At 61.4% G+C, this 230686-nt stretch carries 206 protein-coding genes (2 of these 206 cut by a window edge); 102 read left to right on the top strand and 104 right to left on the bottom strand.

Going from position 1 to position 230686, the window contains the following annotated elements:
* The 5 genes in view from AC1D06_RS02080 to AC1D06_RS02060 are tightly spaced (at most 25 nt apart) and all read left to right on the top strand, a layout consistent with a single transcriptional unit that may run on beyond the window.
* Positions 1–635 carry the 3' portion of an ABC transporter permease gene (locus tag AC1D06_RS02080; protein WP_477984597.1) on the top strand. Its footprint begins 268 nt before the window's first position, so 635 of the gene's 903 nt are visible here — the last part of the coding sequence; the start codon falls outside the window, past its left edge; the stop codon is at positions 633–635.
* Positions 632–1447, top strand: a complete 816-nt coding sequence (locus tag AC1D06_RS02075; protein WP_477984595.1) for an ABC transporter ATP-binding protein — start codon at positions 632–634, stop codon at positions 1445–1447. The genes AC1D06_RS02080 and AC1D06_RS02075 overlap by 4 nt, the downstream gene beginning before the upstream one ends.
* On the top strand, positions 1444–2376 hold the full coding sequence (locus tag AC1D06_RS02070; RefSeq protein ID WP_477984593.1) for an ABC transporter ATP-binding protein: 933 nt from the start codon (positions 1444–1446) through the stop codon (positions 2374–2376). Before AC1D06_RS02075 ends, AC1D06_RS02070 begins: the two co-directional genes overlap by 4 nt.
* A gap of 11 nt (positions 2377–2387) precedes the next feature.
* Positions 2388–2858: a GNAT family N-acetyltransferase gene (locus tag AC1D06_RS02065; protein ID WP_477984591.1), complete on the top strand. Its 471-nt coding sequence runs from the start codon at positions 2388–2390 to the stop codon at positions 2856–2858.
* Positions 2859–2883: 25 nt separating this feature from the next.
* A complete protein-coding gene (locus AC1D06_RS02060; protein ID WP_477984589.1) occupies positions 2884–4899 on the top strand; it encodes a beta-N-acetylhexosaminidase in 2016 nt (671 codons plus the stop codon).
* 60 nt (positions 4900–4959) lie between these two features.
* On the opposite strand, the gene AC1D06_RS02055 is transcribed toward AC1D06_RS02060, so the two are convergent.
* Together AC1D06_RS02055 and AC1D06_RS02050 are read right to left on the bottom strand one after the other, a co-directional pair.
* Positions 4960–6156 (bottom strand): ROK family transcriptional regulator, encoded by a 1197-nt coding sequence (locus tag AC1D06_RS02055; RefSeq protein WP_477984587.1) that lies wholly within the window; start codon positions 6154–6156, stop codon positions 4960–4962.
* A gap of 192 nt (positions 6157–6348) precedes the next feature.
* Positions 6349–6876 (bottom strand): excisionase family DNA-binding protein, encoded by a 528-nt coding sequence (locus tag AC1D06_RS02050; protein ID WP_477984585.1) that lies wholly within the window; start codon positions 6874–6876, stop codon positions 6349–6351.
* Between the two features lie 39 nt (positions 6877–6915).
* Between AC1D06_RS02050 and AC1D06_RS02045 the strand changes: the two genes are divergently transcribed.
* From AC1D06_RS02045 to AC1D06_RS02005, 9 genes are all read left to right on the top strand, one after another.
* Positions 6916–7458, top strand: a complete 543-nt coding sequence (locus AC1D06_RS02045; RefSeq protein WP_477984583.1) for a VapC50 family PIN domain-containing toxin — start codon at positions 6916–6918, stop codon at positions 7456–7458.
* Between the two features lie 141 nt (positions 7459–7599).
* Positions 7600–8586 carry a BMP family protein gene (locus AC1D06_RS02040; protein WP_477878883.1) on the top strand — a complete coding sequence of 329 codons (987 nt, stop codon included), beginning with the start codon at positions 7600–7602 and terminating at the stop codon, positions 8584–8586.
* 12 nt (positions 8587–8598) lie between these two features.
* On the top strand, positions 8599–10011 hold the full coding sequence (locus AC1D06_RS02035) for an amidase (protein WP_477984581.1): 1413 nt from the start codon (positions 8599–8601) through the stop codon (positions 10009–10011).
* A complete protein-coding gene (locus AC1D06_RS02030) occupies positions 10008–11540 on the top strand; it encodes an ABC transporter ATP-binding protein (protein WP_477984579.1) in 1533 nt (510 codons plus the stop codon). The genes AC1D06_RS02035 and AC1D06_RS02030 overlap by 4 nt, the downstream gene beginning before the upstream one ends.
* Entirely contained in the window at positions 11530–12579 is a 1050-nt protein-coding gene (locus AC1D06_RS02025; RefSeq protein ID WP_477878946.1) for an ABC transporter permease, read from the top strand. The genes AC1D06_RS02030 and AC1D06_RS02025 overlap by 11 nt, the downstream gene beginning before the upstream one ends.
* Positions 12576–13520 (top strand): ABC transporter permease, encoded by a 945-nt coding sequence (locus tag AC1D06_RS02020; RefSeq protein WP_477984577.1) that lies wholly within the window; start codon positions 12576–12578, stop codon positions 13518–13520. The genes AC1D06_RS02025 and AC1D06_RS02020 overlap by 4 nt, the downstream gene beginning before the upstream one ends.
* Before the next feature lie 25 nt (positions 13521–13545).
* On the top strand, positions 13546–14835 hold the full coding sequence (locus AC1D06_RS02015; RefSeq protein WP_477984575.1) for an amidohydrolase family protein: 1290 nt from the start codon (positions 13546–13548) through the stop codon (positions 14833–14835).
* Between the two features lie 570 nt (positions 14836–15405).
* A complete protein-coding gene (locus tag AC1D06_RS02010) occupies positions 15406–16461 on the top strand; it encodes a M12 family metallopeptidase (protein ID WP_477984573.1) in 1056 nt (351 codons plus the stop codon).
* Between the two features lie 11 nt (positions 16462–16472).
* Entirely contained in the window at positions 16473–16793 is a 321-nt protein-coding gene (locus AC1D06_RS02005) for a hypothetical protein (protein ID WP_477984571.1), read from the top strand.
* Between the two features lie 111 nt (positions 16794–16904).
* Here AC1D06_RS02005 and AC1D06_RS02000 read toward each other — a convergent pair whose 3' ends face one another.
* The 4 genes from AC1D06_RS02000 to AC1D06_RS01985 form a co-directional block, all read right to left on the bottom strand.
* On the bottom strand, positions 16905–17966 hold the full coding sequence (locus tag AC1D06_RS02000) for an ABC transporter ATP-binding protein (protein ID WP_477984569.1): 1062 nt from the start codon (positions 17964–17966) through the stop codon (positions 16905–16907).
* Between the two features lie 10 nt (positions 17967–17976).
* Positions 17977–18861 (bottom strand): carbohydrate ABC transporter permease, encoded by an 885-nt coding sequence (locus AC1D06_RS01995; RefSeq protein ID WP_477984567.1) that lies wholly within the window; start codon positions 18859–18861, stop codon positions 17977–17979.
* Positions 18861–19760 (bottom strand): carbohydrate ABC transporter permease, encoded by a 900-nt coding sequence (locus AC1D06_RS01990; RefSeq protein ID WP_477984565.1) that lies wholly within the window; start codon positions 19758–19760, stop codon positions 18861–18863. The genes AC1D06_RS01995 and AC1D06_RS01990 overlap by 1 nt, the downstream gene beginning before the upstream one ends.
* 81 nt (positions 19761–19841) lie before the next feature.
* Positions 19842–21182, bottom strand: coding sequence for an ABC transporter substrate-binding protein (locus tag AC1D06_RS01985; RefSeq protein WP_477984563.1), 1341 nt, complete (start codon positions 21180–21182; stop codon positions 19842–19844).
* A 242-nt stretch (positions 21183–21424) separates the two neighbouring features.
* On the opposite strand from AC1D06_RS01985, the gene AC1D06_RS01980 reads away from it, so the two are divergent.
* The 4 genes from AC1D06_RS01980 to AC1D06_RS01965 all read left to right on the top strand — a co-directional run bounded on the left by AC1D06_RS01980 (position 21425) and on the right by AC1D06_RS01965 (position 25790).
* Positions 21425–22450 carry a LacI family DNA-binding transcriptional regulator gene (locus AC1D06_RS01980; RefSeq protein WP_477878894.1) on the top strand — a complete coding sequence of 342 codons (1026 nt, stop codon included), beginning with the start codon at positions 21425–21427 and terminating at the stop codon, positions 22448–22450.
* A gap of 117 nt (positions 22451–22567) precedes the next feature.
* Positions 22568–23611 carry a hydroxyacid dehydrogenase gene (locus tag AC1D06_RS01975; RefSeq protein WP_477984561.1) on the top strand — a complete coding sequence of 348 codons (1044 nt, stop codon included), beginning with the start codon at positions 22568–22570 and terminating at the stop codon, positions 23609–23611.
* A 10-nt stretch (positions 23612–23621) separates the two neighbouring features.
* On the top strand, positions 23622–24266 hold the full coding sequence (locus AC1D06_RS01970; protein ID WP_477878896.1) for a ThuA domain-containing protein: 645 nt from the start codon (positions 23622–23624) through the stop codon (positions 24264–24266).
* A 15-nt stretch (positions 24267–24281) separates the two neighbouring features.
* Positions 24282–25790 (top strand): aldehyde dehydrogenase family protein, encoded by a 1509-nt coding sequence (locus tag AC1D06_RS01965; RefSeq protein WP_477984559.1) that lies wholly within the window; start codon positions 24282–24284, stop codon positions 25788–25790.
* Positions 25791–25874: 84 nt separating this feature from the next.
* Here the strand turns inward: AC1D06_RS01965 and AC1D06_RS01960 are convergent, their stop codons facing one another.
* From AC1D06_RS01960 to AC1D06_RS01905, 12 genes are all read right to left on the bottom strand, one after another.
* A complete protein-coding gene (locus AC1D06_RS01960) occupies positions 25875–26225 on the bottom strand; it encodes a helix-turn-helix domain-containing protein (RefSeq protein ID WP_477878898.1) in 351 nt (116 codons plus the stop codon).
* Positions 26222–26560 (bottom strand): type II toxin-antitoxin system RelE/ParE family toxin, encoded by a 339-nt coding sequence (locus AC1D06_RS01955; RefSeq protein ID WP_477878899.1) that lies wholly within the window; start codon positions 26558–26560, stop codon positions 26222–26224. The genes AC1D06_RS01960 and AC1D06_RS01955 overlap by 4 nt, the downstream gene beginning before the upstream one ends.
* 147 nt (positions 26561–26707) lie before the next feature.
* On the bottom strand, positions 26708–28237 hold the full coding sequence (locus tag AC1D06_RS01950) for an amidohydrolase (RefSeq protein ID WP_477878900.1): 1530 nt from the start codon (positions 28235–28237) through the stop codon (positions 26708–26710).
* Positions 28234–29172 carry a nucleoside hydrolase gene (locus AC1D06_RS01945; protein WP_477984557.1) on the bottom strand — a complete coding sequence of 313 codons (939 nt, stop codon included), beginning with the start codon at positions 29170–29172 and terminating at the stop codon, positions 28234–28236. The genes AC1D06_RS01950 and AC1D06_RS01945 overlap by 4 nt, the downstream gene beginning before the upstream one ends.
* A complete protein-coding gene (locus tag AC1D06_RS01940) occupies positions 29169–29600 on the bottom strand; it encodes a VOC family protein (protein WP_477878902.1) in 432 nt (143 codons plus the stop codon). The genes AC1D06_RS01945 and AC1D06_RS01940 overlap by 4 nt, the downstream gene beginning before the upstream one ends.
* A gap of 16 nt (positions 29601–29616) precedes the next feature.
* On the bottom strand, positions 29617–30510 hold the full coding sequence (locus AC1D06_RS01935) for an ABC transporter permease (RefSeq protein WP_477878903.1): 894 nt from the start codon (positions 30508–30510) through the stop codon (positions 29617–29619).
* Positions 30507–31544: an ABC transporter permease gene (locus tag AC1D06_RS01930; protein WP_477878904.1), complete on the bottom strand. Its 1038-nt coding sequence runs from the start codon at positions 31542–31544 to the stop codon at positions 30507–30509. The genes AC1D06_RS01935 and AC1D06_RS01930 overlap by 4 nt, the downstream gene beginning before the upstream one ends.
* Positions 31544–33160, bottom strand: a complete 1617-nt coding sequence (locus AC1D06_RS01925) for an ABC transporter ATP-binding protein (protein WP_477984555.1) — start codon at positions 33158–33160, stop codon at positions 31544–31546. The genes AC1D06_RS01930 and AC1D06_RS01925 overlap by 1 nt, the downstream gene beginning before the upstream one ends.
* 116 nt (positions 33161–33276) lie before the next feature.
* Complete coding sequence (locus tag AC1D06_RS01920; protein WP_477878947.1) at positions 33277–34299, bottom strand: BMP family ABC transporter substrate-binding protein; 1023 nt, start codon at positions 34297–34299, stop codon at positions 33277–33279.
* A gap of 105 nt (positions 34300–34404) precedes the next feature.
* A complete protein-coding gene (locus AC1D06_RS01915) occupies positions 34405–34743 on the bottom strand; it encodes an NIPSNAP family protein (RefSeq protein WP_477878906.1) in 339 nt (112 codons plus the stop codon).
* Positions 34740–36377 (bottom strand): GMC family oxidoreductase, encoded by a 1638-nt coding sequence (locus tag AC1D06_RS01910; protein WP_477878907.1) that lies wholly within the window; start codon positions 36375–36377, stop codon positions 34740–34742. The genes AC1D06_RS01915 and AC1D06_RS01910 overlap by 4 nt, the downstream gene beginning before the upstream one ends.
* A 5-nt stretch (positions 36378–36382) precedes the next feature.
* The gene (locus AC1D06_RS01905; RefSeq protein ID WP_477878908.1) at positions 36383–37234 is read right to left on the bottom strand and encodes a uracil-DNA glycosylase family protein; all 852 of its coding nucleotides are present in this window, start codon (positions 37232–37234) and stop codon (positions 36383–36385) included.
* Between the two features lie 226 nt (positions 37235–37460).
* Between AC1D06_RS01905 and AC1D06_RS01900 the strand changes: the two genes are divergently transcribed.
* Positions 37461–38108, top strand: coding sequence for a TetR family transcriptional regulator C-terminal domain-containing protein (locus tag AC1D06_RS01900; protein ID WP_477878909.1), 648 nt, complete (start codon positions 37461–37463; stop codon positions 38106–38108).
* Positions 38109–38164: 56 nt separating this feature from the next.
* Here the strand turns inward: AC1D06_RS01900 and AC1D06_RS01895 are convergent, their stop codons facing one another.
* The 5 genes from AC1D06_RS01895 to AC1D06_RS01875 form a co-directional block, all read right to left on the bottom strand.
* Positions 38165–39655 carry an HAL/PAL/TAL family ammonia-lyase gene (locus AC1D06_RS01895; protein WP_477878910.1) on the bottom strand — a complete coding sequence of 497 codons (1491 nt, stop codon included), beginning with the start codon at positions 39653–39655 and terminating at the stop codon, positions 38165–38167.
* Entirely contained in the window at positions 39652–40653 is a 1002-nt protein-coding gene (locus AC1D06_RS01890; protein ID WP_477984553.1) for an ornithine cyclodeaminase family protein, read from the bottom strand. Before AC1D06_RS01890 ends, AC1D06_RS01895 begins: the two co-directional genes overlap by 4 nt.
* Positions 40654–40679: 26 nt before the next feature.
* Positions 40680–41993: an LLM class flavin-dependent oxidoreductase gene (locus AC1D06_RS01885; protein ID WP_477878948.1), complete on the bottom strand. Its 1314-nt coding sequence runs from the start codon at positions 41991–41993 to the stop codon at positions 40680–40682.
* On the bottom strand, positions 41987–42907 hold the full coding sequence (locus AC1D06_RS01880) for an LLM class flavin-dependent oxidoreductase (protein WP_477984551.1): 921 nt from the start codon (positions 42905–42907) through the stop codon (positions 41987–41989). The genes AC1D06_RS01885 and AC1D06_RS01880 overlap by 7 nt, the downstream gene beginning before the upstream one ends.
* Positions 42908–42996: 89 nt before the next feature.
* Positions 42997–43665 carry an NUDIX hydrolase gene (locus tag AC1D06_RS01875; protein ID WP_477878913.1) on the bottom strand — a complete coding sequence of 223 codons (669 nt, stop codon included), beginning with the start codon at positions 43663–43665 and terminating at the stop codon, positions 42997–42999.
* Between the two features lie 166 nt (positions 43666–43831).
* Here AC1D06_RS01875 and AC1D06_RS01870 point away from each other — a divergent pair, with 166 nt between their 5' ends.
* The 4 genes from AC1D06_RS01870 to AC1D06_RS01855 all read left to right on the top strand — a co-directional run bounded on the left by AC1D06_RS01870 (position 43832) and on the right by AC1D06_RS01855 (position 54325).
* Positions 43832–44737, top strand: a complete 906-nt coding sequence (locus AC1D06_RS01870; protein ID WP_477878914.1) for a hypothetical protein — start codon at positions 43832–43834, stop codon at positions 44735–44737.
* Positions 44738–44786: 49 nt separating this feature from the next.
* Complete coding sequence (locus AC1D06_RS01865; RefSeq protein ID WP_477984549.1) at positions 44787–46007, top strand: adenylosuccinate synthetase; 1221 nt, start codon at positions 44787–44789, stop codon at positions 46005–46007.
* A 443-nt stretch (positions 46008–46450) separates the two neighbouring features.
* Positions 46451–52630 (top strand): HAMP domain-containing protein, encoded by a 6180-nt coding sequence (locus AC1D06_RS01860; RefSeq protein ID WP_477984698.1) that lies wholly within the window; start codon positions 46451–46453, stop codon positions 52628–52630.
* Between the two features lie 9 nt (positions 52631–52639).
* Positions 52640–54325, top strand: a complete 1686-nt coding sequence (locus AC1D06_RS01855; RefSeq protein ID WP_477984547.1) for a response regulator — start codon at positions 52640–52642, stop codon at positions 54323–54325.
* 43 nt (positions 54326–54368) lie between these two features.
* Here the strand turns inward: AC1D06_RS01855 and AC1D06_RS01850 are convergent, their stop codons facing one another.
* Positions 54369–55367 (bottom strand): GntR family transcriptional regulator, encoded by a 999-nt coding sequence (locus AC1D06_RS01850; protein WP_477984545.1) that lies wholly within the window; start codon positions 55365–55367, stop codon positions 54369–54371.
* Positions 55368–55370: 3 nt separating this feature from the next.
* The gene (locus tag AC1D06_RS01845; RefSeq protein WP_477984543.1) at positions 55371–56336 is read right to left on the bottom strand and encodes an alpha/beta hydrolase; all 966 of its coding nucleotides are present in this window, start codon (positions 56334–56336) and stop codon (positions 55371–55373) included.
* Positions 56337–56506: 170 nt separating this feature from the next.
* Here AC1D06_RS01845 and AC1D06_RS01840 point away from each other — a divergent pair, with 170 nt between their 5' ends.
* From AC1D06_RS01840 to AC1D06_RS01825, 4 genes are all read left to right on the top strand, one after another.
* The gene (locus AC1D06_RS01840; RefSeq protein WP_477984541.1) at positions 56507–57544 is read left to right on the top strand and encodes a sugar ABC transporter substrate-binding protein; all 1038 of its coding nucleotides are present in this window, start codon (positions 56507–56509) and stop codon (positions 57542–57544) included.
* A 322-nt stretch (positions 57545–57866) separates the two neighbouring features.
* Positions 57867–58877, top strand: coding sequence for an ABC transporter permease (locus tag AC1D06_RS01835; RefSeq protein WP_477984539.1), 1011 nt, complete (start codon positions 57867–57869; stop codon positions 58875–58877).
* Positions 58874–59830, top strand: a complete 957-nt coding sequence (locus AC1D06_RS01830; protein ID WP_477984538.1) for an ABC transporter permease — start codon at positions 58874–58876, stop codon at positions 59828–59830. The genes AC1D06_RS01835 and AC1D06_RS01830 overlap by 4 nt, the downstream gene beginning before the upstream one ends.
* Before the next feature lies 1 nt (position 59831).
* Positions 59832–61349, top strand: a complete 1518-nt coding sequence (locus AC1D06_RS01825; protein WP_477878922.1) for a sugar ABC transporter ATP-binding protein — start codon at positions 59832–59834, stop codon at positions 61347–61349.
* Between the two features lie 38 nt (positions 61350–61387).
* Here AC1D06_RS01825 and AC1D06_RS01820 read toward each other — a convergent pair whose 3' ends face one another.
* Positions 61388–62407, bottom strand: coding sequence for a 1-aminocyclopropane-1-carboxylate deaminase (locus AC1D06_RS01820; protein WP_477878923.1), 1020 nt, complete (start codon positions 62405–62407; stop codon positions 61388–61390).
* A 143-nt stretch (positions 62408–62550) separates the two neighbouring features.
* On the opposite strand from AC1D06_RS01820, the gene AC1D06_RS01815 reads away from it, so the two are divergent.
* Positions 62551–63027 carry an Lrp/AsnC family transcriptional regulator gene (locus AC1D06_RS01815; protein ID WP_477878924.1) on the top strand — a complete coding sequence of 159 codons (477 nt, stop codon included), beginning with the start codon at positions 62551–62553 and terminating at the stop codon, positions 63025–63027.
* Between the two features lie 34 nt (positions 63028–63061).
* On the opposite strand, the gene AC1D06_RS01810 is transcribed toward AC1D06_RS01815, so the two are convergent.
* Positions 63062–65047 carry an oxidoreductase gene (locus AC1D06_RS01810; protein WP_477878925.1) on the bottom strand — a complete coding sequence of 662 codons (1986 nt, stop codon included), beginning with the start codon at positions 65045–65047 and terminating at the stop codon, positions 63062–63064.
* A 155-nt stretch (positions 65048–65202) separates the two neighbouring features.
* A complete protein-coding gene (locus AC1D06_RS01805) occupies positions 65203–65832 on the bottom strand; it encodes a TetR/AcrR family transcriptional regulator (protein WP_477878926.1) in 630 nt (209 codons plus the stop codon).
* Positions 65833–65974: 142 nt separating this feature from the next.
* Here AC1D06_RS01805 and AC1D06_RS01800 point away from each other — a divergent pair, with 142 nt between their 5' ends.
* Entirely contained in the window at positions 65975–68011 is a 2037-nt protein-coding gene (locus AC1D06_RS01800; RefSeq protein ID WP_477984536.1) for an oxidoreductase, read from the top strand.
* A 124-nt stretch (positions 68012–68135) separates the two neighbouring features.
* Here the strand turns inward: AC1D06_RS01800 and AC1D06_RS01795 are convergent, their stop codons facing one another.
* The gene (locus AC1D06_RS01795) at positions 68136–69275 is read right to left on the bottom strand and encodes a CaiB/BaiF CoA transferase family protein (RefSeq protein WP_477984534.1); all 1140 of its coding nucleotides are present in this window, start codon (positions 69273–69275) and stop codon (positions 68136–68138) included.
* 115 nt (positions 69276–69390) lie between these two features.
* Here AC1D06_RS01795 and AC1D06_RS01790 point away from each other — a divergent pair, with 115 nt between their 5' ends.
* Both AC1D06_RS01790 and AC1D06_RS01785 read left to right on the top strand, forming a co-directional pair.
* Complete coding sequence (locus AC1D06_RS01790; RefSeq protein ID WP_477984532.1) at positions 69391–70356, top strand: LysR family transcriptional regulator; 966 nt, start codon at positions 69391–69393, stop codon at positions 70354–70356.
* Positions 70357–70649: 293 nt separating this feature from the next.
* Complete coding sequence (locus AC1D06_RS01785) at positions 70650–71042, top strand: hypothetical protein (protein WP_477984530.1); 393 nt, start codon at positions 70650–70652, stop codon at positions 71040–71042.
* Positions 71043–71225: 183 nt separating this feature from the next.
* Here AC1D06_RS01785 and AC1D06_RS01780 read toward each other — a convergent pair whose 3' ends face one another.
* Entirely contained in the window at positions 71226–71777 is a 552-nt protein-coding gene (locus AC1D06_RS01780) for a HEAT repeat domain-containing protein (protein WP_477984528.1), read from the bottom strand.
* Positions 71778–72102: 325 nt separating this feature from the next.
* Here AC1D06_RS01780 and AC1D06_RS01775 point away from each other — a divergent pair, with 325 nt between their 5' ends.
* Entirely contained in the window at positions 72103–72678 is a 576-nt protein-coding gene (locus AC1D06_RS01775) for an SEL1-like repeat protein (RefSeq protein WP_477984526.1), read from the top strand.
* A gap of 55 nt (positions 72679–72733) precedes the next feature.
* Here AC1D06_RS01775 and AC1D06_RS01770 read toward each other — a convergent pair whose 3' ends face one another.
* On the bottom strand, positions 72734–72883 hold the full coding sequence (locus tag AC1D06_RS01770; RefSeq protein ID WP_477984524.1) for a hypothetical protein: 150 nt from the start codon (positions 72881–72883) through the stop codon (positions 72734–72736).
* A 206-nt stretch (positions 72884–73089) separates the two neighbouring features.
* On the opposite strand from AC1D06_RS01770, the gene AC1D06_RS01765 reads away from it, so the two are divergent.
* Both AC1D06_RS01765 and AC1D06_RS01760 read left to right on the top strand, forming a co-directional pair.
* Positions 73090–73428, top strand: coding sequence for a hypothetical protein (locus AC1D06_RS01765; protein ID WP_477984522.1), 339 nt, complete (start codon positions 73090–73092; stop codon positions 73426–73428).
* Between the two features lie 450 nt (positions 73429–73878).
* A complete protein-coding gene (locus AC1D06_RS01760) occupies positions 73879–75330 on the top strand; it encodes an aldehyde dehydrogenase family protein (RefSeq protein WP_477984520.1) in 1452 nt (483 codons plus the stop codon).
* 18 nt (positions 75331–75348) lie between these two features.
* Here the strand turns inward: AC1D06_RS01760 and AC1D06_RS01755 are convergent, their stop codons facing one another.
* The 15 genes from AC1D06_RS01755 to AC1D06_RS01685 all read right to left on the bottom strand — a co-directional run bounded on the left by AC1D06_RS01755 (position 75349) and on the right by AC1D06_RS01685 (position 94019).
* Positions 75349–76167, bottom strand: a complete 819-nt coding sequence (locus AC1D06_RS01755) for an HTD2 family dehydratase (RefSeq protein WP_477878931.1) — start codon at positions 76165–76167, stop codon at positions 75349–75351.
* Positions 76164–77477 carry an MmgE/PrpD family protein gene (locus AC1D06_RS01750; RefSeq protein WP_477878932.1) on the bottom strand — a complete coding sequence of 438 codons (1314 nt, stop codon included), beginning with the start codon at positions 77475–77477 and terminating at the stop codon, positions 76164–76166. The genes AC1D06_RS01755 and AC1D06_RS01750 overlap by 4 nt, the downstream gene beginning before the upstream one ends.
* Entirely contained in the window at positions 77474–78655 is a 1182-nt protein-coding gene (locus tag AC1D06_RS01745) for an acyl-CoA dehydrogenase family protein (RefSeq protein WP_477878933.1), read from the bottom strand. The genes AC1D06_RS01750 and AC1D06_RS01745 overlap by 4 nt, the downstream gene beginning before the upstream one ends.
* A 106-nt stretch (positions 78656–78761) precedes the next feature.
* On the bottom strand, positions 78762–79700 hold the full coding sequence (locus AC1D06_RS01740; protein WP_477878934.1) for a LysR family transcriptional regulator: 939 nt from the start codon (positions 79698–79700) through the stop codon (positions 78762–78764).
* On the bottom strand, positions 79697–81556 hold the full coding sequence (locus AC1D06_RS01735; RefSeq protein WP_477878935.1) for an SLC5/6 family protein: 1860 nt from the start codon (positions 81554–81556) through the stop codon (positions 79697–79699). The genes AC1D06_RS01740 and AC1D06_RS01735 overlap by 4 nt, the downstream gene beginning before the upstream one ends.
* Positions 81553–82020, bottom strand: a complete 468-nt coding sequence (locus AC1D06_RS01730) for a hypothetical protein (protein WP_477878936.1) — start codon at positions 82018–82020, stop codon at positions 81553–81555. Before AC1D06_RS01730 ends, AC1D06_RS01735 begins: the two co-directional genes overlap by 4 nt.
* Positions 82021–82279: 259 nt before the next feature.
* Positions 82280–84484 (bottom strand): flotillin family protein, encoded by a 2205-nt coding sequence (locus tag AC1D06_RS01725; protein ID WP_477878937.1) that lies wholly within the window; start codon positions 84482–84484, stop codon positions 82280–82282.
* Between the two features lie 47 nt (positions 84485–84531).
* The gene (locus AC1D06_RS01720) at positions 84532–85221 is read right to left on the bottom strand and encodes a bacteriorhodopsin (protein ID WP_477878938.1); all 690 of its coding nucleotides are present in this window, start codon (positions 85219–85221) and stop codon (positions 84532–84534) included.
* Between the two features lie 21 nt (positions 85222–85242).
* On the bottom strand, positions 85243–86661 hold the full coding sequence (locus AC1D06_RS01715) for an ABC transporter permease (RefSeq protein ID WP_477878939.1): 1419 nt from the start codon (positions 86659–86661) through the stop codon (positions 85243–85245).
* A complete protein-coding gene (locus tag AC1D06_RS01710; protein ID WP_477878940.1) occupies positions 86658–88001 on the bottom strand; it encodes an ABC transporter permease in 1344 nt (447 codons plus the stop codon). The genes AC1D06_RS01715 and AC1D06_RS01710 overlap by 4 nt, the downstream gene beginning before the upstream one ends.
* 66 nt (positions 88002–88067) lie before the next feature.
* Positions 88068–89012, bottom strand: coding sequence for an alpha/beta fold hydrolase (locus tag AC1D06_RS01705; protein WP_477878941.1), 945 nt, complete (start codon positions 89010–89012; stop codon positions 88068–88070).
* A gap of 14 nt (positions 89013–89026) precedes the next feature.
* Positions 89027–89431 (bottom strand): hypothetical protein, encoded by a 405-nt coding sequence (locus AC1D06_RS01700; protein WP_477878942.1) that lies wholly within the window; start codon positions 89429–89431, stop codon positions 89027–89029.
* The gene (locus tag AC1D06_RS01695) at positions 89424–91673 is read right to left on the bottom strand and encodes a YbhB/YbcL family Raf kinase inhibitor-like protein (RefSeq protein WP_477878943.1); all 2250 of its coding nucleotides are present in this window, start codon (positions 91671–91673) and stop codon (positions 89424–89426) included. Before AC1D06_RS01695 ends, AC1D06_RS01700 begins: the two co-directional genes overlap by 8 nt.
* Before the next feature lie 74 nt (positions 91674–91747).
* The gene (locus tag AC1D06_RS01690) at positions 91748–92929 is read right to left on the bottom strand and encodes an ABC transporter substrate-binding protein (RefSeq protein WP_477878944.1); all 1182 of its coding nucleotides are present in this window, start codon (positions 92927–92929) and stop codon (positions 91748–91750) included.
* Positions 92930–93113: 184 nt separating this feature from the next.
* Positions 93114–94019 carry a LysR family transcriptional regulator gene (locus tag AC1D06_RS01685; protein WP_477878311.1) on the bottom strand — a complete coding sequence of 302 codons (906 nt, stop codon included), beginning with the start codon at positions 94017–94019 and terminating at the stop codon, positions 93114–93116.
* A 104-nt stretch (positions 94020–94123) separates the two neighbouring features.
* On the opposite strand from AC1D06_RS01685, the gene AC1D06_RS01680 reads away from it, so the two are divergent.
* Both AC1D06_RS01680 and AC1D06_RS01675 read left to right on the top strand, forming a co-directional pair.
* A complete protein-coding gene (locus AC1D06_RS01680) occupies positions 94124–94522 on the top strand; it encodes a DoxX family protein (RefSeq protein ID WP_477878312.1) in 399 nt (132 codons plus the stop codon).
* 291 nt (positions 94523–94813) lie between these two features.
* Entirely contained in the window at positions 94814–96691 is a 1878-nt protein-coding gene (locus AC1D06_RS01675; protein ID WP_477984518.1) for a HAMP domain-containing methyl-accepting chemotaxis protein, read from the top strand.
* A gap of 20 nt (positions 96692–96711) precedes the next feature.
* Here AC1D06_RS01675 and AC1D06_RS01670 read toward each other — a convergent pair whose 3' ends face one another.
* The 9 genes from AC1D06_RS01670 to AC1D06_RS01630 all read right to left on the bottom strand — a co-directional run bounded on the left by AC1D06_RS01670 (position 96712) and on the right by AC1D06_RS01630 (position 106896).
* On the bottom strand, positions 96712–98316 hold the full coding sequence (locus tag AC1D06_RS01670) for an FGGY-family carbohydrate kinase (protein WP_477984516.1): 1605 nt from the start codon (positions 98314–98316) through the stop codon (positions 96712–96714).
* Positions 98317–98345: 29 nt separating this feature from the next.
* Complete coding sequence (locus AC1D06_RS01665; RefSeq protein WP_477878315.1) at positions 98346–99074, bottom strand: SDR family oxidoreductase; 729 nt, start codon at positions 99072–99074, stop codon at positions 98346–98348.
* 25 nt (positions 99075–99099) lie between these two features.
* Positions 99100–100353: a sugar ABC transporter permease gene (locus AC1D06_RS01660; protein WP_477878316.1), complete on the bottom strand. Its 1254-nt coding sequence runs from the start codon at positions 100351–100353 to the stop codon at positions 99100–99102.
* Entirely contained in the window at positions 100350–101171 is an 822-nt protein-coding gene (locus tag AC1D06_RS01655; protein ID WP_477984513.1) for an ATP-binding cassette domain-containing protein, read from the bottom strand. Before AC1D06_RS01655 ends, AC1D06_RS01660 begins: the two co-directional genes overlap by 4 nt.
* Before the next feature lie 86 nt (positions 101172–101257).
* On the bottom strand, positions 101258–102325 hold the full coding sequence (locus tag AC1D06_RS01650) for an ABC transporter substrate-binding protein (RefSeq protein ID WP_477878318.1): 1068 nt from the start codon (positions 102323–102325) through the stop codon (positions 101258–101260).
* A 206-nt stretch (positions 102326–102531) separates the two neighbouring features.
* Positions 102532–103416: an AraC family transcriptional regulator gene (locus AC1D06_RS01645; protein WP_477984511.1), complete on the bottom strand. Its 885-nt coding sequence runs from the start codon at positions 103414–103416 to the stop codon at positions 102532–102534.
* Positions 103413–103664, bottom strand: coding sequence for a hypothetical protein (locus tag AC1D06_RS01640; RefSeq protein ID WP_477984509.1), 252 nt, complete (start codon positions 103662–103664; stop codon positions 103413–103415). The genes AC1D06_RS01645 and AC1D06_RS01640 overlap by 4 nt, the downstream gene beginning before the upstream one ends.
* Positions 103665–103687: 23 nt before the next feature.
* The gene (locus AC1D06_RS01635) at positions 103688–105040 is read right to left on the bottom strand and encodes a sigma-54-dependent transcriptional regulator (RefSeq protein ID WP_477984696.1); all 1353 of its coding nucleotides are present in this window, start codon (positions 105038–105040) and stop codon (positions 103688–103690) included.
* Positions 105041–105042: 2 nt separating this feature from the next.
* Positions 105043–106896, bottom strand: a complete 1854-nt coding sequence (locus AC1D06_RS01630) for a sensor histidine kinase (RefSeq protein WP_477984507.1) — start codon at positions 106894–106896, stop codon at positions 105043–105045.
* A gap of 233 nt (positions 106897–107129) precedes the next feature.
* On the opposite strand from AC1D06_RS01630, the gene AC1D06_RS01625 reads away from it, so the two are divergent.
* Positions 107130–108455 carry a dicarboxylate/amino acid:cation symporter gene (locus AC1D06_RS01625; RefSeq protein ID WP_477984505.1) on the top strand — a complete coding sequence of 442 codons (1326 nt, stop codon included), beginning with the start codon at positions 107130–107132 and terminating at the stop codon, positions 108453–108455.
* Positions 108456–108553: 98 nt separating this feature from the next.
* Here AC1D06_RS01625 and AC1D06_RS01620 read toward each other — a convergent pair whose 3' ends face one another.
* The 5 genes from AC1D06_RS01620 to AC1D06_RS01600 all read right to left on the bottom strand — a co-directional run bounded on the left by AC1D06_RS01620 (position 108554) and on the right by AC1D06_RS01600 (position 112206).
* Positions 108554–109210, bottom strand: coding sequence for a DUF3313 domain-containing protein (locus AC1D06_RS01620; protein WP_477984503.1), 657 nt, complete (start codon positions 109208–109210; stop codon positions 108554–108556).
* 140 nt (positions 109211–109350) lie between these two features.
* Positions 109351–110667, bottom strand: a complete 1317-nt coding sequence (locus AC1D06_RS01615) for an ATP-binding protein (protein WP_477984501.1) — start codon at positions 110665–110667, stop codon at positions 109351–109353.
* Complete coding sequence (locus AC1D06_RS01610) at positions 110667–111407, bottom strand: response regulator (protein ID WP_477878325.1); 741 nt, start codon at positions 111405–111407, stop codon at positions 110667–110669. The genes AC1D06_RS01615 and AC1D06_RS01610 overlap by 1 nt, the downstream gene beginning before the upstream one ends.
* A gap of 94 nt (positions 111408–111501) precedes the next feature.
* Positions 111502–111729, bottom strand: coding sequence for a hypothetical protein (locus AC1D06_RS01605; protein WP_477984499.1), 228 nt, complete (start codon positions 111727–111729; stop codon positions 111502–111504).
* Positions 111730–111762: 33 nt separating this feature from the next.
* On the bottom strand, positions 111763–112206 hold the full coding sequence (locus AC1D06_RS01600) for a hypothetical protein (RefSeq protein ID WP_477878326.1): 444 nt from the start codon (positions 112204–112206) through the stop codon (positions 111763–111765).
* A gap of 163 nt (positions 112207–112369) precedes the next feature.
* Between AC1D06_RS01600 and AC1D06_RS01595 the strand changes: the two genes are divergently transcribed.
* The gene (locus AC1D06_RS01595) at positions 112370–113047 is read left to right on the top strand and encodes a hypothetical protein (protein WP_477984497.1); all 678 of its coding nucleotides are present in this window, start codon (positions 112370–112372) and stop codon (positions 113045–113047) included.
* Between the two features lie 65 nt (positions 113048–113112).
* A complete protein-coding gene (locus tag AC1D06_RS01590; protein ID WP_477984495.1) occupies positions 113113–113436 on the top strand; it encodes a DUF3313 family protein in 324 nt (107 codons plus the stop codon).
* Between the two features lie 55 nt (positions 113437–113491).
* Here the strand turns inward: AC1D06_RS01590 and AC1D06_RS01585 are convergent, their stop codons facing one another.
* From AC1D06_RS01585 to AC1D06_RS01570, 4 genes are all read right to left on the bottom strand, one after another.
* Positions 113492–114391 (bottom strand): SMP-30/gluconolactonase/LRE family protein, encoded by a 900-nt coding sequence (locus AC1D06_RS01585; RefSeq protein WP_477984493.1) that lies wholly within the window; start codon positions 114389–114391, stop codon positions 113492–113494.
* The gene (locus tag AC1D06_RS01580; protein ID WP_477984491.1) at positions 114339–115400 is read right to left on the bottom strand and encodes an ABC transporter ATP-binding protein; all 1062 of its coding nucleotides are present in this window, start codon (positions 115398–115400) and stop codon (positions 114339–114341) included. The genes AC1D06_RS01585 and AC1D06_RS01580 overlap by 53 nt, the downstream gene beginning before the upstream one ends.
* Before the next feature lie 8 nt (positions 115401–115408).
* A complete protein-coding gene (locus tag AC1D06_RS01575) occupies positions 115409–116632 on the bottom strand; it encodes a mandelate racemase/muconate lactonizing enzyme family protein (protein WP_477878331.1) in 1224 nt (407 codons plus the stop codon).
* A 100-nt stretch (positions 116633–116732) separates the two neighbouring features.
* Entirely contained in the window at positions 116733–117395 is a 663-nt protein-coding gene (locus AC1D06_RS01570; RefSeq protein WP_477878332.1) for a GntR family transcriptional regulator, read from the bottom strand.
* Between the two features lie 272 nt (positions 117396–117667).
* Between AC1D06_RS01570 and AC1D06_RS01565 the strand changes: the two genes are divergently transcribed.
* The 6 genes from AC1D06_RS01565 (at position 117668) to AC1D06_RS01540 (ending at position 123118) form a co-directional block, all read left to right on the top strand.
* On the top strand, positions 117668–118891 hold the full coding sequence (locus AC1D06_RS01565; RefSeq protein ID WP_477984489.1) for an ABC transporter substrate-binding protein: 1224 nt from the start codon (positions 117668–117670) through the stop codon (positions 118889–118891).
* A 128-nt stretch (positions 118892–119019) separates the two neighbouring features.
* Positions 119020–119889: a carbohydrate ABC transporter permease gene (locus AC1D06_RS01560; protein ID WP_477878334.1), complete on the top strand. Its 870-nt coding sequence runs from the start codon at positions 119020–119022 to the stop codon at positions 119887–119889.
* 68 nt (positions 119890–119957) lie between these two features.
* Positions 119958–120716: a carbohydrate ABC transporter permease gene (locus tag AC1D06_RS01555; RefSeq protein WP_477984487.1), complete on the top strand. Its 759-nt coding sequence runs from the start codon at positions 119958–119960 to the stop codon at positions 120714–120716.
* Positions 120713–121465: an SDR family NAD(P)-dependent oxidoreductase gene (locus AC1D06_RS01550; RefSeq protein ID WP_477984485.1), complete on the top strand. Its 753-nt coding sequence runs from the start codon at positions 120713–120715 to the stop codon at positions 121463–121465. The genes AC1D06_RS01555 and AC1D06_RS01550 overlap by 4 nt, the downstream gene beginning before the upstream one ends.
* A 39-nt stretch (positions 121466–121504) precedes the next feature.
* Positions 121505–121723, top strand: coding sequence for a hypothetical protein (locus AC1D06_RS01545; RefSeq protein WP_477984483.1), 219 nt, complete (start codon positions 121505–121507; stop codon positions 121721–121723).
* Positions 121724–122143: 420 nt separating this feature from the next.
* Positions 122144–123118, top strand: coding sequence for a GGDEF domain-containing protein (locus AC1D06_RS01540; RefSeq protein ID WP_477984481.1), 975 nt, complete (start codon positions 122144–122146; stop codon positions 123116–123118).
* 204 nt (positions 123119–123322) lie between these two features.
* Here AC1D06_RS01540 and AC1D06_RS01535 read toward each other — a convergent pair whose 3' ends face one another.
* The 4 genes from AC1D06_RS01535 to AC1D06_RS01520 form a co-directional block, all read right to left on the bottom strand.
* On the bottom strand, positions 123323–123883 hold the full coding sequence (locus AC1D06_RS01535; protein WP_477984479.1) for a putative glycolipid-binding domain-containing protein: 561 nt from the start codon (positions 123881–123883) through the stop codon (positions 123323–123325).
* A 185-nt stretch (positions 123884–124068) separates the two neighbouring features.
* Positions 124069–125343, bottom strand: a complete 1275-nt coding sequence (locus tag AC1D06_RS01530; protein WP_477984477.1) for an ABC transporter substrate-binding protein — start codon at positions 125341–125343, stop codon at positions 124069–124071.
* Between the two features lie 46 nt (positions 125344–125389).
* Positions 125390–126052 (bottom strand): alpha/beta hydrolase, encoded by a 663-nt coding sequence (locus tag AC1D06_RS01525; RefSeq protein ID WP_477984475.1) that lies wholly within the window; start codon positions 126050–126052, stop codon positions 125390–125392.
* 8 nt (positions 126053–126060) lie between these two features.
* Positions 126061–127017, bottom strand: coding sequence for a VOC family protein (locus tag AC1D06_RS01520; protein WP_477984473.1), 957 nt, complete (start codon positions 127015–127017; stop codon positions 126061–126063).
* A 338-nt stretch (positions 127018–127355) separates the two neighbouring features.
* Between AC1D06_RS01520 and AC1D06_RS01515 the strand changes: the two genes are divergently transcribed.
* The 8 genes from AC1D06_RS01515 (at position 127356) to AC1D06_RS01480 (ending at position 135588) form a co-directional block, all read left to right on the top strand.
* Positions 127356–128348 (top strand): LysR family transcriptional regulator, encoded by a 993-nt coding sequence (locus AC1D06_RS01515; protein WP_477984471.1) that lies wholly within the window; start codon positions 127356–127358, stop codon positions 128346–128348.
* Positions 128349–129004: 656 nt separating this feature from the next.
* Complete coding sequence (locus AC1D06_RS01510; protein WP_477878343.1) at positions 129005–129865, top strand: SDR family NAD(P)-dependent oxidoreductase; 861 nt, start codon at positions 129005–129007, stop codon at positions 129863–129865.
* A gap of 26 nt (positions 129866–129891) precedes the next feature.
* Positions 129892–131196, top strand: coding sequence for an ABC transporter substrate-binding protein (locus tag AC1D06_RS01505; protein ID WP_477878344.1), 1305 nt, complete (start codon positions 129892–129894; stop codon positions 131194–131196).
* A 19-nt stretch (positions 131197–131215) separates the two neighbouring features.
* Positions 131216–131944 (top strand): ABC transporter ATP-binding protein, encoded by a 729-nt coding sequence (locus AC1D06_RS01500; protein WP_477984469.1) that lies wholly within the window; start codon positions 131216–131218, stop codon positions 131942–131944.
* Positions 131941–132681: an ABC transporter ATP-binding protein gene (locus tag AC1D06_RS01495; protein WP_477878346.1), complete on the top strand. Its 741-nt coding sequence runs from the start codon at positions 131941–131943 to the stop codon at positions 132679–132681. Before AC1D06_RS01500 ends, AC1D06_RS01495 begins: the two co-directional genes overlap by 4 nt.
* On the top strand, positions 132668–133525 hold the full coding sequence (locus AC1D06_RS01490) for a branched-chain amino acid ABC transporter permease (protein ID WP_477984467.1): 858 nt from the start codon (positions 132668–132670) through the stop codon (positions 133523–133525). Before AC1D06_RS01495 ends, AC1D06_RS01490 begins: the two co-directional genes overlap by 14 nt.
* 2 nt (positions 133526–133527) lie before the next feature.
* On the top strand, positions 133528–134568 hold the full coding sequence (locus AC1D06_RS01485) for a branched-chain amino acid ABC transporter permease (RefSeq protein ID WP_477878348.1): 1041 nt from the start codon (positions 133528–133530) through the stop codon (positions 134566–134568).
* Between the two features lie 9 nt (positions 134569–134577).
* Positions 134578–135588 (top strand): zinc-dependent alcohol dehydrogenase, encoded by a 1011-nt coding sequence (locus AC1D06_RS01480; RefSeq protein WP_477984465.1) that lies wholly within the window; start codon positions 134578–134580, stop codon positions 135586–135588.
* A 477-nt stretch (positions 135589–136065) separates the two neighbouring features.
* Here the strand turns inward: AC1D06_RS01480 and AC1D06_RS01475 are convergent, their stop codons facing one another.
* Positions 136066–137670, bottom strand: a complete 1605-nt coding sequence (locus tag AC1D06_RS01475) for a XylR N-terminal domain-containing protein (protein WP_477984463.1) — start codon at positions 137668–137670, stop codon at positions 136066–136068.
* A gap of 302 nt (positions 137671–137972) precedes the next feature.
* On the opposite strand from AC1D06_RS01475, the gene AC1D06_RS01470 reads away from it, so the two are divergent.
* The 3 genes from AC1D06_RS01470 (at position 137973) to AC1D06_RS01460 (ending at position 140691) form a co-directional block, all read left to right on the top strand.
* Complete coding sequence (locus tag AC1D06_RS01470) at positions 137973–138755, top strand: alpha/beta fold hydrolase (protein WP_477984461.1); 783 nt, start codon at positions 137973–137975, stop codon at positions 138753–138755.
* 95 nt (positions 138756–138850) lie between these two features.
* Complete coding sequence (locus AC1D06_RS01465; protein WP_477984459.1) at positions 138851–140077, top strand: acyl-CoA dehydrogenase family protein; 1227 nt, start codon at positions 138851–138853, stop codon at positions 140075–140077.
* Positions 140074–140691: a flavin reductase family protein gene (locus AC1D06_RS01460; protein ID WP_477984457.1), complete on the top strand. Its 618-nt coding sequence runs from the start codon at positions 140074–140076 to the stop codon at positions 140689–140691. The genes AC1D06_RS01465 and AC1D06_RS01460 overlap by 4 nt, the downstream gene beginning before the upstream one ends.
* A 74-nt stretch (positions 140692–140765) precedes the next feature.
* Here AC1D06_RS01460 and AC1D06_RS01455 read toward each other — a convergent pair whose 3' ends face one another.
* From AC1D06_RS01455 to AC1D06_RS01420, 8 genes are read right to left on the bottom strand one after another with little or no spacing between them, the layout of a single operon-like run.
* Positions 140766–142181 (bottom strand): FAD-binding oxidoreductase, encoded by a 1416-nt coding sequence (locus tag AC1D06_RS01455; RefSeq protein ID WP_477984455.1) that lies wholly within the window; start codon positions 142179–142181, stop codon positions 140766–140768.
* A gap of 6 nt (positions 142182–142187) precedes the next feature.
* Positions 142188–143987 carry a CocE/NonD family hydrolase gene (locus tag AC1D06_RS01450; RefSeq protein WP_477984453.1) on the bottom strand — a complete coding sequence of 600 codons (1800 nt, stop codon included), beginning with the start codon at positions 143985–143987 and terminating at the stop codon, positions 142188–142190.
* Positions 143988–144028: 41 nt separating this feature from the next.
* A complete protein-coding gene (locus tag AC1D06_RS01445; RefSeq protein ID WP_477984451.1) occupies positions 144029–144547 on the bottom strand; it encodes a cupin domain-containing protein in 519 nt (172 codons plus the stop codon).
* Positions 144528–145592 carry a branched-chain amino acid ABC transporter permease gene (locus tag AC1D06_RS01440; protein ID WP_477984449.1) on the bottom strand — a complete coding sequence of 355 codons (1065 nt, stop codon included), beginning with the start codon at positions 145590–145592 and terminating at the stop codon, positions 144528–144530. The genes AC1D06_RS01445 and AC1D06_RS01440 overlap by 20 nt, the downstream gene beginning before the upstream one ends.
* Positions 145592–146452, bottom strand: coding sequence for a branched-chain amino acid ABC transporter permease (locus AC1D06_RS01435; protein ID WP_477878358.1), 861 nt, complete (start codon positions 146450–146452; stop codon positions 145592–145594). The genes AC1D06_RS01440 and AC1D06_RS01435 overlap by 1 nt, the downstream gene beginning before the upstream one ends.
* 3 nt (positions 146453–146455) lie before the next feature.
* Positions 146456–147154: an ABC transporter ATP-binding protein gene (locus AC1D06_RS01430; protein WP_477984447.1), complete on the bottom strand. Its 699-nt coding sequence runs from the start codon at positions 147152–147154 to the stop codon at positions 146456–146458.
* A gap of 37 nt (positions 147155–147191) precedes the next feature.
* Positions 147192–147920: an ABC transporter ATP-binding protein gene (locus tag AC1D06_RS01425; RefSeq protein WP_477984445.1), complete on the bottom strand. Its 729-nt coding sequence runs from the start codon at positions 147918–147920 to the stop codon at positions 147192–147194.
* Positions 147921–147952: 32 nt separating this feature from the next.
* A complete protein-coding gene (locus tag AC1D06_RS01420; protein WP_477984443.1) occupies positions 147953–149245 on the bottom strand; it encodes an ABC transporter substrate-binding protein in 1293 nt (430 codons plus the stop codon).
* Between the two features lie 551 nt (positions 149246–149796).
* Between AC1D06_RS01420 and AC1D06_RS01415 the strand changes: the two genes are divergently transcribed.
* The 12 genes from AC1D06_RS01415 (at position 149797) to AC1D06_RS01360 (ending at position 161601) form a co-directional block, all read left to right on the top strand.
* Entirely contained in the window at positions 149797–151413 is a 1617-nt protein-coding gene (locus AC1D06_RS01415) for a thiamine pyrophosphate-dependent enzyme (RefSeq protein ID WP_477984441.1), read from the top strand.
* 56 nt (positions 151414–151469) lie between these two features.
* A complete protein-coding gene (locus tag AC1D06_RS01410) occupies positions 151470–152648 on the top strand; it encodes an alpha-hydroxy acid oxidase (protein WP_477984439.1) in 1179 nt (392 codons plus the stop codon).
* Positions 152639–153739 (top strand): NAD(P)-dependent alcohol dehydrogenase, encoded by a 1101-nt coding sequence (locus AC1D06_RS01405; RefSeq protein WP_477984437.1) that lies wholly within the window; start codon positions 152639–152641, stop codon positions 153737–153739. The genes AC1D06_RS01410 and AC1D06_RS01405 overlap by 10 nt, the downstream gene beginning before the upstream one ends.
* Positions 153740–153764: 25 nt before the next feature.
* Positions 153765–155273, top strand: coding sequence for an aldehyde dehydrogenase family protein (locus AC1D06_RS01400; protein WP_477984435.1), 1509 nt, complete (start codon positions 153765–153767; stop codon positions 155271–155273).
* A gap of 96 nt (positions 155274–155369) precedes the next feature.
* A complete protein-coding gene (locus AC1D06_RS01395; RefSeq protein WP_477878366.1) occupies positions 155370–156260 on the top strand; it encodes a LysR family transcriptional regulator in 891 nt (296 codons plus the stop codon).
* Positions 156261–156458: 198 nt separating this feature from the next.
* Positions 156459–157268 carry a cyclase family protein gene (locus tag AC1D06_RS01390; protein ID WP_477984433.1) on the top strand — a complete coding sequence of 270 codons (810 nt, stop codon included), beginning with the start codon at positions 156459–156461 and terminating at the stop codon, positions 157266–157268.
* A gap of 14 nt (positions 157269–157282) precedes the next feature.
* Positions 157283–158098, top strand: a complete 816-nt coding sequence (locus AC1D06_RS01385) for a cyclase family protein (RefSeq protein ID WP_477984431.1) — start codon at positions 157283–157285, stop codon at positions 158096–158098.
* Positions 158095–158898: an SDR family NAD(P)-dependent oxidoreductase gene (locus tag AC1D06_RS01380; RefSeq protein ID WP_477984429.1), complete on the top strand. Its 804-nt coding sequence runs from the start codon at positions 158095–158097 to the stop codon at positions 158896–158898. Before AC1D06_RS01385 ends, AC1D06_RS01380 begins: the two co-directional genes overlap by 4 nt.
* A gap of 5 nt (positions 158899–158903) precedes the next feature.
* The gene (locus AC1D06_RS01375; RefSeq protein WP_477984427.1) at positions 158904–159806 is read left to right on the top strand and encodes a 3-hydroxyacyl-CoA dehydrogenase family protein; all 903 of its coding nucleotides are present in this window, start codon (positions 158904–158906) and stop codon (positions 159804–159806) included.
* A 24-nt stretch (positions 159807–159830) separates the two neighbouring features.
* On the top strand, positions 159831–160178 hold the full coding sequence (locus AC1D06_RS01370) for a cupin domain-containing protein (protein ID WP_477984426.1): 348 nt from the start codon (positions 159831–159833) through the stop codon (positions 160176–160178).
* Positions 160179–160544 carry a nuclear transport factor 2 family protein gene (locus AC1D06_RS01365; RefSeq protein ID WP_477984424.1) on the top strand — a complete coding sequence of 122 codons (366 nt, stop codon included), beginning with the start codon at positions 160179–160181 and terminating at the stop codon, positions 160542–160544.
* A gap of 49 nt (positions 160545–160593) precedes the next feature.
* Positions 160594–161601: a fumarylacetoacetate hydrolase family protein gene (locus AC1D06_RS01360; RefSeq protein ID WP_477984422.1), complete on the top strand. Its 1008-nt coding sequence runs from the start codon at positions 160594–160596 to the stop codon at positions 161599–161601.
* A 53-nt stretch (positions 161602–161654) separates the two neighbouring features.
* Here AC1D06_RS01360 and AC1D06_RS01355 read toward each other — a convergent pair whose 3' ends face one another.
* The 7 genes from AC1D06_RS01355 to AC1D06_RS01325 all read right to left on the bottom strand — a co-directional run bounded on the left by AC1D06_RS01355 (position 161655) and on the right by AC1D06_RS01325 (position 168096).
* On the bottom strand, positions 161655–161993 hold the full coding sequence (locus AC1D06_RS01355) for a hypothetical protein (protein WP_477984420.1): 339 nt from the start codon (positions 161991–161993) through the stop codon (positions 161655–161657).
* Between the two features lie 120 nt (positions 161994–162113).
* Complete coding sequence (locus AC1D06_RS01350; protein WP_477984418.1) at positions 162114–163211, bottom strand: ABC transporter substrate-binding protein; 1098 nt, start codon at positions 163209–163211, stop codon at positions 162114–162116.
* Between the two features lie 33 nt (positions 163212–163244).
* Positions 163245–164294 (bottom strand): ABC transporter permease, encoded by a 1050-nt coding sequence (locus tag AC1D06_RS01345; protein WP_477984416.1) that lies wholly within the window; start codon positions 164292–164294, stop codon positions 163245–163247.
* Positions 164295–164307: 13 nt separating this feature from the next.
* A complete protein-coding gene (locus AC1D06_RS01340; RefSeq protein ID WP_477984414.1) occupies positions 164308–165804 on the bottom strand; it encodes a sugar ABC transporter ATP-binding protein in 1497 nt (498 codons plus the stop codon).
* 101 nt (positions 165805–165905) lie between these two features.
* On the bottom strand, positions 165906–166805 hold the full coding sequence (locus tag AC1D06_RS01335; protein ID WP_477878378.1) for an NAD(P)-dependent oxidoreductase: 900 nt from the start codon (positions 166803–166805) through the stop codon (positions 165906–165908).
* Positions 166806–166823: 18 nt separating this feature from the next.
* Positions 166824–167330 carry a gluconokinase gene (locus AC1D06_RS01330; protein WP_477984412.1) on the bottom strand — a complete coding sequence of 169 codons (507 nt, stop codon included), beginning with the start codon at positions 167328–167330 and terminating at the stop codon, positions 166824–166826.
* Between the two features lie 4 nt (positions 167331–167334).
* Entirely contained in the window at positions 167335–168096 is a 762-nt protein-coding gene (locus AC1D06_RS01325; RefSeq protein ID WP_477878380.1) for an SDR family oxidoreductase, read from the bottom strand.
* A 146-nt stretch (positions 168097–168242) separates the two neighbouring features.
* On the opposite strand from AC1D06_RS01325, the gene AC1D06_RS01320 reads away from it, so the two are divergent.
* Together AC1D06_RS01320 and AC1D06_RS01315 are read left to right on the top strand one after the other, a co-directional pair.
* A complete protein-coding gene (locus AC1D06_RS01320; RefSeq protein ID WP_477984410.1) occupies positions 168243–169184 on the top strand; it encodes a 2-hydroxyacid dehydrogenase in 942 nt (313 codons plus the stop codon).
* A gap of 8 nt (positions 169185–169192) precedes the next feature.
* Positions 169193–170224, top strand: coding sequence for an L-idonate 5-dehydrogenase (locus tag AC1D06_RS01315; RefSeq protein WP_477984408.1), 1032 nt, complete (start codon positions 169193–169195; stop codon positions 170222–170224).
* A gap of 2 nt (positions 170225–170226) precedes the next feature.
* Here the strand turns inward: AC1D06_RS01315 and AC1D06_RS01310 are convergent, their stop codons facing one another.
* Together AC1D06_RS01310 and AC1D06_RS01305 are read right to left on the bottom strand one after the other, a co-directional pair.
* A complete protein-coding gene (locus tag AC1D06_RS01310) occupies positions 170227–170646 on the bottom strand; it encodes a GlcG/HbpS family heme-binding protein (protein WP_477878383.1) in 420 nt (139 codons plus the stop codon).
* A gap of 16 nt (positions 170647–170662) precedes the next feature.
* On the bottom strand, positions 170663–171655 hold the full coding sequence (locus tag AC1D06_RS01305; protein ID WP_477984406.1) for a LacI family DNA-binding transcriptional regulator: 993 nt from the start codon (positions 171653–171655) through the stop codon (positions 170663–170665).
* 211 nt (positions 171656–171866) lie between these two features.
* Here AC1D06_RS01305 and AC1D06_RS01300 point away from each other — a divergent pair, with 211 nt between their 5' ends.
* Positions 171867–172787 carry an SMP-30/gluconolactonase/LRE family protein gene (locus AC1D06_RS01300; RefSeq protein ID WP_477984404.1) on the top strand — a complete coding sequence of 307 codons (921 nt, stop codon included), beginning with the start codon at positions 171867–171869 and terminating at the stop codon, positions 172785–172787.
* Positions 172788–172818: 31 nt separating this feature from the next.
* Here the strand turns inward: AC1D06_RS01300 and AC1D06_RS01295 are convergent, their stop codons facing one another.
* Positions 172819–173631, bottom strand: a complete 813-nt coding sequence (locus AC1D06_RS01295) for a phosphorylase family protein (RefSeq protein ID WP_477984402.1) — start codon at positions 173629–173631, stop codon at positions 172819–172821.
* A gap of 83 nt (positions 173632–173714) precedes the next feature.
* The gene (locus AC1D06_RS01290) at positions 173715–174749 is read right to left on the bottom strand and encodes a LacI family DNA-binding transcriptional regulator (protein ID WP_477984400.1); all 1035 of its coding nucleotides are present in this window, start codon (positions 174747–174749) and stop codon (positions 173715–173717) included.
* A gap of 183 nt (positions 174750–174932) precedes the next feature.
* On the opposite strand from AC1D06_RS01290, the gene AC1D06_RS01285 reads away from it, so the two are divergent.
* From AC1D06_RS01285 to AC1D06_RS01265, 5 genes are all read left to right on the top strand, one after another.
* Positions 174933–176186 (top strand): extracellular solute-binding protein, encoded by a 1254-nt coding sequence (locus AC1D06_RS01285; protein ID WP_477984398.1) that lies wholly within the window; start codon positions 174933–174935, stop codon positions 176184–176186.
* Between the two features lie 59 nt (positions 176187–176245).
* Positions 176246–177163: a carbohydrate ABC transporter permease gene (locus AC1D06_RS01280; RefSeq protein ID WP_477878389.1), complete on the top strand. Its 918-nt coding sequence runs from the start codon at positions 176246–176248 to the stop codon at positions 177161–177163.
* Complete coding sequence (locus AC1D06_RS01275; RefSeq protein WP_477984694.1) at positions 177160–178011, top strand: carbohydrate ABC transporter permease; 852 nt, start codon at positions 177160–177162, stop codon at positions 178009–178011. The genes AC1D06_RS01280 and AC1D06_RS01275 overlap by 4 nt, the downstream gene beginning before the upstream one ends.
* 3 nt (positions 178012–178014) lie before the next feature.
* Complete coding sequence (locus AC1D06_RS01270) at positions 178015–179013, top strand: ABC transporter ATP-binding protein (RefSeq protein WP_477984396.1); 999 nt, start codon at positions 178015–178017, stop codon at positions 179011–179013.
* A gap of 97 nt (positions 179014–179110) precedes the next feature.
* A complete protein-coding gene (locus tag AC1D06_RS01265; protein ID WP_477984394.1) occupies positions 179111–181480 on the top strand; it encodes a glycoside hydrolase family 3 N-terminal domain-containing protein in 2370 nt (789 codons plus the stop codon).
* A gap of 86 nt (positions 181481–181566) precedes the next feature.
* Here AC1D06_RS01265 and otnC read toward each other — a convergent pair whose 3' ends face one another.
* From otnC to ltnD, 4 genes are read right to left on the bottom strand one after another with little or no spacing between them, the layout of a single operon-like run.
* A complete protein-coding gene (gene otnC, locus AC1D06_RS01260) occupies positions 181567–182205 on the bottom strand; it encodes a 3-oxo-tetronate 4-phosphate decarboxylase (RefSeq protein ID WP_477984392.1) in 639 nt (212 codons plus the stop codon).
* Entirely contained in the window at positions 182202–183464 is a 1263-nt protein-coding gene (otnK, locus tag AC1D06_RS01255) for a 3-oxo-tetronate kinase (RefSeq protein WP_477984390.1), read from the bottom strand. Before otnK ends, otnC begins: the two co-directional genes overlap by 4 nt.
* A gap of 2 nt (positions 183465–183466) precedes the next feature.
* Positions 183467–184243 carry a 2-oxo-tetronate isomerase gene (otnI, locus tag AC1D06_RS01250; RefSeq protein WP_477878394.1) on the bottom strand — a complete coding sequence of 259 codons (777 nt, stop codon included), beginning with the start codon at positions 184241–184243 and terminating at the stop codon, positions 183467–183469.
* A 3-nt stretch (positions 184244–184246) separates the two neighbouring features.
* Positions 184247–185176 carry an L-threonate dehydrogenase gene (gene ltnD, locus AC1D06_RS01245; RefSeq protein WP_477984388.1) on the bottom strand — a complete coding sequence of 310 codons (930 nt, stop codon included), beginning with the start codon at positions 185174–185176 and terminating at the stop codon, positions 184247–184249.
* 278 nt (positions 185177–185454) lie between these two features.
* Between ltnD and AC1D06_RS01240 the strand changes: the two genes are divergently transcribed.
* Positions 185455–186450 carry a LacI family DNA-binding transcriptional regulator gene (locus AC1D06_RS01240; protein ID WP_477984692.1) on the top strand — a complete coding sequence of 332 codons (996 nt, stop codon included), beginning with the start codon at positions 185455–185457 and terminating at the stop codon, positions 186448–186450.
* Between the two features lie 41 nt (positions 186451–186491).
* Here AC1D06_RS01240 and AC1D06_RS01235 read toward each other — a convergent pair whose 3' ends face one another.
* The gene (locus AC1D06_RS01235; protein WP_477984690.1) at positions 186492–187196 is read right to left on the bottom strand and encodes a Crp/Fnr family transcriptional regulator; all 705 of its coding nucleotides are present in this window, start codon (positions 187194–187196) and stop codon (positions 186492–186494) included.
* An 81-nt stretch (positions 187197–187277) separates the two neighbouring features.
* Complete coding sequence (locus AC1D06_RS01230; RefSeq protein ID WP_477984387.1) at positions 187278–189218, bottom strand: CHASE2 domain-containing protein; 1941 nt, start codon at positions 189216–189218, stop codon at positions 187278–187280.
* Positions 189219–189483: 265 nt separating this feature from the next.
* On the opposite strand from AC1D06_RS01230, the gene AC1D06_RS01225 reads away from it, so the two are divergent.
* The 4 genes from AC1D06_RS01225 to AC1D06_RS01210 all read left to right on the top strand — a co-directional run bounded on the left by AC1D06_RS01225 (position 189484) and on the right by AC1D06_RS01210 (position 195046).
* Positions 189484–193134, top strand: coding sequence for a FecR domain-containing protein (locus AC1D06_RS01225; RefSeq protein ID WP_477984385.1), 3651 nt, complete (start codon positions 189484–189486; stop codon positions 193132–193134).
* A gap of 222 nt (positions 193135–193356) precedes the next feature.
* Entirely contained in the window at positions 193357–194136 is a 780-nt protein-coding gene (locus AC1D06_RS01220) for a calcium-binding protein (RefSeq protein WP_477984383.1), read from the top strand.
* Positions 194137–194245: 109 nt separating this feature from the next.
* Positions 194246–194530 (top strand): DUF1349 domain-containing protein, encoded by a 285-nt coding sequence (locus AC1D06_RS01215; RefSeq protein WP_477984381.1) that lies wholly within the window; start codon positions 194246–194248, stop codon positions 194528–194530.
* 195 nt (positions 194531–194725) lie between these two features.
* Positions 194726–195046, top strand: a complete 321-nt coding sequence (locus tag AC1D06_RS01210) for a VOC family protein (RefSeq protein ID WP_477984379.1) — start codon at positions 194726–194728, stop codon at positions 195044–195046.
* A gap of 16 nt (positions 195047–195062) precedes the next feature.
* Here AC1D06_RS01210 and tpa read toward each other — a convergent pair whose 3' ends face one another.
* Complete coding sequence (gene tpa, locus AC1D06_RS01205; protein WP_477984377.1) at positions 195063–196445, bottom strand: hypotaurine--pyruvate aminotransferase Tpa; 1383 nt, start codon at positions 196443–196445, stop codon at positions 195063–195065.
* Positions 196442–197695 (bottom strand): MFS transporter, encoded by a 1254-nt coding sequence (locus AC1D06_RS01200; RefSeq protein ID WP_477984375.1) that lies wholly within the window; start codon positions 197693–197695, stop codon positions 196442–196444. The genes tpa and AC1D06_RS01200 overlap by 4 nt, the downstream gene beginning before the upstream one ends.
* Before the next feature lie 210 nt (positions 197696–197905).
* Between AC1D06_RS01200 and AC1D06_RS01195 the strand changes: the two genes are divergently transcribed.
* The 3 genes from AC1D06_RS01195 (at position 197906) to AC1D06_RS01185 (ending at position 200187) form a co-directional block, all read left to right on the top strand.
* Positions 197906–198502 (top strand): cupin domain-containing protein, encoded by a 597-nt coding sequence (locus AC1D06_RS01195; protein ID WP_477984373.1) that lies wholly within the window; start codon positions 197906–197908, stop codon positions 198500–198502.
* Between the two features lie 241 nt (positions 198503–198743).
* Positions 198744–199412, top strand: a complete 669-nt coding sequence (locus AC1D06_RS01190) for a GntR family transcriptional regulator (protein WP_477984371.1) — start codon at positions 198744–198746, stop codon at positions 199410–199412.
* A gap of 151 nt (positions 199413–199563) precedes the next feature.
* Complete coding sequence (locus AC1D06_RS01185; RefSeq protein ID WP_477984369.1) at positions 199564–200187, top strand: GntR family transcriptional regulator; 624 nt, start codon at positions 199564–199566, stop codon at positions 200185–200187.
* Between the two features lie 119 nt (positions 200188–200306).
* On the opposite strand, the gene AC1D06_RS01180 is transcribed toward AC1D06_RS01185, so the two are convergent.
* A complete protein-coding gene (locus tag AC1D06_RS01180) occupies positions 200307–201362 on the bottom strand; it encodes a transporter substrate-binding domain-containing protein (RefSeq protein ID WP_477984367.1) in 1056 nt (351 codons plus the stop codon).
* 20 nt (positions 201363–201382) lie between these two features.
* Between AC1D06_RS01180 and AC1D06_RS01175 the strand changes: the two genes are divergently transcribed.
* Positions 201383–202813 carry a flavin monoamine oxidase family protein gene (locus AC1D06_RS01175; RefSeq protein ID WP_477875439.1) on the top strand — a complete coding sequence of 477 codons (1431 nt, stop codon included), beginning with the start codon at positions 201383–201385 and terminating at the stop codon, positions 202811–202813.
* A gap of 2 nt (positions 202814–202815) precedes the next feature.
* A complete protein-coding gene (locus tag AC1D06_RS01170) occupies positions 202816–203856 on the top strand; it encodes a Gfo/Idh/MocA family protein (RefSeq protein ID WP_477984365.1) in 1041 nt (346 codons plus the stop codon).
* Positions 203857–203961: 105 nt separating this feature from the next.
* Here AC1D06_RS01170 and AC1D06_RS01165 read toward each other — a convergent pair whose 3' ends face one another.
* The 5 genes from AC1D06_RS01165 to AC1D06_RS01145 all read right to left on the bottom strand — a co-directional run bounded on the left by AC1D06_RS01165 (position 203962) and on the right by AC1D06_RS01145 (position 209402).
* Complete coding sequence (locus AC1D06_RS01165; RefSeq protein WP_477875437.1) at positions 203962–204906, bottom strand: dihydrodipicolinate synthase family protein; 945 nt, start codon at positions 204904–204906, stop codon at positions 203962–203964.
* 68 nt (positions 204907–204974) lie between these two features.
* Positions 204975–205880 carry a dihydrodipicolinate synthase family protein gene (locus AC1D06_RS01160; RefSeq protein ID WP_477984363.1) on the bottom strand — a complete coding sequence of 302 codons (906 nt, stop codon included), beginning with the start codon at positions 205878–205880 and terminating at the stop codon, positions 204975–204977.
* A gap of 24 nt (positions 205881–205904) precedes the next feature.
* Complete coding sequence (locus AC1D06_RS01155) at positions 205905–206966, bottom strand: proline racemase family protein (protein ID WP_477984361.1); 1062 nt, start codon at positions 206964–206966, stop codon at positions 205905–205907.
* On the bottom strand, positions 206966–208072 hold the full coding sequence (locus AC1D06_RS01150; RefSeq protein WP_477984359.1) for a mandelate racemase/muconate lactonizing enzyme family protein: 1107 nt from the start codon (positions 208070–208072) through the stop codon (positions 206966–206968). Before AC1D06_RS01150 ends, AC1D06_RS01155 begins: the two co-directional genes overlap by 1 nt.
* Positions 208073–208181: 109 nt before the next feature.
* Complete coding sequence (locus AC1D06_RS01145) at positions 208182–209402, bottom strand: D-arabinono-1,4-lactone oxidase (RefSeq protein WP_477984357.1); 1221 nt, start codon at positions 209400–209402, stop codon at positions 208182–208184.
* 189 nt (positions 209403–209591) lie between these two features.
* On the opposite strand from AC1D06_RS01145, the gene AC1D06_RS01140 reads away from it, so the two are divergent.
* The 5 genes from AC1D06_RS01140 to AC1D06_RS01120 all read left to right on the top strand — a co-directional run bounded on the left by AC1D06_RS01140 (position 209592) and on the right by AC1D06_RS01120 (position 215485).
* On the top strand, positions 209592–210467 hold the full coding sequence (locus AC1D06_RS01140; protein WP_477984688.1) for an amino acid ABC transporter permease: 876 nt from the start codon (positions 209592–209594) through the stop codon (positions 210465–210467).
* Positions 210467–211258 carry an amino acid ABC transporter ATP-binding protein gene (locus AC1D06_RS01135; RefSeq protein WP_477984355.1) on the top strand — a complete coding sequence of 264 codons (792 nt, stop codon included), beginning with the start codon at positions 210467–210469 and terminating at the stop codon, positions 211256–211258. The genes AC1D06_RS01140 and AC1D06_RS01135 overlap by 1 nt, the downstream gene beginning before the upstream one ends.
* A 19-nt stretch (positions 211259–211277) precedes the next feature.
* Positions 211278–212750, top strand: a complete 1473-nt coding sequence (locus AC1D06_RS01130; protein ID WP_477984353.1) for an aldehyde dehydrogenase — start codon at positions 211278–211280, stop codon at positions 212748–212750.
* 94 nt (positions 212751–212844) lie between these two features.
* Positions 212845–213900 carry an Ldh family oxidoreductase gene (locus AC1D06_RS01125; protein WP_477984351.1) on the top strand — a complete coding sequence of 352 codons (1056 nt, stop codon included), beginning with the start codon at positions 212845–212847 and terminating at the stop codon, positions 213898–213900.
* 157 nt (positions 213901–214057) lie between these two features.
* Positions 214058–215485, top strand: coding sequence for an aldehyde dehydrogenase family protein (locus AC1D06_RS01120; protein ID WP_477984349.1), 1428 nt, complete (start codon positions 214058–214060; stop codon positions 215483–215485).
* 36 nt (positions 215486–215521) lie between these two features.
* On the opposite strand, the gene AC1D06_RS01115 is transcribed toward AC1D06_RS01120, so the two are convergent.
* Positions 215522–216370 (bottom strand): GNAT family N-acetyltransferase, encoded by an 849-nt coding sequence (locus AC1D06_RS01115; RefSeq protein ID WP_477984686.1) that lies wholly within the window; start codon positions 216368–216370, stop codon positions 215522–215524.
* Between the two features lie 265 nt (positions 216371–216635).
* Between AC1D06_RS01115 and AC1D06_RS01110 the strand changes: the two genes are divergently transcribed.
* The 11 genes from AC1D06_RS01110 to AC1D06_RS01060 all read left to right on the top strand — a co-directional run bounded on the left by AC1D06_RS01110 (position 216636) and on the right by AC1D06_RS01060 (position 229985).
* Positions 216636–217964, top strand: coding sequence for an NAD(P)/FAD-dependent oxidoreductase (locus AC1D06_RS01110; RefSeq protein ID WP_477984347.1), 1329 nt, complete (start codon positions 216636–216638; stop codon positions 217962–217964).
* An 8-nt stretch (positions 217965–217972) separates the two neighbouring features.
* Positions 217973–219097 carry an acetylornithine deacetylase gene (gene argE, locus AC1D06_RS01105; RefSeq protein ID WP_477875426.1) on the top strand — a complete coding sequence of 375 codons (1125 nt, stop codon included), beginning with the start codon at positions 217973–217975 and terminating at the stop codon, positions 219095–219097.
* Positions 219098–219113: 16 nt separating this feature from the next.
* A complete protein-coding gene (locus AC1D06_RS01100) occupies positions 219114–220037 on the top strand; it encodes a 2-hydroxyacid dehydrogenase (protein WP_477984345.1) in 924 nt (307 codons plus the stop codon).
* A 22-nt stretch (positions 220038–220059) separates the two neighbouring features.
* Positions 220060–220416 (top strand): cupin domain-containing protein, encoded by a 357-nt coding sequence (locus AC1D06_RS01095; RefSeq protein WP_477984343.1) that lies wholly within the window; start codon positions 220060–220062, stop codon positions 220414–220416.
* Positions 220413–220877, top strand: a complete 465-nt coding sequence (locus tag AC1D06_RS01090; protein ID WP_477984341.1) for a GNAT family N-acetyltransferase — start codon at positions 220413–220415, stop codon at positions 220875–220877. The genes AC1D06_RS01095 and AC1D06_RS01090 overlap by 4 nt, the downstream gene beginning before the upstream one ends.
* 86 nt (positions 220878–220963) lie before the next feature.
* Positions 220964–223006, top strand: coding sequence for a hydantoinase/oxoprolinase family protein (locus tag AC1D06_RS01085; RefSeq protein WP_477984339.1), 2043 nt, complete (start codon positions 220964–220966; stop codon positions 223004–223006).
* 2 nt (positions 223007–223008) lie between these two features.
* Entirely contained in the window at positions 223009–224976 is a 1968-nt protein-coding gene (locus AC1D06_RS01080) for a hydantoinase B/oxoprolinase family protein (RefSeq protein ID WP_477984337.1), read from the top strand.
* Positions 224977–224998: 22 nt separating this feature from the next.
* Positions 224999–225904: a LysR family transcriptional regulator gene (locus tag AC1D06_RS01075; protein WP_477984335.1), complete on the top strand. Its 906-nt coding sequence runs from the start codon at positions 224999–225001 to the stop codon at positions 225902–225904.
* 95 nt (positions 225905–225999) lie between these two features.
* Positions 226000–227463 (top strand): aldehyde dehydrogenase family protein, encoded by a 1464-nt coding sequence (locus tag AC1D06_RS01070; protein WP_477984333.1) that lies wholly within the window; start codon positions 226000–226002, stop codon positions 227461–227463.
* Between the two features lie 7 nt (positions 227464–227470).
* Positions 227471–228514, top strand: coding sequence for a tartrate dehydrogenase (locus AC1D06_RS01065; RefSeq protein ID WP_477984331.1), 1044 nt, complete (start codon positions 227471–227473; stop codon positions 228512–228514).
* A gap of 13 nt (positions 228515–228527) precedes the next feature.
* A complete protein-coding gene (locus tag AC1D06_RS01060) occupies positions 228528–229985 on the top strand; it encodes an NAD-dependent succinate-semialdehyde dehydrogenase (RefSeq protein WP_477984329.1) in 1458 nt (485 codons plus the stop codon).
* A gap of 77 nt (positions 229986–230062) precedes the next feature.
* On the opposite strand, the gene AC1D06_RS01055 is transcribed toward AC1D06_RS01060, so the two are convergent.
* Positions 230063–230686, bottom strand: the final stretch of a protein-coding gene (locus AC1D06_RS01055) for an NAD(P)/FAD-dependent oxidoreductase (RefSeq protein WP_477984327.1). Its footprint extends 651 nt past the window's final position; 624 of the gene's 1275 nt are visible here — the last part of the coding sequence; the start codon falls outside the window, past its right edge — the gene reads right to left on this strand; its stop codon occupies positions 230063–230065.

Genomic DNA, 230686 nt, shown 5'->3' with positions numbered 1-230686 from the left:
TCGGCACGATCATCGGGCTGATTGCCGGCTATGTCGGCGGGCGGACCGATGCACTGCTCGATCTCTCCACCAATGCCGTTCTGGTCATCCCCAATATACCGCTGCTCATCCTGCTCGCCTCCTTTGCCGGCACGGTCGGGCCCTATCTGATCATGACGATCATCACCCTGACCTCCTGGCCCTGGGGGGCGCGCATGACGCGCTCACAGACGCTTGCCTTACGTCACCGCGATTTCGTCACCGCAGCCCGCATGATCGGCGAACCCAGTTGGCGAATCATCTTCGTCGAACTGCTGCCAAACCTCTTGCCGCTGATCGGCATCAACCTCGTCGGCAGCATCATCTATGCGATCGTGGCGCAAACGACACTCGAATATCTCGGTTTCGGCGACCCATTGCAGGTGAGCTGGGGCACGATGCTCTACAATGCCCAGAACTCCTCGGCGATCATTCTCGGCGCCTGGTGGGACATCGGCGCGCCGGCGATGGGCATCGCGCTGATCGGGCTTGGGCTGGCGCTCGTCAATTTCACCTTCGACGAGATCGCCAATCCGCAACTGCGCTCCGGCCCGGCATTGAGCCGGTGGCTGCGCCTCAACCGCACGCGCCATCGCAGCCTGGAGGCCGGCCAATGAGTGACGACCTCTTGCAGATCCGCAATCTCGATGTCGACTATCTGCTCGACAAGGGCGAATTCCGCGCGGTGAAGAACGTCTCCTTCAATATCGGCCGCGGCGAGCTCTTCGGCCTGGCCGGTGAATCCGGCTGCGGCAAGAGCACGATCGCCTATGCGATCACCCGGCTCTCCAAGCCGCCGGCTTGGGTCGCCGGCGGCGAGATCATCCTCGACGGCCAGAACCTGTTGAAACTACCCGAGCGGGAGATGCAGAAAATCCGCTGGAAGCGCGTCGGCATGGTGTTCCAAAGCGCCATGAATTCGCTCAATCCGCTGATGCGGGTGGAGGCGCAGTTCCACGACGTGCTCAGCCAGCATACCGGCTGCTCGAAGAGCCAGTCGCGCCAACAGGCGGAAGCCATGTTCAAGCTGGTCGGCATTCCGCAAAGCCGCCTCTCCGACTATCCGCACCAGTTCAGCGGCGGCATGCGGCAGCGCATCGTCATGGCGATCTGCCTGGCGCTCCGGCCCGAACTGATCATCATGGACGAACCTACCACAGCTCTCGATGTGGTCGTGCAGCGTGAAATCCTCGAGCAGGTTCTCGATCTGCAGCGCACTTACGGCTTTTCGGTGCTGTTCATCACCCATGACCTGCATCTGATGGCTCAGCTTTGTCACCGGATCGGAGTCATGTTGAGGGGTGAATTGGTTGAGGTCGGCGATGTCCGGCAGGTCAGCCAGGCGCCTGTGCATGACTATACCCGCAAGCTCTGGAACGCCATTCCGCAACTGCCGGGCCGCAGCCATAGAACGGAGGAGACCGCATGAACGTCAATCCTCACATCTCCCTTGCTTCCGTCGAGCCCGTCATCCAACTCGAAGGTATCGAGCGTCGCTTCGGCCCGATCCAGGCACTGCGCGGCATCACGCTATCGCTCAATCCCGGCCGCGGACTGGCCCTGGTCGGTGAATCCGGCTGCGGCAAGACCACCTGCGCAAGGATCATCGCCCGCATGGACCAGCCGAGCGCCGGCAAACTCAGCTTCCGTGGCCGGGATTTCACCGCGATCGGCGCGGCCGCCGACGAGCGAACCTATCGCCGTAATGTACAGATGGTGTTCCAGGACCCGTTCTCGTCGCTCAATCCGGTCTTCTCGGTCGAACATCACCTGTCGCGGCCGATCGTGCTGCACCGGCATGCGGTGGGAAAGATGGCGATATCAAAGGCGGTGACAGAACTGCTTGATCATGTCGGGCTCGATGCGGATATCACCCGGTCGAAATTCCCGCATGAACTGTCCGGCGGCCAGCGCCAGCGCGTCAACATCGCCCGGGCGCTCGCCGTACAGCCGAGCGTGCTTGTCGCCGACGAGCCGACATCGATGCTCGACGTATCGATCCGCATGGGCGTGCTGGAGCTTCTTTCCCGCATCAAGCGCGAAAAAAACCTGGCGCTGCTCTATATCACCCACGACATCGCCACGGCGGCCCATGTCTCCGAAGAGATCGTGGTGATGTTTTCCGGGCAGATGGTCGAATGGGGCGACACCAATGCGGTGATCGGCAATGCCCGCCATCCCTACACCCAGCTGCTGCTCTCCGCCGTGCCTGACGGCAGCCAGCCCTTCGTCACCGGCGGCAGCGCCCGGTTCTTGGAACAGGCGGAGCGGATTCGCAAACTGAGCGGCCCAACCTCGCCCGTGGTCGAACAGATCGGCGCAAACCATTTCGTCCGCTCCGTCGCGGCACCCAATTGAAGGATCAGACAGTGGATTATCTTGTCAATCTGACCCCGCTCAGCCCCGACGAGGCGCTTGCCACCCGGATGAAAGGTGCCGGTGTGACGATAAGGCGGGCACTCGCCCCCGAGGCCAAGCTGGTCATCGATTGGGTCGCCGCCAATTTCGGCACTGGCTGGGCAAGCGAGACCGCCGTGGCGCTCAGCCGGCTGCCGCCGACCTGCATGATCGCGACCCGCGACCAGACGCTTGTCGGCTTTGCCTGTCACGAATCCATCGCCCGCGGTTTCTTTGGGCCGACCGGCGTCGATGAAGCTGCGCGCGGGCTCGGCATCGGACACGCTTTGCTGCTCGCCTCGCTGCTCGACCTCAAATCCATGGGCTATGCCTATGCCATCATCGGCGATGTCGGTCCCTCGGCCTTCTATGAGAAGACGGTGGGCGCCATGCCGATCCCCAATTCCGCCCCCGGCATCTATGCCGGAATGCTCAAAGTCTAAGCTCCCACTGACAAAGAGAACATCCATGTCGATCATGCCCCAACCTGCCCTGCAGCTGGAAACCTCGTGGCGCCCCGCCTCGGAGAAAGCCACACAGGCCTATATCCTCAGCCTCAAAAATCTCTCCGCCAAACCGATTGCCAATTTCAAACTCTGCGTCAGCGGGCCGGCGCGCGTCGATCCTTCCGTCGAGATCGAAGGTGGCGCGATCGGCCGGCGCCTTTCCAACTTCACCGAATTCCTGCCGCCAGATAATTTCGAACTGGCCTCTGGCGAGACCTGGACGGTCGCCGTGCATGCGCTGAGCTGGCCGTTTCGCCACTGGACGGACGGCGCCACAAGCGCCTATGTCGCCCTGAGCGACGGCAGCGCCATCCCGATTTTCATTGCACCGACAAAGCTCGTCGGCGGCAATGCTGCGCTGAAACGCGGTGCCGAAATTTATCCCGTGCCGCATGCTCCACCGGTGGCAGTGTCGATCGTTCCGTGGCCCAGCAAGGTCGCTATCTCCGGTCGGCGCTCGCCACCGGCTGGCCTCGCCCTCAGTGCGAATGGTCCGCAGGCTGAGGCTGCGACGGATGCTTTTGCCGCACTGGTCGAGCAGCTTTTCGCGGTCGAAGGCATTGTCCGTCCCGTGGCAGAGGGTGGGCTGCCGGTCACGTTATCCACTGCCGAAGGCTTTGCGGACGAGGCGTATCACATCACATTTTCCGCAGACGCAGCTTCTGTCACCGCTGGCACGCAAACCGGCCTGCTCTATGGCCTCATCACCCTGGGCCAGATGCTGCGCGGGGCGCGGCTGCATCCGCAAGCCTTCATCTTCCCGGCCGAGGGCGAAATCCATGATGAGCCGGCCCTGGGCTGGCGCGGCCTGCATCTCGATGTGGCGCGGCAATTCTACGCCGCATCCGAGATCAAGCGATTGATCGCCATCCTGGCATGGAACAAGCTCAACCGCTTCCACTGGCACCTGTCGGATGACGAGGCTTGGCGGGTGGAGATCGACGCCTATCCGGCGCTGACCGAGATCGGCGCCTGGCGCGGACACGGACTGCAGATCCCGTCGCTTCTGGGATCGGGCGCGGCCCGCAGCGGTGGTTACTATACCAAGGCGGTCATCCGCGAGATCGTTACCGAGGCGAAAACGCTGGGCGTCGAGATCGTGCCTGAGATCGATGTCCCCGGTCATTGCTTTGCCATGCTGGAAGCCATTCCCGAGCTGCGCGATCCGGCGGAGAAAGGCAGCTACTATTCGGTTCAGGGTTTTCCAGACAATTGCCTCAATCCGGCGCGGGAAAAGACCTTTGAAGTGCTGGAAACCATTTTCCGCGAGCTGATCGAACTCTTCCCGTTCAAGACCATCCATGTCGGTGCCGACGAAGTGCCCCTTGGCGCGTGGTCCGGATCCCCGGAAGCGCTGGCGCTGCTGCGCCAGATCAGCGGCGATGCCATGGCCGATGCCCATGCCAAGCGGCTCAATGTCGTCACCAATACCCACGGTGCCGACGACATCAACGGTTCCGGCACAGCCGTTCTGCAGGCGCTGTTCCTCAAACGCCTCCAGACCTTCCTTGCTGAACAGGGCTGCATCACCGGTGGCTGGGAAGAGGCAGCACACGGCGATGTCATCGACAAGGAAAAGAGCTATCTCTGCGGCTGGCGCAGCGTCGAAATTTCGGCCGCACTTGCCGGAGAGGGCTATGACATGGTCGTCTGCCCCGGCCAGGTCTACTATCTCGACATGGCCAACAGCCCGGACTGGGACGAGCCCGGCGCCAGCTGGGCGGGATGGTCCGACCCGGAAAAACTCTACACCTTCGATCCGGTCGCCGGCTGGAGCGAGGCGCAAAAGAAGAAGCTCCGCGGCATCCAGGCCTGTATCTGGTCCGAACCGATGACGGATCGCGCTGTTTTCGACCGGCTGGTTTTCCCACGCCTGTCGGCGCTGGCGGAAAGCGCCTGGACGAGGCCGGAGAGGAAATCCTGGGAGCGCTTCAAAGCCGTCGCCGGTCTGATGCCGATCCTCTACGGCTATTCGTGACGCATGTCTCCCGAAAGTGGCCACCGGTTTCGGGACAAAGACATGCGCAAGAACAAAAAGTCAGCCGACCTTCTTCTGCAAGACGTCGAATTGCGGATTGGTCTCTGAAAACACCGGCAGGGCTGCAGCACCAAGGATTGCCGTATCCCTGCCGGTCGACGCGATGACGACACGCGGTATGCTGCGTTTCATCTCGGGATCGACCGGCGCGTAAAGCGGCTCCAGCCGCGCGGCCAGGCGTTTGAGCAGCGATGGCGGCATGGAGCCGCCGAGCACCACGGTCTGCGGATCGAATGCCAGTTCGAGGAAATCCACGGTCTGGCGCATCGGTTCGATCGCCGCATCCAGCCAGGCTTCGGTCGTCTCTCCACCCCCCTCGATGAGAGCCTCAAGTTCTTCGGCGCTGTGCTGCTCGGGATCCTTGATCCCAAGATGTTCGTAGGCAGACCCGAGCGAGATATAGCGGTCAAGGCAGCCGCGCTTGCCGCAAATGCAAGGACGACCATTCGGCACCACGATCATGTGGCCGATCTCGCCGGCATTGTTGCGGCTTCCCCTGTAGAGATGGCCGTCGAGAAACATGCCGGCGCCAATACCGCCGCCAAGAAACAGATAGACGAAACTTTCGAGCCCTCGCGCCAAGCCATAGAGCCGCTCACCGATGGCTGCAGCGGTCGCATCGTTCTCGACAAGGACCGGCACGCCGATGCGGCGGCGCAATTCAGGCGCCACCTCGAAATGTTGCCAACCGGGAAGTGCGAGCGGCGTCAGCGATGTGACACCTTCGGATGCATAGCGGCCCGGCATGGCAATGCCCGCGCCCAATAACCGGCTGCGGGCAAACCGGACGCTGCCGAGCAGTTCCTCGGTGATTTCGGCGAGCAAGGGAATAGCCTCAGCCGGCGGCAACCGGTCGATCTGCCGCTTGATCCGCGCCCGGACGACACCGGAAAGGTCGGTCAACACGCCCATCGCATGTTCGCGCTCGAGCTCCAGCCCGATCGAATAAGCGCCATTCGGGTTGATCGAATAGGGCGTGATCGGCTGCCCGCGCGTCGCCTTCTCCGGCTTGCCGGCCTTCAAGAGTTCCGAACCTTCCAGTTCCTCGACGATATTCGACACCGTCTGGTTGGTCAGCGCCGTCAGGCGCGCGATCGCGGCACGCGACAGCGGACCATTCGTCCGGATCGCTTCGATCACGACACGCCGATTATGGGACTTCGCCTGTTCGAGATTGGTGCCCGAAATTGTCTTCATGTGATCGATTTCACAACGGATATACACGACAATTCGTGCACTTTCCTCTTATCGCATAAGGGCTTATCCGGCGATAGCCGGCAGATGGATTTCCCTTTGCGGCGGCTGCAATTCTCTTCGCCGGGACGCTATTTTAGCTAAGTTGGAAAACCCATCGCGATATCCCGTGCCTTGGCTCTCTCGCAGCCGGCACTACTTGGTTCCGAGTTCATATCCACCGACATCTTCGCTCAGCGAAGCCAGCTGATCCAATGCCGACACCCGCCTGGCGTCTCGATGAGCCTTGAATGCCGCAACATCCGTTGCTCTCAAGCGTCGGTGGCTACCAACTTTTTCTGCCCGGAGTTCACCCGCGTCGATCAATCGGACGAGATACTGCCTGGAAACGTTGAGAATATCCGCCGCAGCCTGCGTCGACAACATTTCCTCGTCTGGCAGCACCGTCACCATGCGCCCTTCGGCGAGAAGCGCTGCAGCCTGATACATGGCCTCAGCCAGTATATGCGGCACTTCCATGCGCTCCCCATCCGCATTGATGACATGAAGTATCCCTTGCCGCTTCTCAGAATTTACCAGTAATAGCGAAGCGACGCGGGCGGCGGCCGACCTCTCAACTGCCGGAACGGCATTCAAGGTTTTGGTGGAATTTTTGTTTGACGATGCGCGATTTGATACGGTCATCCCGGCAATATGGCGCATAAACGCTATAAACGCAACCAACCTACTCTTCCTCTGATCGGGAAATTCACACGAGTGCCTATGCTGGTAGCGGTTCTTGACGCCAATGTCCTGTTTCCGATGTTGCTGCGCGATACCCTGCTGCGTGTAGCAACGGCTGGGTGTTTCCGGGCTCATTGGTCGGCTCGCATTCTTGACGAAATGACCCGCAATCTCGTCAGAGACTACGGCATGGAACCATCTAAGGCGGAAGCCTTGCGCAACGTCATGGAAGAGGCATTTCCTGACGCGAATGCGGAAGGATGGGAAGAGATAGAGCCGACAATGCGAAATGATCCGAAGGACCGACATGTCGTTGCGGCAGCAGTTGCCGTCGACGCTACGGTCATTGTGACATCGAACATCCGCGATTTCGGCAGCCTTCCTGAGGGCATTGTTGCTTTGACCCCTGACGAATTTCTCACAGGAATCTTCATGAGAGATCCGGCGGCAGTTTTGAAGGCACTTGCTGTGCAGGCGGCATCCTATCGTCGTCCAACGTTGACGACGACCGAACTGCTCGAAAGATTGGCGCTTACGTCACCTGGTTTCGCAGAGCGGGCACGCAACGCTCTTGGCGACTGATGCCCCGGCTGCTCTTCCGCGCTGGCGCTCGCCGACATTTCCCCCCGTAAAGGCTCCGCTACAGGCACTCCCATCGCTTGACAGCCCTTTGGTCACTGCTATGTTTTTTGAACCAAATGGTAAAAAATGGGGAGCAAGACAATGACCAAAGACATTCTGATCTCTCGCCGTACCGTTGTTGCCTCGGGCATCGCATTGGGCCTCAGCGGGCTTGCGCCACTGGCCCGTGCCGCGGCGCCGATGAAGGTTGCCGGCATTCATGCCTCGCCGGTGGAAAATGCCTGGAATTCCTGTCTGCACAAGGCCTTGCAGGATGCCGCCAAGGAAGGCGTGATTGAATATGTGTTCTCGGAAGGCGTTTCGGGCACCGATTATCCGCGCGCCATGCGCGAATATGCCGAGCAGGGCAACAAGCTGATCATCGGCGAAGCCTATGCGGTCGAGAAGGAAGCGCGCCAGGTGGCGGTCGATTATCCCGACACCGCCTTCGTGCTGGGGTCGAGCGGCGATCAGGCTGGCAGCAATTTCGGCGTCTTCGGCACCTGGAACCATGACGGCGCCTATCTCGCCGGCATGCTGGCGGGCAAGATGACCAAGTCGAATGTCGTGGGTTCCGTCGGCGCCATGCCAATCCCCGAAGTCAACATGCTGATCAATGCCTTTGCCGAGGGCGTCAAGGCCGTCAATCCCAATGCCAAGCATCTCGTCGCCTTCATCGGCACCTTCTTTGATCCGCCCAAGGCGCGCGAAGCCGGGCTGGCGCAGATCGATGCCGGCGCCGATATCCTGTTCGGCGAGCGCATCGGCACCGCCGATGCGGCCAAGGAGCGCAAGATCAAGGCGGTCGGCTCGCTGATCGACTATACGCCACGCTATCCCGACACGGTGTTTGCCAATGCGCTCTGGGGCTTCCGGCCGATCCTCAACGCGGCCATTGCTGACGTTGCCGCCGGCAAGCCGGTGGGCAAGAACTACACCGCCTTCGGCCTGATGAAGGAAGGCGGCAGCGATATCGTCTATGTCAAGGGCGTGGCGCCTGCCGATGCCGAAGCGGCGATGGAAAAGGTGCGCGCCGATATCAAGTCGGGCAAATTCGAAGTGCCGCGCAACGCGGAACAGCCGAAGTAATCCGGCACGATCATGGCCGCGGATGCAATTGCGCTCGCTGAGGCGATCAGGCATGGCCGCCTGACCGCGACGGAGGCTATGCGCACCTCGCTCGCCAGCGCCGAAAGCCATGCGGCGCTGGGCGCGATTGCGCATCTCGATGCAGGCCTGGGCCTGGCCGCAGCCGAGGCGTCTGAAGACGAGCGCAAGGCGAACCCCGACCATGTCCCGGCCCGTCCCTTCGCCGGCGTTCCTACGCTGGCTAAGGATCTCGGTGGGCCGTTCGAGGGATTGCCCGTTACCGCCGGTTCGGCGCTGTTTAAGCGCGAAGGCAGTGCGGCCGATTCCGACCTTGCCGGGCGGTTCCGCGCCGCCGGCTTCTGCCTTTTCGGGCTGACCACCAGTCCGGAATTCGGCCTGTCGCTGGCCAGCGAACCGGCGATCGGGCCGGTCTGCCGCAATCCGCTCGATCCGGCACGCACGGCCGGTGGGTCGTCCGGCGGGGCTGCCGCCGCTGTCGCAGCCGGCATCGTCGCCATCGCCCACGCCACGGATGCCGGAGGCTCGATCCGGGTGCCCGCCGCCTGCTGCGGCCTGGTGGGGCTGAAGCCGAGCCGCGGCGCTATGCCGGCCGGGCCGGATTTCGGCAATCATCTTGGCGGCATTGCCAGCGAACTTGCCGTTTGCCGCTCGGTCAGGGATACGGCGGCCATATTCGCTGCCTTGCGCGGCAAGGCCAGGGGGCCATTTCCCGATCCGGCCTTTGCCGAGCCGGTTGAGGGCAGGCTACGCATTGGTCTGCTCACCGATACCGGCAGCGAGTTTCCCACAACGGACGAACGGCTGGCCGCGGTCGAGGCTGCGGCCCGGGCGCTGGAGGCGGATGGTGCGGAAATCGTGCCGCTCACCTGGAGGAATTTCGAGGCGACCGTCCGGGCGAGCAACCGCGCCTTCGGCGACATCGTCGTCGTCAACCTGGCCGGCTTCCTCGATGGGCTCAGCCTCGACATTGCCGTGGCCGAGCCGATGACCCAGGCTTTCGTGCTGCGCGGCCGCGCCATGTCGGCCACGGCGCTCTGGGATTCGCTCAATGGCGGCGTGCTGGCCAGCCGCGATCTCTGGGTGATGTTCGATGCGCTCGATTGCATCGTCATGCCGATGCTGGCCTCGGCGCCGCTGCCGATTGGCTCGTTCCCCTCCGATCACAGCGATACCGACCTGCACCTCCGGCGCATGGCGGCGTTTGCGCCATTGGCGAGCCTTGCCAATATTTCCGGATTTCCCGCTTTGACCTTGCCCTTCGGCGCCGATGCCGATGGCCTGCCCTTGCCGGTGCAACTGATGGCGCCGATCGGACATGAGGCGCTGCTGCTCGCGCTCGCCGCCAGGCTGGAAGCCGAGCAGCGCTGGCAGCATCCTTTCGCCGTTGCGGGGTTTTCGGCATGACGATACCGGTTCTCGCCATCGAAGGGGTCAGCAAGCGGTTCGGCCAGACGCTTGCCAATGACGGCGTGTCGATGACGCTCGCCAAGGGCGAGATCGTCGCGCTTCTGGGTGAAAACGGCGCCGGCAAGACGACGCTAATGAGCATTCTCTTCGGGCATTACGTGCCCGATGCCGGCCGTATCCTGATCGATGGCGCGGAACTGCCGCCGGGCAAGCCGCGCGCCGCCATCCGCGCCGGCATCGGCATGGTGCATCAGCATTTCTCGCTCGCCCCCAATCTTACCGTGCTCGAAAATGTCATGACCGGCACGGAAAAGCTCTGGTCGTGGCGCTCCGAAACCGGCGCGGCGCGGCGCAGGCTGCTGGAGATCGCCGCGCGCTTCGGCCTGAAAGTCGATCCGGATGCACGGCTGGGCGATCTTTCTGTCGGCGAGCAGCAGCGGGTCGAGATCCTGAAAGCGCTCTACAACGATGCCCGCGTGTTGATCCTCGACGAGCCGACCGCCGTGCTCACCAATATCGAGGCCGAGCGGCTGTTTTCGACGCTCAAGCAAATGGCCCGCCAGGGCCTGTCGCTGATCTTCATTTCCCACAAGCTCGACGAGGTCATGGCCGCCGCCGACCGTATCATCGTGCTGCGCGGCGGCCGGATGGTGGCCGAGCGCCCGGTGGACGAGACAAGCAAGGCGGAACTGGCCGAACTGATGGTCGGCCATCGCGTCACCCGCCCGGTGCGCGACGCTGCCACGCCGGGCGCCGTGGCGCTGCAGGCCACGGATGTCACAGTCAGGATAGGCGGCGTCGAGCGGCTGAAATCCGTAAGTTTTGGATTACACGAGGGCGAAATCCTTGGCATTATCGGCGTTTCCGGCAATGGCCAGACTGCCCTTGCCCATCTGCTCTCGGGCACGCTGGCGCGAACGTCCGGCGACCTTCTGCTGTTCGGAAAGCCAGTCGGCAATCTCGGCGTCGATGATGTCGTCGAGGCCGGCATCGGCCGGGTGCCGGAGGACAGGACCGAAGAGGGCGCGATTGGCGAAATGGCGATCTGGGAAAATGCGGTGCTGGAGCGGATCGCCTCGGGAGCCTTTTCGCGCAACGGCCTGGTCAACCGCAAGGCCGGCATGGCCTTTGCCCAGGCGATCATCGACGGTTTCGACGTGCGCGGCGGCACGCCGCAGAGCCGCACGCGACTCCTCTCCGGCGGCAACATGCAGAAGCTGATCCTCGGCCGCAATCTGCACCAGCGGCCGCGCATCCTGGTTGCCGCCCAGCCGTCGCGCGGACTTGACGAGGGCGCGGTGGCCGCCGTGCATCAACGGCTGCTCGAAGCCCGCAAGCAGGGAACCGCCGTGCTCTTGATATCCGAAGACCTCGACGAAGTGATCGCGCTCGCCGACCGCATCCAGGCGATCGTCGCTGGCCGGCTGTCGCCGCCAATCGAGGCGGATAGTGCCGATGCACGAAAACTCGGCCTGATGATGGCCGGCGAATGGCATGACAATGGTGAGGTCCGCCATGCGGTTTGAGCGTCGCGAACACCGCCCGCTGTCGCTATTGCTGCTGACGCCGATGATCGCGGTCGTGGCAGCGCTGGCGCTGTCGGGCATCTTGATCGCGGTGGCCGGCGCGCCGGTGTTCGAAGCCTATTGGCGCATCTTCACCGGCGCCTTCGGCTCGCGGCTGTCGGCGACCGAAACGCTCACAAGGGCGACGCCGCTGATGCTGACCGGGCTTGCCGCCGCTGTCGCCTTCCGCGCGCGGCTGTGGAATATCGGCGCCGAGGGCCAGTTCTATCTCGGCGCAATTGCCGTGGCTGCGGCGAGTTCGCAAGTTCTCGGCGGCCTGCCGGGTGCGGTGCAGATCCCGCTGCTGCTGGTCATCGGCGCCGTCGCCGGCATGGTCCTGATCCTCATTCCTTTGTGGCTCCGGCTGCGCTTTTCGGTCGACGAGGTCGTCACCAGCCTGCTGCTCAATTTCATCGCCCTGCTCTTCGTCTCGATGCTGATCGACGGCGTGCTCAAGGACCCGCTCGCCTTCGGCTGGCCGCAATCGCAATCGGTCAGCGATCACGCCGTGCTGCCCAAGCTGGTCGCGCGCTCGCGCCTGCATATCGGATTCGTCATCGCCATCGTGCTTGCCGTCGTCGTGCATCTCATCCAGTCGCGAACGGTGTTCGGCATGCAGTCGCGCGCCGCCGGCCTTAACCCGAAAGGGGCGGTGTTTGCCGGCGTGCCGCTCGGCAAAACCCTGGTGAAGGTCGCCTGCCTTTCGGGTGGGCTCGCCGGGCTTGCCGGCGCCATCGAGGTGATGGGCGTCAAGGGCTATGTCACCACCGACCTGTCGCCCGGCTTCGGCTATTCCGGCATCGTCGTCGCCATGCTGGCCGATCTGCATCCGCTCGGCGTCGTGCTTGCGGCGCTGTTCACCGCCACCATGTTCGTCGGCGCCGACGGCATGAGCCGCAGCCTGGGCATCCCCACCTATATTGCCGACGTGACCGTGGCCTTGTCGCTGCTGACCATGCTGATCGCGCTGTTCTTCACCCAGTACAGGATCCGCCGATGAGCCAGCTGTTCGACATCGTCGCTTCCGCCGGGCTCTGGGCCGCGATCTTGCGCATCGCCACGCCGTTGATTTTCGGTACGCTCGGCGCGCTGCTCTGCGAGCGGGCGGGCGTGCTCAATCTCGGCATCGAGGGGATCATGACCTTCGGCGCGATGATCGGCTGGCTCGCCGTCTATCACGGCGCCGATCTCTGGACCGGCTTGCTGATCGCCGCGATTGCCGGCGGCATATTCGGCCTGCTGCATTCGGCGCTGACGGTGACGCTCGGCCTGTCGCAGCATGTGTCGGGGCTGGGCGTGACGCTGTTTGCCTCCAGCTTCAGCTATTATCTCTTCCGGCTGATTGTGCCAGTGGCCGGCACGCCGCCGACCATCGTGCCCTTCCAGCCGATCGCCATTCCCGGTCTGTCGACGCTGCCCTTCATCGGGCCGGCCTTCTTCACCCAGACCATGCCGACCTATCTGGCGATCCTGGTCGCGCTCATGATGGCTTATCTCATCTTCCGCACACCAGTCGGGCTCGCCATCCGCATGACCGGCGAAAATCCGCATGCCGCCGAGGCGCAGGGTGTCAACCCGATGCGGGTGCGCTATGGCGCCGTCATTGCCGGCAGTGCGCTGATGGGCATGGGCGGCGCCTTCCTGACGCTGTCGGCCTTCAACAGCTTCTTCCCCACTATGGTGCAAGGCCGCGGCTGGATCTGCATCGCCCTCGTCGTCTTCGCCTCCTGGCGGCCGGGACGGGCGCTGTTCGGGGCGCTGCTGTTTGCCTTTTTCGACGCATTCCAGCTCAGGCTGCAGACGGTGTTGAGCGGCGTCGTGCCCTACCAGATCTTCTTGATGACACCCTATATCCTGTCCATTGTCGCCCTTGCCGTCATGGCCCGCCGCGCCCGCGTGCCGCAGGCCCTGATGCAGCCCTACCGGCGCGGCGAACGATAATCGTTTTCACGCAAGCGAGGCTCCCATGTTCGACCTGATCATCCGCAACGCCAATCTCCCCGATGGCCGCAAGGGCATCGACATCGCCATCGACAAGGGCCGGATCGCCGCGGTGGAACGAGCCATCGCTTCCGAGGCCGGGGAAGAGATCGACGCCACCGGGCGGCTGGCGACGCCGCCGTTCATCGATCCGCATTTCCACATGGATGCAACGCTGTCGCTCGGCCTGCCGCGCATGAACGTGTCCGGCACGCTCTTGGAAGGCATCGCGCTCTGGGGCGAGTTGCGGCCGATCGTGACCAAGGAGGAACTGGTCGAGCGGGCCTTGCGCTATTGCGATCTCGCGGTCACGCAAGGGCTGCTTTTCATCCGCAGCCATGTCGATACGTCCGATCCCAGGCTGGTGACGGTGGAAGCGCTGCTGGAAGTGCGTGACCGGGTGAAACCCTATATCGACCTGCAGCTCGTGGCCTTCCCGCAGGACGGCTATTATCGCGCCAAGGACGGCATCGCTTCGCTCAGCCGGGCGCTTGACATGGGCGTCGACATTGTCGGCGGCATTCCGCATTTCGAACGGACAATGGACGAGGGCAGGGCCTCGGTCGAGGCGCTCTGCCGCATCGCCGCCGATCGCGGCCTGCCGGTCGACATGCATTGCGACGAGACCGACGATCCGCTGTCGCGCCATATCGAGACGCTGGCCGCGGAAACTGTACGCTTCGGCCTGCAGGGCCGCGTCGCCGGCTCGCATCTCACCTCCATGCATTCGATGGACAATTACTATGTCTCGAAGCTGATCCCGCTGATGGCGGAAGCCAGGATCAACGTCATCCCCAACCCGCTGATCAACATCATGCTGCAAGGCCGTCACGACACATACCCCAAACGCCGCGGCATGACCCGCGTGCGCGAACTGATGGAGGCCGGTCTCAACGTCTCCTTCGGCCATGACTGCGTCATGGACCCCTGGTATTCGATGGGCTCCGGCGACATGCTTGAAGTTGGCCATATGGCAATTCACGTGGCGCAGATGGCCGGCATCGACGACAAGAAGAAAATTTTTGATGCGCTGACGGTCAATTCCGCCAAAACCATGGGCATCGAGAATTACGGCCTGGAAAAGGGCTGCAACGGCGACGTGGTGATTTTGCAGGCGAGCGATACGCTGGAAGCCTTGCGGCTGAAACCGAACCGGCTTGCGGTGATCCGACGCGGCAAGGTGATTGCGCGCTCGGCGCCGCGGATCGGGGAATTGTTTCTGGATGGGCGGCCGGAGAGAATTGATGGGGGGCTGGATTATGTGCCGCGGTATTGAGGCTCTGTCATCGAGAAACGCATAGGCTAAAGTTTGGATCGCAATATCCGACGAAGATTGACGGCGTGTCGTGGCGGACCGAGAGCGGTCACCGAGACTGCTCTCAATGCCTGTCACCAAATTTCCGCCAGTTGTAGTGGCCGCGATGATCCAACGTGGGTTCGCCACAAGTTCCATCGCGTTCTGGTCGTGGACGGTATTTTTCGTGATTGAGCGTCCAGGCCGATATCTCATGCAGTGCGTCAGAGAGGGTTGCGACAGATCGATAACGCAGCTCCCTGGTCATGCTTACATCGCTATGCCGACCACGAGAACAGGCCGTATGTGCGGCCCTGCATTAATATTGCATATCAGCCCAGACAGAGAACTTCCTCGAAAAACAACCTTACCTTTAGTATTTCCTTGGACTTTTCTTTAGATTGATATTACAGTACATTGAATAGGCGCCCATTCAATCGCATGAGTTGAACCACGAGCCCGCATCAGAGTGACGATGCGGGAAATGTGTTTCTGTGCCAACGCGTTCATATCTGAAATTTTGTCTCTGGTTTTTTGTCATGGGAGGACAGAATGACCGACAGATCCGACGAGCGGCGTGAGCGTGCAAGAATGTTTGATCGACCCAGCGCCGCCGATACCGGTGGTGGAGATGACCAGGAATCGGACTCTCGACAGGGGGGTCTGTTTGAATCCCTTCGGAAGATCGGCATGATCGCTCTTGAAGCGACCGGCGACTTGCCGCCGAACAGCGGAGGCCACATTCATGAGGGATCGGCCGATGATTGCCCCGTCTGTAACGGGCCCAAAGGTTTGCCGCGGCGCCTTCTCAACCAAGCCGCCCAAACCGCTCGCAAAATAAATCCTGTCAACGCCCCGGCCTATTGGCGCAAATCGGCCCATGATCTCGGCTTTCAACCCCAGCCGGAATACATCTCCGCGCTGACGTCCAAATATTGGGGGCCGCAGCCCCGGCGATTAACCGTCAGTTTCATGGAAACGACTGCGCCGGACCTGAGAAGGCGCATCGTTTCTCACATGAACGCCTGGACCCGCACCGGCTGCATTTCCTTCGTGGAAACCGGCGGCAACGGACAGGTCCGAATCTCACGAGGGCAAGGCGGCTACTGGTCCTATCTCGGCACCGACATCCTGCATATCCGGCGGAACCAGCAGACAATGAACCTTGAAGGGTTCACGATGAACACGCCGGAGTCGGAATACAGGCGGGTCGTGCGCCATGAAACCGGCCATACGCTCGGCTTCCCGCACGAGCATATGCGCCGGGATATTATCGCGCGGATAGACCGCAACAAGATCTATGAGTATGCGCAACGGGCTTTTGGCTGGGACAGGCAGACCGTCGATGAGCAAATCCTCACGCCGATCGAAGAACGGACCTTGCTTCAGGGCAGCACAAAAGCCGATCAATATTCAATCATGTGTTATCAATTGCCGGCGTCTGTTACTGTGGATGGCAAACCAATCGTTGGCGGAAGCGATATCGACAAGTCGGATTATGATTTCTGCGGCTTGATTTATCCGCGTTCCAGCAGCACACCATTGACGCCGTTCTCCGCCGAACCCGAAGATTGGCCCGAGGAAGAGGACGTATTGGTGGATGTCTGATTGCCGAGCCGATGAAGCGTCCAAGGGCACTTTTTGAAATCGCTTCCAGCGAGCAGCTTCCCGAAGAGGCGGTGCTGCAGGTGGGCGACGTGCTCCTTGTCAATGCCACAGGCATCACTACTCATGGCGGATCGAGCGTGGTCGAAATTGTCGGACCGCTGACTAGCGGTGTTCTGACCGCTTCGGAAACGCTTCTGCCGGCCGGCGCACCCAACCTTGTCGTCGTTGTCGCCCGACACGCGGGACAGGAGCAGCTCGACTTTGTATTCGGCACGCCATGGGGACCACACCACAAGCGAACGATAGACATCCGTGTCGAACCATCGAGCTGACTGCAAATGCGGCCGCGAAGCGGCGCTCCGGTTATCGCGCTTTGGGCTATGTGATTGAGCAACGGGAGTCCGAATAGTCGCCGTGTCTACATGATAAACTTGCTTTTCCCGTCACCGCCCGGCTGACACAGAAAGGCCGTCCCGATCGAACAGATGTAGAGCAGCCTTGTCCAGGCCGAGTCCAACCGTATCACCGATGGCAAAGCGGGCATTGCCGGGCCGGCGGATCGTCACCAGTGTGCCGTCGCCGACCAGCGCATAGACATAGGTGTCGGAGCCGAGGCGTTCGACAACGTCGACCTTTGCATCGATGTGTCCCTGCCCGGCTGCGCAGATCTCGATGTTTTCCGGGCGGATACCGAGGTTGACGGCGGTCTTCGGCGTGCCCGGCAGATCGATGTGGCCGGAGCCGGAGAAGCGCATGCCGCACTCCACCGCTTCGCCATCGAAGACATTCATCTTCGGCGAACCGAGAAACTGGGCGACGAAAAGGTTGGCCGGCTTTTCATAGAGGTCGATCGGCGAGCCGACCTGCTGAATGGCACCATCCTTCAGCACCACGATCTTGTCGGCCAGCGTCATCGCCTCGACCTGGTCGTGGGTGACATAGATCATCGTGGCACCGAGCCGCTGGTGCAGCTTGGCGATTTCGATGCGCATCTCTGCTCTGAGCGCTGCGTCGAGGTTCGACAGCGGTTCATCGAACAGGAAGGCGACGGGGTCGCGCACGATGGCGCGGCCGATGGCAACGCGCTGGCGCTGGCCGCCGGAGAGCTCCTTCGGTTTGCGATCGAGATAGTTTTCAAGCCTGAGCGACGTCGCGGCTTCCTTAACACGCCGGTCGATCTCCGCGCGCAGCGTGCGGGCGACCTCGAGGCCGAAAGCCATGTTGGCGCGCACCGTCTTGTGCGGATAGAGCGCGTAGGATTGGAACACCATGGAAAGCGCCCGGTCGGCCGGGCCGAGCTCGGTGACATCCTCGCCGTCGATCAGGATCTGGCCGGACGTCGCTTCTTCCAGGCCAGCGACGAGGCGCAGGAGTGTCGACTTGCCGCTGCCCGACGGGCCGACGAAGACGACGAATTCGCCGTCGCCGATCTCCAGATCGAGGTTGCGGATGATGTCGACCGCGCCGAAGGATTTCTTGATGTTCTTGAGTTCGATAACGGCCATGTCTCTTTCCTCAGGCCTTGACGCCGCCGGCCCCAAGGCCGCCTTGCCAAAAGCGCTGCATGACGATGAATGCGATGATCACGGGCACGATGCTGATTAGCGCTCCGGCGAGCACCAGTGTGAACAGAGCCGCGCCGCCCCCGGAACCGACCGTGGCCGTCGCATACCATTGCGCGAGGCCGACCGTGACCGGGAAATATTCAGCCGAACTCAGCACCACCAACGGCAGGAAGTAATTGTTCCAGGTGGCGACGAAAGAGAGGATCAGCACGGTGGCAAAACCCGGCATCAGCAGCCGCAGCGCCAGCGAGAAGAAGATGTGGAACTCGCCGGCGCCATCGACGCGACCGGCATCGATCAACTCATTGGGAATGGCGTCATCGGCATAGACGCGCATCAGGAAAACGCCCGGTGGATAAACCAGTGACGGCAGGATCACCGCCCAGGGCGTATTGACCATGCCGACCTTGGACATCAACAGAAACAACGGTACGACGAGCGCTGTCTGCGGGATCATCACCGCCCCGAGGATCACGGCAAAGACCAGCCGCTTGCCGTGAAAATCATATTTCGCCAGCGCATACCCGGCCATGGTGGCGAACAGGGCCGCCCCCAGCCCTGAGACCGTGGCGTAAACAATGGTGTTGAGCAGCCAGCGGGTGAAAATGCCGTCCTGGAAGGTGAAGACGCCGCGAATATTCTCGAACAGACGAAAGTCGTCGGAGAACCACAGACCGAAGGTGGTGAACAGGTCGTTGTTGGATTTTGTCGCCGAGACCAGCACATAGAATAGCGGCAGCGCCGTGTAGAACCAGATCAGCGCGAGGATCGCGGACAGCATCCAGCGATTCCGGCGGAAAGTGGGCGAGCGTTTCGACTTGCCGACAATAGCCATCAGCCCCTCCCCCGGTTGACGACCAGCATGAAGGCGTAGGAGATCACGGCCGTCACCGCACCCAGCACGAAGGAGACGGCGGCTGAATAGTTGTATTGCTGGTTGGCGAAGGCGAGCGTGTAGGCATAATAGTTTGGCGTATAGGTGTTGTTGATCGATAGCGGCGCCAGATTGTGCAGCAGATAGGGCTCCGAGAAGAGCTGCAGCGAGCCAATGATCGAGAAGATGACGGTGACGACAATCATTGGTGCGATCAAGGGCAGCTTGACCTTGATCGCATAGGTGAAACTGCCAGCGCCGTCCATCGCGGCCGCCTCTTCGAGGTCCTGCGGGATCGCCTGCAGCGCGGCATAGAAGATGATCATCTGGTAGCCGGTATATTCCCAGTTGGCGATATTGGCGATGGAAGCCAGGATGGTGCTGTCAGCGAGGAAATTTGGTGCGGGCAGGCTGAGCGCATGCGCGAGCTGGGTGAACGGGCCGAAGGACGGACCGTAGAGATAGCCCCAGATCAGCGCCGCGATCACCGTCGGCACAGCATAAGGCAGGAACAGGCTGACGCGGAAGAAGCTCTTGGCATAGACCGTGCCGCTGTCGAGGATCAGCGCGATCAACAGCGCCACCGCGATCATGCCAGGAATCTGGATCACCGCGAATTTCAGGAGAACGACGACGCCAGCCCAGAATTTTGGATCGCCGAGCGCACGGATGAAATTGGCCGCGCCAACGAATTTCGTGCCGGCGACCAGCGTCGTCTTGTAGATGGCGAGATCGAACGCATAGGCCATCGGCGCGATCAGGAAGGCGATGAAAAGCAGCGCGAACGGTGCAAGGAAGAGATAAGGCGCCAGCCCCTTGCTCACCCGGTATCGCCGCTTGCGGCTCTTCAAACCGGCCATATTGTACTCCACAATCGTCGGCACGCGGACACGTGCCAAAAGAAGGGATGCGAGGCCCCACACCCCGCATCCCCGGCAGGGTCAGCCCTGGGAGACGGTATAACCCTGATCGCTGCAATAGGCACTCACGGTCTGCTGCAGCCGGTCGAAACCGTCGGCGAGCGAGCCCTTGCCGCCGATCGAGGCTGACAGCTCCTGCTGCACCTGGCCGGCAAGATAATCCTGGAACGGCGCATACTGGAACGAGGAGTCGACATGCTTGGCGCTTTCGACGAAGACTTCGTTGACTGCCTGGCCGCCATAGAGATCGTATTTGTGGCCCATCAGTTCGGGGTCGGCGACCAGTGCCTTCTGCACCGGGAAGAGGAACTGCTTGGTGTTCCACAGCTTGCCCGCCTCGGCATTGCTGCCAAGGAACATGGCAAGCTGCGTGGCTTCCTTCGGATGCTTCGAGGTCTTGAAGACTGAGAAGGTCGATCCGCCGAGATTGGCCGAAACATATTTGCTTGCATCCCATTGCGGCAAGGGTGCTGCGCGCCAATGACCATTGCTCTTCTTGGCAAATTGCGGAATGAACACCGCACCCCAGGCGCCGGTCATCCAAGAAGCATAGGTGCCCTCGTCGAGCCCCGTGAACCAATCTGTGGTCCAGACCGGCGTCTTGATGCCGACGGCCTTGGCGTCGATCAGGTCCTGCCAGTAGGCGGCCCATTTCTTGGCGACGGCGTCGTTGAGGTTGAGCTTGAGATCTGTGCCGTTGAGCGCGAACGGCTTCCAGCCAGCTTGCGCCAACAGCGCGATCACCCAGCCGCCATCGGCTGTGCCGCCGAAATTGGTGAGATAGGTGTCGGGCGAGGCCTTGGAGAGCACCTTGGAGCTGTCGGCGAATTCCGCCCAGGTCTTCGGCACGGCGATCTTGTGGTTATCCAGCACGTCTGCGCGATAGAGAATGCCCATCGGGCCGGAATCCCACGGAATGCCGTAGGCGGCATTGCCATCCGAAACCGATGCCCAGGTCCAGTCGATGAACTTGTCCTTGACGTCATTGGCGCCGTATTGGCCCATGTCGAGCAGCGCCTGGAGCTGGCGGAAGCCGGGAATGTTGGTGAATTCGACCTGACCGACATCCGGCAGGCCGGTGCCGGCCTGGATGGCGTTGCGCAGCTTGACATATTCGTCCGGGCCCTGGCCGGCATTCTCCAGCTTGACCGAAATGTTCGGAAAGGCTTTGGTAAACAGGTCGATCTCGGACTGGGTGTTTGGCGTCCAGGCCCACATGGTGAGGTCCACCTTGTCCTCGGCAAGCGCGGATGAAGCAAGGCCCGGCATGGCGGCGGCCACGGCGCCAGCACCAGCGGCCTGCAGCAATTGGCGGCGGCTCAGCATCGCCTGGATGAATTCTTTTCTCATGTCATTGCTCATGATGTTCCTCCCGATCTCCCATGCAATACGGCATGCCGCCACATGCGACGGATGCGTCCGCTCTCGCAGTGGCCGCAATTCAGCATGCGCAATTTGCGTTGTCAATTGCGCAATTTCCGTTTTTATGCAAATTTTGCTGCGAAGATAGTTCGTCTTGCGAGGCGAAGAGCGGTTGATATCGCGGTTCGAGGGATGGATTTGGCGTGAGAATCCCGGATGATACCGGGTCTGGAGGACTGGTTTTGAGCAAGCTACGAAAATCGGACGCAAATCAGATTGCCATTGCCAAGGCGGCTGGGGTGTCGGTCAGCACGGTGTCGCGGGCGCTGTCGGATTCGCCGGGGATCAGCGACGAACGCCGCTCGCAAATCCGCAAACTGGCGGAGGATGCCGGCTATCTCGGCCGCAGCCGGCAAATGGTGGCGGCGCCGGCAAAGCATTTGCGCGCTTATGTCACCGGCAGCCTGGCGACCGGCGGGCTCGTTGCCTTCTATGAGGCTGTGATCGCCGGTTTGCGCGACAGCGCCCGCGACAATGGTTTTACCCTGGCAATCCGCATGGTCGACGAGTCGGTACTGGGACGCGAGCGCATGCTGCGCGATCAGGAAAGCGAAGAAGCGTCGACGACGATCTTCGTCGGCATCGATCCCTCACCGGGGCTGGCCGCGCACTTTCTCGACGGCCGGCATCACGCCGTGCTCATCAATGGCTACGATCCGGAAATGCGCTTCGATTGCGTGGCACCATCGAATTTCTTCGGCGCGGAATTGGCAACCAGGACGCTGCTTGCCGCCGGTCACCGGAAATTGCTTTATATTCATGACCATACGCGCTGGACGACAATCCAGAGGCGGCGGGGATTTTACGCGGCTCTGGAACTTCATAAAGATGTCACCAGCACTGCGATCGGCGCCGCCAACGGCATGGATAGCGAAATCCTCGCCGAGGTCGAGCGACGAAGGAAGGGCGAATCGGACTGGACGGCCGTGTTCTGCGCCAACGACATGGTCGCGTTCCGGCTGATGAACGCGCTGGAAGCAGTTGGTATCAACGTGCCCGGCGAAGTTTCGCTGATCGGCTTCGACGACCTGCCCTATGCGGCGCTGATGCATCCGCGCCTGACCACGATGCGGGTCGATTGCGCCGAGATGGCGCGACAGGCGATCGCCCTTGCACAGCGCCGCATTGCCGAGCCGGATGCAACCCCGCTGCAGATAGAATGCGGTGTCAGCCTGCAGTCCGGCGAGACGATAGCGCAAATTGCGTAAAATTTGAAAATATGCGCAAATCACTTGCATGATTTGCGTCAACGTGCAATCTCAGGAGCAAGCGGCCTGGCCGCCTTCGCATAGCGCGGCGTCACATCTCCGCGCCCAGGAGATTGCATGCCTCAGTATCCCCGCACTGCCGCACAGGCCGGCGCCGCCCCGGCGCTCACCTTTGCCTTCGGCCCGTTCGGCGCTGACAGCCTGTTTTCAAACGAAGACATGCAGCGGCTTGGTGACAGCTGCCGGATCGCCTCTGGTGCCCCGTTGCAGGATTTCTCCGGCGATGCGGCGAGAACCGTGCTGTCGAAGACGGAAATTCTCGTTACCGGCTGGGGCTGCCCGCCGATCGACGACGCCGTGCTCAGCGCCGCGCCGAACCTGAAGCTGATCGCCCATGCTGCCGGATCGGTGAAGCATCTGGTTTCGTCCGCCGTTTTCGCACGTGGTGTGCTGGTCTCCAATGCCGCCGATGCCAACGCCGTTCCGGTCGCCGAATTCACGCTTGCCGCGATCCTGCTGGCTAACAAGCAGGTGTTCAGATTCCAGCGAGATTATCTCCGGGAACGTGCGCCGGTAGCCCTTCACGCTTCCTTCGACGGCAATGCCGGCAACTGGCGCAAGCGGGTCGGCATTGTCGGCGCCTCGCGCATCGGCCGCCGCGTCATCGAACTGCTCAAACCTCATGATATCGATGTCGTGCTTCACGATCCGATGATCAACCCGGTCGAAGCCTGGGGCATGGGCGTCGAGCTCGCCTCGCTGGAAGTGCTGATGGAGACATGCGACACCGTTTCGGTCCATGCACCCCTGCTGCCTTCGACCCACAACATGATCGATGCGGCGATGCTGGCGCGGATGGGGGATGGCGCGACGCTGATCAACACGGCACGCGGCGGGCTGATCGATCACGCAGCGCTGGAAGCCGAACTGGTGAGCGGCCGCCTCTGGGCAATCCTCGATGTCACGGAGCCCGAGACGCTGCCGGACGATTCGCCGCTTTACCGGCTCGACAACGTGCTGCTCACGCCGCATATCGCCGGCGCCATCGGCAATGAGCGTCTGAGACTTGGCCGACTGATCGCCGATGAAATCGGGCGCTATCTCAACCGCGAGCCGCTGCGCCACAGCGTCAACGCCGAGAGCCTGAAGCACCAGGCGTAAGGGGCGGCAGATGCGCAAAGCGGTCATCGTCTGGGGCGGCTGGCAGGGACACGAGCCGGAGCAATGTGCCGAGATTGTCGGCGAAATGCTGCGTCAGGACGGTTTCGCGGTCGAGATCACCGACGATCTCGGCATCTTCGGTTCCCCTGCCTTGTCCCAGGCCGACCTGCTGGTGCCGATCATCACCGGCGAGAGTATCGAACAGAAGCACGCCGAAGCCTTGGTCGAAGCGGTGCGCGGCGGGTTGGGCCTGGCGGGCCATCATGGTTCGATTGCCACGACCTTCAAGGAAAGCGGCCCGTTCCGCTATGTCTCCGGCGTCACCTGGGTTGCCCATCCCGGCGACATCATCGATTTCCGCGTCAATATCATCCAGCAGGATGACCCGCTGACGGCCGGCATTCCGGATTTCGACTGGCGCTCGGAACAATATTACCTGCATTGCGATCCCAGCATCGACGTGCTTGCCACCACGACCTTTTCCGGAGAATTCGATCCGGCTGTCAGCAATGTCACCATGCCCGTGATCTTCAAGCGCTATTTCGGCGCCGGCCGCATCTTCTATTCCGCCCTCGGCCATGTCGCGTCCGAGTTCGACCATCCCTATATGCCGCTCATCCTTCGCCGGGGCCTCGCCTGGGCCGCCCGCCAATAGATCCGAGAACCGATCATGACCACGCAATTCCGCTTCATCGCCCCTCGCCTCGACGACCCGCGCCTGCTGCAGGAGCGCCGCTATTCCATGCTGATCGGCGGCAAAAGCCTGCCTGCCCTTTCCGGCGAGGTCCTCACGCGCGAAAGCCCGGCTCATCCCGGCCATGTGGTCGGCATCATTCCCAAGGGCTCTCGCGCCGACGCCGAAGCGGCGATCGCCGCTGCCCGCGCCGCCTTCGATAGCGGCCCCTGGCCGCGCATGACCGGCGCCGACCGTGCAAGGATCATCTATCGCGTCGGCGAGGCGATCGAAGCCAATCTCGAGGAATTGGCAACCATCGAGGCATTGGAAGTCGGCAAAGCGATCAACCAGGCGCGCAATGAAATGCGCTTTTCCGCCTCGCTCTGGCGCTATGCCGCCGGCCATGCGCAGGGCCTGGAGGGCGACACACATAATGATCTCGGCGTGGGCGCGATCGGCCTCACGTTCCGTGAGCCGGCCGGCGTCGTCGGCGTGATCACGCCGTGGAATTTTCCGCTTCTGATCGGCTCCGAGCGCATTGCCTGGGCGATCGGCGCCGGCTGCACGGTGATCATAAAACCCTCGGAATTCACCTCCGGCTCGACCATCCGCATGGCGGAACTGGCACGCGAGGCAGGCCTGCCGGACGGCGTGTTCAACGTTATCACCGGCTATGGTGCCGATGCCGGCCAGGTGTTTGCCGAACATCCTGATGTCGATGTGGTCAATTTCACCGGTTCGCAGCGCGTCGGCCGGATCATCGGCAGCCTTGCCGGGCAGAACATCAAGCGCGTCGGGCTGGAGCTTGGCGGCAAGGGGCCGCAAATGGTGTTTGCCGATGCCGATCTCGATGCGGCGGCCGCCAAGATCGTCGGTGGCGCCTTCCATTGCTCCGGCCAGGCGTGCATTGCCGGCAGCCGGCTGATCGTGCATGACAGCGTCGCCGACAGGCTCCTGGAAAAGATCGAGGCGCTGGCCGTCAAGGTCGTCCACGGCGACCCGCTCGATGACCGCACCGATGTCGGCGCACTGGTCCATCAGGCGCATCTCGACAAGGTCGCGGGCTATGTGGCGGCCGGCAAGGCGGACGGCGCGGAGATCTACACCGGCGGCGGCGTCTTGGGCGAATCCGGCGCCTTCTATGCCCCGACCATCTTTACTGCCGTGAAGCCTGGCATGTCGATCGCCCGCGATGAGATCTTCGGGCCGGTGCTGACCACCTTTCGTTTCACCGATGCCGAGGAAGCAATCCGGCTCGCCAACGACACGCCTTTCGGGCTTTCAGCCTGTGTCTGGTCGACCAACCTCGCCACCGCGATACAGGCGATCCGCCGCATCAAGGCCGGCCGCACCTGGATCAATTCTATGGGCGATGGCAGCGCACAAATGCCGATCGGTGGCTACAAGTCGAGCGGTGTCGGCCGCGAACTCGGCAAGCACGGTTTCGATGAATATTCAGAAATCAAGAGCGTGCATGTGACGCTGAGCGGTGGGTTGCTGTAGCGGCCGCGACCCCGCCGGCGCCCAGCGCGATGGCGCGAATTCCCAGCCGATAAACCGGGGATTCATCGTGTGTGCGCAACGAGCTTAATATGGTCCTGCTTCGGCAGGCTTGTTCCTGCCGCTGTCGTCCCCGGCCGAGAGAGCTCTCAGAACGGCTTCAGGCTCACGTTCCATGATCCGAAGCAATGTTCGCGCGGCACCCGAAGGTTGACGCTTGCCCTGTTCCCATTTCTTGTAGCCAGACGGGCTGGTGCCGAGAACAGCGGCCATTTCATCTTGTGTCAGATCAAGCTTCTGGCGAATCGCCTTCGCATCAACCGAACCGATATCAACGGAGTGGATGCCAAAACCAGGAGCGTTCTTTCCCTGCGCGTGCGCCAAGGCTTCCGACATTGCCTGGATCAGGTCAGCGCCAAATTTTGTCATCTCGCTCATGCCTTGCTCCTGTATGTCGCCTTAATCGCTTTGGCAAAAGCCGCAACGGCCTTTGCTTCGTCAGGGTTCAGGTTTGTCTTCTCGTTCTTGCCGTAGGCAAGCAGCGCATAGATAGGCGCCTCGTCACTGTACCAATAGTAAATCACGCGCGCCCCACCACGCTTTCCTTTGCCTTTCGCCGCAAACCGAATTTTCCGGACTCCACCAGTGCCGGGGATTTCGTCTCCGACCTGGGGATTCGTCGCAAGGAAATCGATCATTTCCTTATGCTCTTCCTCGGTGAACAGCTCAGCTGCCTGTCTCACGAACATTGGTGTCTCGGCGACGGTCTGCATCTCGATCCTATAACCCAATGGGCTATAAATATGACTTGACGATATCGTGTGTCAATGGTCCGATGTGCGGCGACAACCAATCAACGAGATCAACATCTCAGTTCGTCCCTCCTGGGAGATATGCGGCTGCTTTGGCCTGCCAAGCAGTCACATATTCGAACCATCAAAGGCCGGCAGATCGCCCTGGTAACGGTTGAGGCCGATATCCTGTAGCGTCGCACGGCGATGGATTTCAGCCATGATCGGTTCGAATATGCTGTTTGCCCGTTCGAGTTCGGCATGTTCGGCGAGGTGGGCAGGCACCAGTTCGGCAATCTCGGCGAACACCTCGTTCTCGTTGACAGTGGTCAACCGCCCGTTCTGCATGACGATCCTGCCCGCGACCATGACCGTCTCCACCGAAGAGCCGTTTTCGGCAAAGACCAGTTGCCGGGCGGCATCGTTGAACGGCATGAAGGCATAGGAGTTGAGGTTGAGGATCAGCAGGTCGGCGGCCTTGCCGACCTCTAGCGAGCCGGTCACCTGCTCCAGCATGGCGCTCCGGGCGCCGCCGATCGTCGCCATGCGCAGAATCTCCCCGGCCTTCACCCATCTGGAATAATCCGGCCCGGAGACGCTATGGATCAGGCCGGCGACGCGCATCACGTCGAAGATCCGCGACGTGTCGTTCGAGCAGACGCCGTCCGTGCCGAGGCCGATGGTGACGCCGGCATCGAGCAGGCGGCGGATCGGAGAAATGCCGGCGCCGAGTTTTTGGTTGGAGACGGCATTGTGGGCGATCGACATGCCAGCCGCGCCCATCAGCGCCATATCCTCGTCGCTCACCCAGACGGAATGGGCAAATGTGGTGTTACGCTTCAGCAGCCCGAGATCATGCATATAAGCGACCAGGGTCTTGCCATAGAGCTCGTGTCCAGTGACGGCCTGGGTCTTCGTCTCCAACACGTGGGTGTGGTAGGGCACGCCCTTGTCGACGGCCAGATCCATGCAGGCCAGCATGAGGTCTCGCGTGCAGCGCTGCGGCGCGGAGGGTGCGATCATGAAGTTCAGCCGCCCGGCACGGCCGTGCAGGCTCGAAAAGGCCGATTTGCAATAATCGATATAGGCTCCGGCCGAGATCGGCGGACCGAAATCGAGTTTATCCTGCAAGTCCTGCGGCATGATTTCGCGCGCGTAGGGCAGCGCATCGAGGGCATGGATATTCATCACTGCGCTCGAGACATTGGCGCGAATGCCGGCATCCTCGTAAGCCTGGAAGACGATGCCCAGCCGATCGAGGTCATGGGCCGGCGGATCGAAGAAATCGTCGCAGAACGTAGTGACGCCGCTCCGCAGTGACTCCATCGCCAGGAGCAGGCTGCGGAGATAGAGAAGCCGCTGGCCGATCGCGCCGTTCATCAGCAGCGGATAGGCATAGAGCAGCCAGATTTCCAGCGGCATGCCCTGGTAGCGCCCGCGGAAGAAGGTCTCGCTCGAATGGGTATGGGAATTGATCAGGCCGGGCATGACCAGCTTGCCGCGGCCGTCGATCACTTGAACGTCCGGCTCGGCTTGAAGACTAGGGCCAATCGCCTTGATCGCGCTGCCTTCGATCAGGATATCGCCGTCGAACGGGTCGGTGCCGTGCAACTCGTCGATGGCAAGGATTTTCGCGCCGCGGATCAGGGTCTGGCTCATGACAAGTTCCCCAGCGACCGGATCAGCAGATCATAATAAGCGATCGGATCGCCATCCCGGACATAGAAGACATTTCGCGGACGGTCGGTGATCTGCCACCAGTCGGCGACCGTCATGCCTGATGTCAGGGTACCATTGAGCTCGACCGAGACGTTGATCTGCCGTCCCTTGAAAATTTCCGGCGCCAGCATGAATGCCGGCACGCATGGGCCATGGAGTGGCGCGCCTTCCCAGCCGTATTTCTTGAGGTCGAAGGCTTCGGAAAATTCCAGCATTTCGGCCGTGGCGATGCCGGAACGGTTGCCGAGTGCCCGCATTGCCCCAAGACGTTCAGGCGTCGAGCGCATCTGATGCGTGACGTCGAGCGGCAGCAGTGTCGTCTTGATCCCGGATTTCAGCACGATGTCAGCAGCTTCCGGGTCGACATAGCAGTTGAATTCGGCCGAAGGCGTGATGTTGCCGACCTCGAAATAGGCGCCGAGCATGGCGACGATCTCGACAATCTTTTCGGCGATATCCGGCGCCTTCCTGAGCGCCATAGCCAGATTGGTGAGCGGCGAAAGCGAGCAGATGGTGATCTCGCCCGGATGGGTGCGGACAGTGTCGACGATGAAATCGACGCCGTGCGTATCCTGCATCCGGATCTTCGGTTCCGGCAGATCGGGACCGTCGAGGCCGGTCGGGCCATGGACGTGCTCGGCCATGACCAGCGGCCGGACGATCGGGTGTGGGCAGCCGGCAAAGACCGGGATATCCGGCCGGCCGGCCAGTTCCATCAGCTTCAGGCAGTTGGCGATCGTATAGTCGAGGCTGATATTGCCAGCGGTCGCCACCAGGCCAAGCACATCGAAAGCCTGGCGCTGGCCGAGGATCATCAGGATGGCCGCCGCCTGGTCCTGGCCGGGATCGGTGAGGATGATCAGTTTGCGGGTCATGCCGCCGCCTCGATCTTGCCGGGCGCGCCGCCTTGGAGCCAGGCATAGAGTTCCCAGGTCTCGCCGTCGGGGCCGTAGAAGTAGGCGCCATGCGCGTTCCAGGCGTAATCAGCCGGCGGCCGGATGAATTCGACGCCATCCGCCTTCAATTGCTCATAGGTCTTGTCGAGCTCGGCGATGCTGCCCAGCCTGACCGCGATCAGCACGGCCGATGCCGAGCCAGGCTTCACCCGGACGTCGGCGTGGTGCTGGATATGATCGCGCTCCCAGAGTGCCAGCGTCAGGCCGGCGCCGGTGAAATCGGCGAAACCCGGGGCGCGATGCTTCAGTTCAAAACCCAGCTTTTCCGTGTAGAAGCGGATCGATTTCTCGATGTCGGTGACGAGGATGCAGACGTCCTGGATCGGATGTGCCTGGGCGAATTTCATCGTGTTTCTTCCCTGTTCATTGGTCTCTGAGTTCGGCAAAACCGGCCGCCGCCTTGGCGCCGCCGCGCAGCTTGCCGGAAAGCCAGACGCCGAAAATGGTGGCGAGATAAGGTAGCGCCTGCAGAAGGTCATGCGGGACCTTGTCGCCGAAGCTCAGCTGGGCGCGGATGCCGATGGCGCCGACCACGGCGAAGAACAATGCCGCGAAGGTCGAGCCGATCGGATGCGCCGCGCCGAAGATGACGGCCGCAAAGGCCATGAAGCCGCGGCCCGAGGTCATGCCCTGGGCGAAGAATTGCAGGCTGCCGGCCGCCAGCTCCGCTCCGCCGATGGCACAGAGGACACCGCCGATGGAAAGCGCCACCAGCCGCATGCGCGACGGGTTGGCGCCGACCGAGCGCGCCGCGAAGGGATGTTCGCCGCAGGCGGCGAGCTGCAGGCCGAAGCGCGTGCGCCGAAGCAGCAGCCAGAGGCCGAAGACGACGAAAGGCATGGCGAGCACGAAAATCGACAGCACGCCATAATCGCCAAAAGCCGGGCCGAGCCTTGGAACGCCGAAGGGCGCAGAGACGGTTGCCTGGCTGCCGAAAATCGATTCCACCGCCAGCGCCGTGCCGCCGATGCCCAGTCCCGTCAGGCCGAGGCCCGCGATGATCGGATTGGCCTTCAGCCTGTCGATGACGAACCAGAGCAGCGCGGAGGCCAGAATGCACAGCACAATGGCGATCAGCATGGCCAGCCAGAAGGAATTGGTCAGCATGATCCCGAGGATGGTGGCACAGGAGCCGATGATCATGATGCCTTCGAGGCCGAGATTCCAGACACCGGCCCGCTGGGCGATCATGCCGGCGAGCGTGACATAGACGAGGGGCGTGCCGGAGCGGAGGATGGCGATGATGACATCGTTCATGACGGACGCCTTCCGATATTGAAGAGCTTGTCGAGGAAACCGGCGCGGGCGGTGATGAACAGCGCAATGGCCGCATTGATGATGTCGATCGCCGCCGCCGGCAAGCCGGCCATGATCGGCAGGTAAAGCGCGGCGGAGGCGAGCCCCCCGAAGAACAGCGATACCACCGCCGTGCCGACGATCGACAGGTTGGCGACCAGCGCGATCAGGATGGCGGTAAAGCCATGTGTCGGCAGGAAGCCGGAGGCGATGCGGCCGTTCGGCCCCATCAGTTCGACTGTGCCGGCCAACCCGGCGAGCGCGCCGGAGATCAGGAACGAGGCCAGCCCCAGCTGCCAGAGTTTCGCCCCCTGCCACTGCACCATGGTGCCGTTGCGGCCGGCCAGGCTCGCCAGCACGCCGAAGGCGGTGCGATTGACGAGCAGCCACATAACCACGCCGACGACCACGGCGATGGCGATGATGGTCGGCGAGACGCCGAGCGAATTGGAAATGCGGTAGGCCGCGTCGAGCGGCCGACTGGACGCCTGCTGGCCGGAGCCAGACGGATCCTTGAGCGGTCCCGAAGTGACGTAGATCAGCAGCAATCCGGCGAGGAAATTGCCCATCAGCGTGGTGATCACCTCGTCGGTGCCGGAGCGCAGCCGCAGCAGCCCGGGCCACAGCGCCCAGACTGCGCCGCCGGCCATGCCTGCAATGAAGCAGATCGGAATGACCAGCGCTGCCGGCCCGCCCTTCAGCCATTCGGCGGCGAAGGCGGCGCAGATGGCGCCGACATAGAACTGGCCTTGTGCACCGATATTGAAAAAACCGGCGCGGAACGAGATCGAGACACCGGCGGCGGTGATGAACAGCGGCAGCGCCCATCTGAGGCTCTGCTGCACGGCACCCGGATGCAGGAAGGCGCCATCGGCGACAGAGGTGAGCATCAGCCAGGCATTGTAGCCGGCGAACTGGAAGACCACGGCGCAGAGCACCAGGGCGAAGACGACGAAGACCAGGCTGCGCAGGACGGTGAGGATACGATCTCTCATCAATGGGCTCCCATGCCTGCCGGAACCGATGTCGTTGGGCCAGCGCCACTCGCATGCCCTGCGCCGGTCATGGCGGCGCCGACCGCCTGGATGTCGTAAGGCGCGGAGAATTCTCCGGCAGTCCTGCCGGACAGCATGACGACGACACGATCGGAAATGTCGAACAGCTCGTCGAGATCCGAGGAGATCAACAGGATCGCGGCACCCCGGTCACGCGCGGCGCGGAGCGATTGCCAGACGAAAGCTGTGGCGCCGATATCCAGTCCGCGCGTCGGCTGGGCGGCGATGATCACCTTGGCGTCAGGGTCGATCTCGCGCGCGAGGATGACTTTCTGGGCATTGCCGCCCGACAGCGACCCCGCTTTCTGCAGCGGCGAATGGTAACGCACGTCCCAGTTCTTCAGCGCCTTGTCGCAGAGCCTGTGGATGGCGGACGGGTTGACGAGGCGAAGCAGCGGTCCTTGCAGCAGCTCGCGGGCGCTCCAGTTCTCCCAGAGCGAACTGGTCAGGCTCAGCCCTTCGACATTGCGCTCGAACGGAATGATCCGGAGCCCCAGGCCGCGACGGACGGTCAGCGGTTCGCCGCCGATGTCCCTTCCGGCAAGTGCGATGCTGCCCGCCGAGAGGTCGGCGAGGTTGGCGATGGCGCGCACCAGCGTCTTCTGGCCATTGCCCTCGACCCCGGCAATGCCGAGGATTTCACCGGGCCGAAGCGTCAGGTCGATGCCGTCGAGGCTGGTGCCTTCGCTGTCGGGCCTGGTCGAAACGCCCGACAGGGCCAGCACCGGAGCCGAGGCCGTCGAGCTGTGTGCCTTGGGCGTCTCGTGCGTTACAGCCGCCGCGCCGGTCAGCGCCTGCCGATCTTCCGCCGCCAAGCTGCGTGCGGCATCGCCGACGATCAGATTTGCCAGGCGTTCGGCGGTGATGTCGGCGCAGGCGAGCGGACCGTCAACCAGCTTGCCACCGCGCAGCACCGTCACCGTATCGGCAATGCCGAGCACTTCACGAATCTTGTGCAGGATGAGGATGACGGTCACGCCGCGCTGCTTCAGCCGGCGGACACGGGCGAACAACATTTCGATGCCTGAGGGCGACAGGACCGCGGTGGGCTCATCGAGGATCAGCACCTTGGCATCGGTGACCAGTGCCCGGGCGATCTCGATGCCCTGCTGGGTTTCGATCGGCAGGTCGCAAATGCGCTTCGACAGGTCGACATGCACGTCAAGACTTTCGAGGTGAGGCCGCCAGCGCTTGATCAGTCCATTGCGCGTAAAAAGCCCGCCTTTGCCGGTGGCACCGAATTCCATCGCCTCGGCCACCGTGAACGACGGCGGCAGGGCAAAACTCTGATGGACGAGTTCGACGCCGGCGGAACGGCTTTCGCCAACGTCGCCGGTGCGGATCTCGCGGCCGCCGATCTCGACTGCACCCTCTGCCGGCCGCACCAGACCGGACGCGACGCGGGCAAAGGTGGTCTTGCCGGCACCGTTCTGGCCGACGACGGCATGGATAAGCCCCGGCTCGAAGGCGACGGACACATCTGAAAGCGCCACCACTTCGCCATAGCGGACAGTGACGTTCCGGCAGGTGAGCGCGGACGCAAGAGAATTGGACATGGTCTATCCCGATACGAGATCAAGAGGTTCGCGACCCCAACAGGGCTAGTGTGACGGGGTCGCGAACCAGCGGCAATCCCTTTCGAGGAGGGATTGTCAGCCCAAAAATGCAGGCATCAGAGCGTGGTGTTGAACGGCACCTTGATCGAACCGTCGAGAATGCCCTTCTTGGCCTTCTCGATATCCGCCCAGACTTCCTTTTCCTTGGCACTCAGATCTGCCGGCCCCTGTTCGGCAAAGACCGGCGAAGCGATGAAATCGATGACGCCGGTGCCGAGGCCGGTCGGCTGATGGCCGCCCTTCCAATCCGCCGCGAGCGCCTTGGTCACTTCGTTATAGAGTGACTGGCCGAAATCGAGCTGCACCAGCGCGATCACCGTCTTCGGGCCGAGTTTATATTGGGCGGGCGAGATGGCCGAGACCATCCGGCCTTCCTTCTCGTTGGCCGCGGCAATGATGCCGCCGTCGGTGGCCGCCGAGTCGGTCTGGATATAGTCGATGCCGTCATTGTACATCTGGGTGGCGATTTCCTGGCCCTTGGCCGGGTCCTGGAACGAGCCGGCAAAGGCGGAAGTCACCGTCGCCTTCGGATTGACCGACTGCGCGCCGGCCTTGAGCGCATTGAAGTCGGCATTCAGCGGCGGGATGGAGATGCCGCCGATATAGCCGATCTTGCCCGATTTGGAGACCTTGGCGGCAAACATGCCCGACAGGTAGCAGCCGAGATAGTAATCATAGGACACGGTGACGACATTCGGGATGGTCGGATTGAAGGGGTCGCCGAACAGCTGGATCCACTTGGTGTTCGGATAGGACGGCGCCAGCGCCTTGATCGGCTCGGCGACTTCGTTGAAGGTCGAGACGATGACCGCAGCGCCGGCATCGGCGAGCGTCCGGAACACGGTCTCATAGGTCGCTGGGTCCTGTGCATAGACTGCGCGGTACTGGAAACCCTTCTCGCCGGCGAGCTTCTTCAATTTCTCGATCATCGAGTCGACAGGGCCGTTGTCGCCGGCGGCCTGAGTGTGGACGAGCGCCACCAGTCCGCCATCGGCGCGGGCGAGTTCGGGCAGCAGGCTGCCGGCGAGGCCGAGCGCCGCTGCACCGGCGCTGACCTGCAGGAAGCTGCGGCGGTCTATCGATGTGGTCATGAAAGTCCCAGTCTTGTTGTCAGTCATGGTCATGTTCCCTTGTTGATATTGCCTGACTTGATTTCGGTTGTTCGGCCGGTGGTGCCGGCCAGTTTACTCTCCGGGTTGGGTCGTGACGGCGGGAGAGGAAGGCGCCGGATTCATGATCATCACCTCCTGTTTCTGGATCGCATCGAGCGACCAGACTTCGGCGATGAATTTCTGCCAGTCGGGATCGGCATACATGGCCTGCCGCCGCCGCTCGCGATCGGCAAGGCTGTCATAGGCCCACATCAGCACGGTCGTATGCAGCGTGCCGAGCTCGGAGACATAAAGGCCGACATAGGTGTTGAGGTGCCTTTTCTGCACCGGCAAACCCTCGGCTTCGTATTTCTTCATCCATTTGTCGACCGTGCCTGGCTTGAACGTATACATGCGGTGTTCGAGGATCATCGGTCCGCTCCTGTGCTCGCGAGAATGAATTCGGCGCATTTCTCACCGATCATGATCGAGGGGGCGTTGGTATTGCCGCTTGAAATGATCGGCATGATCGAGGCATCGGCGACGCGCAGGCCACCTATGCCGTGCACCCTGAGCCTGGTGTCAACCACGGCCAACGGATCATTGCCCATCTTGGCGGTGCCGACGGGATGGAAGGTGGTCATGGCGGTGGCACGCAGCCATTTGGTCAGGTCGGCATCGCTTTCAGCCTCCGGGCCGGGCGCGAGCTCGCGGCCGCGATATTTGTCGAATGCCTTTTGGTTGATGACGTTACGGGTCAGCCGGATGCCGTCGATCATGGTGCGGATATCGAAATCGGCCTGGAGATAATTGGCCTGGATTTTCGGCGTATCGGCTGGATTCGCCGACCTCAGCACTATCTCGCCACGGCTTTGCGGATTGACTGGGCCGACGCGCAGGGTAAACCCATGATCGGCTTCGACCGGCCGCTTGCTGAACGGATTGGGGAAATGCAGGTTGGCGGTCTTTTCCAGCGCCGGCATGAAATGCAGCTGGATATCAGGCGCGACCAACGCCTCGTTGGAACGGATGAAGGCGCCGGCCTCGTAAGGGAAAGTGGTGGTGATGCCCTCGCCGAACAGCATGCCCTGCGCCACGGCCGGGATCAGCCTGTCGGCGCGCAGATCGCCGAACAGCGTGATCGGCTCGCGACACTCCCAGCTCATGACGCAATCGACATGGTCCTGCAGGTTCTTGCCGACGCCGGCAAGATCGTGCAGCGGCGCAACACCGACCTTCCTGAGTTCATCCGCCGGGCCGATGCCGGAAAGCAGCAGCGCCTTGGGCGTATTGACGACGCCTGCAGAGAGGATGATCTCGCGGTCGGCATAGGCAGCAGCCCTGGCGCCGTCCTTGTGGTATTCGATACCGACCGCACGGCCTTTCTCGATAATCACGTGGCTGGTCTCAGCCTCGGTCAGCACCGTCAGGTTTGGCCGGCCTAATACCGGGCGTAGAAAGGCCCAGGAGGTCGACCAGCGTTTGCCCTTCCTGATCGTGAAATCATAACGACCAAAGCCTTCCTGGCTGGCGCCGTTGAAATCATCATTGAGTGGATAGCCGGCTTCTCGCCCCGCCTCGCAGAAGATGTCCATCAGCAGATTGGAGCCACGGGCGCGGCAGACCGTGAGTTCTCCATCCGGGCTATGAAATTCGCCGTTGCGCTGGACATGCGCCTCGGAGCGTCGGAAGGCCGGCAGCACTTCATCGTAGGACCAGCCGGGCAGGCCCATCTGCGACCAGCGGTCATAGTCGTGGCGGTTGCCGCGCACATAGATCATGCCGTTGATCGTCGATGTGCCGCCCAGCACTTTGCCGCGCGGCCAATAGAGCGAACGGCCGTTGAGATAGGGTTCCGGCTCGGTGTGGTAGTGCCAGTTGTAGATGCCGGAATGGAAAAGCTTGCCCATCAGCATCGGTAGGCGGAAGAGCGGATTGCGATCCTTGCCGCCGGCTTCCAGCAGCAGCACTCTGTTCGCCGGATCCTTTGACAGCCGATTGGCCAACACGCAACCGGCGGAGCCGGCGCCGACGATGATGAAATCGTAGTGGTTTGCCGCAGCCATGGCCGTCACCATGCGATGGGTTTTGCACCCATCGTCTCCAGATAGCTGTTGCAGAGAATGAACGGGTTCGGGCGGGTCAGAACCGCCTCGGCAAAAGCTGGATGCTCGCGCAGCAGACAGCCGATCTGTCCGGAAAGCCCTTCCGAGAGATCGAAGTGCCGGAGAATATCCTGTGCCGCCTTGCCGAAGCCGATGAAGACCACCGGTTCGCCGCGAGCCATCAGCGTCTGGACCACCCTGAACATCAATGGCCGCCAGAACGCCAGATGACCGCGTGACTGGTGCGGATCGATATCGACCTTGAAGCGCGACAGAGTGAGCGATGCGTTGAGCAGCAATGCGCCTTGGCGCACCCAGCGGTCGGCAATGGCGTCGGTCTCCTCGAAACCGGATGCCGGATCGGTGAGATAGGCGCGGGTCGCCGGCCAGTCGTCGAAGCTGCGGGCGTAATCGTCGACGCCCGTGCGGGCCGCGACGATCAGCTGCATAAAGGCGCGTACGCTCTTGGAAAACATCTTGTCGAGCTCATGCCAGCCGGCGAGATTGCCGGCCTCGAAGGCCCGGCCGGTGGCAAAGCCCGGTTCCGGATAGGGGTCCTGGCCAAGGATCACGCAGCGCACATCATCCGGCCTGATGCCATCGAAAGCCCGTAGTGCATGGGCTCCCGTCGGCTGGCCGGGAAAATGCCGGCCACGCCGCACCGGAAAGATCGGCTCCCAGGCCTCGAATTGAAGATCGGCGTCGATGCGGTCGAAGTGGTCGCCGATGGGACCGAGTGCCGTACGCCAGGCCGCCGGCAGATCGGCTTCCCAACCGCCCAGCGTCTCCGCCATCGCTTCCCTCAACCGCATCGGCATCATGCCGTCCCCACTTTGTCGTTGAAAGAAAACTAGACAAAAGCTGACCAAAGTGTCAACTTCCTAAAATCAAAAAAGTGACCATTTGGTCAAATTTTTTCGACCAGATCGTCAGGTTTACTGATGGGTCAGCAAGGCTTGCATTCCCGGCGAAAAGGCGACACATGGATTTCACCCGCGTGCGGCCTGCAAGAGACCGGGAGCAAAGGGAGGGACGGGGATAGGCATGGCAAAAACGGCGAGAGACCCGGAAGAGCGGATTCGCGAGCGAAACAGACGTATCATCCTCAAGGCCGGGATCGAGGTTTTCTCACGCAAGGGTTTCGATGGCACGCGCATTGCCGAGATCGCCGAGAAATCCGGCCTGCCGAAGGCCAATGTCTATTACTATTTCTCGTCCAAGGAAGAGATCTATACCGCCATCATCGCCCATCTGATCAAGAGCTGGGACGAGGCACTGAAGCCGATCACGGCAGACAGCGAGCCGGCCGAGGCGTTCCGGAACTATGTCTATGCCAAGCTCGAATACACGCGGAGGAACGCCGCCGAGTCGCGCCTGTTCGCCAGCGAAATCATCCACGGCGCGCGCTTCCTCAAGAAGAAGGACCGCGAGCACATGCGGCTGATCACCGACGAGCGCGTCGAGGTGGTCGATGGCTGGATCGCGGCCGGCAAGATGGTACCGGTCGATCCGCGCCACCTGTTCATCACGCTCTGGGCCGCGACACAGTTTTATGCCGATTTCGAGCCACTGGCGAGCGACGCATTGCATGGAAATCGGTTGCGGGCCGCAGACTACGAGAAGGCGGCCGAGACGATCACGTCGACCATCCTCAACGGCATCCTGGCGAGACCGGAGAAGAGTATCTCGTAAAGTCGCACCTATCTGCTCATTCCGCCATTGGCAGAAAAGACCGACGAATAGCCGCCTCAGCCCGGCTCCATTGCCCGGCATTCAGCCAATGCGTCGACGATCCGGATGGCGTCGTCGCCAAGCGGCCGATCCTCTTCCAGCCTCTCTGCAAGACGACGAACGAAACCATAGGTCTCCGACGTGATCCTGCCGCAGCGATGCCCGGGCCTGAGATCAACACCCTGCGCGGCAGCCAGCATTTCACAGGCGATCAACTGCCGCCAGAAGCCCAGCATGTCGGCACATTTCTCGACCACGAGCGCCGATTGCGTCGCATGATCCTCCACGCCTTCCGAAACCGAGAGAAAATCGAGCATGACCGGATTGGCCTTGTGTCGCACCCGGGCTAGCAGCGCGGTCACCGTCTTCTGCATCGGCACGAAGCCAGCGGACGGACCCCCGACCGGTGAGAGATAACGCGGCAGGCCATTGCGGCCTGAACCGGTCAGCTGGATGAAGCGGGCCGCACAGGCCGCTGCCGTCTGGGCAATCGCCAGGCTCAGGGCCTCGAAGGCCAGCGACAGCGACGGTGTGTGGAAATTCCCCGTCGACAGCACCCGCTCTTCCTCGATGATCACCAGCGGATTATCTGCGGCGGAATTGAGCTCAATCTCGATGGCGGCGCGGGCGTTTTGCAATGCTGCGGCCAGTGCCCCATGGATCGGCGCGACGCAACGCAGGCTGAGCGGGTCCTGGATGGCCACTTTGGCCTCGAACAATGAGGAGCCGTGGAGCTGCCGCAAGATCGCCGCAGCCTCATCTTCCTGTCCTGCGGCGGCGCGCGCCTGCTGGATCGCCGGCGTGAGGATCAAGGGGTTGCCGCCCAGTGCCTCGAAGGTCAACGCTGCGGCCTTTCGCTGGGCGTCGAGCAAGGCAAGCGCATCCTGAACGACGAGCGCGCCCTGCCCCGCCGAAATGGCCGAGGCGTTCAACAAGGAAATGCCGTCCTTCGGCTGTAGGACGACCGGCGTGAGCCCGGCGCGCCTCAGCGCCTCGCCGGCATCGAGGATTTCGCCCCGATAGTCCGCCCTGCCCTCGCCGATCAGGCAGCGAGCCATGGCTGACAGCATCACCAGATCACCCGCACCGATCGAGCCAATCGACGGCAGAAGCGGATGCACGCCGGCATTGAGCAGGGCGAGCAGGGCCGAAAACACCGGCGGCGAAATGCCGGAGCCGCCGACGGAAAGCATAGCCAGCCGCGCGGCCAGGACCGCACGTGTGGCATCACGCGGCAGTGGCTCGCCGACGGCGACACCCCGTCCGCGCACCAACTGCCGTTGAAAGGCCTGATGATCGCCCTCGACGGCCGTCTTGAGATTGGCACCCAGGCCGGTATTCATGCCGTAGATCTGCTGGCCGGACGTAGCGGCAGCCTCAAGAATTTTCCGGGCTTTGGACAACCGTTCGAAAACATTCGGATCGGCTTCGACCAACACGTCATCCCGGGCAATCGCCGCGATGTCGGCGATGGTGATGCCCTTCCCGGTGAGTGTTACCGACTTCATGCGAAACGCAGCCTCTGGCCAAGCCCCGACGCCTTTGCCTTTTCGAGCAAGGCATAGCCGAGTGCGATATCACTCAGCGACAGCCCGCGATGCCACAGCAGGATGGTTTCCTCGTCGCTCTGACGTCCGGGCTTCAGGCCTGCGACCACCTGCCCGAGTTCGGCATGCAATGTTTGTTCGGACAGCTTGCCGGCTTCGACATGGGCGCGCAGCGAACCGAACTTGCCGCCCTTGCACTGGCCCCAATCGTCAACCACCATCTTGCTCATGATGTCGGTCAGCGACAGTTCCACCGCGCTCATCGTGCCGTAAGGGACGACGAAGGCGCCGGGCTTGATCCATTCGGTCTTCATCATCGGCGTCGGCTCAGACAGGCGCGAGGCCTCGACGACGATATCGGCGCCTTCAATGCAATCGCGCCAGTTGTCCGTCACTGTGATTTTCTTGCCGAGATCGGCTGCGAGCTTGGCGCCGAAGGCATCGCGGCTTTCCGGCCGGCGTGAATGGACGCGGATCTCGTCGAAATCGAAGAGATGGTCGAGCAGCCGGACGTTCCAATAGGCCGTGCCGCGCGCGCCGATATGGCCCAGCACTTTGGAATCCTTGCGCGCTAGATATTTTGCACCGATGGCGGTTACGGCACCTGTCCGCATGTCGGTGATCACGGTGGCATCGAGAATGGCCCGAGGTACGCCGGTGCGCGGATCGAAGAGATTGAGCACGCCGAATTCCGAGGGGTAGTCGAGCTTGTAATTGTCGACGAAGTCGCCGACGATTTTCACGCCCGCAAGGTTGAGCGGCGCCACATAGCCGCGCAGCACGTTGAAATGGCCGTGGAATTCCGGATTGGGCTCCAGATGGACGCGCGGCTCGATGACCGTTTCGCCCTTGCCCTGCGCACCGAGCGACGTCTCGATCGCCGCAAGGATCTCGTCATTGGAGACATCGAGCGCTTCGATGTCGAAAGCATTGAGATAGTCGATATAGATCGGGTTCATGCCAGTCTCGCAATTTCTGTCTGTTTCTATCGCCGTTTCGGCGCGCCGGCGCCAAGATTTTCGCGCAATGTCTTGCCTTCGTAGTCTTCGCGGAACAGGCCACGGCGCTGCAATTCCGGGATGACCATGGTGACGAAGTCTTCGAGCCCAGACGGGAAGAGTGGCGCCATGACGTTGAAACCGTCCGCAGCACCAACCGAAAACCGTTCTTCCATGGCATCGGCAATCTGCGACGGCGTGCCGATCACCTGCCAATGGCCGCGGGCGCCGGCAAAACTGCGCGCCAGATCGCGGATCGACAGGTTTTCGCGCCGGCCGAGGTCAACAATGAGTTTCTGCCTGCTTTGCATCGCCTGCGTCTCGGGAATGTCGGGCAGCGGTCCGTCGATCGGATAGGACGAGAGGTCGCCGATGCTGAGATAGCTGGCAAGCAGGGCCACGCCGACAGCATCGGGGATGAGCTCCTGCAATGCCCGGTACTTGGCCCTGGCGTCCGCTTCCGTCTCCGCTACGATCGGCGAAATCCCCGGCATGATGCGGATTTCGTCGGGCGCGCGGCCATACTTGGCCATGCGCGCCTTCACGTCCGCATAATAAGCCTGCGCCTCGGCAATGGTCTGGGAGGCGGCGAAGACGACGTCTGCCGTGCGGGCCGCCAGTTCCTTGCCGACATCGGAGGCGCCGGCCTGCACCATGATCGGCCGGCCCTGGGGCGAACGCGGGCTTTCAAGAATACCGTCGACCTGGAAATGCTTGCCATGGTGATGGACGGGATGGATTTTTGCTTCATCGGCGAACGTCTCGCTGAGGAGATAGGCGTCATCATCAACACCATCCCAGAGCGCCAATGCCGCATCGGCAAATTCTTCGGCCCGTTCATAGCGCTCGGAATGCGGCCGGAGGCCGGAACTGGCGAAATTTTCCGCTTCGAGTTCGCTGGCCGAGGTCACGAGATTCCAGCCGGCGCGGCCGCCGCTCAACCGGTCGAGCGAGGCGAAGGCGCGGGCCAGACCATATGGCTCGTTATAGGTCGTCGATGCCGTGGCGACCAAGCCGATGTGCGATGTGTTGACGGCGAGCGCCGCTAGCAGGCTGAGCGGTTCGAACATGGTCGATCGTGCTGCCTGGCTTGCCATTTCGGGATTGCGCTCGCGGATCGCGGCGGCGTCCTCGATGAAGATCATGTCGAACTTGCCACGTTCGGCGATGCGGGTGAGCGCGATGAAATGGGCGATATCGCTGCCAGCCGGCGCATAGGCATCCGGATGACGCCAAGCGGAAATGTGATGGCCGCCCGCCATCAGGAAGGCGCCCAGCCTCATCTTGCGGTCGCTCACGATGCAGGCTCCGTCATGACTGCGGGATGGAGTGGATAGGGCAGACCGAGGCGCTCGCGCAAAGTCGCGCCAGCCGCTGTTTTCGCCATGAACCCTCGGCGACGCAGTTCCGGCACCACCGCCTCGACGAAACCGGCGAAGGCCGCTGACGTCTGAGGCATGAGCACGAAGCCATGAACCTTGTTCTGCTCAAAGTCCTGCTGGAGCCGGTCAGCGATCTCGGTCTGCGTACCGGTGAAATCCGAAACGGTGCGGAAAATTTGTGGTGTGTTCTGAAACGCAGGGATTTCCGCGCCGGCATCCACGAAAATGACTTCGGCCATGTCCGCAACCGCGGATCCGGCACTTGCTGCAAGAACCGGCTGGCCCTGCGGCGAGCGGTTGACATTCAGCGGACCGCGAACCGAGAAATGTATGCCTATGTGGTTCTGCACATGCATTTTCCGCGGCACGAAGAAGCGGCCATCGGCCTTGTCATAGATGAAGGCATCATCTTCCCAGCTGTCCCAGAGCGCACGCACCACGTCGACATATTCGCGGTTGCGCGCTTCATCGCTGCTGGCAACGACTGTCCACCCCGTTCGCCCCTTGCTGATCGCGTCGAGCGAGGCAAGGCGACGGGCGAGATTATAGGGCTCGTGCTGATATGTCGCGGCCGTGGCGAGAAAGCCGATCGTCTTTGCTCTCGTCGAGAGGGCCGACACCAGCGTCGTGGGCTCGAAGGGCGTCGCCAGCGGCGAGAGCGTGTCGGTCGGTCGCTGTGCGTTCCGATCGGCCAGCCAGACGAAATCGAAGCCTGCCCGCTCCGCTTCCAGCACCTGTGCCAGCAGGCCATCGAAACCGAGCGCTTCACGACCCGCCTGTGACCAGGCTGCTGGATCATGACCGAATGGCGTCAGCGAAAGTCCAAGATGCATCATCGCAAATCCTCGCTGCGCTATTTCAGGGAGATGGCAGCGGGTGTCAACCGGCGCACGAGATCGTGATCCGGTCGCAAAGGCGATGATCAGATTCGCCTGTCGAACACCGACGGCGGCGCCTTGAGGCGATAGAGCGTTGTCGGACGGCGGGCCAGCGTGGTCTGGCGTTTTTCGCCGACGACCTCCTCGAGGAGGTCGAGATCATTCATTTTGCGGCGGAACGCACTCTGGTCGAGCTTCTCGCCAAGCACCGTCTCGTAAGTGGCCTGCAGTTCTGACATCGTGAAGACGTCCGGCAGCAGCCGGGCGACCATGGTGGAATAGGCGCCCTTGCCCCGCAGCCTTTCGCATGCCGCAGCCACGATCATCCCATGATCGAACGGCAGGTCGCCGGGCGCCAAGGCCGGGCGCAATGCCAAAGTCTTGTCGGCACCTGACATCAGCAGATGATGCGGCACCAGCGCGAAATAGGCGATCGAAACGGACCAGCCGCGGGGATCGCGATCCACAGCTGCAAAGGTCCGGAGCTGCTCGAAATACAGGCCCTCGAGCCCGGTCTTGGCCTTGAGGATGCGCCTGACAGCGGCCTCGGCATCGATATCTACGTCAGTGTGGACATAGCCGCCAACGACCGCCAAGCGGCCGCGGAAAGGATCGGCCACACGCTCCAGCAGGGCGACATTCAACTGGCCCTCGAAGATTGTCATCAGCACGATATCGACGGTGACGATCGGTCGCTCGAATTCGACTTGCATGTCTCACCCCTGGATTTGCTTTTGCATAGCACGGAAAAAAATTCGAACAACTTGCAAGTAGCAACTTGCAAAATGCATTTTGCAAGTTTATATTGATCTCATCAGACGAGGACAGCGGTCCACCGCCGAAGTCCTCACAAACGCACCAGACATGAAGGAGAAAACCATGGGAATGGGACGTTTCAACACCAGTGATTGGACCAGTTACAACCGCGAGCATGTCGACGGCCGCAGCCGTGCCGAGGTTTTTGGCGCGACCGGCATGGATCCGCGCTACGATCCGGCCTTGTTTGCCATGCGCGAGAGCCGCGACAGCGACCTCAACCCGAAATCGACGCCGATCATCCTCGCCTCTGATGTCACGGGATCGATGGGCATGATCGCCCATGAACTGATGCGCAGCGGCCTGATCACGCTGACCTCGGAAATCTACGAGCGCAAGCCGGTGCCGGACCCGCACATCATGGTGGCCGCCGTCGGCGACGCCAATACCGACCGGGCGCCGCTCCAGGCCACCCAGTTCGAGGCAGACATCTCGCTCGCCAACCAGATTCGCGGTCTCTGGCTCGAAGGCGGCGGCGGCGGCAATCACGGCGAAAGCTACAGCGCGGCCCACCTGCTGGCGGCGCTGAAGACCTCGACCGATAGTTTCGAGCGGCGCGGGCGCAAGGGCTATCTGTTCACCATCGGCGACGAGCCGATCCATAACGGCCTGTCGCGGCAGCAGATTGCGCGGATATTTGGTATCGAGGCGCCGCGCGGGCTCAATGCCGAAAAATGCCTGCAGGCAGCGCAGCGGACCTACGAGGTGTTCCACATCGTCATCCGCGAAGGCTACGCGGCCACCGGCATGGATACGGTCCTGCGCAGCTGGAAGCCGCTGCTGCCGGAACGCACGCTGATCCTCGATGATTATACCCGCATCGCCGAACTCGTGGTCTCGACCCTCGAAATCAACGAGGGACGTGATCCGGATGACGTCGCCGCCAGCTGGGGCGGCCCCGCCGCTGCCGTCGTCGCCAAAGCCGTTGCCGGCATGCGCCCCAAGGGCATTGCCCGCTTCTTCCGCTGAACTGGACCATGTGCCGGAGCCCAATGCTCCGGCCTCTAGGGAGATCATCATGACTTCGATCCGTGCAAAAGCCGTCATCGGCGCGGGCTATGGTGATGAAGGCAAGGGCCTGATCACCGATTTGCTTGCAGCGACCACATCAGACAGCGTCGTCGTGCGCAGCAATGGCGGCGCACAGGCCGGCCACACCGTCGTCGCGCCCGATGGCAGGCGCCATGTCTTCCATCATGTCGGATCAGGGACGCTGGCCGGCGCGCCGACCCATCTCAGCGCTCATTTCGTCGCCCATCCAATGATGCTGGCGGCGGAATGGGAGGCTCTGCTAGCGCTCGGCGCCCAGCCTGCCGTCAGCAGCGATCCGCGCGTGCCGATCACCACGCCGTTCGACATGATGATCAACCAGGCGGTGGAACTGGCGCGCGGCGGCGGCAAGCATGGCAGTTGCGGACTGGGATTCGGCGAGACGATCGAGCGCAACCTCCGTCCGGATTTTTCGCTTACCACACAGGATCTGTTCCGGCCTGGCCTGGCGGCACGACTGCATCGCATCTGGTCGGACTGGGTGCCGCAGCGGCTCGCACGGCTCGGCATCGGCAGTTTGCCGGCGAGCATCGTCCACGCGCTTGAAATCGACGCGGTCATCGCTCGCTTCATCGGGGATTGCCAAGCCTATCTGGACCACGTGACGCTCTGGCCCGACAGGCGGATTGCGGAGAAAGGCCAGGTCATTTTCGAGGCGGCGCAAGGGCTGATGCTCGATCAGGATTTCGGCGCATTTCCGCATGTCACGCGATCCAATACCGGGCTCGCCAACATGCTTGCCATCGCCGGTGAAGCCGAGATCCACGCGATCGATGCGATCTATGCCACCCGCTGCTATGCTACACGGCACGGAGCCGGCCCGCTCGCCCATGAAACCGAGAGCCTCGATGGCATCGCCGTGGAAGACCTGACCAATGCGCCGAATGCCTGGCAGGGCACGCTACGGCTTGCACCGCTGGATACGGCAATTCTGCGCGGCGCTATCGCTTACGACCTCAGCCGGGCGGCTCGGGTTGCGACGGCAATCAACGCCGGTATCGCCGTCACCTGTCTCGATCAGGCCAAGTCGTCCTTCACCGTGCGCGAGGGTACAACCATGCTCAGCCTGACCCCTGAAGAAGCCGGTTCGCGCATCGCCCGGCAAACAGGCCTGCCGCTGTTCGGCGAGAGCTGGAGCGCCCATCGCACCGGCTTCAGGCTCTGCACGGCCCAAAGCCTGGCAGCTTAGGAGCTGATGCAGGAAGTCTGATCTGCTGGAAAATATGGCGGCGCGAATCTCGGCACGCCCTACATCACCCAGGCTGCGCTCCGGCGTCCGCCGGATCGTTTCCGGTCCTGCGTCCAATGAAAGGCCCCGTTGTCGCCCCTGGATCAAAATCCGCTCCTACCCCCCACTGCCTTAAACCGCTGTTCACCCTGCGCTTTCGATTTCACTACACGGGGCGGGAACCAAAGTTGGTCTCGTCCGTTTTAGGCTGCGGGTAGATGTGCGCTGTCGCCGTTTAGCCCGCCTTGTCGAGGGAACGACGGGGCCGCCGGGTGGAATCGAGGGGGAATTCAATGGATGCCAATACGCAACTGCCCGAGGAACAGATTCCGTCATCCCGCAAAAAAGCCACGCTGAAGGACAAGGACCTGGATCTCGCAGCGCTTCTCGGCGCCCTGCAGGCGATGCGGCGTGGCGATTTCACCGTTCGGCTGCCCGGCGACCAGACGGGAATAGCCGGCAAGATTGCCGACTGTTTCAACGACATCGTCGAAGAAAATGAGCGCATTGCCGACCAGCTCGACTATGTCGGACGGATGGCCGGCCGCGAAGGCAAGATCAATACCCGCGTCCGTTTCGGTCTCTCCGGCGGCTCCTGGGCGGAAATGGAGCAGTCCGTCAATACCCTGGTCGCCGACCTTAGCTGGCCGACCACGCAGGTCACCCGCACCATCGCCGCAGTCGCCAAGGGCGACCTGCTGCAGACCGTGCCACTCGATATCGACGGCCGGCCGCTGCAGGGCGAGTTCCTGCGCGCCGCCTCGATCATCAACACCATGATCAAGCAGTTGAGCGTCTTCACCTCGGAAGTCACCCGCGTCGCCCGCGAGGTCGGCACTGACGGCAAATTGGGCGGTCAGGCGCAGGTCAGCGAGGTCACCGGCGTCTGGCGCGACCTCACGGAGAGCGTCAACTCGATGGCGTCCAACCTGACGGCCCAGGTCCGCAACATTGCCGAAGTCACCATCGCGGTCGCCAACGGCGACCTGTCGAAGAAAATCACCGTCGACGTGCGCGGCGAAATCCTGCAGCTCAAGGAAGCCATCAATACCATGGTCGACCAGTTGCGCTCCTTCGCTTCGGAAGTGACGCGCGTGGCACGCGAAGTCGGCACCGAAGGCAAGCTCGGCGGCCAGGCGCTGGTGCCCGGCGTCGCCGGCACCTGGAAGGACCTGACGGACTCGGTCAACGCCATGTGCGGCAACCTGACCGCCCAGGTGCGCAACATCGCCCAGGTCACCACGGCCGTGGCGCGCGGCGACCTGTCGCGCAAGATCACCGTCGACGTGTCAGGCGAAATCCTGGAGCTCAAGGAAACCATCAACACCATGGTGGACCAGCTCAACGGCTTCGCCGGCGAAGTGACGCGTGTCGCCCGCGAAGTCGGTACCGAAGGCCGGCTCGGCGGCCAAGCGCAGGTGCCAGGCGTTGCCGGTACCTGGAAGGATTTGACCGACAACGTCAATTCCATGGCGTCCAACCTCACGGCGCAGGTGCGCAACATCGCCGAAGTCTCGACCGCCATCGCCAATGGCGACCTGTCCAAGAAGATCACGGTGACGGTGTCGGGCGAAATCCTGGAGCTGAAAGAGACCATCAACACCATGGTCGACCAGCTCAACGGCTTCGCCGGCGAAGTCACGCGCGTCGCCCGCGAAGTCGGTACCGAAGGCCGGCTGGGCGGACAGGCGCAAGTGCCGGGCGTGGCCGGCACCTGGAAGGACTTGACCGACAACGTCAATTCCATGGCGTCCAATCTGACCGCCCAGGTGCGCAACATCGCCGAGGTGTCGACCGCCATCGCCAGTGGCGACCTGTCCAAGAAGATCACCGTCGACGTCAAAGGCGAAATTCTGCAACTCAAGCAGACCATCAATACCATGGTCGACCAGCTCAACGCCTTCGCCTCGGAAGTGACGCGCGTTGCCCGCGAAGTCGGCACGGAAGGTCGGCTCGGTGGCCAGGCGAACGTGCGCGGCGTGGCCGGCACCTGGAAGGACCTGACCGACTCGGTCAATTCCATGGCGTCCAACTTGACCGGCCAGGTGCGCAATATCGCCGAAGTGGCGACTGCCGTGGCGCAGGGCGACCTTTCCAAGAAGATCACGGTGACGGTTTCGGGAGAAATACTGGAGCTGAAAGAGACCATCAACACCATGGTCGACCAGCTCAACGGCTTCGCCGGCGAAGTGACGCGCGTTGCCCGGGAAGTCGGCACCGAGGGACGGCTGGGTGGACAGGCAAACGTGCTCGGCGTCGCCGGCACCTGGAAGGACCTGACCGACTCGGTCAATTCCATGGCCGGCAATTTGACCGCTCAGGTGCGCAACATTGCCGAAGTGTCGACGGCCATCGCCAATGGCGACCTGTCGCGCAAGATCACCGTCGACGTGCGTGGCGAAATCCTGCAGCTCAAGGAAACGCTCAACACCATGGTCGACCAGCTGAACCGCTTCGCTTCGGAAGTGACGCGCGTCGCCCGTGAAGTCGGCACCGAAGGCAAGCTCGGCGGTCAGGCGCAGGTGCCAGGCGTGGCCGGCACCTGGAAGGACCTGACCGAAAACGTCAATTCCATGGCCTCCAACCTCACCGGCCAGGTGCGCAACATTGCCGAAGTCACCACCGCCGTGGCGCGCGGCGACCTGTCGCGAAAAATCACCGTCGACGTGAAGGGCGAAATCCTCGAACTGAAGAACACCATCAACACCATGGTGGACCAGCTCAACGCCTTTGCCGGCGAAGTCACGCGCGTGGCCCGCGAAGTCGGCACCGAAGGCAAACTCGGCGGCCAGGCACAGGTGTCCGGTGTCGCCGGGACCTGGAAGGATTTGACCGACTCGGTCAACTCGATGGCCGGCAATCTGACGGCCCAGGTGCGCAACATTGCCGAAGTGGCAACGGCAATCGCCAACGGCGACCTGTCGCGCAAGATTACCGTCGACGTACGCGGCGAAATCCTGCTGCTCAAGGATACGCTCAACACCATGGTCGACCAGTTGCGGTCATTCGCCGGTGAAGTCACGCGCGTCGCCCGCGAAGTCGGCACAGACGGCCGGTTGGGTGGTCAGGCCGTCGTGCCTGGTGTCGCCGGTACCTGGAAGGACCTGACCGACAACGTCAACCTGCTCGCCGCCAACCTGACCACGCAAGTGCGCAACATCGCCGAAGTCACCACCGCCGTGGCGCGCGGCGACCTGTCGCGAAAAATCACCGTCGACGTGAAGGGCGAAATCCTCGAGCTGAAAAACACCATCAACACCATGGTCGACCAGCTCAACGCCTTTGCCGGTGAAGTGACACGCGTCGCCCGCGAAGTCGGTACCGAAGGCAAACTCGGCGGCCAGGCGCAGGTGCCGGGCGTCGCCGGCACCTGGAAGGACCTGACTGACACCGTCAACGTCATGGCCGCCAACCTCACTGAACAGGTGCGCGGCATCGTCAAGGTCGTCACCGCCGTCGCCAACGGCGACCTCAAGCAGAACCTGACCGTCGCCTCCAAGGGCGAGGTCGCCGCACTGGCCGAAACCATCAACAACATGACCAACACGCTTGCCACCTTCGCCGATCAGGTGACCTCGGTGGCACGCGAAGTCGGCGTCGAAGGCCGCCTCGGCGGCCAGGCCAATGTGCCGGGCACTGCCGGCACCTGGAAAGACCTGACCGGCAATGTCAACCTGCTTGCCGCCAACCTGACCACCCAGGTCCGCGCCATCGCCGAAGTGGCAACCGCCGTCACCAAGGGTGATCTGACACGCTCGATCCAGGTCGAGGCACGCGGCGAAGTCGCCGAGCTCAAGGACAATATCAACACCATGATCGGCAATCTCCGTCTGACGACGGAGCGTAACACCGAGCAGGATTGGCTGAAGACCAACCTCGCCCGCTTCACCAACATGCTGCAGGGCCAGCGGCATCTCGCTACCGTTGGCCGCATGCTTCTCTCCGAACTCGCCCCGCTCGTCGGTGCCCAGCATGGCGTCATCTATCAGGTCGAGACCGAAGGCGATCAGTCAAGTCTCAGATTGCTCTCCGCCTATGCAGCCGATGGCGCGCAGGGCCATCGGGAGCGGCTGAAGATGGGCCAGGGCCTGATCGGCCAATGTGCCCAGGACGGGCGCCGCATCCTGATCACCGAATTGCCCCGCGATGTCGCCTCCGTCAGCTCTGGCGTGTTCAAGGTCAAGCCGAGGAGCGCCATCGTGCTGCCGGTGCTGTTCGAGGGCCAGGTCAAGGCGGTGATCGAACTCGCCTCGACCGGCTCCTTCACCGAATGGCAGCTGTCCTTCCTCGATCAACTGACCGCCTCAATCGGCATCGTGCTCAATTCCATCGAAGCGACGATGCAGACCGAAGGCCTGCTCAAGCAGTCGCAGCAGCTGGCAACGGAACTGCAGTCGCAGCAGCGCGAATTGCAGCAGACCAATGACCAGCTGGAACAGAAGGCGCAGCAGCTTGCCGAACGCAACGTCGAAGTCGAAGCCAAGAACCAGGAAATCGAACAGGCCCGCCGGGCGCTCGAAGAGAAGGCGACCGAACTGGCGCTGACCTCGAAATACAAGTCGGAATTCCTGGCGAACATGTCGCACGAGCTGCGCACGCCGCTGAACTCGATCCTCATCCTTGGCCAGCAGCTCGGCGAAAATCCGGACGGCAACCTGTCCGGCAAGCAGGTCGAATTTGCCCGCACCATCCATGGCGCCGGAACGGATCTTCTCAACCTGATCAGTGACATACTCGACCTGTCGAAGATCGAATCCGGCACCGTCTCGGTCGAAGCCGAGGAGATCTTCTTCACGAATCTCGTCGACGTGCTGACGCGGCCGTTCCGTCACGAGGCTGAAAACCGCAGCCTGTCCTTCGACGTCGAGCTATCCTCCGATCTCGATCGCAGCCTCATCACCGACTCCAAGCGCCTGCAGCAAGTGCTGAAGAACCTGCTCTCCAACGCCTTCAAGTTCACCCAGCAGGGCGGCGTCAGGCTGCAGGTGGCGCCGGTCAAGGGCGGCTGGAGCCCCGACAATTCCTCACTCAATCATGCGCCGGCGGTCATCTCCTTCGAAGTCAACGATACCGGCATCGGCATTCCGCCGGAAAAGCAGAGGATCATTTTCGAGGCTTTCCAGCAGGCGGACGCGTCGACCAGCCGCAAATATGGCGGCACGGGCCTCGGCCTGGCGATCAGCCGCGAGCTTGCCAATCTGCTGGGCGGCGAAATCCAGCTGCGCAGCACGCCAGGCGTGGGCAGCACGTTCACCCTTTATGTTCCGCAAACCTATGTCGGCAAGGTATCGACGCCGGGCCGCCAGACCGTTGGCGAGGCCAAGCCGGTGCAGCTCGCGCGTCCGGCCATGCTTTTAAGCGACACAGCTCCGGAACAGATGCCGGATGACCGCAACGCCATCAAGGCCGGCAACGCAGTCCTGCTCATCATCGAGGATGATCAGCACTATGCCTCGGTGCTTGCCGACCTGGCGCGCGACAACGGCTTCAAGGTGCTGATCGCAACGCGCGGCGCCGACGCGCTCGAGCTTGCCAATCAATATGCGCCGGCGGCCGTGACACTCGACATCTTCCTGCCGGACATGTTGGGCTGGACTGTGCTCAGCCAATTGAAGCAGAACCCGCTGACGCGACATATTCCGGTGCAGATCGTCAGTCTCGACGAAGACCGCCAGCATGGCCTGGCGCGCGGCGCCTTCGGCTTCATGACCAAGCCCACGACCAGCGAAGGCCTCGACAAGGCGCTCGGCAAGCTCAAAGAATTCGCCAAGCCGCGGCGCAAGCGCCTGCTCGTCGTCGAAGACGATGAGCGCGAACGACTGGGTGTCGGCGAATTGCTCGGCTATGATGACATCGACATCATCAATGTCGGCACCGGTGCGGATGCCCTGCAATCCCTGCGCGAAGATTCGCCGGATTGCATAGTGCTCGACCTCAAGCTCCCGGATATGTCGGGCTTCGAAGTGCTAGAGCGCATCCGCGACGACGCCTCGATCAGCGAAGTGCCGGTTGTCGTGTTCACCGGCCGCGAACTTTCGCCCGACGAGGACGCGCAATTGCACAGCATGGCCCGCAGCGTCGTCGTCAAGGGCGTGGAATCGCCCGAGCGGCTCCTGGATGAGACGGCACTGTTCCTGCATCGCGTCGTCTCGGAAATGCCGCCCGGCAAGCAGAAGATGCTGGAGAAGCTGCATAGTTCCGATGAGGATCTGGTCGGGCGCACCGTGCTTCTGGTGGATGACGATGCGCGCAATATCTTTGCGCTCAGCAGCGTGCTCGAACGTCGCGGCATGAACGTGCTCACCGCCACCAACGGCAATGATGCGATCGCCATCATCAAGAGCGAACCCGATATTGCCATCGTTCTGATGGATATCATGATGCCGGGCATGGACGGTTATGAGACGATGCAGGCCATCCGCTCCGACCCAGCCTTCCGACGATTGCCGATCGTGGCGCTGACGGCCAAGGCGATGAAGGGCGACCGCGAGAAATGCCTGGAAGCCGGCGCATCGGACTATCTGGCCAAGCCGGTCAACACCGAACAATTGCTGACTGCTTTGCGCATGTGGCTGCATCGCTGAGGTTTGACAATGGAGCCAGTGAATATCCTACTCGTCGACGATCAGCCCTCGAAGCTCCTGAGCTACGAGGTCATTCTGCAGGAGTTGCGGGAGAACCTGATCAAGGCGCGCTCGGGCCGGGAAGCGCTGGAACAGCTGCTCAAGAACGAGGTCGCCGTCATCCTCGTCGATGTCTGCATGCCCGAACAGGACGGTTTCGAACTCGTCGCCATGATCCGGGAACATCCGCGCTTCCAGAAGACCGCGATCATCTTCGTCTCCGCCGTGATGATGACCGAGCCGGACCGGCTGCGCGGTTATGAGGCCGGCGCGGTGGATTATGTCTCGGTGCCGATCGTCCCGGAAGTTCTCCGCGCCAAGGTCAAGGTCTTCGCCGAACTCTACCGCAAGACGCGCGAACTCGAGCGGCTGAACGCCGAACTCGAACAGCGCGTCCTCGAGCGCACCGCCGCCCTCGAAGCGTCTTCCGCCGAGCTCGTCGCGCTCAACGAACAGCTCGAACAGCGCATCGAGGAGCGGACACGCGAGCGGGAAGAGGCTTTGGCGCAGCTTTTCGAGGCGCAAAAACTCGATACGATCGGCCAGCTCACCGGCGGCGTGGCACATGATTTCAACAATCTGCTGATGGCCGCTCTCGGCAGTCTCAATCTGCTCAAGAAACACCTCACGGGCGACGATCGCGCCCGCAGACTGCTGGACAATGCAATCCAGGCGGCGGAGCGCGGCTCGGCGCTGACCCAGCGCCTGCTTGCCTTTGCCCGCCGGCAGGAACTGAAGCCGGAAGCCGTCAACGTCGAACGGCTCGTCGGCAATATCGAAGAATTGCTGCGCCGTGCGGTCGGTCCCGCCATCCGGCTGGAAAAGGTGCTCGGCTCGCCCCTGTCACCCATTCTGGTGGATGCCAATCAGCTTGAACTTGCGCTGTTGAACCTGCTGGTCAATGCGCGTGATGCCATGTCGGACGGCGGCATGGTGACGATAAAGGCGACGGAGCAGGCTGTGGACGCCCGGGAAGGGCCTACCGGGCTCGCACCGGGACGCTACGTCAAACTCATCGTTTCCGACACCGGAATCGGCATGGATGACGAGACGCGGGCGCGGGCGACCGAGCCCTTCTTCACCACCAAGGGCGTAGGCAAGGGAACGGGACTAGGACTGTCGATGGTGCATGGCTTAGCTGCCCAGTCGGGCGGCATGCTGGAACTCGAAAGCGCGGTTGGCCAAGGCACGCATGTCTCGCTCTGGCTGCCGGTCGCCGGCACGATGCCAGTGCAGAGACCGCCCGCTTCGGCGCCGGAAATGACGCCGCAGCCGAACGGCCGCAGGCATCTGCGCGTGCTCGTCGTCGATGACGATTTCCTCGTCTCGATGGGCACCGTCGCCATGCTCGAAGATCTAGGCCATCAGGTCGAGGAGGCCAATTCCGGCCAGCAGGCGCTCGATCTTCTCGCCTCCGACAAACGCTTCGATGTCGTCCTCACCGACCACGCCATGCCGGGAATGACCGGCATCCAGCTCGCCGAGGCGATCGCCGCCCGCCATCGCAGCCTGCCGGTGATCCTGGCATCGGGCTATGCCGAACTGCCAAGCGGCGAGCCGGCCATCAAGCTTGCCCGGCTCACCAAGCCGTTCACGCAGCAGCAATTGGACAATGCGCTGGCGGTGATCGTGCCGGCTGCCGAGAGTGTTGCATAGCAGCGGCGCTGGCTCATACAATGCCGCCACTTCTACATCGACTTCATTTCACCTGGACGAGATAGGGTGGGCAGACGGCGTCCGGCAAAGGACCAAGCCGCTGCAGAATATCAAGATTCGGCCCCACGGACCGCCGCAGGTGGACTTCCAGGATGGCGGCGGCCAGATCAACGTCTTCCGCCATCAATGCCTCGTAGATCATGGTGTGCTCCGTGACCATCCTACCGAGTTCGTCACGGTTCTGGTGATTGGCAAAGGTCGAATGCGTCGCGATCAGGATGCGCAGGCTGCGCCTGACCGTATTGAGCAGGATGATATTGGGGCAAGGCGCCAATGTATGGATGTGCAGGTCGGTTTCCAGCAGTTCCAGTTCCGGCGGCCGTATGGTTTGCTGCCGAGCCCCCCGGATCCGCGTCAGCCGAGCCTCGATGTCCTCGCGCCGCGTGCGTGGAAAAGCCTGCTTCAGCGCTTGAGGCTCGAGTAGCCAGCGAATTTCGTAGTGCTGTTCGAACTCATGTTCCCGCAATGGCCCAGCATACCACCGATTGTTGTTATCCTGTTCGATGATGCCGGCGCGTTCGAGCTGGGTCAGAACCTCATGTGCGATGGTGCGGCTGACGTCGTAATGCGCAGCAAGCGCTGTCTCGTTCAGCATGAAACGGCCATAGGCGAGGCACACGGCCACGGTGTGCTCGACTTCCACATAGATCTGTTCGCGACGGTTGACGGCGGGGGCTGCGATTTCCGGAGGCAGGTTCAGCCCCGCTCCGACCAGATCCACGCGGAGCGGCTCCCCATGCGGGACAATATAGCCGCGCCCTTCGAATGTATTGATCACGCCTTCGTCATGAAGCCGCGCTAGGGCGATACCGGCGGGGACACGACTGACATTGAACGCGCGTGCGACATTCGCCTGGCCGAGAACCAGGCCGGCCGGCAAGGCCTTTCGGTCCAAATGGTCGCGCAGCACACTGTAGATCGTCGCATAGGCCGGCTCAGGTCGGTTGCCGATCGAATTCATCGTGCTTGAGGAAGTGCTCATGTTCTATCGGCGCCAAAGTTGGTTGCACCATTCGGCCACACGGTCAATCAGCTGGCGTGCGGCCGGTGTAAACCGATCCATCATCATGAAGCCGTGCACGGTACCGCGCCATTCGACATAGGTAACGTCGTTGCCGGCGCCGATCAGCTTCTGCGCATAGGCACGCCCCTCGTCGCGCAAAAGATCATGGTCGGCCGTCACCAGCAGTGTCGGCGGCAGGTTTGCCAGATCCTGCATCAGCAGCGGCGAAAGTTCAGGGTCAGTGGCAGGCACGCCGCCTGACATATAGTGCCGAGCGAACCAGTCAAGCGTCTCGCTGCTAAGGGAATAGCCGGCCGCGAATTTCTCGCGGCTTTCGGTGGCATGAGCAAGGTCGGTGGCGGGATAGATGAGCACCTCGCCGAACAAGCGCCGGCCGAGATTGCGGGCACGGACCGACAGCGTTGCCGCAATGCTGGCACCCGCGCTGTCGCCCATGACGAGCAGCTGGCGGCAATCCAATCCGTTCTCGATCGCATGCTCATCCAGCCAACCAAGCGCCGCTTGCGCGTCTTCAAGCGAAGCAGGAAACGGCGCCTCCGGCGCTTTGCGATATTCGACGGACAAAATATTGGCGCCGGTCGCAAGCGTCATCGCCCGCAGCATGCCGTCATGGGTTTCCAGGTTTCCGACGACCCAGCCGCCGCCGTGAAAATAAAGAATTGTGTTTTTCGCGCGCAATGTACGATAGAGCCGCACGGGAATGCTGACATCGCCGTTTGGAATATGGAAGGTTTCAATCGTATCGAGATCGTCCTTGCGGCCCCATTGGCCACTGATGCGGAGTTCCGACGAGGCACGCGCCTCTTCCGGTGTCTGCTTCTCGACGGGCTTCGCGTTGAGCGCGTCAGCAGCCTCGAGCATGCGCCGCAACTCCGGCAAAAGTCGTGATCGGTCGACCGTCAATGGTCGTGCCGGCTTGTCGTGCATGCGCTCCTCCCGGGTGGTCCCGAGTTGCCGACTCCAGGACGCCTCTGCTGTTAGATGTGACGGTCGCCAAAATGTCAATAATTAAATATTGCACGCGATATTCGTTCGTGTTACCGATTGTTCCGGCGCGGATCGCGGGAGGAATGCGACGGCGCACGAAGGAGGAAATCATGACATTCAACCTATCGCGCGGCGTCGCCGTAGCCCTGCTCGCCTGTTCGGTCGCAGCCGCGCCAATCACCGCTGCTTTCGCATCCAGCAACAAGATCGCACTCGTCCCAGGTGGTCCACATCCTTATTTCGCGCCCTGGGAACAGGCCGCCAAGGATGCACAGAAGGATTTCAATATCGCTTCAGTGGAATATAAGGTCCCAGCGGAATGGAAGCTTGAGCGCCAGACGGAGTTGCTTGAAAGCCTCGCCGCACAGGGTGACAACGGCTTCGGCATCTTCCCGGGCGATGCTGTCGGCATCAATTCGACCGTCGCCGAATTCAAGAGCAACAATATCCCGTCCGTGGCGCTCGGCGGCTGCGCGACCGACCCGACCGACATGGGCTTCTGCATGGCGACCGACGTGTCCGCATCGGCCTATATGGGCACCAAGGCACTGATCCAGGCCATGGGTGGCAAAGGCGCCATCGTGCACATGGCCGGCCTGCTGATCGACCCCAACACGCAGCTTCGCGTCAAGGCGGTCGAAAAAGCCGTTGCCGAAACCAATGGCGCCGTGACGCTGCTGCAGACCATCGGCGATACCGACGAGCAGGAAAAGGGCGACCAGAAGGTCAATGCGCTGCTGGCCTCCTCGAAGGACAAGATCGGCGGCATCATCGCCACCGGCTATGTCTCCTCGGTCGTAACCGCCACGGCGCTGAAAAATCTCGGCGACAAGCGTATCAAGATGATCGGCATCGACGACGACAAGATCGTGCTCGACGGCATCAAGGACGGCTTCGTCTCCGGCACCATGGCGCAGAACCCCTATGGCCAGGCCTATATCGGCGCCTATGCGCTCGACCAGATCGCTTCCGGCTGCACGCTGAAAGCCGATGCGCCCTGGATCAAGACGCCGCAGACCGCCCACTTCATCGATTCCGGCACGCTGCTGATCTCGACGCAGAACCTGACCAGCTACAAGGACGACCTGAAGGCGCTGACCAAGAAGCTGGCCGGGTCGTTCAAGGATACGTATCTCGCCTGCAAGTGATGGTGGGATGCCGGCGGAGTGGCTTCGGCGTTCGGATTGTTGTCAAGGTGTGAATCATAGCGGCATCCGCGGCCACCCCCCTCTGCCCTGCCGGGCATCTCCCCCTCAAGGGGGGAGATTGGATGGGGCACCGCCCTGCCTAAAACATCCCTCTCAACCCAGTTCTCGGTGGATATTTGAGCCGAGGTTCGTGCCTCTGGCCAATCTCCCCCCTTGAGGGGGAGATGCCCGGCAGGGCAGAGGGGGGTAGCCCCAACAATTGACAGAAAACCCCAACGACAATGACTTGCCAAACACTCAAGATCGTCCTCCAATGACATCCATGGATCAAGCCACATCGCCCAGACGGACGGTGCCCGCCACCGTCACCGAACTCTTCACGCGCGGTTCGAACCAGTTCGGCCTGTTCGTGATCCTGGTGATCCTGTGGGTGGTTTTCTCGTCTCTGGCGCCGGGATTTCTGTCGCGCTTCAGCCTCAATTCGCTCGGCCGCTCGGTGGCGATCGATGTCGTCGTCGGCTTCGCCCAGATGGTGGTATTGGCGACCGGCGGCATGAACCTGTCGGTCGGCGCCATCGGCGTTTGTGCCGTGATGATGACCGGCTACCTGTTGCAGATCATCGGCCTGCCGATCATCGTGGCGCTGCCGCTGGTGCTGGTTTTCGGTGGCGTGCTCGGCTGGCTGAACGGCTTTGCCATCACCCGGACCGGCGTCAACAGCTTCGTCGTCACGCTTGCCACGGCAAGCCTGTTCATGGGTGGCATGCTGATCTTTTCCCAGGGCGTGCCGCTCAACGGCCTGCCGCCGGAACTCGGCGCTTTCGCCAAGTCCGGCATCGGCCGCTTGCCGTCGCTGGCAATCGTGGCGCTCGTGATCGGTGCAGCGCTTTATGTCTTCTTCCAGCACACGGTGCTCGGCCGGCAGATTCTGGCGGTCGGCGCCAATGCCCGGACAGCTGAAATGTCAGGCGTGCCGGTCGACCGCATCATCGTCTTCACCCACACGCTCTCCGGCGTGTTGGCGGCTGCCGCCGCAATCATGCTGACCGCCAAGAATTCGGCCGCCCTGCCGGCTGCGGCCGGCGACGACTGGCTGCTGCCGTCCTTCCTGGCTCCGGTCATCGGTGGCACGGCGCTGGCCGGCGGCATGGTCTCGGTGATCGGCACCATCCTTGGCGCGCTGCTGGTCTCGACCATCCGCAGCGGTTTGCTCGTGCTGCAGATCGGCAATTTCTGGCTCCAGCTTTTCCTCGGCATCTTCCTTCTGGCGGCGATCCTGATCGAACGCTACCGCTCCACCCTCGCCGCGCGTGAACAGACGAGGCGCGCATGACCGGATTCCTTGCCGCCGCCGTCCGCCTGCAATGGTCCGGCATCCTCGTCGCCGTCATCCTCGGCGGTATCGCGCTTTCCTTCGCCAATCCGCAGTTCATGACCGAATTCAACTGGTTCGTCATGCTGCGTTCGATCTGCGTATCGTTGCTGGTCGCCTTCAGCCAGATGGTCATGCTTGGCGTCGGCCAGATGAACCTCTCGGTCGGTGCGCTCGGCGGCCTCGTCGCCATCACGGTCGGCGGGCTGATGGATGCCTGGCATGTGCCGACCATTCCCGCCGTGCTGATCGCCCTGGCCGCTGGCGGCCTTGCCGGCCTGATCAACGGCTGGCTGACGGTCCGCACCGGCATCAACGGATTTATCGTGACGCTGGCGACCGGCTCGGCTTTCGCCGGCATCAATACCGGCATCACCAGGGCTGTCCCCTTCTATAACCTGCCGGCGGATTTCGTTGCCTTCGGCAATGGCCGTATCGGGCTTTTTCCCTTCCTGCTGATCGTGCCGCTGATCGTCACGGTGATCCTCATCGTGTTTTTCGCCCGCACGCGCCAGGGCCGCTTTCTACTCGCGGTCGGCGGCAATGCGCATGCGGCGCAGCTCTCCGGTATTTCGGTCGAGCGTGCGATCATGACGGCGCACCTGATTTCCGGCCTGTCGGCGGCAGCAGCCGGCGTGCTCGCCGTCGCCCAGCTCGGCTCGGCGCAACCGACCATCGGTTCCGACTGGCTGGTCATCTCCTTTGCCGCGCCGATCATCGGCGGCGCCAGCCTGGCCGGAGGCTCGATCTCGATCCTCGGCACGGTGATCGCCGTGCTGCTTGTCGGTCTCATCCAGAATGCGATGGTGCTGCTCGCGGTCGATCCCTACTGGGTGACCTTCCTGCTCGGCGCGTTGATCCTCGCCGCCGTCTGGATCAATCGCTACCGTGCCGTCCGCATTGGAGAAGACTGAGATGGTCCTGGTCCTGGAAAACATCAGCAAGTCCTTCCCCGGCGTGCGGGCGCTCAGCGACGCCGCGCTGACGCTCGACAAAGGCGAGATTCACGCGCTGATGGGTGAAAATGGCGCCGGCAAGTCGACGCTGATCAAGGTCATTACCGGCGTCCACAAGCAGGATTCCGGCACGATGCAGCTCGACGGTCAGGAGATTTCGCTGTCCAGCCCACGCGAGGCGATCCGTCTTGGCATCACCGCCGTGCATCAGGAACGCAATCTGATCCCGCGCTTCTCGGTCGCCGAGAATATCGTGCTGGAACAATTGCCGACGAAGAACGGCCTCGTCGATTTCCGCCGCGCCAACGAAGAGGCGCGCCAGCATCTCAGCAAGATCGGCCTCGACATCGATCCTTCGATCGAAGTGCGGCGTCTGTCCGTCGCCCAGATGCAGATGGTCGAGATTGCCAAGGCGCTGAGCCACGAGGCCAAGGTGCTGCTGCTCGACGAGCCGACCGCCTCGCTGACTTCTGGGGAGGCTCAGACGCTGTTCCGGCTGGTGCGCCAGCTCCGCGACCAGGGCACGGCCATCCTCTTCGTCAGCCACAAACTGGAAGAGGTTCTGTCGCTCTGCGACCGCGTCACAGTGTTGCGCGACGGCCAGACGACGCTCAAGGGCGCTGCGATCGCTGGCATGACCCGCCATACGCTGATCGAGGCGATGATCGGCCGCGGCGAGCGCATGGTCGATGCCCGTTCCGGTAAACCCGACATGGGTCAGCCCAAGCTTGAAGTCCGCAATCTTTCCACCGCCGCCGGCCACGCCAATATCGGCTTCAAGCTGCAGAAGGGCGAGATTCTCGGCCTCTATGGCCTGGTCGGAGCCGGACGCACAGAACTTGCCCGGGCGCTGATCGGCAAGGACAAGATCACCGGCGGTGAAATACTGATCGATGGCGGGCCCATCCGCATCCGCTCGGTCGAGGACGCGATCAAGCGCCACCGCATCGGCTATGCCAGCGAAGACCGCAAATATGAAGGCGTCATCCTCTCCCATCCGATCCGGCCGAATATCGCCATCACCGTCTGGAGCCGCATCGCCAAATCGCTCGGCCTGCTAACCGCGCGCGACGAGACCCGGATCGCCTCACCACTCGCCAAGCAGCTTGAAATCCGCACGCCGAGCCTCGAGCAGCTGGTCGGCAATCTCTCGGGCGGCAATCAGCAGAAAGTGTCACTGGCCAAATGGCTGGCCGCCAATGTCGATATCCTGATCATCGACGAGCCAACCGTCGGCATCGACATCAAGGCCAAGGCCTATATCCACGAGCTGATCAATGCGCTCGCCGACAAAGGCATGTCGATCCTGCTGATTTCCAGCGATATGCCGGAAATGGTGGCGCTCGCCGACCGCATCTTGGTGATGCACGAATTCGCCATCCGCAGCGAATATGTGAATGACCGGCGCTATGAAAATGCTAGCCGCGCGATCATGTCGGCGATCCATGCCGGTAGGGAGCCGGTGACAGCGGGTTAGAGAGCGTCACCCGCCGACATGTGAGTCAGCCGCCCCGCTCAGCCATCCTTGTAGTAATAGCTGTAGCCATTGAGCGCCGGGGCGCCGCCGAGATGAGCGTAGAGAACCTTTGAGCCTTCGGGGAAGAAGCCTTTGCGGGTGAGATCGATCATCCCCTGCATGGATTTGCCTTCATAGACCGGGTCGGTGATCATCGCCTCGGTGCGGGCGGCGAGCCGGATGGCCGCATTGGTTTCTTCCGACGGCACGCCATAGGCCGGATAGGCATAATCAGGGTTGATGACGATTTCGCTATCGCGGATCGTCCGGCCGAGGCCGACCAATTCTGCGGTGGAATCGACGATGTTGCGGACTTGGGCGCGCGTCTGCTCGAGCGTACCCGAGGCATCGATGCCGATCACCCGCTCCGCCCGGTCCTGGGCGGCAAAGCCGACGATCATGCCGCCCTGCGTCGAGCCGGTGACGACGCAGACGATGATATAGTCGAAGGTGAAGCCGAGCTCCTTCTCCTGCGCCGCCACCTCTTCGGCGAAGCCGATATAGCCGAGAGCGCCATATTTGTGCACCGAGGCGCCGGCCGGGATCGGATAGGGCTTGCCGCCGGCATCCTTGACCGATTGGATCGCATCTTCCCAGCTCTTGCGGATGCCGATGTCGAAACCGTCATCGACCAGGCGGCTATCGGCGCCCATCAGCCGCGTCATCAGGATATTGCCGACGCGATCATAGACGGCGTCATAGTGCGGCACCCATTTTTCCTGGATGACCACGCATTTCATGCCGATCTTGGCGGCGGTGGCAGCGACCATGCGGGTATGGTTGGATTGCACGCCGCCGATCGAGACCAGCGTATCGGCGCCCGAAGCGATCGCATCGGGCACGATATATTCGAGTTTTCTCAGCTTGTTGCCGCCCATGGCCAGGCCAGAATTGCAGTCGTCGCGCTTGGCATAGATCTGCACCTTGCCGCCAAGCGCTGCCGTCAGCCGCGGCAAATGCTCGATCGGCGTCGGGCCGAAGGTCAGTGGATAGCGTTCGAATTTTTCTAGCAGTGACATCGATATGGCCCCTCCGCGTTTGTTTCGTCGCAAACGATAGGAGAAAATGCATGAAAGGTGCTCTCTAACTTCGTTGCCGCTTTGCTCGAATTTCGATAAAATTCCGGTCGGTTAATGTCTTTCTTCAACTTATTGGCCTGCAAATGAAAGATTCTTCCACACCCGCTTTCGACAGGATCGATCTAAAAATCCTGCGCACCCTGCAATCCGAGGGGCGGCTCACCAATGCCGATCTGGCGGAACGGGTGAATGTCAGCGCAGCTACCTGCTACAGGCGGACGCAACGGCTGTTCGACGAGGGTTATATTACCGGCGTAAGGGCTGAAGTGGCACCTGCGGCAGTCGGTCTCGGCGCGCTGGTCATGGTCGGTGTGGTGCTTGATCGCTCGACGCCGGAGAGTTTTGCGGCCTTTGAAGGCGCTGTCATGGAGATGAAGGAAGTGCTCGACTGCAACCTCGTCGCCGGTGACTTCGACTACCTCCTGAAAATCCGCGTCCGCGACATGGCGGATTTCAACAAATTGCACGGTCAGAAGCTGATCGCGCTGCCGGGCGTCCGGCAGACGCGAACCTTCTTTGTGATGAAAGAGGTCAAGGAGAATGCGCGGCTGCCGTTCTGAATTCCCGCAACCGACGAGAACTTCGTCGGTCGCCCTAAATTTCCAGACCGGCCTTTCGTCCCTCGTAGAAAGCATAAGGCGCCTGTCGCGGTGCCGCGCAATCGCCGATCTGGCGAATGGGCGGGCCCAGTTCGGCCAGTCCCGGCATCAGCCAGTCAGCCGCCATGTTCGTCGTCGCCGTCACCAGGGCGTCGGCTTCGACGAAGGAATGTTCCCCGGTATTGTGATCGACCAGCGTCGCGCCGTTGCCATGCCATTCGGTCACGCTCGCCTCAGTGATCCAGCGAACGCCGAGCTTGCGGATCGCCTGCCGCATCGGCACATCGGCCGCCGTGCGGGTCAGTTCCTTGCCAACGAACGGGTCGGGCGTGACGATGGTGACGTCATGCCCCTCCTCGGCCAGCTTCCACGCGGTGCCGCATCCTCGCCAGCCGCCGCCCTCGTCAAGCAAAAGCACGCGCTTTCCCGGCCTTGCCTGCCGCGACATCACGGCCTCGACAGTGAACACACCACCCTTGTCGATACCGGGCATTGTTTCGACAGCAGGAAGAGCCTTCTGGAACCCTGTTTCCGGGCCATAGGACCCGGTCGCAGCGACAATAGTGTCATACTCGGATGCATCGATTTCATCCGCCTCGATATAGCTATTCAGCCGGACCTCGACGCCGAGCTTCTCCAGTTGGCGTTCGTACCATCCGATGAGATCGAGAATCTGCGCCCGGCGCGGCTGCATGCCGGCCAGAAGGAAGTTGCCGCCCAGACGGCTCGATGCCTCCGCCAGCACCACTTTGTGCCCGCGTTCGGCCGCAGTCCTTGCTGCTTCCAGCCCCGCCGGGCCGCCGCCAATGACCAACACCCGTTTAGGCGCTTCCGCTTTTACGAAGCGGTCGCCGTTCCATTCAAATTCCCGCCCTACTGACGGGTTGATCAGACAGCTGATCCAGTAATCGCGACCACGCCGCCCCCAGCACATCTGATTGCAGGAAATGCAGCCTCGAACATCTTCCGGCCGATCTTCGCCGGCCTTGCGGGCTAGATGCGGGTCGGCGATCTGGCCACGCACGATCGAGACGAGGTCCGACACGCCTTCGCCGAGCAGCGTCTCGGCATTGTCCGGCGTCCTGATATGGCTCTCCGCCATGACGACGGCGTTCTTGACGACTTTCTTCAAGGCGGAAGCGAGGTCCGCGCCGAGCTTTTCAGGAAACACGAAAGTTGGCATCAACGAATAGAAGTCGAGATAGCCGCCGGAGCCGCAGGTCACATAGTCGAACAGGCCCAACTCATCGTGGTAGCCAATGATCTCGGCCTGCTCGTCGCGCGTCAACGCAACCGGCTGGCTTGACTGGTCGCTGACCGCCAGCCCGATGATGAAGTCTGCGCCGCAGACATCGCGGATGCGGGACAGAATTTCCCTCGACATCCGCGTGCGGTTCTCCAGCGATCCGCCCCATTGGTCTTCGCGCCGGTTGCTCCACGGCGTCCAGAACTGGTCGACCATGCCGAGATAGGCCGCCCAGACTTCCACCCCGTCAAAACCCGCTTCCTTGCAGCGGCGGGCGGCTTGCACGAAGCCGTCGATGGTGTCCCAGATTTCGGCTTCGGTCATCATGTGCGAGCCATCGCTGTCATGATAGCTCGGCAGGCCGGACGGCGACCAGTGCGGATGGAAGGAAAGATCGGAATCGCCATGGGCGCCGATATGATAGAGCTGCTGGATCGCCACCGCGCCATTCGACTTGATCGCCTCGGTCACCTTGCGGAAATGCGGGATGACAGCATCGTCGGAATGGCGGAAATTGCCGCGCGTCAGCACGGCGGCGGCATGCACCGGCATCGGCTCGACCACGATCATAGCAGCGCCGCCGATCGCGCGTTCCCGATAATAAGCGGCATGCCGCTCGGTCGGCAGACCTTCCACCGCCATATTGGCGGTATGCGCACCGAAGACGATGCGGTTCCTCAGCGTGTGGGAACGGATCGTCAGGGGTGAAAACAGGCGGGGGAATTTCTTGGACACGCGGACTCTCCATGCGAGCGTCTGAATTCAGTCATCTGCGGACAGGCCTTTCGGCTGAGCGACGATCCCCGGCGCGGTCTTGAGGGAATGCCGTGCCCAGCCAGCCTGTCGCGCCAAGAGTCCCGATGTTGGCTGTCCGCCCATCGCGATTGCCTCTAATCCGGCACATATCCGTGCCGGGCAAAGAAGCGATCAAGTTCCCTCTGCTCGGGTGCGGTGCCGGTGTAGATTTCGACATAGTCGGCGATCCGCTTCATGCGCGTCGCAAGTTCTTCCTTGGCCTGCATCGAGATATAGCCGATCTGGACGAGATAGATTGTCCGGGCGCGCACGTCCGCAGACGTCGACTTATATCCGAACCTCAGGAGCATCCGGTCCAGAGCCGCGATCCGCGCCTGGTCGGCCTGCTGGACCTCGGCCAGGATGTCCGGCGACTGCAGAGCCCAGCTCCGGATCGCGAATTCGAACTGTGCGTCGAACAAGGTCTTGTCCAGCCAGCAGTCCAGCACGTTGAGCATCGCCTCGGCGACCGTTTCCGCATAGGCTTCCGACTGCTTGATCAGCGCGCCGGTGTTCTTCTCGCGCCACCTGGCCACCAGCGCCGCCAGCAATTCCTCCCGATCCCGGAAGAACCAGTAGAACGACGTCCTTGAAAGCTTCAGCTTCTTGGCGAGCGGCTGAATTTTGACGGAGTCGACGCCGGACTCGATCAGCAATTCATAGGCCGCCTCAAGCCATCCTTCAGGCGATCCTCTCCAGCCGCTATCGTTCGAAACCTGCTCCATACTTGGTTTCGTAGCAAACAATGACCCGCCGTTCAATCGAAATGTACAACAGCGTCAGAAAACACGACATCTGTGTTTTCATCATTGACACTCATGTACATTTTGCTAACTTCAGCCCACCTTTCTTAAATCGGAGCGTCAGATGTCCAACGATCCCCTCCTCCAGCCCTATCAATTGAAGCATTTGACCCTCAAAAACCGCATTATCGTCACCTCGCACGAACCTGCCTATCCGGAAGACGGCATGCCGAAGGGCCGCTACCGCGCCTATACCGTCGAGCGCGCCAAGGGCGGTGTCGCGATGACCATGACGGCCGGATCGGCGGCAGTCTCCAAGGACAGCCCGCCGGTGTTCAACAACCTGCTCGCCTATAAGGACGAGATCGTCCCATGGGTTAGGGAAATGACCGACGCCGTGCATGAGCAGGGTGCCGCGATCATGATCCAGCTCACCCATCTCGGACGCCGCACACGCTGGGACAAGGGCGACTGGCTTCCCGTCGTCGCCCCATCTCACCACCGCGAAGCCGCGCACCGCGCCTTCCCGAAGAAGATGGAAGACTGGGATATCGAGCGCATCATCAAGGATTTTGCCGATGCGGCCGAGCGCATGAAGGCGGGCGGCATGGATGGCGTCGAGCTTGAAGCCTATGGCCATCTGATCGACCAGTTCAACTCTCCGCTCACCAACGAACTCGATGGCCCCTATGGCGGCCCGCTGGAGAACCGCCTGCGCTTCTGTTTCGATGTCTTCAAGGCGATGCGCAAACGGGTGGGCGACGATTTCATCCTCGGCGTCCGCTATACGGCTGACGAGCGCCTGGAAGGCGGCACGGGCAAGACGGAGGGTCTCGAGATTTCCCGCCGCCTGAAGGAAAGCGGCCTGATCGACTATCTCAATGTCATCCGCGGTCACATCGACACCGATCCGGGCCTGACCGACGTCATTCCGATCCAGGGCATGGCGAGTGCACCGCATCTGGACTTTGCCGGCGAAATCCGCGCCGCGACTGCCTTCCCGACCTTCCATGCCGCCAAGATCCAGGACGTCGCTACGGCCCGGCATGCCATCGCATCGGGCAAGGTCGACATGATCGGCATGACTCGCGCCCACATGACTGATCCGCATATCCTGCGGAAAATCATCGAAAAACGCGAAGACGACATCCGCCCCTGCGTTGGCGCGAACTACTGTCTTGATAGAATCTATCAGGGAGGCCTGGCCTTCTGTATCCACAACGCGGCGACCGGCCGCGAAGAGACGATGCCTCAGGTCATCGAAAAGGCGCCTGAGCGCAAGAAGGTGGTCATCGTCGGCACCGGCCCGGCGGGTCTAGAAGCGGCACGGGTCGCCGGTGAACGCGGCCACGACGTCACCGTCTTCGAAGCGGCCGCCAATCCGGGCGGCCAAATCCGCCTCACGGCGCAGAGCCCGCGCCGCAAGGAGATGATCGGCATCATCGACTGGCGCATGGCCCAGTGCGAAAAGGCCGGCGTCAAATTCCACTTCAACACCTGGGCTGAAGCCGCCACGATCGAGGCCGAGAAGCCCGACGTCGTCATCATCGCCACAGGCGGCCTGCCGCATACCGAGGTCTTGACGAAGGGCAACGAACTCGTCGTATCTTCCTGGGACATCATTTCCGGTGACGTGAAGCCTGGCACCAATGTACTGATCTTCGACGATGCCGGCGATCACGCAGGCCTTCAAGCCGCGGAAATCCTGGCGAATGCGGGTGCCAAGGTGGAAGTCATGACGCCGGACCGGTCCTTCGCACCGGAGGTCATGGCCATGAACCTCGTGCCTTATATGCGCTCGCTGCAGAAACTCGATGTAACCTTCACGGTCACATACCGCCTGGAATCGGTCGAGAGGAACGGCAACCAGCTCGTCGCCCATGTCGGCAGCGATTATGGCGGCATCTCCAAGCAGCAGGTGGTCGACCAGGTGGTCATCAACCATGGCACCATTCCGCTCGACGACCTCTATTTTGAACTCAAGCCGCGTTCATCCAATCTCGGCGCAGTCGATTACGACGGGTTGATCAACGGTCAGACGCAGTCGTTCATTCGCAATTCGGAGGGACAATTCCAGCTCTACAGGATCGGTGACGCCGTGGCCGCCCGCAACACCCACGCAGCCATCTACGATGCGTTGCGGTTGGTGAAAGACATCTGATCCTCGCTCGGACCTCAAGCGAGAAGCCCCGCCAGGGATAGGCGGGCGGTCGCTTCTGCTGCGACACCCGCTCTGCCCACCTGAGCTTATCGAAGCGCGGACACCTTCCTGAGGGCGACCGGCATCATCCGGTCCTCTTGCCGTGGGAGTGGAATTCGGCCCGCAACGCTGCCGAATGCTGTCCGAGCGCCGGCACTGCGCTTGCAGTGACGCTGTCGCCGGGAATGTTGATGCCACGGCCCATCATCTCGACCGGTCCGGTCGGTGTCTCCGTCGTCACGTGACGGGCTTGCGGGTGTTCTAGCAGATCATCAATCGTCGAGAGCCGGCCGCAGGCGATGCCGGCTGCGTTCAGCCGCTCGACCGCCACCTCCCGACCCAGACGCGAGAGCACCGCAGCGATCAGTGTCTCGACCTCCCTCATATTCGCCACCCGGTCGACATTGGTTGCGAAGCGTGGATCGCGAGCCAGAGAGGGATCATCGAGGATTTTTTCGCAGAGCGCTGCCCATTCCCGGTCATTCTGCACCGAAAGCAGCAAATCCCGCCCGTCGGCACAGGTGAAGGCGCCATAGGGTGCGATCGACGGATGCCTGAGGCCGACCCGCTTGGGGGCGGCCCCGCCATAGCGGGTCTGCAGATAGGGCACGTTCATCCAGTCCGCGATCGTGTGGAACAGCGACACTTCGACCGTGCGGCCGCGGCCAGTGGCGTGCCGACCGATCAGCGCCTGCAGCACGGCGGAGAAGGCCGTCTCGCCCGCCGCGATGTCGCAAACGGAAATGCCGACGCGGGCGCTGCCCTCGGGCGTGCCATTGACCGCCAGCAGGCCGCTTTCGCCCTGGATGAGCATGTCATAGGCCTTCTGGTCGCGATAAGGTCCGCTTTCGCCATAGCCGGAAATGGAGACATAGATCAGCCGCGGATGCTCGGCCGTCATCGTCTCGGCGCCAACGCCGAGACGGGCGGCAGCACCCGGTGCTAGGTTCTGTACGAAAATGTCGGCCGCCGCGATCATCCGCTTGAGCAGCGCTAGGTCCTCGGGCTTGCGAAGATCGAGACAGATCGACTCCTTGCCGCGGTTGATCCAGACGAAATAGGCGCTTTCGCCATGCACCAGCCGGTCATAGCCCCGGGCAAAATCGCCTTCCGGCCGCTCGATCTTGATGACGCGGGCGCCGGCCTCGGCCAGCCGCGCGGTCGCGAGCGGTGCCGCCACAGCCTGCTCCAGCGACACAACCAACAGGCCGTCAAGATCACGCATAGGCCGACTCCTCCATTCACGAGTAGACGTTAGCGTTTGGTCGCTAGAGGCGGAAATATCGGTTTCCTTGACAGGCTAGATCAAAGCCGACTAACTCCTTGTCAGGGAGACAGAAATGGATATCCGGCACCTCAGATATTTCATCGCGATCTCGGAGGAACGGTCGCTGTCGGCCGCGTCGCATCGCCTCGGCGTCGCGCAGCCCTCCCTTTCCCAGCATGTCATCAAGCTTGAGGAAGAGCTTGGCGTACAGCTGATGGTGCGCTCGCCGCGCGGCATCCAGCTGACCGACGAAGGGCACCTGCTGGCAAGCCATGCCCGCGAGATCTGCCTCAGCCTGGATCAGTGTGTCGCCGCGATGAAGGAGGCCGGAGGCGCGGTGCGCGGCACGGTGGCCTTCGGTCTGCCGCCTTCCGTCTCCATGGTCATGTCGGTGCCGCTTGCCGAAACGGTACGGGTCGAACTGCCCAATGTGCGGCTGCAGGCCATCGAATCCATGAGCGGCTATATCAAGACCTGGCTCGAAGAACAGAAGATAGACATCGCCTTCCTCTACAGCCTCGATAAACACGAGAATTTTCGTGTCACGCATATCCTTGACGAGGAGCTCTGCTTTTTCTCCGCGCCGGACAATTGGCCGCTCGAGACACCGCCGGGCATGCCGGTGCCATTGCGAGCACTGGCCGATCTCGAACTCATCTTGCCCGCCCCGGCGCATGGGCTGACCAAGACGATCACCAAGCACACATCCGCGCTCGGCATCGACCTCAATGTCGTCATCGAAATGGATGCGATGACGCAGATCAAGGAACTGGTCGCCCGCGGCTCCGGCTACACGATCTTCGCACCCGCAGCCGCCCATGACTTTGTCGCGCGCGGAGAACTGGTGAAGTCGCCGATCATCGAGCCGACGATATCGCGGCCGGTCTATCTGGTCACCAACAGCGCCCGCCCGTTGAGCCGGGCCTGCAGGGCAATCGAGCGCATCACCCTGACGGTGGCACGCGACCTCGTCCGCCGGGGCATCTGGGAAGGTCGGCTTGTCGGTGAGATAGAGGATATGCTCGACCAGCCGAGTTAGGCGCAGCAGCGTTCCTTAATCGTTTGCGGCAACCTTCCTATCTATGATAATGCGCTTATCTCATATTGGCGCAGAAAACGTATATTTATCAATATTTTATGCATGATACAGCAAAACGATGCTGTTCCTCAATTCAAGACTTATGCACGTTAATTAAATATGGGAGGCGACAATGAATGGTGGACCAGTACAGCAACAGTGATTGGTACGATTATCAAGCTTGGTTGTAGTGGCATTGGCCCGAATTCTGGAGAGATTGAAACGATGCTCGATTATTGCATGGAGGGGCGAACATGAATTCAATCGGGTCGGTGATCGGCAAGGGACTGATTGTGGCTGGTTTGCTGATATCTGCGGGATCGGCGCTGGCGGCGGGAAGCGATGACGGTTTCGCAGCGTTCTGGACGCAATTCAAAGCTGCCGTCCGCAAGAGCGACCAGAAGGCCGTATCGCTGATGGTCAAATATCCGATCGAATACGACGGTCAACGGCAAGTGGCTGATTTCCCTATGATCTGGAATGGTTCTTTCGACCCGGAGCAGCGGACGTGTCTTGCCAAGCAGAAGCCCGTCAAGGACACCTACGAAGGTAAGGTCAGTTATGCTGCTGTCTGCGGCGACGAGATCTACGTTTTCGGCAAGGATGATGCCGGCTGGAAATTGACGGATTTTGCCGTAAACGATTGAGCGGACTCGCCTTGGCACCGACCGGCCTCAGCGGGTCTTGAACCGTCAGCGTGATCAATGTGTCTGGAAAACGACCGGAAACCTTACATCGAATTCTGTACGGAAACCGTGTCAGGTTATCTATTTGAAAATTCAAGAGTTTCGGGATAGCGGCACCATAGCAACCCCTCTGGCTAGAGAGAACTAATCAACAGCTTGGGAGATACCGTTTTCAGCTGTTCCCCGAACCAAACCAGAGCTGTCCTCCAGGAGGGGCGTCAACAACTTGCGCTGATCAGGGAATCTCACCGCCATTATTGCCCTAGCTGCTGACCAACGATTGATCCAATCCTCGCTTTTCAGCTGCGCAATCAGGTATGAGCGAGTTACCTCGGGAGTTAGCCTTTTGAACAGGCGGAACAGCCCATGACGCTCGATCTGAGGCTGTGAGAAGCAGAGATGAAGCAACCAGTCGGCATCAGCGGGTAAGATAAGGTGCTCCAACGCGCCAATGGCGACGTGTATTAGTGTTATTTGCCGACTTTTAGTTTTTTTCAAGCTGGCGGTCAGAAAATCCTTGATCATTTCCTTGTCTGCGGCGTGACCCCATGTGCCCAAAACCTGAATTGAGAGAGATTTTGGACCTGGTGGTCTGCCTGCCAGCATCTCTCGAACAAATCCAAGTGCTTCGGATGTCCGTGGCGCGCCCATGAGGGCGCGTAGACGCAAGCTGTTTTCTGCAATCTGGTCTGTCATTCGCATTTGCCCATGCGGAAATACGGCCGAACGGACATTGGCCGCCTATGATCATACATCAAGGAAACCAAATGAGCCGAGTGCTTTTACTCGACGCTGACGTTATCGCGTACAACGCCGCCTCCGCATGCGAGGTGGCAATCCCCTACGGCGACGGCTACTGGGCGTGGCACGTTTCCTCAATTGCAGGTCAGAAGGTAATCTACTGGTGGAGTGCGAAACTCAAGAATATGGGGACAGGGTGGATTCGCCTCGCCGATTGTGACAGTTTTTCGTGCTTCCTGTATGTCGAAGAAAATCGAATGCATACTTTTGGAGTCACTTGGTGCCGGACAACATTGATCGCAATTTAGAAGCTGCGGGACGCGCCTTGCAGGAGGGTAGGGCAAAAGATGCAATAGCGACCTATCTTCGGATGATGGAGATCGACCGATCAAGCAAAGGAGTAGCAGCTTATTGCCTCGGACTTGTATATGACGGTGGCCTTGGAGTTCCCAAAGACAAAGATGCTGCCTTGAGATACTACACCTTGGCGGATGCCGAAGGATATGAATTGGGTACTTACAGGTTGGGCCACATGTTGCTCGTGCGCGATGAGAGCGCGGCAGCCTTGGCCAAATTCAAGTCCATTGCCAAGAGGAACCCGTCCGCGGCTTACTGGATATATCGGGTTATGGCGGAGGTGACGGATCGACGCGGGGCTCACAGAGAGGAGTCTGAGCGCTACCTAGCCATGGCAGCCAGCGAAGGGCATGTTCTGGCGAAGCGGGTTTACGCCTTAAGGCGGCTTCGAGATGAAGAGGGTATTCTGAAGATACCTGGTGGTTTGCTTGAAGTCGTAGGATTAGTTTTTTATGCCGCGAAGTTGGGGGCGAACGGCGAGAAGCTTTTGTATGAGTAACTGGGCGTTGCAAAAATCAAGAATTTCGGAACAGCCGCCTAGCGCAAAAATCAGCTCAAATCATCGGCGGAAGTCCATCGCCATCGTTTCTGGGAATATCCATTCTCTGATAGCGCGGGCCGGGCCTTGTTGCCTTGTAGAAGATGAAGCCAACAAAAGTGGCAATAGCGGCTAGTGCCAAAGCGCCAATCACAACATGGCTCATGATGTCACTCCGTCGGTGGACGAGCGCACTGTACATTCAACCGGCGAGCAAGTCACGGTGGTTCCTTCAAATGGAGGGAGTGGCGCGGCCAACATCTCTCGCTGTAAGCGTCCCGTCGCATAAATCAGGAATTTCGGGACAGGGGATCGCCACCGCTGTTTTCAACCACTTCCGTGTTTCAGAAATTAGGTTCGGAAGGCCAAACGATGAAGATTGAAAGAAGCGGTGAAATCATTCGTTTGAAATCCCTCTGCCGGAAGAGTTCGGATCTGAATTCGCATGACGTGACGCGTGTAGTGGTCTGGGCACAGAAACAGAGTTATGCCCTCTTGGCATCTCTTTTGCCGGCCTCTTTCCGAGAGGTGAAGCTTCGCTTTATAATCGTTGAATTTAACTCTCAGGATCATCTGACATTTGATGCGTTTCGCGACAAAGGCTTCAACGAGGTCGTTCCTTGGCTGGAAATCACGGGGTGGGATTTAAGCAAAGCTATCGAGAAAGCTTTGAGAACGCCATTGATAAGAGTCGAGGCGTACCGGACCTAGAAGCTCCCAGTCGTTTCAGCATCCCCAATGCGGAAGACCGTGTTGTTCGATAAACGACCGTTTTTCGGACATACCTCACCGATCCCGCTCTTGCCCGCTTTGAACATCAAATCTTGTAAGGAAACTATGTAGAGAAATCTGTTCTACGGAAATCGGCGATTTGCTGGAATCCGAACATGCTCATCGGATACGCCCATGTCAGCTGAAAAAGGCAGCCGACATAGCCCATCATTCGTCGATACAAAGGACACAACTTTACGACCGCCGCGGTGACGAGGTCAACCTTGACGATGTCGAGTAGATATTGATCTGCTTACAATCAACCACTCTCGCGCCAACCGTCACGCGGCCTATTCAGAAATGCTATGGCTGCCAGAGACTTTTCCGATTTGACCATCCGCCAGCCCCTTCCCAGACTGCGCTCGCAATAGTGCCGGCAGGAGGTGCACAATGGGCGCGGATATCTGGTTCGACACCGACAAGATTCTCGTTGGAGGACAGTGGCAGGATCCTTCCTCCGGGGAACGGCTGGAACTTCTCAACCCCTCGACCGGCCAGCCCCTGTGCAATATCGCCCGTGGGCGCGAGGCTGACATCGATGCTGCCGTTGCGGCTGCCAAGGCCGCGCGTGCCGGCGCCTGGGGGCGGTTGACGGCGGCGGAACGTGGGCGGCTGATGCTGAAACTGTCTCAGGCGATCCTCGAAAAGATCGACCAGCTCGCCCGCATCGAGGCGCTGGATGTCGGCAAGCCGTTGAAGCAGGCGCGCGCCGATGCCGTGACCATGGCGCGCTATTTCGAATTCTATGGCGGAGCCGCCGACAAGGTGATGGGCGACACCGTTCCCTATCTCGATGGCTACACGGTCTGGACGATCCGCGAGCCACACGGCGTGACCGGGCATATCGTTCCCTGGAACTATCCGATGCAGATCCTGGCGCGCTCGGTGGCGGCGGCCTTGGCGATGGGCAATGCCTGTGTCATCAAGCCGGCGGAAGAGGCCTGCCTGACCTCGCTGGCCATGGCGCGGCTGGCCGAGGATGTCGGCTTTCCCGCCGGCGCCATCAATATCGTGCCCGGCCTTGGGGCAGAGGCCGGGGCGGCACTTGCCGCTCATCCGGGCATCAACCATCTCTCCTTTACCGGCTCGGTCGGGGTCGGCACGCTGGTGCAGCAGGCGGCGGCGAAGAACCTGGTGCCGGTGACGCTGGAGTTGGGCGGCAAATCGCCCCAGGTGGTCTTCGCCGACGCCGATCTCGAACGGGCCCTGCCCTTTCTTGTCAATGGCGGCATACAGAATGCCGGCCAGACCTGTTCCTGCGCCGCCCGTATCCTGGTCGAACGCAAACGGCATCAGGAAGTGGTAGAGCGCATGGCAGCACGCTATGCCGCATTGCGCGTCGGCCCGGCCATCGACGACCTCGATCTGGGGCCGGTGATTTCGGCCCGGCAGAAGGGGCTGATCGAAGGTCTCCTCGCGCAGGGTTCGGAGCTTGAAGTGGCAGCGCGCGGAACCATTGCGGACGGCGCGCCGGATGGCGGCTTCTATCTGCAGCCGACGCTGTTTGCCGATGTGCCTGCAGATCATCTGCTTGCGCAGAGGGAGATTTTCGGACCGGCCCAGGTGATCATCCCCTTCGATGACGAGGCGGAAGCGCTCGCCATCGCCAATGGCACGGATTATGGGCTGGTGGCGGGTGTCTGGACGGAGAACGGCTCTCGGGCGCTCAGGATGGCGCGGGCCATCCATGCCGGCCAGGTTTTTCTCAACAATTATGGTGCCGGTGGTGGGGTCGAACTACCGTTCGGCGGTGTCGGCAAATCCGGACATGGGCGCGAAAAAGGTTTTGAGGCACTCTACGGCTTCTCCACGGTCAAGACTGTCGCCGCCCATCATGGCTGAGGCGGCGCATGGCCTTGCTCACGCTGCTGCTCGGCTGGTCATCGTCACGATCCCGTCGTCGGTTCGCACCCGGAGCTCGATTTCATCGTCGCCTTTTCGAGCCTCGATCACAGCCGGAATGCCTGCGATCAGAGGCGAGACCCCGCGGTAACTGAAGCGCGTGGGCGCATGTCCCAGAAGCTCGGCGGCGAGGTTGAGCATCAGCAATGCCTGCATCGGCCCGTGGACGACAAGGCCAGCATAGCCTTCGACATTGCGCGCGTAGGGCTCGTCATAATGAATACGGTGGCCGTTGAAGGTCAGCGCCGAATAGCGGAACAGCAGGGTGGAATCGGTCACCAGCGGGCGTTGCGCGACGACATCCCAGCTTTCGGCCGCTACAGCGGCCGGACGGGCGCCCGGTTTGGGGTCTTCGCGATAGACGACATCTTGCCGCTCGCGCAGGCGGACCGTACCGTCGGCGCTGTAGGCATGGTTGACGGTGACGAAGCCCAGCCGTCCGGAACTGCCTTCCTTGAAGGCAATGTCGGCGATCGTCGTTTCGCGGGTGACGGCGTCGGAGGAGGAGAATGGGCTGACGAATTCCAGTTCGCCGCCGGCCCACATGCGTCGCGGCAGCGGCAGCGCCGGCAAGACCAAGCCTGTGCGCGGATGGCCGTCGCGGCCAAGATCCGCAGCCGGAAAAAGATCGGGAACAAATGTCCAGTGAAAGCCGAGCGGCACCTCCGAGGGCGCAAGCAGCCCGTCGAACGTCGTGCGGAACATCTGCAATTGTCTCTCGGAGATGGTTTCGGCGCGCGCGCTCGTGCGGCCGATCCAGTGTTCGTATTCGCTCATGGTTGCCTCAACAATTGGCCAAGCTCGGCGGCCGGCAGGCCATCGAGATCGGTCACGGCTTTCCATATTCCCTGCGCCTCCGATCCGATAAGCTCGACGGCCTTGGTGCGCAGCCCCCGCTCGATCTCGGCGGCAGGCAATCGCGCCGACAGATCATGCGAGAACGGCACGACCCTTCCATTGGTGAGGACCACCTCGCCGACGGCCAGCATATCGCCGACAGCGGCATCGCCGGTGACATGCACCCTGGTGGCGAAATCGGCGAGCCCAGGATCATCCGCAAGCGCGTCCGTATAGGTACGGTCATTCGATGTCGGAATTTGCCGAAACACCATGCCAGCCAGCCAGGCATAGCTGAACTTGACTTCCAGACCGGTTCTCGGCCGCTTGATATCGCAGACAGAGAGCCAGCGCGGGTTGGTGAGTAGGCGTATCCCGGCAATCTCATCCATTTCCATTCCGGCCCGAACGGCGGCCAGGGCTTCGATCATTGCATGCGTGCCGTGGCAGCAGGCATGCAGCTTGTATTTGATATCCTCGAAGAGGAAAGTCCCCGGCGGCGGATTGTCCCATACGCCCCGCGCTTCGTCGGGCGCGTCGGAATGGGTTGGAACGAAGGCCTGGGCACCCATGAGGCCATCGTCGGCCGAGGTAAAGCCGGCCTTGGCAAGAAGAGCGCATTCCACCCCGTTGGAGGCGGCGATGCCGGCATTATAGGGTTTGCCCATGGTGCCGAATTGCGATTTGAGTCCGGAGGCGCGCGTGGCGGAGAGCCCAAGGGCAACCTGCATTTCCGCGCGGCTCAGCCCGAGAATGCGGCCGGCGGCAATCGTGGCGCCAAAAGCGCCGGCCGTGGCCGTCTGGTGAAAGCCCCTGTTGTAGTGGACCGTGCCAAGCACCATGCCGATCCGCACCGAGGCCTCGGCGCCAAGCAGGAAGGCATCGGCGACCGCAGCACCCGATGCGCCGATCATTTCCGCCGCTGCCAAAGCGGCCGGATAGATTGCCACGGAGGGATGGCCGATATGGCCGAAATGGGTGTCGTCATAATCCAGCGCATGGCTGGTGGCGCCGTTGACCAGCGCCGCAGCCCGCGCCGGCAACTGGCCGCCGCCGATGACGGAGGAGATTGGTTTTCCACCCTCCGCCGCTGCGAAATCCCTGAGAATTTTCGCCAATGGCTCGTTGCGGCCCGCGCGACCGCAGACCATCCAATCGAACAGCGAAAACCGCGCCACCACTCGGGCCGATGGCGGTATCGCCTGGGCCGGCAATGCCGCAAGGTCAAGCACGTGGGAGAGTGTCGTCATGCCCTGCCCTCCCCGTAGGATTTCGGCAGACCCAGGACCTGTTCGGCGATGTAACAGAGAATGAGGTTGGTCGAGATCGGCGCCACCTGATAAAGCCGCGCCTCGCGGAATTTCCGCTCGACGTCATATTCCTCGGCGAAGCCGAAGCCGCCATGTGTCTGCAGGCATGCCTCCGCCGCTTCCCAGCTTGCATCGGCGGCCAGCATCTTGGCGGTATTGGCTTCGACACCCGGATTGTGGCCGGCATCATACATGGCCGCGGCGCGATAAACGATCGCTTCGGCGGCCAGCATATGTGCATAGGCGCGCGCCAGCGGAAACTGCACGCCCTGGTTCTTGCCGATCGGCGCGCCGAAAATGATGCGCTCTTTCGCATAGGCCGAACCCTTGTCTATGAACCACTTGGCATCGCCGATACATTCCGAGGCGATCAGGATTCGCTCAGAATTCATTCCGGAAAGGATGTATCGGAAGCCCTTGCCCTCTTCGCCGACAAGGCTCGAGGCGGGAATGCGGACATTGTCGAAAAAGACTTCGGTGGTGGCGTGATTGATCATCGCCCGGATCGGACGGATGGTGATGCCATTGCCCACCAATTGCCTGAGATCGAGCAGGAAGACGGACAGGCCATCCGTCTTGGATTTCGCCTGGTCGCGCGGCGTCGTGCGGGCAAGTAGCACCATAAGATCGGAATGTTCGGCGCGCGACGTCCAGATTTTCTGGCCGTTGATGATGTAGCTATCACCATCACGTCGCGCCGTCGTCTTCAGCGCCAGCGTGTCCGTGCCGCTGGTCGGCTCGGTCACGCCGAAGGCCTGTAGCCTCAGCGAGCCATTGGCAATGCCTGGCAGCCATTGGCGCTTCTGCTCCTCGCTGCCGTGGCGCAGCACCGTGCCCATCGTGTACATCTGCGCATGACAGGCGGCGGCATTGCAGCCGTTGCGATGGATTTCCTCGAGGATGACGGCGGAGGCCGTGAGGTTGAGACCCGATCCGCCATATTCCTCCGGAATCATCGCAGCGAGATAGCCTTCCTTGATCAGCGCATTGACGAAATTTTTGGGGTAGGCGCGCCGGGCATCGAGATCACGCCAATAGCTGCCGGGAAATTCGGCGCAGACCCTGGCCACGCCCTCTCGTATGTCGGCATAGTCAGCGGTCGGGTTGAATGTCGTCATGCGATGCTCCTGTTCTTTGCCGATCGCCAGATTCGTCGGAAAGGCAGAGGATGTGAAATATCAAAACCTGATCGAAGCTAGCCGAGACACCTATGACCAACCCGTCTCAGTAAACCGCTTCCATCGTCTGCTTGATCTGGCGCGCTCTCGCCAGGATGCTGTCGGCAAGCCCGTCGGGAATCCCGTCGCCGGTGAGTTCTGGCTGTAGAAGTGCTATGGTGCGCACCATGCCCGGCTCATCGATGATCCTGGTTTCATAGAGCCCTTCGGCCGCATCGCCAGCGACGGAGTGATAGGGAAGGATCGTCGCATATTCCCCAGTGCCGTCACCAACCAGTGCCTTGACAGCGGTCAGGCTGTCGAGTTCGAGCGCCGGCACCAGCGGATGGTGTCGCTCGCTGCAGACGGTATCGATGATGCGGCGCAGCTGATGGATCCGGCTCGGCAGGATCAGCTTCATCGTGTCGATGTCTTCGAGGCTGAGCGTCGGCTTGTCCGGCACGTCCTGGCTTGCCAGTACCAGGCGTTCGGAGAGAAGATTGGTGATCCGCAGATTGCCCGGCTCCGGCGGGCTATAGGTCAGCGCCAGATCGAGGCGGCCGGCTTGCATCAGATTGCGCAAGTCTCCAGAATAGGCCTCGATGACGTTAAGCGCCGCCGCACCCTGCCCCTGGCGCAGGGCCTCGCCGATGTGATCGAGAAAAAGCGGCACGATTGTCGGGCATATGCCCAGCGTCACCCGGGCCGGACTACCGGAGAAATGCTCGCGCAGGTGGTCCACAAGGCTGTCGAGGCTGTCGAGATGCCGGCGTGCCTCACTCACCAGGTAGGTTCCTGCTTCCGTCGGAACCGCGCCGCGGCCGCTGCGGGTGAAGAGTGTCACGCCAAGCTCGCCTTCAAGCAGCTTGATCTGGCGGGTCAGCGCCGGCTGGGCAATGCCGATCGCACTTGCTGCCCGTGAGACGCTGCCATTGTCGCAGACGGCGACGAAGTAGCGCAAACGCCGGATATCCATGCCATTCCGCTCGGCCTTCATGGAATTCATCGCTCCATCACGCGCGCAAGGCCGGCAGCGATCCATGCCGGAGTCGGACGGCGTTCAGGTTTTTGTGCAGGCAGCTGTCTCAAACCCTCCTCACTGGTGAATCCAAGCCGCGATCGATAAGCGAGCCACCAGACGAGCGGCACACCGATCAGCCAGAACAACAGTTGCCAGACCCACAAGGAGGGGATGCCGAGCGCCGCCGTGCGGGTGGTGAAGATCGGCTGGCTGAAGAATGTGTTGCCGAGGATGGCGCCGGGGCCGATGGCGAGGAAGGCCCAGATCAGCGTCAGCGACCACAGTGCCCCGCGTGCGTTGCGGCCGCCGAAGTCGACATGCCAGCGAGCCGCGAATTCACCATGCAGGCGGTCGCGCTGGTCCCGCTCCGCGCCACGCCTGGTGAAAATCGACACCAGCAGGACTGCGGCGAAATTGAATGACAGTCCCCAGACCACCGAATGGATGGTCAGCGGCCAGCGGCCCCATGGCAGGCGCACGAACAGGCCTTCGATCAACACCAGCCCCGCTGGCTCGGTGAAAAAGACCATGAGCATGCCGAAAATCAGGCCGGTGATCACCGCACTGCGGCTGATCCAGGGCGCGAAAGCCAATCCCAGCAGCGCCGGCAGCAATTGTGCCGCCGTCGGCAAAGCGAGGCTGGCAAAAATGGTTGATGTCAATGGCGCGTAAGCTGCGAGCATTGCGACCAGCAGATAGGCGATCGCAATCCCGATGCGGGCGGCTAGCCGTTGTCCGGCACGGCTGAGATCAGGCAGGACATAGGCGGTGATCAATTCCCGCGTCAGCAGGATTGCGCCTGTCGCGGTGAAAAACGAGATGGCGAGCTGGGCGGCCACGAGAAAAACCAGAGCAAGGCCCGCACCGATGAAGATGTCGACGGCACCAAGCTCAGTCGCAAGCGACGCAATCCCATGCCCTATCCGCGCTGCGAGAAAGGGCATGACGACAATGAGGATGCCCGCAGTCAGGCCGGAGATAATCCACACGCTGCCGCGCGCCAAGGCCGAACCGCTTTTCGAGCTTATGCCGAGATAGAGGAAGGCCGGCGACACGACGGCGCCGATGAAGGCCAGCGCCGTCGACGCGATGCTCACGCAGGTGAAGAGGCCGCCGGCAACCTGGCCCTTGCCGATGCCGGCCGAATATTGGATCACACCCGGGATCTGGTCGGCCAGAATCCCTTTTGCCACCGGAATGCCGGCATGCAGGAAACCTGGGGAGGCAAGAACGATCTCGGCAAAACCGCTCACGGTCAGGGTCAGCACCGCGACCAGGACCGATTGCAACGCGACAATGAAGATCGTCGCGCGCCATCCGCCGATGACGGCAGGCAGGAAAAGGAAGAAGGCTTCTCCCCAGATGGCCGTCACACGCGGGATCGCTCCGCCGCTGATCTCGGCAATCAGGCTCCCGGTGCCGGACAGCAGGCTGGCAGACAGTGGCAACCCGAACAGAGCCGCAAGCGCCATCATCACGATGCGCAAAGTGATGCTCTGGTAATAAGCACCGATCGCCTCGCCTGGGCTCGTCCAACCGGAAATCCTGGCGGCAAGCCATATCCGTTTCTGAATGAGCAGCATGGCCAGCGCCGCAAACAGCAGGCCGATCGCGACGTGGCTGGCCTGCAGGCCAAACGTGCTGGTCAGGACAATGTGGTCCGTCAGGCGGTAGCTGGCGACGCAAATGCCGCCGAACGAAAACATCACCGCCCATCCAGGGAGGGTCGGCTGGCCGCCTTCGAACCAATCGGATGCAGGCGCCGAACGCGCCATGCGGGCGGCGATGTAGACGCCGTAGGCGGCAAGGACCGTGAGGAGAATGACAAGCAAAGACGTCATTTGCGGCCTCTCCGATCCCGCAATTGCGAGGACCGCTTGGGGTTGTTGTCACGAATGATGTCGAAGAACTCGAAGGCACCGCGCGCACCTGCCCGGGTGACCATGTAGAAGATTACGGTCGCCACCAGCACCGCCATCCCGCCAACCACGATGAGGAAGTTTCGTTCCGCGAAGCCTGGGGCAAACAACGTCGCCATCACGAAAGCCAGGACGCCTGCGAGAAACAGCACCAGTGCCAGCGCCACCTCGGGGGCGGTGAATCCCGTGTGCAGCACCGCATTGACAACGACATGCGCAGCAAAGCCAGCGAGGATCGCACCGAAGCCGGCAGCAATCCAAAGCGGTCCGCCTCCGCCGAAGCCATAGTGGAACAGCGCCAGGGCTACGAATCCCGCCGGGATCCACACCGCCATGACGAGACCATGCCGGTCAAGCCGTGCTGCGCTGTCGTCTTCGGGTGTCATCGGTCAAATTCCTCCTATGCCTGCGCGGCAATTGCATGTGACCTGCTGCATAAGTCGCTTGCTCCCTCTTCTCCCCAGCGGGGAGAAGTGCCGAACGAATGTGAGGCGATGAGGGGGCGCCCCACCCGCGGCAGCCCCCTCATCCGGCCCTACGGGCCACCTTCTCCCCGCCGGGGAGAAGAGGGAGTCCGGCGTCAATGCCCCGGCCAAACGCAGCGTTTCGCTCATATCCGACGATTCTCCCCCCTCCGATCACCCATCAATCATCATCCTTGCCGGACTTGCCGCCCGGCACTGGCGGGAAATTGCGGAACGACATGCCGCCGGCCGAACCGAGATTCTTGAGCGGCAGGCCGATCTCCTCCATCAGCCCGTCGACGAAGGCCACCTGGGTGCGGTATTTCATCGCCGAATTGACGACCTGGTCGGGAATATTGCCTCCCGACGGCGAACCACCACCGCCGGCGCTGCCGGTTTCGGATGGGCTGTTGAGGCCAGGCAGGCCATCGACCTGCAGGATCTTGATCGATTCGATGTTCTCCATCGGCTTGACGCTTTCGCGGATGATCTGCGGCAAGGTCTTGACCAGATGCTCGTAAATGGCGCTGCGGCGGGCCTCGTCGCTGCGCATGTTCTCCGCCTCGTTGAGCTTGCGATTGCCTTCGGCATCCGTCTCATAGCGCACCTCGGCGGCCTTGGATTCGGCAATCTCGCCCTGGGCGCGGTGTTCGACTGCGAGCTTTTCGGCTTCAGCATGTTTGACAACCCGAAGAGCTTCACGCTCCGCCGCCGCCTCGGCGGTGATGACCTCCACCTTCTTGTTACGCAAAGCGCTTTCCTCGGCGCGCACTGTCGCCACCTGCTCTTCGACAGCAGCGAGTTGCTTGCGGGCTTCCGCCTCGCTGGTACGGGCAACAGCTTCCTCGATTGCCTTGTTGACCACGGTGATCAGGCGCCGTTTCTCGGCGAGATCGATCTCCATGTCCTGCTCGATGACGAAGCGGTCGATATATTTCGAGGCGGCGATGCGCATCTCCTCGATTTCACGATTGGCGACGATCGCCGCATCCTCGACCTTGCGCAGGCTGACGGTCTCGGCGAGCTTGATACTTTGCTGCTTGGCGATCTCCTGCTGCGCGACATCCTCATCCTTCTTGATGCGCTCGACCTCGATGGCGTGCTTCTTGGCGATCACGGCCCGCTCTTGTTCCGCCGCAGCCTGCTCGTTGGCGACGCGGACGAGTTTTTCCTTATCGACCGAGAGGAGCTCGATTTCCCTTTGGGTGTCGAGGCGGCGTGCCTCCACATCACGTTCCCGATCGAGCCGCGCGTGTTCGATCTCGGTGGCGGTGCGGCTATCGAACACTTCGATCTCCAGCCGCGACTTGATCTCGGCTTCCCGCACCTGCCGCTCGCGCTCGATGCGCTCGGCTTCGATCTGCTGCCGGGTGAGGATGCGTTCCGTCTCCAGCCTGGTACGCGAAGCGATCTCGATGAGCTCGGTTTCCTTCTGCCGTTCGATCTCCAGTGCCCTGAATTCGTTCTGGGTCCGGATCCGCTCGGAATCGATGGCGTGATCCTTGGCGATCTGGATGCGTTCGGATTCTTCTTCGGCCTTGAGCTTGGACTGGGTAATGGCTATCGCCGAGGTCGACCGTTCCGCCTCGATTTCGGCAAGCTGGGCAACGCGTCGGATCTCGATGGCGCGCGCCTGGTCGATGCGGGCATATTCGAGGTCTCGATCGATCTCGAGCGACCGCTGTTCGGCTTCATAATCCCTGAACTTGATGTCGATGCGAGCTTCGTTCTCGATCTTGTTGCGCTGTTTGCGGCGCGACTCGATCTCTTCGGTCAACTGCGTCAGACCTTCTGCATCGAAGGCATTTGCCGGATTGAAGACCGAAATATCGGACTGGTTGAGGGATGTGAGAGAGGCGTTTTCGAGTTCGAGGCCGTTGGTGCCGAGCGTCTTGCCGGCGATCTCGGCGACGCGGCCGATGTAGCCGGCGCGGTCCTGATGGATCTCTTCCATGGTCATCGAGGCGGCGACCGACGACATCGCGTCGACGAACCGGCCTTGGATGATCTCCTTGAGCGCCATCGGGTCTTCGGTGCGTGACCCGAGCGTGCGTGCCGCGGTCGAGACGCCTTCCGGGGTGGCGACGACCCGGACGAAGAACTCGGCGACCAGATCGACGCGCATCTTGTTGCGCGTGATCAGCGACTGCTCGCCAATCCGGCGGATTTCAACCGGGATGGCGTTCATGTTGACCACGGTTATGTCGTGGATGATCGGGATCACCAAGGCCCCGCCGCCCATCACCACCCTCTCGCCACCGGAGCCGGTGCGCACAAAGCTCTGGTCCTTGGACGAATGACGGTAGAGCCAGTGGAGGAGATAGACCCCCACCGCGATGAGGATTGTCAGCAGGATAATGATTGCGATTGCATCAGCACCGGTCATTGTCGTGTCCTTTCGTCAGGCAGCCGCCTTTGGAAGTTCGGTCGCGCTCAGTAGCGTTCCTGGCCGGCAACGGCCAAAACGATGAGCGACGGAGTGATGAGATTGATGAGATCGAAGAGCGTGTAGAGAGCGACGACGCCGGAGGCCTGCCCGGCTCCAATGACAACGTCGACGAAGTGCAGGATGGGATAGATGGCCCAGCCGATCGTCAGGATCAGGCGGATCCAGAAATATCCGAGCCGCACCGGGCGGCTACTTTTGCGCACGATGTCGGCCATGGCGCCGAAATACATTTCGCCGAGGATATAGAGCCAGAAGCCGATCGAGAGCAGTACGCCAAGCGTGCCGTTGAAGAAGCCGGCATCGCCGAGATAACGCGAGAACACCATCAGAAGGGCCGCTGCGGTCATCCGCCAGAAGACGCCGACCGGCACCTTGCCGAGGGCTGAGACGAAGAAATAGATGGCCGCGACCTGCAGCGGATGCACTGTGAACCAGGCGGAAAAGCGGATGCCGCCGCTCGTCTTATGGGCCGTCAGCCACAGCGAGGTCGCACCGACATAATCGAGCGACGATGCCAGGGCGGCGACGCCGACCATGGCGAGCGGCACCCGCCATTTCTCATTGCTCCAGCTCAGTCCGAGGAAACACAGGATCGCCGTCGAGAAGGTGGCCAGCAGGGCGCCGGCATAGGCGCTGCTGACCACATCCTGTGTTGTGTAGAGTGCTCCGAACATGTCTTTCCCCTTAGACTTGCCTTAGACTTGGGCTCTGATGTGCGGTGACCGGCCGTAAAGGGCCACCATCGGCAGGATCAGAAGACCGAAGATGAATTGTTGCCACTCGTATTTCAGACCGATGCCGATCAGGAACGAGCTCAGGACCTGCAGAACCAGGACGCCGATGACCGTGAAGCCATAGCCGCCATAGCCGCCCATCAGCGAGGTTCCGCCGATGACGACCGCAGCCAGCGTGGTGAAGAGATAGGGGTCGCCGACACCGATATAGCCGCCACCGGACCAGCCGAGCAGCAGCGAGCCGGTCAGTGCAGAGAAGACGCCTGATATCGTGTAGGCGAGCGTCCAGTATTTGAGCTCGGAGACGCCGATCAGTCTGGCCGAGCGGCGGTTTCCCCCGAGCGCATAGACATAGCGGCCATAGGCGGAATAACGCAGCGCCACGATGACGATAATGGCGAGCGCGATCCAGATGAGGATGGTCGGCGGAAAAGCCAGCCCGAAGGTCTTGCCGTTCATCGCTGCAAGATTCTGCAGCCAGGGCGGCACGGTGCCGAAGACATTGCCGGAAAAGGCCGAGCCGATCGAGGTGAGGATCTGCGTCAGGCCGGCCACGGCAAAGCCGACGCCGAGGGTCAGGATCAGTGCCTGTCCCTGCAGCCTGTAGCTCAATATCCCGTTCAGCAAGCCGATGGCTCCGCCGATCACCAGGACGAAGCCGACCGCCACATAGGAGGGGACGCCAAGGCTGATGAGGAACAACAGGCCGATATTCGAAGCACCGATCAGGAACGGGATCGACAGGTCCAGACCACCCATCAGCGCCACCAGCGTCTGTCCGACGCAGGCAATGCCGAGAAACGAGGCGAACAGCAGGATCGCCTTGACATTGGCGGCCGACAGAAAGCCTTTGATCGTGAACGACGACACGACGATCAGCGCCACGAGCACGATCAGGCCGATGAAGGCGCTGCGGCCATGGGCGAAATAGCCCGAGACCTTGAAGGCGAACAGCAGGATCGCTTCCAGCACCAGGAAAGCAATCAGGTTGGTGATGGAGCGAAAGCCCGGCACCGATGCAGTGACGATCAGATAGGCGATCAACAGGATCGCCATGGAGATGATCATCACGCGATTGGCCTGCCAGAAGCTGCGATTGCCTGAAGCGGTCTCCACTGCGGCCGGCAGCTGCCGCTCGGCCCGCCTGCTCTCGAAGATGACGACGACATAATTCAGCAGCCAGAGCAGCACTGCGACAGAGACGACCGTTGAAAGAATAACCTCCTGCGCCTTCATGCCCTGGCCAAAACCGACGCCGAAGCCGATGGCGGCGATGATGACGGTGAGTGCGAGATTGATCCAGATCATCACCGCCGATCGCGGGATCGGCAGCAGTTGCAGTCTGGGCTCGCGGCCAGGACTGGGATTGATGTCGGTCACGGCTGGGCTCCCTTGATGAGAGGCAGATGGCTTTGCCATGAGATCACGGCAAACAGCAGCACAAGCAGGACTGCGATGAACAGATAGAGGAACAGGCCGAGGTGACGCGTCCGCGCTTCGGCATTGATGACGCGTGCAATGAAGACGAATATTGCAAGCGCGCCAACAACCAGGAGTGCGGCGGCCTGGATCGGCGACAGGGCAATGCCTAGACCGCTATCCTGCGCCGGAACCGTGATCAGATAGCGGGTCAGCAGCGGCCCGGCCGGAACTGCGGCCGTCTCCGCCGGCAGATAGCTTGCCGATGTCGCCACCTGCAACATAATGCCGATCACCACTGAGGCCAACACGACGAATGCGCCCCAGGGCGAAATGAACGAGATATGCCGGCCGATGATCGGCACAAGCAGCGTCAGCAAGAGCGACAGGACGAGGATGACGCCATAGCTCATCTGCGTGACGAAGGCCTGGATCGCGCCGAAATTGAAGGTCGCGAGCACGAAGCCGATCAGGTAGAGATTGACGGCGCCCAGCAGTGCGCCGGTGACCCCACCGCGCCCACCCGCCAGACTGACGCCACCCAGAACGAGCGCGGTGACCGCCGTCAGCGTCATCGTCGTGCCCTGGGTCGGATCGCCGGACGAGATGAGCGCCGTGTAGCAGATCGCACCGAGACCGACGAACAGTCCGGCGATCACATGGGCGCCGATGCGCACGATATTGATCCGCACCCCACTCGTCCAGGCGGCCCGCTCGTCGTAACCCATCATGCGAAGGTTGGTGTAGAATGGCGTCAGGGTGAAGAGCAGCCAGCCGGCAGTGGCAATCAGGACGATCAGCAGCACAGGCGAGAAAATCGTCTGGCCAAGACCCCAGCTTCCCATCCAGTCCGGCGCCGTGCCGCCGGGACGCTTCAGGATCACCAGATTGATGCCGGAAAGCGCCAGGAAGCCGGACAACGCCACGATGATCGGCTGCACCCTGACCCAGATGACGATAAGGGCGAAGATAAGCTGGTAGATGACGCCGAGCCCCAGCGCGACGAAGAACACGCCGAACGGACCGGTAACCACGCCGAGCATGTTGAGCTTGACGATCGACACGTTGATGAAGGCAAGCAGCGGCCCGACCGCCAGATCGACGGTACCGCGGCCGGCGACCGCCAGCGACATCAGCGAATAGGTGGCAAGCACCAGGGGGGCAGCGACGATGATGGCGCTGCCGAAACCGGACAAGGATACGAGGCTTGGATTGCGGATGGCAGCCGTGCTCAAGAGCACCGCGATCAGAAAGATCGGCACCAGAAGATAAGTGCTGGTCGTTGAGGATCGTTCCGACATGATGGCGGTACTTTTGTCCATGGGCGAAGGGGTCAGGCGCCGCCCCGGTCGGCGCCTGAACGTTTCTTAGAGATCGATGACGCGACGGCCGCTCGGCCGAGCATTCGACGCGGACGCCTGCGTCGCGGTTGAAGGCGCCATGCCGCGCCCGGAGCCGCGGCGTTCCGGATCGTTCTGCAGGATCTTCTTGAGCACTGGCGTGATCACATCCTTGAACTTCGCCGGATCTTCCGATGTCGGGAAATGTCCGCCGGAGAAGATTGTAACCTCGCTGTTCTTGACCTTTTCCGCGGTGCGTTCGGTCATTTCCGGCGTGCAGGCGAAATCATATTCGCCGGTGAGGAAATAGATCGGCGTCCGGCCGGAAATCTTGCTCGTCTGGTCGCGGAAATCGCTGTCGACGGAGTAGAAATACAGGTCGCCCTTGAAAATGCCGGGGCCGCCCTGGGCGTAGTACCACCAGGTCTCCCAGCGGTAATCATCCGGGCTCTCCGGCGACATCAGGCCGAACACGGATGTCGCCACCGCCTCGCCGCCATGGATATGCGGATGGTGCAGCGGATAGATCCACCATCCGGGCGAATAGTCACAAGCTTCCAGCGCAATCAGCGCCGAGAATTCACTCTCGTATTTCAGCGCCAGGTGCAGGCAGATATTGCCGCCCATGGACTGGCCCATGACCACCGGTCTTTTGAGATCGAGTGCCCGGCAGAAGGCGACGATGAACTCGCCATAAAAACTGGTCGTCAGCTTGTATTCGTCCTCCATCAGATGGAAGTCGGCTGGCGGGATCGACTTGCCGTGCCACGGCATGTCGAAAGCGATCACCCGGAAATTGCCTGATATATCGGGGTCGCAGAGCTGATGGCGATATTGCCTGCCATCGGTGCCGGCGGTGTGCAGGCAGACCATGGGAATGCCCTCGCCGGTTTCTTCATAATAGGTCCGGTACGTCTTGCCCTGGCAGGTCACGTAGACATAGCGCCCGATGATCGGATCGTGCTGGTTCATCTTCCCCTCCCGGATCACACTTGCCGCATCAGCGACAGCATCCGCGTCAAGGCGCGAATGTTCTGCCAGAACGGAAGCTGGTTGCCGTCAATCACCAATTGTTTGTGCAACGGATGCGCCATTGCCCAGATGTCGTTGAACATCGGCGGCGGGATCGGCTGGCTGAATTTCGACCAGGCGGTGGACGGTGCCCTGAGCGCGAATTCGAAGCCGAAATCGTTGGGGACGAGGCCTTCGGCAATCCTGACGATCTTGCCGCTGCGCACCTCGATCAGGAACTCCGTCTCGTCCACACCGAGCACGAAGCGATTGGTGAAGAACTTGCCGATCACCGGCAGAATCCTGTCTTCATTGACGCAGCGCGCCCAGCGTTCGATCCATTCGAGATCGAAGCTCTTTCTGCTGCCGTATCTACTCATGCAGTCCTCCTGTCAGTTCGGCAGATGTTTCCAATATTGGCAATGGTTTGCGGGCCGGCCCGTAGACGGCGGTGAACGAGGCCTGGTCTATGGCGACCGGCAAGACTGCGGCGGCGAAGGCGGCGAGATCCGCGTCCGGAGAGATCGACAGTCTCTGTGTCTTGAGGGCGTAGAGGGTGAAGACGTAACGGTGCCGCCGGTCCGGCGGCCAGGGTCCGCCCCAGCCTCTGCCAAAGCCCGGTATCTTGAAAGTGACGAAGTCGGAGTTGAGCTCTACAGCCCCTCTCGGCATGGCGAGGCTGCCGCTGGCCCCCTCGGGCAGGTCACGGATATGGCCGGGAATGTCGCAGACCAGCCAATGGGCGAAACTGCGGGGGAAGTTGAAGGCTTCCGGCAGGTCGGGATCGGTCACCGACAATGCAAAGCTTTGCGTCCCCTCGGGAACGCCGGACCAGCGCAGTCTCGGCGACAGACGGCTGTCCTCCGAAAAACGCTCAGGAATGACCGCACCCTGAGGAATATCCGGTGCGATGAGCAGGAAGCCGGACTGGTTCATCTGATCCTCATTGGTTGTTTTGCTGGTGATGCGGACCGGCCGCGCCGCCGGCCGGCCATCCTCCGCCCAGATGGACCGGAACAGCGGACCGGCGGCGACCACGTGATCGCCGTCATCGCTCGCGTGATGGTGCGGATCAGCTTCCTCCTCAGCCACGGCCTCGCCCGGCAGCGCAGCCGTCGCCCGCCGGCCGAACATGGCGTTGAGGATCACATGCGTGTCGAAAGGCGGTTCGAAATCCGAGGAAATGGTGCCGTTGCGGAACACATGCACCCGTGAGCAAAGATTGAGGAATTCCTCGATCTCAGAAGACAGGAACACGACCGCATTGCCGCGGCCGGCGAATTCGCGCAGGTTGCGGTAGAGATCGAGCTTTGCGCCGATGTCGATGCCGCGCGCCGGATCGTTCAGCACCAGCACGACCGGCTTCTCGGCAAAAGCCCTGGCGATCAGCACTTTCTGCTGATTGCCGCCCGAAAGTGAGGTGATCAGATTGTCCCGGTCACCCATCTTGATGGCAAGCTTGCTCGATTCCCATTCGAACACCGGCACGAGCTTGGTGCGGTTGATGAAGTTGAACCAGCCACCGGCCCGATAAGCCCTGTAGACGGGCAGCATCATATTCTCGAAAATGCCGAGATTGGCGAAGATGCCCTCCTTCTTGCGGTCGCCCGACACATAGCTGATGCCGTTTTCGCGGGCCGAGTGGAGATCGGCGACGGTTTCCGCCACTTTCTCCCGGATCATGGCGATACGGCCGCCCATCAATGGCTGAACGCCGGCGATCGCGCGGACGAAATCCGCCTGGCCCTGGCCATCGAGCCCGGTAATACCCACCACTTCCCCTGGATAGAGCGTGAAGTCGAAGGGCGCCGCCTCGGGCCACACCCGGACCTCGCTCATGCGCAGGACGGCGGAATCGGACAGCCGGCTCGCCGAGACCTGACTGCCCTGTGCCTTTTCCCGCTCCGGGCCGGCTATGAGGGCGAGGATGCGCGCCTCGGTGATTTCATCCTTTTCGAGCGTCCCAACGGTCCGGCCATCGCGCAATACCGTGGCGCGGTCGGCGATGCGCACGAGTTCGGCAATGCGGTGCGTGACGATCATGATCGCACAGCCGTGCTTCTTCATCTCCCGCATCTTGCGGAACAGGCGCTCGGTGGATTCAAAGTCGAGCGCGGCAGAGGATTCGTCGAGGATCAGCACCTTGGGTTCGGTGAGCAGCGCTCGCATGATGGTGATCCACTGCTTGATCGACAGCGGCAGCTCTCCTGCGGGCATGTCCAGATCGATCGGGAAGCCAAGCAATTCCGCCATCAGGGCGCCGGCTCTGCGATACCGCTCTTCGCGTGGCAGAGATGAGCCCAACAGGCCATCGGCACCCAGATAGAGATTGTCGAGCACGGAGCATTCGTCGGCGACGAGCACTTCCTGGAAGACGTTGGAGATTCCGAGTTCACGCGCCTCATGCGGGGTGGTTGCAGCCTTGCCGAGGATGGAAACCTGGCCGCTGTCGGGGATCAGAACGCCGGAAATCACCTTGGCCAGTGTGCTCTTTCCGGACCCGTTGCCGCCGATAATGGCGTGGACTTCGCCCTCGAAGGCCCGCAGCGACACGCTGGCCAACGCGACGGTCGGACCAAAGGTCTTGCGCACCTCGGATATTTCGACGGAGACGGTGGCCATCGCAGCGTCCGGCAGGAGTTCAGGTCAGAAGCACCGCCATGGACCTCAGCCCATGGCGGTTGCTCGCGGCATCGTCACTTCTTGGGAGTGTATTTTTCCGGATCGGCCGGGTGCAGGAAGAACTGGTCGAGATAGGAAGCGCTCGCCCATTTGTCGATGCCCGGATGGTACCAGCCGTCGGAGTCCTCGCTGCAATCTGCCGGGATCGCCTTCATCATCTCGTCCTTGGACATGGTGATCGGCTTGGCGAGGATCGACTGCACCTTCGGGCCCTGGCCCTCGAGCGTCCGCATCATGATATTCCAGATCATCTCGAAATCGTCGCCGGGCGGCCAGGCATGGATTGCCGACGAGATGAAATCCGGATTGTGGCGCCAGTAACAGAGCGCACCAAGTTCAGAGCCGATGGTGATCGGGATCATGTCCCGGCCGGACTGTTTCATGGCCCGCAAGGCACCGAGTTCGGAGGCCGATTGGATGATGATGCCGTTGAGATCTCCGGGATTGGTCGCCATCCATTTCTGGATTTCCGCCTGCGCCACCTGGTCGGTCCACATGCCGGCGATCTGGCCTGCGATGGTGATATCGGGATATTTGGCAAGTGCCGCCTGGATGCCGGTGTTCTGGCTGTCGGATGCGGAGGTGCCGGGAATACCCTCGACGACCAGCACATTGCCCTTGCCGCCAATCTCCTTGGCCATCCATTCTCCGAGCATACTGCCGCCGACAACGAAGTTCGCCGAGGAGTTGATCGAATAGGGGCTGGTCAGGTAGCCGATGCCGGAAAACACCGGTACGCCCTTGGAATGCGCATATTCGACCGTCTGATTGAGAGCCGTCGGATTGGAGCAGCAGACGATGATGGCGTCGACACCCTGGTCGACCAGCTGGCGCATCTGCTGGATCTGGACGGAGTCATTCAGGTTGGACTGGGTGATGATCACGTCGGACACCAGGCCCAGCTTCTTCCATTTGGGAATGATCGTGTTCTGCAGGCGATCCATGACCGCGGCGCGCCAGGTATTGCCGGCGTAGCTGGATGCATAGCCGATCTTCCACGGCGGCGGCCGCTTGGCGACGAAATCGCGATAGGCGCTGTCACCGATCGGCTGACTTGGGTCGAGCATCGCCTTGGAATAGAGCTCTTTCTGAATAGTGTCGGGAAGCTCGTTCACGCCCGCGATGGCGTGGCCGGCAAAGGCAAGGGATGAGGCAAGCGCCATCGTTCGCAGCGACGCTGCGGCAAAGCTTTTCATGAAATCCTCCCTGGATGCTAGATGATCTAGCGCGTGGCCCTCCTCCAGGGCCGGCTCGATAGTCCAGGAAAGCCGCACAAACGCAAAATAGGTTTTTCGTATACCCGCTATACTGTGGAGGTATAGGCTTCACGCACCTTGCGCATCGAGTTTGCGGTCCTGGGACGTGCAACTGCCACTGTTGCTAGTTGTCGTCCGGCCAGTTCTGCCGCTGCAATTCGGCGAGCAGCCATCTGGCAGCGATGCCGAGCGGATTGTCCCGTCTGCAGACGGCATAAATCGGCAGCGAACCGGGCGTCACGGACGGGTCGTCGACAGGAAGCTGTTTCAGCCTCCCATCGGCCAGATAATCAGCAACGAGATGATAGGGCATGTTACCCCATCCGAAGCCGGCAACCATGAATTCGAGCCGTCGCGCGATGTCGATGAACCGCCAGATCTTTGAACTGACGACACTGAAACTCTGCCCGCCGGACTGGCCCGGATCCGTCAGGATCAGTTGCACATGTTGCGCCAGATGCTCCCGCGTTATTGGCGAATTCTCCCGAGCCAACGGATGATTGGGAGCAACGACCGGGACCAGACTGATGGAGGTCAAGGGATAGGCTCTGAAGCCCTGCGCGGCAACTGGAAGGAACATCCCGACGGCCATCGCCGCGCTGCCCTCGCGCAAGCGCCGCTCCGCCGACCAAGGCCCCTCCGTGAACAGCGTGACCATCAAGTCCGGGAATGACGACTGCAGTCCGGCCAGACTCCGCAGGACCGGCTCCGTCGGCACCATGCTGTCAATGGCAAAACCCAGTTCGGGTTCCAATCCCGTGGAAATTGCTTTTGCCGTTCGCTCGAACGTTTCGGCCTGCTGCAGAACCTGGCGCGCTTGGGTGACTAGAACGCGGCCTGCTTCCGTGAGCCTGGGTGATTTGCCGCTGCGATCGAACAGGACGACACCATGAACGCTCTCCAGCGACTGGATCGCATGGCTGATCGCCGACTGGACCCGACCCAACCTGCGTCCGGCAGCCGAGAAACTGCCCGTCTCCTCCACGCTGACGAGGACGCGGAGCTGATCGAGGGTGAGCGCACTTAACATCATGTATCTCCAATTTCGATACATAATATCGAAATTCCATCCATTCTGTAAATGCATGGCGCATGTTAAAGCCTGTCTCACGATATCAATGACGGAGAATTCGTATGGAAAATGTTATGGGTGCCGCACCGCGTGGCAAAGCCATCTCGATCGCGATCTGGGTTCTACGCATCCTGCTCGGCCTTGCCTTCCTCGCAGCCTCCGTGATGAAGCTGAGCGGTCAGCCGCAGATGGTGGCCGAATTCCAGCAGGTGGGGCTCGGGCAATGGTTCCGCTATTTCACTGCGGCTCTGGAATTGATCGGCGGCGTCGCGATTCTGGTTCCCCGCGTGTCGGCTCTCGGCGCACTCCTGCTTCTGGCTGTCGATGCTGGCGCATTCGTCGCGCAAGTCTCGGTGCTTCACATGGACTGGATCCATACGATCGTCATTGGCGCGCTCCTTATCCTGCTTGTCTACTTCCAGCGTGAGAGCCTGAAGGCCTTTCTCGGTACCGGTCGCTAGGCAGCGGATAAAGCCTGATTTCCATTCGAGCAGTTTGCTCCTGGTCTCGATATGGGCGCCTCGCAAGAGGCGCGCTTTCGATTGTACCAGCCGCGCAGCTATCGCAAAGGATGCCGACATTTATCTGTGATTGAACTCTTATTGCGTACAATTTATGGGAAATTATGGGAAGTTCCAAAAATAAAACGGAGAATTTATTAAAGTTAACACTAAATTAGACGCTTGGCGCGACATTTTGTAGCGACCCCGAAAACCGCCGGTCACCCAAACAGACTTGGATTGGAGACCCGCATGAAACGCCCAAGCATCAAGCAAGCCCTCGTCATAACATTGTCGATCATATGCGCCTTCGTGATCGGCCTCTCCTATATTTCGCTCAGCGCGATTTCGACGATCAATGCCAATACCGCACAGATCGGCACGTTCTGGATCCAGCGGCTGGTGATCGCTCGTGAGATCAAGGGCAGTTTCTCTGATTTGAAGCTGACTTATTCCCACTATCTGCTGGAAACGACACCGGCGGAGCTGAAGTCCGCTGTCGACCAGATCGCCGGCGCCAATGCCGCGGTCGACAAGGCCGTGACCGAATACGACAAGGGCGTTCGTACTGAGCGCGGCAGGCAACTGATCAATCGGATCAAACCGGAGCTCGCCAAATATCGCCAGCTTGCCGAACAGATGATCACGCTGGAGAACAATGGCAAAACCGCCGACGCGGTTCGCCTCTTCAAGGGCAGCATGACGGCGCAGTCCGATCAGATGAACAAGGCGGTTTCAGACCTGGTGGCCTTCATCCTCAGCCAGACGGAAGGTTTCGTGCAGACGAGCGATGCGGCGGCCAGTTCCGCCTTCGTCTTGACCGCCGCGATTGCCGTTCTGGCGGTCATCGTCGCGCTTGTCGGCATCGTGTTTGCCATTTCGGGCATTGCCAACCCAATCCGCCGGATTGCATCGGCGATGCAGCAACTGTCGGGCGGAGACCTCGACAGCACCATTCCCTATGCCGGTCGTGCCGACGAGGTCGGGGAAATGGCGGGCGCGGTCGAAGTCTTCCGCCAGAATGCGCTCAATGTCGTCAGGCTCGAGCAGGAGGCAGCAGCCTCACGCAGTCGGAGCGAGGCGTCACGCGCTGCGGCCCAGGAGCGCGCCGAGCGTGAAGCCGAACAATTGCGCTTTGCGACCGGCACTTTGGGCGAAGGCCTCAAACGGCTTGCCGCCGGCGACATTTCCTTCCAGCTTTCGGAGCGATTTGCGACCGAATACGAAACCCTGCGCGAGGACTTCAATGCCTCTCTCAAACAGCTTGGCGCCACAATCGGCGCGGTGCTGCAAACCGTCCACAGCATCGATAGCGGCACCAGCGAAATTGCCTCCGGCGCGCAGGATCTTTCAAAGCGCACCGAGCACCAAGCCGCCTCGCTCGAGGAAACCGCCGCGGCTCTGGATGAAATCACCGCGAATGTCTCGACGGCCACCAAGCGCACAGACGAGGCGCGCAAGGTCGCCGTGGAAGCCAATGTCAGCGCCCAGAAATCGTCGACAGTCGTATCGGAGGCCGAGCAGGCCATGCGACGCATCGAGGAAAGCTCGCAGCAGATTTCCAACATTATCGGCGTGATCGATGAAATCGCCTTCCAGACCAATCTTCTGGCGCTGAACGCCGGCGTCGAGGCGGCCCGTGCCGGCGAGGCAGGCAAGGGCTTCGCCGTCGTCGCGCAGGAAGTGCGCGAACTGGCCCAGCGTGCCGCCCAGGCCGCCAAGGAGATCAAGGGGCTTATTCAGAAATCGTCCACCGAAGTCGAAAACGGCGTGAAGCTGGTCCTCGAAACCGGCCTGTCGCTGAAATCGATCGGCGACTATGTCGCCCAGATCAACCAAGTGATGGATGCCATCTCCACCTCGGCGCGGGAACAATCCACCGGACTGGCCGAAATCAACACCGCGGTCAACCAGATGGACCAGGCGACCCAGCAGAATGCCGCCATGGTCGAGCAATCGACAGCCGCGGCGGCGACACTGGCCTCCGAGGCAAGCCGCTTGCGCGACCTGGTCAATCAGTTCCAGCTGGACGATACGCATATGCGCGCCAGTGCTCGCCCGCAAACGGCCCATTCTGTCCGCAGCGAACATTGGACGCCTGCTGCCGCGCCACGCCGCGCCGCCCGATAACGGACGGCGCTACAGTGAATCTACGTTCTTAGCCGCCGTCCCAACGTCTGGAGATCCTCGAAAGCCTGGAAGCGGAGGTCATGCCATTGCCGCATTCCAGACTGCGGCTTCTGGACCTCTGCCAGTTCGGACATCGCCGACATGGCCGAGACGGCGTCAGGATAATGGCCAGCCGCCAACGCCCCCAATATGGCCGAACCGAGCAGCACCGGCTCCGGCGAAGTCGTGGTCGTCACGTTGAGCCCGGTCGCGTCGGCAAGCAATTGCCGCACAAGCGGGCTCTGACCCGCGCTGCCGCTGACCACGATCGTATCGGTCCGAATGCCTTTCTCCTGCTGTGTCCGGACGATCTGCCTGGCGCCGTAGCCAAGGCCGCAGACGCCGGCAACGTAGAGGCCGACCAGGCTGTCGATATCGGTTTCCAGGCCGATGCCCGCAATCAACGCCCTGGCGTCGGGATCGGCGAAGGGCGCGCGATTGCCGAGGAATTCAGGCACGACGTGCACCCCGCCGACCAGCGTCATGGTCGCAGTGGCACCACCGCGCCTTTCGGCTTCCAGCGACAGCCAGTTGCTCAGGCTCATCCCAGCGTCGCGGGCAATCACCGCTGCATCGGCTGAAGCCGGATGCATGCGCACGAGGTGATCGATCGCAGCGCCGGCGGCGGACTGTCCGCCCTCGTTCAGCCAAAGACCGGGCACCATGGCCTGAAAATAAGGACCCCAGACGCCTGGCACGAAGACGGGCTCCGAGGTCGTCGTCATCGTGCAGGCAGAGGTGCCGAAAACATAGGCCATGCGGGTGAGAACGCTACCGGCCGCGCCCCGCGCACCGACCGTGCCGAGCCCACCGGCATGGGCGTCGATGAGGCCGGCGGCCACCGGCGTGCCCGGGCTGAGGCCGAGATCGGCCGCGGCCTGGGCGGTCAGGCCCGCGCCCAACGGCGTGCCGCCGGGGACGATATCCGTGCCGATCCGGGCAAAGCCTTCGTCCGCCAACCGACCAAGCCCGATCTTGCTGAAATAGCCTTCGTCCCAACGTTTCTCATGCGCAAGATAAGTCCACTTGCAGGTGACCGTGCAGACCGAGCGCGCCAGGCTGCCGGTCGAGCGCCATGTCAGGTAATCGGTCAGGTCGAAGAATTGTAAGGCCTCCATGAATGTAGCCGGCATGTTTTCCGCCAGCCAAAGAAGTTTCGGCGTCTCCATTTCGGGCGAGATCGTGCCGCCGACATAATCGAGCACGCCCGCGCAGGACTGGTTGATGCGGCGCGCCTGGTCCACGGCGCGATGATCCATCCAGACCACGACATTACGCTCAGGATCGCCGGAGGGCGAGACAGACAGCGGGCTACCGCCCGGGCCAAGCGCGACCAGCGAACAGGTTGCATCATAGCCGATGCCGGCGATAGAAGCCGCGTCGACACCGGCTTCGGCGATTGCACGGCGGACGCTGTCACACACGGCGGCCCAGATGTCTTCGCTCGATTGCTCGACGATATCGCCCGCTTCGCGCCACAGGGTGATGTCGCGCTTGGCCGAACCCAGCAGGTTACCGGACGCGTCGAATACACCGGCACGCGCACTGCCCGTGCCGACGTCGATACCAAGGAAATGCTCAGCCATGGCTCATTCCGGCTTTCTGGTTGGGAAGACTAGAGGTCGTTGCTTTGCGGCAGGATGACGAGGTCGCGGATCGTCACGTTCCGCGGCCGCGTTAGCATGAAAAGCACGGCTTCCGCCACCTCGATCGGTTCCATCAGCCCGCCGGCAGCCAGTTCCTGTTCGAGCTTGTCCTTCGGCCAGTCGCTGATCAGCGCGGTCACGACCGGGCCGGGCGCCACGGCGCCGACACGGATGCCGTCTTTCGCCACCTGACGCCGGACCGTATGGACGAAGGCCTGCACGGCGAATTTCGACGCCGTGTAGATCGGCTCCCAGACCACTGGCACGAGGCCGGCGATCGAACTGGTCATGATGATGTCGCCGGTCTTGCGCTCCACCATATGCGGCAGGACGGCATGGATCGAGCGGAAGGCGGCGTTGATATTGAGGTTCAGCACCCGGTCCCAGACGTCCGGATCGCCGTCGACGATCGCGCCGCCGACATAGGTGCCGGCATTGGCGTGGAAGATGTCGAGCTGCCCCGCCTTTTCGATGATCTGCGGCAGCATCGTGGCGACGCTCGCCGGATTCGTCAGGTCGATCACGACCGGAATCGCCTTCGGCCCGAGCTCGGCGCAGAGGGCTCTCAGGCTGTCCTCAGCCCGGTCGACAAGCGCGACGGTAGCGCCCGCCTTCAGCATGATCCGGGCACATTCGAGCCCGATGCCAGACGCAGCACCCGTGACGGCCGCGACCTTTCCGTTCAGTTGCTCACTCATGGTCATTCTCTATTCTCTGTTGGGATCAGGCACGACCGTGGGAAACACGCGAGCGCCGGGCAAGTGAATCGACGATCACGGCAATGGCGAGAACCGCGCCGGTGATCATGTAACGAAGCGACGATGACAGATCGAGCAGCGTCAGCCCCGAGGCGATCGACTGGATCACGATGATCCCGAGCAGCGCCGAGTAGGCGCTGCCGCGTCCGCCGAACAGGCTGGTGCCGCCGATCACGGCCGCTGCAATGGCATTGAGATTAACGTCGCCGGTGCCGGCCTGCTGGCTGGCGGAGGCAAGCCGGGCCGCCGACAAGATACCGCCGGCCGCCGCAAAGACCGAGCAGAGCATGAAGGCCGTCATGTTGATGAAGCGGACATTGATGCCAGCGCGGCGCGCGGCCTCGCGATTGCCGCCTACGGCATGCATCATCCGGCCCCATTGGGTGCGGGTCAGCGCATAGTTCATGGCGATGGCGAGCCCGACGAACAGGCCGAACATCCATGGCACGCCGCGATCGCGGTTGAGATAGAGGGCGACGCCTTCGAGCACCACGGTGATGATCACCGCCTTGAAGACTATGCCGCCAAGTGACGGGGCGGAAAGGCCGGCCTCTCGCCGCCGGGCGGCAGTGCGGAAACCGGTCATGAAAATGCCGAGCCCCGCAAGCGCCACCAGCCCATAGGCCACCAAAGCCGGCATGACCAGCATCTGGCCGAAATTCACCAGCGGTGAGCCATAGGGCAGGTTGATGGAACCGGTCGAACCAAGCAGATAGAGCTGCAGGCCGAGTACGGCGAGCAAGCCGGCCAGCGTCGAGACGAAGCTCGGCATGCCGAACTTGTTGAACAGGAAGGCATAGAGCGCGCCGATGGCAGCGCCGACCACCATGGCCGAGATGATCGCAAAGCCCACCGGCCAGCCGAGATTGACCCAAAGCACGCCGACCATGGCCGAGGCGAAGCCGCTGACCGAGCCGACCGAAAGATCGATCTCGCCCACCATCAGGATGCAGACGATGCCGAGCGAGATGACGCCAACGGTCGAGCAATCGAAGAGCAGGTTGACCAGATTGTTGGGCGCCAGGAAGACCGGGTTCAGCGTCTGGAATATCGTCCAGATGATCGCCAGGCCAACCACGACTGGCAGCGAGCCCAGATCGCCCGAGCGCACGCGGTCGAGGAAGGCGCGGATCGCGCCGCCGATGCCTTCGGCGTGTTTGACCCGCTCATCGCTGCGGTCGAGGAGCGGCGCGGCGCCGTTGCCGCTGGGGTTGGTCATGGCCTTGTCTCCTGGGACGGATCGTGCAGAGCGCTGCGGCGACTGGCGCGCCTAGATACGGAATTGTTGTCGGCGCCGGTAATAGCGCTCACCAGTTCCTGGTTGGAGGCATCTGGCGTGAAAACGCCATTGTTCTTGCCGAGCCGCAGAACGACAATGCGGTCGGCGACGGCGCGGACATCTTCCATATTGTGGCTGATGATGATGACGCCGAGCCCGCGATCACGGACGCGCTCGATGAGGTCGAGCACTTCGGCCGTCTGGGCGACGCCAAGTGCTGCGGTCGGCTCATCAAGCAGGATAAGCTTTGGATCGAGCAACAGCGAACGGGCGATGGCTACCGTCTGGCGCTGGCCGCCGGACAGCGACGCGATCGGCTCGCGCACGCTTGGGATGCGCGCTGAGAGCTCGTTCAGAAGCTTCCAGGCCTTGATCTCCATCGACACTTCGTCGAGCCTCATGGGGCTGAGCTCGCGGCCGAGGAAGATATTGGCGACCACGTCGAGGTTCTCGCATAGCGCCAGATCCTGGAATACGGTGGCGATGCCGAGGCGCAGTGCCGCACTGGGATCGGTCAGCGTCACGGCGTCGCCGCGAAATTCGATCGTGCCGGATGTCTGCTGGTGCACGCCGGCGAGGATCTTGATCAGCGTCGACTTGCCGGCGCCGTTGTCGCCGACAAGTGCGACGACTTCGCCCGCATGCACGTCGAGATCGATATTGGTCAGCGCCGAGACCGCTCCGAAATTCTTGGAGATGCCGCGCAGGCTCAGAACGAGTTCGCGCTGCGGCGGTGAACCATGCTGCGTGTCCGACATGTGCGAGCCTGCCTTTCGAATTTACTGGCGATCATGGCGTGCCGCCCGGCCGCGAGGAAAACGGTCGGGCGGCTCTGCTCGGGAGGTTACTGGATGCCGAGCTTCTTGCAACCATCGGCATAGCGGTCGACGCAGAGTTCCGCCGCCGTATTGATCTTCTTGTCGATGATCTCGGCCTTGAGGTTCTCGGCGGTCACGACTGCCGGCACGAAGAGTTCGGAAGGCGTGTCATAGAGCGTCGTCTTGGCCTCCGGGGTCTCGCCCGAGAGGAACTTGATCGCCACATTGGCAGCGGCGGCCGCGACAATCTCGGAGGGCTTGGAGATCGTGTTGTACTGGTCGCCGGCGATGATCAGCTGCAGCGCCGCGATCGTCGCGTCATTGCCTGTCACCGGCGGAACCGGATCGATGCCACCCGCCTTGAAGGCCGCGATCGCGCCGCCGCCGGTGCCGTCATTGGCGGCCACGACGCCGAGGATGTTCTTGCCGAACCGCGTGATCTGGCCGCTCGCCCACTGTTGCGCCTTCGGCGGCGCCCAATCCGGCGTATCGAATTCGGCAAGCAACGGATAGCCCGACGGGTCGACACCCTCATGGATACCCTTCTTGATCAGGCCGGCAGCCGCATCGGTCGGCGAACCGTTGATCTGCAGGATGCCCTGGCCATCCTTGGCGGTTACGCCGAGCGCTTTCAGATGGGCGACGAGCGAATCCGCAATTGCCTTGCCGATGCCCTGGTTGTCGAAGGAGACATAGAAGTCGGCCTTGGCAGCCGGGATCGGGCGGTCATAGGCAATCACCTTGATGCCCTGAGACTGGGCCTGCTTGACCAGCGAGGCGGCCGCCGTCGAGTCGACCGGATCGAGCACGATCACCTTGGCGCCCTGCGACACGACGGAGTTGAACTGCTGCTGCTGGCGCGAGGCATCAGCATCCGCGTTCTGGTAAAGCACCTTGCAGCTGGCGCAAAGTTTTGCCATCTCGGCCTTGAAGCCCGGATAGTCGTGCTGCTCGTAGCGTGTCGAGGCCTGGTCCGGCATCAGGAAAGCCACGGTGGCGTTTTCCACCGTGGACCCGGCGAGGGCCGAGGCGCCGCTCATAAGCGTCAGTGCGAAAGCGGCAATGCCGGCACGCTTGAAATGAATTGCTGTCATGTCGTCTACTCCCTTTGACGAGATAGTTGTCAGTCGGTGATTGGGTTGCTAGTGTCGGCGCACATGATCTCTCTTCGGTGCCAAGCGACTCCTCCGCCGACCGCCACCGTTTTCAGAAATCTGGACAAGCGCCTCCCGTCACGGGCCGCTCAGGGCGCGCCCATGTCCTTCAGATCCGTCGAATGCGTTCCTCCCTTTTCCTCCCTTTAGGCGGCCTTGGCCGCGTTTATGTTCTCGACCAGCAGCCTGCGGAATTGCGAGGGCGGCATGCCCTTTTCCGCCAGGAACTGCCTGTTGAAGTTGGAAAGATTGTTGAAACCGACCTCGTAACAGATGTCGGTGATCGACGCCTGCTCGTCGCTCATCAGGATCTGGCAGGCGAGGTTGATCCTCAGCCGCTTCACATACTGCACCAGCGACATGCCGGTGTGGCGGCGAAAGGCACGCGAAAACGCGCTGGTCGTCTGCCCGGCGATCTTGGCGAGGTCGGCCTCGTCGAAAGGCACGGTCAGGTTCTCGCGGATATAGGCAAGCGCCTGGTTCATGCCGGCTGACATATAGCCTGACGGGTCGGGCAGATAGCTGGTGCTGGCAAGCATTTCGGCACCCTGCGCCCGGCTGAGCGCGCCGGCGATCATCATGAAAAGCTCGATGCGGCGCACGCCCTGCGCCGTCATCATCTCTTCCATAACAGGCGCCACCAACCGGCTCGTCTCTTCGGGGAAACGCAAGCCCCGGCGCGACGAGTCGAGGATCGGACCGAGCGCGGCAAGTTCCGGAAACAGGCCCATGGCGCCGGCGATGAATTCCTCGCTGAACTGGATGATCCGGCAGCGTAGCGGCACACTGGTATCCTTCGGAATGTCGCTCACCCAATTGTGCGGCAGGTTCGGCCCGGCCAGAACCAGGTTGCCCGGCTCGAACTCGCCGATGAAATCGCCGACGAAATAGCGGCCATGGGTCGCGACCACCATGTGGATCTCGTATTCCGGATGGAAGTGCCAGCGCACGGTATGGAAGGGATAGCCGTGTGACCAGGCCTTGAAGGACTCGCCTTCACGTATCTGAACGACCTCAAGATCCGGCTTCATTTCCGTCTCCTCCTCGGCCCGATGACGCTGCGCGTCAGGCCGTGACCCGTGTATGCCTGCTCCTCATGTGAAGAAATTACGTCAGGACGGGCGGCAGCGCCACCAAGTTTGACGTCGCTTACCGATACTTTTTTGATATTTTTGCGCACGAATTTGTTCCAGGTATGCTGGAGCGTGCGGATTTGCAGCGTGTGAACAGGGATAGATTGGCTGAAAATGAGTACCGCAGGCGGGAAGCCGTCCCGCATTGACCGAAGCCGCTCCCCGATCGTCAATCGTTGCGGAGTCGGTAATCCGAGCGGTTGATGCCGTGGCGTAGCAGCTTGTCGTAAAATGTCTTGCGGGCGATACCAAGCGCCTCGATCGTCTGCTGCACATCGCCTTTGTAGAGGCTCAAGGCATTCCGGATGACTTCGGCTTCGAAGCGCTCAAGTTTTTCCGGTAACGTGGTGCCCTCGGTCGCGGACAACAAGGGTGCTGGTTCCAGCTCCCCTTCCAGGCCAAGCACAAAGCGTTCGGCAAAGTGCGACAACTCGCGGACATTGCCGAGCCAATCGCGTTTCTGCAGTCCATCCAGCAGCGGCCGACCGATTTCCGGCATGTCCTTCCGAAACCGTCGCGCGGCCCGCCCGGCAAAATAGGTGAAGAGCAGCGGGATATCCTCGCGGCGTTCCCGAAGGGGCGGAATGGAAATGGTCACCACATTGAGGCGATAAAAAAGATCCTCGCGAAAATCGCCGCGACCGACTGGGTCCGAAAGATCGACCTTGGCGGCGGCAACGACGCGGAGGTCGACGGGCCGGACCTCGTTGGTGCCGAGCGGTGTGATCTCGCGCATTTCCAGCACGCGCAGCATTTTCACCTGTGTTGCCACCGGCATGCTTTCAATCTCGTCGAGAAACAGCGTGCCGCCGCTGGCATGCTCGATCCGCCCGACGCGTTTCTTCTGCGCCCCGGTGAAAGCGCCGGCCTCATGGCCTAACAACTCGCTCTCGATCACCGTTTCCGGCAGTGCGCCGCAATTGAGCGCAACGAAATTGCCATGGCGGCGCCGGCCCCAGCGATGCAGCAGATTGGCCACCACTTCCTTGCCGCTGCCGGTCTCGCCGGTGACGAGCACGTCGACATCTGTATCGGCAATCTGGCGCAATGTGTGGCGAAGCCGGGCCATGGAGGATGTCTGCCCGAGCAGCGGCATGTCGTCGCCGGCGGCTTCAACCGCATGCCTCAGCCTTCGGTTTTCCAGCACCAGCGCTCGCTTCTCCTCGGCCCGCGCGAGGCTCTGCAGCAGCCGTTCGGCGGCAAACGGCTTGGTGATGAAGTCGTAAACCCCGCCCTGTATCGCCTGCACTGCCATGGGAATATCGCCGTGGCCGGTGATCAGGATGACCGGCAGGTCGGGATCACGCGCCCTCAGACGCTCGAACAGCTCCAGCCCGTCGATCTCGGGCATGCGGATGTCGCTGACCACGACACCGGGGAAATCTGCCGGCAGCGCGTCGAGCGCCTCCGATGCCCGACCGAAGGCGCTGACCTCATAGCCGGCGAGTTCGAGCGTCTGCGCCGTCGCTCTTCTGAGATCCTTGTCGTCGTCGACGAGAAAAACCGAGTTTGCCGCATCCATGGTCATGCCCTTTTCAAGCCGATCGTGAAGCAGGTGCCGTTGCCATCGCTGCGCACCGCAATCGTGCCGCCATAGTCGGCCAGGATTTCCTTGCTGATGACGAGGCCCAGCCCGAGGCCTCGCTCCTTGGACGTGTTGAACGGTGTGAACAGCGCTTCGAGAATGTCGGGCGGAATGCCAGGACCGTTGTCGGCGATGGTGACCTCGACCCTGCCAGGCGTTTCTACGGCGCGCACTTCGACGCGTGCGGCCCCCTTCCCCTCTAATGCTTCCAATGCGTTCTGAAAGAGATTGATGAACACCTGTTCGAGGCGGATGCGGTTGCCGAGCACCTTGAGTTCCGGCGACGGCGACAGGATGTCGAGCGCTTCCATGCGGCCGGCAAAGCGGCTGCGCAGCAGCACAACGGCACCCTCGATCACGGCGCGGAGCACGATTGGTTCGGGCGCAGACCGGCCCTTGCGAGCGAAGGCCTTGAGCTCGTCGGTGATCGTGCCGATCCGCTCCGTAAGCTCCGCGATGGACGTCAGGTTCTCGACCGCCGGAGCGGTCTTGTCCCGTTCGAGAAAAACGCGCGCATTGTCGGCATAGGCCCTGATGGTGGCGAGCGGCTGGTTGATCTCATGGGCGACGCCGGCCGCGACCTGCCCGAGAATGGCAAGCCGGTTGGCGGCGACGAGTTCCTGCTGCACGCCTTGCAGCCGCTGCTCCGTGCTGCGATGTTCGGCGATCTCGACCTCGAGCAGGTCACGGGCGCGGCTCAGATCCTCGGTACGTTCCAGCACCCGGCGCTCCAGCTCGCCGCGTGCCTGCGAGGCAAGCGCCAGCCTCAGCACCGCCGCTTGCCGTCGCCACAGGACCACGGCGGCCAGCAGGAAAGCCGGCATCAGCACGGCGAAGGCGATCAGCATGGAGCGGCTCACCGAGGTGCCGAGCGTCGGCTCGATCGGCAGGAGATATCGCAGTGTCCAGGGTGTTGTTGGCACCTGGGTGGCGAGCCCGAGATAGGATGCCTCGCCGGTTCCCGGCAGCACGGCACGAACCTCCTCCGTCCCCGGCGACATTGTGATCCGGTCCAGCATCGGCAACGGCTCGAGCGGCGCGTCACCGAACTGCAAGCTACGGCGGATCTCGGCCAGGCGTTCCGGCGCCAGCGGCTGCATCGTCATGAAGCGCCAGGAGGAGATGCTGGTGATCAGCACGACACCGCGGTTGTCGGTGACGAAAGCCGGCCGCCCGGTGTCGCGCCAGTCTGTTTCGAGTTGATCGAATTCCATTTTCACCACGACGACACCCAGCGGATTGCCGGCCGGGCCGACACGGCGGGAGATGTAAAGCCCCGGCCGCTTGCTGACATTGCCCAGCGCGAAATGCTCAGCCACGCCATCCGCCATGGCCATGCGGAAATAGTCGCGGAAGGAATAGTTGTTGCCGACGAAGCTAACCGGCTCGCGCCAGTTGCTGGATGCGATGGCGACACCATTGGCGCCGGTGACATAGATGACCGCCGCCTTCGTCCCCTTGACCAGGCTTTCCAGCTTTCGATTCAGGCGATCGACGTCCTGCATGGTTTTCGTCGCAAGCGCGTCGGTGATGTCGCGATCCTCAGCAAGCACCAACGGCAAGGCCCGGGGCCGTTCCAGCACCGCTCGCAACAGCGCCACCTTGAGATTGGCCTCCGTGCGGCCCTGCTGCCTGAGATCCGAGAGCGCCGCCGATCGCCCGTATTCACGCGCCCCATAGGCCACCAGGATCGCCCCTGCGACGGCGGCGAACACGGACCAGAACCATGCGACGCGGGCGCGGCGCTGCAGCTGCGCGATGGATGGACCGGCTTCGATCTGGGTTTCAGGCATAGAAGATCTTGTGCATGTTTTCACACACATCTCAATTCAATTTGTGTGAAAGCCCGCACAAACTGATCAGCAGCAAGCCGAAACTAAGAAAATAGTTATTTTAATTCAATAACTTAAATAGAATAGAGTAAGTTGGCACGCACGTTGCAAATGTGGTGTCGCGGCAACGAGCCGCGGACCATCAACGTTCGCTCCGGGAGGCAGGCCATGCGGCGGAGCGTGTGGAGGACATCATGCAGATTTCGACGTCAGCGGCCGAACCGCGCAGCAAGGTACCGTTTTACCGGCAGCTCTATCTACAAGTTCTTGTCGCTATCGCGGCGGGGATAGTGCTCGGGCACTTCTACCCCGAGCTCGGCGCCAACCTGAAGCCGCTCGGCGATGCCTTCATCAAGCTGGTGAAGATGATCATCGCCCCGGTCATCTTCCTCACCGTCGCCACCGGCATTGCCGGCATGTCGGACCTGCAAAAGGTCGGCCGCGTCGCGGGCAAGGCAATGATCTATTTCCTGGTCTTCTCGACATTGGCGCTAGTCGTGGGGTTGATCGTCTCCAATGTCATCCGACCCGGCGCCGGCATGCATATCAACGTCGCCTCGCTGGATGCGACAAAGATCAGCGATTATACCGCCAAAGCCCATGACCAGAGCGTCGTCGGCTTCCTGATGAACATCATCCCGAACACGATCGTTGGTGCTTTCGCTGACGGCGATATCCTGCAGGTGCTGTTCTTCTCGGTCCTGTTCGGCATTTCGCTGTCCATGGTCGGCGAGCGCGCCCGGCCGGTGACCGATTTCCTGCAAAGCCTCACCGTTCCGATTTTCAAGCTGGTGTCGATCCTGATGAAGGCGGCGCCGATCGGTGCCTTCGGCGCCATGGCGTTCACCATCGGCAAATACGGGATCGGCTCGATCACCCATCTTGCCATGCTGGTCGGCACGTTCTACCTGACATCGGTGCTGTTCGTCCTCGTCGTGCTCGGCGCGGTGGCCTATTATAACGGCTTCTCGATCCTGGCGCTGATCCGCTACATCAAGGAAGAGCTGCTCCTGGTGCTCGGCACGTCTTCGTCGGAAGCGGCCCTGCCCGGCCTGATGAACAAGATGGAACGCGCCGGCTGCAAGCGCTCAGTCGTCGGCCTGGTCATCCCCACCGGCTATTCGTTCAACCTGGACGGCACCAATATCTATATGACGCTGGCCGCTCTGTTCATCGCCCAGGCGACGGACACGCCGCTCAGCCTCACCGACCAGATCCTGCTGCTCCTGGTGGCGATGCTGAGCTCGAAGGGCGCCGCCGGCATTACCGGCGCCGGCTTCATCACGCTCGCCGCCACGCTCTCGGTCGTCCCGAGCGTGCCGGTGGCCGGCATGGCGCTCATCCTCGGCATCGACCGTTTCATGTCGGAATGCCGGGCGCTGACCAACCTGATCGGCAACGCCGTCGCGACCGTCGTCGTGGCGCGCTGGGAAGGCGAACTCGACAAGGCAAAATTCGCCGCAGCCCTGGCCGGCGAGCCGGAGAGGACCATCGAGGCATTGCCAGTACCCGCAGAGTAGCAGGTCCGCGGCCTATAGCCGCCGGCATCAATCGATCAGGAGAGGCCCGCCCTTGAACGGCGGGCCTTTCATATTGACAGCCTCGGCCAGTTCCGCCCTCACCTCATTTCGTCGGACAAGGCTTCGGCGCCCTTCTTGATGCCGACCATGGAGGCATCGAGCTTCAACCAGCTGGCTCCGACATTGAGAGCGGACGGATATTGCTTCATCACATAGGCCGCGAGCAGGCGATTTGAGCTGGAATCAAAGATTTCGACGGCATAATTGACGGAGCCAGTCATCGCACCTTCCTTGCCCCTCGCAGCCTGCACGATATTGTAGGTGCCGCCCGCGAGATCGAATTTTGCCAGTGTCGTCAGGCCGGGCGTATTGGTTTTGGCTCCGGCAAGAGTCAGCTTTATCCTGAGCGTGTCCGCACCTGCCGTGCCGACGACGGCAAATCGTTGAGACAGGCTGTGCGTGAATTCCGTCTGCATATAGTTGGCGAGAAACGCCTTGTCCTTTTCCTCCAGCTTGCCGAATTGGTTGTCGGCGCCGCGATAGATGGTGACCGGCTCGATGATGGCACTATGGTAGAGCGACCAGTCAACCCGGCTGGTGTAGCTGTAGGGCACATGGCCGGAAATGTCCGTCCTGTTGGGCTTGAGATAGCTGGCCGACGACAGGGCCGAATAGGCGACGGGATCGGTGCTCTGGCATCCGGCGATGACGCCGGACAGGACGATCAGGGAAATCTGCGGCAGACGATGCGACATGTTTGCTCTCGGGTTGCGCCGGGCACGTCGGCCTGGCGAAGGATAGGAAACCCGAGACTATGAATTCCGGTATTTCGGTGCCTTTCATTTTGTTAAGAGATATTGCCGGTCAGCCATCCGGACCGGCTGTGCCGAAATGGCTACAGATTGGGCGGCAGGCTGATCTGCACGACAAGCCCATGCGGCTGCCTGTCGAGCAGGCGTAGCGAACCGCCATGTGTTTTCACAATGCCGTCGGCGATGGCCAGTCCCAGGCCGAGACCACTGCCTTCCTGAGAGGTTCTGGCAGGATCGGCCTTGAAGAATGGCTCGATCGCCCGTCGCTTGAGGTCCTCAGGAAGCCCAGGCCCGTCGTCGCTCACTTCGATCACGGCGTGGCCATCGTCTTCCGCTCGAAGCGAGACTTCGATATGCGTCGCATATCGGGCGGCATTGTCGATGAGGTTGCCGACCACGCGCGCAATGCCGCGCGGCCTGCAATTGTGGGCAAGGCGGCGCGGGCCGGAAAAGCTGATGGCAAGGCCCATATCCGAATAATCGGAGACCACGGTCTGCAACAGGCTGGCCATGTCGATCCGGCGCAGGCTCTCTTTTATGGATTTGTCGGTGATATAGGCCATGCTGTCATCGATCAGGCCGGTCAGCGCCACGATGTCCACCAGCATCTGACGGCGCAATTCCGGCGCCTCGCAGCGCTCCGCCCGCATGCGCAGGCGCGTCAGCGGCGTTCTGAGATCATGGCTGACCGCGCGCAGCACAAGCGTCCTGTGCTCCACCATCTGCCTGATCCGCGCCCGCATCGCATTCAGCGACGCGGCGAGGCTGACCACTTCCGCCGGCCCCTCCGCAAGAAAGGGCTGCTCCTGCTCGTCTTCAAGGCTGATGCGCCTGGCCGCCGCGGCGAAATGGATCAATGGAAAGGTGATCCGCCAGCTGAGATACCAGGCAAGCAGAAACATCGGAACAACGATCGCCGCGACCCGGAGGAGATCGAGGGCGGCCCCCCAGGCGAAAGCCGGCAATGCCGGTCCGACCGGCGGTTGAAAGGCGAGCGAATGCTGGCTGTCGATCTGCATGACGACTGGTGTCACGGAGGTTTCCCAGCGATGCGCGATCTCCGACAGGCGTGCTGCGAGTGTCTGCCGCATCTCGGCCGCAGTGAGCCCGCCGACATCGATCACGTCCGATGCGCTGCCGGGTATGATGGCGAGGAAGCCGCCGGCCTGGATGGAGGCACCGAGAACCGCGGACTTCTCTTCCGGCGTTTTGGCCAGCCGGACCTGTTCGGCGATCAGCACCAGCTTTCCGATCATGAAGCTCGCCTGGTATTCGCGCTCTCTGCTACTGTCGGCAAAGGGCGGAAAGGTCGGCAGGACGATCGACAGGATCAGCAGCGGCAGGGTCGCAAGCATGACGATCTGCGTCCGCACCGACGCTCTTGTCAGTCGCCCCAGCATCAAGCCTTCTCCACTTTGGGCGTGAACAGATAGCCGCCCAGGCGCACGGTCTTGATCAAGGACGGCTGCTGCAGGTTCGGCTCGATTTTCTGCCTGACGCGGCTGACATGCACATCGATGCTGCGCTGCACCGGGCCTGCGGCGCCGGCATGGGTCAGCGCCAGCAATTGTTCGCGCGTCATCACCCGCCCGGGGTTGCGGCAGAAGGCCAGCAGAATATCGAATTCCGCCGTCGTCATCGAGACTTCCAAGCCCTCGGGATCAAGCACTTGCCGGCTTTCCGGGTCGATGCGCCAGCCGGCGAATGTCATGGCACTGCGCTCTTCCTGGCTGGCCCCACCATAGGAGGATCGCCTGAGCAGGCTGCGGACGCGGGCGATCAGCTCACGCGAATTGAAGGGCTTGGTCACGTAGTCGTCGGCGCCGAGTTCCAGGCCGAGGATGCGGTCTATGTCCTCGCCGAGCGCCGTCAGCATCAGGATCGGCATTGGCCCGGATGCCCTGAGCCGACGGCAGATGCTGAAACCATCCTCGCCGGGCAGCATCGCGTCCAGCAGGATCAAGTCCGGCTGCCGGCGTTTCAATAGCCTGTCCATCTCGCTGCCGTTCATCACGGCGGAGGCTTCGAACCCGGCCTCGGTGACAAGTTCGACCAGCATGTCGGCTATGTCGCGATCATCCTCGACGATCAGGATGTGAGCGGCGGTCGTTGGAACGCTCTGGTTTGCTTTGTTGGACATCTGCTGCAACTTCCGCTCGTCGTTCGATTGCGTCTCCACAAAGCATGGACGCCGTCCATTTATGCCGAACGGGTATGTTCGAGACAGCATTATCTCACCCTTTATGATCCGGCAGAATAATCGGCCGACCCATCGGCGCAGCGCTTTCCGGGCTAGACGCGGCCATAAGCAGTCGCGCAAATTCCGGCAACGACACCCTGTCGGCGCGCATCACCTGCCTGATCAGCGGATCGCGCAGAATGTCGGCTATCACTTGAGATCTGTGGTGCATGCGGGTCTCCGGTTCTGCAAGCGTTTTCTTCGGTTCTGCTCGCAGGATCATCCCCGATTGTGCGTTGAGGGGGGTTTTGATTTGTTAAGAGATGTTGCGCCGGTCGGAAACGACCTGAAAATCTCTCGCCTCGAAGACTTCCGCCACGAACTTCTCACCATCGAAGCGCTTTGATCCCGGTGTTTCGGCATCGCTGTCGATGACGGTGAAGACAAACCTCTCAACATTGATGATCGGCAACTGCAGCCTGAGGCTGATTCTGCCGATCATCCATGTGGTCGTCACCACGACATCGAACGCATCTGCGGCAGGAAGTTCTTCGAACGCCGTGTCGGTGTGAATGATTACCGCTTGAATCCTGTGCCCGTCCAACAGCGTCGCCAATCGTTCGGCCGTGCGGCGATTGTCGAGATAGATCAGGACTTTTGGCGGGCTCGAAAAGTGTGGCGTAGAGGCTCTGCGTGTCGTCTGGAACATGGTCGGCTCCGTGGCTGGATCGCCGACAAGTTTGCGGATCAGGCCGCGCACTTCTGTTCCTTTTTGTTAAGATTTGTTGGGACCGATTCCGGCTCGCGCCGCGGGACATAAAACGCAACATTGCGAAACATCACTTAATTTGACTTGGCGGGCTGCCCGGGATGATTTCCGGGAGGGCGGGTGACGTTATTCGCAACAGAGCAAAGGATGTCCCATGGCGACCGCAATCGCAAAATATTCCGTCTCCCTCAGCAGCTTCGACTTTTCAACAGTCCTTCTGGCCGACACGACGACCAAGTCGGACCTGTTCGCGGCAGATTACGACGGCATCGAAGAGCGATTTACCGGCACGAATCTCAGTTACGATTGGACCGGACTGCCGGATGGCGGAACCATTACCGGCTTCCAGATCGTCTCGGATGACGACGGGACCGTGTTCAGCGTCACCGGATTGTCGATTTCCGCAAAGGCGCTCGGCGAGGCGGCCAAATCCGTACTCGACATCGACGACGATCAAGCACTGGTCGCAAGCTTCTTCAAAGGCGCCGACAAGATCACCGGATCGCGCTATGTCGATGAGCTGAATGGCTTTTCCGGCAAAGATATCATCAATGGCGGCCGCGGCAGCGACGTGCTGACGGGCGGAGCGGGTGCAGACCATTTCGTCTTCACCAAGGGCTCCGGAGCAGATGTGATCACCGATTTCAATGCCAGGAACAGCGCTTCCGGCCACGACCTCATCGATCTCAGCGGCTACAAGGGGATCGACGGTTTCGCTGACCTGTCGATCCATGATGTCGATGGACATGCGGTCATCGATTTTGGATCGGATCAGGTCGTCCTCGAGGGTGTCAAGCTCAGCGCGGTGGACAAGGCTGATTTCATTTTCTGACCAGCCGTCCTTCACACCACGAAGGACAGTCGGGAGGAGGCGCCAGCAGGGCGGCGCCTCCTCATTTGCCGGGCACGCGGTGCCTGTCGGCCCGCTACACGCTGGTCAAACAAAGCGCGCCGCAGACATTGAGGATCCATCTCACCCTGGCGGGGGCGAAAACCATCACACTCGTGGTCGGGGCGGTGACCAAGGTCGATCTCATGGTTGGGCCGTACAACGCCATACAGACGGCACGCGGCAAGGAGGTAATGTTCTCCGGCTCGGTGAATTGTGCGGTGAAAATCTATGATGCCCAGACAAACAAACTGCCGGCGGCTTATGTGGCCAAACATTATCACTGGCGATCCAGGACGTCAGCTGCTCTGACCAACCGCGAATCGTACTGACGGGCGGGTGACGGTTTCGCAGATCCCCTCGGCACTCGTCGCGCATCATCGATGCTCAAAGCGCGTAATACGGGTCCACGACTCCATCAAAGCCGCACGGGACTATGAGCGAGGCCCCCTGTATTCCATCTGCGGAGAGGTTTACGGCCGCTGAGGTTATCAGCATATCCTGCCCTGCGGCCCCTATGAATGCCGGGCAGGTCGGTTGCGCAAACGGCATTTCGATAGTTCGGGCGAGTTTGCCATGGGGATCGATGCACTCGATTTCCCCCGCGCCCCAACGGGCATTCCACAGGCAGCCGTTTCGATCCATCACGGACCCTTCGATGCCCCCGGCCCCGCCGCGGCCATCATGAAAGACAGTGCAATCGCCCGCGACATCTCCTGTTGCAGGGTCGAGTGGAACGCGATGGATAATCCCCTCCCGCGTATCGGCGAAATAGCCCACGGAGCCATCCGGCGAAAAACAGATCGAATTCGGAATTGTCAGGTTCGAAAACAGCAATTTGGTCTCATTGCCACGCACCAGATGAATGCAGGCAGCACCCTCCACCGGGTCATGCGCCATGCTGCTGATCCAGATTGATCCGCTTGGATGGGTTCGCCCGTCATTGGTGCGCATGCCGCCCGATTTGCCGCTGTTGACTTTGCTGTGAAGCACCAGTTCGCCGGTTGCGGGATTGCGCAACCACAGTCCCTCATCCATGGCGATAAGCTGGCGGCGATCCGTGGTGATCGCCATCATGCTCGCCATGCCGGGCAGAACGATCTCGGCGAGCTTGCGGCTTGTCATGTCAAGCGTAAACAACCGGCAGGTCAGAATGTCGAACCACCAGGCCGCGTTCGTTTCCGGATCGTAGCCGGGGCCCTCGCCAAGCTGGCTGGCGGGGGCTGCCAGCAGTTCATATGTCAAGGCCGCGTGCAATGACCTGCTCCGTTTGACGATCGAAGACATAGATGGCGCCAAGCTCCGCGCGAACCGAAACATGATCGCCGGACGCTGGCGCATCGAAGAAGGGATGGCTGACGATCAGGCGTTCCCCGCTTGCCATCTGCAGATGCAGGATGGTGGTTGCACCGAGTTTTTCGATGATATCGACCATAAGGCCACCATCGGAGCGGTCGAGAGTCAGATGTTCCGGCCTTATGCCAAGCGTGTAGAGGCCATCAGGCAACCGTGTTGCCACATTCATTCCGAGGCCAGCTGAGATCAGCCGGCCGTTGGCGCATTCGGCATCGAGAAAGTTCATCGGCGGCGAACCGATAAAGCCGGCGACAAACTTGTTGACCGGCGACTGATAAAGCTCCATCGGCGAGCCGATCTGTCCGACCTCGCCTTTGCGCAGGACCACAATCCGGTCGGCCAGGGTCATGGCCTCGACCTGATCGTGGGTGACGTAAACGATGGTCGCCTTCAGGCGCGTGTGCAGCTTGGCGATTTCCACCCGCATTTCGCTGCGCAGCTCGGCATCGAGATTGGACAAGGGCTCGTCGAAAAGGATCACTTCCGGCTCTCGGACGATGGCGCGGCCGATCGCCACCCGCTGACGCTGTCCACCGGAAAGCTGTTTCGGCCTGCGGTCCAGATAATCCTCGAGCCGCAGAACGCGCGCCACTTCATCGACCTTCTCGCGAATTTCCCGTTGCGGCCGTTTGCCGATCTTCAGACCGAAACCGATATTTTCGCGCACAGTCATGTGGGGATAGAGCGCGTAGGATTGAAACACCATGGCGATGCCGCGGCGTGCGGCCTCCACATGGGTCACGTCGTTGCCGGCAATCTTCAATACTCCGGAACTGCTTTGCTCAAGGCCGGCAATGGTGCGCAGCAATGTCGACTTGCCGCATCCCGACGGGCCGACCAGGACGCAGAACTCGCCCTTTTCGACATTGATCGTGATATCGCGCAGAACCTTAAGTCCGCCGAACGCCTTGGAAACATTGTTGATTTCAACCGCGGACATGATTGCCTCTACCAATTTGTCAGCGAGCCGTCGCGCCGGCGCAGGAAGGGCGGGTTCCAGTTGAGCGCCTCGGATTTGCGCAACGCCTCTTCATTGACCTCGATGCCGAGGCCGGGCGCGTCGAGAACCGGATATCCATTGCCAACCAGATGATGCTGGGTGGGGAAGATATCGGGATGGTGGAAGCCGAGCGGGCAATTGGGCAGCTGATGCGTCTCGGTGTAGGAGAACAGCGCGGTCGCCGCCGACATATGCACTGTCGCGGCCGTGCAGATGGCGCCCAGCGGATTGTGCGGCATCAGATCGATATAATGCATTTCCGCCCAGCCGATCACCTTCATGGCTTCGGTAAAGCCACCGATATTGCTGACATCGATGCGCAGGTATTGGGTCAGGTTCTCCTCGATATAGGGTGCGGCCTGCCATTTGGAGGAGAATTCTTCGCCGATGGCGAAGGGCACTTCGGTCAAACGCCGAAGCGTGCGATAGGCTTCCGGCGTTTCATCGCGGATCGGCTCCTCGATATAATCGAGCGCGCCTTTCTCCAGCCTGTGGCAGAAAGACGCCGCTTCGCCGACCGACAGCCGATGGTGATAGTCGATGCCCAGCATCAGCCCCATGCCGAAACGCTCGCGGACCGCTGCAATGCGTTTGGCCGTGTCGATGATCGACTCCCGCGGCTCGAAAATGTCCCTGGCGCTATGTCCGGCCACAGGAATGCGAATGCTTGTCCAGCCATCGGCAACCAGCCCCGCCACTTCATCGACCACGGCGGCGGTGAAGGATCCGGCATCGCCCGCGTAGCTTTCCGAATAGCAGCTGGCATAGGCGGGAACCTGTTCCCTATGCTTGCCGCCAAGCAATTGATAAACAGGAAGATTATAGGTTTTGCCCAGGAGGTCGTGAAGCGCGATGTCGATCGCCGAAATCGCAGCTGTGATCACCCGTCCGCCTTCAAAATACTGGCTGCGATAGCATTCCTGCCACAGCCGCCCGATTTCGCGGCAGTCCCGGCCAATGAGAAATTCGGCGAAGTGATTGATGGTCGCAGCCACCGCCTGTTCGCGTCCGGAGAAGCCCGCCTCGCCCCAGCCGATAACACCATCGGTCGACTGGATCTTCACGACCAACTGGTTGCGCGTTCCCACGCGCGCGGCGATTGGCTCTATGGAGCGAATGCGGGCGGGAATGCCCTCCAGCTTTGCCGCGGGTTCTTGGTCAATGGATGCCATCTCGGTCCCCTTGATAGATGTAGGGAACCATTATGCCCGATCAGGGCAAAGCGCAATCATAAAATACACGATATATAACAAATAATGTACTATTTAGTGTTCATTTTTGATCGCGCATGCGAATCTGCTCGTAAAGATGCTGGCCGGCATGCTCGATGTGGGTGCGGATGACATCCGTGGCTTTGGCCGCATCATGGCTGCGGAACGCCTCGATCAGCATGCGGTGCTCCTGGCAGATCGCCTTGTATCGTCCGCGCCCGATCGGCAGGCGCGCGGCAAAGACCCGGAGTGCGGCGCGCTGCCCTTTCCAGAGAGAAATGGCCCGTTTGTTGTAATGAAAGTCGGCGATATAGTTGTGAAAGCTGTGATCGATATCGGTAATGCTGTCCCTGATCGGATCGGCGATGCTTTCCAGCTCGACCTGAATTTTCTCAAGTTCATCTATATGTTTTTCTTCAGAATATTCCGCAAACCAGCCAACGAAATAGGGCTCCAGAATACGCAATATTTCATAGGTATCGCGAACCGTATTGAAATCTATCTGGCAGACCATTGCCCCTTTGTTGGGCTCGAACTCGACATATCCTTCACCCTGCAGAACGCGCAGCGCTTCGCGCACTGGATTGGTGCTCGTTTCGTAGCGAGCGGCAAGATCGGATATTTTCAGGCGCGCGCCGCCCGGGAAATGGCCGCTGACAATATCTTCGATCAGCCGCGAATAGATATCGTCGCCATCGGTCGCTGTGTCTGAATGCTTGAGCACGTCGTTATCCCTGTTTTGCGGGTCGGACTCTCGTCGTTTCGCGAAGCTGTTGCTCCCGCAGTTTCTTGTTTATCATGCATTTTCAGTTCGATTAGATCAAGGACGTCCCCTGAAATTTGCAAATTCGCGTGCGATAATCGCGATTTTGTACCTTTGATCACCGTTTGTGGCGCAGATAGCCGATCAGTCATTCAAAAATAATGTACAATATGTTTGACATCATGTGCAATTCTGTTAATCGTTTGCCCGTCGAGTTCTGAGGGAGGTATCTCATGACATCTGTGAAATCAATTTTGCTGGCCGGCACGATGGCATTTGTGCCAGTGGCGGCATTGGCCAATACCGTGACGCTGGAGATCGCCTCCTGGAAAGGCAATGCGACCGAACCCGCCGGCCTTCCGGAACTGATCAAGAAGTTTGAGACGGCCAATCCCGGTATCAAGATCAAGCTGACCTATGTCAGCCGGAATGATATCGACACGGCCGTCTCCCCTCGTCTTGCGGGCAGCAATTCTCCGGATGTCGTCATGGCGGATATGTCCCTGATGCGGCGATGGGCGAATGCCGGCCTGCTGAGCGAACTCGACAAGGGCGATTGGTTCGGCAAGATCGACCCGACGCTGCAGGCGGCCCTGTCATCGGCCAAGGGAAATTACGTTTTTCCTCTGGAGGTGATCGGCATCGGCAATTTCGTCAATATGGGCTTGCTCAAGAAGGCAGGTATCGACAAGGCGCCGGCAACGATCGACGAGCTTAAGGCGGATTGCAAAGCGCTGAACGCTGCCGGCATCAAGCCGATGATCATGGCGCCCGGCTTTCCGGCCTCCGTCTTCACCATGGCACAGGGTCTGGCGGCGGGAGAGGCGCCTGCAGCGGACTATGGTTCGGGCAAGATGCGCTTTGCCGACAGCAAGGCATTTGCCGGCGCCCTCGGCGTCGTGAAAGACCTTGAGGACGCGGGTTGCTTCAACGGCAAGGAACAGGCCGGTGTCGACGCATGGTCGACCGGACTTGAGGAATTCAAGGCCGGCCATTTCGCCATGATGCCTCAGGGCGCTTGGAATATCGCGGCATTCAGCAAGGTCGTGGGCCTCGATTACGTCTTCACGCCCTTGCCATCGGCCAAAGCGCCTGGCGTTTCCTTCGATCTCTTCGGGTTTGGCTGGGCTCTGCCGAAGAATTCCGCGCATGCGGACGCGGCGAAGACGTGGATCGACTTCTTCAAGAAGGATGAAAACCTGAAGGTCCTCCTGCAGGGCGAGGCCGCGGGCACCCCGTTTGCCGGCGGCCTCACCGGCACGCCTGCAGTTGCCGCCAGCTATGAGGCTGGCCGTGTCAATGGTGGCCTGATCTGGTATCCGGTTGGTCTCGCGGCGTGGCCGTCGGCGCTGGAAACCGAAATCTTCAGCTCAATGGCCGGTTTCCTCGCCGACACCAAAGCATCGCCCGAAAAGACCCTCGCCAAGTGGGACGATGCCGTGGATGACCAGAAGTAAAGCAGGCGATCAGAACAGACCGGCGTGTCCGGAACGGGCTTGATGCAGAAAGCAAAGACGAGAGGCCTGGCGGCGAAGCTCCGTCAGGCCTCATCGAACTCACGTCATTTGCCGAAAGCGAGGTTGCAGTGAACCGGCAGTTTCAAAAGGCTCTGTTTCTCGTCCCTGCGGTCACCATGCTGACGATTTTCTTCGTCATGCCGCTGCTCGAAGCCTTGCGCCTGAGTTTCACAAATTCCTCCGGCCTCGGCGATTTCGACTATGTCGGATTTGACAATTACGTCAGGATTTTTACGCGGCCAAAATACTACTCCAGTTTCGTAATAACCCTGCAATTCGTAACGCTCGTCGTCGTGCTGCAAACCGCGCTCGGGCTTGGCTTTGCCGCCGCCCTGCATGCGATGCCTGCTATTCGCAATTTTTGCCGCGCCGCGCTTTTCATGCCGGCCATGATGTCCTTCATCGTCGTCGGCTATGTCTGGACGTTTATCCTGTCTCCATTCAGCGGCGGTTTGAACGCGGCTCTTGATACGCTGAGCCTCGGAATGCTCAAGCACGAATGGCTCGGCGATCCCGTAACAGCGCTCATCCTGGTCGCCGTTGCGCATGTGTGGATGTTTACCGGTTACACCTGCGCGATCTTTCTGGCGGGGTTTGCCAATATCCCCACTGATCTGGAAGAAGCGGCGCGATTGGATGGAGCCAGTGCCTGGCAACGCTTTTGCCATATCCAGCTGCCTTTGCTCGCGCCGAGCTTCACGGTCAATATCATGCTGTCGACGATCGGTACCATGAAGGCGTTCGAGCTTCCCTTCGTCATGACCAAGGGCGGGCCTGACGGGGCGACGCAGACAATCGGATGGCAGATCATCCAGACCCTGTTCCAGGACTATCGGTTCGGGCTCGCCAGTGCGCTGTCCGTGGTGCTGCTGGCCGTCGTGCTGATGGTCGCCTTTGTGCAAAACCACGTCTTGCGCCGCCGGGAGGATCTGCTTTGAACAACATGCTGAGAACCTCGCTGCGGCTCCTGCGTTACGCGCTCGTGCTCGGCCTTGTCGCCATCATGATGCTGCCGGTCGCCTATATGCTGCTGATGTCGTTTCGCACCGGCCAGGCGATCGTCAATGCACCGCTGGCATTGCCCGAGCACTGGCATTTCGAAAACTACGTCAATGCCTATGAAAAAATGTCCTATCTGCGCAGCATTCTCAATTCCCTCGGCATCACCTTGGTGGTGACGCTCGCCGTCTCTTTTATCGGAGCGCTCGCCGCCTATCCGCTGTCACGTTCGAAAAGCCGGCCGACGCAGATATTGATCTCGCTTTTGTCTCTGTGTCTGGCGACACCATCCTTTGTGACGATCACGCCGATCTACGAAATATTCGCAAAAATCGGCCTTCTCGATTCCTATGCCGGGATTATCCTGGCATTCACCGCGCTCAACCTGCCTTTGGCCGTATTTTTCTACACCAGTTTCATCCGGGTCATCCCCAGGGAATTGGAAGAGGCGGCGGAGCTCGATGGCTGCTCGCCTTTTCAGGTTTTCTGGCACGTGATCAGACCCTTGCTCGGTCCGGCGACGGCGACGTTGTCTCTCTTCGTCATGCTCATGGTTTGGAACGACTTCATCTACCCCCTGCTGCTTTTGACCGACGACAAGAAATTTACGGTGATGATGAGCGTTTATCACTTTGTCGGAAACCATAACCTCAATCCGGAAGAGCTGTTTCCGGCCGCCGTTTTGGGCTCATTGCCGCTATTGGTTCTATTCCTCGTGTTCCAGCGGCGGATCGTCGGCGGCATTACAGCAGGAGCAGTCAAATGAGTGAACAAAGCGGGCTAGTCGGCAAGACTGTCGTCGTGACCGGGGCGGGAGCCGGAATTGGCCTCGGCATAGCCCAGGCATGCATTGAGGCCGGCGCGCATGTCCTCGGCGTTTCGTTGCGCGCCGAAGAGGCCGACGCCGTCAAACGCGCAGGGGCCGAATTTTTGCAGATCGATGTCGGCAACCCCGAGAGCATCGATCTTCTGGCGGGGGAAATCAGACAACATTTCGGTGCGCTCGACGGTCTCGTCAACAATGCCGGTGTCACCATCGAAAAGCCGTTTCTGGAAATGCCGCTCGAAGAGCTCGATCTTCTGTGGCGTGTCAACCAGCGTTCAGTATTCCTGGTCTCGCAGAAGCTGGTGCCGCTGATGCGCAAACCTGCCTCCATCGTCAATATTGGCTCCAACCACGCCCGGGCGACCCTCGCCGGATATGAGATGTATGCCGCAACGAAAGGCGCCATTGTTTCGATGACGCGCGCCATGGCCTGGAGCCTTGGGCCATCCGGCATCCGCGTCAACGCCCTTTGTCCGGGATTGACCAGAACCGAGAAAATTGCCGCGCTCGAGGCCGCCGATCCCGTTCTCGGGCAGCATTTCCGGCAAGCCCATGCGACCGGCACCTATAACACTGTCGGCGACGTCGGAGCGCTGGCGGCTTTTCTTCTTTCCGATCGTGCCCTGGCCCTGAGCGGCAGTGAAATTATCGCCGATCAGGGGATGTCCAGCAGGCTTGGTGCGTTTTGAACGCAAATTTCGACTGCAACGGGTCGCGTTAGACCAAGCTTGCCGCAGCTCTCGATCCACTGCATCAACACTTCTGAAATGACGCCTGAAAATCACGGCGGGATCGTCGGCGACATCGAGTTCGGCGACGGCGACGATCATTTCAATATCAAGAGCGAAGCGACCATAAGCTGGGAGCCCTCACCTTTAACGCTAACGCGCCGCAAATTTGACCGCGTGTGGCAAGTGCGCTTTGCAGCGGGCTTCGGTCGCGTTTAGTCGTTCCGCACGCAAGCTTCCCCCGGCAAAGAGCCGGGGTCTTCCGCAGACGCTGGACTTGAGGTTCGGGCGCACGCAATCTTAACGGCTTCATGCCATAATTTGCCGATCGCTCTATTTTTTCAGTGAGTTGCAATGGAAAAACCATCGCATGACGCGACGCCCGCAGTCCTCGAAGCCTTACGGCTGGAGGTGGACAGCTTGCTGGAGCGCTTTCCATGGTCGCTCCGCTTCACAAAGCCGGTTGAGGCCATTTATCGCGCCGACACCTGTCTGCCTCGTGCGAGAACACGCCTTTTGACGACGCTTCTGGGCCTGCTCTTCTCGGTTTTCTCCCTGGTCAATATCGCCACGCTGGCGCCCGACAGGCTTGCGGTCGCAATTCCGCTGGTCCTTGGCAATGCTGTGATGTGGTCGGTCATGAGCTTCCTGATCCTTCGTCGATGCCCGCCGTTCTGGATTCAGGACAGCATTGAAATTGGAATATCCTTCGCGACGGTTTCGATCCTCAGCTTCGTCAACGTGACAGCGATCGCGCCGGATTCCGTGCACATGGTCTACGGAATCATCATTGCGATCATCTATCCGAACGTCATCAACAGAATACGTCCGGAGTTCGCCATTCCGATTACACTTTGGTGTATCGCTTCCGTCATCTTCACGGTGACACATCAATCCGCCTTTCCGGCTGCTGCCTACGGCACCGCAATTAGCCAGATCGCGATGTTGGCGCTCGCGACTTCGGTCGCCAACTATCTCTTGGAGAAGTACACGAGGCGTACATATCTCGTCTCCCTGAAATCCGAGCTGCGCGAAAAGTTGCTCCATGTCGCAAACATAGAGCTCGATCGCATTTCCCGACTCGACCCGCTGACGGGCCTTGCCAATCGCCGCGAAATGGACCGCTATCTTGGCGAGGCTGCAGAAGGGGCGCAACTGAACGGTTCGGAAGTTGCCGCACTGCTGATCGATGTCGATCACTTCAAATATTTCAATGACCAATACGGCCATTTGGAGGGTGATGCCTGTCTTCAGGCAGTGGCGGGCATTGTGCGCGATTGTGCGCCGGAAGGGCAGTCGCTTGCTGCACGATATGGTGGCGAGGAATTCGTGGTCCTACTGTCAGATGCTGCGCTCGATGAGGCCCGACTTCTCGCCGAACGCATCCGCCGAGCGATCAGGTCGCTGCAGATCCCCCATGAGCGTTCGAATTTCAAGGTGGTCACCGTCAGTATCGGGCTCCACAGTATCGCCGGCAGGGAATGCCGGTTTGCCTCGGATCTCCTCAAGGGAGCGGATCAGGCGCTCTACGAGGCCAAGCGTGCAGGACGCGACAGGATCGCACCATCGTTCCTGGTGGACGTCAGCGATCTGGACGCTATTAGCCGGGTGTGACTGCCAGGGCTCATCTGTCAAATCGGATGCGTCAGGATACCCCTCCAGGTGCCTCAGCCTGCAAGCCGAAGATACCATGGAGATTGATGGCAGCGGCCGCCTTTTGACTCGTCATCCGATGCGAAGGCCGCCCATACCGTCAAAGACCCGCTGATGCAGCGCGGGGTCGTGGTTTTCGTCGAAGCCAAGCACATATGCGTTCGGTCACGTTGCGGCGAGAACCCTGCGGAACGCGTCTGGATAGTCGAGCACAAGACCATGCCCATCGACTTCAAGTTCAGTGGTAAAGCCAGTCGAGAGGCCCTCATATCGGTAACGCCGATGTGGCATCAGGCAGGTGTAGCGTTGTTCGGCAGGTCGCGGCAGAAAATGCCCTTCGATCTGATCGGGCAGCGGCACATAAGCGACTGCAATATCCCGGCTTTCATGTTCCCCCAGCTTCAGCCTCTTTATGGGGAGCGTGTTCGTTGCCGGCGTGATCCCGATATCGACATCAACACAGCCGTCGAGTGCTGGTATTGGCTTGTTCCCGATGAGGTCATACCAACGTCCTTCGCCATCAGATTCGACGTGCAATCGAGGGCCATCGACATATCCGACACGAACCTCCCGCGTCCTGAAGGCAGCATCCGTGCGAACGAAGTAATGCCCTCCATGAGTTCCGGCGATCACTCCCTCAAGGGTCAGGCCGTTATCGTCCTGACGACAGACACAATGTTCAAGACCCTCATCGTTCCAATCGCGCCAACGAACGACAGCCTTCATCAAGGCCTCCATATGAGAACATTAAAAGAACACTATAAAGAGGCTGAATGTCTGTAAAGGGCTCTTCACGTCGACCGCCGCCATCCGAAGACAATTGACCGTCGCACTCTCTCGCAGCCTTAAACGATGTCCAGGCTGTTCCAGGAGCAATGATCCACGGAAAGTGTAATTATGACGCAGTAAGATTAGACCAGCGCCTCCATCTTGCCGGCTGCAGGAATATTCGGCGCCGTCTTGTTGTCGACGATCACCAGATCGAATTTGCCGTCGTCCTTGCGCCGCCATTGGCCGCCAACCAGCTGTGTCTTGGTGACGTTCTTGGCCGCGAAAGGCGGAACACCCTGACCATTCCAGACGATGTGGCCAACCATGGTCTGGACATCCGATTTCGCGATTGCCTCGGCGACGGCATCGGCATCGGTGACATCGTCGACCCGGCCCATGACATTGGTCGCCATTTCGAACAGCGAATGGATGAAGCCAATCGGCTGCGTCCAGGGCCTGCCGGTCTTGGCGGTGAAATCCGCCGCAAGCTCGGCGGCGGTCTGGCCGGTGAGCGACGACTTGAACGGATGCTGCGCCGACCACCAGACTTCCGAGGAGAGATTGTGGCCGGCAGGGCCAAGTGTCTCGACTGATTGCGGAAAGAGGATGGCTTTCGCCACCGTCACCGCCTTGGGATGCAGGCCCTGCTGTTTGGCCTGGTTCCAGAACGTGGTGAAATCCGGCGGAATGACGACACCGGTGATGATCTCGCAATTACCGCCCTTGAAGGCGTTGACCTGCGCGGTGAAATCGTCGGTCAGGTCCTGATAGCGGCCGGGATCGAGCAGATCGAAGCCCACGGCGCTGAGGCCGGGCTTGAGGCCGACCTTGGGATCACCCCAGGCGTTTCCATCGGCATCGTTGGGGAACAAGCCGCCAACCTTTTTGTTGCTGTCGAGCTGGCTCCACATATTGGTGAAGACGGCGATGACATCCTCCAGCCCCCAGAAATAGTGATAGGCGTATTTGAACGGTTTCCAGCTCGACGGATCGCCGGGATTGCTCTGCTGGCCGATAAACCAGGGCTGCCATGGCGCCTTTGTCGAGATGCAGGGCATTTCCTCGGCTTCGCAGGTGGTGGCGACCGGATTGGTGTTTTCCGGCGTCGAGGCGACCAGCATCAGGTTGATCTTGTCGGAGACGATCAGTTCCTTGGCGACTTCGGCGGCCCGGTTGGGGTTGGACTGGCTGTCCTTGACGACGATGTCGAAATTCTTGCCGGCATCGGTGGCGAGGAAGGCTTTGATATTATAGGCATCACTTTCCGCGAAGCCGGCGAGCGGGCCGGTCTGCGGGCTGACATAGCCGATCTTGATCTTGGCATTGCGGGCGATTGCCGGCGCGGCAAGCCCGCCGAACGACAGGGTGAGGCCGGTCGCGGCCATGGCCTTCATCAATTTTCTGCGCGTGATCATGTGTTCCTCCCTTTGTGATTTATGTGCGCGAAAGTTCAGGCCTGTGTCATGCCGCAAGCCTTTGGAATGGCGTCTGGCCCTTGCTCAGGTCCGACAATATGGCGCCGACCGCCGCCGCCTCCATGTCGGACACCTGGTGCTCCCGGCCGGGAAACAGCTCGCAGCGCAGTTTGGCCCGCGCCTTGCCGAGCGATTCCGATGCCGCGGCGAAAGCGGTCACGGGAATCCACGGATCCTCGTCCGAGCCGGTCAGATAGACGGGCATATTGTTGAGCTCGGCATGCGGCCGCTCATCGCTCGGCAGGCCGACACGGCAGCCGGTGAGGTTGACCATGGCGCCGTTCCAGGGGCCGAAGCGCATGGCATATTCCAGCGTCAGGCAGGCGCCCTGGCTGAAGCCGCCAATCAATACCGGCTTGTGGGCTCCGCCCGCCTGCCTGAATGTGGAGACGATCCCATGGATATAATCAAGTGACGCGCCGAGCTGCCGGCGCGTCACGTCGTTGAGCGGGTCGGTGGCGCGCGCCGCGTACCAGCTGTTGTTCTCCGCCCGCGGCAGGGCGAAGGCGACGCCGTCGGCGGCAAGCTTGTCGACGACTTGCGCGATCATGTCCTCCGGCGATTGCGTGCGGCCGTGGACAAAGACGCAGAGCACTTTGGCATCCGCCGGCCGCGCTCCGGCCTGCAAGGGTTCGAGATGGCTGCTCATGGTCGTGCTCAGAAATTCGCAGGCTCAAGGCCGGCCATCAGCTCTTCCTTGCGGTCCTGGAACCACGGCGGGAAAACCAGGGTCGTACCGATGGCGCCCACTGGTTCGTCCAGTGCCCAGCCGCCTTCGACCGACCAGGCGATCTCGAACAGCGCCCCGCCGGGCGAGCGCACATAGCAGGACTTGAAATAGTTGCGGTCCTTCTGGTCGGAGACATCGGTGAAGCCGAGGCCTTCGATATGCGCTTTGAGCTTGAGCTGGTTTTCTTCATTGCCGGTGTTGAGCGCCAGGTGATGGATCGTGCCGCCGGCGAGCGTCCAGGTGCCTTGCGGACCGGAGGCCTCGTGCAGAACCTCGACCATGCTCGACGGACCGCCCGGATTGGGCACAGAGAACATCAGCCCCTCGTCCGAGTCGGCTTCCTTCTTCATCCCCAAACCGACGGTGAGGAAATCGTCCATCGACGTGCGATCGAAGACGGCTATGGCTGCGCCATAAATGCCTTTGATGCCGTGGTCGGCCCCGATCCCCTGCGCGGCATTGGTGATCGGCTCGCGGCTGTCGGCAGGGCTTTCCACCAGTTCGTGATGGATGCCGCACGGATGGGTGAGCGCCACGCGCGTCAAGCCGAAGCGGCTGGTCTTCGTCGCCGAGATGCCCCTGCCGTTCAGGCGATCGACCCAGAATTCGGCAGCGCCGACGGGAATGGAAAGCTGGATGATCTTCGACTGGTTGGTGCCGCGCTTGCCAAAAATGCCCGGCTTGCGGAAGGGAAAGGTGGTGACGATGGTCGACGGGTCGCCATTCTTCGAGCCATAATAGAGATGATAGACGGGGATGACGCCGTCAAACAGCACGGTGCGTTTGACAGAATGCAGGCCAAGCGTCTTGGTGTAGAAATCATAGTCGTCCTGCGCGCTGTCAGTGCTCATTGTCAGATGGTGATAGCCGGATATCAATGACATTGTTGGTCTCCTCCAAGTGTAGTCGAGCGGACACGATGGCGATCCGCAGGCAAAGAATTTATGGCAGATGTGCTAAAGCGCCTCGCGATCCCCTGGATTCGCTCCTAGCGCTTTCGCTCTTTGTTTTTTCGCATGTCTTCGTCCCGAAACTAGTGACCACTTTCGGGAGACATGCGTTGAAAACGAGCCGACGAGATGGTTCTCCAAAGATGCAGACAGGAATGCTGCATCCCAACGCGGCCGCGGATCTGTTGCAACTCCTCCCAAAGCAGATCGACTATACAGGCCATGCGCCGCCTTGTTGATAAAATTGCTCATACTCGGTATAGCGATTTGTTATGAAGATCGACGAGCGGCATCTTGTCCAACTGGCGGCGGTGGTTGAAACGGGCGGCGTCACCGAAGGGGCGGCGATGCTGGGGATGAGTCAGCCCGCTGTTTCGCGCACGCTCTCGATGCTGGAACACCGGATCGGCGAACCGCTCTTCGTTCCCGGCAAGCGGCCGCTGCAAGCCACGCCGCTCGGCCAGCAACTCGCGATCCAGGGGCGCTCCATTCTGGCCGCCTCCCGCAAGGCGGTGGAGATCGTGCGCAGCTACCAGTCCGGCGCTTCGGGGCGGGTCAAGGTCGGCGGCGTGCCCTTCTTCATGGACGCGGTGATTTCGAACATGGTCGCTTCGTTCCAGGTCCGCGAGCGCGACATCATGGTCGAACAATCCTATGGCAACATGCCGGATCTGCTGAACGAGCTCGATTCAAGCCAGATCGACATGGCGATCACGCCGATCGGAAGCGCCGACCTGAAGCCGGATTTCGAATTCCAGCCAATCCTTCCGGGACGCAACGTGCTCACCTGTGGCGTTGGCCACCCGCTGCTCCGTAAGCGTAGACTGACGATCGACGATATTGTCAAATATCCATGGGTGGCACCGCTGCCGGGTTCGCCTTTGGTGCTCGATCTGCACAATATCCTGATCACGCTCGGCATAAGCGAATTGTCGATCCGCTACTCCGGAGGCTCCCTGCTCTCGGTCATCAACTACATTGCCGCGACGGATGCGCTGGCGATCCTGCCGCATTCCGTCGTCTTCTCCTTTCGCAAGGAGAACAAGATATCCATCGTACCCGTCGACATCCCGCAGCCGGAACGCACGCTCGGTATCATCACCAAGCGCAAGACCTACCCCAATCCCGCCTGCCGCAAGCTCCAGGAGCACATCGCCAGCGAGTTCATGGACTTGAGAAAGGTGATCGAACGTCATGAGAAATCGATCGTCTGGGGCCAGGGGCCGTTCCTGCCCGAACGGGAACGCAGCGGTAGCGCGGAGTGAGCGCTCGGTCGTTTCGACTTCATCTGCACGGGGAATTCATCGTCGGAATGAGTCAGTTCAGCGGGATCGGCTGGCCATCGTGCGCTGATCGCAGCTTCTTTGATTGACGATCCACCAGGCTTGATGATTTCAGCAACTCGATTTGATGAATTCATAAAAACGTCATTGCTGGTCGCTTAGCGCGACTCTCGGTGTATTTTTAAAAAACATAAATTTATCAGTCCCTTATTGCAGTCTGGCGAATGAAGAGCATAGGTCCATAAAAACAATTTGACGGCATTTCCGGCCTGTCTCTAAGTTGCTCAAGGTTTCGATCCGGAATGACTTGGGAGGTGAATTCCACGAACGAACCGATGGTCCACCCCAAAGGGATTGGTATTGGTGGTTTGCGACATCGCACACGGGATGATCGACAAAGGACAAGGCGGCTGCCTTGGCAATAAACGGGCGAAGGTCTTTTTGCCTGTCTGTCAATCAACCTTCTCTGCGCACGATTTTGTAGCATTTTTGTCGACTTAACAGATCCTGAGCGGGCTCCGATCTCAGTTCCGGCTCAAAGGGGAATCTGTTGCCTTTCGGCAGCGGACCACACGGATTTCTATCGGATTGCGCATAGCCGAGCTGGCCATGCGAGATGAAATTACATGGGAGAAAGCATGTCGCCTCAGGAAATGTTCGACGTCACGGGCAAATCGATTATCGTCACCGGCGGCGCAAGCGGGCTGGGCCGTGCCTATGCCGAGGTGATGGCTGAAAACGGGGCCAGGGTCTGCATCTTCGATCTAAACCAGCAGGGCATTGATCAAACCGTGGCAGCCCTGGGCAAAGGTAACGCCGAGGTCTGGGGCCAGCAGGTCGATGTCACGGATCGCAAACGCATGGCTGACGCCTTCGACGCCGTGGCCGAAAAGCACGGCAGGATCGACGTGGTGTTTGCCAATGCGGGCATCGACGCCGGTCCCGGCTTTCTCACCCCCGAGGGCGAGCGCAATCCCGAGGGAGAAATCGACAATCTCGACGACGACCATTGGGACAAGGTCATCGCCACCAACCTGACCAGCGTCTTCAACACCGTCAAGCTTGCCGCCAGGCACATGAAGCGCACCGGCGGCGGCAAGATCATCGCGACCTCGTCGATTGCGGCAATCTACAATGACGGCATTATCGGAACGCCCTATCTGCCCGCCAAGGCCGGCGTCGCCCATTTCGTCCGCCAGGCCGCGATGGAACTCGGCCGTTACAACATCCTGGTCAACGCCATCGCGCCCGGCCCATTCATCACCAACATAGCCGGCGGGCGCATGCGATTTGCCGAAGATCGCAAGGCATTCGACATGTGGTCGCCGCTTGGGCGGGTGGCCGAGACATCCGAGATCAAGGGGCTCGCACTCTATCTCGCCTCACCGGCTTCATCCTACGTCACCGGCTCGCACATCGTCATCGACGGCGGACTGTCTCTGCGTCCGGCGGAGGACGCAATACGTTTCATACCGCCGTCGCGGGAGGCGACGGCGTAACAAGTACAATCGGGAGGAGGAACCCAATGCGCATTATCAACACATCCGACATCCTACGGGGTGCCGCATCGCGCCGCACCGTGCTGAAAAGCATCGGCGCCGGCGCCGCCACGCTGGCAATGCCCAGCATCCTGCGGGCTGAGACGGCCGAGACAATTAAGGTCGGCTATGTGAGCCCGATGACCGGACCACTCGCACCGTTCGGCGAAGCCGACGGGTACACCGTCGAAAAGATCAAGGCACTGCTGGCCGGCGGCATCACTAACAACGGCAAGAAATACAATATCGACATCATCGTCCAGGACGCTCAATCCAATCCCAACAAAGCGGCCGAACTGGCGGGCAACCTGATCCTCAACGACGAAGTGAATCTCATCGTTCCGGCCTCGACGACGGATGTCAACAACAACGTCGCCGACCAGGCCGAACTCTATGGCTGCCCCTCCATTTCCGCCGGCTCTCCCTGGCAGGCCTTCATCATGCCGCGCGGCGGCGCCGACAAGGCCTTCGAATGGAACTACCATTTCTTCTGGGGCCTGGAAGACGTGCTCGCCACCTATGTCGGCCTGTGGAAATCGGTCGAAACCAACAAGAAGGTCGGCATGCTCTTCCCGCAGAATGCCGACGGCGAGACCTGGGGCAATCGCGACTACGGCCTGCCGCCGACCGTCGAAAAAGCCGGTTTCCAGACCGTGATCCCCAGCATGTTCCAGCCGCGCACCAATGACTTCTCGGCCCAGATCGCCGAGTACAAGGCACAGGGCTGCGACATTATCGGCGGCATCGCCTATCCGTCCGACCTCAAGACCTTCATTACCCAGTGCAGCCAGCAGAACTACAAGCCCAAAGTGGTCACCGTGGCCGCCGCCCTGCTCTTCCCTTCGGGCATCGAATCCATGGGCGCGCTGGGCAACGGCATGTCGACCGAAGTCTGGTGGACACCGGCTTTCCCCTACAAGTCGTCGCTGACCGGCCAGACCAGCGCAGACATTGCGCAAATCTGGGAAAAGGACGTCGGCAAGGAATGGATCCAGCCGCTCGGCTATGCGCATGCGATCTGGGAGGTGGTAGCCGACATCCTCAAGCGCTCCGCCGATCCGCGCGACCGCACCGCCAACCGCGACGCCGCCAAGTCCATCAATCTCGATACACTCGTTGGCAAGATCCAGTTCACCGGCAAGCCGCATCCGAACATCTGCAAGACGCCGATCTTTGGCGGCCAATGGGTCAAGGGCGCAAAATATCCCTATGATCTGAAGATCGTCGACAACGCGCTCTATCCGGACGTGCTGAAGCCGGAGCAGAAAATGGAGCTGATCAGCGGGACCTGATGGGAGAAGCAGCATCCGCATGAATGACCAAGTGCTTTTGCAGGCAGAGGGTCTTTGCAAATCCTTCGGAGCCATCCGCGTTATCCACGAGGTTGGCTTCGAGGTTCGCGCCAATGAGGTCCTGGGCGTTCTGGGACCGAATGGCGCAGGCAAGACCACACTTTTCAATCTTATCAGCGGCGACCTGAGGCTCGACGCCGGGGAACTCCTGTTCTCCGGCGCCGTGCTGCAACACGAGCCGCCCTACAGGCGCTGCCAACGCGGCATCGGCCGGACCTACCAGATCCCCAAGCCCTATGGCGCCATGACCACATTCGAAAACCTGCTGGTCGCGGCGATGTTCGGCGCCTCACGCTCCGAACGGGATGCCTATGATCACTGCGCGGCGATCCTCGACGATTGCGGGCTCGGTGATAAAGCCAATGTGCCTGCGGGATCGCTGACGCTCCTCAATCGCAAGCGGCTGGAAATGGCCCGTGCGCTGGCCACCAACCCAAAACTCCTGCTGCTCGACGAGATTGCCGGCGGGCTGACGGAACATGAATCCGGCGAACTGGTAAAGCTCGTTAAACGCGTCCGCGAGCGCAATGTGACTGTTATCTGGATCGAGCACGTGTTGCACGCCGTCATGGCCGCCGCCGACCGGATGATCGTGCTGAACTTCGGTGAGAAGATTGCCGAGGGTGCCCCGCAGGAGGTCATAGCCGACCCGAATGTCCGCCGCGTCTATATGGGGATTGAAGCATGACGGAGGCCAAACCCATCCTGTCTACGCATGGATTGATCGCCGGATACGGCGATTTCCAGGCTTTGTTCTCCGTCGACATCGACATCGCGCCGGGCGAGACGGTGGCGCTGATCGGCGCCAACGGCGCCGGCAAATCCACCTTCCTGCGCTCGATCATGGGGCTCCAGCCGACGGCAAGGGAGATGATCCGCCACAATGGCGAGCCGGTCGGCGGCTCCAAGCCGCATGTCATGGTCAAGCGGGGTTTCGCCATGGTGCCGGAAGGTCGGCGGCTGTTTGCCGGCATGAGCGTCGAGGATAATCTCAAAGTGGCGATCGATCACGCCCGCGCCGCCGGCGTCGATGCTACAAGATGGACGCTGGACCGGGTTTACCAGCTTTTCCCGGCCTTGCCGGCGATGCGCAGGAAAGCGGTGGAAAAAATGTCCGGCGGCCAGCAGCAGATGGTGGCGATCGGCCGCGCGCTGCTTGCCCAACCGTGCGTTCTGCTCTGCGATGAGATTTCCCTGGGGCTGGCGCCAAAGGTGATCGGCGAGATCTACGAGGCGCTACCTTCGATCACCAGGGCCGGCACCGCCATCATCCTCGTCGAGCAGGACGTGGAGCGGGCACGGGCCGCATCGGACCGGCTCTACTGCATGCTCGAAGGCCGTATCACCCTCTCCGGCAAATCTGCCGACATCAATCGCGACAGTATCGCGCGCGCATATTTCGGAGCCGGCCATGCAATGGGTTGACGCACTCATCCAGGGGATACTGCTCGGCGGCATGTATGCCCAATATGCGCTCGGCATGGCGCTGATGTTCGGCGTCATGCGGATCGTCAACATCGCCCATGGCGACCTCGTCATCCTGATGGCGCTGATCGGCATTTCGCTCGCGGCCCTGTTCGGTTTCGGGCCTTTCACGCTGATCCTGATGCTGGTGCCGCTTGCCGCGGCTGTCGGCTGGCTGCTGCAGCGGCTGATCCTCAACAAGGTCGTGGGCGACGATCCGCTGCCGTCGCTGATCGCCACTTTCGGCCTGTCCATCGCCCTGCAGAACCTGATGCTGCAAATCTGGTCCGCCGATACGCGGTCGCTGCCCGGCGGCGGCATCGAGGCGGCCTCGGTGAATATCGGCGGCGTCTATCTCGGCGTCCTGCCGATCCTGGCACTGGTCCTGGCCGTCGCGCTCACCGGCGGTCTCGACGGCCTGCTGCGCTATAGCCGCTTTGGAAGGGCGCTGCGCGCCGCCTCGGCCGACACGGAAGCCGCCGCCATGACCGGCGTCAACCCGCGCACCGTCTACGCCGCAGCGACGGCGATCGCGGTGGGTATCCTGGGCCTCGCCGGTGTGTTTCAGTCGCTGCGCTCGACCGTGTCGCCTGCGGACGGATCGGCGCAGCTGATCTACGCCTTCGAGGCGGTGATCATCGGCGGCATGGGTTCGATCTGGGGCGCCTTTCTCGGCTCGATGGTGCTGGGCATCTCGCAAGCGATCGGCTTTCGCGCCGATCCCGGCTGGGGCATCCTCGCCGGCCATGTCGTCTTCCTGCTCGTGCTCGCCACAAGGCCGCAAGGCCTACTTTCCAAGAGGTAGAAATGAGCGAGGCAACCGTTTCCGCCGCCCTTTCCGAAACCATTTCGTCCGCGCCGTCCAAAGTCCGGATCGAGCGGCAGACGCTGTCGAGCCGCATCGCCCAGACCATCGCCGTCATGGCGCTGATCTCCGTATTCGCCATGCCGTGGTGGGCGGGTTCCGGCACCATCCGCCAAGTCGTCGAGCTCTCCTGCTACATCGCCGTCGCGCAGATGTGGAACCTGCTCGCCGGCTACGCGGGCCTGGTCTCGGTCGGCCAGCAGGCCTTCATGGGTGTCGCCGGCTACACGCTGTTCGTGCTGGCGCTGAATTTCGGCATCAATCCGTTTGCGGCCGTGGCGCTTTGCCTGGCGGTGCCGGCCGCGCTCGCCGTGCCGGCCTATGGCCTGCTGCATCGGCTCGATGGCCCCTATTTTGCCATCGGCACCTGGGTGATCGCCGAAGTCTTCCGGCTGTTCACCTCCAATCTCGGCTATGTCAATGCCGGGGCCGGCCTGACGCTCCGGGTCATGGCGAAGTACAGCCTGCACCACCGCGAAATCGCCATGATGACGTTGTGCGGCCTCATGCTGCTTATCACCGTCGGCGGCACCTACTGGCTGCTACGTTCGCGCCATGGACTAGCCCTGACCGCCATGCGGGACAATCCGGTCGCGGCGGAAAGCCAGGGGGTCAATGTCAAGCGGCTCAGGTTTCTGATCTACATCGCTGCGGCGATCGGATGCGGCCTGGCAGGCGCGATCTATTCGATGTCACAGCTGCGCATCACCCCGCCCTCGGCCTACGATCCGAATTGGGCGTCCATCAGCATTTTCATCGTCATGGTCGGCGGCATTGGCTCGATTGAAGGACCGATCATCGGCGCGCTGATCTATTTTGTCGCCGATCGCTTCTTCAGCCAATATGGGGCAACCTATATGGTCGTACTCGGTGTGCTGACCCTGCTGGTGGCGCTCTATGTCCGCGGCGGGCTGTGGGGCGTGTTTTCCCGGCATGTCGACGCACCGTGGTTCCCCACGGGTCGCAAGCTTTTGAGATCATAGGAGAAGATCATGCTGGCCGCCCTGTTCGACAAGATCGGCGAACCGCTTCGCATCGCCGATGCCGAGGACCCAAAACCGAAGCGCGACAGTCTGCTGATCAAAGTCTGCCGCTGCGGCATCTGCGGCAGCGACCTGCACATGACCGAGGATCCGGTCTTCGGCGTACGCGCCGGCGATATCCTTGGCCACGAATTCTCGGGCGAGGTGATCGAGGTTGGATCGGACGCCGGCGGCTTCAAAGTGGGCGACCATGTATCGGTGGCGCCGAACAGCGGCTGCGGCCACTGCATGAGCTGCCTTGCCGGCGATCCCGCCTGGTGCTCTGAGATGGTGCTGATCGGCGGCGGCTATGCGCAATATACTGCCGTTACCGGCCGCCAGTGCCGCAAGCTTCCGGTCGGGATCAGCGCCGCCGATGGCGCTCTGGCCGAGCCGTTGTCGGTGGCGCTGCACGGCCTGATGCAGGCAAAGATGCAGCAGGGCGACAAAGTGCTGATCGTCGGCGCCGGCGCGATCGGGCTTGCCGTCGCCTTCTGGGCCCGGCGGCTGGGTGCGGGCCGTGTAGCGGTAACCGACCTGCACTGCTTTCAAGAGCAACGAGCAATGGAACTCGGCGCCAGCGCCTTCGTCGCCTCGGATGCCGAGCTTCAGCCGAACATCGAAACAGCGCTCGGTGGCCAGCCTGACATCGTCTTCGAATGCGTCGGCAAGCCGGGCCTGATCGATCATTGCATCGGCCTCGTCCGGCCGAGAGGCAAAGTCGTCGTGCTCGGCCTCTGCACACCGCGCGACCATCTCGACAGTTTCCGAGCGATCTCCAAGGAGGTCACGATCATCATGTCGGTTTTCTTCAACATGCATGAGTTCCAGACAGCCATCGATGCGCTCGATGCCGGTCGCTACGCGCCGCAACACCTGATATCGGAAACCGTGCGGCTCGCCGACATGCCCAGTGCCTTCGAAGCGCTTCGACGGCGGACGACGCAGTGCAAGGTCCTGATCGATCCGTTTGGCTCGTGATCCTAGAAATTGCGACCTAAGTCAAAGTCGGCCAACAGTCCGAAAGTGCGATCCAGACCGGCTAGATAAGCGTCTGCTTGATAGCGCCCAAACATGTCTTCGGAATCGGCGTGGATTTCGAGTAGATGACGCTCGGCCAAACGAGAAAGGCGATATTCACCCATTACGCGGGATGCGAGCGTGAGCGCGGGCAAGAATATCGGTCATCGTTGCATTACTCGGCGTCGTCGCATCCAGATGCGTCAGGCAAGCTCGGAACCGAAGCAACTGCTCGTCTCGCGGCAAGGCAGCCCATGCCGCAAGCTCGGCCTCGGTCGGAGTGGCCGATGGCATAATATCTGTGGGTAGGTCCGAAGCAACTGTCATGCTGGCAGTGTGGCATAAGCTGTGAAAACTGCCACCTCTTCCCTTGTCCCCTGTTCGATCCTTGTCGGAGGCGGGATTGAACCCTAGCGCCAATTCCGCGAGATCGCCGACCTAGCCGGCGTCTTTGGCATTGACGCGATAGGCGAGCTGTGGCCGCGTCAGGCCGAGAAGCCGAGCGGCGGCCGAGAGATTGCCGCCGGCGCGTTTGAGTGCGGACTCATAGGCGGCCTTTTCGAGCGTCGAGATTGAAAATCCACCGTTCTCGATCGCCCGATCCAGCACGCCCTCCAGGCCGTGACCGGCGTCGCCGACCGCTGTGGCGCGATCGCAGAATCGGTCGAGCTGTGCTTCGATTTCCTCGGCGAGAACCGGTCCGCTGTGGGGACGAGCAGCCAGCACGGCTGCAAGCACATTGCGCATCTGCCGGAGGTTGCCGGACCAGGCCGTGCGTTCGATCAGTTCGGCAGCTCCAGGGTCAAGCCCGGGTGCGTTTATGCCGATCTTGCAGGACAAGATGGCCATCATCTCGCGCGCCAGGGACAGGCGATCGCTCTTCCGTTCCGCCAGCGTGGGCATGCGAACCATGACCGTCGCGAGGATGGAACGCAATTCGGGAGACAGTCCGGATGCGTCCAGCGGTCCGTCATGATCGAGCAGGGCGATCAGGCGCGGCCCGCTGCCGAACAGGCCCTCCTCGATGGCGCGCGTCAGATGCGGTTGAAGCGCTACGGGCGTGGTCTCGATCGCGTCGATCAGGATCGTCTCGGCGGCCTGGTTCTGTCGCCCGGTCTTGCCGCGCCGGGCGATTTCGCTGCAGACGGCCGGGTCGACATCTGCTCCGTAGACACGGTGCAATTCAGCCTTCGGACCCGACCCGACCCTATGCAGATAATGCGCTGCGCAGCCTCGCCCACAGCCGGCGGCCCCGGTGATGAGGACTGGCAGCGACATCGGCGCCAGCCTGTCCAATTCCTGCCGCACCGGCGCGAGGACAAGGCGGTCGAATTCCGATAGCTGCCCGACGCCGGCTTTGGCCGCCGCCTTGCGCGGGCCATCCGAGAAGGCCTCGTCGCGCGACCCGATCACGCGCTCGCGGAACATGATCACCTCCGGGTCGGTCGCACCCCAGGCATCGGCCGGTTTGCCGATGACGCGGCAATGCGCGTGCCCTTGCGCTGCGCATTCGACCTCCTTGTAGACGATCAAGGTGTCGAAGAACGTGCTTGCATAGCCCGAAGCATAACCGAGCTGTGTCCAGCAGACCGGCTCGGCTGAATGAGTTGCCTGACGGAAGGGTGCGGCCTCGGCGCTATCATGCCAAAGGAATTCGGCTGAGAACCGCTTCTTGCGGAAGTCATAGGCATTGAACACGGTCTCGACGCGCACCGTGCCGCTGAACGTGTGAAGCCGCGTGCCGGCCGTAAAGGCATCGCCGATATCGAGATTGGGCCAGCTCGTCTGCACGAATCGGGCATCCGCCTGCCCGGCCAGAAATCCCAGGCGGATCAGGAAGGCGCGAGCGTCTGCGGGACCGAGCATACGGATCATTTCACGCCGAAGCTCGACGTTGAACGTGGTGCGCTGCATGGTGATACGATCGCCGTTCAGCCGGATCGTCCCATCGGCCGGATTGAAGAACAGGCTGGACAAGAGTTCACGGACGGTGGGTCTTCCGCCGCGGTCGAGGACCTTGGACAGTTCTACCGGCATTCTCATTGCATTCCTCCCAGCGGCGTGGTCGGCCGCACCAGCATAGATTTTCCAGTGTTAATGAAATCGTCAAGCTCGATTTTATGATTTTATCAAATAAGCATCCAGCCTCGTTGACGTTCGATGCGTGATCGAGAAATAAATGTAATTATCCCAATCTCTTAGGTTCATTTTGACGCGTGGACCATGCGGACCAGCCAGACGATTTGACAGCGTCAGACCTTTGCCTGTCTTAATCTCTCCAGAAGATGCCTCTTGGGAGAAGCGGCATAGCTCATTGCCAACGCACCATGTTCTGGGAGGAAATGATGGATTTTGAGACGCGGGCTCTCGACATCGATGGCGTCCACACTGTCGTGAAAGCCATCGGCAGCGGACCCGCTGTTCTGGCCTTGCACGGAGCCGCCACGCTCGAGGGCCATGCCTGGGCGCGCGGGTTGGCGGACCGGTTTCGCGTTTATCTGCCGTTCCATCCAGGCTTCGGAGAAAGCGCCGAGGCGCCGCACATCGCCGGCATGCAGGATCTGGTCGTGCATAACCTCCGTCTGGTCGAGGCGCTCAGCCTCGATCGACCGCATCTGCTCGGGCACTCCATGGGCGGATGGATGGCCGCCGAGATCGCGGCCGTCGCCGGCGAGCGGTTTTCGAAGCTGGTGCTCAATGCGCCGGCGGGGTTGAACCATCCCGACCATCCCGCCACCGACCTCGCCGCGATCGGACCTGAAGCGCTTCCGGGCTACCTGGCCCACAATGTCGATGTTGCCTTGCGCTATTTCCCGGGCGGGGCCGAGTGCCCGCCGCTCGAGGACTTCCTGGCTGCGCGCAACAAGGAGGGAATTGCGCTCGGCAATATCCTCAAAGTCCACGGCATGGGTCATCCCAGTCTCGGCCGCTGGCTGAGCCGGATCCCGAACGAAACGCTGGTGGTCTGGGGCGACAAGGACCGGCTGCTCCCTGCCTCGCAGGCGCCGATCTGGGTCGAACGCATTGCCAATGCGAAACTGCTGATCAGGCCGAGCGTGGGCCATTTTGCCATGCAGGAGGACCCCGACACGGTCACGGCAATCGCCGATTTTCTGGCAGGGGCATGATCTGACGAACCGCGCGGCATTGCCCGCGCATGCGAAATCTTGCCGCACCGACCGGGAGGGTCGTGCGCGGACAGCACAATGCGAAGGAGGAAAACATGAATGCACCATTGAAGCATGACATGAGTTATTGGGGCACGAAGACAGATTTTGCCGCCTTGATGGAGCACGTGCGCCAGATCGGTCCGGTCCTCGACCAGCAGTCAGGTGAAAACGAGTTGCTTGGCCGGCTCAACGAAACGACATTCGAAGCCCTCAAGCCACTCAAAATGTCGCATATATTTGCCGGCGAACAGATCGGCGGCGCGCAGCTGTCGCCGACGCAAGGCCTGCAGCTGATCGAGGCGATCACCTACCATAGCGGCGCCGCTGGCTGGGTTTCGATGGTGCATGCCTGTATTGGCGCCATGTCGGCGGCCTTCCTGCCCGATACCGCGGTCGCACGCCTGTTCGGCTCGGGGGTCGACAACCGGTTTTCCGGCCAGGGTACGCCGACCGGCATGCTGAAGAAAGTTGACGGCGGCTACCGGCTAAACGGCAAATGGTCTTACGCCAGCGGCATTCACCATGCCACCTTCACCCATACGGCCGCTTTGCTCGATGACGGAACCGGCCAGCCCGCCAAGGATGAGAACGGCAATGTGGTCGTGCTCTGCGCCCATGCGCCGGTGGGAGACCACGATCTGCTCGGCAACTGGGATGTGCTTGGCCTGCAGGCCACCGGCAGCATCGACTATAGCGCCAAGGACGTCTTCATCCCCGACGACATGGTGTTTCCCATCCTCACGGCTGAGCCGCAGCGCCAGAAGGAATTCTTCAGCCTCGGCGTCGTCGGTCTGGCCGCGATCGGGCATTCGGGCTGGGCGATCGGCGCGTCGCGGCGCATGCTGGATGAAGTGGCGAAATACGCCCTGACCAAGACCGGCCGGGCCGGCTTGCTCGGCGAGAGCGACAAATTCTGGTTCGACTATGGACAGGCAGAGGCGCGAGTGCGGGCGGCGCGCGCCTTCCTGTTCGAGATCTGGCGTGAGGTGGAGGCCTCGATCGAAGCCGGCAATCGTGTCTCGACCCGGCAGATCAGCGTGATTCACCTTGCCAAATCCCAAGTGCACGAGGCGGGTGTCGACGCCTGCCAATTCGTCTACCGTGCCGCCGGCGGCGCCTCGTTGCGCCGCGGCGTGATGCAGCGCGTCTATCGCGAAATGCTCACAGCCGCCAACCACTTCACCATCAATCCGAACATCGTCGCCGCCGCAGGCCGCGAACTGGCCGGATTGTGGAGCGATCGCGCCTGGCAATTCTACGACCTCGTGGAAAAGAAATGACACTCCGCGGCAAAGACCAGGGTCACGCTTTGCAGGGCTCCAGGGACGTCGGCACCACAGACGCGACGGCGAGGGTAATGGAAGCCTTCCTGGCGGCCTTCCGTCACCACCCGTCGGGCGTCGCGATCATCACCGCCGACCCCGGAGACGGGCCGGTCGCACTGACGGTGAGCTCGCTCATCTCCGTCAGTGTTTCGCCGCCGACGGTGGCTTTCTCGCTGTCCGATGCATCGTCGAGCGCGCGTTCGGTGAAGCGAGCCGAAACGATCGTGGTGCATTTCGTCCGGCGCGCCGACATGCAACTGGCGCGCCTCTGCGCCACGAGCGGTAAGGATCGGTTCGGTGCAGATGTGCAATGGAGCCGGCTCGAAACAGGCGAACCTTATTATCCGCAGGTCGATCTCTGGTTTCGGGCCGCGATCCGTGACCAGCTGGTCGCGCCGGGCGCCCGCCTGGTGACTGCCGAGTTGCTGTCGATTCCGGAACTCGTCCCCGAGACACGCCTCGATGACGCGCTCGTCTATGCCAATCGAAACTGGCATGGCTTGCATGCGATCGCGGATACGGTCCGAACGCCGCTGTTTCTCTGGCCCGACGATTCCGCGACGTTCTGATCATAGCCAGTCGGTGCCGACCCGAAAGACCGGGTATATTTCCGCCGGGAAAGGCTCTGAGCATTCCGTTCCTATCAGGGAAGCATTTTTCCGGGGTTCATCAAACCCTGCGGATCGACTGCGCTCTTGATCGCCCGCATCAGAGCAAGGCCGGCTTCGCCATGCTCGGCAAGCATGTATTTCCGGTTCGATTGACCGATCCCGTGCTCGCCGCTGAACGTGCCTTCCATGGCAATCGCCCGTTTCACCATGCGATCCATGACCTCGACGGCGCGCTGTCTCTCAGCGTCATCACTGCGATCGACAAGCAGCAGTGCGTGGAAATTGCCGTCGCCGACGTGACCGACGATCGGCCCGAGCAGGCCCGCCGCGTCGATATCGGCCTTGGTTTCGACGATGCATTCGGCCAGGCGGGAAATGGGGACGCAGATATCGGTGGGAATGCCCTTGGCTCCAGGGCGCAGGCTGGAGGCGGCCCAGAATGTGTCATGCCGCGCCTTCCACAGCCGATTACGCTCCTCGGCCTTTGTCGCCCAGGCCTGGCGGGCGCCGCCGAAACCCTCGGCGATGGCCGAAAACTGCGCGATCTGCTCCGCGACCGCCGCCGGCCCGCCGTGGAATTCGAGAAACAGGACCGGCGTCTCCGGCAGATCGAGGTGGGAATAGGCATTGCATGCTTTGACCTGGACCTCGTCCAGCAGTTCGATACGCGCCATCGGGATGCCGGACTGGATGGTCGCGATCACCGCATTGCACGCAGCCGCCACGTCAGGGAAAGCGCAATAGCCGCTGCTGATCTGTTCGGGTATGCCGTGCAGCCTCAACGTGACTTCGGTGACGATGCCGAGCGTACCCTCTGCGCCGACGAACAGTCGCGTCAGGTCATAGCCGGACGCGGACTTGCGGGCGCGGCTGCCGGTGTGAACGATCTCGCCGTTCGGCAGCACAACGGTCAGCGCCAACGTGTTGGTGAGCATGGTGCCGTAGCGAACCGCGTTCGTGCCCGAGGCGCGAGTGCTTGCCATGCCGCCGAGCGACGCATTGGCACCCGGATCGATCGGAAAGAACAGGCCCTGGTCGCGGAGATAGGCATTGAGCTCCTCGCGCGTAACGCCTGCTTCGACCGTGCAATCGAGGTCTTCGGCCCGCACGGACAGAATGGATTTCATGCCGCTGGTGTCGATGGAAATCCCGCCAGAGGGCGCGTTCACATGCCCTTCGAAGGAGGTTCCGGTCCCGAACGGGATCATCGGCACGCCACTGGTCGCACAGGCGCGGACGATGGCCGCGACCTCATCGGTCGATTGCGGAAAGACCACGGCATCGGGCGGTTCGGGCGCCACTTCGGAAAGCGTGTTGGCGTGCTGGGCGCAAATCGCCTGGTTTTGCGTCAGGCGATCGCCAAGCAGCGGACGCAGGATTGCCAGTGCATCTTCCAGAGCGCTTTGGGCAACGCGCGGCCTTGTGCCTGAATTTTCGACCTGCTGCATGATGGGCTATCCTGCGTCGGGAATGATCGGCAATAGCAAATGTGAAGGACGCGCCAGGTCATGGTAGATCCGGTGCATCACCGTTTCGCTGCTGCAGATATGGTAAGGTATATATTCGGCATTGGTCGCGCCGGCGACACCGGTTGGCATGTCCAGGCAGGTGATCTCCACGCAGATGCGATGCCCCTTACGGAACAAGTTGGCCGTCGACAGGATTTCGATCCGGTATTCGAGGATCTCGTCCGGCAATACCGGCTCACGCGATTCTCGCGTCAGTTTGTGCCATGGCTTCCAAGGCGTTGAACGGTCCTCGTCGAGCATGCGCAGCGACGCTTTCAGCCAGCCGCGCGTCAGCTCCCGCTCGGGCAGATCGTCGGATATCTCGCGTTCGCCTTCCCGCACGGTTCGCACCGAGACATCCGGACCGACATCTTTCAGGATGACGATCCAGTTGGTATCGGTCTGGTCGATCGAGGCATAGAGCGTCAGCGATATCGGTCCGGCGACGAGAACGTCCTCCGCCAGGGGATCGGTGAGATAGCGCAGCCGCGCCACCTTGTTGGTCTGGCTCGGCGGCATCTGCACGAAGACGTCCGGCGGCTGGATTTCGTCATAGCCGCCGGCGACGAAGGGCATCCTGGCCGCCAGGCGCTCCCAGCTGTTGAGATAGAGCTTGGTCCAGCGCGTTTCCGGCAGCGGCCAGTCTGTGGCCTTGCGCCATTCGTTGGCGCCCATCACCCAATATTTAACCGGCGGCTCGTCCATCATGCCGCTATCGATGCCTTTGAGCCAATAATCGTACCATCTGAGCGTCTCGTTGCGGAACGACCGCCATGGCCGTTCGAGATGCGATGGTCCCGAGAGCGTCAGCTTCCGTGGCGCATCGACATTGGCGAAATAGCTTTGCGCGCCGTTGAGGTGGTATTTGTAAGTGTAGCCGTACCAGCCCGATCCCATATAGGCGGGAATCGTGATCCGCTCGAAATCGGCCTCGCTGTTCTCAACGTCCTGCTCATGATCGTAGGGATCGACGAGTTCGCGGAAGAAGACCGGCATGTGCTGGCCCTTCTGGGCGACGACGTTGAAGACATGCGGATACATGCGGTAATCCGGGTTCTCCATGGCTTCACGCCACATCGCCTCCATGTCTGGCGTGAGCGCACCGGGTGCGCCTCTTGTCGTATGGACGGCGGAAAAGTGGTCGCAATGATAGCGGAACAGATGCATGACGCCGCCGGGATATTGCTGCCGGAAGCCGCCATAAGGACCGTAGGCGCCGCGCCCGTCATAGGCGAATATGGTCTTGAGATGCGGCGGCTGTTTCTTGGCGGCGGCATATTGCTCGGCGGCGAAGGCGCCGATTCCCACCATGCCGACCTGCCCGTCGCACCAGGGCTGCGCGGCGATCCATTCGATCACGTCATAGGCGTCCCACTCGCGCGATCCGCCGGCGTCCGATGGGCCGATGCCGCGCGGCGAGCCGACCACGTGCACATAGCCGCGCGAGACGAAAAAGGCGGTGTCGCCGGATTCGATGTGACCCGTCCAGAGGCTCGACCACGAGGGCTGCGGCGGCGTTGCCGAGGCGAAATCGGGCCCTTGAATGTGCTTCGGATGGCCGCCAAAGGCGAGCAGCGCCGGAAACCGCCCTGGTGCATCCGGTCGATAGACATCGAGCACCAGGCGGACGCCGTCCCGCATCGGCACGACCACGTCGAGGTCGCGGACAAGGCCTTCATGGTCGACCGGCCTGGCATAGTCGCAGGGCGGGCTGTCGCCAGATTCGAAGGGGTCGTTAAGCGGCATAAATGACCTCCCTGTGGGCATGCATTCGGATCGCGCCAGCCTCAGCTCTGGTCGCAGAGCACGGCGACGAGCAGCGCATCTTCGGAGCCCGTATTGATCCAGGCATGGTTGGTGGCCTGTTGGACGACGACATCAAAGGGTTTGAGCGCGATCGGCTCACCCTCATCGAGAAGCAGGGAGACATGGCCCGACAGGAGCACGATATAGTCCGTGGTCGGCGTCCGGTGCATCATCGGATGGCGGCTCGTGTCGACCCGGCAGTCACCGATGCCGAAGCTGGCGAACAGGTTCTCCGCAAAGGCTTCGACATCGGCACGGCTCAAGGCCGCGCCGGTCGGCGGGATGCGGAAAAACCGGAAGAACGATTGACCATCGCGCGGAAAGAATGGCTGGCGGCGCATGCGAGCAGCCAGCTCACCGGCTCCGCCACCCATCCAGAAATCGAAATTGCCCGCAGGCCCATCGCCGACGCCGTCATCAGCCACCACGACGGATCGGCCGCCCTCGCTGTGGCCGGTCACGATCCGCCGGAATATCCGCTCATGATCCGAATGCGCCATGCTTCTCCCCTATCTCGGCAGTGGCGCGGCTGAGGCGCCGTGCCAGCGGAAACAATTGCCAGCCGAAACGCTCGGCGAAATAGCCCCACAGCCCATGCGGCGACTTGAGCATGACGACGATGGCGACCACGCCGAAGATGATCAGGTAGATGCTGCCGTAATCGGCCAGCATTTGCCGGAGCGCGAAGAAAATGATCGTGCCGACGATCGGTCCCTCGACGCGTCCTATGCCGCCGATCACAACAATGAAGATGACATTGACCGTCCAGTTGTTCATGCTGAAGGCGGCAAACGGCGTGATGCTGAGTTTCTGCAGGAAGATCATGGCGCCCATCATCGCCGTGCCGAAGGCGGCGACGACGAAGACGACAAGGCGGGTGCGATAGACATCGATGCCGCTCGACTTGGCCGCCATCTCGTTGTCCCGGATCGCCGTCAGCGCCAGCCCGTAGCGGGTTCGCAACAGGATCAGGATCGCACCGAGGACAACCAGGGTCAGCGCCAGAAACAGCCAGTAGATCAAGAATTCGCGCGCATCGCGGCCGCTGACGATCGACTTGACGATCCGCGCCGGCAGGCTCATGCCGCTGCCGCCGCCCACCGCCGCGACCTGCGAGAAGATATAGGGAAAGGCCTCGGCGACCACCCAGGAGCCGATGGTGAAATAGGCGCCGCGCAGCCGGAACAGGAGCAGCGCAATCGGGACGGACAGAACCGCGCCGACCACGCCGGCAAGCGGTATGCCCCAAAGCGGATTGATCCCGACCATCAAGGCGCAGACGAACAGGCAATAGCCGCCAAGCCCGACATAGGCCTGCTGGCCGACCGAGACCAGGCCGGCATAGCCCGCCATCAGGTTCCACAGGCTCGCCAGCGCCAGATAGGAATAGATTTCCGTCAAGAGCCGCAACAGATCACGGCTTGCCCAGAGCGGCGCGGCCATCAGAAACAAGGTCAGCAGGCCCCAGACGATCATGCCCACCCGGGTGGTGCGGTCGCCATGCGTGACATGGAAAACGGGCCGAATGCTTGGCTCGACGCTCATCAATTCACCTTCGGATAGAGACCTTGCGGCCGGAAAAGCAGCACGGCGAGAAAGACGAAATGGCCCGCCAGCACCTGCCAGGCGAGATCGAACTGGCCGCCAACGGCCTGGGCGACGCCAAGCAGGATGCCACCGGCGAGCGTGCCCCAAAGGCTGCCGAGACCGCCGATGATGATTGCCTCGAAGCCGAAGATCAGCAGCAGAGGGCCACGAAACGGATCGAAATTTGTTCTTATGCCGATGAAGACAGCCGCAATCGCCACCACGGCCAGCGACAGAGCCATGGCCAGCGCGAAGATGTGGCGATTTTCCAGCCCCATCAGTTGCGATACCTCCGGATCATCAGACGTAGCGCGGAAAGCACGGCCAAGGGCGGTATGGTAGAACAGCATCTGCAGGCCGAAAATCACCAGCACCGCGAGCCCGAACTGCAGGAGCGGCAGGACACCGAGCGAAAGCTGGTCGTTGATCCTCAGGCTCATGACCTCGATCACACCGGCATTCAGCCGGCGGCTGTCGGGCGTGAAGAAGACCAGCAGCATGTTCTGGATGATCACCGAAAGCCCGAAGGTGACGAGCAGTGGCGGCATGTCCTCGCCGATCGTCCGGTTGAGCAGCGTCCGTTGCAGCAGGTAGCCGAAGACAGCCGCACAGGGCACGACGATGACCAACGAGGTGAACGGCCCGACGCCGAGCATCTGCATGATGAAATAGGAGAAATAGGCGGCAACCACGATCAGGTCGCCATGAGCGATGTTGACCAGCCGCATCACGCCGAAAATGATCGACAGCCCGGCGGCGAACAGCGCGTAGAGGCCGCCCAGCAGCGCTCCCTGGATGATGACGTTGATCCATTCCATCGCTCAGACCCCGAAATATGCCAATTTGATTGCCTGCTGGGACAGAGTGCCCGAAGGCCCCTCCAGCGATATCCGCCCCTCACGGATGCAATAGACGTGACGGCTGGCGACGACCGCCTGCAGCACGTCCTGTTCGACGATGACCACGGCCGTGCCCTCGGCGGTAATTGTTGGCAATCGCGCGAAAATATCCTTGACCACGATCGGCGCCAGCCCGAGGCTGATTTCGTCGCAGAGCAGCAGTTCGGGATTGGACATCAGCGCCCGGCCGATGGCGACCATCTGCTGCTGGCCGCCGGAAAGCAGATGGCTCGGCTGGTTACGCCGCTCGCGCAGGATCGGGAACAGGTCGTAGACGCGCTCCAGGCTCCACGGCCCCGGCCGCTTCAACTGGCCGCCGATCTGCAGGTTTTCGAGCACGGACAGCGACGAGAACAGGCGGCGGCCTTCCGGCACCATGGCGATGCCGCGCTTGACCAGCTGCGACGGCCGGCTGCCGCCGACCGCGTCGCCACGAAAGCGGACCATCTGCCGCTTCGACGACACGAGACCGGAAATCGCCTTCAGAAGCGTGCTCTTGCCGGCGCCGTTCGCGCCGATCACGGCCACGAGTTCGCCGGCGGCAACCGTCAGCGAAATGCCGTAAAGGGCCTGGAAATCACCGTAAAACGCAGTCAGCCCGTCGACTTCGAGCAACGCCATTCCATCCTCCAATCGGTTGCGGCCGCAACCGAAGTCCTCAATCTCCCGCCGGAATGCCCATGTAGAGTTCGACCACACGCGGGTCGCGCACCACATCTTCGGAAGCACCGTTGGCAATGATGTCGCCGCCCGCCAGCACGGCGACGCGATCGACCACGGCGGTCAGCGCATGGACGATATGCTCGATCCAGATGATCGACACACCGGTTCTCCTGATCTTGCGGATCAGCCCGATCAGAAGCTCGCATTCCGCCTCGGTCAGCCCGCCGGCCACCTCGTCGAGCAGCAAAAGCCGCGGCTGGGTGACCAGCGCGCGGGCAAGCTCCAGCCGCTTGCGGTTCAGGAGCGTGAGCTTGCCGGCCTTCATGTTGGCGACATCGCCGAGACCAACCTCATCGAGCACCTCGCCGGCGCTCTGGTAAAGCTCGCGTTCGCTCTTGCCCCGCGAGAACGCGCCGGCCACGACCAGGTTTTCGAAAACCGTCATCTTGCCGAACGGCTGGGGTACCTGGAACGACCGGGCAATCCCCATCCTACAGCGACGCGCCGCCGGCAGGCGGGAAATATCCTGCCCGCCGAAGACGATCTGGCCGGAATCGAGCGATTGCGTACCGGTGATCAAGCCGAAGACTGTGGTCTTGCCCGCCCCGTTCGGGCCGAGCATGCCAAGCGCTTCGCCTTCGGCCAGGTGAAGGTCGAGGCCGTTGGCAATGACCACGGCCCCGTAGCTCTTGTGCACGCCTTTGAGCGTCAGGATATCAGCCATTCAGCACTCCGGCCCGCCATTCGAACCCGGCCTCAGGCAAGCGGCAGCAGCTTGGAGGTGACAGGGATATTCGGGAACCCGGCATTGCCGACGATTTCCATCTTCCACTTGCCACCCTGCTTCTGCCACTGGCCGGTCACGACGGGTGTCGCGCAGACATTCTTCACCGGTTTGCCGGTCCATTCCACATGTCCGACGATCGTATCGAGCTTGGTCGCCTTGATCGCCGCGAGGATTGCTTCCGGATCCTTGACGTTTTCGGAGCGTTTTAACACATCGACGATGACCTCGAACAGCGCATGCTTGAAGCCGATCGGCTGGGTCCAGGGACGGTTCGATTTGGACTCGTAGGTGTCGCAAAGCTCTTTGGCGCTGACGCCGGTCAGGCTGGATTTGTAGGGATGATGCGGCGACCACCAGACTTCGGAGGTGACGCCGGCTGCGGTGTCGCCCAGCGATTCAAGCGCGGACGGGAACAGGAAGGCCTTGCCGAGCGTAACCACCTTGGGCTTGTAGCCCTGCTGCGCGCATTGCTGCCAGAACGTGCCGAAATCCGGTGTGAACAGATTGCCGGTGACGATCTCGACGCCGGCCTTCTTGAAGGCGGCGATCTGCGGGGTGAAATCATTGCCGAAGGGCGGAAACTGGCCGGGATCGACGACCTGCATGCCCGCCGCCTTGATGGCCGGGATGAAGGCGTCATGCCAGGAATTGTCGTCCTGCGCATTGTTGAACAGTGTGCCGACGATCTTGTTGGTCGACTGTGCCTGCCAGACGCCGATAAAGCTCTGCAGCACTTCCTTCAGGCCCCAGAAGAAGTGATAGGTCCATTCGAAACCCTCATTGCCTGGATTACGGCCATAGTAATAGGATTCCCACGGGTCGTCCGAGGTGACGCAGGGCACGCCGTTGAGCTCGGCGACATCGGCAATCGGATTGCAGTCGATCGAGCCGCTACAGGCCGACAGAATATCGACCTTGTCCTTGAGCACCAGTTCGTTGGCAACCTCGGCGGCGCGGCTGGTATCGGTCTGGCTGTCCTTCTGGATGATCTGGACCTCATAGGTCTTGTCGCCGATCTTCAATCCCGGTTTCAGGAAATCGCGGATCTGGCCAATCATGTAGTCGTCGGCTTCGGCAAAGCCTGCCATCGGCCCGGTGCGCGGGCTGACATGGCCGATCTTGATCACCTCGTCGGCAGCCCGCAGTATCGAGGGACTGAAGAGTGCCGTGCTGGCCGCCGCGGCAGCGCTGGTCTTGAGCAGCGTGCGCCGTGACAATCCGCCGGTAAAAATCGACAATCCGTTTTTTGATGTCTCCGTCATAGACCCCTCCCAGGTTCTAATGCAATTCTTGGGCACGCATGTGCCCGATGTCGCGGGTTCCTTCCGGTTCGCGCACCCAGAAACTTTCGATGACCGATCGGGATTGCCCTGCATCCGGCCGCTCCTATTCAGCGACGCGATCCGGAAAGGTTCTGGAAATTCAAACCGCTCCTCCAATAGGATTGCATTATTTCCACCTCGCTTTCGCAGTCCAATGACATATTGAGCGCTCGCCATAAGGAATTCTAATGGCCCTGGAAAACACCGGCAGCGCAAGCGTTTGCAGCGATTGTGCGACGATATTTCCGCTGTCTTTCCCGGCTCTTGCATGCGGAAAACTTGGTGCCATTCAGCTGGACAGTGCCCCTGGAAAGCCTTGAACGCAAAGCACCATTCGGGACATTCCTTTTTCTTATGTGAGCCGTTTCAAAAAGCATTTGAACGGGTTCGAAGGGGCACCTAACGATGACACAGACTGGCGCGGTCTCGCCCGGCGACCAAGAGCCATTGGGCGGGATGGCCTTTGGCTGGCAACAACTGGGAAAAACAGCATGGCATTGATGACGGGTGGGGAGGCAATCGTCGCAGGACTTTTGCGTCATTCCGTGGATACGGTCTTCGGCCTGCCGGGCGCACAGATCTACGGACTGTTCGACGGGCTCTACAAGGCTAGCGACCGGATCAAAGTCATCGGCGCACGGCATGAGCAGGGCTGCGCCTATATGGCGCTCGGCTATGCCCGCTCCACCGGGCGGCCGGGCGTGTATTCCGTGGTGCCGGGACCCGGCATGCTCAACACCTCGGCCGCCTTGCTGACGGCCTATGGCTGCAATGCTCCAGTTCTCTGCCTCACCGGCCAAGTCCCCACCGCCTATTTCGGCCGCGGCCGCGGCCATTTGCACGAGATGCGCGACCAGCTCGGCACGATGCGGCACCTGGTGAAATGGGCGGACCGCATCGAAAATGCCGCCATGGCGCCGGCGATGCTGGCGCAGGCGTTCCACGAGATGACATCCGGGCGACCGGGACCGGCGGCGCTGGAAATGTTCTGGAACCGCTTTACCGAGACGATGGAGGTGGAGGTCGACACCCCCTCCCCGGCACCTCTCGCTCTGCCTGTCGATCTCGGCCGCATCGAGGAAGCCGCCGTACTGATCCGCAATGCGGCGGCACCGATGATCTTCGTGGGCGGCGGCGCTGTCGATGCTGCCGACGAGATCGCCGAACTCGCGGAGCTTCTCGGCGCCCCCGTGGTCGCCCTTCGCAATGGCCGCGGCATTGTCGGCGAAGACCGGGAACTGGGCGTCAATATCGCTTCCGGTTTCCCGCTTTGGAAGGATACCGATCTTCTGATCGGCATCGGCACACGGCTGGAAATCACCGGCTGGCGCTGGGGCAAGCCTCCCGCCGGACTGAAGACCATCCGCATCGACATCGACCCCGTGGAGGCCCGCTGTTATCCGAGCGATATCGACATCACCGCCGACGCCTCTGGTGCGACGCGTGCTCTGTTGGCCGCGGCACGAAAAACAGCCCGAAGCCACCCGGGACGGCGCGATGCCATCCGCCGCGCGAAGGAGGAAACCAGCCGTGCCATCCAGGCGGTCCAGCCACAGATCGATTATCTCAGGGTCATCCGCGACGTGCTGCCGCGCGATGGCTTTTTCGTCGACGATCTGTCGCAGGTCGGCTTCGCTTCCTGGTTTGGATTTCCGGTCTATCGGCCGCGCAGCTACATCTCCTCCGGACACCAGGGCACACTGGGCAGCGGTTTCGGCACCGCGCTGGGTGTCAAAGTCGCCAATCCGGACAAGGCGGTCATTTCGGTCTGCGGCGATGGCGGCTTCATGTTCGCGGTGCAGGAGCTGGCAACTGCCGTCCAATACAATATCGCCGTTGCCGTGATCGTCTTCAACAATGCGGCATTCGCCAATGTCCGGCGCGACCAGCAGATGCGCTTCGAGGGCCACGTCATCGGCGCCGAACTGGTGAATCCCGATTTCGTCAAGCTCGCGGAGAGTTTTGGCGTCAGTGCAAGCCGGGTCAAATCTCCCGACGAACTCAAGCCGGCTCTCGAAAAAGCCCTTGCCGCCGACCGGCCTGTGCTGATCGAGGTCATGGTCGAGCGGGGCTCGGAAGCCAGCCCATGGCCGTTCATCGATCACTGAGAAGCCGGGATGAAATCGATGAATTTCGGCAGAGCGAATGATGCAGAGTGGCCAGCTTGATCGATAGACGATTTCCCGATTTCGAGAGCCTGCGGGCCGGCGCCAGATCGCGCCTGCCTCGCTTTGCCTTCGATTTCCTCGATACAGGCGCGGGGCGTGAGCTTGGGGTCCAGCGCAATGCTGCCGCGTTCGACGATATCGATCTCGTTCCACGTTATGGCGCAAGCCCTGCAGATGCAGATGTAACCGTGACGCTCCTCGGCCGCAGCTATTCCATGCCCGTCGGCATCGCGCCTATGGGGCTTGCGGCACTTGCCTGGCCCGGCGCCGACGAAATCCTGGCGCAGTGCGCGCAGGCGGCACGGATACCCTATGTGCTTGCCACCGGTGCATCGATGAGCATCGAAAAGGCCGCACGCCTCGCACCCGACAGTTTCTGGTTCCAGCTCTACCAGATCCCCGGCAATGAGGGTTCCGTGGCCCGCGACATGATCGCGCGCGCCGACCGCGCCGGCGCGCATGCACTGGTGCTGACCGTCGACAGCGCCGCCAGATCGAAACGGCCGCGCGATATCCGCAACGGCCTCGTGCCGCCATTCTCGCTGACGCCGAAAATGACGTTGCAAGCGCTCGCCGCACCTGTATGGCTCGCGGCCGTCACCCGCACTGGCCTGCCGCGCTTCGAAAATCTACTGCCTTATCTTGGTGCGGAAAAAGGCGCATGGGCCTCTGCCAGCTTCGCAGTCCGGGAAATTACTGGCACCTTCTCCTGGGACGATATTGCTCGTATTCGCGATCTCTGGCCAAGGGCATTGGTGGTCAAGGGCATGACGCATCCGGAAGACGCCGAACGCGCGGTGGCCGTTGGTGCCGATGGCGTCTGGATCTCCAACCATGGCGGGCGCGTGTTTGACCCGAGCCCGCCCACCGCTGCGGTGTTGCCTTCTATTGCCGAGGCAATCGGCAAGCGCGCCACCATATTGCTCGACAGCGGCATCCGCGATGGCATCGACGTCGTGCGTGCTCGCGCGCTCGGCGCAACAGCGGCCTTTGCCGGCCGGGCTTTCCTGTTTGCTGTTTGTGCTCTCGGCAAACGCGGTGGCGATCACGCCGCCGCACTGTTCCGCAACGACATCGTCAATGCATTGAAATTCATGGGAGCGGCGGATCTTGCCGCACTCGACAGTGCGGCCAGCGGGCTGCAATCCATCGTCAGGGGGCAGAGATGCAAATAGAGGCAGCCATTGCGCGTGGCATCGGCCAGAACTTTTCGATCGAACAGGCGACCCTCGAAGAGCCCCGGCCGAACGAGGTGCTGGTCAAGCTTGTCGCCACCGGCATCTGCCATACCGACATCTTCATGCGCGACCATCAGATCTATCCGATCCCGCATCCGGTCGTGCTCGGCCATGAAGGCGCCGGCATCGTCGTAGGCACCGGCATCGGCGTCTCCAAGGTCAGACCGGGCGATCACGTCGTCATGACGGCCGGCGCATGCGGCCATTGCCGCAGCTGCAATGTCGGTAAGCCGAGCTATTGCGAGGAATTCCACGAGCACAATTTTATCGGCACGCGGCCGGACGGCAGCAGTCCGCTGTCGCAGAATGGTCGGCTGCTCCACTATTTCCAATCGCAGTCCTCCTTCGCCAGCCATGCCATCGCGACCGAGGAGAATGTGGTGAAGATGCCGCCCGATGCCCCGCTCGACATGCTGGGACCGATCGGCTGCGGCGTGATCACCGGCGCCGGTGCGATCATGAATTCCATGGCCGTCGGTGCCAGCGCCTCGGTCGCGGTGTTCGGAACGGGCGCCGTCGGCCTATCCGCCATCATGGCGGCACATCTGGTCGGCGCAAGCACCATCGTCGCTGTCGATCTGGTCGACAGCCGCCTGGAACTCGCAAGAGAGTTAGGCGCCACGCACACGATCAATTCCGGGCGGCAGCCCGCGGCCAACGCCATCATGCAGATCACCGGCGGCAAGGGGCTCGACTATACGCTCGACACCACCGCCAACATGAAAGTCCTGCGCCAGGCGATGGACGTGCTCGCCATGCGCGGCACCTGCGGTTTCGTTGGCGGCGCGCCGAAAGGCATGGAAGTGTCCATAGATGTCGAGCATATCATGACCGGCGGCCGCTCGATCCGCGGCATCATTCTCGGCGACAGCAATCCGGATGCGTTCCTGGTCAAGCTGGTCGACCTGTTCTTGAAAGGCCGCTTCCCGATCGACAGGCTCATCACCCATTACGACTTCCGGGACATCAACCGTGCCGTCGCCGATGCGCTGAGCGGCCGCGTGGTGAAACCCGTGCTGCGTTTCTGATCGCCATGCTCAAGGGAGAATAACAATGACCGAATTCGACCAGGCTGCGATCGACGGATTGGCCAGCCGCCCGCTCGGCAAGGCGTTTTGCCTGCTGGACGGCAAACAGATGGAAGCCGCTTCGGGAAAGCGCCGCCCGATCCTGTCCCCAATCGACGGGCGCGTGCTGACCAGCATGCCCGACTGCGACAGGGTCGATGTCGACAGTGCCGTCGCCACGGCGCGGCGCGTCTTCGAAGCGCGAATCTGGTGCGGCATGCCGCCCAAGGAGCGCAAGAAGCGCATGGTCCGCTGGGCGGAATTGATGGCGGCGGAACAGGCCTCGCTCGCCGTGACCGAGACGCTCGACATGGGCATGCCGATCATGATGGCCCATAATCTCGACACCGGTTTCGCCGTCGATACGATCCGCTGGTATGGCGAGCTGGCCGACAAGCTCTATGACGAGATGATCGCGCTCGACGATCACGTCACGGCCTATATTTCCCGCGCGCCGCTCGGGGTCGTTGCGGCGATCCTGCCGTGGAACGCGCCGGCGATGATCGGCGCCTGGAAGATGGGGCCGGCACTGGTCACCGGCAATTCCGTCATCGTCAAGCCGTCCGAGGAAGCCTCGCTCGTGGTGCTGCGCATGGCGGAACTGGCGCTCGAGGCCGGCATCCCCGAGGGCGTATTGCAGGTGGTCACCGGCGGAGCCGAGGTCGGCCGGGCGCTCGGCGAACATCCCGACATCGACTGCCTGACCTTCACCGGCTCCGGAGGCACCGGCCGGGCGCTGATGCATGCCTCCGCCGACAGCAACCTCAAGCGCGTCAGCCTGGAGCTCGGTGGCAAGAGCGCCAATATCGTCATGGCCGATGCACCTGATCTCGCCATGGCCGCTGACGTCGCCGTCGGCTTCATGTTTTCCAACCAGGGGCAGGTTTGCGAGGCGCCCTCGCGCTTGCTCGTCCAGAACGGCACGGACCAGTCCTTCCTCGATCGTCTGGTCGAAAAAGCCCGCGCGCTCCGCATCGGCAATCCGCTTCAGATCGAGACCGATCTTGGGCCGGTGATCCATGCGAGCCACCATGACAGGATCGTTTCCCGCATCGCAACCGCCGTCGAAGATGGCACAAACCTCTTGCTTGATGGCAGAAATGCCACGGGTCTGGCGGGCGGCAGCTATCTGGGCGCGACGATCGCCGACCGGGTCGATCCGAAAAGTGCGCTGGCACAAGAGGAAATCTTCGGGCCGGTGCTATCGGTCATCCGCTTCGATACCCTGGAAGAGGCGATCGCTATCGCCAATGCCACCCGCTACGGACTCGGAGCAAATCTCTGGTCGGCCAATATCGACGATGTCGCTTATGCCACATCGCGGCTGGTGGCGGGCAATATCAATGTCAACGGTGGCACGGGACCGGTGGTGGAAATGCCGTTCGGCGGCTTCAAGCAATCCGGCTTCGGTCGTGACCGATCGATGCATGCGGTCGACCTCTATTCGGACCTGAAGAATGTGGTCGTGCGGCGTTCGGAACGGGCCTCCGGCTGATCGTCCTACGATTGCTTGACCGGCTTTCAGCCCAGGTATAACAATTTCTTATGGGTTGGAATGAGCATTGGACTTGGTATGCGACACCGAAATACAATGATGCATTCCAGACTGCTGATCCTCTTCCTGACAACGGCCGAACATCTCAATATCACGGCGGCCGCCAAGGTTCTCAACCTCACCCAACCGGCGCTGACACGCAGCATCAAACAGCTTGAAATCATTCTCGGCGTGACGCTGTTCGAGCGTCTGCCGAGCGGCGTGGCGCTGACCCGCCAGGGCGAGATCCTTGCCCGGCGCGTCAAGCTGATGGAGCTCGAATACCACCATGCATTGGCGGAAATCAGCGCGCTCGAAAAGGGCATGGTGGGCACGCTCAGGATCGGCGCCGGCCCGGTCTGGATCACCACGTTCCTGCCGCCGGTGATTGCCGCCTTCCATGCGCAGTTTCCCAAGGTCAAGGTCGTGTTGAGCAGCGGTGTCATCGACACGCTCGTCCCGGCTCTGATGAACGGCGACATCGACCTCGTCTGCAGCACGCTGGATTTCCCGTCGCAGGCGGAGATCGTCAAGGAGCCCTTGGTCAAGATCCAGCATACGGTCGTGGCCCGCTCCGAGCATCCGCTGCTGCAATTGCCGGTGGCGACGGCACAGGATCTGGCACGCTATCCCTGGCTGGTGCTGGCAAACGACCATGTCGGGACCAGCCGCATCGGTTCCTATTTCGTCGCCAACGGCATCGAGCCACCGACGATTGCCGTGGAGACGACATCGATCGGCCTGTTCAAGATTCTCAGCGAGGGCGATTTCCTCGCCCATTTCCCCGAACAGATGCTGGTCGATGCGGAAAAATACGGATTGAAGGAAGTCTCGCATGAGGGGACCTTCTGGGAGGCGGAAGCCGGCATTGCCTATCGCCGCACGCCCAACCCAGTACGGGCTCTGGACAGTTTCATGGCGATCCTGCGCGCCAGGCTTTCGGCCTGATTGCATCTGCTTTTCATCGCGAAGGCATCGGATGGCCGTTTCCCGCTGCATGCAGCCATAAATAGTTTGCATAGCATCAAGCGGCCTTTTGATTTGCGCCACAAGCCGCATGCCGCCATCCTCAAACCGTTCCTGCAGCACAGGAAATCACCAAAACAGAGCATTCGCAGCGCCGGCTCGACCGGCTGGGGAGGAATCATGTCCGGCGTACAGGAACCCGAAACCGGGCTTCTATTCTATGAGCTCAGCCATGTCTGGGGCCACGGTGTCCCGACCTTGCCGGGCTATGACGACGTGAAAATCTTCCGCTCGACGACGCATGCCAAGAACGGCGTCATGGCGCAGCGCATCCGCACCATCATGCATACCGGAACCCACATGAATGCCCCGCGCCACCTGATCCAACGCGGCATCGGCGTCGGCGAGATCGCGCTCGATCGCTCTTTCGGTCCGGGCGTGGTGGTCTCCATCCCGAAAAGTGAATGGCAGCAGGTCACCGCTGCCGATCTCGAAGCCGCCTCGCCCCGCATTGAGGCCGGCGACATTGTCGTCATCGTCACCGGCTGGCACCGCAGATACAGCGACAGTATCGACTATTTCGGCCATAGCCCCGGTCTTTCGAAGGATGCGGCGGAATGGCTCGTCGCCCGCGCGGTCAAGCTCGTTGCCGTCGACACGCCACAAGTGGACCATCCGCTGGCGACGTCGCTCGGCAACCATCGCAACGGTCCGCAGATGAAACGGCTGCCCAAGGCCTACGAGGCTGCGACCAGCCGCTCGACAGCGGAAGACTTCCCCACCTGGAACGTCGCCCACCGCATCCTGCTCGATGCCGGCATTCCGACGATCGAGAATGTCGGCGGCGATATCGACGATCTCATCGGCCGGTCTTGCGTGTTCCAGGCCTATCCCTGGAATTGGCATGAGGGCGATGCCTGCCCGGTGCGTTTCGTCGGCATTGTCGACACGCAGGGCAATTACCGGATCGAATCCGGCAAAGCGGCGTAAGGCGAGGCAAGATAATGACCTATGCAGCAAAGACATCAGGCCTGCAATTCTACAACCTGTCCGCCCGCTGGGGCCACGGCATGCCGGAATGGCCATCGGCGCCCGGCATCAACGTGCTGACACATCAGTACCACGCCAATCACGGCATCTATGTCAACGAGTTCGAAGGCATCATGCATCGCGGCACACATATGGATGCGCCGCTGCATGTGACCGAGAACACGCCGACGCTCGCCGGTTATCCGATCTGGCGGTTCTTCGGCACCGGCGTCGCCGTTTCCATCCCCAAGGGCAAATGGGGCGTCATCACCGCCGACGACCTGGAAAAGGCAAGCCCGGCAATCCGCAAGAACGACATCGTGATGATCAATACCGGGACGCATCGCATCCTCGGCGACACCGACGACTACTATGCCTATTCGCCCGGCCTCTACAAAGAGTCAGCCGAATGGCTGGTGGAGAAGGGCGTCAAGATGGTGGGTGTCGACGTCCAGGCGCTCGACCATCCGCTCGGCACCAAACTGGTCGACCATGGCCCCGGCCCGTCGCATCCGCATCTGATGGCCGAATACAAACGCGAAACCGGCCGCGACGTGATGGCGGATTTCCCTTACTGGGAGATCGCCCACAAGACGCTGATGGTCAAAGGCGGCATTCCCGGCATCGAGAACATCAATGGCGATCTCGACAAGATCACCGGCAAGCGCTGCACCTTCATGGCCTTCCCGTGGCGGTGGCCGGAGGGCGAAGGCTGCGGCGTGCGGGTCGTGGCGATCATCGATCCGGACCAGACATTCCGCTTTCCGGGCGCACATGGAGCGCGAGCATGATCAGCGAAGCGCTCAGGAACCCGAAATCGCTGTTTGACGTCACCGGCAAGGTCGCGCTGATCACTGGCGCATCCGGTTCGTTCGGCCGCGCCTGTGCACTGGCGCTTGGCGCAAGCGGCGCGAAACTCGTACTGGTCTCCGGCTCGGCCGGGGAACTCGACGGCATCGCAGCCGAGGCGGCGGAATTAGGCGCGGACTGCAAAACTGTCATCGCCCGCCCGGACGATCTGGAGAGCGCCAGGCATATGCTCGATGCCGCAATTGCGGCATTTGGCCGGGTCGATATGCTGGTCATCGCCTCCGGCTTCAACAAGGCGGGCTTCATTCAGGACCAGGATTATGAAACCTGGCAGAGCGTCATGGACGCCAATGTCCGCGGTGCCTGGTTGATGGCCAAGGCCGTCGGCACTTATTGGATCGAAAACAAGATCAAGGGCAAGATGCTGCTGATGTCGTCCGTGCGCGGCCGGCACGGCAATATTTCGGGCTACACCGCCTACTGCACCTCGAAGGGCGCCACCGACGCCCTGACCCGGGTGCTGGCGACGGAATGGGCCAAGCATGGCATCACCGTCAACGCGATTGCGCCCACGGTGTTTCGCTCGAAACTCACGGCATGGATGTGGAGCGAGGACGAGGTCGGCCAGGCGACCAGAGCGCGATCATTGTCGCGCATCCCGCTTGGCCGGCTGGGCGAGCCCGAGGATCTGATCGGCATGGCGCTCTACCTGCTGTCGCCGGCCTCCGATTTCTGCACCGGCCAGATCATGTATGTCGATGGCGGCTATACGGCGGGGTAGCGGACATGCCGAAGGCGAAAATCGCGGTGATCGGCGCCGGGCTCATGGGGCACGGCATCGCCTATCTGTTTGCGGCGGCCGGACATCACGTTCGGGTGCAGGACCCCGATCAGGCCGCACGCGACGTTCTGCCGGCGCGGATAAACGAGATCGCGGATCTGCTCGGAGATGTGTCCTCGCCGGCAACGCGGATCGAAGCCGGATCGGACATCGCCTGGGCCGTCGGCAATGCCGATCTCGTCGTCGAGGCTGCGCCGGAGAAACTGGCGCTGAAGCAGGAGATATTTTCTCAATTGGAGCGCCACGCGCCGCCCCATGCGATCCTTTGCTCGAACACTTCGGTCATCCCGATCGGTGCGATCTCGGCAAGAATTGCCGATAAATCGCACGTGCTGGGCACACATTTCTGGAATCCGCCGCATCTCGTGCCACTGGTCGAGATCGTGCTGATGAGCGAGGCAAACAGGCCGGCCGCACAGGTCGTGGAGGCGCTGCTCAAGGAGATCGGCCGGCATCCCGTCCTCGTGCACCGCGACATACCGGGCTTTGTCGGCAACCGGCTGCAGCATGCCCTCAAGCGCGAGGCAATCGCCCTTGTCGCCGCCGGCGTCTGCGATGCCGAGACGATCGACGACGTGGTCAAGCTTGGCTTTGGCGCTAGGCTTGCAGTGCTCGGGCCGCTCGAACAATCCGATCTCGTCGGCCTCGATCTCACCAAAGCGATCCATGATGTCGTCATTGCCGATCTCGATGTCACGCCGACCACGCATCCCTATCTCGACGCACTCGTCGCCCAAGGCAAGCTCGGAATGAAATCCGGCGAAGGGTTCCGCCGCTGGACGCCGGAGCAGGCGGAAGCAACCCGTGAACGGCTGCGCCAGTTCCTGGCCGCCGGCACCGCACGGTGAATCGGATACATGAAAGGACGAACTATGCATGTCACGCGCCTATCCGATGCCAAGCCTTATGAGGCGGCCAAACATTTCAACATGACCGGCCTGCGGCTTCAGGGTCACGATGTCTCGCCCAACGAAAACTTCTGGGTGGGCCTGTCGCACTTCCTGCCCGGCGGCGGCGCCGAAAGTTCGGATTCGCCGATCGAGAAAGTCTATGTCGTCGTCAGCGGCGAGGTGACCGTTATCACCGACAGCGGAGAGACCACACTGCATGCACTCGATTCCTGCCGGCTTGCAGCCGGAGAACGCCGCGAAATCATCAACCGCAGCAATCTCCCTGCCTCCATGCTGGTCATCATGCCCTATCCGCAGGCGAGCGCCTGAATGGACGCAAACGATCGCATCGTCAGGCAGTTCTGCGCGGTCTTCGAGCGGCTGGATGCGGATGAATTGGTTGGCTATTTTTCAGCCGATGCCGTCTATCACAATATGCCGATGCAGCCCCTGGTTGGCTATATGGCAATCCGCGCTTTCCTTGCGGATATTCCCAACCAGTTCAGGGGACTACGCTTCGAGATCGTCAACCAGATTGCGGCCGGCGATCTCGTCATGAACGAGCGCATCGACCATTTCACCCTTGCCCAAGGCTCGGTCGCACTCCCCGTGGCCGGGATTTTCCAGCTTCGGGGCGGCAAGATCATCGCTTGGCGGGACTATTTCGATCTCGCGACATTGGAGAACAAGCTTTGACCCACGCTCAAGGAAAGGGTCAGCCCAAAGCCTGCCTGTCCGGAACGCCATGAAACTTGCATCGCTGAAACACGGCCGCGACGGGTGCCTCGTCATCGTGAACCGAGCGCTCGACCGCATGGCGGATGCCACCGATGTTGTGCCGACATTGCAGGCCGCCCTTGACGACTGGTCCGAGCTCGAACCGCTCCTACGAGAGCGGGCCGAAGCTCTTGAAGACAGTCGCCTTCCGGGCCTGCCGTTCGATCCGGCGGCTTGTGCAGCGCCCTTGCCGCGCGCTTATCAATGGCTGGACGCCTCGGCCTATGTGAACCATGTCGACCTTGTCCGGCGGGCGCGCGGCGCCGTCATGCCGGACGCCTTCTGGACCGATCCGCTGATGTACCAGGGCGGTTCCGACTCGTTCCTGGCGGCTCACGAGGCAATCCATTTTCCGCACGAGAGCTACGGGATCGATTTCGAAGCCGAGGTCGCCGTCATCACCGGCGATGTCCCCATGGCGCCGACACGCGAGGATGCAACCAGCGCGATACGGCTACTGGTTCTCGTCAACGACATCTCGCTGCGCCACCTCATTCCCGATGAGCTCGGCAAGGGTTTCGGATTTCTGCAGTCGAAGCCATCCTCTGCACTCTCCCCGGTCGCCGTCACGCCGGATGAACTGGGCGATGCCTGGGACGGGGGACGCCTGCACCTGCCGCTACTCAGCAGCGTAAACGATGTCCCGTTCGGACGGCCGAATGCAGGCATCGACATGACCTTCGATTTCCCGACCTTGATCATGCATGCCGCCCGCACCCGCAGGCTTGGAGCGGGCACCATCATCGGCTCGGGGACCGTCTCCAATCGCGGGCATGACGGCGGGGCCGGACGGCCGATTTCCGAAGGTGGAGACGGTTATTGCTGCATCGCCGAGCAACGGGTGGTCGAGACCATCCTTTCGGGAGAACCAAGGACGCCTTTTCTGGGGAATGGCGACCGCATCAGCATTGAAATGCGGGATCGGGACGGAAAAAGCCTGTTTGGCTGCATCCGACAAACGGTCGTGATGGGATAGACCCAAAGCGCATGAATAGGGACTGCAAGTCGATGGCAGCCATCGACAATCGCTCAGGTTCTCATCGTCGAATATTCGTTGGCACGAAAGACGTGGTGATGGACGCGGCCGGTGAAAAGCTTGAGCAGTTCACCCGTCACATCGCGGCTTTGGAACCGAACGTCCGACTTGAGGGCGGCATCGACTGCATCCATGTCCGGGTAGCGGATGGCGAGCGCCATTGCATATTCCGGTGCACCTTCATCCCGGTCCATGCCGTCCAGCACCCGTACTTCCTCAGCGCCGGGAAATTGTGTCCATAGCGGGACCAGCTTCTCCTTCACGAAGGTGCGGAACTCCTCCTCCCTGCCTTCATGGATTTTGCCTTCGAACAGTGCATAGCGAATGATCACGACCGGATTCCCGAGTATGAGTTCCCGATCGGCAATCCGTAAACGGCAGCCGTCGGGAAGCGGATGAAGAAGAAAGGGCGGGAAGGTGATGAGGAGAGCTCCCCGCCCTGGGAGGAAAGCTTACACGCCCCAGATTTTCTTGTATTCGTCACGATAGCCGTTGTCGGGATCGAATGTATTCTTCGGTCCGCCATCGAACTCGACATTGTCAGACGTGACGACATGCAGTGGCGAGACATAGCCCGACCACTTCTCGCCCGCGATCGCGCGGTTGAGCTCATCCACCAGCTGCCAGCCCTGCAGGTTCAGGGGCTCGGCCACGGTGACTTTCTGATACTGCTTGGCGCGGATGCGCTGATAGGCGCTCTCCGACCCGTCGCCGGCGGCGATGTTGATCGGCGCGCCGTCGCCGGCAATGCCGGCTGCGGACAGCGACGGTCCCATGAAGTCGAAATAGAGGTCGTTGATCGCCAGCGAATGCGTCCACTTGGCGCCGTATTTCTGCAAAAGCGTCGTGGTCAGCTGCGGCATGCGCTGCGAGGTCTCGGCGATAGGCGTGTCGACATATTCGAGCACGGTGCCACCGAGCTTCTCGATCTCCTGCTTCATCCGGTCGGCCTTGGCGATGGCGATCGCATAGGTCGAGTCGGTGAAGATGATCACGCCGGGCTTGCCGCCGGCATCGACATAGGCATAGTCGGCCGCGGATTTCGACACTTCCATCGCATCGGTCGTGACATTGGCGAACACGCCCACGTCCGGAACCGGGCCGACGGCCGAAGCGGCATGCCAGGAGACCATCGGTATCTTGGCAGCCTTGGCGTCGTCCATCGACGGCTTCTGCTCGACCGCGTCGAAGCCGTTGATGATGATGCCATCGGGCTTGAGCGCCATGGCCTGGCCGAAGGCAGCGGTGCGGCCATCGATCGAGCCGGCGCCATCGAGCACGGTAACTTCCCAGCCAAGGTTTTTCGCCGCTTCCTGGATGCCGTTGACGACGCCGAGAATGCCGCCGTTCTTCATGTCGGCGGCCAGTACGACGACGTTCTTGCCCTTCTGGCCCTTCGGGCCGGATGTCGGGCCGTCCCACTTGTCGACCTTGCTGGCATATTTGTCGACCACGGCCTTGGCATCTGCCATGGCGTCGGCGAGAGCCGGGGTGGCTGCAATCAGAGCCAGCGTCGCGACACCAGCTTTTAGGAATGTTCTACGATTCATGTTTTCCTCCTCCTTGGTTTTGAATAGTGGGGCTCAGGCGTCCTTCTTGGTTTCCGCCGGCCGCCTGATGACCACGCCCTTCTTGCGCTGCGCATAGCCGGCAATGCCGATCGCTACGAGCAGGGTTACGCCGTTGAACAGCGGCTCGACGAAGAATGAGCCGCCAACTTGCTGGATGCCGGAAATGCCGACCGCCAGGATGATCACGCCGACCAAGGTGCCCCAGACATTGACGCGGCCGGGCTTGATCGTCGTCGACCCCAGGAAGGCGCCCACCAGTGCCGGCAGCAGGTATTCGAGGCCGACGCTCGCCTGTCCGATCCGGAGCTTCGAGGCAAGCAGCACGCCCGTCAGCGCCGACAGGAAACCCGAGGCGATAAAGGCGCCGATGACGAATTTGCGCACGGGAATGCCGTTCAGCGCCGCTGCCTTGGGATTGGCGCCGATGGCATAGACGTAGCGGCCGATCGGCAGATATTCGAGCGCCACATACATGATCGCGGCAATGACGATGACATAGAAGCCGGTGATCGGCAGGCCGAAGACCATGGTGCCGTTCAGCGCATAGAAGCCATTAGGCAACATGCCCACCACCTGCCGGCCACCGGTATGCCAGAGCGCCAGCGCATAGAGCACCGTGCCGGTGCCGAGCGTGGCGATGAAGGAATCGATCTTCGCCACTTCGACCAGCAATCCGTTGAGGAAGCCACAGGCAATGCCGAGCGCGAGCACGACGAGAACGGCGATCGGCCATGGGAAGCCGTACATGGTCTGCAGCGAAATCGCCAGGATGTGCCAAAGCACGATACCGTAGCCGATCGTCAGGTCGATGCGGCCGGCCGCCATCGGGATCATTGCCGCGAGCGACAGTAGCGCGATGATCGCCTTGTTGGAGATGATCGAGCGCAGGTTGAGCAGCGTCGGGAATGTATCGGGCAGCAGGATCGAGAAGATGATGATCAGCGCCAGCGTCAGCAGCACGAGGCCATAGACTGGTAGAAGACGCATGATCTTCTGGCCGAAGGTCAGGCCCTGCATGTCGCTGCGGGTCGGCTCGAGCGCGGTCGATTGGATGGATTGCATGCGAAAACTCCTCTCAAGCCGCTTCGGATGCCGACGCCGCGGCGATCACGGATTGGACGGTCAGTTCCGGACCGCTCAATTCCCGAACGATAGCGCCACGCGAAAACACCAGCGCGCGATGGCAGATATGGGCGATCTCCTCGAAATCCGTGGAGACGACGATGACGGCGAGCCCGGCTTCGAGCGCCCGGGCGATTAGCCGGTAGATATCGGCCTTGGCGCCGACATCGACGCCGGCTGTGGGATCCTCGGCGATCAGCAGCTTGCGGCCGGTGGCCAGCCAGCGGCCGACGATCACCTTCTGCTGGTTGCCGCCCGAAAGCGCTTCGATCGCCATGTCCGGATCGTTAGGCCTGAGGCCGACGCTTGCGCCGATGGCGCGCGCTTTGTCCGCCTCGCGGCGCGGCGACAGGAATGAAAACAGGCTGCGCCCGGATGCGCCGGGATTGATGAAGGTGTTCTCGCGGATCGAAAGTGGCATAGCCGCTGATTCCTCGGTGCGGTCGCGGGCGATGAGGCCGACGCCGGAACGCATGGCAGCGCTGGGCGAGGAGAGGTCCGGAATAGCCCCCTCGACCGTGACGGCGCCGGAGAAATCCTCGCTGCCGAACAAGGCGCGCCCGATCAGTTCATGGCCGGCGCCGCGCAGGCCGACAAGACCGAGCAACTCGCCGCGGCGGACGTCGAACGAGATCGGCGCCGTGCCCTGGCATTGCAGCGCCTCAACTTTGACCACCGGTTCGCCCGCCGTGGTGCCGGCGCGGAAGAACAGTTCGGCAGCCGAACGACCGACAATCATCTCGATCAACTCCGATGGATTGGTGTCACGCACCGGCTTCTGGCCGACTAGCTTGCCGTCGCGCAGCACCGCGACCCGGTCGGCGATACGGAAAATCTCGTCGAGACGATGGGAGACGTAGATCATGCCGACGCCACGCTGCTTGAGCGGCCGGATCGCGTCGAAAAGCCGGTCGACCTCATCGGCCGGAAGGCTGGCCGTGGGCTCGTCGAGCACCAATATATCGGCCTCGACGGCGAGTGCGCGGGCAATGGCAACCAGTGACTTCTCCGTCCGGGTCAGTTGCGAGACGCGTGTCGAGGGATCGAAGTCGCAGCCGACCATTTTCAACGCCTCGTGCGCCCTCTCCTCGGTCGCGCGCCAATCGATGATGCCGGCGCGCATCGAATAGCCCTGCGCGAGGCCGACATTCTCGCCGACCGTCATCCATTCGATCAGGCCAAGGTCCTGGTGGATGAAGGCAACGGGCTGGCGCTCATTCGGCTTCGGCGGCCGATGGTTATAAGCAGCACCCTTGAACAGGATCTCGCCGCCATCCGGCTTGTAGATGCCGGCCAGCGTCTTGATCAGCGTCGACTTGCCAGCGCCGTTCTCGCCGAGCAGCGCCAGGATCTCGCCCTTGCCAAGTTCGAGCGACACGGAAGACAGCGCCCGCGTCCCGCCGAAGGTCTTGGTGATGGAACGGAATTCCAGCAGTCTTTCCACGCTCACTTCACTCCTCCAGAGCGACGTTGATAAGTCATGTTAGCGATAACACAGAATGCAAGTCAAGAGTAAAAACATGAAGCCCGAAATCTTCGGACTTCGGATCGTCAGCTTGAGGCTGAGGGCATGCCGTCCAGCAGGCGCATCGCCTCGGCGGAATCCCTGGCGCCCAGGCCTGCGGCGCAAAGCAGTCGGTTGATCTCGACCACCTGCGCCGTCATCGGCATCGGCGTCTTGGTCTTCATCGCGAAAGCCTGCAGCGAATCGAGATCCTTCAACATGTTGTCGATGCGGCCGGTTGGCGCATAGTCGCGGGCGGCGAATTTGACCATGAATTCCTGCATGATGCGATTGTCCGCCCGGCCGCCGGCCAGTGCCGCCGGAATGCGGCTCGCATCGACACCCCCGGCTTCGGCGAGCTTGACCGCCTCGGCAACCGCCTGGAACAGCACGCCGCAGAACAGCTGATTGATCAGCTTGACCGTCTGGCCGGCGCCGGACGGTCCCATCAGCGTGTAATTGGCGGCAAGATGCCGCATGACTTCTCGCGCCCGCTCGAAGTGCTCAGGCTTGCCGCCGGCCATGATGGTCAACCGCCCGGCAAGCGCGCCGGGCACGCCACCCGACAGCGGGCAATCGACCCAAACCATGCCGGTTTCGCGCTCCAGCCTGCCGGCCATATCGGCCGTGTCGGCCGGGTCGATCGACGACATGTCGATCAGCAGTTTGTCGGCGGAGGCAGCCGCGGCAACGCCTTCCGCACCGAACACGGCGGCGCGGACGATGTTGGCATGATTGAGGCTGAGGATGCAGAAAGACGATGCCGCCACCGCATCCTTCGCCGTCGCCGACGCGATCGCGCCCTTGGCCTCGAGGGCGGCAACCTTCTGGCGGTCGAGATCGAAGACATGGACGCGATGACCGGTTTCGAGCAGGCGGGTGCAGATGGCACTGCCCATGATGCCGGCGCCGATAACCGCGACCGAAGCCAGATTTTCAGATGCCATAGTCTTCCTCCCCCGGCCTCAGCCGTATAAATTCCGGATCGCCTCCAGCGACTCCGTGATGATTTCCGGCACCGATCCGCTGATGTCAACGGCAACCACACCGCCCTCACCTGTCGGATCCTCAAGCGCGGCGAGCTGCGACTGCAGCAGCGATGCCGGCATGAAATGGCCTTTTCTGGCCGTCAAACGCTGGCCCAGCAGGTCCTCCGTGCCCTTCAGGTAGACGAATGTCAGCCGACCGGCGGCAAAACCGCGCAGCCGGTCGCGATAAATCCGCTTGAGCGCCGAACAGGATACGACCACGCCACGGCCCTCCCCGGCTGCGCCGCCGATCGCCCTGCCGATCAGGTCGAGCCAGGGAAACCGGTCCTCGTCGGTCAGCGGAATGCCGCGCGACATCTTCTCGACATTGGCCGGCGGATGCAGTGCATCGCCTTCGATGAAGCCCATTCCCAGGGCATCCGCTATCCCTTGGCCGACGGAAGTCTTGCCGCAGCCGGAAACGCCCATGATCACATAGGACATGGATTCAGAGACTAGTGGTAATGCCGCCATCGACATAGAGCATGTGTCCATTGACAAATGAAGACGCCTTGCTGGCGAGAAATACCGCAGCGCCGACGAGTTCCTCGACATCGCCCCAACGGCCGGCAGGCGTGCGCTTTTCCAGCCAGGCGGAGAATTCCGGATTGTCGACCAGCGCCTGGTTGAGCGGCGTGCGGAAATAGCCGGGACCGATGCCATTGATCTGCAAGCCATGCTTGGCCCAGTCGGTCGCCATGCCGCGCGTCAGGTTCTTCACCGCGCCCTTAGTGGCAGTATAGGGTGCGATCGACGGACGCGCCAACTCGCTCTGGACCGAGCCGATATTGATGATCTTGCCGCGGCCGCGCCGGATCATGTGCCGCGCCACGGCCTGGCCCGTATAGAAGACGCTGGAAATGTTGGTCCGTAGCAGTTCCTCCCATTTCTCGGCAGGAAAATCCTCGAGCGGCGTGCGGAACTGCATGCCGGCATTGTTGATCAGGATCTCGATCGGCCCGATCTCTGCCTCGACGCGGTCGATATGGGCAGCGACGCCAGGCGTGGTAACGTCGAAGGCGGCGCCAAAGACGTCATATCCCTTGGCTTTCAGCCCCTCCACCGCCTGCTCGACTTTTACCGGATCGCGGCCGTTGATGACGATCCGCGCGCCGTGTGCGGCAAGCCCCTCCGCCAGCGCAAGGCCGATGCCCTGGCTGGAACCGGTCACCAGCGCCAATGCGCCGGCAAGATCGAAAAGCGCCGACATGAATATCCCTCCGAGACCATCGACAGCAGGTGCGCAGCGATTGCTGCACCTCCTCTAAAGCTGTCCTGCCGCCTTGACAACAGGATCAGAAAATATATGTTATCGATAACATATGCAAGCCCTGAATATGGAAATCGAGAGCAGCCGTGGCGAAGCCGGAAATACTGATGACGGGTCCTTATCCGCAATGGGACATGGAGGAACTGGAAAAGACGTACGCGGTGCACAAGCTCTGGCAGGCCGAAGACCGTGACGCCTTTGTCGCGGAGCGGGCGCAGGCAATTCGCGCCATCGCCACCCGCGGCGAGCTCGGCGCCTCATCCGAGCTGATGCAGAAACTGCCCCGCCTGGAGATCGTCTCCTGCTATGGCGTCGGCACCGATGCCATCGACCTCGCCTATGCCAGAGCGCAGAACATCCGGATCACCAATACGCCTGATGTGCTGACCGGCGATGTCGCCGATATCGGCATCGGTCTTGCGCTGGCGCTCGCACGGCAGATCCCGCAGGCGGATGCCTATGTCCGTTCCGGCAACTGGCGACAGGCGAATATGGGACTGGTCACACGCTTCTTCGGCAAGAAGATCGGCATTGCCGGCATGGGCCGGATCGGCCAGGCCGTTGCCCGGCGCGCGGCCGGTTTCGATTGCGATATCCGTTACTTCGCCAGAACGGAGAAGGCCGACGTCACCTGGACTTTTGAGCCTGATCTCATCGAACTGGCGCGCTGGGCCGACTTCCTGATCGTCACGCTTGCCGGCGGATCGGCCACGCTGGGCCTCGTCGACGGCAATGTGCTAGCAGCACTCGGACCGGACGGCTATCTGATCAATATTTCCCGCGGCACGACGATGGACGAAACAGCCCTGCTCGACGCCCTGGAACGGAAAGCGATCCGTGGCGCAGGCCTCGATGTCTTCCGCAACGAACCAAACATCGATCCCCGTTTCCTCGCCCTCGACAACGTCATCCTGCAGCCGCATCATGGCTCCGGAACCGTGGAAACGCGCAAGGCCATGGGCCAACTGGTCCGGGACAATCTTTCAGCACATTTTGCCGGCCTGCCGCTGATCACGCCGGTCGTTTGAGGGTCATCATGAAAGCCATCGTCATTCACGCCGCCAAGGATCTACGCATTGAGGACCGACCGGAGGACGCTGCTGGTCCCGGCCAGGTGGAGATCGCCCTTGAAGCCGGCGGCATCTGCGGTTCCGACCTGCATTACTATAACCACGGCGGCTTCGGCGCCGTGCGCGTCAAGGAGCCGATGATTCTCGGGCATGAGGTCGCAGGAAAGATCACGTCGCTTGGCGCCGGCGTCTCCGGGCTCGCGGTCGGCGATCGGGTGGCCATTTCTCCAAGCCGGCCCTGCAATCATTGCCGCTATTGCCTGAAGGGGCAGCAGAACCAGTGCCTCAACATGCGGTTCTACGGTTCGGCCATGCCGTTCCCGCATATCCAGGGCGCCTTCCGCCAGTCGCTGGTCGCCGAAAGCTGGCAGTGCCACAAGATCGCCGAAGGCGTCTCCATCCACGAGGCCGCGATGGCCGAACCCTTCGCCGTCACGCTGCATGCTGTCAACCGTGCCGGCGGCCTGCTCGGCAAGCGCGTGCTGGTGACCGGCTGCGGCCCGATAGGGGCGCTGGCGATCATTTCCGCCCGTGCCCATGGCGCACGCGAAATCGTCGCCACGGATGTCATGGACGGTGTTCTTCAGCTCGCAAGCCGCATTGGCGCCGACCGGGTGATCAATGTCGCGGATCATCCCGAGCAATTGCAGGCTTATAATGCCGACAAGGGAACCTTCGACGTGATGTTCGAAGCCTCGGGCAATGAACGCGCCGTGCGATCGGGCCTCGAAGCGCTAGCGCCGCGCGGCGTCCTGGTGCAGCTCGGCCTGGGTGGCGATATCTCGATCCCCCAGAACATGATCGTCGCCAAGGAGATCGAAATCCGCGGGACGTTCCGCTTCCACGAGGAATTCGGCCTGGCCGTCGATCTCATCAACCAGCGGCGCGTGGATCTTTCCCCGCTGCTGACCGGCGTCTACGACCTCAAGGACGCGGTCGAAGCCTTCGAGACCGCCGGTGACCGCAGCCGCTCGATGAAGGTGCAGATCGCTTTTTAAATTCAGACCTCGTCGGCGCCCACGGCCGCGAGCGCGGCACGGGCGACGACGAGGTCCTGCTCGCCCGTACCGGACCCCACTCCGATACCACCTGCGAGTTGGCCCGAAAAGCGGATCGGCAGGCCGCCCGGCAAATTCGTCGCCGTGCCCTTGGTCACGACACCCAGAATGGCGCCAGCTTCGAACGGCAGATTGCCTGACGGCATGTTATGCGACGCGGCGAAACGCGCCTTGCCGGTGGCCGTGTCGATCGACAGATATTTGGCCCCGTCCATGCGGATGCTGGCGAGCAATACGCCGCTGGCATCGACGATGACGATGTTCTGCGGCGCGCCGATCTCCTCTGCCTTAGCGACAGCGGCGGCAACGGCCTTCAATGCTCCCTGATGCGATAGCGCGACAGTCTGGCGAAAATTGCTCATGGGTCTCCGGATGGTTTCAGGCGCTTTCCCTGAGGATCACACGGTAAGGGGTCAGCGTCAGCTCGTCCGCGTGCTTGCGCTCGCCCTGGACCGAGCGCAGGATGCGCTCCGCGGCAAGCCGCCCGATATCGTAGCAGCCGACATTGATCGTGGTGATCCGGGGATGGCATGAGGCGGAGATCTCGTAATCGCCGAAGCCGGCGACCGCAATGTCCTCCGGAACCCGCAATCCACGCCGGCGACATTCCATCAGCGCGCCAAAGGCCGAAAGATCGGAGACGCAGATCACCACCTCGGTGTCCGGCCAGCGCTCGAGCATCGACACGACGGCCTGGCCGCCCTGCTCTGTCGAAATCGGCGGAATGCCGAAGGAGATCACCCTGCCCTGGGGCAGCCCCAGATCCGACAAGGCGCGAAGAAAACCCTCCTTGCGCTGGTTGCCGCGCGTGTCGCGCTCCGTCGTGCCGCCGATATAGCCGAATTTGCGGTAGCCGCGCTCTGTCGCCAGGGTGCGCACGAGCAGCGCCATGGCTTCGGAATTGGAAAAGCCGACCACATGGTCGATGGGATCCGTCGGCAGTTCCCACGTCTCGACGACGGGAATTCCCGCCTTCTGCAACATCCGGCGGGCGCGGTCCGAATGCGTGCCGCCGGTGAGGATCATGCCCTCGGGCCGGCGCCGCAACATGGACTCGACGAGCTTTTCCTCTTTCTCGCTCGAATAATCGGTATAGCCGAGCAGCAATTCCAGGCCGCTTTTCGCCAGCGCATCGGTCATGCCGCGCGCGGTGTCGGAAAAGTTGGAATTGTTGATCGAGGGAATGATTGCGGCAATGAAGCCGGTTCGGCCCGATGCCAGGCTGCCCGCGGACTGGTCGAGTACATAGCCGAGCGCATTGACGGCCGCCTCGATCTTCTCCCGCGTCTCCTTGGAAACCCGGGGGTCCTGCTTGAGCGCGCGCGACACCGTCATCGCCGACACGCCCGCATGGCGGGCGACATCCGCCATGGTTGCCTGGCTGGCTGCGTGTTCCCGTCTCTGCCGAGTTTCGTTACGCGGGCGTGTCGTCAATCCGATTGATCTCTCGCGGGCTGTCGTCATAAGAAAGAGATGCTATGGATCGTCCCGCATCTCGGCCACCACCCGCCGCAAAACACTTGATCTATGGCAGGATGCTGTTATCGATAACATAGATTTTCTTCCAATGCGAGGCAAGCAAATGTTTGGGGAGATTGAGGGCACCGGATTCGAAGTGCTGGACGAGCGTTTCGAGGCCTGCTTCGTCGGGCATGCCCGGGTCGAGCGGCTGTGGACGGGCGCCCGCTGGCTCGAGGGACCGGCCTGGCTTGCCGCGGGCCGCTATCTCGTATTTTCCGACATTCCCAACAATCGGATGCTGCGCTACGACGACACATCCGGCCACGTCTCCACCTTTCGCCAGCCATCGAACAATTCCAACGGCAATACGGTCGACGGGGTGGGACGGCTGGTGAGCTGCGAGCACCTGGCGCGCCGCGTCACCCGCACCGGCTTCGACGGCCGCATCGAAGTCATCGCCGACCGCTACCAGGGCAAGCGGCTGAACTCGCCCAACGACGTCGTGGTCAAGTCGGACGGCACGATCTGGTTCACCGACCCCTCCTACGGCATCATGCACGACTATGAAGGCGACTATGGCGAGGAAGAGATCGGCGCCTGCCACGTCTATCGCGTCGATCCGAATGGCAGCGTCACGGCGGTCGCAACGGATTTCGTCAAGCCGAACGGCCTGGCTTTCTCGCCGAAGGAAGATTTCCTCTACGTCGCCGATACCGGCGCCTCGCACATGAAGGGCGGTCCGAAACATATCCGCAAACTGCCCGTCAATGCCGACAGCTCGCTGCAATCCGGCAGCGTCTTCGCCGACTGCACCGCCGGTATGTTCGACGGTTTCCGCGTCGACACGAAAGGCCGGCTCTGGACGAGCGCCGCAGACGGCGTGCATTGCTACGACCCGGACGGAACGCTGATCGGCAAGATCCACATCCCCGAATTCGTCTCCAACCTGACCTTCGGCGGCGAGCGCCGCAACCGGCTGTTCATCACCGGCACGACGTCACTTTATGCCGTCTACGTCACGGCAACAGGGATCGGCATCTGAGGGCGCAGGCCCCGGCGCCTCACCAAAACTCTCAATATCCAAGCGCTGGTGCCAACTGCTCGATGTACCACGCGACGATGTCGCCCGTTCGTTCCAGCGGATTGAGCCCGGTATTGCCCTTGGCAAGCATCGCTGACAGCGTGCTTTCCGAACCCGCATCCGGGCCGGAGGCGACGACATCCGAAATGACGCCGCACTGGATGGTGCGAATCATCTGCCCTTCGGCATTGTTGCGTGACACGGCATAGAGATGAGCGGTATCGAGATTGACGATATCGCAGCCCTCGGCGCGGAAGCGCTCCAGCATCGCATCATCCTCGCGATAGATGGCGTCCCCCGTCGCCGCACGCACCGGGATAATCCGGCCGCTTTCCTGCGGCCATAAGCCCAACGCCAGATCCCGCAAGCTATGATCGGCAGCGACCACGCTCTCGTCGGCGTAGTGCCGCGTCGTGCCATCCGCCGCAAACGCATCCGCCACTAGGTAAAAGTCCCCCATGGCCAATCCCTTCGTCCCCAGTCCTCCCGCCAGCCCATAGGCCAGGATCACCTCGATGCCATAGTAAGCGAGCTCTTCCACTGTCGCAGAAGACACCGGCCCGCCATAGACATGCGCCAGCGACAGGACCCGCCGGTCACCATGGGTCAGCAGCCGAACGCTATCCGGCGACACATGGATGAAGTGCTGGTCGTCGACACGTTGGGGCGCATAGCGGTCGAGTGCAGTGGGTGGCGGGCAATAGCCGACCAGGGCGATTTTGACGTCGCCGCCGAAGGTCTCTCGCGGGAAGCGCAGGCCGACAAGGCTTTGCGGGGTGAGATGGGGGTGTTTGGCGTTTGGCATGAAGAACCCATGAAAGTGGTGATCTATGAGACCGGCTGCATTTGCGATGCCTGATGGAATGCATGTTTGCAAGGTTCCAAGGGTCAGAACGCATGCGTGGCACTCGCATCGTCGTGGACTCGCGTGGATTGCCGGATCACCAATTCGGTCGGTAGCGTGATCACCTGCGACGCCGGGTCGATGCCGGCGATCATGGCGACGATGGTGTTGACCGCGGCCCTCGCCATTTGCGAGGTCGGCTGCTTGACGGTGGTCAGCGGCGGGTAGACCTGATGGGCAATGGCAATGTCGTCGAAACCGACCAGCGATATGTCCGCAGGAACGTCCAGCCCTTCGTCCCGGATCGCGGAGAGGGCGCCGACGGCGCTCATGTCGTTTGCGGCGAAAATCGCGGTCGGTGGGACGTCAAGCTTCAACAATTGCTTTGCCGCGTTGAAGCCGCCTTGCTGCATGAAATTGCCGTTGACGATCAATTCAGGATTGGCATCCAGGCCGAACTGCGCCTGCATGTCCCTGAAAGCGCGCTCCCGGTCGCGGGCGGACGCTAGCCGATTGTTGCCGGCAATAAAGCCGATGCGCCGATGGCCGAGCTCGGCAAGGTGTTGAACCGCAAGCCGCGCACCTTGGTAATTGTCCGCCACGACCTCGGGAAAATTTTTGCGCGAGCCTTCGTCGATCGTGACGATCGGCAAGTCGGCGCTCGACAGCGATGCAAGATAGTCCGACTGAAACGGCAGGATAACGATAATCCCGTCGACGAACTGACGCAGGAGATTGACGATGGTCTCGGGCGGCTGGCTGTCGGTGTCGGACAATGAATAGACCAGCATTTCATATTTCGAAGAGCGCAGCGCGCTGCCGATGCCGAGCACAAGATCGCTGGTATAGAGCGTGTGGAGTTGCGCGATCACGCCGATCACATGCGACTTCCCGCCGGAAAGGCGTTGCGCGAAGCGGTTCGCCACATAGCCCATATCCTCGGCGATGCGCATGATCTCGGCCCGCTTCTCCTCCGAGACACCCGGCTGGCCGTTCAGCGCCCGCGACGCCGTCATCACGGATACGCCAGCGATCTTGGCGATTTCCGACAGAGTAGAGCTTTTTCTGTTGTTCGCCACTCGGATGCTTGCCCAGCGCAATGGGTTGGAATTTCGGCTTTCAAACTGGCCTTTGCGACCGCTCACGTCAAGTGTCGACGTTACGCTTGACTCCCCATAACGTTAACGATAACGTTATGGATATCGTGACCTGTCAGTCACGGTTCTGCGGCGATCGCGTCGCTTCTCTGAGGGAGGTTGAAGATGAAATTGATGACCCGTGCGCTCTGCGCGCTGGCGATGACTGCCCATGGCGCCATGGCCGGGACGGTCGAAATCGACATGGTGCACGTTCAGTCCAATCCCGGTGAACTGAAGCTCATGGACGAGATGGCGGCGGCCTATGAGGCGTCGCATCCCGACGTGAAGATCAATATCCGCAAGTTCGGCCAGGACTATAAGACCATGCTGTCGACGGCGCTGCAGTCGAAGGACGCGCCAGCTGTGATTTACAGCTGGGGCGGCGGCGTTCTGACCGACCAGGTCAATGCGGGCCTCTTGCGCCAGATCGACGGTGTGGTTTCCGACGACGGCAAGAGCGCCGTGGGACCGGCGGGCGTCGACGCGTTCAGCCGCGACGGCAAGCTTTACGGCATTGCCCAGAACGTCTCCGAAGTGGTGTTCTGGTACAACAAGGAACTGTTCGCCAAGGCAGGCGTCGACGTCACGTCGATGAAGACCTGGGACGGCTTTCTGGCCGGCGTCAAGACGTTGAAAGCGGCCGGGATTACGCCGATTTCGCTCGGCGCAAAAGACAAGTGGACCGCGGCCTTCTATTGGGACTATCTCGCACTTCGCCTGGCGGGTAAGCAGGGGCTCGATGTCGCACGCGCAGGTGCGAGCGATGGCTTCCTCGCTCCGGCTTTCGTCAAAGCCGGCGACGAATTCCTCAAGCTGGCGGCACTTGAGCCTTTCCAGAAGGGTTTCGAAGCGGCGGGCTATGCCTCCTCGTCCGGCGTGTTCGGCGACGGAAACGCGGCGATGATCCTCATGGGTGACTGGAACTACCAGGAAGCGAAAACCAATTCGACATCGGGCAAGGGCGTTCCGGATGACAAGCTGGGCTTCTTCGCCTTCCCATCCTTGCCGGACCAGAAGGGCAATTCCACCGACACGCTCGGCGGCATCAATGGCTGGGTGTTCTCGAAGAACGCCCCCGAAGAGGCGGTGAAGTTCATGGCCTGGTACCAGGACGCCGCCAATCTCGAAAAATTCGCCAAGGGTGGCTACTATATCCCGATCAATGTGAAGGCGGCGGAAAGCCTGGAAAATCCGTTCCAGAGACAGATCGCCAAGGACATCGCCGCCTCGACCTATCACGCGATCTTCTTCGACCAGAGCCTTGGCCTCAACGCAGGCAATGCAGTCAACGACGTCTCATCCTCCCTGGCGTCGAAGGCGATGTCTGCCGTGGACGCTGCGGCCGATGTCGAAGATGCGATGGCGACCGACCGCTGATCGCCTGGGCAGCCGCATTCGGTGCGGCTGCCCTCCGCCTGACATACCGGACCCAAAACATGATCACCAGCACCATGCCGACGCCGGCCACGGCCAGGCGCGCAAGCTTTTCCACGAACCGCACAACCGTTGCGGCAATCGTCCTTCTGGCACCGGCCGTGCTGCTGTTCGGCGTATTCGTCGTCCTGCCGATCCTGCAGGCGCTCAGGTTTTCGTTTTACGACTGGAACGGATATGGCGCACCGACGAAGTTCATCGGCATCGACAACTACGTCAAAGTCCTCACCCATCGGCATTTCGCCACCGCGCTAAGGAACACCGTCATCATCGTGCTGGTGTCGCTCATCGTCCAGTTGCCGCTGGCCCTCTGGCTGGCGCTCGCGCTCTACCGCAGCACCTGGTTCACGGCGGTTTTCCGCACCGTGTTCTTCCTGCCCTACATGCTGGCAGAGATCGCCGCCGGGCTGATGTGGAACTTCATCTATGACGGAGATTACGGGCTGGCGCACGCGCTTGGCGCAGCACTTGGCGTCGAACCGAAATTCGTCCTCGCCGATCCGGCCTGGGTCATGCCGGCGATCGCGCTCGTGCTTGTGTGGAAATATTTCGGCTTCCACATGATGATCTATATCGCCGCCCTGCAGGGCATTCCCAACGACATGATCGAAGCGGCGCGGCTCGATGGCGCCAAGCCCTGGCAGATCGTCCGTCACGTCAAGATCCCGATGATCCGGTCCGCGCTCGCCGTCACCGCCTTCTTCGCGATCACCGGTTCGCTGCAGCTTTTCGACCTGATCGTGCCCTTGACCAATGGCGGACCCAACAATGCCAGCCTGACCATCGTTGGCTTCCTCTATCAATTCGGGGTGACACGCATGCGCATCGGCTTCGGCAGCGCGGTCAGCATCGTGCTGTTCATCATCTGCGTCCTGGTGTCGATCATCTACCAGCGCGCCGCGCGGATGACGGAGAACTGACGATGACATCAGCGCAAATGGAAAAACGGCCCGCTGCCATCGGTATCGGACAAGGCATCGGCATCCTGCTCGTGGCTCTCTTCGTTCTCCTGCCGATCTATGTGACGCTGGTCGGAGGTTTCAAGACCATCGGCGAGCTTCGCACCAATCCCTTCGGCCTGCCGCAAAGCTGGAGCCTGGCCAACTTCGCCTCGATCATCGGTGGCGGCCAATTCCCCACAATGCTCGGCAATTCATTGTTCGTCTCCGCGACTACGGTGGCGCTGACGGCGCTCCTATCCTCGATGGCTGCCTTTGCCATGGTGCATATGCGGTTCTTCGGCCGGTCGCATCTCGCCGCCTTCTTCACGGTTGGGCTGCTGTTTCCGGTCGCCACCGCCATCCTCCCGGTCTTCCTGACGCTGCGTGATGCTGATCTCCTCAATTCGCTCTGGGGCGTGATCCTGCCGCAGGCCGCTTTCGGCCTGGCCTTCGCCATCCTGCTGTTCCGCAGTTTCTTTGCCGAATTGCCACGTGAACTGATCGAGGCGGCCCTGATGGACCGGTGCGGCTATCTCGGCATCTACTGGTTCATCGTCATGCCGCTGTCGCTACCGATCATCGCCACGGTTGGGGTGTTCACCTTCATCACCAGCTGGAACAGCTATCTCCTGCCGCTCGTGGCGCTGAGCAGCGAACAGCAATACACTTGGCCGCTGGGCATGCAGCAGTTCCAGGGCGCCTATTCGACCGATTGGCCCAAGCTGCTCGCGCTGCTGACCCTGACACTGGCGCCGGCGATCGGCTTCTTCCTCCTCGCACAACGTTACATCATTGCCGGCCTCACAGGCGGCGCAGTCAAGGGCTGAGAAATGTCCAGTGTTTCCCTGATCGACATCAACAAGCAGTTTGGCGGGCTGACGATTCTTCCGTCGCTGTCGCTCTCCATCCCCAAGGGCTCCTTCACCGTCATCGTCGGCCCGTCCGGCTGCGGCAAGTCGACCTTGCTCAGGATTGTGGCCGGCCTCGAAACGACGACCGGCGGCCGCATATGCATCGGCGAGCGCGATGTGACAGAGGTCGATGCCGCCGAACGCGGCATTGCCATGGTGTTCCAGTCCTATGCCCTCTACCCGCACATGACCGTGGCGCAGAATATCGGCTTTCCCTTGCGGATGTCACGCGTCCCGAAGCTCGAAGCCGACGGCAAGATCCGGCAAGCCGCCAGCATGCTGAAGCTGGATCACTTGCTCGACAGGAAGCCGAAGGCGCTTTCGGGAGGGCAGCGGCAGCGCGTCGCGATCGGCCGCGCCATCGTGCGAGAGCCGGATGTCTTCCTGTTCGACGAACCGCTTTCCAATCTCGACGCGGCGATGCGGACGCAGATGCGTGTCGATCTGGCCGAACTGCACCGCAAGCTCGGAGCCACGATGATCTATGTCACGCACGATCAGGTCGAAGCGATGACGATGGCGGACCAGATCGTGGTCATGAATGCGGGCCGTATCGAGCAGGTCGGCGCGCCGATGGAGCTCTACAACGAGCCCAGAACCGAGTTCGTCGCGGGGTTTCTCGGCGCGCCGAAAATGAACTTCCTCACCGGGCAATTCGCACAACCCTACGGCGCCGACACGCTCGGCATCCGACCGGAACATGTGGCCATTGAGGCCGCACCTGCAGTCTGGACGGGGCGTGTACGCCACCTCGAACGCCTGGGCGCCTCGACTGTCTATTATCTCGACCTGCGCGACGGCCAGTCTATGATCGTCACGACGTCGGGCGAAGAGATGCATGGGATCGGCGCCGAAATCGGATTGCGGCCGCGGGAAGACAGGCTGCATCGATTCAAGGCTGGCCTCCGCGAACAATGAGATAGCGCAGTTCGACCAAATCTCCGTATATACCGACATGCTTTGCGGGCTGAATCACCGCGACCAAAATGACATCGACAACCTGTCAGGAGAGAAAATGCTCCCCACCTACAAGAATCCGACAGCGCCGATCGAGTATCGTGTCGCCGACCTGATGCAACGGATGACGATCAAGGAGAAGATCGCCCAATTGCATGCCCTGTGGCTGATCTTGTCTGAAGATGGAAAGCATCAAGTGCGCGCCGACAAATTCACCGGCGCCGCCGACGGTGAAAAGCTTCGGGAACTGCTGAAGCATGGCCTTGGACAAATCACTCGCCCGCTGGGCAGCCGCCCCATCGAACCGCGTGAGGGCGTGAGAGCCCTGAATGAGTTGCAAAGATTCATGTGCGAGGAAACCCGCCTCGGCATCCCCGTCATGTCGCATGAGGAATGCCTTTCCGGCCTGATGGCGCGCGGCGGCACGCTCTTCCCCTCCGCGCTGGCTTTCGGCGCCACATGGAATCCCGAACTGATCGAGGAGGTCGGCCGGGCTATCGGTCTGGAAGCGCGCTCGGTCGGCTGCCACCAGGGGCTTGCGCCCGTGCTTGACGTGGCGCGCGATGCGCGCTGGGGCCGGACTGAGGAGACGTTCGGCGAAGACCCCTATCTGACGGGCATCATGGCCTCACGCTATGTGGCCGGCCTGCAGGGCGAGAAACGCGACCTTCTGGCGACGCTCAAGCATTTCGCAGGCCATTCCGCCTCCGAAGGCGGACGGAACCATGCCCCGGCCGCGCTCGGATGGCGCGATCTCAACGACACGTTCCTGTTGCCGTTCGAAATGGCGGTGAAGCTTGCCAATGCCGGCTCGGTCATGCCCGCCTATAACGACATCGATGGAGAACCCTGCCATGCGTCGCACCGCTTACTCACCGAAATCCTGCGCGATCAATGGGGCTTCGATGGCCTTGTTGTCGCTGACTATATCGGCATCAACCTGTTGCATCAGCATCATGGCGTCGCCTCGGATGCCATGGAGTCGGCGGCAATGGCCTTTAACGCCGGCCTCGATATCGAGCTTCCCGGAAACGACTGCGCCCAGCATCTTGAAACCGCGCTCGAACGCGGCCGGATATCCATCGATACGCTAAATGCGACTGTCGCCCGTGTCCTCACGGAGAAATTCAGGATCGGCCTGTTCGAAAAACCCTATGCTGACGAACAGACGATCCGGCTGCAAGCACCTGAATCGGTGGCGTTGGCGCGCAAGGTGGCGCAGGAATCCGTCGTCATTCTCGAAAACAACGGCATCCTGCCGATTTCAGGACAGCCGAAGATCGCAGTCATTGGCCCGACGGCCGACGATCCCCTGGCGCTGCTTGGCGATTATTCCTTCCCCGTCCACCTGATCGTCGCCGACCAGGTGGAAAGTACGCGCAATGTGATCACGCCGAGAGCGGCCTTCGAGGCGCGCTTCGGCGCCGAAAATGTCGTCTTCGCCAAAGGTTGCCATATCCTGGAGCAACGCGAATTCGGCAATCCCGCGTTCCCAGGGGACGTCCTGGACAGCACCAGCCTGGATGTCGAATCCAAGCTATCCCAGCGTCTCGACCTCATCGACGAAGCCGGGCAGGCGGCCAAGTCGGCCGATGTCGCCGTGGTCTGTGTCGGCGATCTCTCCGGTATTTTCCAGACCGGCACGGTGGGCGAAGGCTCTGACGTCGACAGCCTCGAACTTCCAGGCGTCCAGCAACGGCTTCTGGAAGCCGTGGTCGCGACGGGAACCCCCGTTATCCTGGTCATGTCGTCCGGCCGCCCTTACACGATCGGCGGGCTGGAGCCGAAACTCGCGGCCTTCGTCATGTCCTTCTTCGGCGGCCAGGAGGGCGGCAGCGGCCTTGTCGATGTGCTCACCGGAGAGGTGGAGCCGTCAGGCCGGCTGACGCTCTCGATTCCCCGCAGCGCCGGGGCCTCGCCTTATTACTACAATCACAAATTCAAGAGTTCGGGGACGCCGATCGCCAGGCATTTCGGCAGCCGATACCCGTTCGGCCACGGGTTGAGCTATACCGATTTTGCCTTCGAAGACCTCGTGGTCAAATCCGCCCAGGTGCCGATCGAGGGCGGCGTTGCAAGCCTCGCATTCACCATTCACAACATCGGAAATCGAGCTGGTTTCGCGGTGCCGCAGCTTTACATTCGCGACCAGGTGGCCTCTGTCGTCCGCCCCGTGAAGGAATTGAAAGGCTTCGGCAAGATGTGGCTCGACGCCGGTGAAAGCCGGCGCATGACACTCGATATCCCCTCCGACATGCTTTTCCTCACGGATATCCGTGGGGTGCGTGTCGTCGAACCGGGTCTGTTCGACGTGACCATTGGCGCGTCGAGCAATGACATCCGCCTGTCAGCAGTGATCGAGGCGGTCGGCACCACGCGAAAACTTCCGCAGAAATGGCGGATGACGAGTGAATTCTCCATTGCTTGACGGCGACCTGGCAGAGGGACCGAAAGCACAGCATGTCGCCCGAAAGCGGTGCCCGATGTTGGGTAACGACCGATCTGCAACGCGCTTCAGCACTTAGCAGGGAAGCGCCGTGCCAGTTCCGTCGTCTCGTCGCAACTCAACGGCCTGGTTTTCTCGCCACGCAACAGCAGGAACAGTTTGGCCGTCTCCTCGAGCTCTTCGATGGAATAGACCGCCTCGGAAAGATCGACACCGGCAACGACCGGACCATGATTGGCGAGAAGCACTGCGTGGCTCCCGACTGCTCGCTCTGCAACCGCCTGGGCCAGGGCTTCGTCGCCAGGGGGATAGTATGGGACGAGAGGCAGGCGGCCAACGCGCATGACATAGTAAGCCGTCAGCGGCGGAAGTACGTCATCATGGTCAAGGCCGCACAAACAGCTGACTGCGACGGAATGCGTCGAGTGCAGATGGACGACAGCGCCCGCGCGCTGCCGCCTCTCATACATGGCGCGATGGAGAAACGCTTCCTTGGTGGGCGCATCGCCCGAAATGTGCTGCCCCGCTCCATCCAGTTTGGCGATGCGTGCCGGATCGATGGTTCCCATCGACGATCCCGTCGGGGTCATCAGCCATCCGTCATCGATGCGGACACTGATATTGCCGGTCGATCCGGCGGTCAGGCCGCGATCGAACAGCGATTTTGCATAGCCGGCGATCTCATCGCGAATCTTTGTATCGCTCATGCGGGAATATCCAAGGCGCGTTCGAAGAAATCAGGGCCACCGAAATTGCCGCTTTTGAGCGCCACCTGCAACGGCCGATCGGAAAGCGTCGTCGTCCATGGCACTCCGGGTGCTATCTCAGCGCCGATGGACAGTCCCTGTATTTTGAGTGCCGAAATCACTGCGCCCGATGTCTCTCCGCCCGCGACAAGCAGGCGGCTGACGCCATTGGCCACCAGCCCCTCGGCGATAGCGGCCAGTGCGTGCTCCATCAAGGCGCCCGCCTGCTGAGTGCCGTATCTCGCCTGGTTTTCCTGCACCTCCGCGGGATCGGCGGACCCGTAAATCACGATCGGCTGCTCGGCCGGCTGGCTCTGCGCCCAGGCAAGGGTCTCTTCGACGACTGGACGCTGTGCAGCGACGGCGTCGAGATCAATCCTGCGGCTCGGCCAAAGCGCCCTCACCCTGGCGAGCTGCTGACGCGTCGCAGCGGAACAACTGCCCGCCAGAATGGCTGTTCTTGGCCGCAGCGTGGATGCGACAGCATCTTTCGCCGCTTCACGCGGTGAAAAACCGAAATTGGCCGGCAAGCCCATGGCCAGCGCCGAGCCGCCGGTGACGAGCTTGTGGCTGCGCACGACGCGTCCGATGGCACGGAGATGGTTGTCCTCGGTGGCGTCGGTAACGACATAGCGTTGTCCGGCCTGCGTGATCCCGGCAAAAGCGTCCGCGATCGCAGCGTCGCCAGCCGAAATCACGTCGTGAGGCACGAGGCCGACACCATGGGCCGACTGTTCGGCCATCAGCGCGACGAGGTCGGACCGACGCATCGGCGTCAGCGGATGGTCCTTCATCGGCGAATCCTGCAACAATTGGCGACCGACGAAAAGATGGCCGTTGAACACTGTCCGCCCGTTCTTGGGAAAGGCAGGACAGACCACCGCGATCCGCGCATCCAAGGCCTCGCTCAAGGCATCGGCGACAGGGCCGATATTGCCCTCAGCGGTCGAGTCGAATGTCGAGCAGTATTTGAAGAAAATCTGCTCGGCGCCGTGCGCCTTCAGCCAGGCAAGTGCATTGAGCGATTGCGCGACGGCGTCGGCGACCGGGCTGGTGCGGGATTTCAGCGCGACGACGACAGCGTCGGCATCGTGGCCATCGAAAGCCCGTGTCGGAACGCCAATCGACATGACGGTCCGCATGCCCTCGCGCACGAGAATGCTGGCAATATCGGTCGCACCGGTGAAGTCGTCTGCTATGACACCAAGAGCAATCGTCACGATCATCCCCGCCTGTAAGGTTTGAACCAGTCCAAGCCGTCCGTCGTTCGACCGCGAGGATTGTACTCGCAGCCGACATGGCCGGTGTAGCCGAGTCGATCGAGTTCGGAGAACAGGAAGGGATAGTTCAGTTCTTCGCCGTCCGGCTCCTGGCGCGACGGCACGCTGGCGATCTGCGCGTGGCCGGTGATCGGCATCAGCCTGCGCAGGCATGTCGTCACATCGCCATGAATGATCTGGCAATGATAGATATCGAACTGAAGTCTCACATTGGCGAGCCCGAACTCACCGATCATCCGCGCGGCAGCATGGAAATCATTGAGGAAATAGCCGGGCATGTTGCGCCCGTTGATGGGTTCCAACAGGAGATTGAGCCCTTTTTCGGCGAGCCGATTGGCGGCATGTTCCACCGCACGACGATAATCGAGCTCAGCCTGCGGGTCGTTGCGGTCGGCAAGGCCGGCCATCAGGTGGATGTTCTTCACGCCGGTGGCCTCGGCATAGACGAGCGCGCGGGTCACGCCTTCGGCGACATCATCGAAGCGGCCCGGCAGCGACGCCATCCCGCGCTCGCCGGCAGCCCAGTCACCCGGCGGCATGTTGAACAGCGCCTGCGTCAAGCCGTTGCGGGTGAGCCGTTCGCGGATATCCTCCGGCTTGAAGTCGTAAGGAAACAGATATTCGACAGCAGAAAACCCGGCCTCGGCTGCAGCGTCGAACCGATCGAGGAACGACCATTCGTTGAACATCATCGTCAGATTGGCGGCGAAGACTGGCATGGCTCACCTCGTCTTTTCCGGCAGCGCCGCGCCGGAAAGTTGCGCATAAAGACGGGCAAGCGAGGAATCGTCATCGTGTCCCATCCCCGCGCCGCTGGCGGCAAGATACATTTGCAGCGCTGCGGCGCTCACCGGCACCGGATAGCGTTCGGTCCGCGCCATGTCCTGGATGATGCCGAGATCCTTGACGAAAATATCGATGGCGCTGAGCGGCGTATAGTCACCAGCGAGCACGTGCGGGATGCGGTTCTCGAACATCCATGAATTGCCGGCCGAGGCGGTGATCACCTCATAGACCTTGTCGAGGTCGAGCCCAAGTTTCGCGGCAAGAGAGATGGCCTCGCAGGCAGCGGCGATATGAACGCCGGCGAGCAGTTGATTGATCATCTTGAAGGCGGCACCGGCACCGGCGGCATCGCCGAGTTCATAGACCTTGGCAGCCATGGCATCCAGCGCGGGACGCGCCACGTTGACGGCAGCCTTCGTTCCCGACGCCATGATCGTCAGTTCTCCGTTGGCGGCGCGCACGGCTCCTCCCGAAATGGGGGCGTCGAGATAGTGAACGCCCTTTGCCTCGATTTGCGAAGCAAGCTTTCGGGCCACGGCCGGGTCCATCGTTGCGGACGAAATAAACACGGAGCCAGCACGCATGACATCGGCAATGCCACCGGCGCCGAACAGGACGCCTTCCGTCTGCGCCGCGTTGACGACCACTGAGACCACGATATCAGCCTGCTTCGCGGCCTCGGCGATACCGGAAGCGGAGCGGCCACCCGCCTGGACGAAGCGGGAAACGGCATCTGTGGAAATATCCACGCCGATCACATCGAGACCGGCTTTCCTGAGCGAGAGGGCCATGCCCATGCCCATGGATCCAAGGCCGATCACCGCCGCCACCTGGGGTGCTGCCGCATTTTCTTGGGGAGTTGTCATAGGATGATCCCTGAATGGTGCTACGGCGCTCCAAGGGCTGGCGGGGATATTCCGTCTCTCGCAATGTTGGCAGCGCTGCCATTTTCATAACTTGTTTTGGCAGCGCTGCCAAGCGATTTTTGGCAGCGCTGCCATTGATTAACGGCACCATTCTTCTAGTATGCTCGGACAAGGCGGCCTCCCAGCATCCGTGCACTTGCCAAGCTACTGATTTACAAGGGGAAACGGCGACGCACCCGAGAACCAATTCGCGAAGGGGGCCAGGGCTGAGGATCGAAATGGACCTGAAAAATGCGCCAATCACATTGGCCGAGGTTGCGAACGCAGCTGGTGTGGGCGAAAGCACGGTGTCGCGCGTGCTGCGCAATCACGGGTCCTTTTCCGAGAAGACGCGCGCGCGCGTCATCGCCGCGGTCGACAAACTCGGCTATGTTCCCAACAAGATTGCAGGAGCCCTGGCATCGACGGGCACGCCCCTGGTTGCGATCATCGTACCCTCGCTCTCGAATATTGTTTTCGCCGATGTCCTGAGCGGCGTGACGCGGGCGCTTGAGATGCGGCAAAGGCAGGCCGTGTTCGCCGTCACGGAATATGATCCGGTGCGGGAAGAGGCCCTGGTCGCCGCCATGCTGGCGTGGCGGCCGGCAGCGGTGATGCTTGTCGGCCTGGAGCATACCGAGGGAACGCGGAAGATGCTTCGCGCCGCAGGCTGCCGGGTTCTGGAATTGCTCGATATCGACGGAGAACCGCTCGACATCGCGGTCGGATTCTCCCAACGATCGGCCGGCAAGGCCACCGCTGCCTATCTCATCGAAAAAGGCTACACCCGTATCACCTATATCGGGCATGACATGAAGCGCGATACCCGCAGCGCAAAACGCTTCCAGGGATTCGTTGAACAGCTCGATCAAGCCGGGCTTGCACTGAGAGACCGGGAAATCCGGGATGCTGCCTCCTCGGTCAGCGAAGGGAAGGAGGGATTGGCATGTGTCTTAAGCCGATCGCCCGACGTCGAGGCTGTCTATTTCTCCAATGACGATATGGCGCTTGGCGGCTATTTCCACTGCCTGTCCGCCGGCATTTCCATACCCGACCGGCTCGCGATCATCGGCTTCAACGCTCTCGACATCTGCCGCCATACCCCGCAGCCAATCGCCAGCATTCTCACGCGGCGTGTGGACATCGGACGGCTTGCCGCAGAGCTGCTTTTGGAGGATGCGCCGGCCCAGACAGTCGACGTCGGATTTTCGCTCGTCCCTGGCGCGACGGTTTGACAGGATTGCGATCGGGGATCGCGGGAATATGGAACAGGCGATCAGGTCTCGGTTGGCTCGGCCAGTTGAAGCAACCGAACCACGTTGCACTCGATCACATCCCCGTTCCGCCGGATTGCTCCAGCCTCCTCCAGGAGAATAATCGAACGATTGACCTTTGGTCGTGACGCTCCGAGAACGCTGGCAATGTCGGACTGGCTCAGGCCAAGATGCAGACTGGCCCGGCCGGGCAATTCGTCGCCGTGGATCTGATGCAAGGTTGCGATAAAAAAGCGGGCGACACGTGCGTCGAGATCATAGAGAGCGATGGTTTCCAATTGCCGCGTCGTCTCTCGCACGCGTTTGCACAGGAAGCGCATGACCGCCTCCACCGCGGCGCGGTGGCGCGCCATCAATGCCGTAAAGTCGCTCTTGGCAATGACGTAACCTTCTGCGGCAACCATTACCGTCACGTCAGCCGAGCGCGGTTCGTCGTCGAGCAGCGACATTTCACCGACGAGATTGCCGGCGTCGAAGTGCCGGAGGGAAAGCTCCCTGCCCTGAGGCGTGATCAGCGAAGCCTTGATCCGGCCGGCCGTCAGCAGGATCATGTAATTGCCTTCGTCGCCACGCTGGAACAACACCGTCCCAGGCTGCCACCGCCGACAACTGGCGAGCGCGGCCACTTCCTCGATCAGCTCGTTGGAGAACTCTTCGAAGATGGGAAATGATCGCCAGAATGCTGGGCTTCTATTGATTTCAGCCATTCCGTGAGCCTGCCCCCCCGCCAGCGCGCCTCGATAATATGAAACCGCAGCAATACCAGCTGTTTGCCGCCATGCAAGCAATTAACCCTTCGATGCCTTTCGCATAACATCGTAGTATGAAGCCAATTCCAGCGGTGGGGGCTCGACGAAATGGGGCAGAGCCCGTCTCGAATATTTTGCGGCAAGGAAAATGTCGTGACGCATCCGTTGCTCGGACGTGATTGCACGAACAACAGTGTAAACCGGTGAGAACTCCGTCCGGCCTTTGACCTGGATGCGATCGAGCTCCACGACCGCAAATCTGTCGGCAACCGCCTTCGCTGTACGTTCTCCGATCAGCAGTGGCGTTCCATAGTTCTTCGAGGCGCCCTCAAGTCGTGACGCCAGGTTGACGCTGTCGCCGAGCACGGAATAGTCGAAACGCTGGGCGGAGCCCATATTGCCGACGACGCATTCGCCGGTGTTTATACCAATCCCGATCCGCAGCGTGTATGCCTCGCGCCCGCTGGACCTGGCTTCCCCGGCCAGTTCCGCATTCAGCCGATCGATCGCGCCCAGCATTTCGAGCGCGGCCGAAACCGCGTGGATCGCATGGTCGGGATCGTCGAGCGGCGCATTCCAGAAGGCCATCAGGCAATCACCGATATATTTATCCACCGTGCCCTCCTTGAGCACGATGTCGCTCAGCGGCGTCAGAAGCCGATTGATCAATGCCGTCAACTGCTCCGGATCGTCCTTGAGCTGTTCGGATATCGTGGTGAAACCGCGCACATCGCAAAACAGGATCGACAGCGTTCTGCGCTCTCCGCCCAGCTTGAGATGAGACGGATCATCTGCGAGCCGTTTCACCAGTGCCGGGGAAAGATATTGCGAGAATGCCCGAATGATCTGCTTTCGATTCTGACGTTCCTCGGCATAGTCGAATGCAGCCTGGGCCGCTGCAACAGCGAGATAGGCCACCATTGCACCAAGCGGCGAGACGAAGACATAAGTCAACCACAAGCCGGCGCCGCTGATCGCAGCCAGCAGAAACAGGGCGAGCAGCCCGGCCGTCACGGTGCGCCAGCCGGGGGACCCGACGGAGACCGCAGCCGCCAACACACAGGCGCCGAACAGCAGCGGCAAGCCTCCGATCCAGCCCGGATGGACGACGGACAGGTTTCGCCGGAGATTTTCGAATATTGTCGCCTGGATCTCGACGCCGGCCAGCAATTTGCCTGTATGAACGGTATAGGATGTCGCGAACGCGTCGCTGGCGCCGCTTTTCACGCTTGCCGCATTCTGCAGGCTCAGCCCCACAATCACCACCCGGTCCTTGAAAAACCCTGATGGTAACATCTTCTCGGGATCAAGCGCCTGATAGTAGGACACCGTTGGAAAGGTGCGCGCTGGCCCGAAAACCTGTGCCAGCCTGTCGCCAAGCGGCGCACCGACCCTCAGCCCCGCGGCCTGCCCCAGCCGGACGGCAAACCCGTCCGTATAGGTCGGTATGCGCCGGAAGACGCCGTCCCGGCCCAGGCCGATCGATGCGATACCGGGTTTTGCCCCCGTTTCCGTCAACTCCGCGATCGGCTCGACCCGTATGAGCTGATCGGCCTCAGGCGTCACGATCAGCGTTTCGTCTCCCGCCAGCACAATGTCCGGGCCGAGAGCCCTGGCCAGAGCCAGGTCGTTTTCGGGCTTGGACGGTTCGGAGAAAATGATGTCGAGAGCGATCGCCTTGGCGCCGGCGGCACGAAGTTGCTGGATAAGCTTGGCGTGCAGTGCACGCGGCCAGGGCCACTGCAAATTCACATCGGCCATCGACGGTTCATCGATCGCCACGATGATCGGCCCGTCGGAAGAAAGTGACGGGCGCCGCAAGGTCGACATGTAGTCGAACAGTTTTAAATCGAAAAGCTGCCACGCACCAAGGCTGGTTATCGATGCGACGATGATGAATGTCACGACAGCGGTAAGGCCGGCTCGCAGTGACCGGCGACGTAGCCGATTTTCTGCCGTACCGGGTCGGCCGTTCGCCAAAAGGCTTCCTGTTGCAAGACCAGACTTCAGCAAAAGACCTCAACCAAGCGACTTCTGTCGTCAGATAACCACAGAGCACGAATTCTGCAAAGGCAAACCTGATTTGTCGTTTTGCCAAACTTGAACTCTCGTTCAGTTTCGTTAATCTGCCTTAAGTCTCGGGGGACCTCAGTTTGGCGATCATCAATTCCGGTAACGAAAAGGGCGATAATGGGCGGGATTTGCCGCCTGCGTTTGCGCGCTTATTTTGTTGAGGCGGAAAGCTATGGAGAGGCGCCAGGTTTCCAAGTCCAATAAACAGACGTTTCGTTCCTCACGACGGATAGCGGTCGCTTTCACCGCTCTTCTGTTGAGCCTCGCAGCTTCGCGCGGATTGGCCGAAACATATCCTCGGGTTTCGGCGGCCGAAGGAACGGTCGTCGCCCACAAGATCGGCGAGGAAGCGAAGTTCGTGGATCTGCCCGTCTGGCGCCCGGTGGATGTCGAACAGAACCTTCTTGCCGGAGACACGCTGCGAACCAATGCCGGCGGCAATCTCTCCATTCGTTTCGCCGACAAGACGCTTGTTCGCATGGGCCGCAACACCACGCTGATCGTAAAAAAGATCGACAGCGTCGACGAGAGCGTGCTCGGCCTGACGGAAGGATCGGTCTGGGCGCGCGCCGTGCGCGGGGGAAGCCGCCTGGAGATCGACACGCCGGCCGCCGCCGCCGCCATCCGCGGCACGGACTGGACATTGCGGGTCAGCGGCGGGCAGACGACGCTGACGGTGCTGGAGGGCGCCGTCGAACTGAAGAATTCGCATGGCGCCGTCCTCGTTCATCAAGGCGAAGGCGCGACTGCGACGCTCGGCCAGGCGCCGCGCAAATATACGCTCGTGAACCTCAGGGAACGCGAGCAGATGCTGCTCTACACCGAATTGCGCGGTGTGTTCTCGGACCTGCCGGCGACAGGCATGGACGGCCCGCGGTCGCGCGCCGAACGCCGGCGCCTATTGGCGGTTCCCCCGCGCAACCGAACTGCGGATGACTGGCTCATCCTCGCCGAGACATCGCTGCTTCTCTCTGGCCGAGCGGATGCGCGCATGGCGCTTGCCCATCTCAAGCGACCGCTTGCCACGAGAGACGAGGCGCGGGCAAAGCTTGTTGAAGCCATGCTCGCCGGCCTGGACACGCATTATGCCGAGGCCGCGCGTCTGTTCGCGGCGGCACTTCCGGCACTGTCGCATGACCGCAAGGCGGTCGCCGCCTACGGTCTCTGGTTCGCGCGCTCACTCGCCGAGCCAGACAAATCCATCCCGCCGCCAAGCCAGGCCGCCTATGCGGACGACGTTATCTCCGCACTCGCCCAGGCCAAGGCCATCGCCCATTTGAAAGGCCAGGCCGACGCCATCGCAGTGCTCGTCGCCGCGGAAAAACGCTTTCCCGACGATGCGAGACTTGCGGCGATGCACGCCGCGTTGGCTATGGAGCTTGACCGCCGCGACGAGGTGAAGGCGGCGCTCGACCGCGCTAGACGGCTCGACCCGGACGAGCCGACCTATCTTTTGATTCTGGGCCGATACAAGGCGACCATTTCGAGCGATCTGGACGGTGCGCTTGCCGATCTGCAACATGCAGCGGCAGTGGCCCCCGGTGCTGACGATGTCTGGAATGAGATCGGTTTGGTGCAGGACGATCGGAATGCCATCGTGGAGGCTAAGGCCGCCTATAAGCGTGCCATTGCCCTCAACCCCGAAAATGCAGCGCTGCATGCAAACTATGCGCGTTTTCTGATGGACAATGATCAGATGCAGGCGGCGAGGCACGAAATCGACGCGGCCGAAGCGCTCGATGCGCATTCCTATGCCGTGCTCGCAGCAAAGGGACGCTATCTTTTGCATATAGGCAAATCCGCAGAAGGGGAAAAGGCGCTTCTCGAAGCCTCGGCACAGAACCCGACATATGGAGACGCTCTCATCGGTCTTGCAATAGCCAGCTACCAGCAAGGCGCAACCGACGAGACAACGCAGGCGCTCGACAATGCTGATCGTTTCGATCCGAGCAATGCTTCGATTCCGCTCATCCGTTCGAGTATCGATCTCGATCAGTTCGAGGCTGACAAGGCAATTGCAGACGCGCGAGAAGCCCTGCGGCGCCAGCAACTAAGCGGCGGCTACCACTCGGGATATGACCCCAACCGAGACGCCTCCTCTTTTCTAGGGCTGACGCTGGCGAACCTCGGCCTGAACGAATGGGGTCAATATTACGCCGATCGCGCCTATGATCCCTTTCAGTCATCGACTTATTTCGATGAAGCGGACGCTGGTCGGCTGACGCCTTTCATAAGCCTGCCACCATCCGGTTTGGAACGATTTCCCACAGGCCAATCGACGGAAACATCCTATCTCCAAGCCGCCTTGATGAACCCGCTCTCGGTAGCTGCAGAACAGAAAAGGGTATCACTCGAAACCCGAAGCTTTTTTGAAACCGCTTTCACCGGGAATGTACTCGACCGAGGTACAGGGCCGGGTCTCGGCGGCACAATCGAGCTTCAGGGGACCAGTTATACGGGCTTGCCGCTCAGTTATTACATTCGGGGTGAAACCGAACGGCCAAAAGGGCTGCGTGACAACGATTACAATGATATCGACAACGGATTGTTTCGTGTCGGCATACGACCGACGCTGGCTGACAATCTCGTGGTTTTTGGCAACAAATATAGCACTGATGAAGGTTTTCCGGGGCAGCTATCGAACCCCAGCCCCCTGGACAATACCAGGGCGGACTATAACACAATTGGCGGCGCCTGGAGCCATACTCTAGGTGATCGCAATGTCGTCCAAATGCTTGCTGTGCTCGACAACACAGATGTACAGGAACAGTTCATTCAAAGCAGCAAGAGCGGGACACGCTTCGTCGACCAGCACCTTTCCAACCAATCTCTCACCCTTGGGTTGAACCAGATCCTTGGCATCGGACCGCTCACGTTGCGTTACGGGGCGGAAGCGGCCCAACTTCATGGCTCGACGTCGCACGTATCGTATTGGTTCGATACGGGTTTGATAGAAAGCGCCGGCCCATTCACGAGCAACAGTTTCGCAACCCGTACCTATCTCGATGCCACCTACGACCTGTCTCGCGCCCTGAGGCTCGAGGCGGGAGGCTATTTGGTCAACATCGACCGGCAAGGAGGAGAGTGGGGACCGCTCGATACACGCTTTGGTGTCGCATGGTCACCGCAAGATGGCCAGTCGCTGCGCGCATACTATCGCCAAGACACCCAGTTTCCAACGAACTATACTTTGTCCCCCATATCGACAGTCGGGCTCGCACCGATGGACCTCCCAGTCTTCGCGGGAGGGCAAACGCAGACGACGGCTGTGCGCTGGGATGCGGAATGGAACGAGCGGTTGTTCACTGCTGTTGACTACCAGCACGTCAAGTTCAATGGCCTGTCGCTTTCTATTGAAGATTCAACGATTTTCTTTCCCGTATCGGATGGTGAGATCGATCGGTTGAACTTTTCCAGCAATTACTGGATCGGCAATGGGATTGGCGCATTCGGTTCCTTGACGCTGAATAGAAGCCGCGACCTGACCCCAGGCTTCGACGGCTTGGAAGTCCCCCTCGTGCCAAATTATGAAGCGCAAGTCGGACTGAAATACGTGCACCCGTCACGCATCACGGCATCGATAGCCCAGAACTTCATTGGTCAACGCGTTGGTTTGCAGCAGCTTGACGATAACGGAGCTCCAATATCGATCAAGCTGAAACGCTATACGACCATGGACGCCGCACTGAGATGGACCTCCAAAAATCGCGCACTCGATTGGGGATTAGCCGTCACCAACATTTTTGACACGCGATCGGAATCGGCCCTCGATATCCCCGCACCAGGTCGAACGATCAAGGCAACCTTTACCGCACGCTTCTAGTTCTACTGTGTCACTAAATTCGGCTATGATACCTGATTTGGCAACAAGGACATCGGGTGAGTTGTTTGGCAATAACGACAGCGATATGTCGCAAGCGTTAGGCGATCTCTTTGAGGGGCGCTACAACGTAGTGCAACACTCTTGCTGCTTGCCTGTTCGGATGTTGCAATGAAGGCTTCGCCTTGGTAACGGTTGCAGGCTCATAATCATAGGGGGTATAAAATGAGTTACCGTATTGCGGCTGGCGACGACTTGGATAGTATTGCGAGACATTTTTCGACCACTGTTTCTAACATAGCTTATTCTCAAATAAATCTCGGCGTGGCCTACGAGACCAATGCTGTAGTTGACCTCGACACCTCTAACGACATGTTCACATATCTGGACATGATCCATTTAATCCTGGCTTCTCATGATGGCGTGATGTTCGATACGTATCAGGAAACTTACTGGCAGAGGGATGGAAGTTCGAAACCTGTTGATTTTAGCGATGAGTCGTACACGATGATGACCGTAGACCTAAGAGATGGAGACGATGTCTTTAAAGGTGCTGACGGCTGGACTACGGCTAAGGGTGGCGATGGGAATGATCAAATTGCTGGCGGCAGCTGGGAAGACGACCTCTATGGTCAATCTGGTGCTGATACTTTGCGCGGTGGTGGCGAGGACGACCTCCTTGTTGGCGGTAGCGGTTCCGATATATTGATCGGGGGATCGGGAGAGAATGAACTTGAGGGTGGCAATGGTTCAGATACTTTTATCTTCAATCAACACACTGAAAAATCTACGATTACAGATTTCGTGAGCGGCAATGACTCCGGGCACGATGTTATCGATTTGACGGCAGTTGACGCAATCACCGATATAGCCGATTTGAAGGCAAACCATCTGACGATATCAAATGGTGAGGCGGTAATCGCTTGGGCAGGTGGACACAGAGTAACGATTGAAGGCATCACAAGCGCCTCACAGTTAACTAACGCAGATTTCATTTTCCATTGAGCGACCTAGCGCGCCGCAATCTGTCGGCGCGCCGCGCTCATCCCCGCACCGCGTCTGGGCAATGGGCCAAGTTGGTTTATGAGCTGTCCGCGCTCAATGACCCACCATCGTGTCCGTCGTTACGCGGGACACGTCCGATGATTGTAATTCGGAGGAACCGGGGACCGACTCGGTCTACCTGCGCATCCACAAGGATGACAATCTGGTTGCCTTCCATTGGTCACTTGATGGGCGTTTCTGGAAGATGGTGCGAATCTTCGCACTCGGCTCCGCTGACGACGCCTTCAGCATGGGGTTGCTCGCTCAGGCGCCGCTCGGTCAGCCATGCCGGGTGAAGTTCGACGAAATCGCAACGTCGTCCGTGCGGATCGAAAACCTCCGCAACGGCAGCTAGATCGGCGAACATTCCGACTGAGCCGTTTGGATTTCCCGTTAACAGGGTTTCGGGAGCGTCCCTTTCGATGGAGACTTGCCGGCGCCGCCTTGCGCTGCAAAGCCATGACTCTGTTGGGGGGATGCATATCCGTGACGCAGTGCCGGCCGTGTTTGATCGGAGCTTTGATTTTTGCTCACAGTCCGAACGAAATCGATGTCAACGACCCGCGGCGTGAAGATGGCAGCTCCTTTCAGCCCAATTGGCATTGATCATGTCGTCTTCCTGGTCAACGATATGGACGATGTCCTCCGCTTTTATGTTGACGTCATGGGCTGCCGGCCGGGATATTCCTATCCAGCGCTCGGCATGGAGCAGGTGGGGTGCGGATCATCCCCATCATACTGTGGGATACGACGTATCCCGGTGGCAAGCCGGTCTGTCGCAAGCGTCAAACCGGCAGCATGCAGGACAAACAGAGACCTCGCGACCAAGTTGGAACACGGGCCGAGTAGCGAGAGCCTCCTGACGGTGTGACAACCGGCAGGCTTAATCAACCGAACACCTTGGTCAGCGCATTGTCGATCGCATGGGTCAGCGTATCGATATCGCTCTCGGAGGCGATCAGTGCCGGGCTCAGGCAAAGCGTATTGTTAAGCCCGGGAATCGAACGGTTGGTCGCGCCGATGATGACGCCCTGCGCCAGGCAGTCCGCGACAACGGCCTGGACCTTCTTCTCATCGGCCGGCTCTTTGGTCTTGCGGTCGGCGACCAGTTCGGTGCCGCAGAAGAGACCGGCGCCGCGCACATCGCCGATGGCGGCATGGCGTTCCTGCAGCGCACGCAGGTTGCCGAGCAGGCGTTCGCCCATGCGCACGGTGTTGTCGAGCAGGTTCTCGTCCTCGATGATGCGCATGTTCTCAAGCGCGGCCGCCGGTCCGGCGACGCAGCCGCCGAAAGTCGAAATGTCACGGAAATAGGACAGGGGATCGGCGGGATCGTCCTTGAACATGTCGAACACCCGCTCGGTCGTCACGGTGCAGGAAATCGCGGCATAACCGGACGCGACGCCCTTGGCCATGGTGACGAAATCCGGCTCGATGCCGTATTGCTGGTAGCCGAACCATTTGCCGGTGCGGCCGACGCCGCAGACGACTTCATCGATGTGCAGAAAAATATCGTATTTGCGGCAGATGTCCTGCACCCGCTCCCAGTAACCGCGCGGCGGAGTGATAACGCCGCCGCCAGCGGTGACCGGCTCCAAACAAATCGCGCCGACCGTATCGGGGCCTTCGCGCAGGATGACGTCCTCAATGGCATCCGCGGCACGCTCGCCATAGTTCTCGACCTCGCCCCACTGGCTGCGATATTCCAGGCAGTGCGGCACTTCGACGAAGCCTTCCGGCAACGGGCCGTATTGCAGCCTGCGCTGCATCTGTCCGCCAGCTGCGAGGCAGCCGAGCGTCGTGCCGTGATAGTCGCGATCGCGATAGAGGATTTTGTATTTCCGGCCGCCATGATGACGTTCGGAAATCTGGCGGACCATCTTGAAGACCTTCTCATTGGCCTCCGAACCGGAATTGGAGTAATAGACGCGCGTCAGCCCCGGCATCTTCTCGCTCAGCCGCTTGGCAAACAGGGCGCCCGGAATGGAGCCGGCCGCACCGGCATAGTAATTGAGCTTGACCAGTTGATCGCGCACGGCGTCGGCAATGCTCTCGCGGCCGTAACCGACATTGACCGTCCAAACGCCGCCCGAGAGACCATCGAGGAATTCCCGGCCGGTCGCATCCCATAGCCGCATGCCCTTGCCTTCGACGAACACGCGCGGGTCGCCCGTTTCGAACGGCTTATGCTGGGTCAGGTGGTGCCAGACATGTTCGCGGTCGGCTGTGACGACATGGCTGATATCGTTTGGAGACGTCGTGATGTTCATTTCGGAGTTCCCTTATGCAGACGATTGTTGGAAACGGAGCACGACGCACGCTTTGTTTCAGGCCTTGCGCCGGCACGGCGGGCGACGCGAAACAGGACGATCGCTGAATTGACGACAGCAAGCGACAACAGCGCATGGAGCATGGTCTGGATACCAGATGAAACGATCAGTTTGCCGGCGATCAACGGAAAGCCGAACACCCCGATGAAATAGGCCAGTGCGAACAACAGCAGCGACTGCGGCATGAGGCCTGCCGGCGCCTCGTTGGCAGCGAGGCCGTTGATCACGGAATAGGTCAGCCCGTACCCCACCCCCAGCATCGCCGCGGTTCCGAGATAGGCCAGCGGGTTGGACGGCATGAAAAGGAATAGGATGATCGAGGCCAGCGTCAGGCTCGTCAGGACCAGAAGTGAATGGAACGGGTCCTGCTTGACGACATGTTTTGCAAGGAACAGGCGGCCAGAGATCGCAGCCGACATGAAGCCAAAGAAGAACAGGGAATAATCGAACCCGTGCGCTTTGGCATAGCTGGTCTGAAAGCTGGACAGCCCACCGAAGATTGCGCCGCCGACGCCAACCATGACGATGGAATATATTGCAGGCGAAGCGACGACCTGGCGCGCGGCACTGAACGAGATCTTGTTGACATGCGGCACAATCTTGCCAGCGCCGGTCAGCCGGACATGGAGCCAGAAATAAAGCGCGCCGCCGATGAGGCTGGAAAACGACGCCAGCGCGAAGGCCGTTTCGATCGGCAACGACAAGCCGGTGGCAATACGGCCGACGATCGGTCCGGCACCGATGCCCGACATCATCGACCCCGAAAGCAGGGCGAAGGACTTGATCCGGTGTTCCGGCTCGATGATCGCGGCGACCAGGATGGGTCCGAGCGTATAAAACGTGCCCCAGCCGATGCCGAGGATCAGGCCGACGGTCATCAGGCCCGCCCCGGCTGAAGGGAACAGGGCAAAGCCCAGCCCCGAAGCCGCAAGAAACAGTCCCGAGACGGCCACGGCCCGCGGGGAACCGATGACGTCGGCGATGTGGCCGGACAGGATGACCAGAACGACGGTACTGAGCGTGGCGGCCGAGATCACCAGACCCGCCATCGCCTCGTTTCCGCCGCGCTGCCCCACCAGCATCGGAATCAGAAAGGTCACGCCATAGGCGATCGAAAGGAGAAATCCACCGATGCAGAGGATGGCAAATTCGCCGCCATCGACTTTCTTCTGCGCAACGGAGATGTTCATGTGTCCACGTGCCCCCGCGATGAAACACATCCGGACTTCCGTGGCGACGAGCATCCTGCAACACCGTGGAGACGGCGCGTTGCGCGGCATTGCCTGTGACACGGTGTTTCCTCCGGAATGTCGCGATCATGGAAATCACGTTTGGACTTCATCAACAAGTCGTTTTCTTTGTTTCCATAACCCATTGAAAAACATGATATCATCGTTCATATGTTTCGAAATGATCAACACTCTCAACACGCCGGCGGAGGTATTGCATTGATCGACGATCTGGGCGGACGACTTCGGCATGTCCGCGAACTTCACGGCCTGTCGCAAAGACAGTTGGCCAAACGCGTGGGCGTGACCAACTCGACGATCTCGCTCATTGAATCGAACAGCAGCAATCCGTCCGTCGGTGCACTCAAGCGCATTCTCGACGGGATACCGATCGGGATGGCGGAGTTCTTCGCCCTGCAGCCAGCCGCTCCGAAAAAGGCCTTTTACCGGGAAGACGAATTGATCGAGATCGGCAAGGGTCGAATCTCCTACCGACAGGTCGGAGAAAAGACATTCGGCCGTGCTCTTCAGATTCTGCGCGAACGATATCAACCGGGCGCCGACACCGGCTCCATTCCTCTCGTCCATGATGGCGAAGAAGGCGGGATCATCCTCAGCGGCAAGCTGGAAGTGACTGTTGACGGCGAGCGCCGGATTCTCGGCCCGGGCGACGCGTATTACTTCGACAGCCGCAGGCCGCACCGCTTCCGATGCGTTGGGCCGGTCGTCTGCGAAGTCGTGAGCGCATGCACCCCGCCGACGTTTTAGTCGGGTGTCAATTCGCGGCAGATCTCGCCCAGCTTATCAACTGAGCGCAGCAAACGAGACGTCGGCTCATTGGGCGCAGTTGAGCTTATAATGGTGGGAAAGGACGGGCTGAAACGAAGGAGACGCATGCCGACCTGCAGGATGCCGGCGACATGCCCCCTCGGATCCAAACGAGAGGCGTTTGCCTTTGGCTGCTCCGGTGTTATGTAATACGCAACCAATCAGCATTGCGGGACTCACATTGGAACCTCAGATCCGACAACATAATTTGCGGCAGCAGGCATTGGATATCCTCAAAGCGCGACTGGTTTCCGGAGCATTGGCACCGGGTGAGATTTACTCCGCTGCCGCCATGGCGGCAGAGCTCGGCGTTTCCAACAGCCCGGTACGGGAGGCGATGCTGACGCTGGTCCATCAGGGTCTCATGGAAACCGTCCGGAATCGCGGATTTCGGGTTATCCCCATTCGGCGCAAGCAGCTGGAAGATATTTATAAGGTTCGGCTCCTGCTGGAAATTCCGAGCATCCACACGCTTGCAGGTATGCCGGACCAGGTGCGCAAAGTGGAGTATGAGCTGCGTGCGAAGCTCGCTGAACTCCGCCAGAGTGCAGAGAACAATGACATTGTCACCTATTTGAAAGTCGACAAGGCGTTTCATCTCCAGCTTCTCGGGATACTCAACAATCCCTATCTGGTGTCGACCATCGAAACGCTTCGCGACCAGGTGCGACAGTATGGCGTGGGTGGCGTTACCGCCCACGCCGTTCTTTCCCGTTCGGCCAGCGAGCACGAGAAAATACTCGAAGCCATTCTCGCGGGCGACGGTGACAAAGCGGCGGATCTGATGAGGCATCATATTCATCAGTTGATCGAAGACTGGGGCGGCCCGGCGTCAAATCAACCAGCCTAGAAATCATTTTCAGAGCTTACAGTCGGACCCCGGCCGTTCTACCGCGTGCACGCAGGTTGCGCCACCAAACTTGCATCACCAGCAAGAACGGCATATATAATATGTAACCGATAACCCATTGTGACAGTCCGTGGAAAATATTCTTCAGCAAATGAATTTGCGGGACCAGGCGCTCCAGGTCCTGAAACTGAGACTGGTATCGGGCGACCTTGCGCCAGGTCAGATCTATTCCGCTGCGGCGCTGGCCGCAGAACTGGGCGTATCGAACAGCCCGGTCCGTGAGGCCATGCTGACACTGGTCAATCAAGGCCTGATGGAGACGGTGAAGAATCGTGGCTTCAGGGTCGTTCCGCTCAGCGACAAGGAACGGCGTAATATTTATGAACTCAGGATGCTCCTGGAGATACCGTCCATGGTCAAGCTCAGCACGGTGAAAGACATCGTCGCTCAGCGATTTCAGGAGTTTTCAGAGATTGCCACGACCATGGTCAGACACGCCAAGGAAGGTGACATTGTCGGCTATCTCGACATGGACCGGCAGTTCCATTTGGGCCTGTTGCAACTGCTTCAGAACGAGCAGCTTGTTTCCATCGTCGAAAATCTTCGGGACCAGTCAAGGCAATATGGTTTGAAGGCGCTATCGGAGCGCGGGGGATTGGTGCGGTCGGCTGAGGAACACCAGCCCATCCTGGACGCGATCGTGTCGGGCAATGGTCCGCTGACCGCAACGTTGATGACCAATCATCTCAGCCATCTCGTGGGAGACTGGGCCTGAGATATGCTTTTTCATCAGATATGCTTCGGAGTCTATCAGGCCTGAACAAAGCACGTCGCCTGCGGTAGCGCGGCGACGTGCTCCTGGAAGCGAGCAGTTATATTGGGAGGTTACTCGCGTCAGAAGCCGTATTTCGGCGGCGTCGAACCTTGCGTGTAGATCTCGGCACTCTTTGCGGCACCATACGAGGTGTCGTTCTTTTCCAGGATCTTTGCGTAGTCGCCAGTCTTGATCAGGTGGTCATAGGCGGCTTTGAGCGCCGGAAGCATCTGTTCCGAATTTTCGTTTCGCGCAACAGCCGTGGCGCATGGGCCGCCGCCGATTTCGCCGGACGCGTTCAGTGCCGGATTCATGCGAATGGATTCCTGCGCACCACCCCGATTGATGAGAACGCCGTCGACGCGGCCGCTGTTCAAGGCAAGAATGGCATTGCTGATCGACGGAAATGCGCTGACGGTGGCTGCCTTGTCGCATTTGGCTGCGCCGGTCTTCAAAGTCTCCAGCTCAGCGGATCCAGCCATCGCACCGACGATGTGGCCGCAGATCTCCGAAACCTTCTTGGGCTTGAAGCCCTTTGCGTCAACGACCAGGAACGAGCTGTAGTCCTGCCAGTCGGTGACGAAATCCGCGACCTTAAGGCGCTCTGTTTTGACATAGAATTCACCGAAGGAAATGTCGTACTTGTTCGCCTGCAGGCCGGTCAGGGCTGCCGCGAACGGGATCAGGCTGATCTCGGCTTTCAGGCCGAGTGTCGCTGCAACCGCGTTGGCCAGATCGACATCCATGCCCTTTAGCTCGCTGCCGTCTTTATAAGCCAATGGCTTTCCGACATCCGGCACGGCGATGCGCAGAACTCCAGCATCCTTGATCGCCTTGGGAAGCATGGCTGCGACGTCATCCGACTTCGCGATGTCCTGCGCCTGCACTGTTGTCAGCGACATGGCTCCGACAACCGTCGCTGTCAGGATCGACAAAATGTTGCGCCTACTAAGCATTTTCATTCCCCTCGGTTCGTGCAGTTCGCGACCGGTTCGATAACGACTGCCTCGTTGACAATGGTGTCTTACGGGTGATATATTACCGCTTATCGACAGCAGTGCAAGAACTTTTTTGGCAGACGATGGCCGGACAAGAAATGGGGCAACCCGCTGAGATTGCGGCCGAATGAACCACAATATCGAGGTGAGAACAGCACATGGATAAGCCGAGTTATGACGTCATTATCGTTGGCGGAGGTCCGGCCGGGCTGTCTGCCGCGTGGGAATTGCGTGAGCGTAACCTTCTGGTGCTGGAGAAGACGCATCGGCTTGGCGGCCGCCTCTATTCCGTGGCGCGTGGTGATTATTGGCTGAACCTCGGCGGACATCTCTTCCCGCCTCCGGGCTCGCATATGCGCAACATTCTTCATTCGATCGGCCTCGATATCATTACCATTCCCGGCAACAAGTTCGCCATCTGGTGGGGCAACAAGGTCTACAAACCCAAGGCGGTGTCGATGCTGCCCTTCAGCATGAAGATGAGTTTGGGCGAGCGGATCGCCCTTGCTCGTCTTGGCCTGCGCATCATGAAAGCGGTCAAGGGCTGGCAAAAGGAAATGGTGCCGGTTTATGGCGAGAGCAACCAGCGTCGCCGCGCACGCGTCGCCCGCTTCATGGCGAACCAGACGTTCCGCGATTTCCTCGGTCGTTTGCCGAAGCGATTGGAAGCCCTGTTCCAATCTGCATCGCGTCGCGCCGCCGCCGAGGCGGAGGATCAGCATGCTGGCGTCGGCGTGTCGCTGTTCGGCGCTGTCTGGGCCGGCAAGGGCGATTCCATGGCGCTCAATCTCGATGGCGGTTCCGGCCGGTTCGGCGAGAGAATGATGGAACTTCTCGGCGACCGTGTTCGCTATCACACGACGGTCAAGTCAGTGGCGAAAACGGGCGACCTAGTCACGGTTGTCTATGAGACCGATGGCATCGAATACACTGCGATTGCCAGGCAGGTCATCGTCGCCGTACCGGCCTATCAGGCCGCGGAAATCGTCCGCAACATTCCTCAGGACGTGAAAACCGTACTTGAGAGCGTTCAGTACGGCCCCTTCCCCACCATGGGCATCATCACCGATGAAACCGGGCCAATGCCTTATGACGATATCTACGCCATCACCACGCCGGATGCGTCGTTCGACATGTTCTTCAATCACGCAAACCCACTTCGTACCGGTGGCCCGCGCAAGCCGGGCGGCAGCCTGATGGTCTATTCCGGCGGCGCGCCCGCACGCGAAATGCTGAAGCTGACGGACGAAGGGATCAGGGACACCTATCTTGCCGACGTCTACAGGATGTTCCCCGAGCTCAAGGGGCACATCAAGGAAACAATCGTTCAGCGATGGGTGCCGGGAAACACCTATCGACCCGCCGGCTTCAACTTCGACCCCATGCTTGCCTATTGCGAGCGCGACGATGTCGACATCCATTTCGCCGGCGATTATTTCGCCGAGATCGGCAATATGGAAATCGCCACCGGCACCGGCCACGAGGCCGCAAAGCGGGCGCGCGCGCGCCTGCTCAGCAAGCAGGACCGGGCCGCCCCGTTGCATGTCGTCAGCTCTGCCGGCGCGGCCTCCGGCGTCGGCGGAAAATAGCCATGACGCCTTGCCGCTTCGGAATCATCGGCGCCGGCGTCGCTGCAGAGACGCATGCGCGCGAACTGCGCAACGTGACCGGCGCAGAGCTGGTATCGGTTTTTGCAAGAAGCCAGGAAAAGGCGGCAGCGTTTGCCGCCGCCTTTTCGATTCCAAAATGGTCGAGCGATCTCGACGAATTCCTTTCCGACCCGACGATCGATGCCGTCATCGTGACAACGCCCAATGGCCTTCACAAGGACTATGCGGTTGCCGCCGCCAGGTCAGGCAAGCATGTCATCGTCGAGAAGCCGCTCGAAATTACCTCCGACCGCGCCCGTGACGTCATCGCCGCCTGTGCCGAAAGCGAGGTTGGCCTGTCCGTCATCTATCACCGCGCGCATTCCGATGCAGCCCTGCAGGCCCTATCCGATGTCCGGAACGGGGCCCTGGGACGGATCTTTCTCGTCAGCATCCTGGACAACGAATTCCGGCGGCCTTCCTACTATTCTGGCGATGCCTGGCGCGGCACGTGGGCGATAGAGGGCGGTGGTTGCGTCATCACCCAGTCGACTCACCTGATCGATCTCGCGCAGTTCTTGCTGGGACCGATTTCCTCTGTCTTTGCCATGACCAGGACAGCCTTTCACGACATCGAAACCGAGGATGCGGCTGTTGCCGTGTTTGCTTTCAAGTCTGGTGTCATGGGATCATTCTCGTCATCGACAGCCGCCTTCCCCGGCCAGCGGCACCTGCTGACGATCAGCGGAAAGAGAGGCACGATCGTCATCAATGGGGAGCATGATGAGATATTGTTTCGCGAGACGGCGGACGAGGGGGAGACCCATTCGACGCCTGGCGGATTCAGTTTCAAGGACTTGCAAAATCCTCGTGACTTCCCGACCAAAGGCCAACGCGCGCAGCTTCAAGCCATTGTCAACGACCTGCGCGAAGGCAAGATTCCAGATGATGGCGCGAGAGCCCTGATGTCGGTCCAGGTCGTAGAGGCGATCTACCGCTCTGCATCCGAAGGAAAACCCGTCTCGCTACCACTCAGTTTATAAGGCCGGCAGCACGCGACAGAGGATCATCGCCAAACGATAGGGCCTCAGACAAAATGGGGCCGGCAGAGCGGCCCCATCACGAATTTTCTTAACGAAAGCGTACTGCTACGCGGCGTTGATTTGGCGCCAGTTGCTGTACCATTTGCCAAACAATGCAAGCTGAGCCTCGACATAGCCGCGCTGGCTGTCCGTCAGCGCGTCCGTCTCGTTGAAGTGCAAAGTATATTCCTTGTCGCCCTTCAAGGTCATCATGTACTTGAAGTAGAGCACGAGATCCGGGCCTTCGTCGAAGGAGGAAAGGACGGCAAGTGCTGCCTCCAGTTCCAAGGCGAGCTTGCGCGCCTTTGCATCTCCCGCGGCGGCTGCTTCCGACAGTTTGCAGAGATGAATCACCTCCTGCGGCAGAACATTGCCGATGCCGGTGATCGCACCCTTGGCGCCGCAATTGACGAAACCGTGCACGACGGCGGTGTCGACACCGACCATCAGCGTGACGTCATCGTCCCGGCTGGTGATGTTCTCGGCAGCATAACGCAGGTCCGCGGGACCGCCGAATTCCTTGAAACCGACGAGGTTCGGATGTTCCGCGCGCAGGGCGAAGAACAGATCGGCTCGTGTTGCAAAACCGTAATACGGGCTGTTGTAGATGACCGCGGGCAGATCCGGCGCCGCCGCAAGGATCGCCTTGAAGTGCGCGCGCTGGGCGGAGATGACGGAGCCACGCGACAGCACGCGCGGTATAACCATCAGTCCCTTGGCTCCGACCTTCTGGGCATGCGCCGCATGGGCAACGGCAGACGCGGTATTGACCGCGCCAGTGCCGACGATAACAGGCACGCCGGCCTTGGCCAGACGCTCGACGCCTTCCATGCGTTGTGCGTCCGTCAACAGCGGCCAATCGCCCATCGAGCCACAGTAGACGACAGCGGACATTCCACCGGCGATCAATTCTTTCGCCTTGCGCACCAGTGCGTCGAAATCCGGGCTGCGATCGTCCTTGCAAGGCGTCATCAATGCAGGAATGACCCCTGAAAATATCTCGACCTTCACGTCAATTCTCCTTTGGCCCTCTCGGGATAAACCATGGCGGCCCCTTTTTGCGGAGCTGCCGTTGATCGTTATCGGGCAGCCCGCGTCAAGTAGTCAGGGTTCACCGAAGCCAGGGCGGCCTTCAGCGATTCCCTCTCGGCCGCCGTATATTGCGGGATAGGCGCACGGACGGGACCGACCGTCAAGCCGAGGATTTCGCAGGCGGCCTTGACGCCGGCATTGTAGCGGCCGTTGCCGAGCAGGCGCACGATCGGATTGATGTCACGCCATACCGAAACGAGCGTCTGGTCGTCGCCGCTTTCACTTGCCTTTTGCAGTTTTGCCAGAGCCGGAGTCATGAAATTGGCAATGCCCATGACCATGCCGGGCGCCTTCGATGCCAGTGCCGGAAGCATCAGGACGTCCTCGCCGTTGAGCAGGGTAATGTCCTGCGAATGGTCTGAAAGCAGGTTGAACATCTGCATGATGTTCGCCGAGGAGTCCTTGACATATTTGACTTGCGGAATTTCGCGGGCGAGCTTCACCAGGAAGTCGACATCGAGATGCAGACCGGTAGCGGGCGGGAAGTTGTAGGCGCAGATCGACAGGCTCGTCGCGTCCGCGACAGCCGCGTAATAAGCAAAAGCCTCGTTGAAGCCGATCGGCTCGTAATAGGGCGTCGCCAGCATCACCGCAGTGGCGCCGACCCGTTCGGCATGCTTGGTGAATTCGATTGCCTCGCGAGACGAGGTCGCGCCCGTATGTGCCAGGACAGCGGCACGTCCGGCCGTCTGCTCGACGACGACTTCGACCAGACGCAGACGTTCCTGATGCGAAAGCACCGAGAATTCACCGGTGCCGCCTGCTGGCACGAAGCCATCGACACCATCGGCAATGTTCTGGTCGACAAGCTTGCGAAGTGCTGCTTCGTCGATCTTCTCGCCATCGGCGGTGAATGGCGTGACGATTGCGGAAAGTACACCCTTGAGGGTCATGTTATATCTCCTGGATCGAAATTGTCAGAGCGGGGCGAAGCCATCGGCGAGACCGTCGTCCTCGTCCGCAGCGATAATGAGAAAACCGTTGATGTAGGCGCGGCCGGTGAGAGCGGGTGTCGTGAACTTGCGATCCGGCGTCTCCCGCACCCGCTTCGCGGTGACGGTGAAGGTCGAACCGATAATGCTCTCTGTCGTCAGCGTGTCACTCGCGGCGATCCTGCCTTCGGTCACCAGCTTGGCGAACAAGGCGCTCGTGCCGGTGCCGCATGGCGAGCGATCAATCACGCCCGGAGGCGCCACGACGACGATCTTGGCGCGATCTGGCGTAGCAGCATCGTACTCGTAAAACAGCACCTGATAGACGTCGAGAAGATCGTTCGAAAGCGGATCGTAAACACCGTCCGCCGTGTAGGTCTCCTTCAGCCGCCGCGCGAGACGGACGATCTCTGTCGCGTTGCCGCGATCCAGCGAAAGGCCAATCGTCCGGGCATCCACCGAAATGTAGTAATCACCGCCGTAGAGCAGCTCGACCGGCATGCTCTGGCCGTCGACCTCGCACGCGCCTTTCGAGACGACGAAGGATTCGACATTGGTCAGCGTGATGGTGGTGAACTTTTCGCCATCACGGCGGGCCGTCACACCGACCGGGCCGGCAGGTGTGCGGATGCTGAATTCCGTCCGGGTCGGGCTGTCGCGCCAGAGGTTCGGCAGCATGCCCAGTTCGACGATGACCGACGCGAACCCGATCATGCAATGGCCGCACATGGGCGGATAGGAGCCAGGTTCAAGGATGACAGCGCCAATATCGCAGCCGTCCTCCTGGCTATGGATGGGCAGAACGGCACAGGTCAGGCCGCCGCCGCGGGGCTCATGGACGAGCCGCCGGCGCCAGTGATCGGCGTTGTCGCGCAACCAGAGACGGGCTGCATTGACGGTGGTGACGTCACCGGGCAGATCAATGCCCGAGAGCACGATGCGTGTGGGATTTCCTCCCGTATGTGAATCGACAGCGAGGAATTCCTGTCGGCCTGCCCGATCGAGCCACTTGATGGCGGCTGGCGGAAGGGTGCGGCTATCGGACATCACTTCGTCACCTCGAAGAGTGCCCGGCCCAGGGCCTTGTGATCGACGCTGATGCCAAGGCCCGGCGTTTCCGGCGCACTACCCCGCCCCTGGTGCGAACGGGGCGCGTAGCCGGCGATATGTTCCTTGGTCCAATCATTGAAGAAGGAGGCATGCAGGAGCGCGTCGGCACGGGTGCTCGCGGCAACATGCGACACGGCCGCTGTCGTGACGTCTCCGCCCCAGACATCCTCGATGCACATCGTCATGCCGAGATCCGTCGCCAGGTTGCGCATCCGCACTGCCCCGGTAATGCCGCCCACGCGCGCGAGCTTGATGTTGACCGAGCCGGCTCCGGCTTCGTATTTCGCGCGATAGAGCTCGGCCGCGTTGACCACAGATTCATCCATGACGAGGGGAAACGAGCTCATTTTCTGGACGATGGCGCAGTCCATCGTGTCCCTGCACGGCTGCTCGATATAAATGTCGAGGCCGGCCATTTCGCGGACGGCGATGATTGCTGCCTGGAGATTCCAGCCGCCGTTCGAATCCGCCACGATGACGGCGTCATTCGGGCAGGTATTCACGACGCTGCGCGTGCGCTCGGCATCTTCATAGGGATCGTTGCCGACTTTCACCTGGAACCGGTTGATGCCCGCCTTGCCACGAACACGGACGAATTCCGCCATTTCCTCAGGCGAAGCGAGCGGCACGGCCTCGTAAAGAGGGAAGCTCTTCTGGGCAACGCCGCCGATCAACTTGGAAATCGGAAGGTTGGCGACCTTGCCGAGAATATCCCAGCAGGCGACGTCGATCGCGCTCTTGGAACTGTTCTGACCGAGCAGGACAGCATCCATGGCCTCGTGGATGATGATCAGGTTCGTCGGATCCAGACCGATAAGCGAAGGCGCCATCACGCGGATGCCTTCGCGGGTTCCTTCCGCGAAGGCCGGCAGATAGGTCCCGCCGAGCGTGCTGCTCTCGCCCCAACCCTCCACGCCGTCGTCGGTCAGGATCCGAACCAGGGTCGACGCCTGGCTCTGCGCCGCCCTGCCCTTGGACATGACATACTCACCATGAGCATAGGTGAGCTCATAGCCGTAAACTTCTATGGAGGCGATCTTCATCGGACTTCATGCCTTAGTGATTGGTAACGGGTAATATATTACATGTGACTGACGGAGTGTCAACACGAAGACCGCCTCCATTTTGGCGGAGGCAGCCACTTCGTGGACACTATCCAAAAAGCGCCGAGAGATGCGGATTCAGGAAGAGATCTTGCGGATCCATCTGAAGCCGCACGCGCTGAAACCGCTCATAATCCGGATAAAGCGCCTGCACACGCTGCCTATCGAGAAAGTGAAGCTTGCCCCAATGTGGGCGTCCCGCGAGCGGCTGAAGCGCCTCGTCGACCGCGCATAGGAAGGGTTCGTAATTGCGACCGATCTCACCGGAGACTGAAATCGACGTGCTGTCCCGGCCGCTCTGCGCAGACAGGAAGCCCCGATCCGCCTTTTGCCAGCGCACCTGGAGCGGCGAAATTTCTTCCGGGAAACGCCTGAGCATCAGGTCGCGCATGATGTCGACGGCAGCCCGAGCCTGGTCGGCGCCGACCATATATTCAAGCTCGTGGAACTCAGCCACCGTCGTTCCGTCAGGATAGATGCGATAGGCCCGGCCGGTTCGACGGTTGATTTCGCCCAGAGGCTCATCCGGCAATTCACCGGGGACTTCGCGCAGCAGTTTTACGAAGCAATGATCTGCCGGCACATCGCCAAGCTTATACATTTCAGCCGAGCGGTCGGTGGGCATCCACCAGAACGAAAAATGCCTGTATTCCGCCAGCAGATAGTCCCATTGCCGGAGGACTTCAGACATCGGCAGAATCATATTCTCTTCCCGCAGGCCATAACTGGGAACCAGGTCGAGGCCGACACGCAGGACCGGTCCAAGCATGCCCACGGCGACTTGGGCAGCCAGCAGGTGCTCCGGCGTGCTGGCGTCGATGTCGATGACCTCGCCCATCCCGTTGACGACGCGAACGCTATTCACCCGCGACGACATCGAGCCGAAATGGATTCCGGACCCCTTCGTGCCAGTCGCAACGGCGCCGGCCACGGATTGAACGTCGATGTCTCCCTGGTTTGCGATCGATAGGCCGGCATCCCACAGCGACTGCCCAATGTCCGCGATCCGCGATCCCGCCCAAACCTCAGCTTTGCTTGCCGCCCTATCGACAGAAATCACGCCCGTCAGCTTGGACAAATCGAGGAGGAGGCCCTTGGTTTCGACAACCGGCGTAAAGGAATGCCCTCCGCCGGCCACGCGAACGGTCTTCCCGTCCCTGACGGCATTCCGGACGACAGTTATCGCCTCATCTTCCGTTTCGGGCCGGGCAATCGATTCTGCTTCGAATGACTGATTGCCACCCCAATTGCCCCAGGAATTCTCACTCATTTTCCACTCCGTCATTTTTTCGCATGCCATCAAGCTTGACTCATCGCCATTCACTTGCCACTATGTAAACGGCTATCGGTTATCGATTACCATAGAAATGTCGAGGCATCTACCGCTAACTTGACGACGTTCAGGGGAACGCAATTGACACAGCTAATCGTTCGGCAGCTCAGCCAAGATTATGAGAAGATGCCAGTCGTGCCGCTCAAGCACCATGGACGCTGGATCGCAGCCGGACTGCTGATCGTGATTCTGGCCGGTCTCGCGGCCTCGATGATAACCAACTCCCGGTTCCAGTGGGATGTCGTCGCCCAGTATCTGTTTGACGATGCTATTCTCTCGGGCCTGCTCGCGACGATCTGGCTGACGATCGCCGCGATGGCGATCGGCATGGTGCTCGGCACGATCATTGCGCTGATGCGCATCTCCCAGAACCCGGTGCTGGGCAGTATCGCTTCCGGTTACCTCTGGATATTCCGCGGCACACCACTGCTTGTGCAGCTGATCTTCTGGTTCAACCTTTCAGCACTTTATCCGCGGATAACCATCGGCTTTCCCCTTGGCCCCAGCCTCGGCTCCTTCGATGCCAATACGTTCATAACGGTCTATGTCGCCGCCCTTCTCGGCCTCGGCCTCAATGAAGGGGCCTATATGTCCGAGATCGTCCGCTCAGGTCTGAATTCCGTGCCTGTCGGCCAGCGCGAAGCGGCCGAGGCTTTGGGCATGTCGAGCTTCCGGGTGATGACCCGCATCATTCTGCCGCAGGCGATGCGCGTCATCATCCCCCCGACCGGCAACCAGCTGATCGGCATGCTGAAGACGACATCCCTGGTCAGCGTGATCGCGCTGCAGGAACTGCTCTATTCCGCCCAGCTTATCTACACCGCGAACTTCCAGACCATTCCACTCTTGATTGTCGCCTCGCTTTGGTACCTCGCGCTGACGACGGTCCTCACGATCGGCCAGCACTTCCTCGAGCGCCATTTCGGCAAAAGCGATCGCCGGCTGAACACGCGGGCAAGCGCCGCTAACGACAGCGAAGAACAGAACGCGGGGACCGTCTGATGCTGGCCGCACCATCCTCCCAATTCACCGACCAGTATGCGGTCAATGCGCGCGGCGTGCAAAAGTCCTTTGGCACGCTTCGCGTCCTCAAAGGCGTCAACCTGACCATCGAGTATGGGAAAGTTTGCTGCATCCTCGGGCCGTCGGGCTCCGGCAAAAGCACATTCCTGCGCTGCATGAACCATCTTGAACGTATCGACGGCGGCTTTCTCCAGGTCGGCGGCCAACTGGTCGGATACCGCGAGCATCACGGCAAACTCTATGAGATGAAGAAATCGGAAGTCGCGCGTCAGCGCGCCGATATCGGCATGGTCTTCCAGAACTTCAATCTATTCCCGCACATGACGGTGCTGCAGAACATCATCGAAGCGCCGACAAAGGTGAAGCGGGTCGCAAAGACCCAGGCCGTCGAAGAAGCGATGGTGCTTTTGTCGAAAGTCGGGCTGACCGAGAAGGCGAATGCCTATCCTCGCACCTTATCGGGCGGCCAGCAGCAACGTGTGGCAATCGCCCGCGCTTTGGCCATGAAGCCGAAGCTCATGCTGTTCGACGAACCAACCAGCGCGCTCGACCCGGAACTGGTCGGCGAAGTGCTCAACGTCATGCGCGAACTGGCAGCTGAAGGCATGACCATGGTCGTGGTCACCCACGAACTCGGCTTCGCCCGCGAGGTCTGCGACAAGGTGGTCTTCATGGATGGCGGCGTCGTGGTCGAGGAAGGCAGCCCGTCCGAACTCTTCAGCAATACGAAAACCGATCGCGCCAAGGCTTTTCTCAGCAAGGTGCTGTAATCCAGTGAACGGAGAATACATGACTTCCCTCCCCGCGACAGTTCGCACCCAGGCTCTGATCGATGGCGAGCTCGTCGACGCCGAAGGCAAGGCCGAATTCGACAATCTCAACCCGGCCACCGGCACGCTCCTGAACCGGATCGCCGCCTGCTCGGAGGCCGACGTCGACAAGGCCATCAAGGCAGCCCGGAGGGCATTTGACGACGGTGTCTGGAGTGGCCTGGAGCCGCGCGAGCGCAAGCGCATCCTGCTGAATTTCGCCAATATCGTCGAGGCCAACGCCGCCGAACTGGCGCTGCTGGATTCAATCGATGCCGGCAAACCATTGACGGATTGCGAAACGCTCGACCTTCCCGATGTCGTCAACAATATCCGCTGGTATGCCGAGGCGATCGACAAGGTGTTCGGCAAGATATCGCCCACCGGCGAAGGCAATCTGGGGCTTATCGTTCGCCAGCCCGTCGGCGTGGTCGGGATGGTTCTGCCGTGGAATTTCCCCGCCGGCACCTTGTCGTGGAAGATCTCCCCGGCGCTGGCCGCCGGCAATTCCATCGTCGTCAAGCCTGCCGAACTTGCGTCGCTGTCGACGATCCGCATTGCCGAGCTTGCCTTGCAGGCCGGAATTCCCGCCGGCGTGTTCAACGTCGTGCCCGGCCTCGGCCATGTGGCCGGCAAGGCATTGGGCCTTCATCCGGATGTCGACGTGCTGACCTTCACCGGTTCGACGGAAATCGGCCGCCAGTTCCTGCGCTATTCGGCGGACAGCAACCTCAAGAAAATCGTCCTCGAATGCGGCGGCAAGAGCCCGCAGATCGTCATGGCTGACGCCGCCGACCGGCTCGACCAGATCGCCGAGAACCTTGCGGGCGCTGCCTTCTGGAACATGGGCGAAAACTGCACCTGCGGCTCACGCATCCTCGTCCAGGCATCGATCAAGGACGCGTTTGTCGACGCCCTGGTAAAGGCGACCGGGAGCTGGGTCGTCGGCCAGCCGACCGACCGGGCGACAAAGCTCGGACCGCTGATCGAAGCCTCCGCATTGAAGCGCGTGATGGGCGCTATCCAGCAGGCGAAGGCCGATGGCGCCGAGATCGTCGCAGGCGGCAACCGTGCGCTGGAAGAAACCGGCGGATGGTTCGTCGAGCCGACGATCGTCAGCAAGGTCACGCCCGACATGGCCATCGCCCGCAATGAGATTTTCGGCCCGGTGGTTGCCGTCATGACCTTCGAGACGGAAGAAGAAGCGATCCGCCTGGCCAACGATTCCAGCTACGGCCTGGCCGCGACCGTGTTTTCCAACGACATAAATGTCGCAGTCCGCATGGCGCGCAAGGTCCAGGCGGGAACCGTGGCCGTCAACGGCTATGGCGAAGGCGACATCACCACACCGTTCGGCGGCTATAAGACGTCCGGCTTCGGCGGCTATGACAAGGGCATCGAGGCTTTCGACCAGTATACGCAGATGAAGACGATCTGGGTCACGCTGGCCTGACGACCGGGCAAGCATCAGGGCTCGCGCATGCATGCGGCGAGCCCGCACGGCTCCGGATATTCAGCGTGAATGGCGGTCACATTTCGGGATGACGATGACCGATGCGGTAAACCTCTCGCTGTCGGAAGCGGCTGCGCTCAGTTTCGACATTCTCGCCAGCACGGGATTGAGCCAGGCGCAGTGCGAAGTCGTCGCCGATGTGATCGTGCGTGCGCAAAGCGATGAATGCCATTCACACGGACTTTATCGCCTGCTCGGCTGCGCGTATTCCGTCAGAACGGGACGGATCAACAAGATCGCGGAACCAGTCATCAGCGATATCGCCCCTGCGATCCTTCGGGTGGACGCCGACCATGGCTTCTCCTCGCTGGCCTATAGCCGCGGCATCGACCTCGCGATCCTCAAGGCAAAGAACCAGGGGCTTGCAGCGCTGGCGATCAACAATTGCCATCATTTCTCGGCTCTGTGGCCGGAGGTGGAACCGATCGCGGAGCAAGGCCTGGCGGCGATCGCCATGACGCCGAGCCACAGCTGGGTTGCTCCCGCGGGCGGAACGCGACCCGTGTTCGGAACCAATCCCTTCGCCTTCGCTTGGCCTCGTCCCGGAAAGCCGCCCTTCGTCTTCGATTTTGCCACGAGCGCCACCGCGCGAGGCGAAATTGAACTGCACAAGCGGCAGGGAATGCCGATCAGTGCCGAACTTGCGATCGACCTCAACGGCAAGCCGACCACCGACCCGACCGAAGCACTCAAAGGCGCCATGCTGACGTTTGGAGGACACAAGGGCTCGGCGCTGTCGGCCATGATCGAACTCCTCGCCGGTCCGCTTATCGGCGACATGCTCAGCATTGAATCCAAGGCCTATGACGGCGGCAGGGATGCGGCACCACTGCACGGCGAGCTGATCATCATTCTCGATCCGGCCTCGTTTCTCGGCGCAGCACTTAGCCAGAACCTGGCTCGGGCCGAAATGTTGTTCGAGGCGATCTCAGGCCAGAATGCGCGGCTTCCATCTCAGCGTCGCTATGATGCCCGGCGAAGGACCATGCGCGACGGGATGAATATACCGCGCGCGCTCTACAACGATCTCATCAAACTACGCCCGGCTCTCGATCCGATGCTCACACGCGCGTTTTCCAGGCACTTGTGATCTGAAGCGTTCTGGGAGCCGTCGATGGCGCTCGCTTCGACCTGCTGTTCGGCAGCATCAGCCGAATTGCCACGGCTTTCAGCATTCCTGTCGATTGCACTGTGCTATGGTCCAGCCAGCCGGACACACTCTCCTTGCCAATTCGATGGAGTTTGGAATGAACAATGCCTTGAAATTCTACATCGACGGTGCCTGGGTCGAGCCTCTCAGCACAAACACCCTCGACGTCATCGATCCGGCGACCGAGCAGCCGTTTGCCCGCATCGCCATGGGCGGTCGCGAAGATACGGAGCGGGCGATCAGGGCTGCGCGCGCGGCATTTCCGTCATTTTCAACCACGACCAAGGAAAAAAGGCTCGAACTGCTCGAACGTGTTCTCGCCATCCTGACGCGCCGGAGAGACGAGCTCGGCGAGGTGATCTCGCGGGAAATGGGCGCGCCGCTGGATATGGCGCGCAGCCAGCAGGCTGGAATCGGCATTTCGCATTTCAAGCAAACGATCCGGGCGCTCAAGTCTTTCGAGCTCGAATATATGCAGGGATCGACGAGGATCGTGCACGAGCCGGTCGGGGTCATCGGGATGATCACGCCGTGGAACTGGCCGATCAACCAGATTTCATGCAAGGTGGCGCCGGCGCTCGGCACCGGCTGCACAATGGTGCTGAAGCCTTCCGAAGTCGCACCCCTGAGCGCCGTCATCTTTGCCGAGATCCTGCACGAAGCCGGTATTCCCAAAGGTGTGTTCAACCTTGTGCATGGCGACGGGCCTACAGTCGGCAGCCTGCTTGCCAGCCATCCCGACATCGACATGGTGTCCTTCACCGGCTCGACCCGCGCCGGCATTTCGGTGGCCCAGACGGCAGCGCCGACCGTCAAGCGCGTGCACCAGGAACTGGGCGGCAAATCGCCCAATATCGTGCTCAGAAGCGCCGATCTCGAACAGGCCGTCAGCGCCGGGGTGCGCCGCTGCTTCGACAATTCGGGCCAATCCTGTAATGCGCCGACGCGCCTTCTGGTGCCGCATGAGCGGATGGACGATGCGATCGCGATCGCCGCCAGGGCTGCCGATGCCATCAAGGTGGGGGCGCCGGCGGATCCGGAAACCAATATCGGTCCCGTGGTCAGCAAGGTCCAGTTCGACAAGATCCAGAGCCTGATCCGCAAGGGCGTCGAAGAAGGTGCGCAGCTCGTGGCCGGTGGTCCGGACCGGCCGGCACATCTCAATGCCGGTTACTATGTCAGGCCGACCGTGTTCGCCCGCGTGACCAACGACATGACGATTGCCCGCGAGGAGATTTTCGGGCCGGTGCTCTCCATCCTCGGCTACGACTCGGTCGACGAGGCCGTGGCCATCGCCAATGACACGCCCTACGGCCTGGCTTCGTATATCCAGGGTGACCTGGAGGAAGCACGCGCACTCTCCCGTCGGCTGCGGGCCGGCACCGTGCGCATCAACAGTGCGGCCTGGGATGGCGCTGCACCTTTCGGCGGTTACAAGCAGTCAGGCAATGGCCGCGAATATGGCAAGTTCGGCTTGCACGAGTTTACCGAGATCAAGGGCGTCGTCGGCTATGATGAGGCGTAGCCACCGGCGCATTGCGCGCCGAGGCTCGTAGAAGGATTAGCCAAGCGCCTGGGTCGCGAGTGCGTATGTCTCGAAGGCGTGCGCGTCCTGGGCGACAGCGGGTTTTCCGAACGACATGGTCAGAACCGTGTCATAGACCTGCAAGCCGGACTGCGACAGGTAGGACGCAAAGTCGCCGCTTTCCCGGCGCGTATCGAGCCGCAGGAACCGGCCGGCATGGCGCTCGACATGCGGGCGGATGACGGCGATCGCGTCGCTGTCGTTCGATGCGACCACCGGACCGATGACATGGCCCCGTCCGAAGGGACGACAGAAGGCGAAAGCCTGCAACACGCCGGAGCGAAACAGGCCATAGGCGATGGATTGGCGCTCGAGCCGTGTGACCAGCGGCGTCCGGTCGACGCCGAAGCCGGCCGCATCCAATGCGCATACAGCCGCGAGATCGCCGACGCCGAGCAGCCGCACATCGCCGTCGGACGCCGTCGCCTCGATGCCATCACCCATTCGCGCCGTGCCCTGGCATTGGAAGACAGTCTTCTCCGGCTTGAAGTCGAGCGACAGATAGAGCCGCCGCGCCGCGCGGGTGGCGCTGAGGCTGAGCTCACGGCCGGAAACCTTGCTCAATATGTGATTCATCAGCCATTGGCCGGTCCCATTGGTCTGCAGCCGCGGCGAGGTGATGACCATGCCGACAGTCGCAAACCGGTCGCCGTGCGGAAACCACATGCCGGACCCCATCACGCGCCCGATCTCGTCGAGCGCCACGATGCCGTGGCCGGTCTCGCGCAGAAACTGCCAGTCCTCGGCGCGATGCGGCCAGCCCACCGAGATCGACAGCGCGTGCAGCTGGTCGAGCTCTACATCCTGGATGTTGCCGATGCGCATGGAGAAAGCATCGACCCGCAGGCTGTCTGATACCTTCAATGTCCACCCCTACGATTGGATACCGATATGATGCGCTGAGAGGAGCGCATGTCCCGCATGTGAAGATAGGCCAATCCGCCCGATACAATTTGCTCGAAAAACGCATGACTGCACAACAATCGACTGAAACATTCCTGCATTCGGCATGCAATCATGCTGACACGACGTCATCCTATCGGCATTCGATCATCCAGAATTCGCCTTCATAGCCCAACGAGCCGGAAACATGTCGCCACCCGTGCGCAGGATTGTCACTCCTGACGAAATTCCCCAATCCGTCGACGTCGTTGTCGTTGGCGCCGGCATGGCGGGGATCTCCGCCGCGCTCAGCCTGGCAAGCCGCGGCACGTCGGTCGCGGTCATCGAAAAGGGCATCGTGTCCGGCGAGCAATCCTGCCGCAATTGGGGCTGGTGCCGACAGCAGAACCGCGATCCGCGCGAGCTGCCGCTTGCCCAGCTGGCGCTGCAAATCTGGCGCGACCTCAACCGCCGCACCGGCGAGGAGACCGGGTTTCGCGAAACCGGCCTCGTCTATGCCTCCAACAATGCCGCCGACATCGCCACCTGGGAGAAATGGGGCAGGATCGCACGGGAATTCGGCGTCGACACGCGCATGCTCTCCAGCGCCGAGGCAAAGGAGAAATTGCCGGGCAACAGCCAAAGCTGGCAAGGCGGCGTCCATTCGCCGACCGACGGCAAGGCCGAGCCGGAGCTGGCAGTCGCAGCGCTTGCCAAGGCGGCAATAGCCGCCGGCGCAACCATCGTGCAGAATTGTGCCGTGCGCAGTTTCGAGACCAGCGCCGGCCGGATTTCCGGCGTCGTCACCGAGCGCGGGCTGATCCGCTGCCAGGCCGTATTGGTGGCAGGCGGCGCGTGGAGCGGCATGCTGCTGCGCCATCACGGCGTTAAATTCCTGCAAGCGTCGGTGAAGTCGACATCCTTCTACACCAAGGCGGCAGAAGCAGTTACCGAAGGCGGCATTTTCACACCGGATGTCACCCTGCGCCGGCGCCTGGATGGCGGCTACACGATCGGGCTAAGCGGCCAGGGGCAATTGCAGATCACCCCCTGGGGCCTGCTGCAGGCCAAGGCTTTCTGGCGAACCTTCCAGATCCGCCGCAAGGGCCTCACCTATTCGCTCGGCAGATCATTCTTCGACGGGCCGGAATCACTGGCCAAGTGGCGCGCCGACAGCATCTCGCCGTTCGAGCGCATCCGCACCCTCGACCCGGCACCCGACCAGCATCTCGTCGCCAAGGGCGTCAGGAAACTACAGGAATACTATCCGGCACTGACGGGTATCACCGTGGCGCAAAGCTGGGGCGGGATTGTCGATTCGACGCCGGATGCCATCCCCGTCATCTCGCCCGTCCAGTCGCGTCCGGGCCTGTTCATCGCCTCCGGCTTTTCCGGGCATGGCTTCGGCATCGGACCCGGCGCCGGCCAGCTCGCCGCCGATCTCATCCGCGGCGACAGGCCCAGCGTCGATCCAAAACCGTTCCGCTACGAACGCATGATCGACGGCACCGATCTCGGCAAACCCGGCATGCTCTGAGGACCATGATGGACACGCTCGACATCCTCTCGCGTCTGGTTGCTTTCCCGAGCGTGGTCGGCACGCCGAACGGCGATATCGTCGACTGGGTCATGCAATATCTGCAAGGCCTGGGCGCAACCGTGACCGTGCTTCCGGGGCCGGAAGGCGACAGGGCCAACCTGTTTGCCACGATCGGCCCGAGGGACGGAACCGGCTATATCCTCTCCGGCCACATGGATGTCGTGCCCGCGCGCGAGACCGGCTGGACCTCCGACCCGTTCACACTGCGCCGGGAGGGCGACAAGCTCTACGGGCGTGGAACGACCGACATGAAGGGTTTCCTGGCGGCAACGCTGGCCGCGGCGCCGGCGCTCGCTCGCTCCAATCTCGGCAGACCCATCCATTTCGCCTTTTCCTACGACGAGGAGGCCGGATGCCGCGGCGTGCCGCACATGCTGGCGCAGCTGAAAGAGCTGTGCGCGCCGCCGCTCGGCGCGATCATCGGCGAACCGAGCCGCATGCAGGCGGTGCGCGCGCACAAGGGCAAGGCGGCCGCGCGCGTGACGATCGGCGGCCGGGCGGGCCACTCGTCCCGTCCCGATCTTGGCCTCAACGCCATCCATGCAATGGCCGACGTGCTGAGCGGCGCGGTGGCGCAATCCCGACGGCTGGCGGAAGGTCCTTTCGACCCGACCTTCGAACCATCCTACTCTTCGCTTCAGGCCGGCATCATTTCCGGAGGGCAGGCGCTGAACATTATTCCGGACAAGTGCACGCTCGACCTCGAGGCGCGCGCCATCGCCGGCGTCGATCCCGGCGACCTGCTGGCACCAATCCGAACGCGGGCGGAGGCGCTCGAGGCGCAGGGCTTCACCGTGGACTGGACGCCGTTAAGCGCTTATCCATCCCTGTCGCTCGCCGCTGATGCCGCGCTCGTCGGATTGCTGGAGGATCTGACCGGTCGGACATCGCTGGCCGCCGTCAGCTATGGCACTGAAGCCGGCCTCTACCAGGCGGCTGGTGTCGATGCGATCATCTGCGGTCCTGGCGATATCGACCGGGCTCACAAGCCCGACGAATTCATCCTGCTCGCCGAGCTTGAACAATGCCGAAGGATGATCGAGGCTCTCGGCGAAAAATGCGCCGCCTGAAAGGCAAAGGCTGACAATGACCTTTCTGTTCAATTCCGATGCCGCGCGCGGTGCGATCTTCGCCGAGGCTTTTGCGCACGCGCTGCCGGATGTGCCCTTTTCCATGGATCCCGCAAGCGTCGACCCGGATGCGGTCCGATACCTGATCACATGGACCCTGCCCGACGACCTCGCCCGCTACCGCAATCTGGAAATCCTGTTTTCGATCGGTGCCGGGGTCGACCAGTTCGACGACAAGTTAGTGCCCGCGCATATCAAGATCGTGCGCATGGTCGAAGACGGCATCATCCGGATGATGCAGGAATATGTGGCGCTAGCGGTGCTCGCCTTGCATCGCCAACTCCCTGACTATCTCAGTCAACAGCGAAAGGCAGACTGGCGTGCCTTGCCCCAAAGGCAAGCGCAGGAGATCCGTGTCGGCATTCTCGGCCTCGGCAGCTTGGGCTCGGCAGTCATCGAACGGCTGAAACCCTTCGGTTTCGCCCTTGCCGGCTGGAGCCGATCGTCGCGCGAGATAGAGGGTGTCCGTTGCCATCACGGCGACGACGGTCGCAGGCTCATGCTGTCTCAGACAGACATCCTCGTCTGCCTGCTCCCGCTGACGCCGGAGACCACCGGCATCCTGAACGCCTCGCTGTTTGCCAGCCTGCCGGCGGGCGCGATGCTCGTGCATGCCGGGCGCGGCCAGCATCTCGATCACGATGCACTGCTGGAAGCACTCGATTCCGGTCATCTGGCGAGCGCCTTCATCGACGTCACCGATCCGGAACCACTGCCGGCAGAGCATCGCTTCTGGACGCATCCGAAGATCATCCTCACGCCCCATGTCGCGAGCACGACCCAGCCGGAAACGGCGGCCCGCGCCGTGATCGACAACATCCGCCGCCACCGCGCCGGCCTCGAGCCGATTGGCCTCGTCGACCGTCGCCGCGGCTATTGAATCCACATTCGAAAGGTCTTCCATGTCTCTGCTCAAAACCGTCGTCACCGAGCCACAGTCTACACCGAAGCAATCCAAGGCTTTGCCTGAAAGGCTGATCGCCGGCGATCCCTCCTTCAAGACCTGGGCGCAGGACGAGGCAAAGGACGGATCGGTGCGTACCGGCGTCTGGGAGGCGACGCCCGGCGAAACGCGTTCGATCAAGGGCGAAACGTTCGAGTTCTGCCATATCCTGTCCGGCGTGGTTGAGATCACCCCCGATGGCGGCGAGGCCGTGACATATGGAACGGGCGACAGCTTCGTCATGAAACCGGGTTTTGTCGGCAAATGGAAAACCATCGAGACGGTGCGGAAAATCTATGTGACGGTGGGCGGATGACGGCAGGATCATCCAAGGCGATATTTTCCGCGCAGCGCGACGGCTATCTGCTGAGCACGGACCCGGAGCGGATCGATCTCGGCGTGGTCCATAGCTTTCTCGCCAATGATTCCTATTGGGCCAAGGGGCTTGATCCGGATGTGCTCAAGCGCGCGCTCGATCATTCGCTCGTCATCGGCATCTATGCCCCGGACGAAACGATGGCCGCCTTTGCCCGCGTCGTCACCGACTATGCCATGTTCGCTTATCTGCGTGACGTCTTCACCCTGCCCGCGCATCGCGGCAAGGGCCTTGCATCGTGGCTGGCGCTGGAAATCCGCAACCACCCTGAATTGGCGACCATCAGCAGCTGGATGCTGGCGACGCAGGATGCGCATGCGGTCTACGAAAAGGCCGGCTATCGCCCGGCATCACAGCCCAGCAATTATATGACGGTGCCGAAACCCACGACGAAATCATAACCAAAGGTTATGGATTTCACCAAAATATTCTGTGGTAGCCGCACGAACGGCCTGCGAAACTTCTTCCGTAGCGAAGGAGTTTGACCATGACCTATCGGGTTGGCGTGGATGTCGGCGGATCGTTCACGGATTTTGCTGTGCTGAATGAAGCGACGAACCAGCTCTCGACGCTCAAGGTGTTTTCACGGCCGGATGCGCCTGGCGAGGAAGTGCTGCTCGCGCTCGACAAGCTCAAGGCGCGCGACGGCATCGAGCCCTCCGACATTTCCTATTTCACCCATGGCACGACCGTGGGCGTCAACACCGTCATCCAGCGCAACGGCGACAACATCGCCCTGTTCACGACGCGCAATTTCGAAGACGTGCTAGAGGTGGCGCGGCTTAAGATCCCGCAGATCCACAATCTCTATTCCGTCCGGCCCAAGCCGCTGATCTCGCGCGAACGGGTCTTCGGGATCGAAGAACGCACGCTCGCCACCGGGGAGATATTTCTCGCACCCGATGAGGCGGATGTCGCGCGGGCCGTAGAGGCCGTGATCGCCTGCGGCTGCACCGGTATCGTGCTCTCCTTCCTGCATGCCTATCGCAATCCCGCCAACGAGCAGGTGGTGAAAGCGATGATCGCCCGTATGGCGCCGCATCTCAACGTCATCTCTTCTGCCGAGACCTGGCCGGTGATCCGCGAATATGAGCGGACGATCACCGCCGTCATCAGCGGCTATGTCCAGCCGCGCGTCGCCAACTATCTCGATCGCTTCGAAACCGTGCTGCGTCGGCAGGGCGTGGCCGGGCCATTGACGATCACCAAGAGCAATGGCGGCGTGATGGGCATCGACCAGGCGCGCAAGGAATGCGTACAGATGATCCTGTCGGGCACGGCATCCGGCGTCATCGGCGCAGGCCATCTCGCCCAGGCGAGCGGCTTCGATCATATCCTCAGCCTCGATATCGGTGGCACCAGTGCCGACGTCGCCGTGATCATCGATGGGCAGGCACAATATGGTGTCGGCGAGGTGATCGGCGACTTCCAGATCCACGTGCCTTCGGTCTCGGTCAGCTCGGTCGGCCAGGGCGGCGGCTCCGTCGCCTGGCTCGATGGGCTCGACACATTGCATGTCGGCCCGGAAAGCGCCGGTTCGACGCCCGGCCCTGCCTGCTATGGCCGCGGCGGCAAAAAACCGACGATCACCGATGCCATGGCCGCCGCCAACCTGATCGGGCATATGCCGCTGGGCTACGGCGCCGTGACCGTCGATCATGCGGCAGCCTGGGCGGCACTGGCGCCGCTGGCCGAAAAACTCGGCACATATGTCGAGACGCTGGCCGGCAATATTATCGATATCTCGGTGTCGGGCATGTATGCCGAAGTCAGCGCATTGGTGTCGCGCTATGCCATCGACCCGCGCGAATTCCACCTCTTCGCCTTCGGCGGCGCCGGCGCCATGCTGGCCTGCTTCCTGGCGCGCGAGCTCGACATGAAGGGTGTGGTCGTGCCGCCCGCGCCTGGCGTCGTCTCGGCCCTTGGCGGCCTGGTCGCCGACCTGAAGAACGATTTCATCCGGACGATCTACTGCGATGTGACGACGGACGAGATCGCTGCGCTCACGCCCATCCTCAACCAACTCGAGGACAGCGCCCGAGCCTGGCTGACGGCACAGGCCTATCGCGGCGAAGGCACGATGCGCCTGACCGCCGATATGCGCTATCTCGGCCAGTCTTTCGAAATCGAAACCAAAATCGAGGCGGATTGGCTTCGTTCCGGCGATGCCGCCGCCATCACATCGGCCTTCCATGGCGAGCATGAGCGTCTCTATGGCCATGCCGATGCCAAGGCGGCCGTGCAGATGATCAACCTCCGGCTGGTGATCACTGGCGCAACGCAAAAGCCCGGGCTGCTGGAAATTGCCGAGGCGAGTGAAGCCCTGGAGCCGCGCAAAACGGTCGAGGGCTGGTTCGACGGCCGTTCCTGGACCACGCATGTCTATCATCGCGCGCAATTCGGCGCAGGTCACCGGCTGCGAGGGCCGGCAATCATTGCGCAGGACGACACGACGACCGTGGTTCCACCTGGTTTCGAGCTCGTGGTCGATCGTTTCGGCAATCTCATCATCACCAAGGCGGAGTTCTGATCGTGGCGATCGACAAGCGCAACATCAAGGTCCTGGCCAATTTCTGTTCCGCCGCCGCCGATGCCATGGCGTTCACGCTGATGCGCACCGCCCATTCGGCCTTCGTCAAGGAAACCGAGGATTTCTCCTGCCAGGTGGTCACCCGCGAGGGCCTCGCCTTCGCCAATCCGCGCCAGTTCGGCGCGCCCTGGTATTCCGGCATCGATTATGCGCCGCTGCTCGACGCTTTCGACAGCTATGCCGAAGGCGATATCTGCATCACCAACGATCCCTATAGCGGCTTCGTCGCCACCCATTCGCCCGATATCCATATCTGGAAACCGGTCTTCTACGAGGGGCGGCTTGCCTGCTTCGTCGTCGGCCATATCCACAACACCGATGTCGGCGGCGCCGTGCCCGCATCGCTTTCGCGCTCGCTCTCCGAGATCGAGCAGGAGGGCATCCGCATCCCGCCGGTCAAGCTCGTCGAGGGCGGGCGGATGAACAGCTTCGTCACCGCGATGATCGGCGCCAATGTGCGCATGCCGCAGCAGAATCTCGGCGACCTCCATGCACAGATCGCCTCGGTCAATATCGGCGAGCGCAAGATGCAGGACATCATTCGCCGTTTCGGCTTCGACACTTTCATCGAAGGCGTCGAACAGATCCTCGACTATGCCGAGGCGCAGACGCGCCAGATCATCGCGAGCGTTCCGGATGGCGACTATTTCTTTGCCGACTATGCCGACGAGGATTCGGTCGGCGGCAAGCCCTGTCGCATTGCGCTCACCTTGAGGGTGCATGGCGATGAAGTCATTCTCGACTATACCGGCAGTGACCCGCAGCTCGGCTCGTCGCTGAACATGCCGACCGGAGGTCGCGAGCGGCATCCGCTGGTCATGGTCGGGCTCACCTATGTCCTCTTTACCCTGGACAATAATCTGCTGTTGAATGCCGGAACGCTCAGACCGGCAAGGGCCATCCTGCCGGAAGGCTCGGTGGTCAATTGCACGCGGCCGGCGGCCGTCGGCATGCGTTCGCTGACTTGCGCCATGACCCAGATCGTCACGCTGGGCGCCTTCGTCCAGGCCCTGCCTTACCTGATGCCGGCCACATCGCCAGGTGGAAATGCGATCATGAACATCAAGACGACAGGCCGCAACGGCAAGCCTGTCATGGCCTCGATCGGCCCGGTCGGCGGCGGTGGCGGCGGCACGCCCTTTTCGGACGGCAGCGATGGCGCGGGCGGCGCGACGGGCTTCCTGCGCAACACGCCAATCGAGATCAGCGAGGCGGAAGTACCGATCCGCTTCCTGCGCTACGGCCTGGAGCCGGACACTGGCGCTGCTGGCAAATATCGCGGTGGACTGTCGGCCATTATGGAGTTCGAGATTTCCGCGCCCGAGACCGTGGTCACGGCGCGCAACCGCAACCGGTCGGTGATGCCGTCCTGGGGCGTGGCCGGCGCGCATGCCGGCGCAGTCTCGCAATTCATCCGCAATCCGGATCGCGAGGATGCCGTCTCGCTCGGCAATACCGATGTCGTCCATTGCGGACCGGGCGATATCATCCGGGTGATCGGGCCAGGCGCGGGCGGCTATGGCAATCCGTTCGACCGGCCGGCCGACGTCGTGCTGGCCGATGTACTGAAGGGTGCCGTGAGTAGAGCGCGCGCCGAAGAGGATTACGGCGTTGCGATCCGAGACGGCCAGGTCGATATGGACACCACGCTTGCGTTGCGCGCGAACCGCCACAATGGCACGACCGATATCATCAGCTATGGTGCAGAACGCGCTGCCTTCGAACGTGTCTGGACGCACGAGCGCTACGACCTGCTGACGGATTTCCTTGCTGCAGCGCCGGTCGGCTGGCGGTATTTCCTCAAGCACCGTGTCTTCGACGTGGTCGAGCACTTGGCGGGCGATCCGAGGCCTATCGGCGAACAGATGCACGCACTGTTTGGCGAGATGCGAATCCGCTACGCTCTCTGAAACCCGTGATCACCGGACGGTTATGAACCTACGCCAGCTGGAAGTTTTCCGCGCCATCATGCGCGACGGCACGATCACCGCCGCCGCCAATGCGCTCGGCATTTCCCAGCCGGCGGTGAGCAAGCTTCTGGCCCATCTCGAAGACCAGCTCGGCTATCCCCTGTTTGACCGGATTGGCGGGCGGCTGGTGGCGACGATGGAAGCGCAGCTCATCTATCCCGACGTCGACCGAGCTTTCCGGCAGTTCGACACATTGACGGCCCTGACGCGCGATGTCGGTGCGGCGAAGATCGGCCTGCTCAGGATCGGTGCGAGCCTTCCCATCGCCTATTCGCTTCTGCCAGAAGCCTTGGCGACCTTCCGTCGTGACCAGGGTGACGTGAAGATCCATCTTCATACCCTGCCGAAACGCGAGATCGCCGATGCGCTGGAACTGGGCGACATCGATGTCGCGATCACGCTCAGCCCGATCCTGGCGCCCACAGTCCGTTTCGAAATCCTGGCCGATATCCCGGTCGTCGCAGTATGCCCTGCCGGCGATCCGCTTGCCTCGACAGACATTGTCCGGCCAAAGCACCTGCTCGGCCGGCCACTGATCTCCTATGCCTCGCATGCCGAAATCATCGGTCCCGCCCTCGACAAGGCCTTCGAAACGGAAGGCGAAAAACGCGACGTCTCCATCCAGATCGCCTCGTCGATCGGCGCCCTGCCGTTGGTGCGGCGCGGACTCGGTATTGCGCTGGTCGATAAGCTGTCGGTGTGGCAAGCTGATGATGTCATTGCCTGCCCCTTCGCCCCTGAGGTCAACATGCAGCTTTGCGTCTCGGTCAACCGATCGCGGCCGGAGGCGCGGTTCCTGGCGCCCTTCCTCGTCATTCTCCGGAGAACCCTGGCCACGGCGAAAGAATTCACTGTCCGCGCCCGTTAAAACGGGAGATTCGTCGGCCCTCTCCTTGTCACACGATGCATGCTGCTCCGAAGGTGGAGATAGTCTGACGGCAGACTCCGGAGAGAGAACATTCCATGGGCCTGAGCTTCGATCCCGATACATTGTCCCTGCCGATCGGCCATTTCATCGGTGGCGAACTGGTTTCGGCGGCAGGCGCTATCGATATGCGCCGCCCCTCGGACGGCAAAGCCTATGCCGGCTGCCCGATTGCCGGCGCGGACATGGTCGATCGTGCGGTGCAGTCGGCCAAGGCGGCGCTGAAGGCCAGCAATTGGGGTGGCGTCCGGCCGCGGGAGCGCACCAGGGTGCTGCATGCCTGGGCCGACCTGATCGAAGCCGAGGCAGAGACGCTCGCCCGGATCGAAGCGCTCTCCTCCACCCGGCTGGTTGGTCAGCTCGTCGCCGGTGACATCGCTGTCACGGCCGAGCAGATCCGCTTCTTCGCCGAATTTGCCGATAAGGAAGGCAGCGACGTCGTACCGACCGACGACAAGACGTTCGGTATGATCCTCAGCGAGCCCTATGGGGTCGTCGGCGCGATCACGCCGTGGAATTTCCCGGTTTCCATGGCCGGCTGGAAGCTCGGCCCGGCACTGGCCGCAGGCAATGCCGTGGTGCTGAAGCCATCCGAAATGACGCCTTTTTCCACTGTCTATATGGCACAGCTGGCGGTCGAGGCCGGCCTGCCGGCAGGACTTTTCAACGTCGTGCTCGGCGATGGCGCCACGACTGGCAATGCGTTGACCGGCCATGCCGATATCGCCAAGGTCAGCTTTACCGGCTCGACACGCGCCGGCTCCGCCATCATGGAAAACATCGCCCGCTCGGGCGTCAAGCCGATGACGCTCGAACTGGGTGGCAAAAGCCCGCAGATCGTCTTTGCCGATGCCGACCTTGCCAAGGCAGCCGATGCAATTGCCGGCAGCGCGCTCTTCAATGCTGGCCAGGCCTGCGTTGCGGCGACGCGCGTGATCGTCGAGGCAAGCGTTGTAGACCAGTTCACCGAGGCACTGGTGGCCCACATGTCAAGTGTCCGGCCCGGTCCGACCTGGGACGAGGCTACGCAATATTCGCCTGTTATTTCCGAGCGCCAGCGGGATCGGATCGGATCGATCGTCGACGCGGCCGTGGAAGGCGGCAGCCGGTGCATCATCGGCGGCAAAGCCATGCAGCGTGAAGGCTATTTCTACGAGCCGACGCTGCTCACAGATGTCGATTCGTCGTCGCCTGCCATCATCGAAGAAATTTTTGGACCGGTGCTGACACTGCAAACATTCGAGACCGAGGAGGAGGCGCTGGCATTGGCCGATCATCCGACCTATGGCCTCGCCTCGGGCCTCTTCACCTCCGACCTGTCGCGGACGATCCGGCTGGCACGCCAGATACAGGCAGGTACCGTCTGGATCAATCGCTACAGCCGGTCGCGCGATCATATCCTGCCGACGGGCGGCTATAAGCGCTCCGGGCTCGGCAAGGATCTCGGACGCGAGGCCTATCTCGCCAACCGCAAGACCAAGAGCGTGCTCATCAGCCTTTGAGGAAGTCATGAAAGCCTATTCGATCGCTCTCATTCCCGGCGACGGCATCGGTCGCGACGTCACCGGCGCCGCCTGGTCGGTCCTGCAGGTCGCGGCCAAGGGTGCCGGCTTCGCGCTCAACGGCACCGAATTCCCCTGGTCATGCAAATACTACAAGGAGACGGGGCGGATGATGCCGGAAGACGGCATCGAGACGCTCAGGCCCTTCGACGCCATCCTGCTCGGTGCGGTCGGCTGGCCGGCCGAAGTGCCGGATTCTGTCTCGCTGCACGGCCTGCTTCTGCCGATCCGCAAGGCTTTCGTGCAATATGCCAATATCCGGCCGCATCGCCTGCTGCCAGGCGTGCAGGGACCACTCAGGGCGGAAAAGTTCGACATCCTCTGCATCCGCGAGAATACCGAAGGCGAATATTCGGGCGCTGGCGGCCGCGTGCATCAGGGCATGGACAATGAAGTTGCGGTGGAAACTTCCATTTTCACCCGCACCGGCGTCGAACGCATCCTGCGTTTCGGTTTCGAACAGGCGCGGCTGCGCAGGCGCAAGCTCGCCTCGGTCACCAAGTCCAATGCTCAGAAATTCTCGATGGTGTTCTGGGATGAGATCACCCGCACGCTGGCGGCCGACTATCCCGATGTCGAAGTGACAAGCTACCATGTCGATGCGCTGGCCGCCCGAATGGTGATGGCGCCGGAGAGCCTCGACGTCATCGTCGCCTCGAACCTCTTCGGCGATATCCTGACCGATCTCGGCGCCGCGATCCAGGGCGGTCTCGGCTTTGCGGCTTCCGCCAATATCAATCCCAACCGAGGTGCACCGTCCATGTTCGAGCCGGTGCATGGCTCGGCGCCTGACATCGCGCATCTCGGCATAGCCAATCCCATCGCCACCATCTGGTCCGGTGCGATGATGCTCGAACATCTGGGTGAACGGGAGGCGGCGGCGATGATCATGCAGGCCATCGAAGCCGTCACCAAAAGCGGCATCGGCACCATTCCCGGCCGCGACAGGACCGATGCGATCACCAATGCCGTCATCGCGGCGCTTTCCTGACACCGAGGCACATATGCAAATTTTGAAGGACAAGGATCTCTTTCGCCAGCAGGGTCTGATCGGCGGCAAATGGGTGGCGTCGACCTCGGGCAAGACCGTCGATGTCATCGATCCGGCCACGCAAGCCGCAATCGGCTCGGTGCCTGATATGGGCAGCTCCGAGACCCGCGTAGCGATCGAAGCCGCCGAGCAGGCCTATAAAGGCTGGAGAAAAAGGACCAATGCCGAGCGGGCTGCGCTGCTGGAGGCCTGGCATGGCCTGATGCTGCAGCATCTCGACGATCTGGCGCTGATCCTCACGATCGAACAGGGCAAGCCGCTGGATGAGGCAAAGGGCGAAATCCGCTACGGCGCCTCCTTCGTCAAATGGTTTGCCGAAGAGGCACGCCGCATCAACGGCCATACGATCCCCTCGCCGACAGCAGACCGCCGCATCATCATCCTGAAGGAGCCGGTCGGCGTCTGTGGCATCATCACGCCCTGGAATTTCCCCAATGCGATGATCACCCGCAAGGTTGCGCCGGCGCTTGCCGCCGGCTGCACCGTGGTCATCAAGCCATCGGAGTTTACACCCTATTCGGCGCTGGCGCTCGGCGTGCTCGCCGAACGCGCCGGCATTCCGGCCGGTGTGATCAACATCGTCACCGGCATGCCCTCGGAGATCGGCCAGGAAATCATGGCCAACGAAACCGTGCGGAAGATTTCCTTCACCGGTTCGACACGCGTCGGTTCATTGCTGATGCGTGGCGCCGCCGACAGCGTCAAGCGGCTCAGCCTCGAACTCGGCGGCAATGCGCCCTTCATCGTGTTCGACGACGCCGATCTCGATCTGGCGATCGAAGGCGCGCTGGCCTCGAAATTCCGCAATGGCGGGCAGACCTGTGTCTGCGCCAACCGCATTCTGGTGCAGAGCGGAATCTACGATGCCTTTGCCGCCAGGCTCAAGGCACGGGTTGAAGCTTTGACGGTCGGCCCAGGCACCGAGGCTGGCGTGGCAATCGGCCCAATGATCAATATGGCGGCGGTCGACAAGATCAACCGCCATGTAGAGGATGCGCTGGCCAAGGGTGCGAAGATCATCACCACCAAGCCAGCAATGCCGGAAGGCAGCCAGTATACGGTGCCGCTGGTGCTGACCGGCGCCACCACCGACATGCAGCTTGCCAGCGAAGAAACATTCGGCCCCGTCGCACCGCTATTCCGGTTCGAGACGGAAGAAGAGGCGATCGCCATCGCCAATGGCACGCCCTACGGCCTCGCCTCGTATTTCTACACCGAAAACCTCAAACGCGCCTGGCGCGTCGGCGAGGCGCTGGAATTCGGCATGGTCGGGCTGAACACCGGTTCGGTGTCGATGGAAATCTCCCCCTTCGGCGGCGTCAAGCAATCCGGCCTCGGCCGCGAAGGCGCGCAGGCCGGCATTGAGGAATATCTGGAGATGAAGAGTTTTCACATGGGCGGGCTGAACTGAGCCGCAATCACCGCAGAAAAAATGGGGCGCGGCTTTTGCAATCCGCGCCTCTTTAGTCGGCTGCTTGGGAGAGTCGCTTACTGAAACCTGTCGAGCGTTTTGTAATAAAGCCCGACCAGCGGCAGGAACCATGGCTTGCCGAAATGGCCGGGAACGGCGGGCCATTCCATCCCCTTCAGCGGATTTCGGTCGGCTCGGCCAAGAATCGCATCCGCGATGATCATGCCAAGATGGGTCGAAAGCTGCGCGCCATGGCCGGAATAACCCATCGCGTACCAGACATCGTCGTGATAGCCCGCACGCGGGTAGCGATCTTTGGTCATGTCGACCAGACCGCCCCAGCAATAATCGACGTCGATATTGCCGAGCTGCGGGAATATCTTTGCCAGGCCTTCCCTCAGAATCTCGCCGCTCTTGGAATCGGAGCGGTGATCCGACGTCGCCGAGAAGCGCGCCCGGCCACCGAAGAGCAGGCGATTGTCCGGAGAAAGCCGGAAATAATTGCCGATGTTCATCGAGTTCACGCAGGTGCGATTGCCGGGCATGGTCACTGCAATCTCGTCGGTCGTGAGCGGACGCGTGGCGATCAAAAAACTGCCGACGGAAATGATCCGGCGGCGGAAATAGCCGAAATTGGGCGTCGTGTAGGCGCCCGTCGCGACCAGGACATGGTCCGCTGTGACCTTTCCGCGTGCGGTGGT

It is taken from the genome of Rhizobium sp. P2_G2 (genome assembly GCF_056403555.1).
The sequence above is the reverse complement of the archived record's forward strand: the minus strand, read 5'-3'. Positions and strand labels throughout refer to the sequence as shown.

What these genes read in the sequence shown, in the direction of transcription:
- AC1D06_RS02075 (WP_477984595.1), top strand. Translation starts at nt 632, where the DNA reads ATGAGTGACGACCTCTTGCAGATCCGCAATCTCGATGTCGACTATCTG.
- AC1D06_RS02070 (WP_477984593.1), top strand. Translation starts at nt 1,444, where the DNA reads ATGAACGTCAATCCTCACATCTCCCTTGCTTCCGTCGAGCCCGTCATC.
- AC1D06_RS02060 (WP_477984589.1), top strand. Translation starts at nt 2,884, where the DNA reads ATGTCGATCATGCCCCAACCTGCCCTGCAGCTGGAAACCTCGTGGCGC.
- AC1D06_RS02055 (WP_477984587.1), bottom strand. Translation starts at nt 6,156, where the DNA reads ATGAAGACAATTTCGGGCACCAATCTCGAACAGGCGAAGTCCCATAAT.
- AC1D06_RS02045 (WP_477984583.1), top strand. Translation starts at nt 6,916, where the DNA reads ATGCTGGTAGCGGTTCTTGACGCCAATGTCCTGTTTCCGATGTTGCTG.
- AC1D06_RS02040 (WP_477878883.1), top strand. Translation starts at nt 7,600, where the DNA reads ATGACCAAAGACATTCTGATCTCTCGCCGTACCGTTGTTGCCTCGGGC.
- AC1D06_RS02035 (WP_477984581.1), top strand. Translation starts at nt 8,599, where the DNA reads ATGGCCGCGGATGCAATTGCGCTCGCTGAGGCGATCAGGCATGGCCGC.
- AC1D06_RS02030 (WP_477984579.1), top strand. Translation starts at nt 10,008, where the DNA reads ATGACGATACCGGTTCTCGCCATCGAAGGGGTCAGCAAGCGGTTCGGC.
- AC1D06_RS02025 (WP_477878946.1), top strand. Translation starts at nt 11,530, where the DNA reads ATGCGGTTTGAGCGTCGCGAACACCGCCCGCTGTCGCTATTGCTGCTG.
- AC1D06_RS02020 (WP_477984577.1), top strand. Translation starts at nt 12,576, where the DNA reads ATGAGCCAGCTGTTCGACATCGTCGCTTCCGCCGGGCTCTGGGCCGCG.
- AC1D06_RS02015 (WP_477984575.1), top strand. Translation starts at nt 13,546, where the DNA reads ATGTTCGACCTGATCATCCGCAACGCCAATCTCCCCGATGGCCGCAAG.
- AC1D06_RS02010 (WP_477984573.1), top strand. Translation starts at nt 15,406, where the DNA reads ATGACCGACAGATCCGACGAGCGGCGTGAGCGTGCAAGAATGTTTGAT.
- AC1D06_RS02005 (WP_477984571.1), top strand. Translation starts at nt 16,473, where the DNA reads ATGAAGCGTCCAAGGGCACTTTTTGAAATCGCTTCCAGCGAGCAGCTT.
- AC1D06_RS02000 (WP_477984569.1), bottom strand. Translation starts at nt 17,966, where the DNA reads ATGGCCGTTATCGAACTCAAGAACATCAAGAAATCCTTCGGCGCGGTC.
- AC1D06_RS01995 (WP_477984567.1), bottom strand. Translation starts at nt 18,861, where the DNA reads ATGGCTATTGTCGGCAAGTCGAAACGCTCGCCCACTTTCCGCCGGAAT.
- AC1D06_RS01990 (WP_477984565.1), bottom strand. Translation starts at nt 19,760, where the DNA reads ATGGCCGGTTTGAAGAGCCGCAAGCGGCGATACCGGGTGAGCAAGGGG.
- AC1D06_RS01985 (WP_477984563.1), bottom strand. Translation starts at nt 21,182, where the DNA reads ATGAGCAATGACATGAGAAAAGAATTCATCCAGGCGATGCTGAGCCGC.
- AC1D06_RS01975 (WP_477984561.1), top strand. Translation starts at nt 22,568, where the DNA reads ATGCCTCAGTATCCCCGCACTGCCGCACAGGCCGGCGCCGCCCCGGCG.
- AC1D06_RS01970 (WP_477878896.1), top strand. Translation starts at nt 23,622, where the DNA reads ATGCGCAAAGCGGTCATCGTCTGGGGCGGCTGGCAGGGACACGAGCCG.
- AC1D06_RS01965 (WP_477984559.1), top strand. Translation starts at nt 24,282, where the DNA reads ATGACCACGCAATTCCGCTTCATCGCCCCTCGCCTCGACGACCCGCGC.
- AC1D06_RS01960 (WP_477878898.1), bottom strand. Translation starts at nt 26,225, where the DNA reads ATGAGCGAGATGACAAAATTTGGCGCTGACCTGATCCAGGCAATGTCG.
- AC1D06_RS01955 (WP_477878899.1), bottom strand. Translation starts at nt 26,560, where the DNA reads ATGCAGACCGTCGCCGAGACACCAATGTTCGTGAGACAGGCAGCTGAG.
- AC1D06_RS01950 (WP_477878900.1), bottom strand. Translation starts at nt 28,237, where the DNA reads ATGAGCCAGACCCTGATCCGCGGCGCGAAAATCCTTGCCATCGACGAG.
- AC1D06_RS01945 (WP_477984557.1), bottom strand. Translation starts at nt 29,172, where the DNA reads ATGACCCGCAAACTGATCATCCTCACCGATCCCGGCCAGGACCAGGCG.
- AC1D06_RS01940 (WP_477878902.1), bottom strand. Translation starts at nt 29,600, where the DNA reads ATGAAATTCGCCCAGGCACATCCGATCCAGGACGTCTGCATCCTCGTC.
- AC1D06_RS01935 (WP_477878903.1), bottom strand. Translation starts at nt 30,510, where the DNA reads ATGAACGATGTCATCATCGCCATCCTCCGCTCCGGCACGCCCCTCGTC.
- AC1D06_RS01930 (WP_477878904.1), bottom strand. Translation starts at nt 31,544, where the DNA reads ATGAGAGATCGTATCCTCACCGTCCTGCGCAGCCTGGTCTTCGTCGTC.
- AC1D06_RS01925 (WP_477984555.1), bottom strand. Translation starts at nt 33,160, where the DNA reads ATGTCCAATTCTCTTGCGTCCGCGCTCACCTGCCGGAACGTCACTGTC.
- AC1D06_RS01915 (WP_477878906.1), bottom strand. Translation starts at nt 34,743, where the DNA reads ATGATCCTCGAACACCGCATGTATACGTTCAAGCCAGGCACGGTCGAC.
- AC1D06_RS01910 (WP_477878907.1), bottom strand. Translation starts at nt 36,377, where the DNA reads ATGGCTGCGGCAAACCACTACGATTTCATCATCGTCGGCGCCGGCTCC.
- AC1D06_RS01905 (WP_477878908.1), bottom strand. Translation starts at nt 37,234, where the DNA reads ATGCCGATGCGGTTGAGGGAAGCGATGGCGGAGACGCTGGGCGGTTGG.
- AC1D06_RS01900 (WP_477878909.1), top strand. Translation starts at nt 37,461, where the DNA reads ATGGCAAAAACGGCGAGAGACCCGGAAGAGCGGATTCGCGAGCGAAAC.
- AC1D06_RS01895 (WP_477878910.1), bottom strand. Translation starts at nt 39,655, where the DNA reads ATGAAGTCGGTAACACTCACCGGGAAGGGCATCACCATCGCCGACATC.
- AC1D06_RS01890 (WP_477984553.1), bottom strand. Translation starts at nt 40,653, where the DNA reads ATGAACCCGATCTATATCGACTATCTCAATGCTTTCGACATCGAAGCG.
- AC1D06_RS01880 (WP_477984551.1), bottom strand. Translation starts at nt 42,907, where the DNA reads ATGCATCTTGGACTTTCGCTGACGCCATTCGGTCATGATCCAGCAGCC.
- AC1D06_RS01875 (WP_477878913.1), bottom strand. Translation starts at nt 43,665, where the DNA reads ATGCAAGTCGAATTCGAGCGACCGATCGTCACCGTCGATATCGTGCTG.
- AC1D06_RS01870 (WP_477878914.1), top strand. Translation starts at nt 43,832, where the DNA reads ATGGGAATGGGACGTTTCAACACCAGTGATTGGACCAGTTACAACCGC.
- AC1D06_RS01865 (WP_477984549.1), top strand. Translation starts at nt 44,787, where the DNA reads ATGACTTCGATCCGTGCAAAAGCCGTCATCGGCGCGGGCTATGGTGAT.
- AC1D06_RS01860 (WP_477984698.1), top strand. Translation starts at nt 46,451, where the DNA reads ATGCGGCGTGGCGATTTCACCGTTCGGCTGCCCGGCGACCAGACGGGA.
- AC1D06_RS01855 (WP_477984547.1), top strand. Translation starts at nt 52,640, where the DNA reads ATGGAGCCAGTGAATATCCTACTCGTCGACGATCAGCCCTCGAAGCTC.
- AC1D06_RS01850 (WP_477984545.1), bottom strand. Translation starts at nt 55,367, where the DNA reads ATGAGCACTTCCTCAAGCACGATGAATTCGATCGGCAACCGACCTGAG.
- AC1D06_RS01845 (WP_477984543.1), bottom strand. Translation starts at nt 56,336, where the DNA reads ATGCACGACAAGCCGGCACGACCATTGACGGTCGACCGATCACGACTT.
- AC1D06_RS01840 (WP_477984541.1), top strand. Translation starts at nt 56,507, where the DNA reads ATGACATTCAACCTATCGCGCGGCGTCGCCGTAGCCCTGCTCGCCTGT.
- AC1D06_RS01835 (WP_477984539.1), top strand. Translation starts at nt 57,867, where the DNA reads ATGGATCAAGCCACATCGCCCAGACGGACGGTGCCCGCCACCGTCACC.
- AC1D06_RS01830 (WP_477984538.1), top strand. Translation starts at nt 58,874, where the DNA reads ATGACCGGATTCCTTGCCGCCGCCGTCCGCCTGCAATGGTCCGGCATC.
- AC1D06_RS01825 (WP_477878922.1), top strand. Translation starts at nt 59,832, where the DNA reads ATGGTCCTGGTCCTGGAAAACATCAGCAAGTCCTTCCCCGGCGTGCGG.
- AC1D06_RS01820 (WP_477878923.1), bottom strand. Translation starts at nt 62,407, where the DNA reads ATGTCACTGCTAGAAAAATTCGAACGCTATCCACTGACCTTCGGCCCG.
- AC1D06_RS01815 (WP_477878924.1), top strand. Translation starts at nt 62,551, where the DNA reads ATGAAAGATTCTTCCACACCCGCTTTCGACAGGATCGATCTAAAAATC.
- AC1D06_RS01805 (WP_477878926.1), bottom strand. Translation starts at nt 65,832, where the DNA reads ATGGAGCAGGTTTCGAACGATAGCGGCTGGAGAGGATCGCCTGAAGGA.
- AC1D06_RS01800 (WP_477984536.1), top strand. Translation starts at nt 65,975, where the DNA reads ATGTCCAACGATCCCCTCCTCCAGCCCTATCAATTGAAGCATTTGACC.
- AC1D06_RS01795 (WP_477984534.1), bottom strand. Translation starts at nt 69,275, where the DNA reads ATGCGTGATCTTGACGGCCTGTTGGTTGTGTCGCTGGAGCAGGCTGTG.
- AC1D06_RS01790 (WP_477984532.1), top strand. Translation starts at nt 69,391, where the DNA reads ATGGATATCCGGCACCTCAGATATTTCATCGCGATCTCGGAGGAACGG.
- AC1D06_RS01785 (WP_477984530.1), top strand. Translation starts at nt 70,650, where the DNA reads ATGAATTCAATCGGGTCGGTGATCGGCAAGGGACTGATTGTGGCTGGT.
- AC1D06_RS01780 (WP_477984528.1), bottom strand. Translation starts at nt 71,777, where the DNA reads ATGACAGACCAGATTGCAGAAAACAGCTTGCGTCTACGCGCCCTCATG.
- AC1D06_RS01770 (WP_477984524.1), bottom strand. Translation starts at nt 72,883, where the DNA reads ATGAGCCATGTTGTGATTGGCGCTTTGGCACTAGCCGCTATTGCCACT.
- AC1D06_RS01765 (WP_477984522.1), top strand. Translation starts at nt 73,090, where the DNA reads ATGAAGATTGAAAGAAGCGGTGAAATCATTCGTTTGAAATCCCTCTGC.
- AC1D06_RS01760 (WP_477984520.1), top strand. Translation starts at nt 73,879, where the DNA reads ATGGGCGCGGATATCTGGTTCGACACCGACAAGATTCTCGTTGGAGGA.
- AC1D06_RS01755 (WP_477878931.1), bottom strand. Translation starts at nt 76,167, where the DNA reads ATGAGCGAATACGAACACTGGATCGGCCGCACGAGCGCGCGCGCCGAA.
- AC1D06_RS01750 (WP_477878932.1), bottom strand. Translation starts at nt 77,477, where the DNA reads ATGACGACACTCTCCCACGTGCTTGACCTTGCGGCATTGCCGGCCCAG.
- AC1D06_RS01745 (WP_477878933.1), bottom strand. Translation starts at nt 78,655, where the DNA reads ATGACGACATTCAACCCGACCGCTGACTATGCCGACATACGAGAGGGC.
- AC1D06_RS01740 (WP_477878934.1), bottom strand. Translation starts at nt 79,700, where the DNA reads ATGAATTCCATGAAGGCCGAGCGGAATGGCATGGATATCCGGCGTTTG.
- AC1D06_RS01735 (WP_477878935.1), bottom strand. Translation starts at nt 81,556, where the DNA reads ATGACGTCTTTGCTTGTCATTCTCCTCACGGTCCTTGCCGCCTACGGC.
- AC1D06_RS01730 (WP_477878936.1), bottom strand. Translation starts at nt 82,020, where the DNA reads ATGACACCCGAAGACGACAGCGCAGCACGGCTTGACCGGCATGGTCTC.
- AC1D06_RS01725 (WP_477878937.1), bottom strand. Translation starts at nt 84,484, where the DNA reads ATGACCGGTGCTGATGCAATCGCAATCATTATCCTGCTGACAATCCTC.
- AC1D06_RS01720 (WP_477878938.1), bottom strand. Translation starts at nt 85,221, where the DNA reads ATGTTCGGAGCACTCTACACAACACAGGATGTGGTCAGCAGCGCCTAT.
- AC1D06_RS01710 (WP_477878940.1), bottom strand. Translation starts at nt 88,001, where the DNA reads ATGTCGGAACGATCCTCAACGACCAGCACTTATCTTCTGGTGCCGATC.
- AC1D06_RS01705 (WP_477878941.1), bottom strand. Translation starts at nt 89,012, where the DNA reads ATGAACCAGCACGATCCGATCATCGGGCGCTATGTCTACGTGACCTGC.
- AC1D06_RS01700 (WP_477878942.1), bottom strand. Translation starts at nt 89,431, where the DNA reads ATGAGTAGATACGGCAGCAGAAAGAGCTTCGATCTCGAATGGATCGAA.
- AC1D06_RS01695 (WP_477878943.1), bottom strand. Translation starts at nt 91,673, where the DNA reads ATGGCCACCGTCTCCGTCGAAATATCCGAGGTGCGCAAGACCTTTGGT.
- AC1D06_RS01690 (WP_477878944.1), bottom strand. Translation starts at nt 92,929, where the DNA reads ATGAAAAGCTTTGCCGCAGCGTCGCTGCGAACGATGGCGCTTGCCTCA.
- AC1D06_RS01685 (WP_477878311.1), bottom strand. Translation starts at nt 94,019, where the DNA reads ATGTTAAGTGCGCTCACCCTCGATCAGCTCCGCGTCCTCGTCAGCGTG.
- AC1D06_RS01680 (WP_477878312.1), top strand. Translation starts at nt 94,124, where the DNA reads ATGGAAAATGTTATGGGTGCCGCACCGCGTGGCAAAGCCATCTCGATC.
- AC1D06_RS01675 (WP_477984518.1), top strand. Translation starts at nt 94,814, where the DNA reads ATGAAACGCCCAAGCATCAAGCAAGCCCTCGTCATAACATTGTCGATC.
- AC1D06_RS01670 (WP_477984516.1), bottom strand. Translation starts at nt 98,316, where the DNA reads ATGGCTGAGCATTTCCTTGGTATCGACGTCGGCACGGGCAGTGCGCGT.
- AC1D06_RS01665 (WP_477878315.1), bottom strand. Translation starts at nt 99,074, where the DNA reads ATGAGTGAGCAACTGAACGGAAAGGTCGCGGCCGTCACGGGTGCTGCG.
- AC1D06_RS01660 (WP_477878316.1), bottom strand. Translation starts at nt 100,353, where the DNA reads ATGACCAACCCCAGCGGCAACGGCGCCGCGCCGCTCCTCGACCGCAGC.
- AC1D06_RS01655 (WP_477984513.1), bottom strand. Translation starts at nt 101,171, where the DNA reads ATGTCGGACACGCAGCATGGTTCACCGCCGCAGCGCGAACTCGTTCTG.
- AC1D06_RS01650 (WP_477878318.1), bottom strand. Translation starts at nt 102,325, where the DNA reads ATGACAGCAATTCATTTCAAGCGTGCCGGCATTGCCGCTTTCGCACTG.
- AC1D06_RS01645 (WP_477984511.1), bottom strand. Translation starts at nt 103,416, where the DNA reads ATGAAGCCGGATCTTGAGGTCGTTCAGATACGTGAAGGCGAGTCCTTC.
- AC1D06_RS01640 (WP_477984509.1), bottom strand. Translation starts at nt 103,664, where the DNA reads ATGCGGGACGGCTTCCCGCCTGCGGTACTCATTTTCAGCCAATCTATC.
- AC1D06_RS01635 (WP_477984696.1), bottom strand. Translation starts at nt 105,040, where the DNA reads ATGGATGCGGCAAACTCGGTTTTTCTCGTCGACGACGACAAGGATCTC.
- AC1D06_RS01630 (WP_477984507.1), bottom strand. Translation starts at nt 106,896, where the DNA reads ATGCCTGAAACCCAGATCGAAGCCGGTCCATCCATCGCGCAGCTGCAG.
- AC1D06_RS01625 (WP_477984505.1), top strand. Translation starts at nt 107,130, where the DNA reads ATGCAGATTTCGACGTCAGCGGCCGAACCGCGCAGCAAGGTACCGTTT.
- AC1D06_RS01620 (WP_477984503.1), bottom strand. Translation starts at nt 109,210, where the DNA reads ATGTCGCATCGTCTGCCGCAGATTTCCCTGATCGTCCTGTCCGGCGTC.
- AC1D06_RS01615 (WP_477984501.1), bottom strand. Translation starts at nt 110,667, where the DNA reads ATGCTGGGGCGACTGACAAGAGCGTCGGTGCGGACGCAGATCGTCATG.
- AC1D06_RS01610 (WP_477878325.1), bottom strand. Translation starts at nt 111,407, where the DNA reads ATGTCCAACAAAGCAAACCAGAGCGTTCCAACGACCGCCGCTCACATC.
- AC1D06_RS01605 (WP_477984499.1), bottom strand. Translation starts at nt 111,729, where the DNA reads ATGATCCTGCGAGCAGAACCGAAGAAAACGCTTGCAGAACCGGAGACC.
- AC1D06_RS01595 (WP_477984497.1), top strand. Translation starts at nt 112,370, where the DNA reads ATGGCGACCGCAATCGCAAAATATTCCGTCTCCCTCAGCAGCTTCGAC.
- AC1D06_RS01585 (WP_477984493.1), bottom strand. Translation starts at nt 114,391, where the DNA reads ATGTCTTCGATCGTCAAACGGAGCAGGTCATTGCACGCGGCCTTGACA.
- AC1D06_RS01580 (WP_477984491.1), bottom strand. Translation starts at nt 115,400, where the DNA reads ATGTCCGCGGTTGAAATCAACAATGTTTCCAAGGCGTTCGGCGGACTT.
- AC1D06_RS01575 (WP_477878331.1), bottom strand. Translation starts at nt 116,632, where the DNA reads ATGGCATCCATTGACCAAGAACCCGCGGCAAAGCTGGAGGGCATTCCC.
- AC1D06_RS01565 (WP_477984489.1), top strand. Translation starts at nt 117,668, where the DNA reads ATGACATCTGTGAAATCAATTTTGCTGGCCGGCACGATGGCATTTGTG.
- AC1D06_RS01555 (WP_477984487.1), top strand. Translation starts at nt 119,958, where the DNA reads ATGCTGCCGGTCGCCTATATGCTGCTGATGTCGTTTCGCACCGGCCAG.
- AC1D06_RS01550 (WP_477984485.1), top strand. Translation starts at nt 120,713, where the DNA reads ATGAGTGAACAAAGCGGGCTAGTCGGCAAGACTGTCGTCGTGACCGGG.
- AC1D06_RS01540 (WP_477984481.1), top strand. Translation starts at nt 122,144, where the DNA reads ATGAGCTTCCTGATCCTTCGTCGATGCCCGCCGTTCTGGATTCAGGAC.
- AC1D06_RS01535 (WP_477984479.1), bottom strand. Translation starts at nt 123,883, where the DNA reads ATGAAGGCTGTCGTTCGTTGGCGCGATTGGAACGATGAGGGTCTTGAA.
- AC1D06_RS01530 (WP_477984477.1), bottom strand. Translation starts at nt 125,343, where the DNA reads ATGATCACGCGCAGAAAATTGATGAAGGCCATGGCCGCGACCGGCCTC.
- AC1D06_RS01525 (WP_477984475.1), bottom strand. Translation starts at nt 126,052, where the DNA reads ATGAGCAGCCATCTCGAACCCTTGCAGGCCGGAGCGCGGCCGGCGGAT.
- AC1D06_RS01520 (WP_477984473.1), bottom strand. Translation starts at nt 127,017, where the DNA reads ATGTCATTGATATCCGGCTATCACCATCTGACAATGAGCACTGACAGC.
- AC1D06_RS01515 (WP_477984471.1), top strand. Translation starts at nt 127,356, where the DNA reads ATGAAGATCGACGAGCGGCATCTTGTCCAACTGGCGGCGGTGGTTGAA.
- AC1D06_RS01510 (WP_477878343.1), top strand. Translation starts at nt 129,005, where the DNA reads ATGTCGCCTCAGGAAATGTTCGACGTCACGGGCAAATCGATTATCGTC.
- AC1D06_RS01505 (WP_477878344.1), top strand. Translation starts at nt 129,892, where the DNA reads ATGCGCATTATCAACACATCCGACATCCTACGGGGTGCCGCATCGCGC.
- AC1D06_RS01500 (WP_477984469.1), top strand. Translation starts at nt 131,216, where the DNA reads ATGAATGACCAAGTGCTTTTGCAGGCAGAGGGTCTTTGCAAATCCTTC.
- AC1D06_RS01495 (WP_477878346.1), top strand. Translation starts at nt 131,941, where the DNA reads ATGACGGAGGCCAAACCCATCCTGTCTACGCATGGATTGATCGCCGGA.
- AC1D06_RS01490 (WP_477984467.1), top strand. Translation starts at nt 132,668, where the DNA reads ATGCAATGGGTTGACGCACTCATCCAGGGGATACTGCTCGGCGGCATG.
- AC1D06_RS01485 (WP_477878348.1), top strand. Translation starts at nt 133,528, where the DNA reads ATGAGCGAGGCAACCGTTTCCGCCGCCCTTTCCGAAACCATTTCGTCC.
- AC1D06_RS01480 (WP_477984465.1), top strand. Translation starts at nt 134,578, where the DNA reads ATGCTGGCCGCCCTGTTCGACAAGATCGGCGAACCGCTTCGCATCGCC.
- AC1D06_RS01475 (WP_477984463.1), bottom strand. Translation starts at nt 137,670, where the DNA reads ATGAGAATGCCGGTAGAACTGTCCAAGGTCCTCGACCGCGGCGGAAGA.
- AC1D06_RS01470 (WP_477984461.1), top strand. Translation starts at nt 137,973, where the DNA reads ATGGATTTTGAGACGCGGGCTCTCGACATCGATGGCGTCCACACTGTC.
- AC1D06_RS01465 (WP_477984459.1), top strand. Translation starts at nt 138,851, where the DNA reads ATGAATGCACCATTGAAGCATGACATGAGTTATTGGGGCACGAAGACA.
- AC1D06_RS01460 (WP_477984457.1), top strand. Translation starts at nt 140,074, where the DNA reads ATGACACTCCGCGGCAAAGACCAGGGTCACGCTTTGCAGGGCTCCAGG.
- AC1D06_RS01455 (WP_477984455.1), bottom strand. Translation starts at nt 142,181, where the DNA reads ATGCAGCAGGTCGAAAATTCAGGCACAAGGCCGCGCGTTGCCCAAAGC.
- AC1D06_RS01450 (WP_477984453.1), bottom strand. Translation starts at nt 143,987, where the DNA reads ATGCCGCTTAACGACCCCTTCGAATCTGGCGACAGCCCGCCCTGCGAC.
- AC1D06_RS01445 (WP_477984451.1), bottom strand. Translation starts at nt 144,547, where the DNA reads ATGGCGCATTCGGATCATGAGCGGATATTCCGGCGGATCGTGACCGGC.
- AC1D06_RS01440 (WP_477984449.1), bottom strand. Translation starts at nt 145,592, where the DNA reads ATGAGCGTCGAGCCAAGCATTCGGCCCGTTTTCCATGTCACGCATGGC.
- AC1D06_RS01435 (WP_477878358.1), bottom strand. Translation starts at nt 146,452, where the DNA reads ATGGAATGGATCAACGTCATCATCCAGGGAGCGCTGCTGGGCGGCCTC.
- AC1D06_RS01430 (WP_477984447.1), bottom strand. Translation starts at nt 147,154, where the DNA reads ATGGCGTTGCTCGAAGTCGACGGGCTGACTGCGTTTTACGGTGATTTC.
- AC1D06_RS01425 (WP_477984445.1), bottom strand. Translation starts at nt 147,920, where the DNA reads ATGGCTGATATCCTGACGCTCAAAGGCGTGCACAAGAGCTACGGGGCC.
- AC1D06_RS01420 (WP_477984443.1), bottom strand. Translation starts at nt 149,245, where the DNA reads ATGACGGAGACATCAAAAAACGGATTGTCGATTTTTACCGGCGGATTG.
- AC1D06_RS01415 (WP_477984441.1), top strand. Translation starts at nt 149,797, where the DNA reads ATGGCATTGATGACGGGTGGGGAGGCAATCGTCGCAGGACTTTTGCGT.
- AC1D06_RS01405 (WP_477984437.1), top strand. Translation starts at nt 152,639, where the DNA reads ATGCAAATAGAGGCAGCCATTGCGCGTGGCATCGGCCAGAACTTTTCG.
- AC1D06_RS01400 (WP_477984435.1), top strand. Translation starts at nt 153,765, where the DNA reads ATGACCGAATTCGACCAGGCTGCGATCGACGGATTGGCCAGCCGCCCG.
- AC1D06_RS01395 (WP_477878366.1), top strand. Translation starts at nt 155,370, where the DNA reads ATGATGCATTCCAGACTGCTGATCCTCTTCCTGACAACGGCCGAACAT.
- AC1D06_RS01390 (WP_477984433.1), top strand. Translation starts at nt 156,459, where the DNA reads ATGTCCGGCGTACAGGAACCCGAAACCGGGCTTCTATTCTATGAGCTC.
- AC1D06_RS01385 (WP_477984431.1), top strand. Translation starts at nt 157,283, where the DNA reads ATGACCTATGCAGCAAAGACATCAGGCCTGCAATTCTACAACCTGTCC.
- AC1D06_RS01380 (WP_477984429.1), top strand. Translation starts at nt 158,095, where the DNA reads ATGATCAGCGAAGCGCTCAGGAACCCGAAATCGCTGTTTGACGTCACC.
- AC1D06_RS01375 (WP_477984427.1), top strand. Translation starts at nt 158,904, where the DNA reads ATGCCGAAGGCGAAAATCGCGGTGATCGGCGCCGGGCTCATGGGGCAC.
- AC1D06_RS01370 (WP_477984426.1), top strand. Translation starts at nt 159,831, where the DNA reads ATGCATGTCACGCGCCTATCCGATGCCAAGCCTTATGAGGCGGCCAAA.
- AC1D06_RS01365 (WP_477984424.1), top strand. Translation starts at nt 160,179, where the DNA reads ATGGACGCAAACGATCGCATCGTCAGGCAGTTCTGCGCGGTCTTCGAG.
- AC1D06_RS01360 (WP_477984422.1), top strand. Translation starts at nt 160,594, where the DNA reads ATGAAACTTGCATCGCTGAAACACGGCCGCGACGGGTGCCTCGTCATC.
- AC1D06_RS01350 (WP_477984418.1), bottom strand. Translation starts at nt 163,211, where the DNA reads ATGAATCGTAGAACATTCCTAAAAGCTGGTGTCGCGACGCTGGCTCTG.
- AC1D06_RS01345 (WP_477984416.1), bottom strand. Translation starts at nt 164,294, where the DNA reads ATGCAATCCATCCAATCGACCGCGCTCGAGCCGACCCGCAGCGACATG.
- AC1D06_RS01335 (WP_477878378.1), bottom strand. Translation starts at nt 166,805, where the DNA reads ATGGCATCTGAAAATCTGGCTTCGGTCGCGGTTATCGGCGCCGGCATC.
- AC1D06_RS01330 (WP_477984412.1), bottom strand. Translation starts at nt 167,330, where the DNA reads ATGTCCTATGTGATCATGGGCGTTTCCGGCTGCGGCAAGACTTCCGTC.
- AC1D06_RS01325 (WP_477878380.1), bottom strand. Translation starts at nt 168,096, where the DNA reads ATGTCGGCGCTTTTCGATCTTGCCGGCGCATTGGCGCTGGTGACCGGT.
- AC1D06_RS01315 (WP_477984408.1), top strand. Translation starts at nt 169,193, where the DNA reads ATGAAAGCCATCGTCATTCACGCCGCCAAGGATCTACGCATTGAGGAC.
- AC1D06_RS01310 (WP_477878383.1), bottom strand. Translation starts at nt 170,646, where the DNA reads ATGAGCAATTTTCGCCAGACTGTCGCGCTATCGCATCAGGGAGCATTG.
- AC1D06_RS01305 (WP_477984406.1), bottom strand. Translation starts at nt 171,655, where the DNA reads ATGGCGGATGTCGCCCGCCATGCGGGCGTGTCGGCGATGACGGTGTCG.
- AC1D06_RS01300 (WP_477984404.1), top strand. Translation starts at nt 171,867, where the DNA reads ATGTTTGGGGAGATTGAGGGCACCGGATTCGAAGTGCTGGACGAGCGT.
- AC1D06_RS01295 (WP_477984402.1), bottom strand. Translation starts at nt 173,631, where the DNA reads ATGCCAAACGCCAAACACCCCCATCTCACCCCGCAAAGCCTTGTCGGC.
- AC1D06_RS01285 (WP_477984398.1), top strand. Translation starts at nt 174,933, where the DNA reads ATGAAATTGATGACCCGTGCGCTCTGCGCGCTGGCGATGACTGCCCAT.
- AC1D06_RS01280 (WP_477878389.1), top strand. Translation starts at nt 176,246, where the DNA reads ATGATCACCAGCACCATGCCGACGCCGGCCACGGCCAGGCGCGCAAGC.
- AC1D06_RS01270 (WP_477984396.1), top strand. Translation starts at nt 178,015, where the DNA reads ATGTCCAGTGTTTCCCTGATCGACATCAACAAGCAGTTTGGCGGGCTG.
- AC1D06_RS01265 (WP_477984394.1), top strand. Translation starts at nt 179,111, where the DNA reads ATGCTCCCCACCTACAAGAATCCGACAGCGCCGATCGAGTATCGTGTC.
- otnC (WP_477984392.1), bottom strand. Translation starts at nt 182,205, where the DNA reads ATGAGCGATACAAAGATTCGCGATGAGATCGCCGGCTATGCAAAATCG.
- otnI (WP_477878394.1), bottom strand. Translation starts at nt 184,243, where the DNA reads ATGCCAGTCTTCGCCGCCAATCTGACGATGATGTTCAACGAATGGTCG.
- ltnD (WP_477984388.1), bottom strand. Translation starts at nt 185,176, where the DNA reads ATGACAACTCCCCAAGAAAATGCGGCAGCACCCCAGGTGGCGGCGGTG.
- AC1D06_RS01240 (WP_477984692.1), top strand. Translation starts at nt 185,455, where the DNA reads ATGGACCTGAAAAATGCGCCAATCACATTGGCCGAGGTTGCGAACGCA.
- AC1D06_RS01235 (WP_477984690.1), bottom strand. Translation starts at nt 187,196, where the DNA reads ATGGCTGAAATCAATAGAAGCCCAGCATTCTGGCGATCATTTCCCATC.
- AC1D06_RS01225 (WP_477984385.1), top strand. Translation starts at nt 189,484, where the DNA reads ATGGAGAGGCGCCAGGTTTCCAAGTCCAATAAACAGACGTTTCGTTCC.
- AC1D06_RS01220 (WP_477984383.1), top strand. Translation starts at nt 193,357, where the DNA reads ATGAGTTACCGTATTGCGGCTGGCGACGACTTGGATAGTATTGCGAGA.
- AC1D06_RS01210 (WP_477984379.1), top strand. Translation starts at nt 194,726, where the DNA reads ATGTCAACGACCCGCGGCGTGAAGATGGCAGCTCCTTTCAGCCCAATT.
- tpa (WP_477984377.1), bottom strand. Translation starts at nt 196,445, where the DNA reads ATGAACATCACGACGTCTCCAAACGATATCAGCCATGTCGTCACAGCC.
- AC1D06_RS01200 (WP_477984375.1), bottom strand. Translation starts at nt 197,695, where the DNA reads ATGAACATCTCCGTTGCGCAGAAGAAAGTCGATGGCGGCGAATTTGCC.
- AC1D06_RS01195 (WP_477984373.1), top strand. Translation starts at nt 197,906, where the DNA reads ATGTTTCGAAATGATCAACACTCTCAACACGCCGGCGGAGGTATTGCA.
- AC1D06_RS01185 (WP_477984369.1), top strand. Translation starts at nt 199,564, where the DNA reads ATGAATTTGCGGGACCAGGCGCTCCAGGTCCTGAAACTGAGACTGGTA.
- AC1D06_RS01175 (WP_477875439.1), top strand. Translation starts at nt 201,383, where the DNA reads ATGGATAAGCCGAGTTATGACGTCATTATCGTTGGCGGAGGTCCGGCC.
- AC1D06_RS01170 (WP_477984365.1), top strand. Translation starts at nt 202,816, where the DNA reads ATGACGCCTTGCCGCTTCGGAATCATCGGCGCCGGCGTCGCTGCAGAG.
- AC1D06_RS01160 (WP_477984363.1), bottom strand. Translation starts at nt 205,880, where the DNA reads ATGACCCTCAAGGGTGTACTTTCCGCAATCGTCACGCCATTCACCGCC.
- AC1D06_RS01155 (WP_477984361.1), bottom strand. Translation starts at nt 206,966, where the DNA reads ATGTCCGATAGCCGCACCCTTCCGCCAGCCGCCATCAAGTGGCTCGAT.
- AC1D06_RS01150 (WP_477984359.1), bottom strand. Translation starts at nt 208,072, where the DNA reads ATGAAGATCGCCTCCATAGAAGTTTACGGCTATGAGCTCACCTATGCT.
- AC1D06_RS01145 (WP_477984357.1), bottom strand. Translation starts at nt 209,402, where the DNA reads ATGAGTGAGAATTCCTGGGGCAATTGGGGTGGCAATCAGTCATTCGAA.
- AC1D06_RS01140 (WP_477984688.1), top strand. Translation starts at nt 209,592, where the DNA reads ATGCCAGTCGTGCCGCTCAAGCACCATGGACGCTGGATCGCAGCCGGA.
- AC1D06_RS01135 (WP_477984355.1), top strand. Translation starts at nt 210,467, where the DNA reads ATGCTGGCCGCACCATCCTCCCAATTCACCGACCAGTATGCGGTCAAT.
- AC1D06_RS01130 (WP_477984353.1), top strand. Translation starts at nt 211,278, where the DNA reads ATGACTTCCCTCCCCGCGACAGTTCGCACCCAGGCTCTGATCGATGGC.
- AC1D06_RS01125 (WP_477984351.1), top strand. Translation starts at nt 212,845, where the DNA reads ATGACCGATGCGGTAAACCTCTCGCTGTCGGAAGCGGCTGCGCTCAGT.
- AC1D06_RS01120 (WP_477984349.1), top strand. Translation starts at nt 214,058, where the DNA reads ATGAACAATGCCTTGAAATTCTACATCGACGGTGCCTGGGTCGAGCCT.
- AC1D06_RS01115 (WP_477984686.1), bottom strand. Translation starts at nt 216,370, where the DNA reads ATGCGCATCGGCAACATCCAGGATGTAGAGCTCGACCAGCTGCACGCG.
- AC1D06_RS01110 (WP_477984347.1), top strand. Translation starts at nt 216,636, where the DNA reads ATGTCGCCACCCGTGCGCAGGATTGTCACTCCTGACGAAATTCCCCAA.
- argE (WP_477875426.1), top strand. Translation starts at nt 217,973, where the DNA reads ATGGACACGCTCGACATCCTCTCGCGTCTGGTTGCTTTCCCGAGCGTG.
- AC1D06_RS01100 (WP_477984345.1), top strand. Translation starts at nt 219,114, where the DNA reads ATGACCTTTCTGTTCAATTCCGATGCCGCGCGCGGTGCGATCTTCGCC.
- AC1D06_RS01095 (WP_477984343.1), top strand. Translation starts at nt 220,060, where the DNA reads ATGTCTCTGCTCAAAACCGTCGTCACCGAGCCACAGTCTACACCGAAG.
- AC1D06_RS01090 (WP_477984341.1), top strand. Translation starts at nt 220,413, where the DNA reads ATGACGGCAGGATCATCCAAGGCGATATTTTCCGCGCAGCGCGACGGC.
- AC1D06_RS01085 (WP_477984339.1), top strand. Translation starts at nt 220,964, where the DNA reads ATGACCTATCGGGTTGGCGTGGATGTCGGCGGATCGTTCACGGATTTT.
- AC1D06_RS01075 (WP_477984335.1), top strand. Translation starts at nt 224,999, where the DNA reads ATGAACCTACGCCAGCTGGAAGTTTTCCGCGCCATCATGCGCGACGGC.
- AC1D06_RS01070 (WP_477984333.1), top strand. Translation starts at nt 226,000, where the DNA reads ATGGGCCTGAGCTTCGATCCCGATACATTGTCCCTGCCGATCGGCCAT.
- AC1D06_RS01065 (WP_477984331.1), top strand. Translation starts at nt 227,471, where the DNA reads ATGAAAGCCTATTCGATCGCTCTCATTCCCGGCGACGGCATCGGTCGC.
- AC1D06_RS01060 (WP_477984329.1), top strand. Translation starts at nt 228,528, where the DNA reads ATGCAAATTTTGAAGGACAAGGATCTCTTTCGCCAGCAGGGTCTGATC.